Here is a 230,686-nt window from a genome sequence, read left to right as displayed (position 1 = left end):
CGACAGGACTGCACACTCACCGCCTGCCGGTAGAGCAGGCCTTTGTCAGCAATGGCATCGACGCGATGACTGGCCACGTCGAAGCTGCACTCGGCCAGGTCAGCTACCCCAACGGACTTCGCGGCACGTGGCGTACGGCGTTCACACCCGAATCACGAGAGCTCGTGCTGGACGTTGAGCTCCCCAGCCAGGTGGCAGTACCAGTGGCCATGCAGTACCGATACAAGGGTTCGACTCCGCCCACAGTCGTCCCCCAGCCGCGGAAAGACGCCGAGACCAAGGCCATGTACAGGGACCTCGTCGCCAGACTCGCACTCCGCGCCATCGACGAAGCGCTCGCCGTGACACCACCCGCGCTGGTCGACGTCGTGGCCTTCAACGGGCATGTCAATGCCAAGGACCGGGCCACAGGAAAGGCCGTCCGGCCCTGCCTGGTCAGCCTGCGTGCGGAGCGGAACACCTTCGAGGAACTCGTCCTGGACGAACCAGAACTCGACCCTGTGCAGACCCTGCGTTACCTCAACGCCATCGTCTCCCAACACCCCTACGACCTGGAACCCGTCCGGCCAGTAGTTACGTTCGACCTAGCCAAATTCAAACTCGCACCCGAACACGACGTGGTCGCCGGCCTTGACAGCCGACCCGACCTACTCGCACTCGACCCCATCGAATTCGAACATCTCATCCGGCGTCTGTTCGAGGCGAGGGGACTCAAGTCCTGGGTCACCCAGGCCTCACGCGACGACGGAATCGACGCAGTCGCCATCAGCGAGGAACCCCTGGTCGGCGGCCTCTGCATCATCCAAGCCAAACGCACCAAGAACGTCGTACCAGCGGAGACCGTCCGCGCACACGCCGCCATGGTCAACGACAAAGTCGCTTCCAAGGGCATCGTCGTCACCACCGCCTGGTTCGGCAAAGCCAGTCACGACTTCGCCCCGCGCCACCGACTGGAACTCATCGACGGCCGACACCTGAAGGCACTCCTCCTCGAGTACCTCGACATCGACGCTCTCATCGGACTTCCCAAGCTCCCACCCGGCTGGGCAACCCGAGACCTCACCTAACACAGGACCAGCAAGAAGACCGCCCCAACTCACTCCGCGCATACCGATCCAACGCCTACAGACTCGGCGCGAGCTCCACCCCAGATTCGGCAGCACTCTTCAGCAACAAATCAGCGCCAAACCTTCAGAGCAGGAGCGACATCACCACAAACCTGCACGTCACAGCGCTCAAAACCCACTGAAAACGAAACGCCGAACCACTGAAGAACCGACGCCGAATATCAACTGAGCAGTGCGCACCTCATTCACACCGCCGCCAGGATCAGCACGGAGGCTGGAGTTCGCGCGGGATGGAGTCGGAGACTGCGAGCAATGCGGCGTGCGCGGCATCACTCAACTCGTTGTCCTCCGGTACCGACCGCCATGTCCCGTGCCTGACGGGCCGCTCGTCGGCGTCGAGAAACGCCTTTAGAACCGGCTCGGCAGAGGCCGCAGGCCTGCCTATCTCAGCCAGGAGTTTCACTGTCGCAGTGATCGCCCGGTAGGCGCCGCCGCGCTCAGCGAACGGAGCGATGGCCTGGACGAGGACGGGGACGACCTCGTCGGTCTGTCCGGTGATCTTCCACAGGGCCTCGGAGACACGGAGGGGCAGCCAGCCTTCGTTGTGCACGTGGAGGAGTTCGCGCAGCCGCTCAACATACGGGGCGCCCGCCGGACCCATCTCTCCCAGCAGGGTCGCGGGGTTGTTCTGGCCATACGGCTCGCCCAGCTGCGGGAGCAGCAGCTCGAGTGCGGGCGTGCGGTCGCCGGTCAGCCGGCCGTACGCGAGCGTCAGGCAACGTGGTGCGAACGTCTGACCCTCGGGCGGGGCATCGAGCAGGGCCCGCAACCGTTCGGGGGACACGGCCTCGGCTGCGGCCGGACCGATCGCGGCGAGGGCATCCAGGGCCCACACTGCGGCGTCGGTGCTCAGAAGACCGATCAGGTCCGGGATCGCTGGGGTCGCGGCCGCACCCCATGCCTCGAGCAACTGGCAGAGTGCTCGACGCTCGTCGAGGGTCGAGGCTGCGGCGAGCCGGGCACGCAACGGCGGCATCAGCACGTCGGCGTGGGCCCCGAGCCCTCCAGCGGTCTCGGTCAGGCTCAGCTCGTACGTCCCCCAGCCGTCGGCGTGGACCCCGTGGTACCCGAACCCAAGCCGCTCCCCCGACAGGCGCCGCACCAGCGGCGGTACACACCGGGCGTCGCCGAGCCGAGACAACGCCCAAACGGCGTGGTCCTGGGCGGGCAGGTACGGCTCGCCTTCGTCCGTCACCATGGCCGCCAGCGCGTCCGCCCAAGGGCGGGCGGCATGCCCGCACATGCCCAGGACCCGGGCTGCGAAGAGCCGATTGTCGGGCTCGGCGTCGGACAGCAGGCAGGCCACGGCAGGGAGCAGCTCGGGCACGGCGGAGCGCCGGCGGCTGAGCATATCGGCGGCCGTCCGGAGCGCGCCCGCGCGTACCGAGGCGTCCGGATGCGTCAGCAGCCTCTGGACCGCGTCGGACCGGTTCGCCCGGTCTTCTCCCAACAGCCCGATCGCCCAGACGACCGTCGACTGGGACACACCTCCGCTCGGCCTCCAGGCGCCCGGGTCGCTGCCGCCGAACAGCACCTCAGAGACCGTCCACGCGTACGCGCTGTCGTCGTGCCCCGGTAGCGCGCGACGCAGGGCCTGCACGGCGAAGAGTCGGATGGCGGGCGCTGCATCGTGCATGAGCTGGCGTAGCCAGGTGAGGGCGTCGTCGCGCTGTGCGTCGGCGTACGGGACAATTGAGCCGACCGCATCGATGAGCTGGGTCCGCGACTCCTGCTCCGGCTCCCGGGCCCATCGTGCCCGGAGTGCCGCGATCACCTCGTCGGCTCTGTGGCGGGCTTCGGCGAGGGCGTCGGCCACGGCAATACGGTTCAGGGTCGCCGGGTCGTCGAGCAGCGGCAGCAGGTCCGTCACCGCCAGGTCCCAGGAAGCGGGCCAGGCCGGGGTGACCCAGCGGGGCTCCGCGGTGTTCGCCGTGTACGCCAAAGCCCCGACGAGTTCAAGGAGCTCGTGGCGGACGGCTGGAGCGATGGCCGGATCGGCCGCTGCCCTGAGTACGTACACAAGAGCGGCCGGAGCCGCAGAGCAGACCGCGCCACCCTGGTGGTGGACATGCGTGAGCAGGTCATCGGCTGCATCAGCGGCCTTCTCCGGCCGGTACAGATCCCGAAGCATTCCGGGTACGTCCTCGGCCGTCCCATAGGCGTGCTCCAGCCTCGCCCAATCGATGGCATCGATCCCCGCGAGAGCATCGCTCATCAGTCCCCCCTCCCCAACCCGTCCTGTGGCAAAAATACGGCACCACGCGCGACCCCCTCATGCCCCGCCGGCAGAAGCGAGGGGTTACCGCAGGGTCTCGCGGGCAGCCAAAGGGCGTGATCGCCTGGACAGGCATGCCTGAGTCCGACCGACCTCCAGCAGGGATCTACCGAGTGGGTCCGTTGAAGAGAGAAACTACCTGGTCCATGATCTGCCGAATCGCTGACCGCTACGGCCAGGAACCCAGCTGCCTACTCGGGCACTGGCGGTGGAGGAACCACCAGCCCCGGCACCCCGGCGGGGCGCTCCGCGCGGACGCCGAAGTCCTGCTCAGCCCGATGGGCAGGACTGCGCTGGCAGGACTGTGCAAGGTCGACGAGGAGACGCTCAGACATGCGCTGCCGTCCTGGGACAGCAACGAGGACGAACTCTCCGCACAGGAAGAGGCAGATGCCCCACAGGCCCTTTGGCGCGCTGGTGGTGCAGTCGTAGGGCCGGTGGCGTTCGGCTGCCGGCTGTGTACGGCACGGCGCACTGGGCAGCTGGTTCGGACGGTTCGTTACGCCGAACGCTGGGAGCGGGTCTGCGGGCGGCACGGTCGTTGGTTGCTGGACGCCGATGCCGACCAGCACTTGGAGAACCTAGACCTGCGGACGAGCCCGGAGGTCGTCGGGGCGCAGCGGCAGTGGCGTGAGGTGTCCCGCCGGGCGCGCCGGGCCGGGGTGGAGCCGGCGGAGGTGTTCGGTATGGCGCGGGCGGTCGTGTGCCAGTGGTGGGAACACTCCCTTCACTGGGAGCAGGAACGGATCTGGCCACGTCGTCTGGAGCAAGTCGCGGGCCGTGGAGCTCGCGGAGACGTTGATCGGCGGCGGGCGATCGGGCGGGACGCAGTGGTCTTCCCCGAGATCGTCGCCGTAGCGAACGTCCTTCTGGACCCGGCTGCCGAAGAACTGGCGTGGACCGACAGCGGTAGGGCGGGGCTACCCCGCCCGCTCCCTGGGGAGAGCCGGTTCGGCCGCCATCTCGGCGAGCAGGTGGGACGCCCCTGGCTGGGGCCGCTGGCCGCGCCGGACGGCGGCCCGCTGATCACGTGGAAGGCCGCCGTCATCCGTCGGCGATGGCATACGAGGGTTGACCCCTACGACGCCGGTCCGTGGAGGGTCAGGGCCGATCAGCAGCCGCCCACCATGGCAGCCCTGCTCCGTGAGCAGACCCGGGAAAAGGCCGCGGGCGGTTCCGGTACGAACTGGCGCTCAACCGTGCCGCCAGAGCAGCGCATGTTCATCACCAACCTCATCGAGGCCGCCCAGGACGAACTGCTCCAGCTGCGCGGCGCGCACCAGGGCCGTACCGCGGACGCCGCCCGTCTTCTCCTCCAGCGACTCGGCCATTCCATCGACCTGCTCGACCAGGCCCTGCGGGAGACAGCGCTCGCAGCCGTGAACGCGGGCGTCGCTCTCCACGACGTCGAGCAATGGGCAGGCCTGGGCACCGTCACCGCGGATGAGAACGACGAGTAGGCGGACGCCCACGAGGGGGTGTAGCCGACGCGGCTACCGCATCAGGGCCTCCCGCACGAGCAGAACACGCAAACCGGCCCAAACTGCTGGTTGAGGTAGTTGGCTCGGTCCCGTGACGAGCGTGGCAGACACGGGCGGTGCGCAGCCGAGCGCGTCCCCAGGGTCCGTATTCGAGGTGGCGTTCGCCGGGTTCGGCGGGCAGGCCGTGGTGCAGCGGTGGGTGGATGCGGCGGTGACCGTCGCGTTCGAGGAACTTGAACCGGTCTCCGCGTTCCCGGTGGTCCCGGGCAGACGCTGGGGACCAGGGCTGTGGTGGTCCGCGACCACCGGGCGCCATGTCGCCTCCGGGTCGAACGCGATGCGAGCCCAGTTGATGGTCCTGGACCGTGACCCGGACGTCGTCGGTCTTGCCGGACGGCCCGTACGGCTGCAGTGGCACGACGAACAGGGGCGGGGGCGATCGTGGACCCCTCAGCTCTTCGCCCGGCGTGCCGACGGCACCGCGCTGCTCGCCGACTGCCCCAGCCACCCTTCGGCGGGAGGAGAACGCGCCCTGGCTGCCGCCGTGATGATGGAGCGGGCGTGTGAGCAGGTCGGCTGGAGCTACCTGCGCCTGGACCCGCTCGATGAGTTGCTGGCGGCCAATCTGCGGTGGCTCGCCGGCTACCGGCACCCCCGCAACCAGGTCCGCCCCACCCTCACCACCGCCCTCCTGCAAGCCTTCGCCTGCCCGCGGCCACTGATCGAAGGCGTCGAAGCGGTAGGCGACCCCATCGAAGTCCTCCCCGCCGCCTTCCACGCCCTGTGGCACGGACACCTGCACGTTCCCCTGGACAAGCCGCTGCACGAACGCGTCCTGGTCCAGGCAGGCACCCTCGCGTCATCCGAAGTCCTTACGGCCGCCGGTGCGCACCGTGAGGCCGGCGGCGGCCAGTTCCGGGAGGTGCCGTGACCGCGCCGCGCAGCGGACGGCCCGTCGTGGCGGTCGGCGCGCACATCGACTTCGGCGGTGCGCGGTGGCAGGTCGTGGCGCTGGCCGGGCAGTCCGTGCACTTGGCCGGCGACGACGGAAGCAGTGCCGTGGTGCTCGCCGGGCATCTGTTCGCCGACCCTGCGTTCAAACTGGCCGGCGAGCAGGCCGAGCAGGTTCGGCCAGTGCCGCAGTGGGGGTTGTTCGAGACGGCCCCCGCCGCGGCGCGGGAGAAGGCTCTGGCCTGGCAGAGGCACGTCCGGGAGGTCGAGTGCGGACGGCCGGGTGGCCCGGACAGCGGGGAGGTGGTGCGGGTGCAGTACGACCCGGGCCGGTGGACGCTGGCCGAGCGGGAGCAGGCCAAAGCTGCCGAGCTCACCGCGCTGGGGTTCGCCAGGGTGTCGCGTACGACGGTTCAGCGGATGAGGCTCGCCTACCGCAGGCAAGGTCTGTGGGGGCTGCTCGACCGCCGCACCACCCGCGGTCCCGCTCCGGCGGGACGGCAGGACGAGCGGGTGGCGGATGCGGTGAAGGAGGCGTTGCGCAGGCAGCGGCGGCGGTCCAAGGGCACCATCAACGGGCTGTTCCCCCTCGTCATCCGAATCCTTGAAGACCGCCACGGGCCCGGCACGGTACCCGCCCCCTCACAGGCCACCTGTACCGGCTCGTCCACCAGCTCGCCCGCCCCGCCGACCTCCCCAGCCGCCCGGTACGCAATCCGCCGATCACCGGCGACGGGCGCGGGTTCACCCCGACGGTGGCGCTGCGGCCCGGGGAACAGGTACAGATCGACACCACCCGTCTCGACGTCCTGGCCGTCTTCGACGACGGCATCGTCGCCAGGCCCGAGCTCACCATCGCCATCGACATCGCCACCCGCGCCATCCTCGCCGCCGTGCTCTGCCCGTCCAGCACCCAGGCCGTCGACGCCGCGCTGCTCCTGGCAGAGATGGCCGTCCCCCACCCGGCCCGGCCCGCCTGGCCCGACGCCCTGCGCTTCGCGCACAGCTCGCTGCTGCCCCACCAGCGGCTGCTCACCTTCGACGAACGCCTCCAAGGAGCCGCCGCGCGCCCGGCCGTCATCCCCGAAACGGTCATCACCGACCGGGGCAGCATCTACCTGTCGAAGGCATTCACCGCCGCGTGCGAGACCCTCGGCATCAGCGTCCAAGCTGCCCCGCCGTACACGCCGACCGCGAAAGGCATCGTGGAGCGGACCTTCGGGACCATCAACACGCTGTTCTGCCAGCATCTGCCCGGCTACACCGGCCCCAACATCACCCAGCGCGGCCCTGGCACCCACCTTGAGGCCCGCTACACCGTCCCCCAGCTCCAGGACCTCCTCGACGAGTGGCTCGTCCACTACCACCATCGCCCCCACGAAGGCCTGCGCCACCCGGTCCTGCCCAGGGCCGCGCTCACACCGAACCAGATGTGGGCCGCCCTCATCAGCGTGGCCGGCCACGTGCCCGTGCCGCTGACCGGGAACGACTACCTGGAACTCCTGCCGGTGCGCTGGACGGCCGTCACCGAACGCGGCATCCGCCTGCACCACCGCACCTACGACCACGACCTCCTCGCCCCCTACCGCGGCCAGCCCTCCCCCATCACCGCCCGTGGAGGGAAGTGGGAGGTCCACCACAACCCCCACGATGCCCGCCAGATCTGGCTACGCCTGACCGACGGAACCCTGGCCGAGATCCCCTGGATCCACCGCGACCACACCCACCAGCCATTCAACGAACGCACCTGGCAACACGTCCGCGCCCAGACCGTCCACCACCCCGATCCCGACCAGCACGAAGCCGACCTCGCCGACGCCCTCGACCACCTCATGCGACGAGCACGCAACGGAGACGCCACACGCACCGAGCAGCATCTCCTGAGCCGCGCCACCCTGCCCCTACCCGCCCTGGCATCCGCGCCGGCCCGCTCCAGGGACACCGGCGAAGAATCCGCCACCGGCCCGACAGACGCCGATGCCGACAGCCTCGATGCCCTGGACGACTGCCCCGACGAACCGGATGACACCGAAGGCGAAGACGAGCCTGCGGGCGACAACGGCACCCCTGCCCGCCCGTATACCGGGCTCGGGCTCTACGACGCACACACGGAAGCACTCACATGGTGAACAACACCCCGTCGCGTCCCAGCACCCCGGCCGGCGGCCTCCACCAGACCGCGGACCCAGACCTGGCCGACGCCGACACCCTGCAGGCGCAGAGGCCCTGGCCGATCACGACCTGGCAGGGCTGGCAGCAGTTCGCCCACACCCCGGCCTTGGTACCACCCACACCCGATACCCCGCCGCGGAGCGTCGAGGAGCGCCTGGCCTACCACTCCGCGTTCGTCACCGTCCGCACCCCCGCCATCGACACCCTCGCCACCAATATCCGCACCCTGATGATCCTCGGCCGCCACCAGCAGACCACCGCCCGACCCTCACTCATCCTCACCGGGCCCGCCGCGGCCGGAAAGACCACGGCGCTCCTCCACGTCGGGCGCACCTGCCACCTCGCCCACACCCGCGCCGCGTCCCCACCCGGCAAGCCTTCCGACATCCAGGTCCCCGTCGCGTACGTCCTGGTCCCGCCCGGAGCAACCGCGAAAATGCTCGCGGCGGAATTCGCCCGCTACCTCGCCATCCCCACCACGACCCGGATGACGCAAACCCAGATCACCGAGAGCGTCTGCCACACCTACAACCAGACCGGTATCCGCCTCGTCCTCATCGACGAAATCCACCGCGTCAACCCCCGCACCACCACCGGCGCCGAAACCGCCGACCTCATCAAAGACCTCACCGAACGCATCCAAGCAACCTTCGTGTACGCCGGTATCGACGTCACATCCACGCCCCTGTTCACCGGGGTCCGAGGCGCGCAACTCGCAGGCAGGGCCTCACTCATCGAGTGCGGGCCACTCCCCGCCCGCCTGGGCAACCGGCATCCCTTCACCGACACCGTCACCGACCTCGAAAACGCCCTCGACCTCCACCACCACAAACCCGGAACGCTCCCCCGCCACGCGACCTACCTCCACCAACGCACCGCCGGCCGCATCGGAAGCCTCACCCGACTCATCCGGCAAGCCGCCATCACCGCCATCGGTGACGGCACCGAACGCATCACCAAGACAGCCTTGGACGCGATCCGCCTCGACCACCACGCCGAAACCACACACCAGCCCCGCACCCGTACCCCGAACCGCCGAACACCCCACTGACCTGCATAAACACCTGAGAACGCGAAATGACGCCTCGGCCCTTTAGACCCAGACGCCATCTGCAACACCCAGACATTTTCCCAACCAACCTGCAACAACCCCAGATCAAGCCACCACCAGCACCGCACAACCGCTCTCACACAGACCTGCAACACCCCAGCTCACCGAGCCATCGCTACCCCAACCACCCTCCCCCTCAGCGACACCATGTACACCCGTGCGTCTCCTGCATCGTGGAGCCCGTCCACGGCCTGAGCCAGACTCTCCAGCAGACCCGGATCAGCTCCTCCCGTCTCCACCAGCATGTCCAGCCGGTCGCACCAGATCGCCCACAACGAGTGGGCCGAGGCCGTATTCGAAGGGACCTCCCACCTCGCGCCCGACAGCAGAGCGGCCAAGGCCGCGGGCCCGCTGATGGAGCCATTCCGGGCCAGAGCGGACATCAACACCTCGAACATCAAATCGCCCCCTCTGGTTTGGTCATGGTGCTCAGAATCCGTCGCCCCATCCGAAAGTGACGTTGTACGCGCGCTGGAGTGCGTGTCGGCCGTGGTCCCCGTCGGCGTAGGCCCATGCGAGGGCTGCGGAGAACCAGAGCAGAAAGACTCCGCCGACGATGCCCAGAGCGACCAGCTTCCTGTTCCAGCTGAGGAGGACCAGGGCGATGGTCACGATGGCCACGCCGAGGTGGGCTCCCCGCGAGTCGAGGGACGCAGCCTTGCGTGTCTCTCTGCGTTCGGCCCGTTCTACGGCGAAGCGCTCCTCTCGAACAGACTGCGGTTCGTTCTCGTCGAAGTTCATCTCATCCCCTGGCGCTGACGCTACATGGACCCCGTCCACGTCGACAGAGGAGCATCACGGGGCTATGGATCAGGTACTGATCATTTGCAGGTCATCTCGCGTGACCGGAGATCGCTGTGTACTGCTCGACTCCTCGTTCCCCGGACGCGCCGTCAGGGGGTCAGTGCGGTTGCGACCTCGGCGAGGCGGGCGGTCGGCCAGGCGAAGCGGTTGGCGGGGTTACGGAAGGAGTAGCCACCATCGTTGATCAGGTAGCCGCCCTCGGCCGTGGTCCAGTGCGTGGGGCCCCACTCCCCCTGATGCGCGAGGCGCGCCACGGCGAGCCTCTCCGGCGCCTCAACGCGGGTGCGGGCGCGCAGCGCCGCGGTCAGGCGCTCGAAGGCCTCATCCGGCACGGCGTCGTCGCCGAATGCCGGGAGCAGGAGCAGTAGTCGGGCGTGGGGGTCGGTGGTGCTGCCGCCGGGCAGGCCGTTGTCCGCTGCGGCGGTCAGCTCGGCCCAGGACAGGCCGGGGCCCATGAAGTGCCCATCGTCCTGCGCCAAGGTCTCGGCCGCGTTCCAGTCAGGGTGGTGCACGAGGTAGTCGATGCCGGCCTCCCCCTCCAAGGCGCGATACACCACATGCAGGCGGTGATCACCGGCCAGCGGCACCGTGAACACGGGCCAGGTGTCGCCTCCCAGCAGCTGGGACAGCAAGGCTCCCGCTTCCAGATCGCGCGTATCGCCCAGATGCAGGTGGACCAGCCAAAACAGGTGGTCGTCCAGGAGTTCGGGCTGGTGGCGGAAGGGGCCTCCGTCATAGCCCGGGATCCGGGCCGGAGGTGTCTGTGGGCTGCTCGTCACGAGGGCCATCATGTCCCCGGCTGCCTCACGAGTGACAGCTGGGGTGCCTGAAGCAATGCGGGACGCACAGCAAGGATATGGATCAGGTACTCAGTCGGATTTCCACGGCAGGCTGGTGTTGGCCTGTCCGATGAGGTACCTGACGCCTTGGTTGTCGTCGGGGTTGGTCCACAGACTGTTGGAGAAGACCGCCGCCGCCTTCTCCGGCTCTCCCAATCGCCGCCACGTACTGGGATCTGCTGGGAGTCATAAGTGCGCCGAGTTCAACCCATCGGGACCAGGAGGCATAGCGGCGGACCTGGTGCTCGTCCAAGGCGGCCTGGCCCTTGCCGGATTGGAAGAACTCCTCTACTCGCAGTGATCAAGTGCGGCCTGATCCTCGTTCGCGCCATCGAACCCAGTAGTCAACCCCGTCGACCCGATAGCGGTCCCCACCGTCGAACCGCCACTCGGCAACCAGCAGCTTCGCGTCTGCAGGCGCTTGGCGGTGCGGGGTGAGCAATGCCGTCAGCTCGTCATACCGGGGGTCGATACCTCCATGACCAGGATGGCCCTCAATCCCGGCGGTTCCTGCTTCGTAGCAGTGGTTCCACGCGACGAAGATCGCCCACTGTTCGCGCTCCAGCGCGGCCAGGGTCTCGTCCGCCGGCCACACGAAGTACTCATCCGGGGCAACGGAGAAGTCCACGTCGTGGCACTGGAAGTAGTGAGGCACCCCATCGACGTCGACAAGCCCGTCGCGAGGACCGTCGTACCACTCCAACTCGGCGTATATATGCTCGAATCCGTCAGTGACCAGCTGCCGTACGTCCCAGATCTCACCCACACGTGCAGGCTACCGGCGACAAGCCGCAGCCCGGACATGAAGATCACGATCTACGGCTGGAGTATTAGTACTCCAGCCGGACTTTGATGTTTTGCCTGGTCAACGGCTTGGGTGTGGGGAGTGTAGCGGGGCAGTGCCGGGAGTGGGACGGGTTCGCGCGGCCCGTCCCGCGAACGAGTGCCCGCGCCGCGTGTAGTGACATCGGCGGGCCCGCGCCTGGTGCCGCCGGCGCCATCGTGACCAGTTCATCGAGTGGTCGCCCCGTGCGGCAGGATGTCGGTGGGTAGTTGCCAGCAGACGGCGGATCTCGGCTGGTGTGAGGTCCACGAGGTCGGGCGTGTCCCGCTGGGTTCCCCCTTTTCTCTCGCGTGGGCGGCGGTGACGGCCAGGAACGCGTGGGCGAGCATGGCGAGGGTGATGTGCCGGTGCCAGCCGGTGTAGCGGCGGACTTCGTACTGGTCCAGGCCGCACTCGTTCTTCGCGCTCTGGAAGCATTCCTCGATCTTCCAGCGGACGCCGGCGATCCGCACGAGGTCGGCGAGGGTTGCCTGCAGGGGTGCCGAAGCCAGGAAGTAGGCGAGCTCGTCCGGCTTGGTGATGCTGCGGCGGGCGAGCATCCATCGCTGGCGGGTGGGCTCGTCGCCGTCGAATTCCCAGACGGCCGGCAGCCGGGCGGCGGCCCAGTCGTAGATGCGTGGCCCTTTGGCGCCGTCGCCGCAGGAGAGCCGTTGCCATGCTTCGGGAGGAGCTTGGCCGATGAGGTGGTCGATGCGGGGGCCGTGGACCTGCTGGGACTTGGGCACGGCCATGACGTAGGACAGGCCGGCGTCTTCCAGGAAGCGGCGGAAGCGGGAGTCCTGCCCGTAGGCGGCATCCGCGGCGACCCAGGTGACGGGCAGCGGGGAGGCGAGTGCTCGCAGGACCATGGTGCGGGCCAGGTCGTTCTTCGTCGCGAAGCCACGTTCGCTGGGGATCTTGGCGGCGCGGCAGCGTTCCGGATCGTCGGTCCAGGACTTGGGCAGGTAGAGCTCGCGGTCGACCAAGGCGTGGCCCAGGGTGGTGGCGTAGGCGGCGAAGACGCCGATCTGGCAGTTTTCGGTCCGGCCGGGGCCCGTATTTGAATAACTGTCAGGGACAACCTTCGGTGGGAATCGCTCGGGCGTGTAGTTGTTCCAGGGTGCGGGCGGCCGGGCCGGGGAGAGGCGTGACGAGGATCTGGTGGAGGTCCAGGAGCCGCTTTGCGTCTTGGTACTGGATGGACAGGTTGGTGCGTTTGACGCCCATGAGCTGAGCCAAGAACGTCATGGTCAGTGCTCTGCGGCGGTGCAAGATGGCGGCCAGGATCCGGTGGAGGTGATCCACGCTGCTGATCTGCGGGTGGCGGTAGTTGCGCGGGCGGTGGAAACGCCGCTGGAATGCCGTCTCGGCCATGGCGTCCCAGAAAGGTTCCGAGACCGCCACCAACTGCGCGAACGCGGTCCGTGACATGCCGGTCAGGGTCGGGTCGGTGAGCATCACGGTCAGGGCGGGGTCGACCTGGCGCGTGCTGGCCGGCGTGTCTGGTGTTCGCGGTGGGAGGGGAGCCAGCGTGTAGTTCCAGTCGCCGTGGAAGCCGTTCGGTGTGATCGGGAGAGCGTGGAATTCGGCGGGCGTCACGCTGATGCCCAGGTCGTACTTGCCGGTGTCCAGTTCGGCCCCGATGGTCAGCCCGGTCTTGGTGGTCGTGGCGGCGATGGTCTCGAGGACGACCTGGTAGCTGGTCAGAGGTCGCCCTCGCCAGTTCGCGGTGATGTGGCAGAACATCCGGTGCTCGATCTTGTTCCACTTCGACGTTCCGGGAGGCAGGTGGCAGACCGAGATCTCCAGCCCGCTTTCCCGGGCGAAAGCGGCCAGGTTGCTCTTCCAGGTCCAGCGGCGAGGGTCGTTGGAACCCCCGGAGTCAGCCGTGATCAGGAGCCGGCTGGCACGTGGATAGTCCGCCTGTCCGCGGTGCTGCCACCAGCGGCGGATGGACTCCACCGCGAACTGGGCGGTGTCGTGGTCGGTGCCGACGTTGACCCATCCGGTGTTGTGGGCGATGTCGTAGATCCCGTAGGGAATCGCCATCGGCTGATCGGTGGTGGTGAATGTGTGGCAGTCCACCTTGATCGCGTCCTTGCCCGGCCGCCAGGTACGACCGGGCCGGTCACGGTTGCCGAGCCATTCCTTGGCCTTGGTATCGACGCTGATCACCGGCTGGGCGTCGTTGAGGAAGGCGGCGGCGGTGGTGTTCAGGTGGGTGAACTGGGCATCGCGGTCTGGATGGCTGATGCCCTCCGTCGTCTTTGCGGTGCCCTGCAAGCTGTATCCCAAGGTGTGCAGCAGGTGCCCGACGGTGGAAGCGCTGGCGGGATGGCCCCGTGCCGCGAGGGCCGAGGCCAGGGCCCGCAGCGACAGCGTGGTCCACCGCAGTGGAGAGACGGGGTCGCCCCGGGTGTGTGGCTCGATCAGCGACTCCAGTTCGGGCACCAGGCCGGGATCGGTGTCTGTCAGACGTTTGCGGCCGGCACCTGGGGCCCGGATTCGGAGGGTTGGGACGGAGCCATCAGCCAATTCGGCGATACCACGCGCGATGGTGACAGGACTGGTGCCGGAAACCGCGGCGACAAAGGCGATCCCGCCATGACCGAGGGCGGTGGCCTCGCTGGCCAGGTACAACCGACGCCGACGCTCATCGAAATGCGGCAAAATCTGATCGAACTTGGCCCGCAACACGAGGGCGACGGCGCGGTCAGCCAGAAGCGGAGCCATGGTTCAGACTCCCACCAACTCCCCTTCCACCGTGCACTATTTGATGTACGGGCCCCCGGCCGAACGGAGAACTGCCAAATCGGGGTGTTCACCGCCTACGCCTCCGCCAAGGGCCGGGCCCTGGTGGACCGCGAGCTCTACCTGCCCAAGTCCTGGACCGAGGATCCGGACCGGTGTCGCGCCGCCCGGATCCCGGAGGACAAGCCTGGCGGCGATGACAGCCCAATCCCTCGAAAAGGGGGCCGGCGAAACGGTTCGAGCAGCCTCGTTCCCCTCACCGTGGCAGAAATCCGACGGCTCCTGGACCTTGCCCATCCCCCCTGCATCCCGGTGCCAGTCATCCTGGCACCGTCTCCACTGGTCCCGCTGGCGCCGACGCCACCAGGCCATTGCCCACGGCTGGCACTATCGGCGCCGCACGCACCCCGATCGAGTGAGTCACGAACCACCGCCCACCTGATGCAACGTCAGCCAACTAGACTCCGAAAGGGCCCCGTGACCAGGGCAAATGGAGAAGTGCAACTGGAGTACTAGGCCTCGCGGCTCCCCCGGCAGCGCCGGGGCGCCGGCGGGGGAGCTGATGTCGGGTTACGGCGTCCGGGCCTTCCAGATTCCGCGGCCGTGCGTGGCCACGTACAGCTGGCTGCCGTCCGGGCTCGGCGAGAGGTAGACCGCCGGCGAGGTGGGCAGGTTCGTGCCCAGGCGCGCCCAGTGACCCGGCGAGGTGCTGGTGAACACGCCCAGGTCGGTGGCGACCACCAGAGTGTGGTTCGCGGTGATCAGCGCCGCGTTGGCCGGGGCGTCGGGGAAGGAGTCCGAGGCCGAGGCGTCGCCGCTGACGTCGGTCCAGGTCGTGCCGCCGTCCGCCGTCTTCCAGACGTGGCCGTAGCCGGCGCCGGGGCCTTCGTTCCAGTGCCGGGAGAAGCCGTTGACCAGCGCGTAGACGGTCTTGCCCGAGGCGTCGGCCGGGTCGATGGTCAGACCGGAGACGTAGCGGTTGGGGAAGGCGGCTGGCAGCTCCAGCTGGTGCCAGGTGCCGCCAGAGTTGGTGGCGATGCCACGCCCGAAGGTGCCGTCGACCTTCGAGCAGGGGCCGCACCAGGCTGCCCACGTCACGTGGCCGCGGCTGGCGACCGCCGAGGCGGAGTGACCCGCGCCCAGGTCGTACAGCTTGGTCCAGTCGGTGCCGGAGGTGCTCTGCCAGGTCTTGGTGTTGCCCCAGACGTATTGGCCGCCCGCGACCCACAGGCCGTTCGGGTCGGTCTCGTCCGCGCTGAACGGGGCGATGAACCGGGCTCCCGGGTCGCCGGGCGCGATGTCGGTGATCACGTCCTCGGAGCCGTCGTCGCTCGCGGTGTACCCGCAGTTGTTCGTGATCTGCAACGCCAGGTCGACGTACTCGCCGACCGTTTGGCAGCCGTTGGCGGGGTTGACCAGCTGGTCGCCGCCGTCACCGCCGAACGGGGAGACCATTTTGCCGTCCGGGTTGAGCTGCTGCCCCTGGTAGGTGGCGCCCTTGGGTGCGAGCAGCGAGACGCCGTTGTCCTGCAGGCCGCCCCAGACGGCCTCGCCGCTGCCGTCGGTCATCCTTCCCGCGCGCACGGAGTAGTACTGGAGGTTGCGCAGGGTGCCGGACTCGTTGAGGTTGCGCCAGCCCGCGCTGGTCTGCGCGGTCGGGCGGGCGTAGGCGCCGCCGTCGTTGCCGACGAACACCTCCGGGGTCGAGCCCTTCCACTGGGAGAAGGCGAGGGCGTGCTGGTCCGAGTGCATCACGTCGCCGTCGCAGGTGTTCTGCGCCGCGTCGTAACTGAAGCAGCCCATGCCGAAGTTCCAGTAGCGGCCGATCCCCTTCCAGGTGGCGCCGCCGTCCCGGGACTCGAACATCTCCTCAAGGCCCAGGTAGACGTGGTTCGGGTCGCTCGGGTCGACGGCGATCACCTGGTCGTACCAGGACTGCGATCCGGGCTGGTAGCCGCTGCCGATCTCGTTGATCTTCATCGCGGAGCCGGTCGTCGACAGCGAAGAGGAGGTCGCGATCTGCTTGAACGAGCCGTTCGCGTTGCCGCTCTGACTGACGTACACACCCGCGAGGACCGAGTACGCGCCGGCGCCGGAGGACTTGGCGAGGAGCTTCGGGGACTCCATCGAGACGTACAGCCTGCTGCCGTCGGCGGCGTAGGCGAAGGCGGCGTTGCCGATCTCGGCGGGGTTGATGGCTCCGGTCGGGTTGGCGCGCTTCCAGGTGGTGCCCGCGTCGGCGGAGTAGTAGAAGCCGTTGTAGGCAGCGCCGCCGCGCCAGGCCACGTTGGCCAGCAGCTTGGTGCCGTCGCTGCCGGGCTGTACGGCTATGTCGTTGGCGATGTCCGCGTAGGCTCCCTCGACCCCGCAGCTCACTCCGCTGATGCCGACGCCCGCGCAGGGGGCGAGCACCTTCGTCCAGGCCGTGGACAGGCCCGCCGACAGCGGGCGCCGGAAGACACCGTGTGAGGAGGTCGCGAAGATGTAGCCGGCGGCCTTGTCGAAGGTGACGGTGTGGATGGAGGCGGAGTCCAGCTCGGGACCGCCCACCTTGTCGCTCTCGCTGAAAGCGCCGGTGGCCGGGTCCGCGAGCCGGTAGACACCGCTTCCCAGGTAGTTGTCCGAGGCGGTGGTCGCCTCGCCGGTGGCCAGCCACAGCGAACCGTCGGGCGCGGTGGCGAGGGCGCCCACGGACAGGGCCGGCAGCCGGTCGGCGATCGGCGTCCAGGTCTTGCCGTTGTCGGTCGAGCGGAACACACCGCCGCCGGCGGCACCCGCGTAGACCACGCCCTGGTGCGTCGGATCGGTGGCCAGGGCCGCGATACGGCCCGCCGCGTAGCCCGCACCGCCACCGGAGTTCGAGGCGGACTGGTCGCGGTAGTGGAGTGCGTCCTCGTTGTAGGGAGAGGCGGTGACCTCGGACCAACTACCGGACGAGATAGGCATGTTCTTGATGTGCGCCCACGCGGCGGCGTACGCGCCCGGGGTGATCTGGGCACTGGGCGAGAGCCTCGGCTCGTTGAACGAGTCGAGGGACTCCATCAGTTCGTGCGATTCCTCGCCCGCCACCTCATGGCGGCTGGATCCCGTGTCGCCGTCCACTCCGTACGCGGCGACGGGTCCCGTCCCCGCGATCAGGAGTGCGGCGGCGGACAGGGCGAGTGCCGCCCGCCCGCTGCTCTCCGCCCTGCGGCGCGGTCTGCGTCGTGCGGAAAACACACCCATGGATGTCTCCGGCTTCTTCGGCGTAAGTAGCGGCCGCCTTAGGGCCGCACTTGATCCCTTGCCGCCGAGCCTCGGAACCGTACCTCTGGGGCACCCCTCAACCCCAGGGGCTTACGCCTACTTTATGGGCCGACAAGGCAACGATTACCCAAAGCCGGCGCGGCGGACGCCAGGCTGCCCCACTGACGCCCGTGGTGCCGCACCGGGTGGGGGTGGAGCCTGGTACACCCCGGCCGGGGTGGCAGGTGCAGTGCCCGGGGTCGTACCGCCCGGCATCGTCGTGTGTGTAGGGACACGAGCAGACGGGCGGGACGGTCATGGGAACGGTGGACGGCGTGGAACCGGCGGGGCGCGGCGGGGTGTGGGGTGCGGCGGGGGTGTTCACCGCGGTGGCCTTCGTGGCAGCCGGGGCGTTGGGGGCGGCGCAGCCGGGGACCGGTGTCCCCACCGAGGTGGTGCAGCTGACCCAGTTCGGGCCGGCCGTGGGGGTGGGCGCGGTCGCGCTGTACCGGTGGCGGCGGACCCGCGAGCTGCTGCGGGGCGGCGGAGGCGGGCCCCGCCGCGCGGTGGCCCTCCTCGGCACGGCCGCTCTGGTCGTCGCGCTCACCGTCCTCCTGTACGGACTGGCCCCCGGGGGCGCGGGCTTCACACCTCCGGGAGTCCTACACCACCCCTTCCTGCTGATCGCGGCGGCTCAGCTGGTGGGAGCGTGCGGGGAGGAGATCGGCTGGCGCTGCTTCCTCCAGCCCCTGCTGCGGACCCGGTACGGGGTACTGGTCTCGTCGCTGACGGTGGGTGCGGTGTGGGGCGTCTGGCACGTACCGGTCTTCGCGCAGGCCCCGGCCTACGCCGCGGGATTCCTCGCCGCCACCGTGGCCATGTCGGTCGTGCTGGGCGTCGCGCTCGACGGCGCGGGTGGTCCGTACCGCCTGCTGCTCGCGGGCGGGTTCCACACGCTCGTCAACCTCGGACTGCTCCTCTTCATGGACGAGGAGTCCGGGGCCGTCCTCCCGATGCTCTGCTTCGGGCTCTCCTGCCTGGTGGTGGCCCTGGCGTGGGCCGGACGGCACGCCAAGGCCTCGGCCAAGGTCAAGGCCACGCCTGAGGCCACGGCTGAGGCCACGGCCTCGGCAGTCTCACCAGTGCCGGCGCCCGCGCCCTCACCCGTACCGACTACCCTGAACAGGACATGAGTTCGATCACCTCCCGCTCCCGTAGGTCCTTCCAGGGCCTGGCCGCCGTCGGCCGCTGCCAACTGGCCGGTCTGCTGGGCCTGGCGGTGGCCGTCGTCGGGTCGGGCGTCGTAGGCGCGCTGCTGTTGCTGCCCGTCGGCATCGGGCACCGGATGCTGCCGCCGGCAGCGGCCGCGCTGCGCCGGTGCGCCGACCGCGCCCGACAGCGGGCGAAGCTATGGTCGGGGGTGCGGATCAGCCCGCCGGATCCGCTCCCGCGGACGGCGGGGGCCCGCGCCGTCCTGGCCGACCCGGGGTTCTGGCGGGACCTGGCCTGGGCGTGGCTGGAGCCCCTGGCGGGCGGTCTGCTGGTGGCCGGACCCCCGTCCCTCGTCGTGTACGGGGTCTTCGGGACGCTGGTCCAGCCGTTCGTGTGGCGGCTGATCGACGACGGCAACTGGTACGCGTTCGTCCCCGTGCACAGCACGGGCCTCATGGTCGCGGCGCTGGTGCTGGGCCTCGCCTTCACAGCCGCGGGCATCCTCCTTGCACCCGGAGTCCTGCGCCTGCACGCCCGCTGGAGCCGACTGCTCCTCGCCGCGCCCCGCAGCACTGAACTCCACCGCCGCATCGAGCAGTTGACGGACACGCGGACGGACGCCCTGGACGGCCGTGCGGCCGAACTCCAGCGCATCGAGCGGGATCTGCACGACGGGGCCCAGGCCCGCCTCGTCGCCCTGGGGATGCGGCTCGACAGTGCGACGCGGCTGCTGCAGAACGATCCGCCGGCCGCCCGGGCCGCGCTGCTGGAGGTGCGCGAGTTGTCCGCGCGGGCCCTGCAGGACCTGCGCGACCTGGTCCGGGGCATCCAGCCGCCGGTCCTCACCGACCGTGGTCTGGGCGACGCCGTGCGCTCCCTGGCCCTCGACAGCTTCCTCGACGTGCAAGTCGAGGCAGCTCTGGTCCGGCGGCTGCCGGCGGCCGTCGAATCCGCTGCCTATTTCGCGGTCAACGAGCTTCTGGCCAACGCGGCGAAGCACTCCGGGGCCGACCGCGTCGACGTCGTCCTCACACACGACACACACGACGGCGACGGTGTGGGCGACGGCGGCCCGCGGCTGCGCATCACGGTCACCGACGACGGGAGGGGCGGGGCGGACCCCACCCGGGGAACCGGACTGCTCGGCGTCCGCAAGCGATTGGCTACCTTTGACGGCAGCCTCGCCCTGCACAGCCCGCAGGGCGGGCCGACCACAGTGACCCTGGAGATCCCGTGCGCGTCGTCCTTGCCGAAGACCTCTTCCTCCTGAGGGACGGTCTGATCCGCACGCTCCGGGAGCACGGCTTCGACGTCGCCGCCGCGGTGGACAACGGCCCCTCCCTGCTGCGCGCCCTGCTGGAAGAGGCGCCGGACGTGGCGGTGGTCGACGTACGCCTGCCGCCGTCCTTCACCGACGAGGGGCTCCAGGCCGCCCTCGAAGCCCGCCGGCAGCGTCCTGGTCTGCCGGTCCTCGTCCTCTCCCAGTACGTCGACCAGCTCTACGCGAACGAGCTCCTGGCGAGCGGCGACGGCGGCGTCGGCTACCTGCTCAAGGACCGGGTCACCGACACCGGCCAGTTCATCGATGCCGTCCGCCGCGTCGCCGCCGGCGGCACCGTCCTGGACCCGCAGGTGATCGCCCGGCTGCTGTCGCGCGGCGACGCCCGGGGCACCATTTCCGCCCTCACTCCGCGCGAACGCGACGTCCTGGAACTGATGGCCGAAGGCCGCTCGAACGCCGCCATCGCGGCCACCCTCCACTTCAGCGAGAGCGCCGTCGCCAAGCACACCGCGAGCATCTTCGCCAAGCTCGGCATCACCACCTCCACCGAGGACAACCGCCGGGTACTGGCAGTCCTCGCGTACCTGCGCCGCTAGTGCTGTGGCCGGAAAGGTTTGCCGGGTCGCGGCGTCCGGTGCGGTGCATCGCAAGGCGGAGGACTGCGGCTCGTACTGGACGTACCGCCGCGGTCCGACAACGCGGCGAGGTGCCGTGCCGGGCGCCGCGCCCCGGTGAACCTTTCCGGCCACAGCACAAGCGACCGGGAGCGCTCCGATGGCGCCGCTGTTGGGTGGGGGCCGGTCGGGCGCGGTCAGGTGGCAGGTTTGCGGCCCCGGACGAAGACCATGTCGCCGGTGGCGGTGGTGTCCCAGAGGCGTTCTGCGTCGCCGAGCCGGAGGTTGATGCAGCCTGCCGAGCCGCCGCCGTTGAATAGGTCGCCGTACAACGCCGTGCAGGGCCTGGCCACCGGAGAAGTACTGGGCGTACGGCATGGATCGCGCTGGCACCGACGGTGAGCGAGCCAAGGGAGCCAATGCGGGCCAGTCTCAGACGCTCGTCGGATCTGGATCCTGTGGTCCATGGGGTTAAGGCGGTAGCCGGACCGTGTGTTTCAGGGTGGTATCTCGCTCCGGCCTGCCCCAGGAGTCCTGGTTTCCGGGGCAGGCCAACAGGCGGTTCAGGCGGTTCAGGCAGCGGTGATGTTCTCCGCCTGCGGGCCCTTCTGGCCCTGCGTGATGTCGAAGGTCACGGCCTGGCCCTCCTGGAGCTCACGGTAACCGTTGCCCGAGATGTTGGAGTAGTGCGCGAAGACGTCCGGTCCGCCGCCGTCCTACGCGATGAAGCCGAAACCCTTTTCGGAGTTGAACCACTTCACGGTTCCGCTGGCCATGGTCATGCCTTCCAGTCGAGGTCGGATCCGCACCACGCGGATCCGGAGGTGATCGCCCTGGTCCGGCACTGCACAGCAAGACGCCCACGCCAAGGCGCGGGCAGGGGACTGCGAACCACGACAGCTGAAGGTGAAGTTACATGCCGGAACCGGCTGTTACCAGAGAGCGACGATCATCACCTCGCCTTCACGGCCGGAAGACGAGCTGACGCCGACGGGCAGCCGCCGCCCTGGCAACGCCCTCCGGACTTCCTTCAGCGGGGGAAGCTGGCCGAAGTCCTGCCGACACCACTCGTCCGGTGCGGAGCAGGGCCTCAGCAGCCGTGGGACTCCAGGATCTGGCTGGACTTCACATTGGCCGGGGTCAGCCGGTGGAGCCTGCCCCGGACAGCGTGATCAAGAATCAGCGGCTGGTACGTCTTGTCGATCGGGGTGACGGTCATCCGCTCGGAGGCCCGGTCGTCGTAGGTGACCTGCGAAGCCTTCGGGAACTCGCGCTCACTCGCGTACGGGGTGCCGTGCAGGCAATGCCCCGGGCCGCCGCCGAGCTCCCGGTGATACCGGGCCATCTGATCTGGGAACACGTAGGCGGCAGCCTCCGGCGCCGCCGCGCCCGTGCAGCACAGCACCGCCGCGGCTAGAGCGATGTGCCACCAGTGCGCCCCCTGGGCCTCCAGCAGCGGATCCCAGTCCTGGGCGACCTCGATGAGCTGCTCCATCACGGCCGACGGCACCGCCTTGAACAAGCAGGAACTGGCGCACCCCAACTGCGGCGTTCGCCCTCCGGGACGGCCGCCGGGCGGCCTGCGCACCGGGCGGCGGCCCGACGCTGGAAGGCTTCGAAGGACAGGTGACCGGCCTCAGCGCCCCAGAAGTCGCCTGCGGGATCATGTCCAACATCGTCCTGGTCCTGCAGCACCCGCAACAACACGAGATGCCATAGCGATGGCCCGGTTGGACCGTGGAGTTCTGACAGGACCGATGGGAGGAGCACGTACGGGCAGCGGCCGGACGGTTTGAACCGCCACCGATCGACCATGAACACGCCGTGGCACACCTGCGGGCGGCGGCCAAGCTCCGGCAGAAAGCGCGGGCCGTGAGAGGACGTTCTGAGCCAGTATGACCGTCTTATGGTCACCTGATCGTGTGGGCTTGGGCGGTTCAGGCTGGTCGCGCGGCTTGGTCCTGCTGGGCTGTCCAGGTGAGTGACCGCAAGCCCTACAAGAGCGACCTGTCCGATGAGCGGTGGGCGTTGATCGAGCCGGTGATCGCGGCGTGGAAGGCCGACCATCGGTCTCCGACCAGGCATCAGGGTCGGTACGAGATACGGGAGATCGTTAACGCGATCCTGTGCCAGGGCAGGACCGGCTGCCAGTGGGACTACCTACCGCACGACCTGCCGCCGAAGTCGGCCGTCTACTACTACTTCGCGGTCTGGCGCGACGACGGCACGGACGTGAAGATGAACGACCTGCTGCGCTGGCAGGTCCGGGAGAAGGCCGGGCGATCGGAGGATCCGAGCCTGGTCGTGATCGACACGCAGAGCGTCCGCGCGGCGGTGAACGTGCCCGCGGCCACGACCGGGAAGGACGCGGCCAAGAAGGTGCCCGGACGCAAGCGCGGGCTGGCGGTCGACATCCTCGGCCTGGTCATCGCCGTGACCGTGCTGGCCGCCAGCGCCCACGACAACGCGTTCGGCATCGCCCTGCTCGGCCAGGTCTCCCCCATCGGCACCATCAAGAAGGCGTTAGTGGACCAGGGCTTCAAGAAGACCGTCGTCGAGCACGGCACCGCGGTCGGCATCGACGTCGAGATCGTCGAACGCAACCCCGCCGACAAAGACGCCGGCTTCGTCCCGCAGGCCAAGAGGTGGATCGTGGAGCAGACGCTCGGCATCCTCATGCTGTTCAGGCGGCTCGTGCCGGACTACGAGAGCAGGCCGAAGTCCTCGGAGTCCAGGGTTCGCTGGGCCATGATCGACGTGATAGCGCGCCGGCTGACCGGTCAGACCACGCCCACCTGGCGCGGGTGACCGCATGGATGACCAGATCACACCATTCCTCGAGCGGATCAAGGCACGCGAGCGGGAGCTCGCTGCCACCGCGGAACAACTCCGCACGCAGATCGACGAGCACACCACGCGCCTGCGTGAACTCGACGAGGAGATGGAGAACCTGGCGGTGACCCGCAAGACGCTTCTCGCCCTACCGCCCACTGGCCCGGAGCTGGCCGAATCACGACCCGTGCTGCCGAACCACCCGGCCTACCAGCAGATCCTCGACTCCTTCGCCGACGCCGCAGGGCCGATGCGCGCCCGCGACCTGTGCGAGCGCCTCGACCTCGCCATCATGCCGAAGAACATCGAGAGCACCCGGCACAAGCTCAAGCGCCTGGTCAGCCTCGGGGTCCTCGCCGAGCCCGAGGCCGGCTTGTTTGCCCGGCACCGTCCGAGCAGCTCCGCACCACCAGCCCACCTGACCCGAGCCGACGGTTGAATCGGGGCTTGCGCCCCGCCCATGGGCGTCACCGTACTGCCCCCGGACACCCCGAACCTCGCCGACGCCCGGTTCCAGTCGCGAGCGCAAGCCCTTCCGGCTGACGTCGGGGCCGGTCCGAAACCCCTTGGACGGCATGGGGACCGGCTTGCTGAAATGGGAGGCGGATGCTGTTGGAATCGAAGGGATGCGGCGATGACCGAGATCAGGCTGCACCTGTCGGTGCGCGGCCTCACCGACGCGGACCTGCCGTCGTGCAGCTGGGCCGGCTCCCCCAAGCACGTGCGCGAGCTCGTCCACCAGATCCGCCGCGCCGAGACGGGCGAGATCGACTACCTGGCGGTGTGCACGCCGGTCGGGCTCCCGGTGGCGGTCGGCGGCATCGACTACACGGTCAAGCCCGGCGTCGGCACGCTCTGGCAACTCGGCGTCCATCCGGCCCTGCAGTCCTGCGGGATCGGCACGCTGCTGATCCGCTCCGCCGAGCAGCGGATCGGCGCCCGGGGCCTGACCCGTGCCGAACTTGGCGTCGAGGAGAGCAACCCGCGCGCCAGCGCCCTCTACGAACGCCTGGGCTACCGGGCCTTCGGCCGCGAGCTCGACTCCTGGGACGTGGAGGCCGAGGACGGTTCGCTCCAGCGGTACGAGACGACGTGCACGCTGATGTGCAAGGACCTGACGTGACACTGGATTTCGCGGCGTTCGTCGCCGAGGCGACGGCCGACCCGGCCGTCGTCGGGCTCGTCCTCAAGGGCTCCCGGGCCCACGACGGCATGACCACCCGTCACTCCGACCACGACGTCTACGTCATCCTCTCCGACGACGCGGCGAGCGAGCTGGCTGCGCTCGACGGCTACCGATCCGCGCGGCTCGACCTGGTCGTCACCACCCTCGAGCGGTTCCGCCGGCCCGCCGACTGGGAGCGGTACGCCATCGCCCGCTCCCGGGTGCTGGTCGACCGCCGCGACGGGGAGGTCACCCAGATCGTCGCCGCGATGGGACAGCTCGGCGCTGAGGAGGCCTTCCGGTCCGCCGCCGCCCTACTGGACGCCCACGCCAACTCGCTCTACCGCTCGGTCAAGAACCACCGCGACGGCAACCCGCTCGCCGGACACCTCGACGCGGCCGCCAGTGTCGGATTCCTGCTCGACCTGCTCTTCGCCCTGAACCGCCGACCGCGCCCCTACAACAAGTACCTGGCTTGGGAGCTCGACCGGTTCCCCCTGCCTGGCTGGGAGAGCGCCGCGCTGCTAGACACCGTCGCCCGGATCACCGCGACCGGCGAAGTGGCGCCGCAGCAGCAGCTCTTCGCCCAAGCCGAGGCGGCTGCCCGGGCCGCCGGCCACGCGGCGGTGCTGGACGCCTGGGGCGAGGACCTGCTACTGATGCGGCCCCACCCGGACGCCCCGGCCCACCAGACCTCCTGACCCGGGCCAACAGGCGAATCGGGCAAAGCGGCTCAGAGCGTCCTCCAAGGTTCATTTGAGGCGCCGGGAGCTTGGTGCGACTGGACTACTGCGCCCAGCGTCCCATGGTCGGCGCGGTGCCGATCAGGCACTCGATGTCGGTCTCGAAGCCAACAAGGGCGTGGGCGGTCAGGCGCAGGTGGCCCTCAAGGCAGACCAGATTGTCCTGACTCTCGCCGACGAGGATGAGCGGAGGAAACCGCTCGCCTCTGATGAGCGCGTGGGCTGCGTCGACGAACGGTTCGTTGGGAACGTCGAACGCCCGTAGCCCTGCCTTGATGCGTGCGGCCGCGTCGCTCGGCCGGCGGCTGCCACCCGACAGTTCGACCCAGTAGGAATAGTCGAGGTAGCGCACGCCGGCCGCCTCGTCGGCGGACAGGAGTGCCCTGGTCCACGTGACTTGAGTGGGGAAGTTCTCGAACAGGTCGCGGTTCTCGCCGTACCCGCGCGTCGCAGCGAGCAGAGCGCGACGTGCGAAGTTCGCTCCAGTGCCGGAGAGGTCCGGATGCGTCAGCAACTGCTCGGTCTGCCCGGCTGCCGCCAGGTGGGACCGGAGGTTCTGGCCGAACCTCCGGCTGGACAGCTCGCCGCTCAAGAAGCAGGCGACCATCTCGTCCTCACTGCTCATGCCCAGTACCCGCACGACCGTCAGCATAGGATCGACCTCGTTCGCCCGGCACTGCCCGGGCAAATCCGTCACTCTTGCGCCACCAGCCCACCTGGCCCAAGCCAGCGGTCGAATCGGGTAAAGCGGTTCAGAACGTCCTCTGAAAGGTCGTTTTCATCTTGAGTGTCGCCTTATGGCGTGGTTTGGGCTTCCCATCGGGGTGGGGCTGTGGCGGTGGGGCTGCGTGGTGAGGCCAGTGGTGTGGCAGGTGGGGTGAGGGCTTGCTTGCGCCTGTCTCATTCCAGGACGCCCAGAGTTGTCCCGTGCTTCGACTCGGCGGGTTGCACGCCTGGGCGCACGCCCCCGGTCGGCGGTATGCCCAGTTCATGACGGAACGACGTGCGTATCCAAGTGACCTGTCCGATGCGCGCTGGGAGTTGATCGAGCCGGTGCTGTCCGCGTGGCGCTTCGAGCGCCGCGGCCGGGCCCTGGATTTTGGCCGGCCTCCACGGCATGACCTGCGCGAGATCATGAACGCGATCCTCTACGTGGATCGCACCGGCTGCCAGTGGGCCTATCTCCCACATGACTTCCCGCCGCATCAGAGCGTCTACGGCTACTTCGCCAGGTGGCAGAAGGACGGCGTCTTCGCCCAGCTCAACGGCCTGCTCAGGGAGCTGGTGTGCCAGCAGGAGGGGAAGAGCCCCGAGCCGACGGCCTGCGTGATCGACGCGCAGAGCGTCAAGACCTCGACCTCCGTCCCCGCCAACAGCCAGGGCATCGACGCGGGCAAAAAGATCGTGGGCCGCAAACGCAGCATCATCACCGACACCCTCGGCCTGCTCCTGGCAGTCCTGGTCACCGCGGCCGGCGTCCAGGACTCCGCCGCCGGGCAAACCCTCCTGAACCAAGTCGCCGCGGACCATCCCGGCCTGCGGAAGGTCTGGGTCGACGGTGGCTACCGCCAGCCCGGCACCAGGGGCTTCACCCCCATCCCTAAGCGGTGGGCGGTCGAGCGGACCTACGGCTGGCTCATGCTCCACCGCCGCCTGGCCCGCGACTACGAAACCCACCCACACCGCTCCGAAGCCATAATCCACCTCGCCATGACCGACCTCATGGCCCGCCGCCTCACCGGCGAGAACACCATCTCCTGGCGCGACCCGACACCAGCACACCAAAGCCGCATCCCGGGATGAAACAACAGGATGAAACGACCTCTCAGAGCCGCCGGCAGCACCAAGGTCGTCGCGCACCACCAGCCGGGCGTCGACGCTTGGCGCTGGTTTTTCGGCGAGTACTACTGGGACCCCCTTGAGCTTCACCTTCCGGCTTCGACCGGTGTGAGCGTTCACGGTCAGCGGTCTGCCGTTCGGGTGCTGCACTACGGGTTAGCGCGCATATGGGATATATCACCCATACATTAGCGAAATGACGAAAATCCGGAAGATCGTTCACGCGTTCATGGTTGGTGCGGTCGCACCAGCCCTCGTGGTCACTGCGGCCACCTCAGCCCACGCCGCCGTCTACAACATCGACTGGGGCCCATCCGCTCTCACCTGGCCAGTGGGCAAGACCCTCCACAAGGGTGACGTCCTGGTGTTCAGATACGCGAGGGGTAGCCGGGACGTCGCAATTGTCGACGCCATCAACTTCGCCAGATGTATCGTTCCCCGAGGGGCCACGGTGCTCAGTAGCGGGAATGACAGAGTCACTCTGACCCAGGGTACGCACTACTACATCTCCTCGTTCCGCGGTCAATGCGCAGGCGGTACGAAGATGGCCGTCCTCGCGACGTAGCAACGCTAAAGGCGACTGGCCGTCCGGTCCTGCGTGTACGAGCAGGACCGGACGGCCAGTCTCTTCTCGCCGCCACCGCGTATGAGCTGGCTCTATGGACGGTCACCGTCAAAGCCAATGAGCCCACCTTGGACGGCTTCCCTGCCCGCGACCACCGCTGCGCCGGCTGTCTGCGCCGTACGGACGAAACCTCGCTGAGTCGTCGCCGTCGGGCTGCCGACGCCCGTGATCCGATCGCGGTCCGGATCGTCGACTTCTGCCCGCCGGACGGCAGCGGAACGCCCGACACCGGGTGCAACGAGCGGCGGAAGAACTTCGACCTCACGAGCGCGGGCTTCGGCAGGATCTCCAGTCGTCGCCGCCTCGCGGGCCCGCGTACGGGACGGACTGCGGTTGCGTCGCGGAGCACTCCCCTGACGACGACTGTGTCCGGCTCCTACGGACACGACGCGGCACGTCCAGCCGGAGCTGGTTGGGGGGCCTACGCGGCATGAGCCTTTCGGAGAGTCATGCCCCCATCCTGCCACGCCTGTGATCTTTACGGGCAAGAGATGCCCGCGGACTGCTCGCCACCCCCACTCCACCGGCAGCCGTAGTCATCACGGAAGCGCGGTCACAGCCAAAATTCGAGATCCGCATCAGGGCGGCGTCGCGCCAGGCTGTGGTACTGGCCTCGATCCCGCCCTCTGCGGTGACCTGCGGCTGCGGGCAGCGGACGTCCTTGGACGGCTCGACCCTCGGCGTGCCGCGGACGTCTGCTTCGTGCTCGCCTACGATCCTCTGGCCCATAGCGGTGTCCGGGTGGCGGCCGCGCGTGATCCCCGGTCGGCCGACCTGTGCTTCGTACTGGCGCGGGACGATGAATTGGATGGGGAGGCCGGACTCGTGGCTGAGCGGCAGTTGGCCGGTCTGGGAGATGACCGGATCGGTCTCTGACTGGACCCGGAGGACGAGGACATCCGGCCCGGCACCCGCGAGTTGCCGCAGCTGCTGTCGTGCGAAGTCGTTGATGAGACGGGCTCGCACCAGCGACGCGTGCGGGTGTCCCTGGCAGAGCAGTCAACCGACCTTCAGAAGACTGTCCGGGTTGTTCGTAGGTGCCCGGGTGAGCACGCCCCGGCAGGCGGCGCCGGGCCGCATGAAGGGTTTCTCCGTGCGGCCCGGCGGTGGGGTGGGGCGGGGGGTCAGCCCCAGGGCTGGGCGATGAGCCAGCTGGTGTCGTCGGTCCAGAAGGTGGCGCTGTCCCAGGCGTTGGAGCCGCCGTTGGAGGCGGGGTAGAGCGTGTAGTTGTAGTGGCGCAGGTACTTGTCGGGGTAGTTGACCGACTGGAAGGAGTAGCCCTGGCCGTTCTGCCCGGTCTGCGGGCAGAACGTGGCGTCCTGGGCGAACTGGGAGCTGTTGTCGTTGGCGTTCAGGTAGATCTGGAAGCCCGAGTGCCGCAGGTACTGCCCCGAGTTGTTGGCGGACTCGAAGGAGACGCAGGCGCTGTTGGCCAGGCCGGCCCGGACGATCCAGGTGGCGTCGGCCTTGACGGTGGCGCTGCTGGAGGCGTCGACGGGGGAGATGGCGACCTTGGTGTCGGCGTCGTCGTGGCGGATGTAGTCGCCGGTGCAGCAGGAGGTGGTGGCCTTCAGGGAGATCCTCGAGCCGGGGGTGATCGAGCCGGTGCCCGAGGAGGAGTCGGCGTAGCCGGCGGCGGTGATGTTGGCCTGGACTTCGTTCTCGGTGGCGTCGCTGGGGTAGCCGGAGGTCATCACGCCTTCGTAGAAGGTGCCGGCGGAGCTGTTGCTGTTGTCGCCGCCGATGCCGAGGATGATCGCGCCCTGCTTCTTCATCGGGTTGTAGCCCGAGACGTTGGGGCGCACACCACTGTAGGAGGTGGACAGCGCACCGGACTGGGCGTTGCCGGAGCGGATCGCCCACTGGTTCGCGCCGCCCTTGACGATGGCGGTCAGGAAGCGGTTGTTCACGGTCGGGTCGTTGGCGTTGTAGCCGGCATTGACGCCGGAGAACAGGCCGTTCTCCAGGTCGGCCATGACCCACGGGCCGTTGCCGGCGCCCCAGCCCCAGCCCTTGCTGTTGCCGAAGTAGATGGCCTCCATGGTCCCGTTGCCGTCGTCGTTGCCGCTCGTCTCGGCGTTGCCGTAGTCGAAGCAGCAGCCGCCGTTGTAGTGGGTGCCGTCCAGGACCGCGTACATGCCCTCGGGCTGGTCGCCGGTGGCGATGCCGGAGGTGTTGTTGTTCCGGTAGCCGGTGCCGGGGGCCACGTAGACGCCGTAGGCCTTGTGGCCGCCGACGGTGACCGGGGCGGCGCTGGCGTTGGCGAGGTTGTCGTTGCCTCCGGCCGCCGGGCCGGGCCAGTAGCCCTTGAGCGCCTGGGTGAGTTTGTTGCCCTTGCCTGACTGGTCGTAGATCACCGTGATCACGCAGCTGGTGCCGGAGCAGAAGGAGTCCTGGGCGGCGGCGTTGGCGTAGCCGCCGGCGGCGAGCAGGCCGATGTTCGCGGTGGCGTTGTCCGAGGCGCGTTGCACCTGGTACAGAGGGCCGTTGTACGCGGCGTACAGCGCGCGGGTCGTGGAGTGCGCGGCCACGCACGGGGCGCCGCCCGCGGCGTAGATGTCACACGCCTGCTGGGTGGCCGCCTGCGAGGTGGTGGCGGTGCCGACCAGTGCGCCGGCGGCAAGGGCGAGAGTCGCCCCCGTCGCCAGCAGGGTGCGCCGAGCGTGGCGCATCCATCCCGAAATGATCACGTGCAAACTCCTTCGTCCGTCGGTGAGCGGAACCGGTGACCCTGATTGTTAGCGCTAACAATTCATTCTGTGGAATTGCGCATGGAACGCCCAGGGATGTGACTGTTTGAGCAGCGCGATTGCCAATCATGGAGGCGAGCGCAGGTTGCGTCAAGGTTTCGCACAGGCCTGATTGTTAACGCGAACAACTGTCATCGGGCCTCTGTCTGACTGTCGGTGATCTTGGTGCTTCCCGGTGCGCGAGCGTGATCGGTGGGCATCTCGGACTGTCTCGTCGACCGATTCAGCTGCCGAGGTGTCCGTTGTCGCTTCACCCTCGCCCTGGTGGGCAGGTCCCGTCTCGGACCGCGCAGATCGCCCGGGCGAGCAACCCGGGTGGCACGACGGCAATGTGGGTACGGGACCGGCTGGACGGGCTGTGGTGCGATGAGGACTTCGCGAGCTGGTATCCGCGCGACGGACGTCCGGGGCTCTCGCCCGCCCAACTGGCCACCGTCTGCGTGCTGCAGTTCCTGCTGGGCTCGTCGGACCGGCAGGCCACGGAAGCGGTCCTGGCCCTTTTTGGCCATGGGAGGATTGGTCGCGTTCGCGCCAAGAGTCCCGGTGGACAGCCAGTGGACAGTTGTGCGTGACACTCCATCAGGGGCTGTTGCTGACCCTGGCCGACGTGTGGGTCCGCCCGTCTTCCAATGGTTCGTGCGGCAGTCGACGGGACTGTCGGGTGCCGACAGGACTCGCGTGCTGCTCGGGCCCGGCATCGGATCGCGAGGGCCTCGAACTCGGCGTTCATCGCGCAGGCACCGCGCCGACTGGTCGCGCGAGCGGAGGAGCTTCAGTGAAAAGGAGGTCAGTTGATCCAACTGCGGGGCCCGTTCCAGTTCCAGCCACGCAGCGCTTCCAGCGCCTTGGTCCGTCTGTGGAAATTCGCCCTCGTTGGTAGTTGTTCTGGTGGGTCCTGACCCAGTTGCCGAGGCGCAGTCCGGTGGCGGTGATGAAGGTGCGGGCGGTCGGGCGTGCGGTGCAGACAGGCAGGGCTTGGAGCCCGCGTTCCCACCGCGCTGATGGGCAGCTCCTCGAGGCCCCCTTCGCGGAGACGGCTCCTCGACTGCGAGTCGAGCGCGTTCAATATCCACCGGGATGGGGAAGTGTCCAATCAGACCCCTGGCCTGCGCGGATGCCATTCTCGGCGGCTGCACCCGCAACCAGCAACTTCAGGATGAAGCGATCCCAGCCTTCACAGCAGGCTCCTTCGAGCATGACCCACCCGGAGATCACCTCACTCCGTCGGCCTCGCGGCAGCACCTGTCGCACTTCTTGACAGTGCATGGACGGTGCGGGAGTGTCTCCGTGCCGAAACTTCTCGGAAATATCCCGCCATGGACATGATCCTGCGCCGTCGCGAGATGTTAGCGCTAACAATAAATGGATCTTGTTCAATGCGGAGCTTGGAGATCACATGAACGTGCGCGTATGGGCATGCCGTTGGGCCGGAGCGAAGCGCCGGGCATCAGCTCCGCCCCGCGGCGTGGCAGGGTCGCGCACGCCGGATGCGGTCGCCGTCCATCGGCCGACCCGTGGACCGGGCCGCACGCGGTTGGCCCGTCTGGGGGCCGCTGCCGCGGTGCTCCTTGGTGTACTGGCAGGCAACGCGGCCACGAGCGGTCCGGCCCAGGCCGCTGTCCAGACGGTCGCGTCGGTCAGTACGCCGCCGATGGGTTGGGCGTCGTGGAACAGCTTCGCCGCGCAGATCAACTACGACGTCATCAAGTCGCAGACCGACGCCATGGTGGCTTCGGGGATGAAGGACGCCGGATACCAGTACGTCAACATCGACGAGGGCTGGTGGCAGGGAACCCGCGACTCCTCCGGCAACATCGCGGTGGATCCCGCCGACTGGCCCGGCGGGATGAAGGCCATCGCCGACTACATCCACAGCAAGGGCCTCAAAGCCGGGATCTACACCGACGCCGGCCGCGACGGCTGCGGCTACTACTATCCCACCGGCCGTCCGGCGGCGCCGGGCAGTGGCAGCGAGGGCCACTACGACCAGGACTTCCTCCAGTTCTCCCGGTGGGGCTTCGACTACGTCAAGGTCGACTGGTGCGGCGGCAACGCCGAGGGGCTGAAGGCACAGAGCACCTACCAGGCGATCAGCGACTCGATCAGTCGCGCCACCGCGACGACCGGCCGGCCGATGGTGCTGTCGGTGTGCGACTGGGGCAACGAGAGCCCGTGGAACTGGGCACCGGGCATGTCCAACCTGTGGCGCACCAGTAGCGACATCAGTGCGTCGATGACCAGTGTGCTGTCCAATTTCGATGCGGCACAGCATCCGAGTGCCCAGAGCCCGGGCCACTACAACGATCCGGACATGCTGGTCGTGGGAATGGGCGGGTTCACCGCAGCACAGAACCGCACCCACCTGAGCCTGTGGGCCGTCTCCGGCGCCCCGCTGTTGGCGGGCAACAACCTGGCCACGATGAACAGCGACACGCGCAGTGTCCTGACCAACCCGGAAGTGATCGCTGTCGACCAGGACGCCCGCGGCCAGCAGGGCGTGAAAGTCGCCGAGGACCAAAGCGGGCTGCAGGTGTACAGCAAGACCCTGTCCGGCAGTGGCCGGCGTGCGGTGGTCCTGCTCAACCGCACCGGCGCGGCGGCCACGATCACTGCCAACTGGGCCAACCTCGGCCTGACCGGCGCAGCTTCGGTACGCGATCTGTGGGCCGCCACCGACCGAGGCAGCTTCACCGGCAGCTACGCCACCAGCGTCCCGGCGGGCCAGGCCGTCCTGCTCACCGTGACCGGCACCGACGCCGGTACGGCCGGCGCGAAGCAGATCGTCGGCGGCCAGTCCGGCCGCTGCGTGGACATCGACAACTACTCGACCACCAACGGCACCCAGGCGCAGCTGTGGGACTGCAACGGGCAGGCCAACCAGAAATGGACGTACACCGCGAGCAAGCAGCTGATGATCTACGGCAACAAGTGCCTGGACGCCTACAACCACGGCGCCACCAACGGCACGGCGGCCGTGGTCTGGGACTGCAACGGCCAGACCAACCAGCAATGGAACGTGAACGCCGACGGCACGATCACCGGCGTGCAGTCCGGAATGTGCCTGGACGCCTACAACAACGGCACCACCAACGGCACGAAGCTTGAGCTGTGGGCCTGCCATGGCGGCAGCAATCAGCAGTGGGCTATGCGGTAGACGGCGGGCGGCGGGGACGCTGTCTGCGACCAGTGCCCCTGGACCGGTTCGGCCGGGGACTTTCGGCCGGGTCTCGATGACCGCGATCGTTTCATCCTGAAGTTGCTGGTCGTGACTCCTCCCCGCCATAAATGACGGGGCTTCCTGTTACGCCGTGTTGGCGTTGCAGCGGACCAGCCCGGCCCGGTTCAAAACGTTGATCGCGCCCACGGTGTCTGCGTGCGCGGCGTGGCCGCACGAGACGCAGTGGAACTTCTCCTGCGCGGGACGGTTCTCCTTCGCGGTGTGCCCGCATTCGGGACACTCGCGCGAGGTGTTGCGAGGGTCCACCGCGACGATTTTCCGGCCGGCACTTTCAGCCTTGCTGGTGAGGATCGCGAGGAACACCCCCCAACCCGCATCGTAGATCGACTTGTTCAGTCCGGCCTTGGCGGCGGCCCCGTTGGGCAGGAAGCTGTCCGCGTTGTCGGGGTCGGGCTTCGACTTGGGGGCCCGCACCATGTTGGCGATCGACAGTTTCTCGTGCGCTATCGCGTCGTGGACGCGGACGAGCTGGAGTGCGGCCTTGTGTGCGTGGTCGAGCCGCTGGCGCCGTACCTTGCCGTGCAGCTTGGCGACCTTCTCGACGGCGGCGCGGTGCTTCTTCGTCCGCTTGTCGCGGCGGACGCGGGGGAAGACGGCAACCGCCCGCTGAGCCTCGGCCAGAGCTTCGGCGTTGACTTGGCCGTGGCGAGGGTTGGGGACGAACTCACCGTTGGAGTCGGCCAGGAAGTTGGCGATCCCGACGTCGATCCCGACGACGGAGCCCGTCGCGGGCAGCGGCTCGGGCTGGGGCTGCTCGGCGGTCAGCACCACGTACCAGCGCTTGCCCTCGCGCTTGACCGACACGGTCTTGACCTTGCCGACCACCGACCGGTGCTGGTGCACCTTGACGTGCCCGACTCCCTGGAAGCGGACGCGGGTCGCGCGGTCCGGGAGGGAGTCCCACCGGCAGCCGTCGCCGTCCTTCGGGAAGTCGACGGTGTCGAACCAGTTCACCCCACGAAAGCGCGGGTATCCCGGCGTATCGCCGGACTTGACCCGGCGGAAGAACGCGGCGAACGCCTTGTCGAGACGGCGCAAGGTGGCCTGCTGGCTGGAGAACGACCACCGGCCGTGACGCTCGGGGTCGAAGGCCCGGATGTCCTTGAGCTGCGCGGACTGCATCCCGTACTTGATGCTCGTCTTCGAGGCGTGACGGTAGGCGTCGCGGCGTTCCTGCAATGCGCCGTTGTAGAGGCCGCAGTGATCGCGCAGCATCTCGCCGAGCGCGATCGCCTGGCCCATGGTGGGTCGCATGAGGAACTTGTACGCACGGATCATCCGGCCCGCCCCCCTTCGGCCCCTCAACGCGATCATACTACGCTTGGCGCATGTCACCACGGTGGGAACCAGACTCCGACATCCGCAGGGGAAACCACGTCGTCCACAACCTTCACGTCCACTTGGTGTTCGTCACCAAGTTTCGGCGCGGCATCTTCGATGACGCCATGCTGACGCGCTGCGAAGAGATCATGCGGGACGTGTGTGTCAGCTTCGGAGCAGAGCTACGGGAGTTCAACGGGGAGGGCGACCACGTCCACCTTCTGGTGCACTACCCGCCGAAGATCGCTATCTCCAAGCTGGTCAACAGCTTGAAGGGCGTCAGCTCTCGCTATCTGCGCGCGGAGTACACCGGCCGAATCAACCGCATCGGATTGGGGTCAGTTTTCTGGGCACCCTCCTACTTCGCAGGGTCCTGCGGCGGCGCACCGCTCACCATCGTCAGGGAGTACATCGAGAACCAGAAGCGGCCGACCTGACCGTCACCACGGAGGCGCAGAGCACTCCGGCGCTTCGCGCCTCCGAGCCAAGGATCGCTTTCCCACCCGGCCTAAAGGCCGGGATTCCCAGCGAAGATCAGGGGATGGACCCGCTCATGAGCGGTGGGGATCTCGCGCTCAGCGGTGTCGAGGGACTCCGGCATGCTCTGCGCACTGGCGGCATGCCGGGAGCCAGCCCCACCGCCGCGTCCCGACCCGAATCACGGAAGACCGACCCGGCGGTAACCGAAGAGTAAGCGCCCCCACAGGGCCAAGGAGCTACACGGCCGAGAGGGTTAGCCGATACCTGGATCCATGCCGTACGCCGGAGTCGGGCCTGCGATGACCGGGGTTCCGGGGATGCCGCCTTCCGGTCAGTCGGCTTCGGCGCGGGCTTTAACATCCTCAATGCCGGAGGGGCGGCCGGCGCGGACCCAGCGGAGGTAGAAGGCCCCGGCGATGGCGAGGGTGGCCGCGATGGAGAGGACGGGCCAGCCGCGGAGCAGGTTCACCAGGAGGGTGAAGGCCACCGCGACGGCTGCCGCGCCGTTGAGCCAGGCCAGGGTCGGATTGCTCTCGGTGCGGGCGAAGCGGGTCATGGCCAGCAGGCCGACCAAGAAGCTGACGAAGACCGCGACCGCATAGAAGAGGACGAGTTCCTGCTCCTCTCCGGAGGCGGCCACGATGATCACGGCTGCCGCGGCCAGGTAGACGAGGACAGACCAGTACGGGGTGTGGTGCCGGTTGGTCCGACCCAGCGCCGATGGTAGGACGCCCGGCTGATCCGCCGTGCCGGCGAGGGCCTTGAGGAGTCCAGGGCCGGCCTGGAACGAGGAGCTGGCAGCGGCGAGAAGCAGCAGGGAGCTCGTGAGCTGGAAGGCCTCGTAGAGCCAACCGGATCCGGTGGCCGCGTGCGCGATGTCGGCGATCTGGGTGGAGTCCTTGCACGGGATGTCGATGTGGAGACGTACCGCCAGGGCCGTGAGGGCGATGGTCAGGCCGCCGACGATGACCAAGAGCAGGGCGAGGGTGCCGCGCCCGAAGCGGCGGCGATGGGTGTCGTCGAGCTGGCCGAGCTGGGCGATGGCCGTGGACGGCGCCTCGATGCCGGTGGCCAGGGCCATCGCGACAGGGAAGGCCAGGACGACCGCCAGGGCGGCGGAGCGGCCCGGGTCGGTCGAGGTGGGGGCCGCGCCGACGGCGTGCGGTGAGACGAAGCCGCGTACGAGGACGGCCATGCAGACGGCGATGAACAGGACGGTCATCACGGCGAACAGCAGTCGGCCGCCGTGTCCGAACCAGGTCAGCCCGGCGACGGCCAGCAGCAGGAGCAGGGCGAGCGGAATGCGGAGGGGCGCGGCCGCGGGGAACAGGGCGATGACGGCGCTGGCCGCGGCGGCGATGGAAATCCCGATGGTGAGGACGAAGTCGACGACGAGCGCGCCGATCGGGACGAAGGTCCAGCGCGGCCCGAAGGCCCGGCCCGCGGCGGCAGCGGCCCCGCCACCCTTGGGGAAGCGGCGTACCAGCTGCCAGTAGTTGGCGGTGACGACCACGACCAGGCCCACCACCAGTGACATGGTGGGCAGGAGCAGGGCGAGGTCGCCGTGGAGGGCGCGCAAGGCCGCTTCGATGGCGTAGGCGACGGAGGAGACGGGGTCCGCGATCACGGCGAAGGCGAAGGCGAAGAAGAGGACCGAGCGGCGTGGGCCGCGGTGTCCGGTGCCTCCCGGTGCGGGCGAAGGCGCAGCGGGCTGCTGTATGGCGGTCATGAGGGGCGCCTTTCGAGGCGAGAGCCGGAGCGCATGGAACAGCCCATGGGTTCTTGACCGCCGACCAGACCCGGAATGCACAGCGTGACAGGGGACTTGAGTGTTGGGCCCTGTCGTGGCGGCGGACGTGCCTGCGCCCGCTCAGAGGAACTTCTGGGTGCCTTCGAAGAGGAAGACCGCGCCGACATGGCGGCGGATGAGGACCACGGCGCCGGGCGCGTGTGTCGCGGTCGGTTTCGTCTGCCAGGAGTTGAGCGGAACCATGTGGGAGTGCCCCTTCGCCGCTGGGGGGATGGTGTGGTGGCGATATCGTCCCGTGTGGCGTCGGTGCGCGGCGGTTCTTGCAGACGCAGGGCGCGTCGTGGTTCGCCGCTACTGCTTGTGCTGGGCGGTGATCGTGCGGCGGATGCCGTAGGCGGCGGCGCCCGCGGCCAGAACCGCCGTGCCGGAGATCACCGAGGAGGCAGGCAGCGCGAAGGCCAGGACCAGGCAGCCGGCCAGCCCCAGCACAGGGATGATCCGCGCCGGGCGGCCTTCGGCCGGGGTGAGGGTCCACGCGGCGGCGTTGGCGATGGCGTAGTAGGCCAGGACGCCGAAGGAGGAGAAGCCGATCGCGCCGCGTACGTCGGCGGTCGCGGCGAGGACCGCGACTACCGCACCGACGACGAGTTCTGCCCGGTGGGGTACCTGGTTGCGGGGGTGGACGGCGGCCAGGGCGTGCGGCAGGTGCCGGTCCCGGGCCATCGCCAGCGTCGTACGCGAGACCCCGAGGATGAGCGCCAGCAGCGACCCGAGCGCCGCTACCGCCGCACCGACGCGGACGACCGGTGACAACCAGCCCGCGTCGGCTGCCCGCACCGCCTCCGACAGCGGCGCCGTCGCCTCCGCTAGACCCTGCGGACCCAGCACCGTCAGCACAGCCACGGCGACCAGGGCGTAGACGACCAGGGTGATACCCAGGGCGAACGGGATCGCCCGCGGGATGGTGCGCTGCGGGTCGCGGACCTCCTCGCCCAGGGTGGCGATGCGCGCGTATCCGGCGAAGGCGAAGAACAGCAGGCCGGCTGCTTGGAGGACTCCGCCCCACGCGAGGTCCGATCCGACCGCCAGCCGTGCCGCGTCGGAGGAAGGAGAGGTGAGGGAGACGGTGACGACGGCGGCGAGTACCGCCAGGACCACGGCGACGATGATCCGGGTGAGCAGGGCGGACTTCTGCACCCCGGCGTAGTTCACCGCGGTCAGCGCGACCACGGCCGCGACCGCCACAGCGTGGGACTGACCGGGCCAGACGTAGGCGCCGACCGTGAGGGCCATGGCCGCGCAAGAGGCGGTCTTGCCGACGATGAACCCCCAGCCGGCGAGGTAGCCCCAGAAGTCGCCGAGGCGTTCGCGGCCGTAGACGTAGGTGCCACCGGAGGCCGGATAGCGGGCGGCCAGTCGGGCCGAGGAGGTGGCATTGCAGTACGCCACCACGCCGGCCAGGGCGAGGGCCACCAGGAGGCTGGAGCCCGCGGCGGCGGCCGCGGGGCCCAGCGCGGCGAAGATGCCTGCACCGATCATCGAGCCGAGGCCGATCACCACCGCGTCGCCCACACCCAGGCGCCGCTGCAACGCGGCACCGGCGGGCGCACCGTCAGGCTTGATCATGTTGGCTTCTCCCCCGGGCGCCGGTCGCGCCACCGTCTGGCTCTTTGTCGTCGCGGGCACCATAGACGACCTGCGTGAACGGCTACCCCCGCTCAGGGGTCGATGTCCTGGAGCGAGGCCCTCAGCGCGGCCACCGCACCGGCCGTCATGTGAGCATGGGCCCCGGCAGCGCAACAGGCAGGAAACCACTGCCAGCCCAGGGGGAAGGCACATACAGGCGCGGGACTTCACATCCGCACCAGGTGAACCTCGGCCTCTACAGCAATTCCGGGTTCACTAGGATCCGCGCCTTCTCGCCGTTGCCCACAGCGTTCCGCGATCGCCCCCACGCCACGCGGACCGGCAACCCCAACCCCTCCTGCCGGACGTTGCTGCGGTGCAGCACAGGCCTCGCCGGTCAGGTGGACGCGCCCGGGGCGGGGTGCGCGGCTTCGGCCCCGAGCCGGAAGCCCGTAACGAGATCGGGCCTGATACTCAGCGCCTTGGTCGCCGTCTGACTCGCCCACGGCAGCAGCAACGCCTCGTACCGGTCCGCCTCATCGTCGTCGCCGATCAGAGAGGCGTAGCCGGTGACGACGACGCTCCAGCCGAGGCGGGTCTCAGGGTCGATGGCATCAGCCTCGTAGGCGACGACGACCGCAGGCACATCGGGCGTCGCCGGGAGCAACACGGACGCTCCGCCACCCTGGATGCGAACGATGAGGTCCTCCCCGTCCACAAGATGGCTGGCTGGCCGCACGGCCGGAAGAGCGTGCTCGGTAAAGACAATGCGTCCCAGCAAGACCGTGGCGAGCAGCCTCAAGGCTTCACTGCGGTCCAACGTCTTCACGCACCGGGTCGGCACCATTTCCGGGCCGCGGATGTCCTTTCGCACCGTCGCTTCGTGGTCCATCATTCGCGCCCTTTGCTCGGCCCCCACTGCCGGGTTGATCGCGAGACCAGTTGGCCCCTGTCGCGGCTTGCGCCCGCAGGGCCAAGTTCAGCTCTGTCCCCGTCCCGGCCGACCTCGACCTGGATCGTGCGCACGCAGTGTGGTCAGACGCTGTTCGTACTCTTCTTCGTCGATCTCACCTCGGGCGAACCGTTCGGCGAGCAGCTGCCTGGCCGAGGGCGCAGCCGGGGACCGCGTCGGGCCCGCGGGAAAGCGGTCGACGCTGCGGAGGAGCAGAACAACTGCCGTGACGGCCAGGGCCACGAGGAGGACCATGCTGAACGACATGACGGCCCAGCCCCATCCGCTCATTCCGTGGTCGTACCAGAACATGGTTCACACCCCTTCGGAGATGGTCTGGGACTCAGCCCGCAGGGCACGTCCCGTATGTCCTCACTGTCCGCCGGGCAGCGCCGTCCTGCATGGGCCGTTAGGGGTCACGGCCAGGGCCGATCGGCCCATCCCTGCGGTCGTGTCCGCGTCCCATGCTGAGAGCGGACTCGAACGGAGGCCACAATGAGTACACCTTCCCCCACCCGGATCGCCGCCGCTCTGCCGGCGGAGTACCGCGCACGTCTGACCGACATCGCACGCGAGGTCGGTTTCCCCGCAGGTACGCGCCTCTTCAATGAGGGAGGCCATGCCGGCCGGTTCTGGATCGTGCGGTCCGGCACGGTCGGCCTCGACGTCCACGTGCCCGGCCGGCAGGCCGCGGTCATCGAGAGTCTGGGTTCCGGTGAGCTGGTCGGATGGTCCTGGCTGTTCCCTCCCCACACCTGGCACTTCGGTGCCGAGGCCATGAGTCCTGTACGCGCCCACGAGTTCGATGCGGCCACCGTGCGGACGATGATGGAGGCCGACCCCCGCTTCGGCGCCGCCATGTGGCGCTGGGTGGCCCAGGTACTGGCCCACCGGCTCGTTTCCGCCAGGGTCCGGCTCCTCGACCTCTACGCCCCTCACGGCAGCGGCAGCTCGCTGTGAACCTCATCCTCCCGGCCAAGACCACTTGAGGAGGCGGCCATGCCCGCAACCCGGTACACCGTCAGCGATGTCATGACCCAGACCGCCGTGGCCATCGGCCGCGAAGCCTCGTACAAGGAGATCGTCGAGCTGATGCACCAGTGGAAGGTGAGCGCGCTGCCGGTACTCGAAGGAGAGGGCCGCGTCGTGGGTGTCGTCTCCGAGGCAGACCTCCTGCCCAAGGAGGAGTTCCGGAAAGAGGACCCGCGGCTGCCGGAGCAGTTGGAGGAGGCGTCCAAGGCGGTGGGCGTGCTCGCCGAGGAGCTCATGTCCAGCCCAGCCGTCACTGTTCATCCTGACGCCACGATCACCGAGGCCGCCCGCATCATGGCCAGGAAGCGTGTGAAGCGGCTGCCGGTGGTGAACGGGCTCGGCCTGCTGGAGGGCGTCGTCAGCCGCAGTGATCTGCTGAAGGTGTTCCTGCGGCCCGACGAGGAGATCGAGGACGAGGTCCGCAACGGCGTCCTGGCAGAACTCGCTCCCCCGGTACGCATCGACTGCACGGTCGAGGAGGGCGTCGTCACCCTGAAGGGCGACCTCCACAACCGCGCTCTGGCGCCTCTGATCGCCCGCGCCGTCCGCGCCGTCGAAGGGGTCGTGGACGTGAGGATGGACCTCGGTCACGCTATTGGCACATCCGCCTGACACCGCTCGCCAGGTACATTCCATTCCCTCCTGCAACAATCCTCTTGAGACGTACGCCGACCTCAGGGGCGTGGATGTCCGATACACCGGCCGCAGGTGCGGAGGCGCCCATCAGGGTGTTCCTCCTGGACGACCACGAGGTCGTCCGCCGGGGGCTGCACGACCTCTTGGACGCCGAGCCCGACATCGAGGTGGTCGGCGAGGCGGCGACGGCCGCGCAGGCCCTGGCCCGGGGGCCCGTCCTGCGGCCGGACGTGGCCGTCCTGGACGTCCGACTCCCCGACAGCGACGGCATCACCGTCTGCCGCGAGCTGCGCTCACGCATGCCGGGTCTCGCCTGCCTCATGCTGACGTCCTTCGACGACGAGGACGCATTGCTCGACGCGATCATGGCCGGCGCAGCCGGATACGTACTCAAACAGATCAAGGGATCGGACCTGGTCTCCGCCGTCCGGACAGTCGCAACCGGGCAGTCGATGCTCGACCCCGCGATGACCGCCCAGCTCATGCACTCGCTGCGGGACCCCGAAGCCGTCAAGCCGCCAGAAGACCAGCGCCTCACCGTCCTCACCGAGCGCGAGCGCGCCGTGCTGGAACTCATCGGCGGCGGTCTGACCAATCGGCAGATCGCCAAGCAGCTCTACCTGTCGGAGAAGACGGTGAAGAATCACATCTCCCGCCTGCTCGGCAAGCTGGGCGTCGAGCGTCGGGTCCAGGCCGCGGTCATCGCCGCCCAGGTGCACGAGCACGACGAGGGCAAGCGCTGACAGCCACTGCGTGACGGCCGGAGGTCAGCTGCTGCTCGCGGCGATAGGGACTGTCCATTCGAGGCGGGTGCCGTCTCCCTCCGCACCTCGCGCCGAAACGATCAGTCGGCCGCCCAGCGCCTCCGCCCGCTCCGCCAGGTTGCGCAGACCGCTGTGCCGTCCGCCTTCCGGGAGCCCGACGCCGTCGTCGGTGACCGTGACCGTCAGAACACCGTCGGCAGCTGCGACCGAGACCTCTGCGCGGCGGGCACGAGCATGCCGAGCCACGTTGCTGAGCGCCTCGCTGATCACCGCCAGCACTTCATCGGCCATTGACCGTGGTACCCCGGTTTCGATCAGACCTTCCATCCGCAAGGCAGGGGCGAACCCGAGCACGGAAGCTGCTGCTTCCACAGCCTGAAAGGCCCGGAGTCTGAGTCTCGGCGCCACACCTTGCACCTCGTGTTCGCGGAGGCCGAAGATGGTCGACCGGATGATCTTGATCGTCGCGTCGAGGTCGTCGATCACCCTCGCGAGCCGTTCGGACGCCTGCGGGTGCTCCACGAAGCGCTGGGCGCTCTGCAGGGTCATTCCCGCTGCGAAGAGCCGCTGGATCGCGAGATCGTGCAGGTCACGGGCAATGCGGTCGTGATCCTCCAGGAGACTCACCTGTTCGGCGTCCCGCCTGCGGTCGGCAAGCTCGAGTGCCAGCGCGGCCTGCCCCGCGAAGTGCGGCAATGCCAGGACCTCGGTGGGCGCGAACGGTGGGCGACCGCTGCGACGGGCCAGCATGAGTACGCCGCTCAGCCGCTCCTTTGTGCCCACGGTCACCGCGACGGCGGGCCCGAAGCCCTCCCACCGCTCCGGCTGCACGGTCACGCGTTCGTCGCTCGCGACGTCCGGGACTGTTATCAGCCCGTCCTGGGCGAGGGCGGCCGCGGCGAGGGTTCCGTCGCTGCTCGGCAGCACGATGCCGCGATGTGCGTCGGCTCCCTCCCCCAGGGCCAGCGAGCCGCAAAGCTCGCCACTGGGGCCGACCAGGTAGAAGACGCCCACGTCGGCCCCAGTGATCTCGCGGGCCCGCTCCAGCATTCCTTCGAGCACCTGGATCTCGGAGGAACCGGACAGCAGCTCGCTCGTGAAGTCGGAGCTGGCTTCCAGCCAGCGTTCCCTGAGCCGGACCGCCTCGAAGAGGCGGGCGTTCTCGATGGCGATCCCGGCCGCGACGGCCAGGGTCGACAGGACGGCCTCATCCTCGGCGTCGAAGTCCGCCCGGCCCCGCTTCTCGGTCATGTAGAGGTTGCCGAACACCGCCTCGCGGACCCGGATGGGTACGCCGAGGAACGAATGCATGGGCGGGTGGTGGGGTGGGAACCCGTACGAGGCGGGATGCTGGGACAGTTCTGCCAGGCGCAGGGGCTCGGGGTGCCGGATCAGCTCCCCTAGGATGCCGTGCCCGGACGGCAGATCACCGATCTGGGCACGCAGCTCGTCGCTGATGCCCACAGGGAGGAATTCCGCGAGCTTCCGGTCGTCCCCGATCACGCCCAGGGCCCCGTACTCCGCGTCGACCAGCACCACTGCCGCTTCCACGATCCGCGTCAGGACCTGGGGCAGGTCGAGTTCGCGCCCGACCGACATGACGGCCTCCAGCAGGCCGTTCAGACGGTCTCGAGTGCCGCGTACCTCGTCGATCCGCCCCTGGAGCTCATCGAGCAGCTGATCCAACCGCAGGCGCGGGAGCTGGCTGCGCGGGGTGTCGTGGCCATCCTCGACCATGGCACCTCCAGGGGCGCACGGGATCGGAAATCACATCTCCTTCCACGGTAGCCTCACGTTGCCGTGGGTTCACTTCGAAGAGGGCGCGGTCGCTACTGTGCGTGGTGGGACGCCGCCGGCTTTCCCTCGGCTTCGCTCAGGTGTCTGACATGGGCGTCCGGGCCGGGGAAGTAGAGGGTGGTGCGGCCGGTGTCCGACCAGCGGATGTCGTAGGGCGGAGTCCCGTCGTCATGGTGCAGGCCGACGACCTCGCCGTCACGGCCGGGCTTCCCGACCACTGGGCCTCCCACCACGACCTGGTCCCCCAGATGTGCGTGGATTCCACTTTCACTGGCGTATGCGCTCATCGTCTTGTCTCCTTGTGGAACGCGGGTCTCGAATACCGGGCCGCGGCGAATCCGGTGATGGCGGCGACTGCCGCGAGGCCCTTACCCGTCCAGCCGATGGGCTCGGTGTCCAGCACGGCCCGAAGGAACGGCACGTAGAGCGCGGCTGCGGCGAGCAGGATCGACGCGAGTACGGACAACGGCAGGAAGAGGTTCTGTCGGGTCAGCAGGCGCGTGCGCAGGCCCAGCACGACGCCCAGTTGCCCTGCCAGGAGTGCGAGGAAGAGGACGCTCTGCCAGGGCAGGCCCCAGTGCAGAGCGACGACTCCGGCACCCAGGCTCGATGTCGTGACCACGGCGGCGAGGAGGAGCAGCCGTTGCCAGGCTCCGTCTCCGAGGATCTGCTGGCCCGCCGGCCGTGGGGGCCTGTGCATGGCTCCCGGCGCGACCGGCTCGGCCCCCATGGCCACACCCGTCAAGCCATGGGTGAGGAGGTTGATCCACAGGATCTGGCCCGCCCGCAGCGGCAGGGCGAGTCCGAGCACGGGGCCGGCCAGCATCACGAGGATCTCCGCCGCGCCGCCGGCCAGCCCGTAGACGAGGAAGCGGCGGATGTTGTCATAGACCCGCCTGCCCTCCTCCACGGCCGCGACCACGGTCGACAGCTCGTCGTCGGTGATTACCAGGTCGGCGGCCTGCCGGGCGACCTCCGTACCGCGGCGGCCCATGGCCACGCCGATGTCGGCCTGGCGGAGGGCCGGGCCGTCGTTGACTCCGTCGCCGGTCATCGCGGTGATGTCGCCGTGCGAACGCCAGGCCTCGACGATGTCCAGCTTCTGCTGCGGAGTCGTACGGGCGAACACCTTGACGGCGGTGAGGTCGGCGACCAGTCCCGCGGCTACATCCGGGCCGGTGACGACGTGCTCCTGCGTGTGCTCGTCGTTCAGCAGGCCGACTCGTGTGGCGATCGCCCGTGCCGTGGCGGGATGGTCTCCCGTGATGAGCACCGGGGTGATGCCCGCCGCGCGGCAGGCGGCGAGCGTGGCGGCCGCGTGGGGCTTGGGCGGGTCTCTGATCGCTACGAGACCGAGCAGGCGCAGCCCCGATTCCGCGTCGGCCGGGTGTCGCGGTACGTCGTCCCGTGTGCCCGAGGCGACCGCCAGGACCCGATAACCGTGCGAGGCCAGCAGGGCCGCTTCCTGCCGGGCGCCGCGCAGCAGATCGGTTCTCTCGCCGAGAACGGCTGCGTCCAGCACCACTTCCGGCGCGCCTTTCAGACAGACTAGGACCTGGCCCGACGGGGTGGTGTGCAGGGTGGTCATCCGCTTGCGCACGCTGTCGAAAGGCGCCTCGCCGGTTCTCGCATGCCCACGCTGCAGGCTGGCCTGGTCGGCACAGCCTGCTTTGGCGGCCGCCGCCAGGAGCGCGGCTTCCATGGGGTCGCCGACGGCGGTCCAGCGATTCTCGCCATCCGGGGAATCCTGGGGCGGCCGCAGCCCCGCGTCATTGCAGAGGGCCGTCACGGTCAGCAGCTCGCGGACGGGATCGAGTTCGTCGGCGGTCGGCCGTCCGCCTTCGAACCGGATGTCGCCTTCCAGCTCGTACCCGATGCCGAAGAAGTCGAACGTGCCGCGTGGCGTCCACACGTGCTGGACCACCATGCGGCCCTCCGTGAGGGTGCCGGTCTTGTCGGTGGCCAGGACCGACACCGAGCCCAGCGTCTCCACAGCCGGAAGCCGCCTCACCAGAGCGTGCCGGTCCGCCATCCGCCGCGCACCCAGCGCCAGGGCCAACGTGACCACGGCGGGAAGGGATTCGGGGACGGCCGCCACCGCGAGGCTGATCGCCGTCACGGCCATCGTGGCGACCGAAAACCCGCGAGCGAGGCCGAGCACGAACACGACCAGGCACAGGGCCAGGGTCACGCCGGCCAGGACACGTCCGAGGGCTCCGAGGCGGCGTTGCAAGGGAGTCGGCTCGCGTCGGCCGTCGAGGAGGGCGGCGATGCGGCCGAGCGCGCTGTCGGCTCCCGTGGCCGTCACCGTTGCCACGCCTCGTCCTCGTACGACCACGGTCCCGGCGCTCAAACGGCTGCCGGGGTCCTTGTCCACGGACACTGATTCACCGGTCAGCATGGACTCGTCGATCAACAGAGCAGACGCTTCGGTAAGTTCGGCATCGGCGGCGACGATGTCACCTTCACCGAGGAGCAGTACGTCCCCGGGAACGACTTCCGCGGCGGGGACTTCCCGCGGAGTGGAGTCACGGAGCACCCGGGCGTTCGGGGCGGACATCGCCGACAGGGCAGCGACCGCGTTGTCGGCCCGGACCTCCTGCACGACACCGACTGCGGTGTTCACCACGATCACCAGCGCGATCACCACCGCGTCGGCGTGGTCGCCGATCACCACGGTCAGTACGACGGCCCCCAGCAGGACCATGATCAGCGCATCCTTCAGCTGCGCCCCCACCCTGGTGTACAGCGGCACGGCCTTGCCGGCCGCCACTTCGTTGCGGCCGTGCTCCGCGAGCCGCCGGGCCGCCTCCGGCTCCGTCAGGCCCCTGTGGTGTGCCGCGGGGGCGGACTTCTGCTGTGCGGCGTGTGTCGTCACGGCGATGTCACCTGACGGGGACCGTGATCACCGGGCAGTGGGCCCGGTGCAGCAGCCCGTGGACGACCGACCCGAGCCTCATGCCTGTGTAACCACCCTTGCCTCGACGGCCCACAACCACGGCCAGGGCGTGCTCGGCGGCACCGGCGAGCTCCTCCACGGGGTGTCCGGTCAGCACCTCGTGCGTCAGCGTGATGTCCGGGTACTTCTGTGACCAGCCGGCCGTCGTCTCGGACAGCATCCGGCGCTGCGCCTGCACAGCGGCTTCCTCGTCGTGGAACGGGAAGACCGGCGGCTGCCATACCGAGACGGCACGTAGCGCGGCTCCTCTGAGATCGGCTTCTTCGAGAGCCAGTGCCAGCGCCGCTTTCGACGATTCGCTGCCGTCGATGCCCACCACGAGGTATGGCGGCTGCTGCGTGACGTGCTCGGCGTCGCCCACGACGACGACCGGGCAATGCGCCTGGGCCGTGACGGGGACGACCAGGGAACCGGCACTGAAGAACTCCGACGTGCGACTCAAGTGACGGGAGCCGAGCACGATGATGCGCGCCTGGCTGGACAGTCGGCCGATCGCCTGAGCCGGGAACCCCTCGACCAGATCCACGACCGGTTCGCCCTCGGGGTGGCGCTCCCGGCTCCAGGCCGCAGCGGCGCCGAGGGCGTCCGAGGCTGCCTGGTGCAGGGCGATGTTGCGGGGGGTGTCGTCGACATGCTGCGCATCGTGCTGCGGGGGTACGGCAGCAACGAGTCGCAACCCGCACCGGCGCCGTCGTGCCTCGTCCACCGCCCAGGCCAGGGACAGGTGCCAGTCCCTGGCCGGGTCGATGCCGACGACGATCTCATGGCGCTCGCCCGCGTCCATCACGACTCGCTCCCGCGCTCGTGGCCGTGGCGCGGAATGAGCTGCACGGGGCAGTGAGCGTGGTGGATCAAGCTGTGCGTTGCCCGCCCGAGGGTGGGGCCGAGGTAGCTGGGTGACCGGCGGCCGCCCATCACCAGAAGGTCCGCGTGGCGCGATGCCTCGACCAGGACACCGGCTACGGACACGCTCTTCTCCGCGTCCACCTGCAGGGCGAGGTCCGGGAACTCCTCGCGGACCTGATCCGCCACTGCCTTCAGGTGATGGACATGCTCGCCCGCGATCTGGTCCACGTCGTCGAGAAGGGTCACCACATTGCCGACGGACTGCAGGATGTTCCACACGTGCAGCAGCCGCAGCGAGCCCTTGCGGAGCTCGGCTTCGCGTGCGGCGTACCGTGCGGATTCGAGGTCGTGTTCGTCCCGGACGGCGGCGAGGACCGTACCCGTCTCGGCGCCGTTGTCGATGCCGCGGACGATGATGACGGGCGTCTTGGCACCTGCCGCGACCTTGAGCCCGACCGAGCCGAGCATGAGCGAGCTGAATCCGCCCATGCCACGGTTGCCTACCACGATGGTGCCGTAAAGGCCGGCGGACCGATGGAGGCTCGGAACGGGTGCGCTGCGGCTGAACTCCGTGTTGACCCGCAGGCCTGGAAACTGCTCCGTCACCGCGGCGGCGCTGGCGTGCAGCAGTTCACGGCCCGCCTCGCGGACACGTTCGATGCTCTCCACCGATACGTAGAGGGCGCGACCGTCCGTGTCGGCCCCGTACACGATGTGCAGCGGGCGCTCGCGGCGCGTGGCCTCGGCAGCCGCCCAGAGCGCTGCCTGGCGAGCCGGCTCGGAGCCGTCGACACCCACGATGACGGAGCCGAATTCCGGGCTGCTCGTGGTGCTGTTCATGGTTCCTCCTTGCAGAGCCGCCAAGGGTCCGGCTCTCAGGTTGACACCGCGGACGCTCACACCCGGAGGGCCGCTCAGGCCCCCGACAGGGGCCGAAGGTCCCTGTTCATTCACTACGGCGTCCGTAGGTGTGGCGCGGGTCCGATCGGACCCGGATCCGGACCATTCGGCCCTCCTCCTCTCATGGGAGCCGGCGGATCGTGGGTTCTGAAGCGACCTCCGACCGTCACGTCCGCATGGGATCGCCGCACCGGCAGGAGGTGTCTCCATGAAGCACATCAAGGTGGGAGACCTGATGACCGACGAGGTCGTCTCGGTCGTCACCTCCACTTCCTTCAAGGATGTCGCCAAGCTGCTCGCACAGCACGACATCAGCGGACTGCCGGTCCTCGATGACGAGGACCGCGTGCTGGGTGTCGTCTCCGAGAGTGACCTGATCGGCCGGGAAGCCGCAGATCATCCGCTGGTGGGCGATGCGCCTGATGCCGCCCGAGGGGCCGCCACGTTCCCATCCGAGGTGATCTTCACTGCCGGTGAGGTCATGTCCGCGCCGGCGGTCACGGTTCACGCGGACGAGACCGCGACGGGAGCCGCCCGCTTGATGGCCCGCAGAGGCGTCGAGCGACTGCCGGTCGTGGACGACGAGGACCGCCTCGTCGGCATCGTCACCCGTCGTGACCTGCTCCGGCTCTTCCTGCGACCGGACGCGGAGATCCGACGCCGCGTGATCGAGGACGTGCTCACGGACACCATGGGGCTGGACGAGGACACGGTCACCGTCCACGTGGTCGACGGCATCGTCACGCTCGAGGGCCGGCTGGGAGGGCGGAGCCAGATTCCGGTTCTGATAGGACTCGTCAGCCAGCTCGATGGCGTGGTCGCCGTCGTCCCCCGCCTGACGGCTCGCGTCGACGACTCCCTGCTCGCTCCACCGCACCGCAGCGCCTACGGGATGCCCTGGTGACCGCCACGGCCGTCGTGGGCCGTCCGGGGGGACACCCGGACATCGCGCGCCGCGTTTCCCGCCGCCACCAAGCGTGACGTTGTCTCCTTGAAGATTCCAAGGTGAGGACAAGGACCCGGCCATGGATCACCTGATCATCCGCAAACAGCCCGGACCCGGCGCCGTCTTCATGCTCCAGGACTACGAGCGGGTCCGGGCGGACTTCACCTGGGACGAGGCTCGCTCCCGGATGTCCGGGCTGCCGGGAGGCGGGCTGAACATCGGATACGAGGCCGTCGACAGACATCTGGCGGCAGGCCACGGCGGGCGGGAAGCTCTCCGCTGCATCGCATCCGACGACACCGTCACCCACCTCACATACGGCGAGCTCGGCGCCCTCACAAGCCGTTTCGCCAACGTACTCACCTCCCTGGGCGTGGGACGGCAAGAGAAGGTATTCACTCTCCTCGGCCGCTGCCCTGAGCTGTACGCCACGGTCCTGGGCACGCTGCGCAGCGTACGTGTGCTGTGCCCGCTCTTCTCGGCCTTCGGGCCCGAGCCGGTGCGCCAGCGTCTGGAGCTGGGCGACGCCCGGGTCCTCGTCACCACCGAGGCGCTGTACCGGCGCAAGGTCGAGGAGAACCGGCACCGCCTGCCCCATCTGGACCATGTCCTGCTCGTGGGCCCGGTCACGGATCCGCCGCCCGGAACCGTCTCGTTCGCCGAGCTCATGGAGCAGGCAGCGGAGGAGTACGTCGTACCGCCGACCGATCCGCAGGACATGGCGCTGCTCCACTTCACCAGTGGCACGACCGGTACCCCCAAGGGCGCGGTCCATGTGCACGAGGCGGTCGTCGCCCACCACGCGACCGCGGCCTTCGCGCTCGACCTCCGTCAGGAGGACGTCTACTGGTGCACGGCGGACCCCGGGTGGGTGACCGGTACCTCGTACGGGATCATCGCCCCGCTCACCCACGGCGCGACCGTCGTGGTGGACGAGGGTGACTTCGACGTACACCGCTGGTACCGCATCCTCGACGGCCAGCGCGTCACGGTCTGGTACACGGCGCCGACCGCCATCCGCATGCTGATGCGCGCCACCCCCAGGGGCGGCACCCGGGAGCTCCCCGGGCCGTACGACCTTTCGGCCTTGCGATTCATCGCCAGCGTGGGCGAGCCGCTCAATCCGGAAGCCGTCCTGTGGGGCCAGGAGGTGCTCGGCCTGCCGATCCACGACAACTGGTGGCAGACGGAGACCGGGGCCATCATGATCGCCAACTTCGCCGTCAGCGACATCCGGCCCGGCTCCATGGGGCGGCCCCTGCCCGGTGTGGAGGCCGCGCTGCTCGAACGCGGCGAGGACGGACGCGCCCAGGTGACCGAAGGACACGTCCGTGTGATCACCGAGCCGGGCGTCGAAGGGGAGCTCGCGTTGCGCCCGGGCTGGCCCTCCATGTTCCGCGGCTATCTCAACGAGGAGGCCCGCTACCGGGCCTGCTTCGCGGACGGCTGGTATCTCACGGGTGACCTTGCCAAACGAGACGAGGACGGATGGTTCTGGTTCATCGGCCGAGCCGACGACGTCATCAAGTCGGCAGGGCACCTCATCGGCCCGTTCGAGGTGGAGAGCGCCCTGATGGAGCACCCCGCCGTCGCGGAAGCCGGCGTCATCGGCCGCCCGGACCCGGTGGTGGGAGCGGTCGTCAAGGCCTTCGTCTCCCTGCGTCCGGGGCTCACCCCCGACGCGTCCCTCCAGCGCGAACTCCTGGCGTTCGCACGCAGGCGGCTGGGCCCGGCCGTGGCCCCCAGAGAGATCGAGTTCGAGCAGAACCTTCCCAAGACGCGCAGCGGCAAGGTGATGCGCCGCCTGCTGCGGGCCCGGGAACTGGGGCTGCCCGAAGGGGACCTGTCGACCCTGGAGAACCCCGGATGACCAGCTCACGAGAGAAGGCAGCACGATGAGCACCACCACCCCGCAGCACGAGGGACGAGCCCCTGCGGCAGCACACAGGAGCGGGCGGAAGAAGACACCGGCCGGCGCCGCCCGCGGCGCTCCCGACAGGCATCCGGCACTCGGAGATCGCCTCTCGCTGCTCCGCCGGATGCTCGCCATCCGCCGCTTCGAGGAACGGTGCGTCGAGCTGTACAGCGGCGCGAAGATCCGTGGATTCGTCCACCTCTGCATCGGAGAGGAGGCCGTCGCCGTAGGCGTCAACCAGGCCCTGCTCGAGGAGGACGCGGTGGTGTCCACTTATCGCGAGCACGGGCACGCCCTGGCCCGCGGAGTTCCCGCCGATGCCGTGATGGCCGAGATGTACGGCAAGGCCACCGGCTGCAGCCACGGGCGCGGTGGCTCCATGCACCTCTTCGACGCCGCGCGCCGCTTCTACGGGGGCAACGCGATCGTGGCCGGCGGACTTCCTCTGGCGGCCGGGCTCGCACTCGCCGACCGGATGCGCGGCAGCACCCGCGTCACCTGCTGCTTCTTCGGGGACGGAGCCTTCGCCGAAGGCGAGTTCCACGAGACCGCCAACCTCGCGGCCCTGTGGCGGCTGCCCCTGCTGCTGGTCTGCGAGAACAACCTGTACGCCATGGGCACGAGCCTGGCCCGGGAGCACGCGCAGACCAACCTCGCCATGCGCGCCGCTTCTTACGGAATGCCCGCCTGGACCGTCGACGGCATGGACGTGCTCGCCGTCGAAGCCGCCGCCCGACGCGCGACGGAGTCCGTGCGCGCGGGCAACGGACCGCACTTCCTGGAGGCGCAGACGTACCGGTTCCGCGCCCACTCCATGTACGACCCGGACCGGTACCGGGCCAAGTCCGAGATCGAGGAATGGAAGGGCCGCGACCCTCTCAAGGGACTGGCCGACCTGATGCGTTCGGAAGGGCAGCTCGACGACCGGGTGATGGAGGGACTCGACAGAGAAGTGCTCGACGAGATCGACAAGGCCGTCCACCGGGCCGAGGAAGCTCCTGCGGAGCCGGTCGCGGACCTGCTCCGCTTCGTCACGAGCGCATCCGGGAGCACCTCATGAACACACGAAAGCCGTCCACGGATACGCCGCGGCCGACCACCTACCGAGAGGCGCTCCGTGAGGGGCTGCGCGAGGCCCTGCAGCAGGACGAGCGGGTCTTCCTCATGGGCGAGGACGTGGGCCGGTACGGCGGGTGCTTCGGCGTCAGCCTGGGACTGCTCGAAGAGTTCGGACCCGACCGCATCCGCGACACTCCGCTGTCGGAATCCGGCTTCGTCGGCGCGGGCATCGGCGCCGCGATCGGTGGGATGCGGCCCGTGGTCGAGATCATGACCGTCAATTTCAGCCTTCTGGCACTGGACCAGATCCTCAACAACGCGGCCACGCTGCTCCACATGTCCGGCGGGCAGGTGAACGTGCCCGTGGTGATCCGCATGACGACCGGAGCAGGCCGGCAGCTCGGTGCCCAGCACTCCCACAGCCTCGAAGGCTGGTACGCCCACATTCCCGGCATCCGAGTGCTCGCCCCCGCGACGGTCGACGACGCGCGGCACATGCTCGCCGCCGCCCTCGCCGACCCGGATCCGGTACTGATCTTCGAACACGGAAGTCTGTACAACGCGGAGGGCTCCCTGGACGAGACCGTCGAAGCCGTCGATCTCGACACGGCGGCCGTACGCCGGTCCGGTGCGGACGTCTCCTTGATCACCTACGGCGGCTCCTTGCCGAAGGCCATGGCGGCTGCGGAAACCCTTGCCGGGGAGGGCATCAGCGCGGAGGTCGTGGACCTGCGCACCCTGCGCCCGCTCGACGATGCCGCGGTGATGGCGTCCGTCGGCCGCACGCATCGAGCGGTGATCGTCGACGAGGCATGGCGCAGCGGCAGTCTGGCCGCGGAAATCTCGTCCCGCATCACCGAGCAGGCGTTCTACGAACTCGACGCCCCCGTCCAGCGCGTCTGCAGCGCGGAGGTGCCCATTCCCTACGCACGGCAGCTCGAAGAGGCGGCCCTGCCCCAGCCCGCGACCATCGTGGATGCCGTCCGCCGGACGGTGAGCTGACATGGCCGACTTCACCATGCCTTCCCTCGGCTCGGACATGGAAGAGGGCACCCTCGTGGAATGGCTGGTCAGCCCCGGCGACACCGTGGCGAAGGGCGATGTCGTCGCGGTCGTGGAGACGGCCAAGTCGACCATCGAGGTCGAATGCTTCGACTCGGGCACGATCAGTGCCCTCCTCGTCACCCCGGGGACCACCGTGCCGGTGGGGACACGGATGGCCGTGATCGGCTCGGCGGTCGGGCCTGAGGCCCCGGCCGTTGCGAAGCAGCCGGCCGCCCCGGCCACCGGCCTGCGGGCCGCTCCCGGCCGCACCGTCGTCCCGGGCGTGGACACCGTGTCCACCCCCTTGGTTCGGCACTTGGCCGAACGCAAGGGCATCGATCTGTCGTCCGTGCACGGTTCCGGCAAGGGCGGGCGGATCACCCGCTCCGACGTAGAGCATGCACCGGTCGAGGCTCCGCACCGGGTGAAGGCCTCCCCCCTTGCCCGCCGACTGGCCCAAGCGGCAGGCGTCGACCTGAGTGCTCTGCGGGGAACCGGGCGGAGCGGCACGATCCGGGCCGACGACGTACGCGCCGCGGCGGAAGGGGCTCCGGCCGGTACCGGCGAAAGCCATGAGCCGGTACGGCCGCCCTCGCCTGCCACGCCCGAGCCGCTGCCTCCGGCGCGTTCGGCGATCGCCGCGCTGATGGCCCGCGCCAACCGCGAGATCCCCCACTACTACTTGTCGACGAGGGTCGACCTGGCCGTCGCGATGACGTGGATGCGCCATCGGAATGCGAGCATGCCGGTCGCGGAACGGCTCGTGCCGGCGGCCCTGCTACTCAAATCCGTTGCCCTGGCGGCACGCCAGGTACCGGAGCTGAACGGCTACTGGCGCGAGGAGGAATTCGTCCCCGCAGGCGCGGTGCGACTCGGCGTCGCGGTGTCCCTGCGCGGCGGCGGCCTGGTGGCGCCCGCGCTGACGGACGCCGACACCATGCCGCTGCCGGAGCTGATGGCGACGCTGAAGGACCTGGTATCGCGGGCTCGCGGCGGCCGTCTGCGGGCTTCGGAGACCGCAGACCCGACCCTGACGGTGACCAACCTCGGCGACCAGGGGGTGGAGGCCGTCTTCGGGGTGATCTACCCACCGCAAGTCGCGCTCGTGGGTCTAGGGCGTGTCATCGAGCAGCCGGTGGCCGTGGACGGGATGCTCACTGTGCACCCGACCGTGACGGCCACTCTCTCCGCCGACCACCGGGCGAGCGACGGTGCGACCGGGGCGCGTTTCCTGACGGCCATCGACCGCCTTCTCCAACGACCGGAGGAACTGTGAATCCTGACGAGGCCCTCGTACTGATCAAGGACGTCCTGACAGACGCGGTTCCCGGCGCCGACGCGGCTGTGCTCTCCCCCGACGAGAACTTCCGGGACAGTCTGGAGATGGACTCGCTGGACTTCCTCAACTTCATCGAGGCGCTGGGCGAACGCACCGGGCTCCCCCTGCCCGAGACCGATTATCCGGCCCTGAACACCCTGCACGGCTGTGCGGACTACATCGCCTCACGCACCACCGTGCAGTAGCCGGGGCTGCTCGGCCCCACATGGGGCCACATGGCCCCTCCCCTCTCACTGCGCCGCGGACGAACCTGGAAGGGCACCGCGGCCCCGCGCCGCCCAAGGAGGATCTCGCCATGAAGCACCATGTGACCGTCGGCGTCGACGGCTCTCCCGAGAGCCGGGCTGCGGCCCGTTGGGGCGCCCGGGAGGCAGCCTTGCGGGAGGTGCCGCTGAGGCTCGTCCACGCCGTCGACTGGCTGATCAGCCCCGCGATTCCAGGATTGGGCCGTGAGGGCGCCGACCGGTGGGCCGACGAAGCTCTCACCGAGGCCCTGGAGGACGTACGACGCCTGAACCCGGGTCTGGAGGTCTCCACGAGATGCCTCGCCGGCAGGCCGGCGGCAGCCCTGGCCGCGGAGGCGGCCGACGCCGCTCTGCTCGTACTCGGCTCCCGCGGCATGGGCGGCCTGGCCGGCTTCCTCGTCGGCTCGGTGAGCATGTCGACGCTCGCGGCCACCGAGACGCCGGTGGCGCTCGTACGGGTGGCGAGCGAAGCCGAGAAGACCCGACCCACCCCGTACGGAGAGATCGTTCTGGGCGTCGACATCCACGAGGCAGCGGACAAGGTTTTGGCCTTCGCATTCGAAGAAGCGGCCCGCCGGGGCTGCGCCCTGCGTGCGGTCCACGGCTGGAAGATGCCCTCCATGTACCAGTACGCCCCCTTCTTCGACCCGGAGAACGAGCGGGAGGTCGGCTGGAGCGTCACCCAGATGCTGGACGACATGCTGCTGCCGTGGCGCCACAAGTTCCCGTCCGTGAGCGTCACCCATCAGGCGTTCATGGGACCTGCCGGCCGGCAACTCGTCCAGGCCGCAGCGGGCGCGGACCTCGTGGTGGTGGGCCGGCACCTGCGCCGCTCGCCCTTGGGGGCGCATCTGGGTTCGGTGGCCCACGCCGTTCTGCACCACGCCGCGGCTCCCGTCGCGGTCATCGCCCACGACTGACGGCCTCATTCCCAAGGGAGATCGGACCATGTCCCATCGCACCGTCGCAGACGTCATGACCAGGGACGTGGCCACCGCCAGCCCCGAAGCGTCACTCAAAGCAGTCGTCTGGAGCCTCGACCACAACGGCGTCTCGGCCCTGCCCGTCGTGGACACCCGCCACCACCCGATCGGCATCGTCTCCGAGGCCGACCTCCTCCGCAGGCAAGCCGGCCTGCCCGACACCGGAGGGCGCGACCCCGTGCACCGTGCAGCACCCCTGGACCGCGCCTCCATGGAATCCCGAACGGCCGGGGATCTGATGTCCACCCCCGTACTGACCGCCCGGCCGGAGTGGGGCATCGTCGCGACGGCCCGCTTCCTGCACGAGCGGGGTGTCAAGCGGCTGCCGGTGGTCGATGAAACCGGAATTCTGGTCGGCATCGTCAGCCGCTCCGACCTGCTGCGCCCCATGCTCCGCCGCGACGACGCCATACGGGATGAAATCGTCGACGACGTGCTGGGCCGGACGCTCAAAATGACCCCGGGCGGCGTCGCCGTCACCGTGCGGGAAGGCATCGTCTCCCTGAGCGGCCGGGTCGAGGAGCGGTCCACCATTCCGGTCCTCGAACGACTGTGCCGGTCGGTCGACGGAGTCGTCACAGTGGACCAAGCCCTCGACTACGCCGTCGACGACCTGTCTCCGGGTGCCGAACCGAACCACGGCATCCGCTGAACCCCTTCACGACAAGAGGCGGAAAGAGCCCGCCCGCTTCTCGCGGATCCCGATTGCGCGGTGCACGGCCATCAGCCGCTTCTCCGCATCCTCTCAGGGACTCTTTCCGTCAACTTCAGGAAAGCATGCCTGCCGCCCGGACCATAGGGCCGATCAGCCCCCAGTGACCCCCGGACGGCCCTGGCAACAGCGGGTGGTGGTGCCGACGCTCGGATGTATCAGGACACCGCTCTGGAGGAATCATGAAGCGCCTGCGCACCGTCAACGACGTGATGACCCACGCCGTCATCTCCGTCGACCGCGGAGCACCGTTCAAGGACATCGTGGAGGCCATGCGGCAGTGGCGGATCAGCGCCCTGCCCGTCCTGTCGGAAGACGGACGAGTCGCCGGCGTGGTGTCCGAAGCCGATCTGCTGCTCAAGGCCCAGGGCGCGGACGAGTCCCGCGCCGTCACCGCCGGCCAGCTGATGACCGTACCCGCCGTCACCGTGACCGAGGAGACCGGCATCCCCGGCGCAGCCCGCTTGATGGCCCACCAGCACCTCAAGCGGCTCCCCGTCGTCGATGCCGACGGCCGCCTCGTCGGCGTCGTCAGCCGGGGCGACCTGCTCAAGATCTACCTCCGGCCCGACGCGGACATCGCGGAGGAGCTCCGCGAATTGATCATGGCCGAGCTCATCCCCGCCGGCTCTGCCGTAGTGCAGGTCCACGTCGCCAACGGCATCGTTTACCTGGACGGTTCCCTCCCCGACCCGTCCCTCAAAGACGTGCTGATACGTGTCGCACGCACGGTACCGGGGGTCGTGGACGTGACGGCCGCGCGCCTCGACACGGAAGTCCGCGCGTGAGGGGGCGACGATGAGACACCGCAGCGTCGCCGACCTGATGACCCCCTCCGTCGTCAGCGTGCAGCGCGGCACCCCGTTCAAGGAGATCGCCCGGCTCCTGAAAGAGTTCGACATCTCCGCCGTGCCCGTCGTGGACGAGGCCGAGCGTCCGGTGGGCGTCGTCTCCGAAGCCGACCTGCTCCGCAAGCCCTCCTTCGGCAGCGGGACGAACGCCGCCGCCGGTCTCATGACCAGCCCCGCCATCACCGCCCAGCCGCACTGGAGCGTCGTCCGCGCAGCGCGAGTCATGCGCAAGCACCAGGTCAAGAGACTGCCCGTCGTGGATGCCGCCGGACGGCTGATCGGCATCCTGAGCCGCAGCGACCTGCTGCAGCTCTTCCTGCGCAGGGACCACGCGATCCAGCAGGAAATCCTCGAGGACGTGCTGACGCGCACCCTCGGGCTCAGGCCCTCTTCGCTGACGGTTGAGGTCACCGACGGCCTCGTCACCCTCAGCGGCGCCGTCAGCCGACGCAGTCTCGTTCCCGTCGTGCTGCGCCTTTGCCAGAGCGTCGACGGCGTCGTGGACGTCGTCAACCGGCTGGACTACGAGCAGGACGACATGTCGGACGGCCAGCAAGCGGCCGACGAGCGGTAGGAGAAGAGCATGAGGCATCGAGAAGTCCGCGAGCTGATGACCCGCGAGGTCGTCACCGTCCCCCACAACGCACCCTTCAAGGAGATCGCCCGGACGCTGACGGAGCACCAGGTGTCCGCAGTCCCGGTCGTCGACCATGCCGGCCACCCGCTCGGCGTGATCTCGGAACGGGACCTGCTGCCGAAGTCCGCAGGCCAAGGAGACTACTTCCAGTCACTGCCCGAACGCGAGACGTGGCAGGAGGACAAAGCCGCGGGTACGCGCGCCGAAGAGCTGATGTCCTCGCCCCCCGTGTGCGCCAGACCGGACTGGACCGTCGCCGAAGCGGCCAGGCTGATGGAGGCACAAGGGGTGAAGCGGCTCCTGGTCGTGGATGACGCGGACGTACTGATCGGCATCGTCAGCCGACGGGACCTGCTACGGATCTTCCTCCGGGACGACGAGGACATCCGTCACGAGATCACGGGTGACGTACTCGACCTCAGCCTGCGCCAGAGCCCCACCGCCATCACAGTGGCCGTCACCGACGGCCGGGTCGAACTGCACGGAACCGTCGACTTCAAGAGCCTCATCCCGCTGATCGAACGGCTCTGCCGCACCGTGGACGGCGTGGTCTCCGTCACCCAGCACCTCGGATACGCCATCGACGACACGAACCCGGCCTGAAGGAGCCGACGGGTGCGACGAGCGCATCCGGGACCCCGCGCCCGGTCTCTCGTACTACGCGTACAGCACCGACCCGTACCCCCGTTCAGCCTCGACACGACGAACCCCCGACCCCGTGCGGGCCACTGCCTGAAGGAACAAGACATGAACGATCGAATCGTCGTCGGCCTCGATGGATCCCCGGAGAGCCTCTCGGCAGCCCACTGGGCAGCGCGTGAGGCTCTGCTCCGCGGCGTGCCGCTCCACCTCGTCCACGCAGAGGAGTGGTCCTCCCCCCGCGACCTTCCCGTCCCTGCAGCCGATGTGCGCCGCCAGTGGGCCCAGGCACTACTGGCCGAAGCCGCCGAAGAGTTGCGCACGACCCACAGCGAACTGGACGTCGACATCCGGTCATTCAACGGCCGGCCAGCCGCCATGCTGGCCAGTGTCGCGGCGAACGCGGACATGATCGTCCTCGGGTCCCGGGGACTGGGCACCCTCACGGGGTTCGTTCTCGGTTCCGTCGGCATGGCAGTCATCCAGGCAACGGTGATGCCCGTCGTCATGGTGCGGGCAAGCGAAGACGCGGTACCACACGCCGACGACCGACACGCATCCCGTGACCTCGTGCTGGGCCTCGACATCGGCCAGCCCTGCGACGCGCTGCTGGCCTTCGCCTTCGAGGAAGCAGCGCGGCGGGCCTGCGCACTTCATGTCCGGCACAGCTGGTCGATGCCTCCGCTGGTGGGCTACGGCGCGGCGTACGACCCCAGGCTTCACGCCCAGCTCGAAATGAGCGCGAAAGCCTCGTTGGACGACCTCCTGAAGCCCTGGCGGGACAAGTACCCGGCTGTCGACGTCAGCTCGCGGGCAAACGCCGGGCGCGCTGCCACGGAGCTCCTCGATCGAAGCTCCGAAGCGGGACTCATCATCGTCGGCCGCCGCATCCGACGGTCCTCGATCGGCGCCCACATCGGACCCGTCGCCCACGCGGTCCTCCACCACGCCAAGGCGCCCGTCGCCGTCATCGCCCACGAATAACCCCGCAGGCGACGCTCCGGGGCTCAGCGCTCTGCGCAGATCGTCTCGACGAAGTGGCCCACCTGCTCCTCGGACAGGTGCCGGGCAAGATCCGCCTCGCTGATCATCCCGACGAGGCGGTGATCGGCGATGACCGGGACGCGCCGGATCCGATGGTCCTGCATCGTCTGCAACACCTGGCTCGTGTCAGCTTCCGCGTCGACCGTGATCGGCTTGCCCTGCGCGAGCTGCCCGGCGGTCATGTGGTGCGGGTCCTTGCCTTTGGCCAGGCACTTCAGCACGATGTCACGGTCGGTGATGATGCCGTGCAGACGGTCGTCAGGCCCGCAGATCGGCAGCGCGCCGACATCCAGTTCACTCATCCGCCGGGCCGCGTCCATGAGCGTCTCGGTCTCCTGAACGCAGGTGGCACCGCTGTGCATGATGTCCCGTGCAGTGGTCATGGCTGGCTCCTCACACCTGTACACCCCGTCTCCAGTCTGGGCTTCGGCGCAGCACCCCGCTCGTCGGTGTGGAGATCCACGTGCGCCTCCTGCGATCCGGATCGATCCTGGGGGAATGGCTTCTCTGCGCCATGAGGAACAGCCCGATGCGTTCCGTTCTCTTGCCGGCCGCCGGGGCCGGCCGGGAGACCGGCTGACGCGGGCACTGGCCGCGTCACGCGAACAACACACGGCCGGTCCGGCGGAATGGGCTCCTGAGGTCGCCGAACGGTTCGGCCTGCCTGGTGCCGCAGCTCTCGGCCCCGCCACCTACTTCGCCGACCTGGCCACCCCGCACGGACGTCGCCACGTGTCCATCTGCTCCGCTACCGCGTGCTTCGCGGCGACCGGTGGGCGCCCGCTCGATCCGGTGGAACGAGAGCTGGGTGTGCGCCCGGGTTCTGTGTCACCGGACGGAGGAACATCGCTCCAGTCCGTCCGGTGTCTCGGCTACTGCTACGCGGCCCCCGCAGCGCTGGATGGCAGCACGCCGTGCACCGGGCCGTCGCTGGCCGCCCAGCTGGCCGGACAGGAACCGCCGCACGCCCCCGTCATCCCCTCCACCGACGACACCGGTGATCCCGTACTCCTCTCGGACGCGAGCCCATGGCAGCTGTGGCCGGAGGCCGTTGCCCGCGGTTCGGCCGAAGCCATCCGCCGGGAAGTCGCGGCCTCCGGTCTCCGGGGACGCGGCGGGGCGGGGTTCCCCGTCCACGCGAAATGGGAGGCCGTGCGCGGCGCGCCCGGACCGGAGAAGGTCGTCGTGGCCAACGGGGACGAGGGAGATCCCGGTTCCTTCGCCGACCGCCTTCTGATGGAGCACTTCCCGGAACGGGTACTGGAAGGCCTGGCGTTGGCCTGCTTCGCATGCGGAGCGGACCGCGGGGTCGTACTGGTGCGCTCCGAGTACCCGCGGGCGCTGGACTCCATGCGCACGGCCCTCGCGCGGGCCTACGCGGACGGCCATTTCGGAAGGTCCGCGCACGGGACGGCGACCGCCCTCGACGTCGACGTGGTCAGCGGGGCCGGGTCGTACGTGGCCGGCGAGGAGACGGCGCTGATAGCGGGCTTGGAAGGCGGCCGCGGGTGCGCCCGGGCCCGGCCGCCGTACCCCACGCAGCGGGGAGTCTGGGACCGCCCGACCGTGGTCAGCAACGTGGAGACGCTCTCCGCGATCCCCTGGATCGTGGCCCGGGGCGGCGCGGCCTACGCCCGGCGCGGCACAGCTGCGGAGACCGGGACCAAGCTCGTCTGCCTCTCCGAACGCTTCGCCCGCCCAGGCGCCTACGAGGTCGACATCGGAACGCCCGTGGAGCACATCGTCACTGAGCTGGGCGGTGGCCTCAAGAACGGCGCGGAGCTGGCCGTCCTGCAGGTCGGCGGGCCGCTCGGCGGGTTCCTCGCCGCCGATGCCCTGGACGTGCCCCTCACCGAGGCAGACTTGGCCGCGCACGGCGCGGCACTCGGGCACGCGGGGCTGGTGGCCCTGGACCGCGAGCTCGATCCCGTCGAAGTGCTGAGACACGTCTGGGAGTTCGCCGCCGCGGAGAGCTGCGGGGCATGTTCGCCCTGCCGGGTGGGCTCGCGCCGAGGCCTGGAACTCGCAACGGCGGGCGCACCGCCCGGGGACGAGTGGGTCCGGTTGTCGCGAGTCCTGGAGAAGGCCAGCCTGTGCGCCTTCGGCAGGCGCCTTCCGGCGGCGGTCCGCAGTCTGGCGCGGGCGTACGGGGATCGACTCCCGGGGTGGGATCCGTGATCCGGGTCGAGGTCGACGGCGTGGACGTCGACGTATCCGAGGGAGTGACACTGCTGTCCGCGGTCCAGTCCGCGGGAGTGGAACTGCCGGCGCTCTGCTCGGACGAACGACTGCGGCCGGTGGGGTCGTGCCGTACTTGTCTGGTCCTGTCCGACGAACGGCTCGTGGCCGCGTGCGTCACGCCCGCGACCCCCGGCATCCGCGTGGTGACCGCCACGGACGACCTACGGGCGCTGCGGCGGGAAGCCGTGGAGGTTCTCGTGTCCGCCCTCCCATCCCGCGCACTGGAGCCCGGCAATCCCTCCGAGCTCGCGCACGTGTGCAGATCGCTCGGGATCGGCCCGGAGGCGGCAGGGGGCACCGACGGGCGCGGGAGCGACGGCTCCCACCCCTACGTCGCTCTGGACCGTGATCTGTGCATCGCCTGCGGCCGGTGCGTGCGCATGTGCGCCGACGTGCAGGGCACCTTCGCCCTGACCCTGATCGGCCGGGGAGCCGACACCGTCGTCGCTCCCGGCACCGGCGGGTCCTGGGCGGACTCGGACTGCGTGTCCTGCGGCGGCTGCGTGGACAGCTGCCCCACCGGCGCGATCGCAGCGCCGGGGCCGGGCCGCGGCCTGACATCCGGGGTTCCCTCCGGCGGTGCCGTACGCACGACGTGCGGGTACTGCGGCGTCGGATGTTCCCTCGACGTGGTCGTCCGCGACGGAGACGTGGCAGCAGTGCTGCCGACCCGGGACGGACCGGTCAACCGCGGGCACGCGTGTGTCAAGGGCCGCTTCGCCCACGGCTACCGTCTCTCCCCCGACCGTCTCACGCAGCCCCTGATGCGCCGAGGAAACCGCCTGGAACCGGTGGAGTGGGACACGGCGGTCCGCCACGTGGCCGACCGACTCTCGGCAGCCGTGCACGCGGCCGGCCCCGACGCGGTGGCCGCCATCTCCTCGGCCCGGGCCACCAACGAGGAGAACTACCTCTTCCAGAAATTCATGCGGACCGTCATCGGCACGAACAACATCGACAACTGCTCCAGGCTCTGCCACGCCCCCTCCGCAGCCGGCCTCGTGGCCTCCTTCGGCCTGTCCGGCGGCACCGACTCCTTCGACGACGTGGAACAGGCCGACTGCCTCCTGATCGTCGGCGCCAATCCGGTGGAGGCCCACCCCGTCGTCGGGGCACGGCTGCTCCAGAGCGCCCTGCGAGGAGCCAAACTGGTCGTCGCCGATCCACGCGCCGTGGGGCTGGCCCTGCACGCGGACGTGCATCTCAGGCCGCGCCCGGGCACCAACGTGGCACTGTGCCACGGCCTGGCCCACGTGCTGCTGGCCGAGGGGCTCGTCGACGAGCGGTTCCTGCGGGACCGGGCGGGCGGACTCCCCGAGTTCTGCGAACTGGTGGCCGACTACCCTCCGGAGCGGGTGGCCGCCATCACCGGAGTGCCGGCGGCGGACCTGATCAGCGCCGCCCGGCTCTACGGGCGGGCTCTGCGGCCCGCGATCGTCTATGGTCTGGGCGTCACCGAGCACCTCCACGGCACCGACGGCGTCCGCTCCCTCGCCAATCTGGCCATCCTGCGCGGCGCCGTCGGCACGGAGCGCGGCTTCGGCATCAACCCGCTGCGCGGCCAGAACAACGTCCAGGGCGCCTCCGACATGGGAGCCCTGCCGGACCTGCTCCCCGGATACGGAAAGCTCACCGATCCGGCGGCCCGCGCCCGCGCGGAAGACGTCTGGGGCCTGCCGGTCCCGCCGCGCCCCGGCCTGCGCATCCCGGAGATGTTCGCGGCCGGCCGCTCGGGAACCCTGCGAGCCCTGTGGATCATGGGCGAGGACGTGTGCGCCACCGATCCCGACACGGAGAACGTGGTCCAGGCCCTCCAGGCCTGCCCCTTCGTCGTCGTCAGCGAGCTGTTCCCGTCGGAGACCGCCCTGTACGCGGATGTCGTCCTCCCGGCCGCGTCGTGGCTGGAGAAGGACGGCACCTTCGTCAACCTCGACCGCCGCTTCCAGCGCGTACGCACGGCGGTACAGCCGCCCGGCCAGGCCCGCAGCGACTTCGAGGCCGTACACGCCGTCGCAGCCGCCATGGGCGCCGACCTGGGCTGCACGACCCCCGCCGACGCACTGGCCGAGTGCGCACGACTCGCCCCGCTCTTCGCAGGGATCTCCCACGCGCGGCTGGACCGGGAAGGGGCCGTCCCGTGGCCCTGCCCGGATCCGGACGGACCCGGGACTGCCAAGCTGTACCGAGAACGGTTCGCCACACCGGACGGCCTGGCGCACCTGGCGGCCGTGCCCTACCTGCCACCGGGCGAAGAGCCCGACGCCGACTACCCACTGGTTCTCGTCACCGGCCGCAGCTGGGCCCACTACAACTCCGGCAGCATGACGCGGCGGGGCGGCAACCTCGACTTGGACGCCGTCGACCACCTCGACATCCATCCTGACGACGCCGGCCGCCACGGCGTGCACGACGGTGAGCCGGTCACCGTGGAGAGCCGTCATGGCCGGGCCCGGCTGCTGGCTCGCGTCGGTCGGAGCATCTCTCCCGGTCAGGTGTTCTGCACGTTCCATTTCCCCGCCAGCGGGGTGAACCGGCTGACGTCCGACCGCATCGACACCGTCACGTCGTGCCCCGAGTACAAGGTGACGGCGGTTCGTCTGACCATGTGAGCGCAATCCGTCATCGACACGACAGGCGACCAATGTGCGGGGTTGCGGTCGCCGCAAGCGGGCTGGTCGGTCCCACAGGGGACCGACTGGCCCCTCCACAGAGGCTCGCCGAACAGCCAGTCTGGAAGAGGCGGGAGGACCCCCCGCTCAGAAGGAGATGGTGACCATGGCGAACCGAGTGACCGTCGGCCTCGACGGGTCCCCGGAAAGCACGGCGGCCGCCCGCTGGGCCGCACGCGAGGCCGAGCTCCGCGGCGCCACCCTGGACCTGGTCCACGCGGAGGAGTGGCTGGAGAATCCACCGCTTCCCGTCGCGACCACCGAAGAACGCCGACACTGGGCGGAGACCGTCCTGCGCGACACCGCCGAAGAGGCGCGACGCGTGCATCCGTCCTTGAAGGTGGACACCCGGCGAGTGGGCGGGCTGCCTTCCCTGGCGCTGACGCACGCCGCCGAGGATTCCGACATGCTGGTACTCGGCTCGCGCGCGCTCGGCAGCATCGCCGGGTTCCTCGTCGGATCCACCGGCTCGGACATCGTTGCCGAGACCGAACGCCCCGTCGTACTGGTCCGGGCCGTCGGCCGCGCGGGCCCTGCGCCCGACGGCGAAGGTGACCGCGGGCCGGTCGTGGTCGGCGTGGACATCCACCAGCCCTGCGACAAGCTCCTGGCCTTCGCTTTCGAGGAGGCGTCCTTCCGGCACTGCCCGCTCGTGATCGTCCACGGCTGGTCGCCACCGCCGATCCTCAGCTATGCACCAGCCCTCGACCCGGGGATCCATCAGGAGATGGTCCGCGGCATCACCAGCACGCTGGACGAGATGGTCCGTCCGTGGCGCGAGAAGTACCCCGCAGCGCAGGTCGACTCGCGGGTCACCATCGGCCAGTCGGCGATCCAGATCCTCGACGCGGCCTCCGCAGCCGCCCTCGTCGTCGTCGGCCGCCGCATCCGCCGTTCCGCATTCGGCGCCCACATCGGCCCCATCGCACACGCCGTGATGCACCACGCGGTCTCGCCGGTCGCCGTCATCGCCCACGACTGAGGCCCACCACACAGGCAGGACAGTCCCATGACCGCATCGATTCCCGAGCCGGCGGAGGTCGTTCCCCTCATCGAGGACGCCGTCATGGCTCCGTCCATGCACAACGCCCAGCCCTGGAAGTTCCTCTTCCGGCCGGCTTCCGGCAGTATCGAACTGTACGGCGACCCCGGACGTGCCATGCCCCTCGCCGACCCGGACCACCGCGCCCTCCACCTGGGCTGCGCCGCCGCACTGTTCAACCTACGCGTGTCCGCCGCCTGGGCAGGCCGGGGCGCCAACGTGCGGGTGCTGCCCGACAGGGATGATCCGTGGCTGTTGGCTGCAGTGGACCTCAAGGGCCCCGAGCCCAAGGACCGGGATCTTGGAGCCCTCCGCCCCGCCATACGGCGACGTCACTCCAGCCGTTTCCCCTTCTCGGAGGAGGACATACCTCCCGCGCTCCTGGACGGCCTGCAGGCCGCCGCCCTTCTCGAAGGGTGCCGCCTGCTCATTCCGGACGCATGGCACACCGACACGGTGCTGGGCCTCATACACGACTCCGAGCACCGCGAGGAGATGGATCTCGCCGTGGCGGCGGAAACCTTGGCCTGGACACACACCGGTACGCCGGAGCAGCAGACCCGTCCCGACGGCATTCCCGTAAACGCCTTCGGCCCGAAGCACGCGGGTCGCGGTGGAGGCGTGCGCGACTTCGGCCGTTCGCAGCACATCCCGGGACGCGCCTGGGCCGCCTTCGAACGGAAGCCGCACATCACGTTGCTGGGCACCTCCGGTGACAGGCCCGAGGACTGGATGCGAGCAGGACAGGCCCTGCAACGCGTCCTCCTCCAAGCCACCGCCGACGGACTGGTCACGTCCATGACCTCGCACCCGCTCGAATGGCCCGAACTGCGCTGGACGGTGCGCGATCCCGGCTCGGCCATGAACCACGTGCAGATGGTTATCCGGCTCGGCTACGGGCCACAAGGTCCCGCCACGCCCCGACGCCCCGTGGCCGAGGTTCTGCACATCCGGTGAGTCGGACATCTGGAGAGTCGTGCTCTGGCTATGCCGGTGCGGCAGCCGCAGAACGAGGAAGCGGTGGCTAGGACGTCCCGATGTCCAGCCACCCGGCATGCGGCTTGAGGGACTCGCGCAGTGACGGTTCGTCGGCGGCCTGCCTGTCTCCGTAAGCGGTTTGCTTCACCTGGGCCGCCAGGTCCTCCATGGCGCGGGCGACCGCGAGTTCGTCGCCGATTTCAGGGATGTCGGTGTCCTGCGGGGCGCAGCGGGCGGTTCCGTGGCCGGTGAGTCTGGTCGTGCCGGTGTCGAGCTCCAGGCGGGCCTTGGTCGTCTGTTCCTCTTCGAAGAGGAACAGACGGAGCTTCCATTCGACTGTGCGTGACATGGAGTGTCTCCCGGGAGGGTGTCAAGGGTGCGGGTTTCCGTGCGTACGTCGCCTCCAGCGCCTCAGTTCGTCGGTACCCCAGACGAGGACCGGGAAGCAGGCGATGAGGGTGACGACGTCGAGGGGCAGGGCTGCGGTACCGAAGAGGCCTTGCAGGGGCGGTGCGTAGACGAGGGCTGCCGTGAAGGCGAGTTCGAAGGCGATGCCGGCCAGGAGCAGGGGGTTGGTGAACAGGCCGATGGCGCGCAGCGCCGCGTGGTCGGTTCGGGCGGCTACCGCTGTGCCGACCTGGCAGGTGACGATTCCGGCGAAAGTGGCGGTGGTCGCGGTGACGTACGCGTGGTGGAGGGGGCTGCCGACACCGGTGGGGTCTCCCGGGTGCCAGCCTGCACGCCACAGCACGTAGAAGAACGCGGTCATGACCAGGACGGCGGAGACGGTTCCGAGGTAGCCCCAGCTGCGGATGAGCATGTCGCGTGAGATGACTCCTTGCGAACTCGGGCGGGGCGGGCGGCTCATGGTGCCCGGCTCGGCCCGTTCGCGGCCGAGGGCGAGGGCGGGGAGGGTCTCGGTGCCGAGGTCGATGGCCAGGATCTGGAGGACGGTCAGGGGTAGCGGGACGGCGCCCGCCGACAGGGCGAAGACCAGGAAGGGGACGACCTCGGGGGTGAGGTGGGCGAAGATGTAGACGATGAACTTGCGGACGTTGTCGTAGACGCGGCGGCCGGATTCGATCGCGGTGACGATGGTGGCGAAGTTGTCGTCGGTCAGCACCATCGTGGATGCCTCGCGGGCGACGTCCGTGCCGGACCGGCCCATGGCCACGCCGATGTGTGCGCGGTGGAGGGCGGGTGCGTCGTTGACGCCGTCCCCGGTCATGGCGACGATCTGGCCGTGGGCGCGCAGTGTGTCGGCCACTTTCAGCTTGGTCTCGGGCGAGGAACGCGCGAACACGACCTCCGCGTCTGCCGAGGCGAGGAGTTCGTCGAGTTCGTGGTCGCCGATCGCCTCGGACTGGGCCACGACGCGCAGATGGGGCAGGCCGATGCCGACCTCGCGTGCGACGGCTGCGGCGGTGGCGCCATTGTCCCCGGTCACGATGTGCACGCGTAGTCCCGCTTCGTGGCAGCGGCGGACCGCGGCGGCGACTTCGGGGCGTGGCGGGTCGTACAGGCCGACGAGCCCGAGCAGGCGCAACCCGGTCTCCGCGTCCTGGCGACGGCTCGGCACCCCGGCATCGTCCGGCAGAGCTCGGACGGCGACCGCCAGGACGCGCATTCCTTCATGCGCGAGTTCCTCGGCAGCGGCAGCCGCAGACTCCGAACTGTCTTCCAAGGTCTGCAAGACCGTCTCGGGCGCCCCCTTGGCGATGATGAGCAGACCGTGCTCTCCATCGGCCTGGACGGCGGACATCAGTCGCAGCCGCGGGTCGAAGCGGAAGAGGGCCCGGCGCCCGGTGTCCCGGCCGTCGAGGTCGACGGGAGCGGCGTGGGCAGCGGCGCCTTCGATCAGGGCCATCTCCGTGGGGTCGCCGTGTAGTTCGCCGTCGTCGTCTCGGGTGACCGTGGTGCACTGTGCGCTGGTCCGCATCAGCTCTCCCACCCAGGGGCCGGTCTCCCTTCCGTGCTCGGGCGTCCAGACTGCTTGGAGGCGCATGCGGTTCTGGGTGAGGGTGCCGGTCTTGTCGGTACAGATGACATTGGTGGAGCCGAGGGTTTCGACGGCGCTCAGCCGTTTGATCACCGCTCCTTGGCGGGCGAGGACGCGTACGCCGACAGCGAGCGCGAGGGTGATGGTCGGCAGCAGCCCCTCGGGGACATTGGCGACGAGCAGGCCGATCGCGAACATCAGGGTGTCGGTCAGCGGCAGGCCCACGGCGACACCGGCCGCCAGGAAGACACCGCCCATGGCGACCGCTACGGCGGCGATGAGCCAGGCAACCTTCTTGACCTGCTGTTCCAGGGGGCTGGGGTCGCGCCGGGTGCGCTGACTCAGAGCCGCGATGCGGCCGAGCTCCGTGTGGTTACCGGTGGCGAAGACGATCCCCTGAGCCTGTCCCCCGGTGCAAATGGTGCCGCTGAAGACGAGGTTGGGCTCCTGCAGCAGCGGCGCGCCGACGAGTCCGGGGCCGGCGAGGCGTTCGGCGGGGGTGGACTCGCCGTTCAGCATCGACAGGTCGACCTCGATGCCTCCCTCGGTCAGCCGTGCGTCGGCCGGAACCTTGGCACCCTCTTCGAGAACAACCAGATCTCCCGGTACCAGTTCCCCTGCCTCGACCACCGTGGGCCGACCGTCGCGGATCACCAGGGCGTGCTCGGGCAGGTATTTGGCGAGTGTCTCCACGGCCTGTTCGGCCTGCCGTTCCTGAAGGAGCGCGAACGCCGCGTTGACGAGGACCACGGCGACGATGGCCCAGCCGAGCACGGGAAGGCGGGCGACGAACGCCAGCGCGGCCGCCGCCCAGAGCAACAGGGCCAAGGGGTGGACCAGCTGCCGTACGAGTTCACGCCCCAGGGAGGTACGGGCCTTGCGCCGGACCTCGTTGGGCCCGTAGACGGCGAGGCGGCGGGCCGCCTCCCGGGCCGACAGCCCGCGCGGCCCGGTTCCGAGCTCGCGCCGCAGCAGCGGCAGCGGCTCCATCGGGTCGGGGTTCAGGAGCGGATCCCCGTCGGAGGACCGGAGGGTGGTGGCAGATTCAGTCATCCTCGACTCCCGGGTCCCTGCGCACCCGGCCGGACCAACGCGGCTCCAGGAGCTCCCACTCGCGGTCCCATGCGGCCAAGCTGTGCGCTTCGACGCGGCGGAGCCTCAGCCAGACGACTCCCCCGGCAGAAAGGACGGTAACGCCGAAAGCAGCAGCTCCGGCGGCGACCGCGGTGGAGGCCACTTCGCCCTCGCGGCGGGGCTCGGACGCCTCCCTACCCGCGTCGTCGACCCAGACCGTGACCTTCCCACCCACGGGTGTGCCGACCGGGACCAGAACCGTGTCGGTGTGGCGGTGGGAGACGGGATACTCCCAGGCCACCTGCGCCGTCGCCATCCGGGGTTCGTTGAAACGAACGGGAAGTGCGCGTTCGGCCTGGCCTACCGTCGTCGCCGGGATTCGGTGCCGGTGCAGTGCCTCCGCCTGGGCGGCGCGGTTCTCGGCGTTCCAGACTGCCGTCCCGATGACGATGCCGCAGAGCACGGCGATCAGCGGGGAGAGCCTGAAGGCGGCGATCCAGCGGCCGCGCGTGCGGTCGCCCGCGCGACGCAGTTCATTCGGGCGGCGACCCAGCAGCCGACGCCGTGGGCGGCCTTCCTCTGCGGGACCCTCGCGCATATCGTGCCTCCGGCTGCCGGGAATTGACCGAGCGTGTCAGTGGAGAGCGGTGAGCTCGGCGCTGATGTGGTGGGCCCAGGTCTGGATCCGCTCGGGATTGCGGAAGTCACCACCCTTGCCGGAGCGGACCAGCGCTTTGGCGAGCAGACCCGGAGTGTGCGCCGTGATGCTGCCGCCGAAGGTGATGTGTTCGCGTGCGCCCAGGCTCTCCATCTGCTGCGCGACCGCCCGCACGGGCGGGATGTCGTGCTGCTCGGCGGAACTGTCCACCGGGTCGCTGCTGAACAGCCAGACCGGTCGGTGCTTCAGATAGTGGGCATTTCGTTCGGCGCAGCGCTTGGCCTTGCGGCTCCAGCGCCCTGCGTACAGGGCTCCGCCGAGCACCACGGCGTCGTAGCCACGCACATCGTCCACGTCGTCGGCAGGGAGCACGACGGCGTCGAGGCCGTCCGCGCGCAGCGACACACCGATCTGCTCGGCGATTCCCGCGGTTGCTCCGTGCTTGGTGCCGTAGGCGACCAGTACCCGCTTCGTTGTCATGACGATTCTCCGTTCCCGTCGTTCTCGGCACGCTTCACCGGGAACCCGGCCCGGACCGTTGGGTCCGCGCCGTAACGCTTGAGTTCGGCGGCGGCCACGTGCTGTTTGACCGCGGCGAAACTGTCGGGGGCGACGGAGATCGAGTCGATGCCGGTCTTCACCAGGAACTCGGTGAAGGCGGGGTCGTCGCTGGGGCGTTGGCCGCACAGGCCGACCGTGGCGCCCACGGACTGGGCTCGCGGGACAAGGATCTCTATGCTGCGGGTGACGGCGGGGTTGGTCTCGTCGAAGACGTGTGCGAGGGCTTCGGAGTCGCGGTCGACTCCCAACGTGAGCTGGGTGAGATCGTTGCTGCCGATCGAGAAGCCGTCGAAGCGTTGGGCGAAGTCCTGGGCCAGGATGACGTTCGCGGGGATCTCCGCCATGACGTACACCTTCAGCCCGTTCTCACCCCGGCGCAGGCCCTGCCCGTCCATGGCCTCCAGGACCTTGTCGGCCTCTTCGAGGGTGCGGCAGAAGGGGATCATGACGATGACGTTCGTCAGGCCCATTTCGTCACGGACCCGGCGCAGTGCCCGGCATTCCAGGGCGAATCCCTCCCGGTAGCCGTCGCTGTAGTAGCGGCTCGCACCGCGCCAGCCGATCATCGGATTGGCTTCGACCGGTTCGAAGGGCCGGCCGCCCAGCAGGCGCGCGTACTCGTTGGTCTTGAAGTCACTGGTGCGGACGACGACGGGCGCGGGCCAGCGGGAGGCGGCGATGCGGGCGATCCCGTAGGCCAGCCGATCGACGAAGTATTCGCCGCGGTCCAGGTAGCCCTCGGTGAGCTGATCGATGACGCAGCGGTCGTGGTCGTCCAGCCGTTCGGGGTGCAGAAGGGCCATGGGATGGACCTTGACCTGGTGGGCGACGATGAACTCCAGTCGGGCGAGGCCCACGCCGTCGGCGGGCAGCCGCCACCAGCGGAAGGCCGCTGACGGGTCGGCGAGGTTCAGCATGACCTGGGTCCGCGTGGCCGGCAGGCCGGCGAGGTCGGTCTCGGTCTCCTCGTAGGCGAGCAGGCCCGGATAGACCCGGCCGCGGCCTCCTTCGGCGCAGGAGATGGTGACCTCCTGGCCGTCGCGGAGCACCTCGGTGGCCCGGCCGGTTCCGACGACGGCGGGAACGCCGAGTTCGCGACTGACGATGGCTGCGTGCGAGGTGCGGCCACCGTGGTCGGTGACGATCGCAGAGGCCCGCTTCATGATCGGTTCCCAGTCCGGGTCCGTGATGCCGGTGACGAGCACGCCACCGGCGGGGAAGCGGTCCAGGTCGACGGGCGAGTCCAGGGCGACGACCGGGCCGCGGCCGATGGCCTCACCCACCGCGATCCCCTCGATCAAGGCCTCACCCGGTGTGGCGGTCAGGCGACAGCGGCGCAGGGTCGAGGCGCGGCGCCGCGACTGCACGGTCTCGGGCCGGGCCTGGACGATCCACAGCTCTCCTGTCAGGCCGTCCTTGGCCCATTCCAGGTCCATGGGGCAGCCGTAGTGTTCCTCGACGGTCTGGGCCCAGCCGGCCAGGAACCGGACTTCCGCGTCGGTCAGGACGCGCTGTGAGCGCTCGGCGCCGGTCGTGTCCACCGTCCGGGTCAGACCGTGCTCTGCGTAGACGGCCTTCTGCCGCTTCGCGCCGATCCGTACGTCGATCACCGGGTCCAGCGACGATTCCTTCAAGCTCGGCTTGAACACCGTGTACTCATCGGGGTCGACCTGCCCGCTGACAACGGTCTCGCCCAGGCCCCAGGCCGCGCTGACCACGATGACCTCGGGGAATCCGCTCTCCGGGTCGAGGGTGAACATCACGCCCGCACCTGCCAGGTCCGACCGGACCATCACCTGGATTCCGGCGGAGAGCGCCACCGCGAGATGGTCGAAGCCCATCCGCTCCCGGTAGTCGATGGCCCGGTCGGTGAAGAGCGAGGCGTAGCAGCGGTGGACCGACTCCAGCAGTTGGGCGGGCCCCCGGACGTTCAAGTAGGTTTCCTGCTGCCCTGCGAAGCTCGCCTCCGGAAGATCCTCGGCGGTGGCGCTACTGCGTACGGCGACCTCCGGTTCCTCACGGCCTTCATCGCGCCCCAGCTGTTCGTACGCCGAGACGATCTCCGTACGCAGCTCGTCCGGCAGCGGCTCGGCCAGGATCATCGACCGAATGCCCGCCCCCACCTCATCGAGCGCCGCCCCTTCATGGAGGCGCCCGATCTGCTCCTCGATGCGCCCGCGCAGCCCGTGGCCGCCCAGCAGCTCTCCGTACGCGTCCGCCGTCGTGGCGAACCCAGGAGGCACACGCACACCTTCGGAGACCAGGTGCACGGTCATCTCTCCCAGGGAGGCGTTCTTCCCTCCCACACGGCCGAGGTCCTGCCGGTCGAGTTCTGCGAACGGTATGACGCGTCGGGTGGTTGCCATGACGTCCTCCGTCGTACGTGCGGTGATCGCGGGGCTCAGTAGGGCATCGGGCGGCCGGACGGGGTGCGCAGGTCCAGCGGCCCAGGCGTGCGGGGCTGCCTCGGTCGGGTCTGGATCCGAATGCGCTGCATCGTCCTCACCTCTTCCGGAACGGAGCCTTCAGCGGCGTCCGGATTCCACGATCGCTCCGCGCACTGCTGGGTCCGCAGTGCCGAGGGGGCCCACAGTGGGGGCCGGGTGGGCCGTGCCTGGGAGGGGCCCATCGGTCCCTGCGCCTGGAGCAGGGCGCCCGTGATGGCGCCAACACCGGACAGCGGGTGCACGCCAACCGAGAGATCCGCTGCGCGAAGCCGTCCCGCAATGTGTTCGGGGGCGTAGCAGGTCAGGACTCTCACTCTCATGGGACACCTCTCCGACCGGCGGCTCCAGGCGGACGGAGCTCCCTTCCAGGGGAGTCCATCGGACCGGGCCGCGGACAGGGCCGCGTGGGGCAAACGAGGGCCCAAAGGGCCCATGCTGCGGCAGCGGGACGCGGTCAGGCTGGGGGGTACGACCGAGGCGACGACCACCGACCTGTACGAGGTCACAATGGCGATGTCATACCTGCGTGAGGGTATGCGCGCCCCGGCCACCTTCAGCCTGTTCGTCCGGGATCCACCGCCAGGTCGTGGGTTCCTCGCCGCTGCGGGCCTCGAACCGGCCCTGGACTACCTTTGCCGGTTCCGTATCACTTCGGCTGACGTGCGGCAGCCCCTGCTGGAGGTCACCGCACCGCTGCCGCAGGCCCACCTCGTCCAGACGTACTTGCTCACCCAGGTGTGCCACCGCGGCCCGCTGTGTGATCGCCGCCCAGGGGCACCCCGTCGGTGTCAAAGATGACCGCGCGGAGTGTGCTCACCAGTGCACTACGCGGCGTCCGGTGATCCGGATCGGTGTGATCTTCATCCAGTGGGTGCGCTTGCCTCCGGCCCAGGGCATCGAGCGCGCAACGGCGTCGAGATGCTGCTTGCCCGCCGCATCGGTGACGGCTTCGGCCTCGCCCACGGCCATGACGCTCCAGCCTTGTTTCATGGCGTCGTCGATGTGGTCGACCTCGAAGGCCACCTCCGTCCCCGCGGCCCGCGCGAGAACCGCCTCTTCAGACGTGCGGAACGCGATCTCGCTGCCGGCCATGACGTAGTTGACGGGGAAGATCGCGGGTCCCTCGGGAGTGAAGACCGCGACTCTGCCGACGCCGTGGGTGGACAGCAGGCGTCGGCACTCGGCGTCGGTGAGCGCCATCAGTTCCGCGTTCCGCAGAGCAGTACCCCGCCCGGGCGGATACTCGGTGGTCGCACCGGTCAGTTCCGCCACGGTCGTTCCCAGCGCGTCGGCGATGCGGGCGAGGGAGCCGATGGCGGGGGCCGCGGCGTGTTCTTCCAGGTAGGCGACGTACGTGGCGTCGGCCCCGCAGCGCTTGCCCACCTGTTCCCTGGTGAGGCCGAGTTCCTGGCGGCGCGCGGCGATCCGGCGCCCCAGGTCGGTGCGACCGGCGGGCACCTCGGTGGAGGCGGGTCCGGACTTGTTCCTGCTCATGACCACCACGTCCTCTCGGCTTCGCGTTGGGTCGCCTCGGCGACCACGTCGTGCCGGGGGCCACCCAGCACCACCTTCAGTGCCCCCGTGTCGCCGGCGCGGGAGAACACGTCGTATGCCTCTTCCATCTGTCCCAGCTCGAAGCGATGGGTGACCAGCGCGCTCCCGGGCAGGCGGCCGGCCGCCATCATCCGGAGCAGCATCGGCGTGGAGTAGGTGTCGACCAGCCCTGTGGTGATGGTGATGTCCTTGATCCACAGGTCTTCGAGGTGCAGGGTGGCAGGCTTACCGTGCACGCCTATGTTGGCGACCCGGCCGCCGGGGCGCACCATGCGCGTGCACATTTCGAAGGCTTCCGGAACGCCGACGGCTTCGATGACCACGTCGGCGCCGAGCCCGTCGGTGAGGTCGGCGACCAACTGTTCCGGTTCCTCGGTCGCGCTGGCGGTCGTGTCCGCGCCGAGTGCGCGGGCCGCCGCCAGCCTCGAGTCCGCGAGGTCTACGGCGACGATCCGCCCGGGGCTGTACAGACCGGCGGTGGCGATCGCCGCGAGGCCGATCGGGCCCGCTCCGACCACCACGACCGTGTCGCCCGGCTGCACGTTCCCGTTGAGCACGCCGACCTCGTACGAGGTGGGGAAGATGTCAGCCAGCAGCACAGCGTCCTGGCTGTCCACGGCGCTCGGAAGCGGGTGCACGGAGAGATCGGCGAAGGGGACCCGTACGTACTCGGCCTGGGTGCCGTCGATGGTGTGGCCGAGCACCCAGCCGCCGCCTCCGCGGCACTGCCCGTAGTGGCCTTCGCGGCAGAAGCGGCACCGGCCGCACGAGGAGATGCAGGAGATGAGGACCCGGTCCCCGGGGCGGACGGTGCGGACGTCGCCGCCGGTCTCCACCACGGTCCCGACGGCCTCGTGGCCCAGTACTCGGCCGGGCGTGACCTCGGGCACGTCGCCCTTGATGATGTGCAGGTCGGTGCCGCAGATGGTCACGGCGTCGACCCGGACGATCGCGTCGGCGGCGTCCTTGATGGAGGGGTCCGGGACTTCCTGCCAGGCGGTCTGCCCCGGGCCGTGGAAGACGAGTGCCTTCATGGCTTCGCCCTGCTTCCTGTCGCTCGTCCAGTGGGGGACAGTGCCAGGTTGGCCCGACCTCCGTTTCGGGCGCATGGGCCGTTCGGTCCCGTCCTGGACCCTGTCGGCCCCCTCGCCGCCCCCTACGGCAAATGCGATGGTGAAGACCGGTACTCGCCTCGAAAGGAGGGCTGCCGCCATGGCCGAGACAGCCCCGACACCCGTGCCCTCACCCTCCCGCCCAGCTCTGCTGCGCTTCCTCGGGGGCGTACGGACCGTGACCGGCAGCAAGTTCCTGATCGAGAGCGACCACGCCCGGATCCTCGTCGACTGCGGACTCTTCCAGGGTTTCGCGGACCTGCGACGACGCAACTGGGAGAAGCTGGCCTGCGACGCCGCCGACATCCACGCCGTGGTCGTCACCCACGCCCACCTGGACCACTGCGGCTACCTGCCGCGCCTGGTCCGGCACGGCTTCCGGGGACCCATTCTGACCAGTGCTTACACCGCCCGCCTCGCCGAGATCGTCCTGCGGGACAGCGCGAAACTGCAGATGGAAGCAGCCCGTCACGCCAACGAGCACGGCTGGTCCAAACACCGGCCCGCCGCTCCCCTCTACGACGACAACGACGTGGACCAGACGATCAAGTACTTCGACCCCGTGCCGGTGGGCGAAGAGATCGAGATCATGGCCGGGACGAAGCTGAAACTGCACCACGGCGGCCACATCCTCGGTTCCGCCTGGGTTCACCTCACGCTGGAGGACGGCCACACGCTCGCGGCCAGCGGCGACCTCGGGCGTCCCGGACACCCCCTGCTCCTGCCGCCGGAACCGTTCTCCGGTGCCGACGTGCTGTTGATGGAGTCCACGTACGGGGACCGGCACCACGATCACGAGACCGCTCAGCGGGAGTTCGCCTCCGTTATCACCCGAGCCCTCGCGCGGGGTGGAACCGTCGTGATCCCGGCCTTCGCGATCGACCGCACCGAGGTGGTGCTCCACGAGCTCGCCGGCCTGCGCCGCGATGGCGTCCTGCCGCGGAACGTCCCCGTGTACGTGGACAGCCCCATGGCCCTCGCGGCTCTGGACGTCTACCGCGAAGCCCTCCGTTCCCGCTCACCCGAGCTGCGGCCGGAGGCCTTGGCGCGGGGCGAGCAGGCGATCAGCCCGGACCCCTTCCTGGCCGCCCGCACGGTGCAGGAATCCATCGACATCAACAACGCCGAAGGTCCGGCCGTCATCGTCTCCTCCGCAGGCATGGCGACGGGCGGGCGTGTGCTGCACCACCTGAGCAGGGTCCTCCCCGACCCGCGCAGCGCCGTGGTCATCGTCGGGTTCGCCGCCGCCGGCACCCGCGCCCGCGACCTGGTGGACGGCGCCCGCACGCTCAAGATGTTCGGCGAGTACATCCCCGTACGGGCCGAGATCGCCGACGTGCCGCACTTCTCGGCCCACGCCGACGCCGGCCAGATCATCGACTGGCTACGCGACGCGCCCGCTCCCCACACCACCTACCTGGTCCACGGCGAGGAGGCCGCCGCCGAGACGCTTCGGGACCGGATCGACCGCGAGCTGGGCTGGACGGCCGTCGTACCCAAGTCCGGGGAGGCCGTCCTGGTCCGCTGACCTGGGCCGCATGGGTCCCAAGGCCGGTCCCGCGAGGCCCTTCCGGAGCCTTGTAACCGGTGTGAGTCTGTGGGAAAGGCCGGAGATACGCCATGACCACCATGAGGACTCTCCTGAACGGCACGGCATCGGAGACCCGCGAGGCTCTGCTCGCTCACTCCCGTTGGGTACAGGACTCCATGATCGGACGCGCCGCCTCGATCACCGTCGCGGCCGTTGCAGCACAGCGCCTCTCCTCCGCACGCATGCGGACCCTCGACCTGTTCGCCGCCACGGCAGCGGTCAACCGCTCGCCTACGCCCGCTAAGGACCAGCCATGACCTCCACCCCGTACACCGTCAACGACGTCATGACCAAGCCCGTCACCACCGTCGCCCCCACCACCGACTTCAAGGAGATCGTCGCTGCAATGGAGCGTTGGCAGGTCACCGCGGTCCCCGTCGTAGAGGGAGAAGGCCGTGTCGTCGGCGTCGTCTCCGAAGCCGACCTCCTCCCGAAGGAGGAGTTCCACGAACACCGGCCGGGCCTCATCGAGCAGATGCGCCGCCTCGGCGACACGTCCAAGGCCGGTTCCGTCCGTGCCGAGGAACTGATGACCAGTCCAGCTGTCACCATCCGCCCCGAGGCCACACTCCCCCAGGCCGCCCGCCTGATGGCTGAGCGCCGCATCAAGCGCCTCCCAGTCGTCGACGCCGACGGCACCCTCAAGGGCATCGTCAGCCGAGCCGACCTCCTCAAGGTCTTCCTGCGCACCGACGACGAACTCGCCGCCGAGATCCGCCACGAAGTCATCGAGCAGCTCTTCCCCGTCTCGCGGAGGGCAGTCAAGGTCGGCGTCACGCACGGGATCGTCACGCTCACCGGCCAGGTACGCGACGCACACCGCATCCCCGTGGCCACGCGCCTCGCTCAGGCCGTCGAGGGAGTCGTCAGCGTGCGCAATCGCCTGGAAGTGCTTGAGTCCGCCTCGGATGACGGAGCCTAAGGAGCCAGATCCCGCCCCATCAGCAACGTATGCGCCGCGAAGAGTCCGAGCACTCCGACGCCTGCGAGAACTCCCAATTGCGGCCAGAGCACATGTCCTTGGGCGAGCGCGTCACCGGGTGTGTAGTAGTGGAACGGGCTGATGAAGCGCAGCGGCGCTGCCTTCGACCACGCCAGGGCGATGAAATTCAGGGCAAAGCCCACTGCCCCGATCGCGATGGTGGCCCCGACCACCTGGGCCCGCCTGCGGCCCCACGCCGACACGGCAAGAGCCGGTCCCATCAGGCACAACGCAAAGCCGCAGCCCATCACCCCGGCGGCGAACACTCCGCCGAGCGATACCTGCTGGTGGATGTCGGGCGACAGCACAACGCCGGCCGCCACCGTCAGCGTGGCCGCCGCGTTCAGGGCGAGCGCGGCAAGTCCCAGCGCCACCGTGCGTTCGGCCAGCAGGCGGAGCCGTGACACCGGGCGCACCATGAGCAGCTCGATCGTCCCCGACTCCACATCGGCGGCGACGGCCGCAGCGGCGAGCGAACCAATGGCGGTGAGCTGCATGGCGATCCAGAACGGATGTACCAGTCCGGCTCCCAGCAGGCCCGGATAACTCGCGAGCGACACGTCGCCGCTCGACCCGCTGAAGGCCCGGTACGCCGACGGCGGCCCCTTCCCGTTCCCGGAGAACAGCTGCCCCGGCGGGATCGTATTGGCCACGACGACGATCAGCCCTTCGAAGACCACCATCCCCACCACCAGGGCCACCAGCATCCGCCGACGCCGGTGCAGTGCCAGCCACAACAGAGGCCACCGAGCCTTCACGGCCCCTCCCCCTCGTCGCTCTCCCGGTAGAGGTCCAGGAACGCCTCGTCCAGCCCGGCCTCCTCCACGGTCAGGTCGACCACCGCCAGCTCCAGCAGCCCCCTCAGCGCGCCCACCACCGCACTGGGCGGTACGAGCAGTTCCACCCGGTCGCCGTCCCACCGCGGTGACCACTGGTCGGCACGCCCCAAGGGCCGAGGGCCCGCACCATCACCGAAGGCGAGCCGGATCCTCCGGGCCCGGGCGTCGCGCAGAGCCGCCACGCGTTCGACGGTGACCAGCCGCCCGTCCCGCACGATCGCGACGCGCCCGCAGGCTCGCTGGACCTCAGGCAGTACATGACTGGACAGCAACACGGTCCGCCCGCCTGTCTCGGCCTCCCTCAGCAGCTCGAAGAACGTCTCCTGCACCAAGGGATCCAGTCCCTCGGTCGGCTCATCCAGCACGACCAACTGCGGATCGTGCTGCAGCGCCTGCACCAGTCCGATCTTCTGTTTCATGCCCCGGGAGTACTCACCTTGCCGGCCCCGTTCGGCCCGAGGAACCCGAACACCTCCCCCGCCTGCACAGTCAGGGTCAGTCCTTCCACGCCGACCACACGCCCGTATTTCTTGGTCAACCCGCTGAATTCGATGGCGTGCACAGGTCCCATACAACCAGTCTGTCCCAACCGGATCCCTTCACTCTTCTCTGTCACGAACAGCCTGACCGAGGTCATACGTTGGAAGTACCAGGCGGCCACGGCAGTGAAGGTGACGGCCCGGCACCGAGGGACTCCCCGGGGCCTGCCGTAGGCCCTTCTCGAAGGGTGGTCCGCATACGGCCGACGCTACGGTTCTTGTTCCCCCGTCCGGCAGGAATGTGGACCATTAGGCCCCTGCCGGGCACATTGGACCGCGCGCAATGCCGGAAGGCGGCAGGGCTCGTCGGCACCGTGGGCGGCCGTAGCCGGACACGGCACTCCGCTTCCCGAAGGGACCGGATCAGCCGAAGAGATCAGGCACCCGGATCGTGTGTACGGGACGCAGCCCGGGTTGGGCCCTGCCCTGTTCCCGGGGAGGAGGCGTCAACGTCGTGCGCGTGGGCAGCGTGCCGCTCGGGCCAGGACCAACTGGTTCATCGTGGGCTGCCACGAGTTCCTTGCGTGGGGTCGCATGCGCCGTCACGATCTCCTCCTATCGATAGTTCTGGGGTCTGCCGGCGAGCCGCCTGGCGTAGCAGGTGAGCGACCAGTCGGCGGCTTGAGACCATCGGGTCCTTCGAGGGAACCACCGGGCCCAACTGCCCCAGGCCGGTCCACGGGCCGACATCGAGGCACTGCCTGTCAGGTTGTGTCGGCTGGGCCGCTGCCGGAGTGGCGGTGGCCCTGCGGCGTGGCGGTCATCAGCCACGACATCGTGCGGCTGATGTCGGAGGACGCGACGATGCCCACGACCGTGCCGCCCTCGTCGACGACGAGAGCGCGCTGCCCGGCCGCGGCCGACATCCGCGGAAGGAGTTCGACCAGCTGATCGTCCGGGCCGACGACGACGACCTGTGACAACGGGATCATCACCTCCCGAACTCTCACCGCCTCACGTTGCTCCTCGGGCACCCGCCCTGCTGTCTTGAGAGTCACCAGTCCCTCCGGAGAGTGACCGTCGTCTCCGGTGACGGGGAAAGCGGAATGGCGGTAGCGATATCGAGGATCGACCAGAAACGCCGCGACACTCAGCCCGGCGGGCACGGTGACCGGCGCGAACGTCATGGTCTGGCGCACCGGGACACCGCGGAGCACGGCCCGAAGTTCTGCCTGCTGCCCCTCTGCGGTCGCCGCGGCGATCAGGAACCAGGCGATCATCGCCAGCCACAGCCCACCGACCACATCGCCCCGCGCGAACAGCAGCAGACCCACCAGGAGAAGGAACCAGCCGAACCCGCGGCCCGCCGCCGCCGCTCCGGCGGTCGCCCGCGCCCGGTCCCCGGTCCGCCACCACAGGAACGCGCGCAGGAGCCGTCCGCCGTCCAGCGGAGCGGCCGGCACGGAGTTGAACACGGCCAGCAACAGGTTGATCACCGCCAGCCAGACCAACGCCTCACTGGCCAGCCCCGGCCCGACGGCGCTGTCGACCAGCCATGCGGCCAACGCGAAGCACCCGCCCAGGCACAGGCTCACCAGCGGCCCCACGCCCGCGATGCGCAGTTCCGCGGCGGGCGTGGACGCTTCTGACCTGAGCCTGGCCACGCCGCCCAGGAGCCACAGCACGATGTCGTCCACCGCAACGTTGTTGCGACGGGCCACGACGGCGTGCGCCAACTCGTGCGCGAGCAGGGAGGCGAAGAACACGGCGGCGGTGATCAGCCCGATCAGCCAGTAGCTCCACCAGGAACGCCCCGGATACGCGTCCGGCAACCGTCCCTCGGCCAGCCCCAGCGCGATGAGGGTGAAGATGATCAGGATGCTCCAGTGCACCCCGACCCGTACCCCTGCGATCCGTCCCAGTGTGAATGTCGCCCTCACGGCTCCTCCAACGTCGCAGTCCCTGGAACCGTCAGCCGCGTCGTCGATCACGCCTGGCGGCAAGGGCACGGAGTTCGCTCACCGCAGAGAGGTACGGGATTCCCCGGATTCCGCGTCCATGACGGCCGCGGTGATGGCCGCCTTGTGTCGGCGGACTCGGCCTCACGGACCGGCGGGACCTCTTCGCGGGCCATCACCAGCGTAGACACCCGCCCACCTCCTGGGAGGGGCCGGATGGTCCACACCTCGCCCAGGCGGTCCTACGAGCCACCTGGGCCTGCCAGGTCTCCGCGGGCCCCTGCTCATCGATTCGGCGGACTTTGAGCTTTCAAGCTCATAGCGCGGGTTCGATTCCCGTCATCCGCTCTTGCAAGAAGGCCCAGGTCACCGACCTGGGCCTTCTTTATTGTCTAGACCTCTCCTTCCCGCTGTGCCCTCCGCGTGCCGCAACTCGGCGGAACACCCGGGCCAGAGGCTCAGCCGGGGATGGTGAGGCGGAAGTCGGTGTGTCCTGGGCTGCTGGTGACGGTTGCGGTTCCGCCGTGGGCGGTGAGGACGGCGTGGACGATGGCGAGGCCGAGGCCGGTGCTTCCGGTGCTGCGGGAGCGGGCGTGGTCCGCGCGGACGAACCGGCCGAAGACCTCGGACTGGAGGCCTTCGGGGATGCCTGGTCCGTTGTCGCTCACGTCAATGCAGACGCCGGTCCGATCGGTGGTGAGAGTGATGGTCACCTCGGTGCCGGGAGGGGTGTGGGTGCGGGCGTTGGCGAGGAGATTGGCGATGGCCTGCTGGAGGCGGTGGGCGTCGCCGGTGACGGTGACGGGTTCTTCGGGGAGGTCAAGGAGCCAGCGGTGGCCGGGGCCGGCGGCGCGGGCGTCGTCCGTCGCGTTCAGGATCAGCAAGGTCACATCGACCGGCTCGTGCTCGAGGGGGCGTCCGGCGTCCAGGCGCGCGAGCAGCAGCAGGTCGTCGACGAGGCGGGTCATGCGCTGGGACTCGCCGTCGATGCGTTCCAGGGCGTGGCGGACTTCGACCGGCACGGGGCCGTGGTGGCGCAGGGCGAGTTCGGCGTGACCGCGGATGTTGGCGACCGGAGTGCGCAGTTCGTGGCTGGCATCGGCGGCGAAGTGACGCAGCCGCTCTTCGCTCGCCTGGCGTCGGGTGAGGGCGTCCTCGACGTGGCCGAGCATGTGGTTCAGTGCGGTGCCGACCTGGCCGACCTCGGTATGGGGGTCGGTGTCGGGTAGCGGTCCAGGCATGGCGACCTCGCCACTGGCCAGCGGCAACCTCGCGACCTCGGCGGCCTGGGCGGTGACCTGTTGGAGGGGGCGCAGGGAGATCCGTACCCACAGGGCTCCCGCGATGCCGGTGGCCACCAGCGCGGCGCCGAACAGGGCGGCTTCGACCGCTTCGAGGCGGTGGACGGTCTCCTCCACCGGGTGCAGCGGCAGGCCGGTGATCAGGACGTCCTGGTCGTCGCCCTCGACGGCCGTGACGCGGTACTTGCCCAGAGTGGAGAGACGGATGCTGTGTCCGTGTCCGTCGGTGGGGACCCCTGCCAGGGTGTGCCGGTCCCCGGCGGTGAGCCGGAGGGAGCGGTCGGTCGCCTGATCGACGACGGCGGCCTGGGTGAGCGTTCCGTTCAGGAGCCGGGCGCCGAAGGTCGCCTCGGCCTGGCCCCGTGTGTCGGGGCGGTTGTCGGCGTCGGGCTTGGCCTCGTGTTCCAGGCTGGCGGCGAAACGGCCTCCGGAGGCGGCGAGTTGTTCGTCCAGACGGTTCATGAGGAAGCCGCGCAGGGCGAGGGCGGTGGTGATGCCGACGGCGAGGCAGGCGAGGGCGAGCAGGGTGACGAGCCCGGCGGTGAGCTGGCCGCGCAGGGTGCGGGGTACCGGGCGCCTCACGGGGTGTCCGGCTTGAGGACGTAGCCGACGCCGCGCACGGTGTGGATCATCGGGCTGCGTCCGGCGTCGATCTTCTTGCGCAGGTAACTGATGTAGAGCTCGACGACATGGGCGCGGCCGCCGAAGTCGTAGGCCCAGACCCGGTCGAGGATCTGGCCCTTGGACAGGACCCGGCGCGGGTTGCGCATGAGGAAGCGCAGGAGTTCGAACTCGGTCCGGGACAGGTCGACGACGGCTCCGCCGCGCCTGACCTCCCTGGCTTCCTCGTCCATGGTGAGGTCCCCGACGGTGAGCAGGTGCGTGCCCGGCTCGGCGGTCATGCCGGCGCGCCGGAGCAGCCCGCGCATCCGGGCCAGTACTTCTTCCAGGCTGTAGGGCTTGGTGACGTAGTCGTCGCCGCCCGCGGTGATACCGGCGATGCGGTCCTCGACCGCGTCGCGGGCGGTCAGGAACAGCACGCACACGCGGGGCTCCTCCCGGCGCAGGCCGCGCAGGACCTGGAGGCCGTCGAGGTCGGGGAGCATCCAGTCAAGGACCACTGCGTCGGGCCGGAAGGCGCGGGCGGTAGCGAGTGCGGTCGCGCCGTCGGCAGCGGTGCGCACCTGCCAGCCCTCGGCGGTCATGACCCCGGCCAGGACGTCGGTGACGTCGGGTTCGTCGTCGACGACGAGGATCCGCACGGGCTCACCGTCGGGGCGGTGCAGGAGCGAAGTGGTGCGAGGCTCGTTCATGGTTCCTTCAGGATCCCCCGGCCAGGGCCGGGGCAGGGCGCAGCGAATCTTTGAGTTTCCTCTGAATCCGCGCTGAGCAGGGTCGGCGGGGCCGATTCAGAAGGTACTCAAAGGTTGGGCTGTGAGGCTGGCCGCCCATCACCGGAGCGAGTGCCCACCCGGAGGAGCCATGACCACCACGTTCACCGGCACCCGCGCGAGCCGCGGGACGCGCCGCCGGCACCCGTACCGCAATGCCGTGCCCTTCCTGGCCCAGCTGGCCATCTGGGCGGGCGCCGCCGGGGTGCTCGTCCTGTGGTGGAGCGACACGACCTCGGTCGTCGGCCCGGCGGGCTGGCTCACGGGGGCAGGACGCATCACCGGACTCCTGGCGGGCTACGCCTGCGCGGTCCTGCTGGCCCTCATGGCCCGCGTGCCGCTCCTGGACCACACCGTGGGCACCGACCGGCTCGCCCGCTGGCACGCCTGGGGCGGCCGCTGCACCGTGTCCCTGGCCCTCGCCCACACCCTGCTGATCATCTGGGGGTACTCACTGACCTCGCACGCGAACGTGGTGGGCCAGACCGCCACGCTCGTCCTGCACTACCCCGACCTCCTCAAGGGGACGGCCGGGTTCCTGCTGTTCCTGGCCACCGGGGTCCTCTCGGCCCGCGCGGCCCGCCGCAGGCTGAGCTACGAGACCTGGCACTACCTGCACTTCGCCACCTACCTGGCGGTCTTCCTCACCTTCGGCCACCAGCTCTCCAACGGAGCCGACTTCGTCGGCAACCGCTCCGCACAGGCAGCCTGGTACGCGCTCTTCCTCGGCGTCGCCGCGCTGCTCACCTGGTACCGGTTCGCCGTCCCGGTGCGGCGCGGACTGCGCCACCGCCTGCGCGTCGCAGCGGTCCGCCCCGAGGCACCCGGCGTGGTCTCCGTCCACCTCACCGGCGAGCACCTGGACGAACTGGGCGGCCTGCCGGGGCAGTTCCTGCGATGGCGCTTCCTGACCAGCGGCCTGTGGTGGACCGCCAACCCCTACTCCCTCTCCGCCCCCGCACACCCGAACCACCTGCGCATCACGGTCAAGACCGCCGGCGGCCACAGCGCCGCGCTCGCCCGCCTGGCACCCGGTACCCGAGTGTGGGCGGAGGGACCGTACGGCGGCTTCACCGCGGATCGACGCACCGCCCCCAAGGTCCTGCTCCTCGCGGGCGGCGTCGGCATCACCCCCCTGCGCACGCTCTTCGAAACCCTGCCGGGCCAGGTCACCCTCGTCTACCGGGCCCGCCGCCCCGACGACCTCGCCCTGCGCGGCGAACTCGACGCGATAGCCGCCCACCGACGGGCCACCGTGCACTACATCGTCGACGAACCGGCCGCATACTCCTCCCCCCTCACCGCCCGGGGCCTGACCACCCTGGTGCCGGACCTGGCCGCCCACGACGTCTACCTCTGCGGCCCGCCCGGCATGGCCCAGGCCGCGATCCATGCCCTGCGCGAGGCAGGCGTCCCGGCCCGGCGCATCCACCACGAGTCCTTCGCGTTCTGAGGAGAACCACCATGCGCCGAGCCGTCCTCGCCACCACCGGGATCAGCACCCTCGTCGTCTCACTGCTCGCCCTCAAACCCCACCAACCGCCCACCCTCGTCGGCATGCCACACCGTTCCCCCACCGCCTCTTCGTCACCACGCACCCCCGGGACCTCCGCCCCCGGTGCGTCCACCGGGTCGGGCACATTCACCGGGGATCCCATCGATACCCGCTACGGAGCCGTGCAGGTCGCCGCCACCCTCAGCCAGGGAAAGATCACCTCGATCACGGTCCTCCAAGCCCCCGACCGGGGCGGCCGCGACCAGCAGATCTCCTCCTACGCCCTGCCTCGCCTGACCGAGGAGGCCATCGGCGCCCAAAGCGCGCAGATCGACGCCGTCTCCGGAGCCAGCTACACCAGCCAGGGCTACATGGAGTCCTTGCAGAGCGCTCTGGACCAGGCCCATGCCTGACACCGCACGGGGCCTGCGCCACGTCGAACACGTCATGGGCACCGTCTTCTCCTTCGACATACGCGACCAGCCGACCCCCGCCATCCAACTCGCCCTCACCGAGGCCGTACGCCGGCTCCACGAGATCGACGCCGTGTTCTCCACGTACCGGCCCGACAGCCACATCAGCCGCCTCGACCGCGGCGAGATCCACCTCGCGGACTGCCCGCCCGAAGTCCACGAAGTCATGTCCCTCTGCGCCCAGGCCGCCCACGTCACCGACGGCTGGTTCAGCGTCATCCCCGCGGGCACCCTCGACCCCTCAGGACTCGTCAAGGGCTGGGCCACCGAAGCCGCATCGCGCCTCCTCCACGAAGCCGGCGCGCAACACACCTGCGTCAACGGCGGCGGCGACATCCAGCTTCGCGGCCAGGCGAGCCCCGGCATCCCCTGGCGCATCGGCATCACCCACCCGCTGCACCCCGGCAAGCTGGCCACCGTCATCACCGCCGACCACGACCTGGCCGTCGCCACCTCCGGCACCGCCGAACGCGGCGCCCATATCCTCGACCCGCACACCGGCACCCCGGTGACCGCGTTCGCCTCTCTCACCCTGGTCGGACCCGCACTGACCCTGACCGACACGTACGCCACGGCCGCGTTCGCCAGAGGCGACAACGCAAGGGACTGGGTGGAAGCACTGGACGGCTACGAAGCCCTCGCGCTCCTGCCCGACGGCCAGGAATGGCGCACACCAGGGTTCCGCCGATATGGGTCATGAGACGGGACTCCGAAGCGTGGCCGTCCAGGGCGGCGGCGACGGAGCGGACCGGCATCGCCCCCTGACCCACACGAGAGCCCGTGCCATCCGGATCACCGCCGCCCTCTCGGCGGAGCACCGTGCACAGCTGATGAACGTGGCCCACGAGGTCAACTTCGAGGAGGGAACACGGATCTTCGGCGAGGGAGGCCGTGCGGACCGTGTTCCTCGACACCGGCGCCGATGCAGCGGCCTGCCTGGATGGCCACCCCTATCGGGCCTCGTCGTCCTGGTTGCCATGGCGCGGAATGAGTTCCACGGGGCAGTGTGAGTGGTGCAGGAGGCTGTGCGTCGCCCAGCCCAAAGTGGGTCCGAAGTATCCGGGGATGCGGCGGCCGCCCATCACCAACAGGTCCGCATGACGTGACGCCTCCACCATTACCCCAGCGACCGATGAACCTTTCTCGGTATCCACGTGCACGTTCAGGGCCGGGAACTCGTCACGAACCCGGTGTGCCACTGCCGTCAGCCTTCGTACGTGCACCTGCACCACTTCGTCCACGTCGTCGAGCATGGTCACGACCTCCCCCACGGACTCCAGCACATTCCAGACGTGCAACAGCCGCAGCGACGAGTTACGCAGCTCCGCCTCACGCGCCGCGTACCTCGCGCACTCCACGTCGTGTTCGTCGCGGATGGCGGCCAGCACGATCCCCACTTCCGCGGTGTTCTCGCCTCCCCGGACCACGACCACAGGCGTCTTGGCGCCCGCGGCAACCTTCAGGCCCACCGAACCCAGCATCAGTGACTCGAATCCGCCGAGGCCGCGGCTACCGACCACGATGGTGTCGGAGGCCTCGGCCGCAGCATGCAGGCCGGCGACCGGTTCGTGAGGGCTGAGTTCGGTCGACACGTGCAGTCCCGGATGGCGTTCGGCGACCTTGGCTGCGGTCTCCTTGAGCAGGTCCCGGCCCGCCTGTCGTATCCGCTCGATGGCGTACATGGATGCATACAGCATCCGGCTGTCGGTGTCCGTGCCGTGCACAAGGTGCAAGGAGCCCTCCCGCCGTACGGCCTCTGCTGCCGCCCAGAACACCGCCCGCTTCGCAGGCCGGGACCCGTCCACTCCCGCCACCACCGTGCCGAGTTCAGGACCGTGCGTCATAGCTGCCTCCATGAATCTTCCTCACCGAGAGCCATCGAGGGGTCATCCATCACACCTCAGACCGGATCGACCTCAGAGAGCTCGGCAGACCGGAGGTGCCCGTAGGAAGCACATCAAGGTCAGAAACCTGATGACGGACGCGGTCGCCTAGCTGGATCCCGTCGCCCCCTCCAGGATGTCGCGAAGCTGCGCGCCGCGCACGGCATCACCAGGCTCCCCCTGGTGGACGGGCAGGAGCGAGTGGCGGTGACTATCGCGGATGCGAAATCCGCAGCAGCCGCCGCTCCCTGTAGCCAGCACCGAGATACGCAGCCACTGGGGCGAAAACCTGCTGCGCGAGACGTCCGCCGAGCTGCGCCGCCTGCACCCACTCCTGGACATCACCACCCGAGTGGTTGGAGGACCGCCCTCTGAGGCCCTCGCAGCCGCCGCGCGCTCCTCGACGATGCTCGTCATCGGCTCACGCGGGCTGGGCAGCATCGCCGGGTTGGTCGTCGGTTCGGTCGTCTCGGCCACCATGGCCGCGACCGAACATCCTGTGGTAGTGGTCCGCTCCTCCGGCAACCCCGTGGCTCCCGCCAACGGCCTGCGCACGCGCGGAGCCATCGTGGCCGACGTGGAGACCCGTCGGCCCTGCGACAGTCTGCTCGCCTTCGCCTTCGAGGGGGCAGCCCATCGCCGAGCCGCTCTCCACGTGCTGCACGGTTGGACTCCGCCACCGATCCTGAGCTACGCGCCGGCCCTCGACCCCGGTGTCCTGCAGGAGATGGCCCACGGCATCACCGCCGCACTGGAAGAGCTATTCAGGCCATGGCGTGACAAATTCCCGTCGGTCGAAGTCGAGGCGCGTGCGCCCATCGGTCAGGCCGCGATCCAGCTCGTGGAGGCCGGATTCCAGGCGCCTCTCGCCGTCGGCCGCCGGATCCGCAGCTCCGCCTTCGGCCCTCACGTCGGACCGATCACCCACGCGCTCCTGCATCACTCCACCGCACCGGTCGCCGTCGTGGCCCACGACTGAACGGTTCCGTCGTTTCGTCCGCCTCCCTGCCCCGCGCACGATCAAGCTGCACGGCGCGAGGACGGGGCCGACGATCTCCCCGTATACGTTCCTGGGCCTCGCTCTGGCTTTCGGTCCCTGGTTCCGGTCCAGCCGGTGGCGCCACCGATCTCGTCTTCGCCCTGCCGTTGCTGGCCTGGCGTCGTGGGGAGCAACTGACTCTCCGGGAAGTGGCGGGGATCGTCTGCATAGCGGGGCCTGTAGCCATGTGCTCCCTGGGTGGCACGGAGCATTCCTCGGGACGACGCACCCTCAGGCACCGGCATGGCGTCCGTGGTCGCGGGCAAATGCGTCGAAGACCGTTCGCATCGCGCCACGGGTGTGAAGGAAGCGCTGGTCGAGGATGACTGCGAGGTCCTCCAGAGCAGCCCGGAGTACGGCGGCCGAGAGGCGGACATCAGGATGGCGGGCAGCGGCCGCTTGGTCGGCCAGGTGGTCGGCGTACGCGATGTGGAGTGCCAAGGACGTCCGGTCATCGCCGTCGTGGAAATAGTAGGACTCGGCGTACTGCATGAAGTCGACCGAGATCACCGAGATCCCAGCGGCCAGGCTGTCGAGGACCGCCGCCCCCGCGTCCGTGTCGATCTGATCCGTCGTGGGGTGCGTGCGGGCGAGATGGGACAGGCGCAGCGCCAGCGCGCGGCGGCGGGCCAGTGCCGGGTAGATGCCGAGGGTCCACGAGACGGTCGCGGTCAGGAGGGCGAACCCGACGAGGGCCTCCAGAGGAGCGAGGATCCGCAGCCATCCCTCGGTGGGTGCAATGTCGCCGAGGCCTAGGGTGGAGACATTGACCAGGGAGATGTACAGCGCGTCGACGAATGAGGCGTGGTCTGCGGGCCGAAGTCCGGCGGCATAGGTGAACGCTTCCGGCATGTGCGGCCAGTAGATCAGCGCCCAGCCCACGACCACGGCAAGGGCCCACACCGCGACCACGGCAACCATGGCCACGGGGCCGGCCAGGCCAGAGGCCCGACGGCGCGATGTCAACGAGGAGGACAGCCGCCACAGACCGGTCATGACCAGTCGACTCAAGCCACCGTGGCGCGTGGGATGCCAAAGCGTGTGGAACACGTCCCGCAGGACGAACCGCACCAGGACCGCACCCGCCACGTTGAACAACCAGGTCATCCGGCTTCCCCTTCCTGCGTCCGCCACTCAACCTTCCGCACGGAAGGGCCGGTCCACCGGAGCCGCGCACAGGATCGAACCATTCGCCGCAGGGGCATGCGTCTCCGGTCCGGCGCCGGCCAAGGTGTTCACCAACCTGGCCCTGGCATCTGCGGTGACCCGGCGCCCTGCATGTATTTCTCAGCCTCCTCTCTACCTAGGCGGGGGGCGATTCGCAGGTCAGCCTGGAGGGATGTCGGTCAGGCCCCCGTGCAGCTGGTCACGGCTGGGGAAACCGGCCGGGCCGTCCGGGGTCTGGTACATCCGGCAGGCCAGCCCGGCGGGGCGTCCCGGTTCGGGGAAGGGGTCGCGGCCGTCGATGAGGATGGTCGGGGAGCCGATGAAGCCGATCCGTTCCGCCTCGGCCTGGTCGGCGATGACCCTTGTGGCGATCGTGGTGCTGCTCCCGATGTCCTCGAGTACACGCCGCAGCCGCTCGGCTGCGGGCTTGTGGTGCGGGCAGTCGGGCACAACGAGGAGGTGGCCGCATGTCTTCAGGGTCCCCCTACCGGGCCGCCCCGCCGACGCCCCAGCACCGCGGCGACGGTGCTCTGCTGGCTGGCGCGGATCATGCCCCGCACATCCAGCACAGCCGTGCCCCGCTCCTTGCCCACGTTCGGCTCAGAATCCGGCAGGTGCCGCATGCCTGTTCACCTCCCCGATTGTCCAGTTGATCAGGCCCGAGGGGGCCACGACGGGCGGACCGGGAGCGGCCGGCAGCGCCGCAGAGCCGACGCGATTGCTGTCCACATCGAGGGTCGCCTCCAGCCCGCGCCCGAAGGGGCGCGTCCGGTTACATCCGTCCGTGACCAGCGCGGTGGTCGTGCTTGTGGTCGGTGCTGTGGATGTCGTGGCCGTCGTCGATGCGCATGCCGCGCTTCTTGATGGAACGTCAATTGCATGTACTCATATGTCAGTTGATTGCACTACTGGTCGGGCAGCGGAGACGCTAAAGGGTTGCGTGGTAGCAATCCAAGTCGCGGCCAGAGGCGTACACACGCATCGAAGCTCCATCGCAGACCACCCTAGGGACGGGGTCTGGCAACGCCGCAGCGATCGACGGTCGGACGGCCAGCCAGGGACGCACCGGCCGCGCCCACGGTCAGCCCGCAGTACGTTGCGCGCGCCGACCTGCTCGGCCGCTCCGCCCACGCTGGGCGTACCGGCCGCCTCGAGGGCCGTGAGCGCACCACACACAGGCAGGTGCCGACGAGTCAAGCAGCGGAGCGCCCGCCACCACGGACTCCCGCACACAAACGATCCCTGCCAGCCTCGGGTCCGGGTGGCAGGGATCGTCGGAGATCACGAAGGGAACGGGCCTTCGACCCTTTCCCGATTCACCGTGGTTCGCGGAGTTCGGTGACTTCCGCGCGGAGTGCGGTGGTTTCGTCGCGGAGTTCGATGATCAGGCGGTGCAGGGCCTGAATGGAGACGAGGGCGACGCCGTGGCCGTCGACGTTGGAGATCGACCGGTCGGTGTCGCCGAGGTCGAAGGCGGCCTTCCAATCCTGGGACATGGGCCCGAGGTGGCGCACGCCGGCCGGCTCCCACTGGTAGCGCCACGTACTGATCGGCAACGCGACGACCTTGTCCAGGATCTCGAAGCCATCCACCCCCTCAGCCGGGGCGACGGGGGCGACGGTGTCGGGGTTGACCCGGTCGCTGGGCACATGGCGGCGCGGCGGCCCAGCGGGCGCGGGGGCGAGCGTTTGCGCGGCACTGGTCAGGGCCCTCGCGGCCCGGCTCCGTGCCGAAGTGATCAGCTTGTTCATCCTCTTTCCCTCCACACGGGCCGGGTCGGACGGGCGGTGGCCGACCGGGCGTTCCGGCCGGCCACCACCCAGGTCTCAACGGGACCAGCGGACCTCGGCGATGTCCGACTTGATGGTGCGGTCGCTCGGGTTCGACGTTTCGTCGTCGAGGTGCGCAATGTTGTCCGAGACACCCCCGAGGTGGTCGTACGCGCAGTCACTGCCGGGCGTATTCAGACCGCTGCAGGACCTTTCGGCGGCGGCGGTGGCGGTGCCGGCGAACGCGAGGGTTCCCGCGGCGGCCGCTCCGGCCAGTGCGGTCGCCACAACGGCGCGAGTGATCTTCTTGTTCATGAAACAGCTCCCTTGAAATCCGGAAATTTACATAGGGCCCAACGGCCCAACCGGGTAGTAACGAAAGTAGTTCGGCGGCATTCCCTGCCGCCACGGCCAGAAGTACGGGTACGAAAGTGCCGGTGCCGAGTCGAGCAATCGGACCGTTCGGACGGGCCACACCCAACCAGGCTCCCCTCTCCTCCAGGCCCGCCAATCGCCCGCCCCGAGATGTGACCGGCTGTGTGGTGCCGCCGCTCCGGACTGCCCACCCACGCGGCACGGGCCCCCCTCATTCCGCCGGCCCTGTGCCGGGGTGGCCCCGCGCGAACCGGCTGTTCCCGCCGCGTGGCCACGTGTGCCACGGCGCCGAGCGGCCACGCTCTCGGCACGCTGCCGGCTTCGGCGGCCATCGGATCCTTCGCGCACCCGCCCGCTGCGCCACCGCGCGAACTGGTGGTTCCCTCGGCCGCCCACGCGACCATCAGCCAAAGCTCTGTGGGGAGTTGGGGCGCGCCCGTCAGATCCGCGCTCGCGTACGCGAGAGGAAATCCACCCCTGCGGGGTGTCCGGGGCGGCTTCGGACACACCACAGCGCGGGCCGCCACCGGATGGGACGCTGTCGGTTACTGACTTCGACCAACATCAGCCCGGCGCGCCGAACTCAGTAGTCCACCCGGGAGAGCAGCTTTGGGGTGCGCCCCAACGATCTGCCACTGGGGTGGCGATCGAACGAAGGCCACACACGTTGATCACGCGTACGTAGGCAACCACCACGAGCCAGGCACTCTGGGGGGAATGTGGCAGGCGTGAACGTCGACAGTCTTCGCGGGAGGGATCTCGCGGAGTACATCGTGACGACCTACGGCTTCTCGGTCTACCCCGTGCAATCAGACGGGACGCCGCTGCAGAACTGCGATACGTGTCGTTCCAGAAGCGTGCGGTATAGATCCGGTTCGTTGTCATGCACGGCCTGTGTCCAGGGGTTTGGGGAGGCTCCTGAGCTGGTCGAGCACTTTGTGTCCGCCGAGACGATGTGGTGCCACGGCTCTCACTCGGCCACGGCCAGGCCTGACAAGGTCAAGGATTTCTGGCCCACCGACGCGCCCCCGGCTGTCGCCCTTGCTCCCTCCGGGCTGCGAGTTGTCAGGGTGTCGCCGCAGATGGAGGAGCCGGACCTGTCCGGGATCATTGACTACGCAGGCATGGAAAGGACTCTGGTCCTACGACACTCCAACGGGACGAGATCCATGATCTACATGGGGTACGGTCCAGCGACGACCTCGGGACCGACCGCGTCCCACTTACAGCTGATGCACACCTGTTCGGCATTCTTATGGGATGGAAGGATCGTCGCCGACTATCCCGTCTCGCACATGCAAAAGAGCATCTACGGGTCCCTGCAAGAGTGCGACAGTCTCCTCGGTCCGTGTAGCTGTTCTGGCGACTACCACGACAGCAATCAGTACCGGTACAGCTGGCAGCACTGCCCCGAGTCGCCGGACACCCATCCAGGGATCACAAACTGCCGAGGCAGCGCCCAGGTGACGGACGATGTTCCCCGATTCGAACTAGAGGCTGACCTGGTCAACTGGCTCGTCCGACAACTCTCCCCCTTCTTCGAGATTCAGCGCCAGGTCTCAGGTAAGTCCATTCACGGGAAAACCGTCCGCCTGGACCCGAGCGCGCAGTACCCGAGAATCGCGGCTGCGCCCGGACGCCGGCGGACTGTCACCCACGCGGACCACGCTGGGGCCTCGGCGGCCGGACCCACCCAACCCGTACGGTCGTGGACTGGCGCTGTCGCGGCGTACCGTGCCACCCAGGCAGAGGTCGAGCGGCTGCGCACCGGGCGCGCCCGGCTAGCCGGGGCCCTGGCGGCCGTCGAGTCCCCGTCGGCCGGGCAGCGGACCGCGGACCTGGAAGCCGCCGTGTCCCGGGCCGACCAGCAGGTCGCCTCGGCCACAACGGCGTTGGACCGGGCCGCCCGCCACCGCCACAGCGCGGACGGCCACGGTACGCCGCCTCTACCTGATCGGTGAGCGCAGCCTGTGGGCGCTGCTCCTCCACTTCGACGTCCTTGCCTCCGAGCTGACGGAGTTCCACCACCTCCGCGACCGCGTCACCTGGCCGCCGGACACCGAATGACCACCGACGGGGCCGGTAGGGCGGAGGGCTACACCCCCGTCACGACGCGACGCCACACGCCGTCGTCAGAGTCCATGGCCTTGCCGCCCGCGAGACAGCCTCGCGAGTGAGGTCGCCGACGCCCCGGAAGCGCTGCGCGGCCTGCACTACCGCTCGCGCGGGCCTCTCTCCTCCCCGCTAGGCAGCCTCGGTGAGTGCCTCGAACGACAGGGGGAGGGTCAGCTCCGATTCGAGGGCGAACACCGAGTCCATGACCGTGCGTAGGCGCTGCGGCGCGTCCGGCATCACGTGTGCGTAGGTCTGATAGGTGATCTTGGGATCTCGGTGTCCGAGCCATTCGGCCATATCGGTCACCGGCACGCCCTTGGACAGCCCTGCCGAGGCGAAGAAGTGCCTGAGCTAGTGAGGGGTGATCTTCCTGACGATCCCGGCAGCCGTCTTGGCCTTCCGCCAGAGCCGGTCCACGAGCGAGTACATGAGGATGTTGGTGCTACCCACGTTCGAGAACAGGTAGTCACCCTCGATCCTGTTCAGGCCGGACTCGACGCGGTAGGTCCCGTGCTCCTCGACATGCTGTCGGACCTTCGCCACGATGGTTGTCGGGATCGGAATCGCGCGCCCTTCGTCCTGGTCTCGCCACTTCAGGTGTCGGATGCAGTGCGCTCGCCCCCGCCCCTTCGTGGCAGCCTTCTGGCGGCGGGTCTTGGGCTTCTCGTTCTCGCCGTCCTGGGTAATCTGCCGGTCGACATAGAGGACTCCGGCCTCGAAATCGACCTGCTGAAGGCACACCGCGCTGGCCTCGCCTATGCGCAGCCCGCATCCAGCCATCAGCCACACCAGGAGCTGGTACGGTCCGGGCAAGTGGGCGGCTATAGCCGCGATCTCTTCCAGCGTGGGCAGGTGGATCGTCTTCTTGATCCTCCGCTTGGCCCTCCTGCGGCCGGCCTGGACATGCTGGCAAGGATTCTTGACGATGTAGTCGTTGGCAACGGCGAAGCTGAACACACCGCTGAGAGTCTCGTACCGGTTTACAGCTGTACTCGGTTCGTAGCCGCGCTCCTCGACCATCCACCGGAGCCAGGTCGTGAGGTCCTTTGGCTTGACCGCCCCGATCGGCTTGTTCTGGAAATACGGCCTGACGTGCAGACGAAGGCTTGTCTCATACTGATAGCGCGTTCCATTGACACGCTCACCAGAGGCAATGAACTCCCGATACACCTCGACGAGCGGTGTCATGAACCCGAGCGGCTCTATGTAGGTTCCAAGGTCCTTTTCGCGTTCGATCTTCGCCGCGAATGCGTCCGCCGTTCCCTTCTTCTCGAAGGTCTCCTCGCGTTGGCGTCCACTGCGGCCACCAGGCTCTCTATAGCGGACAGTCCAAGGGTGACCACATCTCACCCCTCCACACGGGTAGTTTTTACTGCGGGCCTCTTCCTTGCACTTCTGGAAAACCGTTGCCAAGCTAGCGCCCCCAACTTCCCTCTAGCCACACCGGCCCGATAAATCAGTTCTCACCCGTACATTCGGTCGAGGTAGTCCACCACGTCGCGCTCACGAAAACGCAACAGACGGCCCACCTTTTGCGACCTGAGCCCCCATGCCCGATGCTTGTTCTTCACCGTCACCTCACTAACCTTCAACCAATCAGCGACCTCAGCCGACGTAAGCAAAACGTAGCTCCCTCCGCGCGCCAACACTTTCTCCTCTCCAAGAACACTTCCCTCGCACTCACGAAAGCGCGAGGCTATGGGACCTATACGGTCGTCTCACCGGGTGCAGCAGGTGCGACGGAACCAATCTTGCAGAGGATTCGAGATTTCCGAATTCTTGGGTCAACTGCTATAAGCTCACCGAACGACCTCGCCGCTCCACACGACCCCGACCACTTCTGCACCACCCCCTAAAGACCACTGTTATTGACCGCCACCTTTTGGGCAGGTCAGTACGTTGACATGGATTGCGGCAAGGTCTCCACGCATGTCGCGTGCTTTGTCGTCTGCCACCAGCGAACTGAGAATGTTCGACTTGGTTCCGACACAGGGAACGCCAACGGACGGGCGGCCACCGTAGTGGCCTTCACCCACGTCCGGGCCATCGGCTGGCAGAGGTGTACCCGACCCCCATTCACTTCATCTCACCGCCTGGCCCAAGGCTGTTCCACAGCCTGATGATCTTGGGTTTGCCGGTCAGGCCAGACCGAGGAGGTCCAGCGGACGGCGGAAGGGCTCGTGGAGACCGGCGGCGATGTTGGTGACCCGCCGTCCTCAGGATGGTTGATCGCGAAGCTGCGGAACGTGGCCATGTTCTGCGGCCCGCGTCCGGTGCGGATCTTCGAGGCGTCTTCGGCGAAGGCGCTGTCGCGGACGAAGTGGAGCCAGTTCTCGATTACCCACTGAGAGCGGGCCAGCTGTCCGAGCCGCTGCGGGGAGGCCTGGCGGGCTGTCAGGTCGGTGAGCGCGTAGACGGTCTGCCGTGTCACATTGGCCGAGCGCAGGTCAGTGCGGTGGCGCAGGACCGTCACCGCCTGCGCCGCGTGTGGAAAGTCCAGGCCGAGGTCGGTGATTGTCAGGGACCTGGTGGGGCCCTCGATTCCTTGCGGCCGTGCCCCGTCTCACGGCCGTAGCGCCGAGCGGTGTCCTGTTCCCACAGCAGCGACCGCGGCTTCTGGAACAGTCCTGGCTGGTTGGCCTTGATCACCAGCAGACAGTGGGCCCGCTGCCGTCGACGGCCAGGGCCTCGGCCCCGGCTGGGTCGGCGCCGAGCAAGTCCGTGAGGTCTCCAGGGCAGACGGCGCTCAGGACCCGGCGGATGGTCGCCGCGCTCGGCGCGACACGGACGCTGAACACGCTCATGATGCGGGCGCCGATACGGACCAGGGCATCCTGCGGTGCACCGCTACGGGCCCACTGGCCGATCGCCGCGAACGAGCGGCCCCGCACAGCACGGCCAAGCAGGCGATCAGCAGCACACTCACGAACGTGTGACGCTTCCCCCGCCGCCGGCGCGGGTCAGCCAGCCTGGCCAGCCTCTCCGAGCAGATACCCGAGCACGCGGTGCTGACGCGAAGGCGACTTGACCAGACCGACGCTGGCGGATTGGCGGCACATCGAAACTCCAGCCGTTCAGGCCGACTTGGGAAGGTCGCCCCGTCCAAGCGGAGTTTCGTTGCGTTCGTGACGGATCAGCTCCGACTCACCGCACAGCTGCGGCCTACGGACTCACATGATCGCCGGACCTTTGAAACGCTCCTGTGCCACCGGCACTTAAGTCCATCAGGATCAGACTTAAGTCGTACTGCATTAGATGCGCGGCCATGCCTAGATTTGTAGCAAGCAGGCCGACGCTGGATAGGTGCGGAAAGCCTTCCAGCTTCAGCCTTACGAGACAGAAATCACGATGGGGAGTTCCCGTGAGCAATGCCTTTAATCTTGACGCCCGCGTATCGTCCACTGGCGGTCAGGACCCGCAGGTGCAGCAGGCCACCCCGACGGTGGCTATCAGCATTGCCAGCCGAGTCGGATGCAAGAAGGCGATCAACTGGACCATCAAGCGGACCATCGCGATGACGACCGCTTGCGCCTCGCAGCGCACCAAGGGGAAGTGCTGAGGGTCCTCCTCAGCTTTCCCTTGACCCTTCTTGGTTAGACCCCGGGTCTGAGCCTGAGCTGCTCAGACCCGGGGTCTCACCCTGTTGCATATGGCGACCATGAGATGTATACGCGAGAAAACCACCGCTCCGAAGTATTTCTGCCGAGCCACTTGGCCGGTCGGTGCCGCACACTAGCTGCTGCGGTGCGCATGTCCCTCATGACTCCGGAGCAGGTGGCCGAGTCCGTCCGCTCGGCCGCAAGTCAATCTCCTGGTGCAATTCTGTGGACTGGTCCGTCACTGAGCGGCGGCTATGCGGGGCTGGCCCTGATGCATCTGCAGGCCGCAGGCGAAGAAGCCGACGAAGCGGACCGCGAGACGTCCTTTCAGTTCCTTCGGGCGGCTTGCCTTGCCACCCGTGATGAACCGCTGAATTATCCGGGGCTGTTCGACGGAACCACCGGATTGGCCTTGGCCATGAGCGAGTGTGTCCAGCTGGAGCCCCGGTTTCAGTCGAGCCTGGACTCCCTCCATGAACAGTTGGCAGATCAGGTGCTGCGGATGGCGTGGCCGAAGGTTGAAGGCGGTGTTTCGGACCACCATTACGACTTGGTCTCTGGTGCGGCTGGAATTCTCCCATATCTGAGCCGGATACCGAATCCCAGTCCGCGTATCTCTGCGGCGACCGAATATGCCCTCGACTATCTTGTCTGGCTGGCCAGTGCGCCCTCACGCAAGGGGATGTCGAACCGATGGTTCATCGCACCCGCGCACTACTTCTCCGCTGATGACCTGATCGGCTATCCATACGGATATCTCGACACCGGCATGGCGCACGGGATCGCCGGCGTGGTTACGGCTCTGGCCGCGGCCTGGAGCGCTGGGGTCCGACGCCCCGGTCACCGCGAGGCCCTCGAGCTCGCCGCTGCCTGGCTCGTCGCACTGGGTGAGACCCGCTCAGGCCGTCCGCAGATGCCCCGTCGGGTGGCCGTATCGGTGGAGGGAGCCGAGCGGCCGGACTTCGCCGAGCCGGACGCGACAGCTTGGTGCTACGGATCTCCGGGGACGGCGACGGCACTGCTGATCGCCGCCGAAGCCCTCCAGGACCTAGGAATGCGCGTGCAGGCATGTGCGGTGTTCGAGCGGGCGCTCACCAGTGGCTTGGACCCACAGGTGGCCTCTTCGCCGACGATGTGCCACGGCCTGGGGGGAATCGTCGCGATGTGCCAGGAGTTCGCGACAGCAGGTAGTCGGACCGCCGCGGCAGCCCTTCCCCGCCTGGTCGAAGACCTACTGGCCTTGAGTGAACCAGACACGCCATCGGTCTTTCGGGACCGTCCGAAATCAGGCGGTGCAGTGGGCGACCCAGGCCTGCTCACCGGAGCGGCCGGCGTGGCCATGACCTTGCAGAGCATCAGCGGGGGCGTCAGATCTTCCTGGTCGCAGACGTTGTTCTCGCGATGACCGAAAGCAGAAACGGAACGATGACAGTGTCGACAGCTCCCAGGCGTGCTCAGCGGAACAGCTCGGCGCCGGGTTATGAGCATGCGGGGTTCTTCATGCTCCGTGCCCCTGCCCTGCCGGTGGACCAGTGGACCGCGCTCACCCGTCCCTCGCCGACCGAGCTCTGCGGCGTTGAAGATTCCTCGGTGGACCCTCTGGTCGCCCACACCCGGACCCAACTGCGGGCTCTCGTCGGTACCGACGACGTCCAGCATGCTCTGACGGCCGCTGGGAGCAGCCTCGTTGACGGGCTGAGCAGGCTCGGCGAAACGGTCCAGCCCGCAATTGGCTCAGCGGGCAAGGAGGCGGAGAAGAGGGTCGGTCGGATTTACGGTGGGGCCCTACGCTACGTCACCCGGATGAGCACCCGTCCCACCCCCTTTGGGGTCTTCTCCGGAATCGGACTCGGAGAGTTCGCCGACCGGACCACCGCCCGTTTGGGGGCTGAGGCCCTGGCTGAGCAGCGTGTTCGACCGGACATGGGATGGCTGCTGGCCCTGATCAAGAAGGTAGAGGAGGACCCGACGCTCCTGCCGGAGCTTCGGGTCGTGGTCAATACCTTGGCCTACCCGGCTGGCGAGCGGTTGGTCCTGCCCTGTTCCGATGTCTATGGACAGGAGGACCGGCGTGCGGCCCGCGTACGCGCCTCAACCGCGTTGTCCGCGGTTCTGGAACTGGCCTCCACCCCGCTTCCGTACCGATCCCTCATGGCGGGACTCAACGAGCGGTTCCCTGAAGTGGAGCTTTCGCAGGTGGAAGCCTTCCTGCGGGAACTGGTCGGCCTCAACTTCCTCATCAGTGACCTGCGCCCTCCGGTGACCCTGGCACGCCCTGAGGAGCACGTTCTCGAGCGCCTCGCCGAGGTGCCTGCGGCCTCGACGTTGGTGATGCGGCTGCGGGAGGTGTCCTTGCTCGGGAAGAAAATGACGCGTGGGAACACTGCGGCGCTGCGAGAACTGCGAGCCAAGCAACGGGAACTGGTCGCCGGCCAGGACCGGCAGCCATTCCAGCTGGACGCTCGGCTCGACCTCCCCGAGAAGTGTCTCAACGAGCGCGTGGCCATTGAGGTGGCCGATGCCGTGGGTTGCCTGTCCATGCTCAGCCAGGCGGCGGGCGGAGACTACCCTCACCTGGCGCAGTACCACTCGGCCTTCCTGGAGCGCTACGGCACCGACGTCATGGTTCCCATCCTGGAGGTACTCAGCCCGGAAGGTGGGCTGGACGCCCCGGAGGGATACACCCGACCGCCACGCGCTTTCCCCCTACCCGATGTCCCCCAGCCCGACGGATCAGCTCGCAGCCGGGTTCTGATGGCGCTGGCGGCCCGAGCCTGGCGCAACGGTGACAGCGAAGTCGAGCTTACGGACGATCTGCTCACCGAACTGACAGCCGATGCTGCGGACACCGGGAGGACACTGCCAGCGGCGCCGGCGATAGACGCCTATGTGCAGCTGCAGGCAGCCGATCCTTCCAGCCTTGACGCAGGCCGTTGGCGGGCGGTCCTCAACACGGACGGCCTGGCCATGGGAGGCCGGACCTTCGGTCGGTTCTTCGACCTGCTGGGTGCGGACGGCGTCACGAAGCTGCGTGAGTACGCGCTGGCCCGGGAGGCGCTGGAGCCCGACGTCGTCCATGCAGAGGTGGCATACCTCCCGCCGGACGGGCGGAGCGGCAACGTCACCATCCGACCCGGACTGCACCGGTACGAGATACCAGTGAACGTGACGCCTTCAGCCGAGGCCAACGACGTCATCAACCTCTCGGATGTCTTCGTCTACGCCACGGACGAGGGCCTGCGTCTGTACTCTGCCCGGCTCGGCAGGGAACTAGTGGCTGTGCAGAACCACATGCTCGCCCCGTTCGCCGCCCCGAATGTCTGCCGATTCATGCTGGAGGTCTCGCAGTCCCGGTGGTCCAGCCCGGCGGGATTCGACTGGGGGCCGGTCGAGGGTGCCCCGTTCCTGCCACGAGTGGCACGGGGCAAGGTGGTCCTGCGTCCTGCGGAATGGACGCTCCCCCCGGCCGCGCCGGATCGGGCGAACCCTCGCTCCCTGCACACCACCCAGGACGTGGCACGGTGGCGCGCGGACTGGGCGGTGCCGCGCCATGTCTACCTCGCCGACCATGACAACAGGCTGCTTCTCGATCTGGATCACCCTCTCTGCGTGAAGGAACTGCTGAGCGAACTCCGAAGTGCCACCGGCACGGTGTCGATTCAGGAGATGCTGCCCGGGCTGGAGGAGCTGTGGCTTCGGGACGAGGACGGGCGTGGCTACCTCTCAGAGGTGGTCATCCCCTTGATCACTCGTGCCGCCGCCGTGCGGCCTGCGCTGGAGCAGGTGCCCGCACGGCTGATGGTGAGTACCGAGCCCGCTACTGATCGGCATCTGCCGGGATCACGATGGTCCTTCCTGAAGTTGTACGCGGCAAAGGATGTCCACGACGAGATCGTCGTGAACCATCTGCGCAAGTTCGTTACGGAGCTGCGCACGACGGGTGAAGCGGACCGGTGGTTCTACATCCGCTATGCCGACACCATGCCGCATCTGCGGATACGGATCCGGGCCGGAAGCGACCAGGGTGCGGGCCGGGTTCTGACCCGTCTGATGGAATGGGGCAAGGATCTGGTGGAGCGGGGTATTGCCTCCGATCTCCAGGTCGCGGCCTACCATCCGGAAATCGGGCGATACGGAGGCCCGGCGGCATTCGATCCCATCGAGCGGCTGTTTGAAGCCGGGAGCGACCTGAGCTCCGAGCTGCTCTCCATGCTCTGGCACAAGAGCATCGACGCAGACCCTGACCTCGTGACCATCGCCGCGGTAGACGCTCTCTACGCGCAGTGGGGTCTCGATGTCCCCCAACGACTGGCCGCCACCCACACCCCGCTGGAGGACCTGGCGGCCCGCGACCGCTACCGTGCCCAACGGGACTACCTGTGCACGCTGCTGCAGCCCGAGAGCCGCCGTCCGCATGCGCGTGGGCGGGCCCACCACGACCTGCTCGCTCCGGTCTTCGCCAGACACGCCGCTGCCGCGGCACGAGCGGCATCGGCGGTCGCTGAGGCCGAGGCAGCAGGCGTCCTGCGAGGCAGTCGCGACAGCATCTTGTCGAGCCTGGCGCACATGCAGGTCAACCGGCTCATGCCCATCGACCGCGCCGCGGAGGAACGCTGCTACCTGGTCTGGCGCCAGACCCTGCGCTGTCTGCGGGGCAGGCCGGCATGAGCGCACCGATACCCTCTCCCACCGCCGCGCAACAGATGGCACAGAACCGCAACACCTCGCGTGGTAGGGCGTACTGGCTGTCCGTGGTGAGGGAGTTCTGGCGCCTCAGCCCGCTGCGCGTCACCGGTATGACTGGGCTCACGTGGCTGTCCGCCCTGTTCCCCGCGGTCCAGATCGCCCTGACGGCAAGCGCGGTGCAAGGCGTGGCCGACGTCGCTGGCGGCACGCCGGACGCGATGAATTCCGTGTTCTTCGCCGCCACTGCCATGGTCGTCCTCGCCGTCACCAGCCATCTGATCGGCGCAGCGGTGCAGTACCTCGGCACCCTGCTGGAGCTGGAGTTCACCACCAAGATCGGTGAACAGGTCATGCTCAAGGGCACCCAGATGGACCTGCAGACATATGAGGATGCCCACTCCTACGACCGGCTCCAGCGGGCGCTCAGAGAGAGCGGTGGAGGCACGGCTTTCCAGATCTTCGATGAGATGGTCCGCACCGTCACCTCTGCCATCTCGCTGGTGTCCGTCAGTGCGGTGCTGTTGGCCTGGAACCCATGGATAGCACTGGTGATCATCATCTCGCCGGTGCCCGCACTGATCGCCCACATCGTTTTCAGCAAGCGCGGATACGAGATCGAGTACGACCGGACACAGGACAGGAGACGCACGAACTACTATCAGTCCCTGACCACCACAGACTCGTCCTTCAAGGAAGTCAAGCTCTACCAGCTGGGACCATATTTCGTTGAGCGGTACCGGACCCTGGTCAATCAGTTCTTCCGGGTGGATCGCTCACTCGCGCGGCGCCAGCAGGGCTGGGCGGCCGGGATGGGCTTGCTGAGCGTCCTCATCTCGTCGAGCGCGCTGGTTTTCGCGCTCTTCGACACCGCGGACACCGGCCGCATGGGTGAACTCGCCGGATACCTGGCGGCGATCGGCGCAGTCCAGGCCGCGGCATCCGGCTTGCTGATGGGATTCGCCACCCTGTACCAGAGCACGCTGTTCGTCGGGGACCTCTTCGACTACCTACGCCTTCCGGACAGCGGAATCAGCGGCGGATCCCGCGCATTCCCCGAGAAGCTGAAAAAGGGAATCGAATTCCGGAATGTATCATTCCGATACCCGGGCACCGACGTGACCGCACTGGAAGACTTCAGCTGCTTCATCCCGGCCGGCACGTGCTGCGCCCTGGTGGGGCAGAACGGCGCAGGGAAGAGCACCGTCGTCAAGCTCCTGTCCCGGCTCTACGCTCCGACCAGCGGCCAGATCCTCATCGACGATGTACCGATCGAAGAATACGACACGGACGATCTTCAACGGAACATAGGGGTCGTCTTTCAGGACTTCATCCGATACGAAATGACCGCCCGGGAAAACATCGGTTTCGGTCGAGTGGAAGACATGGCCAACGCGGACCGGGTGCGAACCGCATCCGCCGCCAGTGGCGCGGATGCCGTGATCTCACGGCTGCCGGACGGGTACGACACGATCCTTGGGCGTCATTTCGAGGACGGCAGGCAGCTGTCCGGCGGTCAGTGGCAGAAGATGGCGATCTCCCGGGCCTTCATGCGAAGCGCTCCGATCGCGATCCTTGACGAGCCCACTGCCTCCATCGACGCGGAAGCCGAGTCCGAGATATTTGCGGGACTGCGGGATCTTTACGGGAAGGCCACGTCGCTAGTGATCTCGCACCGGTTCTCCACCGTTCGCATAGCGGACAAAATCATGGTCCTGGACGGCGGGAAACTCATCGAGGACGGATCGCACGACGAACTGATGAAGGCCGGCGGAACATATGCCTACTTGTTCAGCCTCCAGGCCGAGGCATACCTGGCAGATAGCTGACAGGGCCCGGCGCCGCCTGGCTTTCTCCCTCTCCTGTCCGACCTCTTATTGCCCTGTCCCGAAAGTGAGGTAAATCGTGCTCGCGACACCACAAGCACGAGCAGCCCAGCCAAGAGTCTCCGTCCTCTATCCCCTGATGGCCTACGATCTCGACGACCTCGCCCGGTTCGCCCGGGCCGTCCAGGACTTCGGCCTGGACCGGCTCTACCTGGGCCAGTCCACCCTCGTGGAGAGTCACCAGGCAGTCGCATACCTGGCAGGGAAGGGCCTGCGCGTACCCGTTGGACTCAGCGTGGCGCTGACCCCGCTACGGCACCCGATGGACGCCGCGGTCCAGGCGCGCTCCTTGGCCGTCCTCACCGGCAGCGAGGTCGTCGCGGGATATGGGATAGGGGATCCTGACTTCGTCGCCTCGCTGCGGGGGGAACGGTACGCAAGCCCGCGAACCGCCATCGCCGAGTATCTGTCCATCATGCGGGGGCTGCTGGACGGCGATGCCGTGGAGTTTCGCGGCGAGTACTTCTCCATGGATGACGGCCTCCACCAGATACCGAATCCCGGCGTCTCCCTCGGAGCGGGACTGCTGCGTCCGAAGATGGCGCATACGGTCGGTCAGAGCGCAGACGTCGCCATCACCCTCCTCACTCCGCCGGCTTACCTCTCGAAGACCCTGCGGCCCGCTCTGCGAGAAGGCGCGGAATCCGTCGGACGTGCGGTGCCACGAGTCGCCACGATCGTCTCAGCCGCGTTGGAGCGACCGTCCCGGGATCCTCGAAAGCTGGCCTACGCGGCCCATGAGTCCCACCTTTCCGGCCCTCACTATGCGGCCATGCTGCGCGCCGCCGGCCTCAGGGTGGATCCAGGCGATCCCTGGGCTGGGGCCAAGTCGTTGGTGGAAGGCGGAGTATTTGCCTATGGCACACCCGAGAGCCTCTCTGCACAGGTCGCCGAGTACCAGCTCCACGGGGAGGATGAGATAGTCCTCAATGTCCTCGGCGTTCTTCTCACCGAAGGAGTCGATGCCGCGCTGGCCGACCTCGCAACCATGGTGCACGCCATCAGGGGAGACAGCAGCATTGATTCCGGCGTGACCCAAACCCTCCACCGAGTTCACTAGGGCCCATGATTCAGCTCTTCATCGAAGCCACGTTCTGGCTGTGTTTCGACAGCATCCTCTGGATCACCAGGAGACGCATCACCAAACGTCGTACTGCCCGATTGGTCGCCGCTTTCCATCGCGGTGAAACCATTCGCATTCCCTGCATGGCAGGCTTCCTGGGCGAGGGCCTTGAGAAAAGGTCTCGCGTGCTGATCGTGAGCCACGGGGAGGTCCGGATTGCGGATCGGTGGCGAACGGGATCCGGCGACGTCATCAGTCCGTCGGCGGTCACGGTGGATCAATGCTCCGAGCGCTCCGCAATCATGACGTGCGATGTGGGGAACAGCAGGCTCGAGATAGTGCTCCCCACCCAGGAGCAGACATTGGTGGAGATCATCACCCGGGCGGTCCGCGGCCAAGGCTGACCTCGATTCGTCAGCGCGGTTGAGGCGGCCTGGACCACGGTACCCGGCGTTGCCTCAGCCGTGTCCCGCCGGCCCTGGACCAGGATGTCGAGGACGTTTGCCGTCAGTGTGGACGGCCCGTCACAGGCACTTCCGCTCACCCTCGATCTTGACGAAGACGTCCGCCCGGCCTGCCACTTCGCAGATGGGGCCGATATATCCTAGGTTCGTCCTGCTGATCCCATACGGTGGTATTTAGCGGAAAGCGAGAGTATGGGGTGCAGGTGCGGCTGAGTAGGGCGGATGTGGGACTGAGTGCGGGCACCGTCGTACTTGGTGTAGCGGACGCCGTCACCGCACGCCATGTCTCCGATTTCGGTCTCCTCCCCGACGACCTCTGGGTCGAAGTCGCGATCGTCGGCGTTCTCGGCTTTCTCCTGCTGTTCCGCCGCTTCTGGCCCCTTCCTGTGGCAGCGGCGGTGATCGTCGGGGACTTGCTCGCGTACGCACCGGCCGCCCTCGCCCTGGCCATGTTCACCGTTGCCAGGCAGGTCCGCCCCCCTGCCTGGCTGTGGGGCACCGTCGGCACGGCCTCGGTGCTGCACGCGCTCGCCATGGGCTGCCCGTGCGCAGGCGTAGCCAGCCGTACGGTCTCCCAGCTGCTCGGATTCGTGGCAGTGCCGGCACTCGCGGGGCTGTACCTGCGAACCCGCCACGAACTGGCTGGGCAGATCGCCGAGGAGAACCGCGAGCGGGCCATCGCGCAGGAGCGCTCCCGGATCGCGAAGGAGATGCACGACGTCGTTGCCCACCGGGTCAGCCATATGGTGCTGCGGGCCGGCGCGATCGAAGTGGCCGCCGACCGGGGCACCGCCTGGGTGGCCCAAGAAGCCTGCGCCATCGCCGACACTGGACGCGAGGCCGTCGAGGAGCTCCACACCATCCTCGGCGTGCTCTCCACCGGCTCTACGGCCCCAGCGCCCCGGGCCCCCCAGCCCACACTGGAGAACCTCCCGGACCTCGTCACCGACGCCCAGGCGATCGGCCTGCCCACCACCCTGACCATGCAGGGCACGGCCCCGGACGAACTCCCGCCAGACACACAGCGCACTGTGTACCGGCTGGTCCAAGAGGCGCTCACCAACGCCGCGAAATACGCACCCGGCGCCCGCACCCGCGTCGGTCTCGAACGCCTCCCGGGCGCCGTGCGGCTGGAAATCGTCAACGAACGGCCCCCGCGGCGCGGCACTTCCCCCCTCCCCAGCGGCGGGTTCGGCCTCATCGGCATGCAGGAACGCGTTGACTTGCTCGGCGGCACCTTCCACTCCGGCGCCACTCCCGAAGGCGGCTTTCGGGTACAGGCATACATCCCGGTCACCGGACCGGCACACGCACCCCACAAGGAGTCGGCCCCTTGATCACCATCCTGATCTCCGACGACGACGCCGTGGTCCGCGCCGGACTGCGCACCATCCTGGAGTCAGCCGACGACATCACTGTCATCGGCGAGGCCGCCGACGGCGAGGACGCCCTTACCCAGGCCCGGGCCCTCACCCCCGAAGTCGTACTCATGGACATCCGCATGCCCCGCCTCGACGGCCTGACCGCCACCCGACGTCTGACCACCATGCCCGATCCGCCCAAGGTGATCATCCTGACCACCTTCACCCTCGACGAATACGTCGACGAGGCCGTACAGGCCGGCGCCTCGGGCTATCTCCGCAAGGACACCCAGCCCAGAGACCTCATCCACGCCGTACGCAGCGTCGCTGCCGGAGACGCAGTGCTGTCCCCCTCCGTCACCCGGCGAGTCCTCGCCACCGCTCATACCGCCAGACCAGCCGTCGACCCCGCCGTGCGCGCACGCCTCGGCACCCTGACCCCGCGCGAGCGGGAAGTCCTCGTCCTGGTCGGCCAAGGACTGTCCAACGCTTCTATCTCCGCCACCTTGTTCATGTCGGAGTCCACTGTGAAAGCCCACGTCAGTAACGTGCTGTCCAAACTCGGTGCCGACAACCGCGTCCAGGCCGCGATCCTCTCCCACCAAGCGGGACTCACCGACGAGTGAACCGCCCCGGATCGGCCAGAGACCCCGGACACCCCGTCCCGCACGATCTCATCGACACCCGGGTCTGGGCGCGGTTCCACGGCGACGAACTCATCGTCACCGCCGTCGAGGAGAACGGATCGGCCCGCGAGGTCGCTCGCCACCACCGCGGCCAGCCCGGCCCACCCGTTCGCGACGACGCCCATTATCCGCCCCGCGAGGACGAGGAACCGACCACACCCCGCGAGCCACCTCAGCGGAAGAGGCGGCATTCCTCCAGCTCGGGCCTTGCGCCGCGTCCTGGCTGATCGAGGCCGGCGCCGCCGGAGTCCGCCGCATCAAGGCGAAGATGGCCGAGGCCGTCGCCCTCTCCAAGCTCTACTCGATCGCGGAAGTCGACCGCGCGATCGGCACCGCCGCAGTCACCGCTCGCTTCGCCGAGAAGGACCTGTTGTCGATCCTCGCGCGCGAAGGCCGCCGCTCACAAATTCGTGGACCCTACAAGGTGGTGCGATCAGCCGCCGCTGCCCAGTAGGTCGGGTCCAGCATTTCGCCCGGCCAGGCCGGCTGAGTGACAGGCCCTCGCGGCCCCATCTGCTCGAAGTACGGCGCGATGTCGTAGATGGGCGTGCCGTCGACGGCGTCGAGGTCCGTGACGTGCAGGTCGTAGCCAACGACCTTGATCAGACGCGGGAAGCTCAGCGCGAGTTGATTGGGGCGGCGGTGGTTTCGGTGTACGAACGTACCTGTGGCAGGCCAGCGGCTGTCACCGCGCGGGCTCCGTGCGTGGAGCTGGACATCGTCCGGCGATGCCCGGTGAAAGTGCCACAGGACGGTCAAGTGAGAGAACTCCTCGATGCCCTGCAGGGTCTCGATCGGGAACTGCCCATCAACGCGGATGACGGACTCGACGCCGCCTTGGAAATCATCTGCGACGGTCCTATGGCCGCCGATCACCGTGGCGATCTGCTGGATCCGAAGCGTCTCAGGCATGTGTCGTCGTCCCTCCTGGTCCCCGTCCCGACATCTCCTAGCGACCGATGGGGGCGGGCGATGTGCTGGCGGCGTCAGCCTACGGTGCGCAGGACTTCGCGGGCACGGGAGTCCACCTCGGCGGCTGTCCGGCCACCTCGCGCGAGCACCGGGGAGAGCGTTCGGCGCATCTGGACGACGGTGTCGTAGACGCGGCCGGACTGGACTCCGGCGGAGACGACGTCCAGGGCCCGGTTCCAGGTGGCACAGGCGGCATCGACGTGGCCCTGTTGTGCTTGGACGGCGCCGAGGTAGCCCAGGGTGACGGCATGTGTTCGGGAGTAGGGCAGGGCGCGGGTCCGAACGCTGTGCCGGAACTGCGCTTCGGCGGCGGGGAGGTCGCCCATGTCGCGCAGTGCTGCGGCGGTTTCGTGTGCGAGCGCGGCTTCACCGAAGAAGGTGACCCGGGCCGGGGCGTCGGCGCCGTCAGCCTGGGTGAGATCGCTCTCCGCCTGCTGGAGTGCGACTCGGGCTTCTTTCCGCCTCCCGGCGAGCGCAAGGGCGCGGGCGTGTACGACTCCGAGGAGCGCCCGCTCTCGGGGGGCCGCCTGGGCATAGCGGCGTTGCCCGAGCGAGCCTTCGGCGAGTTCGAGGGCGCGGGCAGGATGGTGGAGGTCGACGGCCTGGTGGGCGGCCGCTCTCAGGATGTGGCCCGCGAGCGGTCCGTTGTCCGCTTCGGCGGCCAGACGCAGGGCGATGCCGAAGTGGCGTTGGGCGATGGCATGGTCTCCGGAGTCGAAGCTCATCCAGCCGGCCAAGTACACGAGCTCAGCCGCGGCCGACATGAGCTCGGTGCGCAGCTCCTCCGTGGGAATCCGTGCGGAGACGAAGGCGGCAACGTCGTTGGTGAGGTAGGAGGTCAGCGCGCCGCGGCCGGCACGGCCGCCGAGGCGCTGGTCCTGGCGGGAGAAGTACTCCATGGCGTCCCGTAGCGCCTCGACGTGGGCGGGAGTCACCGTCAGCCGGGACAGTGCCGGGCGGCTTCGCGCCTCTTCGAGGGTCTTGCCCCACCAGGTCTCGGACGGGACTGCGGCTCCGGCAGCCGAGTAGGCCGAATCCGCGAGTACCTGTCGGCGGGTCATGTCCATGCCTTGTCCCCCGTGATGTGCCAGATCGGCCAGTGCGATCATTGTCGCCACGTCCCAGCCTGGCCCGCCCAGTTGATCGGGATCCGGCACGTGATCAAGGCCGATCTGCGCAGGGGTGACCGCACGGCCGAGCCGTCGCGACAGCGTCTCGCACAAGATAGATGCCGTTTTGGCGTCCGGGCGCGATCCGAGCACCCACTGCGAAACGTGGGTACGCGCGACACGTAGGAGATCCGCGTGGCCGGCTTCCGCCGCTGCTCGGCGGAAGTGGGCGGCGGTCTGCTCCTGCGACCAGCCTGCCTCACGGATGACCTCTGCCAAGGCGTTGTTACGGGTACGCGGCATGGTCCGCTCCCATCCCAGAAAACGATCTTTAGCAGCGTTAGCAGCCTCGCTGTCGACTCAGGGATACCCGCCGCCCCGGCGGCGCGGTTTCCTCATCAGGAAGCTAGCCCCCAACACCCGCCTCATGAAGGGGAATCCGGCGCAATGGCCCGAACGGGCTGCCCAACGTCCATGAGAAGGGATTCATGATGGTGACGCTCTGGCCGCCAACGAACCGCGACGGTGCCGCCTTGATCCGCGCCTACGAGGACCTGCTCTCCTGGCCCCTGATCGTCGGCACCGAGATCGTCTCGGCCGGGCGTGCGCTCCAGCTGATGGGCGAGCGGGAGCACATGCTGCACACCACCTGCTCCGCGTTCGATGCGGTCTTCGTGCCGGCCGCGCTGGGCTCGGATGTGCTGGTGCTCGCCGACCGTCGTGATGCAGCCCTCGCTCCGATTCCTGCCCTGACGTACGGCAACGGAGAAAAGGTGCTGCTCGTCGAACCAGAGACCGCCCGGCCCCTCACGGCCGTAGTCGATGTTCGCGTTGAGTCCGGCCCTGGCGGCCGTATCGCCCTGCCCCCTTCGAGGGGAGCGCGCTGGGATACCTGGCCCTGGGAGCTGGCAGAGCCCAAGCCCGTCCCGCTGACCAACGGTGTCCGGCTCCTGCCGGTACTGCGGACCGCTCTGGCCAACACACCGACTGGCTAGTTCTCCCGTCCGACCTCCGGCACGTCTCCGCCCCCTTCACGTCGTCTCACCGAGGTGTCGCCATGTCCGTCTCCACCGCCTCCCAGCTGAGTTCGCCAAAGGACCTTCTCCACTTCATCAACGGACTGACGCGCGCCCGGGAGCTGACCTCCTTATCGGAGGCCTCCCGTACTTGGGACGCCCTGGAGTTGGTGACTGGTCCTTCAGCTCCAACCTCGGACGAGCTTCCGGCACTCATCACGGAGCTTCATGGAGTTCTGCACACCCTCGACAGTTGCGCACCGAGGCTTCTGGCAATCCATCGGCAGGCGGTGGAACCGGGGGCAGCGGAGGAAGAGGCGATGGCCGAGGCACTCAGCCGAGCGCGGCGCCTGCTCAGCAGCCCGACGGCCGCTCGGACCGATCTGGGCTACGTGCGCCTCCTGGCCGCGGCGGCAGGGGCGATCTTCGATCTCGCCGGCGACGCGCCCTAAGCCGCCGCGTACCAGGTGCGCATCACCGGTCACACGTCCGCCCCGGCACCCCGCCGTGGCTCCACAGCCTCTGAGGACACCTCATGTGCGAGCACCAACCGCCCTGCCCGAAAGCCGCGTCTGGAGACCGGGAGAGAGCCCTTCGCGTGGCCGATGCCGTCGAGCAGGGCTGGAGCCTCCTGTGCAACGGCTTGATCGTCTTCGACGACACCGGCGCCCTGCTGCCCGACGGGCAGATCATCGCCCCGCTCCGCCTGATCCCCGCGCTCGCCACTACCTCATGACCGTTTCCCCCGCTGAAGCCCCCAAGAGAGGGCCCATGACCGCCCCCACCCCAACAGCACCACCTGCTCCGGTCACATCCAGATACGCAACAGGAGAGAGGCAGCGTGCGGACGACACACCCCGCGCCCTCCTTCTCGACCTCGATGGCGTCCTTCTCGACACCCGGCCGGTCATGGAGAAGGCTTGGCACGAGGTCCAAGTCGCTCATGGCCTCGACATGCCCTTCGCCTCGTATGAGCGCCACCTGGGGCGCGAGTTCAGTGACATCATGCGCCGCCTCGGAGTGCGGGACGCCGAGCTCGTCTTCGAGACGTACGAGTCGGCGTCCCGGGGCGCCTCGCATCTGGCCCAACAGTTCGTCGGCATGGCAGAAGTCCTCCACGCCTTCGCTGCCGCGGACTGGCGGCTGGGAGTCGTGACGTCCAAGCCCCTGGACCGTGCCGCACCGCTGCTCGCCCAACTCGGCTGCCCGTTCGCCACCATCCGGACACCGGACAGCGCGGGACGCGCGAAGCCGGCGCCGGACCCGATTCTGCTGGCCCTGATCGATCTAGGGATCGACCCCTCTGCGGCCACGTATGTGGGAGACATGTCAGTCGACCAAGAGGCTGCGGCGCGCGCCGGAGTCGCCTACATCCACGCGGGCTGGGGATACGGCCAGCCCACCTCACCCCTTCCGGAAACCGTCGCGTCACCGCAGGAGCTGCTGCAGCTCCTCCAGTCCGCCGGGCCGTCCGAGCCATCGGCCGCAGGGAGCTTGGTGTGAATACCCGTCAGACCGGCGGCCTATGTCTGGTCCGCTCCGACCTCGGCGGCCAGGCGCGATGGGCTCTCGTCGGCGGCGACGCCCTCGGCAACGTAGAGACCGACTGCGTCGAGACGGCTGAGCTGGAAGCCGTACCCCTCGACCGCGGCGAACTGCGCAACCTCGTCGAGACCGTAATGGCCGCCTTGGAGAGCACCAGCGCCGGGCTCGTCTCCACGCCCCGTGGGGCCAGCTGGCTACATGTCCAGCACGTTCCCGTTCGGCGCTTCGTGGCCGAGATCCTGCGCAAACTGCTCGCCCTGAGCGCCTGGGAGCCGTTCGCGACTTCTCCCGGGCCCGTGGCCCTTGCCCCACACGAAGGGCTCGTCGGTCTGCGTTCGAGCAGCTCGAGGGAGTACCTCGCCTACACCGTTACCTGGTCCGGCATCGCCTACCTCCTCGGAGCAGCGGCCGCGGAAATCCCTTGCTGCTCAGCCCAGTTACGCGATCTCTCCCGGACCGGCACGGCGCCTACGGAGTCAAACCTGCTCCCCTCAGATCTGCGCCAGAAGGACGTCGTCGCTCTGTCCTGGTCCTCCCGTCATGCGGCGACCCTGATGCCGGTGCTCGTCGAGCTGGAGCGCGACGGGCGGACGAGCCTCATGCTCGACCTCGCCACCGACCCGGCGGAACGATACCCGGCACCGGTGGGATCGGGCATCGGCCTGTTTACGCCGCCGAGTGACCTCTTCGCCCTTTCCGGCACCGCTGAGAACCTCTACCTGCCCGAGGACCACCACACGGTCCGCATTAAGAACCACTCAGTCGAACTCGCCCGAGTGGTTGCGCTCTTGTCCGTGCTTCTGGAATCAAGTGGAGGGTGCACACAGCCCTCGTGGCGCACCCTCGTACAGCTGGAAACATGGCTGGACGGCGTCCTCTCCGCAACCCGGCCGCATACCGTCCTACTCAGCAACGACACCAGCCCGCTGGGCGCGCTGGCCGTACACGCGGCGGAACGCCACGGCGCGAATACGGTGCACGTCCAGCACGGAGCATGGACGGCGGAGTCGGCGGCACGGCCGACTCTGCACAGTCGCGACGTCGTAGTCATGGGGGAACGGGACCGCCCGCTGGCGGCAGCCTGGGCACACCACCCCGACACAGAAGTGCACGTACTGGGACAGCCCCGTTTCGATGCACTCGCCGGCCTCAGCCGTGAGGCGCAGCGGTGGTACCTGGAGACCCTGCTGGCATCCGGCAACCGCCGTGCTCCTGCCCGGATCGCGGTATGGGCCTGCCAGCCGTTTGGCCCCGATCGACTCAAGTCCCAGGCAGATCTTCTCCTGGAGGGACTACGGGCGGCGGGCAGCGACTGGGGGCTCGTGATCGCCCCGCATCCGGCACAGAGCCCCGACGTCTTCTCGTCGCTGCTCCGGAGGGCCGGAAGGCCCCTCGTGGCCATCGCCAATCCGCGCGTCGGCGCCCGCGGCTGCCTCGCCGGTGCCGACGTGCTGGCGAGTGCGTACTCGACGTGCGGGATCGAGGCCGCGCTCCTTGGCGTTCCGGTCCTCGAAATCGGCTCACCGGGCGAACGCACGCTGGACCTGGCCAGCCATGGCCTCGCGAAACGGTGCAGCGACGCCCACGACGTCGCCGGAGTGCTCTCTGCCCTGCGCGATCCCCGCCCGCCTGTCCCGCAGACGGCCACGGACGCCGTGTGCCGGTGGCGCGGTGACAGTGCCGCCCGGGTCGCCCGTCTCATCATCCAGCGTGCCGAAGCCCGTGCCATGTCTTCCGCTCACCTCCACCACCATGCCCACGGCGCGGCCTCTGTGCCGCCCCAGGGCAAAGGAGTCCCTACCCCATGACGCACCTCACTGCCGACAGCATGGCCGAGCTGTTCGCCGGCGCTGTCTCACTGGCCAAGTCCGGCGAGCAGGTCAGCCCCCGGGGCATGGCCACCCGGGAAGTCCGCGACGTCCACCTGCTGCTCACCCAGCCGCGCGCCCGTCTCCTCTACGCACCCCCGGCCAGGATCGTGAACCCGGCCTTCGCGGTCGCCGAGACGGTCTGGCACTTGTCCGGCTCCGACGCGCCGTGGATCTTTGACTACAACGCCCGGCTCCGCGAGTACGCCGACGACGGCGTACTGCTGGGCGCGTACGGGCCCAGGATGCGGAACTGGGGCGGCAAGGTGGACCAACTGGCCCGCGTTGTGGAGATCCTGAAGGAGGACCGCGACTCCCGGCGGGCCCTGATCCAGCTCTACGACCCGGCCCAGGACGCCGCGGGGCACAAGGACGTGCCCTGCACCCTCGGCTTTCGCTTCCACCTGCGTGCCGGCCGTCTGCACATGGCGACCACGATGCGCGGCCAAGACGTGTGGATCGGCATGCCGTACGACGTGTTCTTCTACACCGTGCTGCACGAGCTGGTGGCCGGATGGCTCGACGCGGAGCTGGGAGACTTCCACCTGCACATCGGCTCGCTCCATATGTACGACAACCATGTCGAGCGGGCCGAGCAACTGGCCTCGCTCGCGGCGAGCCCGGTCATGCCGGATCTGCGGACGCCGTGGAAGGGCTTCGACGGACTGCTCCACAAGGTCGAGGCCCGCAATGCGACCGGCCATCCCGGCTGGGATGCAATGGCCCAGACGTTGTGCAGCTACCGGTTGTGGAAGGGCGGACAGCGTGAGCAGGCGTGCCGGGAGGCCGACCGGATCGAAGGTCCCCTCGGCCAGACCCTCACCGCCTGGTACGGCGAGCTGAAGCGGCGCACCCGCCAGCCCGCCGCGACTGCCGGGGCGAGGTGAGCACCGTCATGAAGCGAACCCCCTCGGTCGTCCTCGGCCTGTGCTCGTACACCCACGACTCGTCGGCTGCCCTGCTGATGGGCGGCGAACTGATCGGCTTCGTGGAGGAAGAACGCCTCTCCGAGCAGAAGCACACCAGGGCATACCCCGCCCGCGCGATCACGTGGCTGCTCGACCAGGCCAAGCTCACCGCCGCCGACGTGAACGCCGTCGCCTACAACTTCCAGCCCGCCCGCTACCTCTCCGAATCACCCGCAGCCCTTCGCATGGCGCTCGCCCCGGCGACGCGCGACCGGGCCATGGCCCGAGCACACGGGTTCGCCAAAGTGGCCGTGCGCACCCAGCGTCGCCTGCGCATGATCGGCCGGCAGTTCCCCTCCGCCCGCGTCACGCCCGTCCTGCACCACCGCGCCCACCAGCTCACGGCCTTCGCCGCCTCGGGCTGGGACGAAGCCGCCGTGCTCGTGGTCGACAGCATCGGAGAGCGGCAGACCACCACCATCGCCCGCGGACACACCGCGCTCCGCCGTCGGACGCAGACCCTGGAGGCGATCAACGACCCGGCCTCCCTCGGGTACGTGTACGGCGCCGTCACCGAGCACCTGGGCTGGCGGCGGGGCGACGAGGAGGGCACCGTCATGGCGCTGGCCGCCCTCGGAGACCCCGCCCGCTTCCGCCACCTGTTCGCCGAGGCCGTCCGCACGACCGCAACCGGCTTCCACATCAATCCGGCCTACTTCCCCACGCGCACCCTCACGTCGGGATACCCCCGGACGTCCCGGTGCTTCGTCACCGAAACCTGCCCCGAACGGCACCCGAGCGAGCCCCTGGCCGAAGTGCACAAGGACCTGGCAGCGGCCCTCCAGGAGCGGACCGAACAGGTCATGGTTCACCTGGCCCGACGCGCGCGCGTGCTCACCGACTCCCCGCGCCTGTGCGTGGGAGGAGGTGTGGCCACCAACTGCGTGAGCATCGGCCGGATCATCGAGGCCGGCATCTTCGACGAGGTCTTCGTACCTCCCGCGCCCGGCGACGCCGGCACCGCGATCGGCGCCGCCCTCGCCGTGCACCTCGACGGCCGCAGCCCCAGCCCGGTGGCCGGCATCGCCCGCACCTGCTACCTCGGCCCGTCCTACGAGGACCAGCCCCTCGACCTCACCCCCTGGCCCGGCCTTCATCAGAAGACCCCGGGCATCGAAACCGCGGAGTTCCTCGCCGACCAGCTGGCCCACGGCACCATCGTCGGCCTGTTCCAGGGGGCCGTCGAAGCCGGGCCGCGCGCCCTGGGCAACCGCTCGATCCTCGCCTCCCCGCTGGAACCCGATGTCGTCCAGCGGCTGAACGCCACTGTGAAGTTCCGCGAGCCGTTCAGGCCCTTCGCCCCCATCGTCCTGGCTGAGCACGCCGGAGAGTTCTTCACTCTCGGCCAGCAAGCGCCGTACATGTCCATGGCCTCCGGCGTGACGGACAAGGCGCGGGACCAGGTGCCGGCCATCGTGCACGCCAACGGCACCTCCCGTCTCCAGACCGTCACCAAGGAGCAAAATCCGTTCATGCACGCGGTCCTGACCGCCTTCGGCCGCCGTACCGGTGTGCCCGTGCTGATCAACACCTCCCTCAATGTCAAGGGCAAGCCGATCTGCGGGACACCGGAGATGGCCCTGGACTGCCTGGCCAACTCGGGACTCGACGCCCTGCTCCTTGAAGGGCGGTGGATCACCAAGTGAAGATCGGATACAGCTTCTGGGGCTTCCTCGGCAACGGCATCACCGACACCCCCGATGGGGGCCGCAGCCACCGCCGCCCCTTCATCGACGCCCTCCTCGCCCGCGGGCACGACATCGTCTTCCTGCAGGCCGACCGCGACCTCCTCGAAGCAGGCGACGACCTCGGCAGCGCGTACACCTTCGACTACGGCGTTCCGGACATCGACGCCCTGTTCCTGGAGTGGCGCTGGGCGATCACCGGCCGCAACACCACCGTGTGCGGGAGCGAGGGGCACACCTGCGACCTGCACCGCCAAGCCCAGCTCATCAACCACTACACCGTGCGTCACCAGACACCCACCGTCATCTGGGACAAGGACCGCACCCTGCGGACCGAGAGCGTGTGGCGGCGTACCGCCCACACCCGCGTCTGTGAGGCCGCCCTCGCACCGACCCACGGCGCGCACTCCTTGCTCTTCCCCGTCGCCGAGGGCCTCCTCGCCCAGGCAGACCCCGCAGCCCTCGCGGCACGGCCGCGGGACCTGGAGCTCAGCTACGTGGGCAACCAGTACGACCGCGACGAGCCCTTCGACCGCTTCTTCGCCCCAGCCGCCGCCCGCGTCGAGCACGTGGTCGCCGGAAAGTGGACGAAGACCGACCGCTGGCGGCACGTCCGCTTCCTGGGCCGGATCCCGTACGAGGCCGCCGCCGGCGTCTATGGCCGGTCCTTGGCCACGGTTCTCATGCTGCCCGAGCGGTACTCCGCCGTGGGGCAGATGACCCAGCGCATTTTCGAGGCCGTGCTCGCCGGATGCCTGCCCCTGGCCCCCGCGGACATCCGCTACGTCGACCGGTTCGTCCCGGGCGAGCTGATCGTGAGTTCCGGACGGGACGTGATCGAACGGCTCTCCTACCTCCGCGAGATCGCCGGCACGCAGCAGCACGCTGACTTGATCGCCACGTGCGTGGACCGCCTGCACGTGTTCGACCTGAGCAAGCAGGTCGACACCCTGGAATCCGTCCTGGACGGGCTCGTCCGACCCAGTGCGACCGAGCGAGGAGCTGCATGATGCAGACCGCTCCACAGGCCATGGCGCCTGGATCATCCGAACGCGTCCTGGAGGATGGTCCCGCCGGACACCCGGACCTCTCTACGCTGGAGCACCATGAAGAAGGTCGCCATCGTCGGCTGCGGAGGCAGCGGCAAATCCCACGTGGCCCGCGAACTGGGCACGATCCTCGATGCCCCGGTGACGCACCTGGACGCCGCGTTCTACGACGACGAGTGGAACGCGCTGCCCGTGGACAAGTTCACCGAAGTGCAGCGCGAGCTTGTCTCGCAGCCGCGGTGGGTGATCGACGGCAACTACAACTCGACGCTGCAGGTGCGGCTCGAAGCCTGCGACACGGTGGTCCTGATGGACGTATCGACCGTGGCAGCGCTGTACGGGATCTTCTCCCGGCAGATCCGGCACGGGTCCGGGCACAAGGGCAACGGCGTGCACAACCGCATCCACTGGGGCGTGATCAAGTACGTCGCCACGTACCGCCGCAAGATGCGGCCCCGGGTGCTGGCGAAGATCGAGGAGTTCGCCGCTGGAGCCGACGTGGTACTGCTGGCCAACCGGCGCCAGACGCGCCGTTGGCTACGGAAAGCCGCCGCCGAGCAGTCCTGAAGGGCCCGCGCCCCCGTACAGGGGGTGCGGTGTGAGCAAACCCAACCCGTTCCTGGACCCCGCTCGTCAGCGGGAGCTGTACGGGCATGCCTCCCGACTGGCCGGCCGGACCAGCGCCCTGATGCGCGCGAAGGCCGTCGGCCGCCCCGTGCCCGAGACGATCGTCGGCCTGGTGCAGAGCCACCACGCGCATCCGGACCAGCTCGACGTCGTGCTCGACATCGGCTGCGGGCGCGGGACGAGCAGCCTGGTCATCGCCGAGCGGCTTCGGCCGCAACGCGTCGTTGGCCTGGACGCCGCCCCGTCCCTACTCGCCCATGCCCGCGAGCGCGCCAACGAGCTGCCCGACATCGCGCTGGAGTTCCTCGAAGGGGACTTCCACGCCCTCCCGTTGCCCGCCGGGTCGTGCGACGTCGCCGTCGCCGCGTTCTGCCTCTACCACTCGCCGCAGCCCAAGGACGTCGTCGCGGAGATCACCAGGGTTCTAGCGCCCGGGGGCTTGGCCGTGCTCGTCACCAAGGGGCTCGACAGCTACCGCGATATGGACCAACTGGTCGCCAGGGCCGGGCTCGACTTGCGGGCTGAACAGCACGAGAGCCTCTACGCCAGCGCGCACAGCGGCAACCTCGCCGATCTGGCGGCCTCCTCGCTCGACGTGGTCATCGTCCAGAACGAGGAGCACACCTTCACCTTCGACGGGCACGAACACACGGCGCAGTACCTGGCCACGAACCCCAAGTACGACCTCGCACCCGGCCTGTACGGCAACCCCGGGGTGCTGGCTGCCGCCCTGCACGAGTTCCTTCCGGACCAACCACTCACCACCAGGTCCCTCATCACCTTCGTCATCGCCCAGCCGAAGAGAGGCCCGGCATGACTCCGCTGCACTTCACCAAGCGCTACCCGACGCCGGAGCGCACCGCTGCGGCGGTCCGCCACTACCGGTGGATCGGCCAGCACGCGAAGCCGCTTCGCCAGCCGGCGCTCATCTCCACGGCCTGCCACGCCCTGACGTTCGAGAGGATCGAGGGCCGCCCCGTGCGTCCGGAGGACCTCCCGCGCATGGCGGAACTCCTGGGTCACGCACATGGCGCCGCCTGGAGTAGTGACCTCCAGACGGCGTCGTTGAACACCCCGCATCGCTTCCAGGACGGCACGGATTTCGATGCCTACCTCGGGCCGCGAGAGGCTGCTCTCCGACGCCGCCACGCGGAGGGCTACCTGCCGGACAAAGTGGCCCTGTACGCGATGCTCGGCCTGCTGGAAGAGACAGCACAAGGTCCCTCTGCCTTCTACAAGGACAGCAACCCCCGGAACTTCATCATCACCGTGACCGGGGACATCGTCACGGTCGACACCGACGACCTGTCCCTCGCGCCTATGGGCTACGACCTCGCGAAGCTGATCACGACGCTCCATCTGACGTACGGACCGCTCCCGGACCAGGTCATCAACGCCGCCCTGTCCGCCTACAACATGGCGGCCGGGCGCTACGGCGTACGCCTCGGATCGACGGACCGCGAACGCCTCGACGACTTCCTCGCCCTGCACGCCGTCCTGAACGCCCCCTACGCCGGGCGCAACGGTTACCACTACAGCTGGCCGATACGCCCTCGCCCCCGAGGAACCTCATGATCACCACCGAACTCGTCTTCGTACGGCACGGCCAGGCCCAGTGCAACGCCGATGGTCTCGTCGGCGGGCCGCGCACCTGCACCGGGCTGACCGACCGCGGGTACGCCCAGGTCGAGCAGGCCGCACACCGTCTGGCCGCCGAGCACCAGAGACAGCCCTTCGACCTCGTCTACACCGGCCCGCGCGTCCGGCTGATCCAGAGCGGCGAGATCATCAGCCAGGCCCTGCAGATACCCATGTCCACCGACGAACGCCTCGACGGACCCGCCCACGGCGACGCCGACGGCAAGCCCTGGTTCACGGTGAAGACCGCCGCGGACGGCGGCCCCCACGCCCACCCGAACAGGCAGTGGGCCGCCGGCTCCGACACCTGGAACAACTACCTGGAACGCTCCAGCAGCTTCCTGCGTGAAATCATCGACCAGCACCAGGGACAGCGCGTCCTCTTCGCCGCTCACGGCGAGACCGTGATCACCGCCCATACCCTGCTCCTCGGCATTCCGATCGGCTCGCCTTCGGGCTTCACGGTCGACCACGCCTCCATCACCCGTTGGCAGGAGCACCACAACCGCCTCGGCCAGACCCGCTGGATGCTCGACCGTCACAACGACACCGAGCACCTCACGCCGGAGGCAGCCTCGTGATGACGGTGGCGGACGACCCGCGGATCCGGCTGGCGCGCAGGCTCGTGGGAACTGTCGAGATCGTGCCAGACCCGCTACTCCCTCCCCGGGTCGTACGGGTGATGGACGCCGACGGGCGCCATTTCGTCGCCAAACAACACACGGAGCACGACCGGTACTCGGGGGAAATCCACGCCTACCGAACATGGGGCACCCATCTGAACGGGCACGCCCCGAGGCTGGTCGGCCGCCACGACGCCACCCGCGCTCTGCTTCTGACCGCGCTCGCCGGCGTCCGGGCGGACACAGTGGCGCCGGGCTCACCGGAAGAGGAACTGGCCCACCACGAGGCCGGCCACGTCCTCGGCAAGCTCCACCGAGCCACCTCCATGCCCCAGGGCGGCGCCGTCGGCGCAGCGCTGGCGCAGCGCCTCCACGGCTGGATCGAGCGCGCCCTTCACTCCGACCTGATCAGCAGGGCCGAGCACAACCTGCTGAACCGCCACGCGGCCATCCTGGGCAACAGCCTCATGGACAGCGCGGTCTGCCACCTCGACTACCAACCGCGTAACTGGCTGGTCGGCGACGCCTTCGGCATCTACGACTTCGAACACATGCGACGCGACGCACGCATCCGCGACTTCGCCCGCCTCGAATTCCGGCGCTGGCAAGCCGCGCCCCACCTCCGGACCGCCTTCCTCGACGGATACGGACGCCGACTGACCGACACCGAACGACGGCTCCTGGAGTCCTTCGGCGCCATCGAGGCGGCCACCGCCCTCGTCAAGGGCCACAAAGAGAACGACCTCGCCCTGAGCACACACGGCCGAACCGTCCTGTCCCGACTCGCCTGACCTTCCCCCCTTCGACCACACCCCTTCTGGAGACTCCCGTGCCGCAGCGCGAGCAGCACCCGGCCACTGCTACCCCCCGTCGGGCCGTGGTGACCGGCTCCGCCGGATTCATCGGCTCCCATCTCGCACACGCCCTCGTCCAGGCCGGCACCACCGTGATCGGCGTCGACCGCCGCGATCCGTCCACCGACCCCACAGCCGCCGCAAACCTCGCCGTCCTGCGAGCGCTCCCCGGATACCACCACGTCACCGCCGATCTCCTCCACTGCGCGATCGACCCTCTCCTGATCGACGCGGACGCGGTCTTCCACCTCGCCGGAATCCCTGGCGTGCGGCCCTCCTGGGGACCGCAGTTCGGCAACTACCTCGCGTCCAACGTGCTGGCCACCCACCGGGTGCTGGAAGCCTGCACCCGCATCGGCGTCCCCCGACTGGTCGTCGCTTCCTCCTCCAGCGTCTACGGGCCGAACGGCGGCGGCGCGAGCATCGAAACCGACCGGCCGCAGCCGGCCTCCCCTTACGCGGTGACCAAGCTGGCCGAGGAGCAGCTCTGCCTCGCATACGCCGCGCGCCCCGGCGGACCCAGCGTCGTCGCCCTCCGGTACTTCACCGTCTACGGCCCCCGCCAACGCACGGACATGTTCACCCACCGTGCCCTGCAGGCGGCTCTGACCGGACAGATGCTGCGGCTGTACGGAGACGGCCACCAGCGACGCGACTTCACCTACATCGATGACGTGGTCACGGCCACGATCGCCGCTGCCGCGGTGCCGGGGGCGCACGGTGCGATCAACGTGGGCGGCGGGTCGAACGCGTCCCTGCTGGAAGTGATCAACATCGCCACCAGCCTCATCGGCCGCGACATCCAGATCCAGCAGGACCACGCGCGCAGCGGTGACGTCCTCCTCACCCGCGCCGACCCCAGTCGCGCCCGGGAGGTCCTCGGCTGGCAGCCACGAGTGGATCTCCACAACGGCCTGCGCTCCCACATGCAGGCCCTGGCCGCGCAGGCTCCGTACACCCGAGCGGCATGACTCCTCGGCCCGAAGCCCGAGAGGAGACGCAATGGAGAGTCCCGAACGCGCGAGGCTGGACGCCTTCTTCCGGCAGATCACCTCACACTTCCCCGCCGGCGACGCGATCACAACCCTGGTCATCACGCATCTGCTCCCCGAGCGCCCGGCGTTCCTTCGCGCCATGACCGCGGTGTCCACGGTCGGCGCCGTGCTGCCCAAGCCCCGGTCGATCCACCAGGCGACCCTCGAGGAGGTACGCCGCACCTTCATGGTCCACGACCTCACACGGGAACGGTTCACGGACGACACCCAGGCCTTGGACTACCTGGAGGAGACAGCTGGGGGCCGGGACGTCGTCCTGGTGGACATCGGCGGGTATTTCGCGGCGAGCCTCGACACCCTCGTGAGCAAGTTCTCCGGCCGCATCCTCGGCGTCGTCGAGGACACCGAGAACGGACACCAGCGGTATGCGGCGCTCGACTCCTTGGCATGCCCGCTCGTCTCCGTAGCCCGCTCCCCGCTCAAGGACTGCGAAGACCACCTCGTGGGCCGGTCGATCGTGTTCTCCACTGACGCGCTCGTCCGGGCCCGCGGGGACATCCTGACCAGCCGGAACGCCTGCGTCATCGGCTTCGGCAAGATCGGCCGAGCCATCGCACAAACCCTGCGGGCCCAAGACTTGCGCGTCACCGTGTACGACAGCGATCCGATCAAGCGAGTCCAGGCGCACTCCCTCGGCTTCCGCACCAGCGCGTCCACCGCCGAGGCCGTACGCGACGCGGAACTCGTCCTGTGCGCCACCGGCAACCTCGCCCTTCGACAGGCAGACTTCGCCTCCTTGCGCAATGGCGCGTACCTCGGATCAGTGACCTCGTCCGAGGACGAACTCGAACTCGGAAGCCTCCACGACCTCTACCAGCGCAGCCCCGTCAGCACTCAGCTGACGCGGTACGAGGTCACCGGTCACTACTTCTACGTCCTCGCTGACGGCGGCGCCGTCAACTTCGTGCATGGCGCTGCCGTCGGCGCGTACATCCACCTCGTGCAGGCCGAGATACTCGCCGCCACCGCCGCGTTGAGCCACGGCCGCTTCGAGCCCGGACTCCACGAGATGCCGGCGGCCGACCGCGACGTCATCGCCAGAACCTGGCTCCACCACTTCGAAAGGTGACTCCGGGTGCCGCCTTCCATCCACCACATCCGCTCTGTCGCTGGGGCGTACCTCGCCCGCCACTCTGACGAACACGGCTCGTTCTCCCTGCTGTTCGCCGCACTTGTCTCTCCAAACGACCCGACGAGCCTCAACACCTTCCCCGCCCACGTGCCGTGCAGCGCCATCGTCAAGCTCGCCTTGCTGCCCTGAACTCCCACCCCCATCCGACCACCAGGAGGACGCTGTGGCCGCCACCACATCCCTGCCGACCGGCACCCCACCGCGTAGGCACATCGCCGTCATCCCCTGCCGCTGGGGCGCTTCGCGCTTCCCCGGCAAGCCGTTGGCCCGCCTCGGAGGTATGCCACTGTTGTGGCACGTCCACCAACGCTGCCTGGAGGCCAAACGCCTCGACGGCGCCGTCGTGGCCACCGACGACGAACGCATCGAAGATGCGTGCCACCAACTGGGAATCGAATGCATCCGCACCGGTGAGCACCTCACGGGCACCGACCGCGTCGCGGAGGTCGCCGAGCGGATTCAGGCCGAGGCGTACATCAACGTCCAAGGAGACGAGCCCTTCATCTCGCCGGCCGCAATCGACTCGGTCTCTGAGGCTCTGTCGCACCTACCGCCGGGCGCCCTTGCCGTGAACGCGTACTCCGAGCTGGTCGACGTCAGCGCTGTCCTGGACCACAACGTCGTCAAGGTCGCCATCACGGCCTGTGGCGACGCCCTGATGTTCTCGCGCCAGCCCATCCCCTACCCGAAGAGCGAGCGACCGAGGTACCTCCGCCAGCTGGGCCTCTACGGTTTGACTGGCGCTGCCCTTCAACGCTTCCGGCAGCTCCCGCAGGGCCCTCTGGAGCGCGCCGAGGGAGTGGAGATGCTGCGCTTCGTCGAACACGGTCACGCCGTGCGGATGATCCCTGTCGTAGACGACGGTCTATCCGTGGACACCCCGGAGGACCTGGCGCGAGCCGAGGGCCACCTCGCCAGCGCCGGGTACGCAGAAACGATCCTCCGCGATGTCGCGGCGGGGCGGTCCGCTGGCTTCTGAAGGCGGCATCGGAGGAGGCCAGGGCAACGACACGACAGCATCTGTGCACGCCCCTTGCTCGAGCGCATCCGAGTGCCCCGCACCAGCCCGGGCCGGCCCCCCTGTCGGCCGGATCAGGTGATCGCCGACAAGGCCTACAGCCTCGCGGCTCCCACGCCTACCTGCACAGACTCGGCATAGGAGCCACCATCCCGGAGAAGGACGACCAGGCAAACCACCGTCACAACCGTGGCCGGCGAGGCGGTCGCCCACCATGACGCCGAAACCTACCGCCGCCGCAACACGGTCGAACGCTGCTTCAACCAGCTCAAAGGCTTCCGAGGCGTTGCCACACGCTACGAGAAAACCGCCACCTCCTACGAAGCAGCAGTCACCCTCACACCCCTCCCGATCTGGACAAGATCAATTCGAAGAGGGACCCTACCCCTCTCACCATTTGGACAGAAAAACAGTGGCCTTGAATCGGTTTTCGTCAACCAATTCTACTCTGACGTATTTCCTTTCTAAAATGCGCAGCAGTAGTCCCGGTGGGCCAGCTCCGCTACCCACCCCTCCTACCATCTACGGGGCGCGAGCCATTTATCACACATTCGCAGGATCGCGGCCGCGACCAAAAGAGTGCCTCCCATCCCTCAAAGGTGAGAGGGACCCTTACGGGGGGCAGGCTTGGAGTTGCTCACGTCATCCGACGGGAACCTCGCCCAATCGAAAGAAATTCAGGATGCGAACGAACATCACTGTCCGCCGTACCCTAATCGCCGCGCTCATCCTCTCCGGTTACGCGCTGACCGTCCCCGCGGCCTACGCCACCCCCACCCTCAGCGTGGCCGTCGCCTCTCAGCGGGCCGATGCAGACCAAGTCGCTCTGCTCAAGAGGAGCGTGTCGGAGTGGAATCAGTGGCGTACGGACAACCCCGGTGTCAAGCCCGACCTCACCGAGGCTGACCTCGCCGGAGCGAACCTCCTTGGGGCCAACCTCTCCGCCGCGGACCTCACCGACGCCACCCTTACCGACACGAACCTCACCGAGGCGAACCTCAGCGAGGCCAAGCTCACCGGCGTGAAGGCAACGGGCGCCCTCCTCTTCAGTGCCAACCTCGACAACGCCAACGCCAACGGCGCCAACCTTGAGGGCGCCAACCTCTCCAGCGCCAAGGCCCGTCACACGGTCTTCGCCAGCGCTGATCTCAGACGCGCCAATCTCGCCGAGGCCGACCTCGCCGAGGCCGACCTCACCGGCGCCAACCTCGAAGGCGCCAACCTCAACTGCATCAACCACCCCCAGTGCACGTCCACCCCTGCCGGGTGACCTAAGGCGGCCGCGGCACCGCGAGTGACGGGCGCCGGAAGAGCCCTCCCCGTGGTGAGCTGGGAGGGCCCTTCGTCGTACTGGTGGTGCTAGGGTCCGCCTTCAAATTGATCTAGCCCAGAGCAGGAGCGATGCGAGGGTGACCACAGCCTCGTACGAGGCGGCGGTCTTCTCGTAGCGGGTTGCAATGCCTCGGTAGCCTTCGAGCCGGTTGAAGCAGCGTTCGACTGTATTGCGGCAGCGGTAGATCTCGACGTCGAAGCCTGCCGGTCGACCACATCGCCGGCCTCGGTTCCGGCGATGCTTCCCTGCGCCAGCTACTCCCAATGGATCCCGGCATTCAGTACGAACAGAGTCCCGCAGAGGGCCTGCAGCCCGGCAATCACGGGCGGCCATCCGCCTGCTTCAGCACCGGATCCGGAAGCAACGGCTGGACGAGCGAAACAACCTGCACTCGCTCTATGACTCGTCCAGGAACCCACCGAGGACGGCGCGTTCGGCGTCATCGAATCGACGGACTCGTCCGGCAACCGAGTCGAAGCCGGCCATCTTGGAGGTCGCGGCAACATACAGGCCGCCACCGTCCTTGATTTCATAGGCGAGTTCGAATGAGACGCCCTTCAAGCTGGTGACCCAAGCCTCGATCAACACCGGCTCCTTGCTGTAGACAAGCGGCTTGGAGAACTTCATCCATTGCTCTGACAGGAAGAAGTTCTTACTGAGCCGCTGGGTGGGATCGCTGGGCACAAGCTCTTCGAACATGTTCATCCGCGCCTCTTCGAGATAGCGGGGGTAAACAGCGTTGTTGACGTGGTTGTTGGCGTCCATGTCCGACCATCGGATAGGACACAGGTAGGTGAAACGGGGCACGGCTCCTCCTGAAGGACTTGAGATTGTGGTCCGCCGACAACGACGGCAACGCTGCGACCAGCCAGCCGCATTCGACACGAGTCGAGCGGACGCTCGCGAGGACTCGTCGTGCGACATCGCCTGAGTCGCTCTCCTGCTAGACCAGTCCCGCGGCGTTCGGCGCACATACGCCCGCTCGGGTAGATCGAGTTCGCCTGCTCGAGGTCGCCCGAGGCCTCCTGAGGTCACCCTGTTGCTGCGAGCAGGCCATTGTGGTGCGCATCAGGGCATCGAGCTCAGTCGTGGTGTCCGGGTCCCCTGTGCATGGGAAGCGCGCCAGGACGGCCGACGCGTTGAACTCGGCCACGGCCCAGCTTCCGCTCTTCCGAGTCGCCCAGATCACGGAGGCATTCGAGGGTGAAAGGGTCAGCCGGACGTCGGGGCCAACGTGCCTACTAAGAGCAGGAAGGCGGACACCACCGTCGCCGGCAAAGGCGGCGGCTTCGTCCGGTGTACGACAGGAAGCGCTTCGCCGAGGGAGCTCGGCAGGCCGTTTCCACTCCCGGGTGAGATGCCGGACACCGCTCGACCTGTCGGCCCAAGCGTCGCGCACACCGCCCAGGGCGTCGATGCGCCGACTGTTCGACTCGTCTCCCTGCACCCAGGTGATGACGACGAGCCTGCACTCGGGCAGGCTTGCCGGAAACAGGACGTGGCTGACGACTTCTACGGTTTCACCGAGCGCAGGAACGTCCATATGGAAGACGTGGCCGTCGCGGTCGGCGCCAAGGTCATAATGAGTCTTCCAAATTCGTCCGACATCCGGATCGGCACAAACATCTGAAATGAGCCGCAGCAGGGCTTTGTCTCCACGGCGACTCGCCACAGCAAACTTCAACAGCCGAACATAGACCTCGGCATGCTTCTCCCAGTCCGAGTACTGAACGCGGGCCTCCGGCGAGAGCAGCGCCCACTTCATAAGGTTTGCGTCCGGCTCCGTTACCCACGGCCACCACTCCGCCATGGTGTGGTTGTAAGCCAGAATGGACCAGGTGCCGTCGCTCAGGTAGGCAGGGCTGGGCATCTGCTGGTCGATGAAGAGCTGTAGGGCCTTCTTGACTCGCGGATCAGGCCTGCGAGGTGCCGCCTCCGGCAAGGTCCCAAGGCTGTGGAGCATGAGGGCTCGACGTTCATCCCGGCTAAGCATCAACAGCTCGGCGAGAGCCTCACACTGGTCGCCGTCGAGCTTGAGGACAGTCGCGCCCCGCTCTATGGCGCCATACGAGCGCACGGACCGCTTGATAGCCGCCGCAGCTTCCTGCTGCGTGATCGTCCGCCCTCGACGCGCGCCGGCGGCTGCGCGCCACGCCTTGAGCAAGCCGGCGAACCCCATCACCTGACCAGGCGTCGGATCCGGATCGCCTGGCGGGATTGGATCGACCTCTCGTCGCATCGCAGCGGGACCTCATTCGGGTAGCGGGAAATATCCGGCAACTCTCACAGCTACCGGATGCGCGGCTTTAGCGACAGGCCGTCGCCCCCGAGGCCACGCCTTTTCACGATACGCCTGCACCGTCACCCCAAAGCCCACCGCTCCCCTACGCCAGAATAAATACGACCATAAGGATGACACGCCAGATCCGAATCCAAGGACCTTGGGCCCAAACACCCCAGACCAAATACCCCTGAAATGCCCCCTGCCTTCAGCGCAGATTCCAGCGACAGACAATCCCGAAAGAGCCTCTCCTCTACCCTGAAGAGCCGCGGCTTTCCGCTTCAACGCTGGCGACCACCCACCCCGGGAACCAGGGGCGCGAAGCCACCCACTGCTTCGACAACTGGAGGGGCAAACGCGAGGGGACCCCAATCAGCCCCCCTCGCCGCACCCAGACCCCTGCACACCTAACTTCAGGGTCAAGATCAATTCCCCCTGTGATCAAAGACACTTCACCGCAAGGCGCCACTGCAAGGCGACCTCCCCGGGGCAGACGGTGCGTACAAGAACGAATCGGACATGAAAATCGGCAACTGATTTCCGATCTGGAAATCGGCAACAAATTGCCGGTTTTCGGCACGCTCGGTTCATCCCACGCCCAAGGCCAGGCGTCCGGATCACAGGAGGCCGCCATCTCCCCACCAGCGAAGAAGAGTTGAGGGCATCCCGCGACCACCCCCACACGAAAGCACGTAGCGAGCCGCACCCAGGATAGGGTGATTTGTCACAGATTGACGAGTCCGCCCAGTCGGGTTTGAATCCCTGCGACCGACCAATCCAAGATCCGCGTATCGATAGTCACCGTGGGGGAACCGTGATCAGGAACGTCTCACGCAATCGAATCAGGCACGCCAGGCCAATAGCGCCACTACACATCGACAGGGCACAGCCTCACCAGCGTCCCGCTGGCGCCTGGTTTTTATTTCATTAGCTAAGTCTGGATCTTGCCGCACCATCCGCATATGTTCGTCGTCGCCCCCGGGGCAAGCCGCCCGCACAAGGCGAAGGACGAGGAGTTGTACGCGGGTAGTGAGATCGCCGGAACGAAACCGGACCAGAAACAGCGTCGGCGTCTGGGAGAGCGAACTCCCAGACGCCGCACACCGAATGGACGGGTCTGCCGCACGATCGGGTGACATCTGATCTGGCTTGCCCTGTGGGGTAGGTGGGAAGGATGTCGCTGTGCCCAAGCCTTATCCGGAAGAGTTCCGTCAGGATGTCGTGCGGGTCGCGAGGAACCGCGGCCCGGGCGTGACGGTCGAGCAAGTGGCCGCCGACTTCGGAGTCCATGCGATGACGCTGTGGAAGTGGATGCGCCGGGCGGACATCGACGACGGGGCCAAGCCCGGAACAACCAGCCAGGAGAGCGCGGAGCTGCGCGAAGCGCGTCGGCGCATCAAGCTGCTGGAGCAGGAGAACGAGGTCTTGCGCCGGGCCGCGGCCTACCTGTCCCAGGCGAACCTTCCGGGAAAAGGATCTACCCGCTCGTGAAAGAGCTGGCCGTGGACGGGGTGCCCGTCACGGTGACGTGCCGGGTCCTCAAGCTCGCCAGAGCGCCCTACTACCGGTGGCTGGAGCGGCCGGTGACCGATGCCGAGGTCGAGCGGGCCGCTCGCGCGAACGCGTTGTTCGACGCCCACCGTGAGGACCCGGAGTTCGGCTACCGCTTCCTGGCCGACGAGGCCCGCCGCGCGGGATCCGGCATGGCCGACCGGACCGCGTGGCGGATCTGCCGGGACAACCGCTGGTGGAGCGTGTTCGGCAAGAAGCGTGGCAGGAACAAGAAGGCCGGCCCACCGGTGCACGACGATCTCGTTCGCCGCGACTTCACCGCGACCGGCCCGAACCGGCTGTGGCTCACCGACATCACCGAACACACCACCGGCGAGGGGAAGCTGTATCTCTGCGCGATCAAGGACGTCTTCAGCAAGCGGATCGTGGGCTACTCCATCGACACGCGCATGAAGTCCCGCCTGGCCGTCGCCGCCCTGGACAACGCCGTGGCCCGGCGTGAACACGTCGCCGGATGCATCCTGCACAGCGACCGCGGATCGCAGGGCGGATTCAATTGGTCGTCGCAACACCCTGATCTCGGAGGTGTGCGGCGTGGCTACGGTGGACTGGAGTTTGAAGACCAGCGATGTTCCGGAGGGGAGGCGTCGACAGTGGCGTGCTGACCGTGCGTTGCGGCCGGCGATGCGTTCACCGGGGCGGCCTGATCCGTCTCGGGTCGTGCAGCGCCAGTTTTGGCGGCTGATCGCCACGGGGGTCACGACGGTGGAGGCGTCGTTGGCGGTCGGCGTGTCGTGGCCGGTGGGTGCGAGGTGGTTTCGTCACGCTGGCGGCATGCCTCCGATCTCGTTGGCCGAGCCCTCGGGCCGCTACCTGACGTTCGAGGAGCGCGAGGAGATCGCGATCCTCAGGGCGACGGACAAGGGCGTGCGCGAGATCGCCCGCGCTCTGGGGCGTGACCCGGGGACGATCTCTCGGGAACTGCGCCGCAACGCCGCCACGCGCGCCGGCAAGCAGGAGTACCGCGCGACGGTCGCGCAGTGGAAGGCCCAGCAGGCGGCCAAACGTCCGAAGAGCGCGAAGCTCCTGGGCAACGACCCGTTGCGTGAGTACGTGCAGGAGCGGCTGGCCGGGAACGTCCGCCGGCCTGACGGGACAGTCGTCGCGGGGCCGCAGGCACCTGAGTGGAAAGGGCTGAACAAGCCGCACCGGCAGGACAGACGATGGGCGATGGCATGGAGCCCGGAACAGATCTCGCACCGGCTCCCTGTCGACTTCCCCGAGGATGAGTCCATGCGTATCAGTCATGAGGCGATCTACCAGGCACTGTTCATCGAGGGCCGTGGCGCGCTCAAGCGGGAACTGGTCACGTGCCTGCGCACTGGCCGGGCGCTGCGGGCTCCCCGAGCGCGGTCGCAGAACAAGCCGCAGGGGCATGTCACCGCGGACGTCGTCCTCAGCGAACGCCCCGCCGAGGCCGGGGACCGTGCGGCCCCGGGACACTGGGAGGGCGACTTGATCATCGGGACGGGCCGCTCCGCGATCGGCACGCTCGTCGAGCGCAGCAGCCGCTCCACGCTCCTGGTGCACCTGCCCCGGCTCGAGGGCTGGGGCGAGAATCCGCCCGTGAAGAGCGGCCCCTCGCTCGGGGGCTACGGCGCGATCGCGATGAACACGGCACTCACCACGTCGATGACGCAGTTGCCCGAGCAGCTGCGCAAGACCCTCACCTGGGACCGGGGGAAGGAACTCTCCGGTCATGCCCAGTTCGCTCTCGACACCGGGACGAAAGTGTTCTTCGCCGATCCGCACTCGCCCTGGCAGCGACCGACGAACGAGAACACGAACGGGCTACTGCGCCAGTACTTCCCCAAGGGAACCGACCTGGCCAGATGGTCTGCCGAGGACCTCGAGGCCGTCGCCCTGGCGATCAACAATCGACCCCGCAAAGTTCTCGGCTGGAAGACTCCCGCCGAGGTCTTCGGTGAGCAGCTACTCTCGATCCAAGAAGCCGGTGTTGCAACGACTGGTTGAACTCGCCCAGTTCCGGTCCCGGAAATTCGTCCGGGCGCTCGACCGGCACCGCATGGCCGGATCGATAGGGAGGGTCGGGGCGGCCGGCGACAACGCGGCCATGGAGTCCTTCTTCAGCCTGCTGCAGAAGAACGTCCTCGACCGCCGGACGTGGACCACCCACCAGGAACTGCGGATCGCGATCGTCACCTGGATCGAGAGGACCTACCACCGCCGCCGCAGACAAGCCGCACTCGGCCGGCTGACCCCCGTCGAATTCGAGACCGTCATGACGACACCGGCCCTCCAGGCCGCGTAACCGAACCTGTCACCCAAACCTGCATCAGACCCCTCGCCCACTTTCGTAAACACTTCGGCCACCCCGAAGAGGCAATGCAGCTTCTTCTCCAAGCCGCTTATGCAGGCAGCACCCACGCCATGTTGGAACTCCTCGATCATTACCATGGATCAGGTGAGCAGGCCAAGGTTGACGAACTCCTAGCCGCGTTTTCCGAGTCCAGCGATCTCTTCACGCTGATCGAACTGGCGATATTCTGTCAGGAGGCTAGCGAGCTTACCGCGGCCGATTCACTTCTGACCAAGGTATGCGCAAGCGACGATGCATACGCCCTGCTGAAAGCTAGTTCGTTGAGGATGGAAGGGGGAGACGAGGAGCTCTCCGAACAACTTTTGCGGCGTGCCGCAGACATCGGCGATTGGGGTGACGAAATACCGGACGAGTTCGCTGCAATGTGGCCGTTCGGCCTCGATGCTGACGGAACTCCGACTCCTCCCTGGTGAGATCGAAGCGTGGCTGACTCCGATCGTTCCACAGGTAGGGGGCTCGCCCGTGTCCGGGAGTCCCACCCGCCCCAACATGCAATGCTCTGGTCAACGAATGCCGTTGGCAGCTGGCGTGGCAGACTGCTCGGCGCTCCTATCTGAGCGCAGGCAGGATCGGTGCCAGGTCAAGCTCCCTGGCGACGGCCCGCAGAAACTGCTTTCGCGGCTTGCCATTCGCCATCTCGTCGAAGGCACGGCCGGCCCAAGAGCACGCACATGGTTGCGGTCACCGCCACCGCGGAAGCAGGCGATCTCGAGTGCTGCGAAGGCTGACCGGTTCGGTGGACGGTTCGATGAAGGCGAATGCGCCAACTGTGCTGGGATGCGCGTAGCCGCACAGGTACCTATAGACAGAGTAGAGCTCGCTCTTGGGGTCGATCTCGTCGCACTGGGCCTGAATCCTGCGGAAGATCTCGCCCTCGTCGGTCTTGCCGAAGGTCTGATTCTTGGTCACGTCTAAGAGATCCTGGGGTGGGGAGAATGCCTTCTCCAGGTCTACGGCTGAGGCCCGGTTCGCCCTGTCGCCCTCGGCAAAGACCCCCAGTGCTCCGGCATCACCCTTCTGAGACAGCCAGTGGATGGCCGAGCCGGTGGTCGTGGCCTACGACGGACGCGATGGTATCGATCTGCCGTGACCGGCGCAGTACCTCCTCTGGGCCCAATATCCAGGCGGTGGCCGCCGAGGCCGGCCCCAGCCGACACCGCCTGACGGCAGTCCCTCGGCTCTTCACCCTCCTCGACGGTCTCTCGCGCCGCTCCCTGCGAGTGATCGGCGACACCGAATGGCACGACTCGCCCGCCGTGTACCAAGAAGCCATCGACAACGTCCCCAAGGCCGCGTTCTCGCCCGACGCCCACTGCTGGTGGAGCACCCAAGCAGCCGGGCGTCTCCCCCACCTCCTGTCCATGGCACGCGCAGACGCCGCCTCCGCACAACAGCATGCACAGCGCGCCCAGGCACCTTGGCGGTAAGACGACCACCGCCTCGGGCCCAGCTGACGAGCTGCCGGGGGCATGCGGGACATGGATCACTCCCAGAACTTCCCATCCCACGCCAGCTCCTCCGCCTGGGGACCACCAGGACCAAGATCCGGACCATTTCCGGACCAGCCCTCACCAGAAGGCCGCGCCAACTATTGTTTTGCCTGGTCAGCATGGGTGCAACTGCTGTACTACCAGCAGACGAAGAATCTGCTGGCACCCAGAGTCCGAGTCCAGCGGGAGTCCGGCCATCGCTGTGTCCCAGCCCACTGCCCACGGCCTTTCGGGGTGGGTCGTGCACTCGAATTCGGTCACCGCGGCGTGCCGGTCAACGCCCCGTGCGAAACGGGCCCGAGGGGCGGAACTCAGCCTGATTCTCAGCGCTTCCGCTTTGCCCCGCCTCGACCGCAATCAGGTCGCGCTCAACGCAGCGTAACCAGCACCGAACCAGCACGGGACGGGTCGCGAGGGGTGCTGACGTGGGCTTTCAGGTCAGCACCAAACCAGCACGGGAGTCAGCACCGCCTACCCAAAAGAGCCCTAACTCTGCAATTCCGACAGGGCCTCATAGCCTCGTTCCGGAGGGGTTTCGGGGCAGGCGTTCAGGTCATATGGTGTGCGGGCACATCAGTCGTGGCCCGATTGTGATGGCGGGCCACATATGCGGTTGACCTGGGGACTTCTACGTTGTGGCCACGCCCGACGTCCCCGCAGACACCCTGGAAGTGGTGCACATGACCTCCACCGGTACCGACCCCAAGGCTCCATCCGGAATCAGACGGATCGTTGCCGCCAGCCTGATCGGGACCACCATCGAGTGGTACGACAACTCATCCGATCAGAGCTACCACCTGCAGCTTCTCTGCGTACAGCCGCTGGCGCTCCGCGGCAAGGGGTCAGAGCGCCCTGAGCTGTCGCAAGTGTCGTCCCAGTGAGCAACGCCAGTCGCGAGGCTTCAGCAACTCGCCATACACCGCACCGTGCCCACGGAGTCAGCAACAGAGCAGACGCCCTCGGCCGGCGACCCGCTGCGAGCTCGCATGCTGACGCTCTCGGCCACCCCTTGTCACGGTAAACGGGGCCCCGAGCCGCCCAGGAAGCCGGTCAGGCACGAAGGGTTGGTTTTGGGGAGCATCCGGCGCCGCCGCGGTGCGGATGGCATCGGCGTATGCGCTTACGGGGTGTGACGAGAGCGGTCGCGTCGGGGCAAGAGGAAGGCGGCCAGGAAGGCCACCACAAGGAGTCCGGTTCCGCTCCACAGGGTGATCGTCATGGTCGTGGTGTAGCCGGGCAGGGCGGCACCGCGGTGGCCGAGGGCGGAGAGGAAGACCGTGCCCAGTACGGCGGTGCCCAGTGCGCTGCCGAGCTGCTGGACGGCGGTCAGGGTGCCGGAGCCGGTCTCGTTGGGGTCGACGGCGGAGAGAACCGTGTCGAAGAACGGGCCCATCGCCAGACCAATGCGCGACCTGGCCGACCAGCGGTTCCGGCGCGCGGACGCGCCCATGCCCGATGGGGACAAGCCTGCTGGGGCTACGTGCCGCTCGAGACCATCGCCGGTATCCGCCGGGGATGCGGAACGTGCCACAGGTGGGTGCTGCGGCGGCGCAGCACCGGTGAGGAACTGGGCCGGTGCGCTTAGGCGCCGGGGTGCATGGCGTCGCGGACCAGGGCGGTGTCGACGAACTGCTCGAAGCGGACGATCTTTCCGCCGCGTACGACGAAGTGGTGGGCGACGCGCACGTCGAGCGGTTTGTTGGTGGTTTTGTTGGTGGCGGTGTAGCGGGCGAGGACGACGACGTTCTCGCCGTCGACTACGTAGGTGTCGTCGTGGGCGGCCCAGCCGTCCCAGGACTTGCCGAGCTGTTCCATGACGGCGGAGGTGACGCCGGTGGGGGTGCGGTAGGTGCCGGCCAGGGGGAAGCCGGCCATCTCGGTCCACTCCACGTCGTCGGCCAGGGTGGCCCGCAGGGCCTCGAGGTCGCCGTTGGCGGAGGCGACGTACTGGCGGCGCACCACGTCGGCGGGGGCCGCGGAGGCGTGGAAGTCGGTGGTCTCCATGGGTTACGGCCTTTCTCAGATGGGTGCTGGTGGGGGCACAGGCGGTAGGCGGGTACGCGCCTGGCTCCTGCGTAGCGTTGAAGCAACTGGTGGATGCCCGCGCCGAGGGCGGCGCCGAGGACCGGCGCCATCAGGTACACGGCGAGGTAGCCGTAGGTCCCCAGCAACGCGGGGCCGAACTGGCGGGCCGGGTTCGTCACGCCGCCGCTGCGCGGTCCGAGCACTGCGATGATCAGTGTCGTGGCGACGGCGAGGCAGAGCGGGGAGTCGGGGGCGGGCGGTGGTGCTCGTGGGTTCTCGTTGAGCTCGGCGGGCACGGTCCGGCCGGTGTCCCCGGCCAGACCGTGGTCGGGGTGGGTCAGCCCCAGGTCATTTCACCCTTGGCGACCTTCGCGCCGAGCTGGGCCGCGATGAGCATGCCGGAGTTCGGGTAGCGGGCGACCAGCGCGTTGGTCAGGGCCTCGCCGCTGTCGGCCTTGTCCAGCTCGTCCTCGAAGGCGGTGAGGTAGTCCCGGGTGTAGGCGATCGGGCTCGAGTCGAGGGCGGCGGCGGTGGGCAGTCGGTGGCCGGGGACGGCGAAGGCGGGGTCGAGGACCGTCATCTCGTCCAGCAGCTCGATCCACACGGCGCGGTCCTGGGGCTTGCCGGTGTCGGCGACCCAGACGTGCTCGTTCTGGAAGAGCAGAACGCCGCCGACGACGGCCCGGTGTTCGGCCTGCCACAGGTAGTGGCGGTCGGGCAGCCCCGGGTGGCCGCCCTTGAGCTGGAAGACGTGGCCTTCGAAGGTGAGGTCGCCGGTCAGTTCGGCCATCTCGACCAGGCGGGTGGGGCGGTTGACGCCCACCGGTTCCCAGGCCTTGAGCTTGCCCTCGTACGCGGCCTTGATGTGCTCGATCACCAGCGGTGTCGCCAGGATCTCGGCATCGGGGAAGGCGTCGGCGATGACCTCGGCGCCCCAGTAGTAGTCGGGGTCGGCGTGGCTGATGAAGACCTTGGTCAGGGTCTTGCCGGAGTCGAGGATCTCGGCGGCCAGCCGGTGTCCGTCGGCGCGGGTGAATCCGGTGTCGATGAGGAACGCGCCCTGCTCACCGGTGATGAGGGTGGCGGTCTTGTTCTTCGAGCCGACGGGGAAGTCCAGGTCGATGACCTTGAAGTCGAGAGTGCTCATCATCATGTCCTTTGCCGGGATCAGCATGGGGGGTGGGGCGGGGTGGAGTGCTGGTCGTATGGGGTTCAGGTTCGCCCCACCGTGTCTGGACGGCACCGACCGTGCCGGTGTGTCGGCCGGGATTCAGCGGCCGGATACGGCCGACCGGGTGCGGGCGGCGCCGAACTGCTCCAGGAGGGTGTCGATCTTGTCGGGACCCGCGTGGCCGACGGCGAGGACCTTGGTGCGGTCGCCGTCCTGGGCCAGGAGGGTCGGATAGGCCTGCGCGCCCAGGGCTGCCGCCCGCCGGAAGTCGGCCTCGGCCGCGAGAGCGGCGGCCGGTGCGGTGAGCGCGGCGCCGACCTCCAGGGCGTCGAGGCCGGCTGCCGCGGCGATCCGGGTGAAGGTGTCGGGGTCGGACAGGCTCAGGCCGTCCTGGTAGAACGCGGCCTGCACGGCCATGGCCAGCTCCACCGCCCGCTCCGGGACCGCCCGTCGCAGCACCGCCATGCCCCGGGCGGCGTCCAGGGAATCCATGACGAACGAGCCGTCGGCGATCAGCCGCTCGTACCCGGCCCCGAATTCGACACCGGTCAGCTCGCTGATCTTGGCGTTGGCGCCCTGAACGTAGCCGAACTCGCGGATCGGCACGGCCCGCGACCCGGTGAACAAGCCGCCCGAAACGACCTCGACGGGCAGTCCGGGGTGACGCAGGGTGAGCTCGGCCAGGGTGGGGGCGAACCCGTAGGACCAGCCGCAGTAGGCGTCGAAGACGTAGACGAGTTTCATGGGAAGGCCTTTGCAGAGGGAGTCGCTCCGCGGCGGAGCGATATACCTGCTTGAACAGTATCTGTTGCGTCAGGTATTCCCATATGGCGAAAGGCCCCTCCCTCGGGACTTCCGCCCCTACCGCAGGCGGGGCAGGGCGTCCCGCGCCGAGTGGGACAGGATCCGCAGGCACTCCATGAACTGCTCCCGCGCCTCCTCGGGCAGCGGAGCCAGGAAATGGCGGCGGATGTTCTCCACGTGCAGACGGCTGGCCCGCACCACGAGGTCCTCGCCCCGCTCGGTGAGCCGCACCAGCTTGCCCCTGCGGTCCGCGGGGTCATCGGCGCGCACCACCAGGCCGGCCGCCTCCATCCTGTCCACCAAGCGGGTCATCCCGCCCGTGGTCAGGACCCGCTCCTGCGCGATGGCCCGCATCGACATGCCCGGACCGCCCGCCCTGCCCACGATCAGCAGCACCTCGTACATCAAGTGGCTGATCCCGAACTCCTTCTCGATGGCACCGCCGAGCAGGTACTCCAGCCGCCCCGCGGCCCCCTGCAGCCGTCCGAACGCGAGCACCAGCTCGTCGTTCGCCGCCTCCTGCGCCGAAGTGATCCCCGCGCCTTCGCCCACCCGCCACACCCTTCGCTCGTCAGATCCGGTCTCGACACGATCATCGCCCCTCCAGGCCGCCCGGCTCGCGGCGACGCCCTCCCTACTGGGCTCCGGAGAGAGCAGCGGCCGCACCCGCCGCCGCGGCCCGCCTGATGGCTGCCGCCGCCATCCCCGGCAGCGTCCTGACCTCCCGCGCGCCGATCGCCGCCGAAGCCGTCATCGGCCGAAGGCCCGACCTCCGGAACCGCGAAGGTGCCTGGGAGAGCGAAGGTGGGGCGCGCATATCCGACATCGGATCCCTCGCCAAGCTGCCGGTCGGGCCGCTGTCGGCCGGTGCCTGGTGGTGAGCGCTGCCATGCCTGGCCGTCGTGGAGGAAGGGGTGAGGATCCGCGCGCGGATCGGTGTCGAGCCCCGGCCTGACTAGGATTCGAGGAACTCGAGCGCCTGTGAGACGAATTCGGCGTGGTGCTGGAAGATCCCTCCGTGTCCGGCGTCGGGGTAGAGGGGTACGAGTTGGCTCTGGGGCAGCCGTGCGGCCAGGTCGAGGGTGTTTTCGCTGGGCACCATCCGGTCGCTCTCACCGTTTGCCACGAGGGCTGGATGGTGGATGCGCGAGAGGTCTGCCGGCGCCTGGAGGCCCCACCGGTGGATAGCCTTCAACTGGGCGCGGAACGACAACAGCGAGATGGCTTTGTCGCGGTTGCCTGTGCGCTCCTTCAACCGTTCCAGGAAGGCACGCCCTGCCCGTCGGCCGCCCTCGGTGTCGGTGAAGAAGAGGAACTGCTTCGGATCCTGGCGGGTCAGGGCCCCCTTCAGCGTGGCCCGGATGGTGAGTGCCGGGACCTTGTCGATGCCGGGGCCCCCGGCTGGGCCCGTGCCCGCAAGGATGATCTTGCGCACGAGATGCGGTTCCTCCGCAGCGATGACCTGGGCGATGAAGCCGCCCATCGACAGGCCGAGCAGGTCGACCCGGTCGAACCCGAGGGCCCGGATGAACAGCACCGCGTCGTGAGCCATCGCCTCGATGGTGTCGGGCGTGGAGCCGCCTGACGCACCGACTCCGCGGTTGTCGAAGGTGACCACCCGGCGTCGGGCGGCGAGTCCGTCGATGACGCGTGGATCCCAGTTGTCCAGGACCGCGGCCAGATGGTTGAGGAAGATCAGCGGGACGCCGTCCTGCGGACCGAGCTGCCGGTGGACGAAGTCCACGCCGTGCACGGACACGGAACGGGTCAGCATGCTCTTGCACGACGCCGGGGCGGGGGTGGGGGAACTCCGCGGTGCACTCATGACCGGGTCCTGGGGGTAGTGGGGTGCGGGATCTTCTCGTGCCTGAGGGGGTCTCCACCGGCCGTCCGGCGAGGGCCCGACCTCACGTCATCGCGACGACGACCTTGCCGGCCTTCGCACGGCCCTTCTCGACGTACTCCAGCGCCTCCCGGGTCGCCTCGAACGGGAAGACACGGTCGACGACGGGACGGATCTTCCCGGCGTCGATGAGCGGCGTGAGTTCGCGCAGCTGGTCGCCGCTGGCCTTCATGAACAGGAAGGAGTACGTCACGCCCAGGCGCTTGGCGCGGCGCCGGGTCTTGAAGCTCAGCGCGCTCATCGCCAGTCGGAGAATCGCGTTCGCGCCCAGCTCGCGGGCGAAGGCCGCGTCGGGAGGGCCTGCGACGCTGATGACCTTCCCGCCGGGCTTGAGTACCCGCAGGGACTTCTCGAGCGTCTCGCCGCCGAGGGTGTCCAGGACGACGTCGTAGCCGTCGAGCACCGTCTCGAAAGCCTGCCTCTTGTAGTCGATGACGACGTCCGCGCCGAGCTCCTTCACCAGGTCGACGCTGGCCGTGCTCGCGGTGGTGGCCACGTGCGCGCCCAGCTGCTTCGCCAGCTGGACGGCGATGGTGCCGAGGCCGCCGGCGCCCGCGTGGATCAGGACCTTCTGGCCCGGCTGCACCCGTGCCCGCTCGACCAGCGCCTGCCACGCGGTCAGGGCGACCAGAGGGAGGGACGCGGCCTCCGCCATGGTGAGCGTGGCCGGCTTGATCGCCACGTCGTCCTGGTGCACGGCGATGAGTTCGGCGAAGGTGCCGATGCGGTCCTTGTCGGGCCGCGCGTAGACCTCGTCGCCCACCGCGAACCGGGTGACGGCCGGTCCCACCCGGACCACCACCCCGGCGAGGTCGTTGCCCAGGACGAGCGGGAGCCGGTACGGCAGGATCGCCTTGAAGTCCCCGTCACGGATCTTGAGGTCCAGCGGGTTGACGCCCGCCGCGTGGATCCGGACCAGGACGTCGTCGGCTCCCACCTGCGGGTCGGGCATCTCACCGCCGCGCACGCCGGCCTTGTCGCCGTACCACTCGACCATGAAGGCCTTCATCGCCGCCTCCGTTTCTCGTCCGCGAAGGGACGGGACCTTTGCTCATCCTGAGGTTCTCCCAGTACGAGACACTTTGTGGTGTTTGCTCCGGCCTCTCGGAGCCCCTCGCCGATGCGGCGGGGGCGGCAATCACCGACCATGTTCTTGCGCCTGTTGCCCGTCTTGGAGACGCTCGGCCGCGGCGCGGCCCCGAGGGCGAACTTGGCGGCCAGGACGAAGTGGTCCCGGTCGGCAGAGATGAACTTCCCGGTCAGCTCTTCCGACTCGCCGAACTGGTAGGTGTCCGCGGTGTCGAGGAAGGTGCCGCCCGCTTCGGCGAACCGGTCGAAGATGCGGCGCGCCTCGTCCAGCTCGGCGCCCGCGCCCCAGCCGGTGCCGAAGTTCGCCGTGCCGAGCGCGTACTCGGACACGCGCAGTCCGGTCCGGTGTCCGAAGGTCGTGTATCGCATCAGATGTCCTTGCTCAAAGGCCGAAAGGGGCAGGCGGCAGGACGTGCCTCACGCCGCGCTCGGATATGCGGCCAGGCTCTGCCTGACGTACCGGGTGGTCTCGTCGGCGAGGATCTCGGGCAGGCCCGTCTCGATCCCGTACAGGGCCTGTGCGGCGACATCGGCGGGATCGGTCTTCTGATCGGCGGGAACGGCCGCGGCCATGTCGGTGTCCATGTACGCCACGTGCAGCGCCGAAACGGTGATGCCGCGGGGCGCGAGTTCCTCCCGGGCCGCGTCGGTCAGCGCCCATGCCGCGGCCTTGGCCGCGGCGTAGGACCCGAGACCGGCCGGGTGCAGCCAGGACAGGACCGACAGGACGTTGAGCACGGAGCCGCCGCCGTTGTCCTCGATGACGGGGGCAAAGGCCCGCGTCACGGCGAGCGGACCGAAGAAGTTCGTCTCCATCTCCAGGCGCACCGCATCCAGGCCGCCCGCGATCAGCGGCGTGGCGGTGGAGATGCCCGCGTTGTTCACCAACAGTGTCGCGTCCGACGCGGTGCGGGCCGCTGCCCGGATCGACTCCTCATCCGTCACATCCAGTAGCAGCGGGGTGACGCCCGGCAGGTCCACCGTCTCGGGGCGGCGGGCCGCCGCGTACACCTTCGCCCCGCGCTCCACGAGCTGGGCGGCCAGATGCCGCCCGAGCCCCCTGTTGGCGCCAGTGACCACCGCTACCGCGTCCTTCAGTTCCATGCCTGCTCCCAGCGTCGGCGCGGGCACCGAGGGGCCCGCAGAAATTAGATTACGGACACAATCTAAACCCTGACGTAGGATAGATGTCAATCGACATCCGATCGAGGAGGTGGCTCATGGGCCGCGTATCGCAGGCGCAAGCGGAGGAGAACCGCCGACGGGTCGTGGAAACCGCCTCCCGGCTGTTCAGGGAGCAGGGAACCCACGTCAGCGTCGCCGACCTCATGAAGGCGTCCGGCCTCACCCACGGCGGCTTCTACAAGCAGTTCGCCTCCAAGGAGGCACTCGTAGACGAAGCCACCGCCCATGCCTTCGACGAACTCACCCGGCTCCGCAATGACGGACTCGAACAGCACGCCGGACAGCGCGACGCCGCCCAGCAGGCGCTGATCGACACGTACCTGTCCATCGAGCATCGCGACAGCGCGGCAGACGGGTGCCCCGCCGCCGCCCTCGCCACCGACATCGCGCGCGAACCCGGAGATCGCGAGGCCCGCCGCGTCTACACCGAAGGAGTGAGCGACTTCGCCGAGTGGCTCGCCACCGAGGACCAGGACGGCATCACCCGTCTGTGCACCATGCTCGGCGCTCTCGTCCTGGCCCGAGCCACCAAGGGTTCCCCGCTCTCCGAGGAGATCCTCACCACTGCACGCGCGGCATTGACGGCGACCGACTGACCCGGGACACGACGCTTGGCACCACGCCACAGGAATCCACCGCCCGTCAGGAGCAGTTGCGCACACGCACCGCCGTAGGCACCGCGACCGGCTTGACAACGGCCGCCCTGCGCAGCAACCCAGGAACGCGTCGCTGAACCGCTCGGGGTGCGACGGCTCACCGTCGCGAAGGTGCAGGCGGTCAATTCCGTCGAGGCCGGGGTAGCCAGTAGCAGTCCGAGGGCCCAGGCCTCGCCGGCCCGGGCCCTGCGGGTGGGCCTCGTCCGCGGGTCGCGCAGGCGCGAGCAGGGTAGTCCGCCGCCTGATCCCGCACGGGCAGCGTTGACGGTCCGATCAGCCGCCCCCACGCGTGGAGACATGCCACATTCGAGCCCGTTTACCTCGTGGTCGAACATGCGAAAATCTATGACGGTCGCAGTAGACATTCACTCCTGTCGTGGCTATGGTTTCTCTCGTAGCCGAGATCGAGCAAGGCCCGGAGAGACGAACTGCCGGGCATCGGTACACGCAGGGCGGTGCGGTGGCGGGGTTCCGAAGCCAGGGCTTGTTGCAGGACGGCGACGGGACTGGCGACCGGACCGAGTGGCCCGCAGTGGTCAGGGGCTGCCATGAGCAGTGAAGTCAGTGAGTGGTACCTCGGTGAAGGCGTCGGCTGCGGGCGCGCGTACCGGGAGGTTCGGCAGTGGGGTTCCAAGCCAGAGCAGACGCAGGATGGGCGACGGGGCTGGCTGCCGAAGAGTGGCGCTACTCCAGGCCACTGAGCAGTTCGCATCACCAGCAGTACGCAGGAGAGCAGTACCAGCAGTACGCAGTCCCCCGCTGGGTAAGTAGTTGATCACCGAGGGAAGAACGGAGGGGCCGAGCGCCATCAGGATCGCCCGGGTCGAAAGGCTGAGCCCGGGTACCGCAGGACATCGATAGTGAGGTGGTCTCCGGTCAAGCAACCGCGATCCCCGCGCCCCAGGCCGAGTTCAGGTCAGGTCCGCGGAAACAGTAGGCCGACGCAGTACCAGGGTCGGCAGATGGTGTAGCAGTTCCTTCGGGGCCCTGGTGCCATACGGCACCAGGGCCCCTCCACGCGTTCCACAGAGAGGTTCCATGACCGCACACGACTCGTTCGACGGCCGTCTCGACGACGACGACTACCCCGCCTACACCATGGGCCGAGCCGCAGAAATGCTCGGCACCACCCAGGCCTTCCTACGGGCGATCGGCGAAGCCCGCCTCATCACACCACTCCGCTCCGAGGGCGGACACCGCCGCTACTCGCGCTACCAGCTGCGCATCGCCGCCCGCGCCCGCGAACTCGTCGACCAAGGCACCCCCATCGAGTCCGCCTGCCGCATCATCATCCTCGAAGACCAACTCGAAGAAGCCCAGCGCATCAACGCCGAATACCGCCGCGCCGCCGGATCATCCGCTCCGTCGGCCGCAGTGTGACAACTGCATCTGCGAGACAACGGTCAGGCGGGCCGAGGCCTCCCATGGTGGAGCGCCAGAGCCCGTGTGCCGCACCTGGGCCACGCTCGACCTCTCCCGGGGCCGTCCGGAAGTTGGCTCTTCCAAGATCTTCGTAGGCGTTGATCGTCTCGGTGTTCCATCACTGGCACGGGGGTGCCCCTGCCAAGCTGGTGGCGTGTGTTGTCGCGGTCGAGGAACTACTGCCGCAGCTGGCCGGGTTACGGATCGAGCGGGTGGAGACCAGCCCGGAGGCGCTGCGGATCACCGCCGCGACCGGGCGGGCGTCCGCTGGTGATCGACCTGTCCGTGCGGCGGTTGGACTGCGAGAACCCGGACTGCCCGAAGCCGACCTTCGTCGAGCAGGCCGACGGCCTGACGGAGCCCTACCAGCGGCGTACCGCGGCGCCGCGGCGGGTGGTCGAGGCAGTCGCGGTGGCTCTGGCGGGCTCGGCCGGCGCCCTGCTACTCACTGTCCTGCATCACGGACTGTCCGGGGCAACGGTGCTGAACTGCCTGATGCGGATCGCGCTGCCGGACCGGCTGGTGCCCAGGGTTGCCGGGATTGATGAGTTGGCTCTGCTCAAGACCTCCGCTACGGCCGGATCATCATCGATGCCGAGACTGGCGAGCGGGTCGAGGTGTTGCCCGACCGGCGGGCCGCGAGCATCCGATAGTCCCGGCACAAACGGCGCGAGTGCATCAACCACGCCGGCGTGCGCTCTACCACCCAGCGTCTCGGCAGCACCAAGAACCCCTCCATGTCGTCCGTGCGTTTGACAACCTCCAGGGTCAGGCCGCGCGCAAACGCCGAATCCTGCCCGTCATCTCCCGCAAGGGCTCCCCGAATATCAAGAGCATGGGCAAGCTCCGCTACGTCGTGGAGCAGACCTTCGCCCTGCTCCACCAGTTCAAACGACTCGCTGTCCGATGGGAACGCCGCACCGAACTGCACCTCGCATGCCCTCGCCGAGCACCTGACTCCAGGTGACACCCCATGAGAGCAAGCGTCAAAATGAGCTTCAGTGCCATTCGATCATCTGCCCCCGTGAGCAGTCATGTTCTTCCGGGCCTCGAGGACTCCAGCGCTTCAGGTACGGCTTCAGTTCCTCGGGTTCTGGAACACGCGTCGCCGGCATCCCGGGCGGCTCCCGCAGCGGGTCCAGGGAACCCACGTAGGCCCGGGCCCACTCCAGCCGCTGTCGGGCCCAGGGCGGGAACGTATTCTCACCTGCCCGCCAGAAGGTCCTGGTGCGCGGCAGCCGCCATCGCGGGCAGTGCAATGGCGCCTGGTGGGATCGGCGGGCGCCAGCCCGCTTTGGCTCCCGCCGATCATACGTCCGAATGACTGATTGTCACGCTTCGTGTCCGGGCTGATACGGTGCGAATGTGTACGCGTGATCAGCAGTCGGCATCGCGGCATCGTTTGCGGTCATGGATTTCGACACAGCGAAGCCCGATCGGTCCCTTCAGCCGCGATGTGACCGGCAAGTGAACAGTGGTTCCCGCGTTCACGATGACGGGCCTCTTACCGCACGCACGCCCGTCTCTTCGGTTTGCCCACCTGGAGGATTTGCATGTCGCTCTTAACATCCCACGGCAGCGTACGAGCGGATGCAACTGCGCCGTGGGACTGTTCGGCAGTTGACGGGTTGCTTGCACGGTTCCTGGCCGACAAGGAGCAGGCATCGGGCGGTCCTGAAATCGCGATGTTCGTGGAACTACTGGAAGGGTTCCTGTCGGGCGGCAAGCGGCTGCGCCCGCTGCTGTGCTACTACGGCTGGCAAGCCGCAGGTGGGCACGGCGGCACCAGCGCCGTGACTCATCTGGGCGCCGCATTGGAGCTGTTCCACTCCGGCGTTTTGATCCATGACGACGTCATGGACGGCAGCGACGTCCGGCGGGGCCGTCCGACGGTGCACCGCACGCTCGCCGGCAGCCATGCCCGGCACGCCTCGCCTGACCGTTTCGGCGTGAACGTGGCGATCCTGCTGGGTGATCTCGCGCTGTGTTGGTCCTACGACCTGCTCCAGGTCGCCGAGCTGGCCACCCCTCGGGCAGGAACGCTCAGGGCCCTGCTGGACGCCATGCGCATGCAAGCCATGACCGGCCAGTACCTCGACATTCTCGCGACGGGAAGCTCCGCCATCGCAGTCGAGGAGGCACTGGCCATCTGCCGTGCCAAGACCGCCCGTTACACCGTGGAGTATCCCTTGCTGGCCGGTGCGCACCTGGCAGGCGCCGATCAGGGCATGCTGGCCGCGTGCAGCGCCTACGGCGTTCCGCTCGGTGAAGCCTTCCAGCTCCGCGATGACCTGCTCGGGGTCTTCGGCGACCCGGGAACCACCGGAAAATCCGATCTCGACGATCTGCGTGACGGCAAGCACACCGTATTGCTGGCCATTGCCAGGCAACGTGCCGACTCGGTCCAGGCCGGCGCTCTGCGCGCCCTGATCGGGAACCCCGGTCTCGACCGTACCGGTGCCCAGGACATCCGCGACATCCTCGTCGCCACGGGAGCACGCGACGCCGTCGAAGACATGATCGACCAACGCCGGATGCGTGCCCTGGCTGCTCTCGACGGCTTTCCTTTCCCGGCTGCCGCGGCCGCATCCCTGAGGCATCTGGCCGACATGGCCACCCGCCGCGACCACTGAAACAGGCCCTCACCCCGAACAAGGAACTGTCATGGCAAGTCTGCATGTCCCCTCACTCCTCGCCCCCGCTGCTGCGCCGGGTGATGACTCCCTCTTCGATGTCGGCCTGCAGCTGGTGGAGAGGCACGACGGGGGAAGGAAACCGCAGGAATTCGAGATGCAGGGGTTGCGGTGGGATCTCATTCCCCAGGTGTTCGCTCCAGTCCACACCGACTCCACCCGGCTGTTCACCCAATGGCTGCCGTTCCCCGTAGGGGGAAGTTTTTTAGAAGTGGGCTGCGGAGCCGGCGTCACCGCGGTGATGGCGGTGCTGGCGGGGTGCTCGAGGGTCACCGCGGTGGACATCAACCCCGAGGCGGTGCGCAACACCGAGCTCAACGCCGCCCGCCACGGTGTGACCGACCGGATGAACGTGCTGCACAGCGATCTGTACGACGCCCTGGCGCCCAATGAACAGTTCGACGTGGTGTTCTGGAACTCCAACGTCGTCTGCGCCCCCGAGGAGTTCGTCTACACGCGCCCCATGCAGCACGCGATCTTCGATCGTGGCTACGCCACGCACCACAGGTACCTGCGCGAGGGCCGGGCACGGCTGACGGATTCGGGTCGCCTGTTCCTGGGGTTCAACAGCCTCGGTGACCCCGGCCGGCTGAACTCACTGGCCGCCCGGTGCGGTGTGCGGCTCACGGAGCGGGAACGGACGACCCGCCGGGCTGGTGACGTTCCAGTGACGTTCCAACTGCTTGAAGCCGTCAGCGTCCGCGATGAGCGGAGGAGCGCGTGACCGCCACGCAAACGCCGGTCGCCGCCTCGATCAGGCCCCGGCCCAAAATGATCAGCTACCTCAGGCTCGCCAAGGCCCGGGTGTACCACTACGTCTACGGCTGGGCCCTGGGGCTGCTGCTCCTGCGTTCGGACGGTTTCCTGAGCGGCGGCACGCTGCTCGCCATGGCTTTCATGCTTGTCGGCACGCTGGCCATCCAGTGGAGCGCGTCAGCCGCCGACGACGTGAGCGGGTTCTTGAACGGCAGTGACGCCCGTAACTACGCGGGACGGCCACTGGTGACGAGGGTGAGGAAGCCACTGCTCACCGGCGCTCTGACCTCGCCGGAGGCGATCGGGTTCGCCGTCGTGACGTGGGTCGGCGGAATGCTCACGATCTCGCTTGCCGCCGGCGTTCTGGACTGGCGGGTTCCTTTACCGGCCATGGTGGTCGCCTTCGGTGTGCCCGCTCTCGCTGTCCAGTACTCCTGCGGCATCAAGCTGAGCTACCGGCCCTTGGGCCTCGAGTCGACGATCTTCCTCACTGGTGTCTGCACCGTACTCGTGCCCTACTGGTTCGCCGCCGGAACCGTCAGCCGTGAGACGCTCCTCATGAGTGCGGTGTTCGGACTGTGGTTGCTCCTGGTGGTGTCGTACGGGAACGCCTCCGACCGGGCAGGAGACGCTGCCGTCTCCCGGAAAACCCTTGCCGTCGTCCTGTCACCCCTGGCGTTCGCCGTCGCACTTCATGTGCTGGTCGCGGTCAATGCCGTACTGCTTGTTCTGCTTTTCACCACGACACGGCTGAACGCGGGATTCATCGTGCTCAGTGCTCCAGCGGTGGCACTCCAACTCGCCCAGCTGTACTACGGGGTGTACCGCCACGAGTTGCGCAAGGCCCGGTTCCTCGTGCTGATCTCCATCGACCTCGGGTTCCTCGGCCTCGCCACCGCGCTCCTGACGGGGCGCCCGTCATGAGCCGATTCGTTGGCGACCGGGCTGTCGTGCTCGGAGGAAGCATCGCCGGAACGTTCTCGGCCAGGGTCCTCTCAGAGTTCTACCGTGAAGTCATCGTCGTCGACCGCGACCGGGTGGTCAACGTGAACCGGCCCCGGCGCGGCGCTCCCCATGCCGGGCATGCCCACGGACTGCACGCCCGCGGCTGCCTCATCCTGGAAGAACTCTTTCCCAACCTGCTTCGGGACATTCTGCACGCAAAACTTCCAGTGGGAGATCTCGGCGAGCAGCGCTGGTACTTCAACGCCCGGCCGTTCCGGTCCACGCGGACCGGCTTGCCGTCTGTGACCGCCCAGCGGCCCGTGTTGGAAGAGTACTTCCGCGACAGGGTCGCCGCGCTGCCCAACGTCACTTTCCTGGAGCAGACTGAGGTTCTCGGCTTCCTCTCCACACCGGACGGCAGACAGGTGACCGGGGTCCGGCTGCGTTCGACGGCAGCGGATGCCGGAAGCGCATTCAATCTCGACGCGGATCTGCTCGTCGATGCCACCGGCCGCGGATCGCGCACGCCGGTATGGCTGGAGGAGCTGGGGTACGAACGACCGGTCGAGCAGCGGATGACGATCGGCCTGGCCTACACCACACGGCTCTACCGACGCCGCCCGGACATGCTCAACGGTACGCAGTTCATCAACTGCATCGCATCACGCGAGTTCCCGCGAGGGGCGTTCTTCGGGCAGGTCGACCGCAAAACCTGCATCGTGTCGCTGACCGGCATGCTCGGCGACCATCCACCGACCGATCCCGGCGGATTTCTCGCATTCGCCAGGTCCCTGCCCGTCGCTGACGTCTACGAGCAGATTCGGCACGCCGAGCCGCTGAGCGACCCGGTCTGCTTCCGCTTCCCGGCGAGCGTGCGCCGACACTACGAACGGCTGCCTCGCCTTCCCGAGCGGCTACTCGTGCTCGGCGACGCAGTGTGCAGCCTCAACCCCAACTACAGCCAGGGCATGACCGTCGCGGCCATGGAAGTGATGGCCCTGCACCGGCACCTGTCACGCGGCACGCCGAGCACCATCGCGTTCATGCGCGACGTCGGACGGATCGTAGACCAGCCGTGGTTCATCTCGACGACCAGCGACCTCAAGTACAAGGGAATGGCAGGGCGTCGTGGGCTCACCGCGCGGATGGGTAACGCGTACGTGACGCGGTTGCATCATGCGGCGGCGAAGGACCCCGCCGTCACGAATGCCCTGATGCGAGTCGCAGGGCTGATCGACCGGCCGACCGCGCTCATGCGCCCACGCGTTCTCCTCGGGGCACTGCGACCTCAGAGCCCGTGGACAGGGCTCGTCGAATGACCGGACCGCCCACCGCTGCGGTGCCAACCGACCTGGCCGGCCCAGCGTGCGGCCAGCACCTCCACGGTCCAGAGGCAGAACAAGGCACGTACCGGGCCGACAACGTGATCGTCGGACAGGGCCTGTGACACACCAGGAAGGCGCGGATGAAACCGTCGAGACGACGAGCCTGGCTGACCGTGGTCCTGGCGATGCTGGCTGCGGTGTGCGCCGGTGTCCTGGCGCCGACTGTGATGGCATCGCTGACCACCGGCGGCTCGGTGGCCACCGGGATCGAAGCAGTGCACGCCCAGCGGCGGGCTGAACGGCTGGGTGTTCCCTCTCCAGACCTGTTCCTCGCCCTCTCCCCCGCCGGAGCGCACCCGGCGCAGCCACCTTTGGCAGACGGCGTCGTGGCAGTGGCCGCAGCCCTGGCCCGCGACCGCGAAGTGGCCGGCGTATGGACCCCCACCGCGCGCGACAACACGTGGTTGCGCTCGCGGGATGGCAAGACCATGCTGGTCGCCGCTCGTTTGAAGAAGATGGACGGGCATCCCCCGCCTGACGTCTCCCGCCTGATCAAAGCCGCCCGCACGGCGGCCGGCGGCCTGCGGGTGGAAGCCAGCGGTCCAGCTGCCGCCAACGAGGAAATCGACGAAACAAGCGAACGCGACCTCATGCGGGCAGAGTTGATCACAGCTCCCGTACTGTTCCTGCTGCTGCTCTTCGCCTACGGCTCCCTGGTAGCCGCTCTCCTGCCGGTCCTGGTGGCCGTACTGGCAGTCGGCTGCACCATCCCCTTGCTGGGACTGCTCGCTCAGGTCACCGAAGTCTCCTGGGCAGCGGTCAACGCCGCCTCAGCGCTCGGCGCGGGACTCGCAGTCGACTACAGCCTCTTCCTCCTGGCCCGGCTCCGCGAGCAGCGTGCGCGAGGCGACAGCGAACAGCAAGCGCTGTCCACCGCGCTGCACTCCACCAGGCGGTCCATCGTCTTCTCCGCCGCCGCGATCACCGCCTGCCTGGCGGCAGCACTGGTGGTGCCCGTACCGGTACTGCGCGCCCTGTCCATGGCGGGCATGATCGTCGCGATCCTGTCCGCCGCCGTTGCCCTGTTAGTGCTACCTGCTCTCCTGCGTCTGCTCAGCCCGCACACCTACGCTTTCGACCCCTTGTCCCGGTGGCGACGCACCCACCACGAGAACGGCAGCAAATTCTGGCGGTCCACCGCCCGCACGGTCACCACGCGTCCCCTGCTCACCACCGCTCTCGCGGCGGTCCTGCTGGGAGTGATCACCCTGCCGCTTGGCCACGCCAGGCTCGGCCTGGCGGACGAGCGCACTCTGCCGCCCTCCGCCCCGGCGGCGGCCGCCGCCCAGCACGTGAGGGACGCCTTCGCCGCCCCACCCGAACGGCTGCTGACCTTGGTCGTCACCGGCCCCGAGACCGCCCGAGGCCTGCCCGCCTACACGCAACGACTGACCCGCGTCCCCCACATCATCGGCGTCCGCATCATGCGCCCCGCCCAGCCCGCGAACGGACCCAGCCGCAGCGGCCGCCCCTCTCCCGCCGCCGTGCTCCTGCTCGCCTCCGCCGCCGACCCCGGCACAGAGCAGGCGGCAGCAGTCGTACGGGCCGTACGCGCCACCACCGCACCCGGGGCCGTCCTGGTGGGCGGCCGGGCCGCAGAGGTCACCGACACCATCACGGCCATCCGCACGGCCATGCCCCTGTGCTTCCTCCTCCTGGCCTGCGCACTCCTGACTCTCCTCGCTGCCTACACCCGCACGATCATCGCTCCGATCAAAGCCATCCTGGTCGCCGTGGCCAGCCTGGGAGCCAGCCTCGGCATCCTGGTAGTCCTCTTCCAAGACGGCCACGGCCGCACCCTGGTCGGCAGCTTCACCGTGACAGGAACCCTCGACACCCCCATGCTCCTGTTCACCCTCTTCGTCACCCTCGCCCTGTCCATCGACTACGAGATCTTCCTCCTCGGCCGCATCCGCGAGGAATACGACCGCACCGGCAGCAACCGCACCGCCATCGTCGACGGCATCGCCCGCACCGGCCGCCTCATCAGCAGTGCTGCCGCAGCCCTCGCCCTGTCCGCCGCCGCCATGGGCACCTCAGACGTCAGCCTCCTCAAATTCACCGGCCTCGGCATCGCCATCGGCGCGCTGGTCGACGCCGTTCTCGTACGCGGCATCCTCGTCCCTGCCGTCATGGCAGCACTCGGCCCCGCCAACTGGTGGACGCCCTCACCATGGCGAAAACCCGTCACCGCCTCCTGAACGGCGTTGATCAGCCGGACCGGACCGGGTGGGTCGGCGGGATCTTCCTCGGACTTTGCGGTGCACAGGCCGTCTGAGCCAGCACCGAACCAGCACGGGGTGCGAAGCGGGCCGTTCCTCTTTCGCCCCGACACCACAAGACATCTCCGCCAAGGACATCGGCAACGCCGCCTGCTGACCGCGGTACGCCGGATCACCGACCGATCCGTTTCCGGTGTCTCCCTTGATCGGTACAGACACCCGATCCATGACACTCGCGTAGACGTTCCCAGTCGAAACCAAGCCGCTCGGGTGTCATGAGGGGATCGCCACTGTCAGACTCGGCTCCACCGTTGGTTGGCGGCATTGTTGCATGTCCAGATCTGGACATGGACGCCGTTGGCCGTGGAGTTGCTGGGTACGTCCAGGCACTTGTTCGCGCCGAGGGCTGTGATGCTCCCGTCGGTGTTGAAGCGCCACTTCTGGTTGGCCTGGCCGTTGCAGTCCCAAATGAGCACGCTGCTGCCGTCGGCGGTGCCGTTGTTGTTCACGTCGAGGCACTTGTTTCCGTAGACCCGCAGTTCACCGGCCGCCGTGGAGGTCCACTGCTGGTTGCTCTGACCGTGGCAGTCCCAGATGTCCACCCGGGTTCCGTTCGTCTGGGAGGCTCCGGCGACATCGAGGCATCTTCCCGACCCCACTCCCTGGATCGTGGACGCGGGGTTGGGCGCTCCGCCGCTGACCCGGAACACCACGGTGCCGTGGGCCGGCACGCTCGCCGAGATGGCTCCGGTGGTCGAGGTGACGGCGTTCGTCCAGCTCTCACGCAGGCTGAAGGAGTTGCCGGACAAGCCGATCGCCGAGGCGGTGGTGCTGATCGTCGTCGCGCTGCCGCCCTGGTTGAACAGCGCGACCGCGACGTCGCCGTTGCTCAGCCGTTTGGCCAGGATGCGGCGGGTGCCGTCGTTGCTGACCTGGGTGGCCTGGAGGCCGAGCGGGTCCTGGTTGAGGTCGATCAGGTTCTGGTTCTTCATGATCGTGGCGGTCGCGGCGTCCATGTTCCGCATGTCGTTGCCCGCGATCAGTGGAGCGGCCATCATCGCCCAGAGGGCGAAGTGGCTGCGCATCTCGGTGTCGGTCATGCCACCCCGGCCGACCACCATCATGTCGGGGTCGTTGAACTGCCCCGGCTTGGCGTAGCCCGACAGCGGCGCGTTGACGTTGACGATGTTCTGGACGCCCATCGGATAGCCGTTGCTCTGACCGGAGTTCCAGACGTTGGTGATGTCCTCGGTTGTGCGCCAAATGTTGGCGACGTCGCCCCAGTTGCGCTGCGGGCCGGTCTTCTCGTGGATGCTGTTGGAGTTGATGCTGTAGAGGATCGGCCGACCGGTGGCCGCCAGGGCGTCGCGCATCTTCGCGAAGGTGCGGACCTGGTCGTCGATGGTGCCGGTGGGGGAACACCAGTCGTACTTGAGATAGTCGACGCCCCAGGCGGCGAACTGCCGGGCGTCCTGGACCTCGTGGTTGAGACTGCCGGTGGCACCCGGATAGGAACCGAAGTACTGGGCGCAGGTCCGGTCCAGAGGTGCTTGGTAGAGGCCGAACTTCAGGCCCCGGGTGTGCAGGTAGTCACCGAGGGCCTTCATGCCGCTGGGGAATCTCGACGGATTGGCCTGCAGGTTGCCGGCGGAGTCGCGGGTCGGGTCGAACCAGCAGTCGTCGACGACGACGTACTGATATCCGAGGTCGCGCATGCCGGAGCTGACCATCGAGTCGGCAGTCTGGCGGATCAGCGTCTCGTTGATGTTGCAGCCGAAGGTGTTCCAGGTGTTCCACCCCATCGGCGGGGTGCGGCCCGCGCCGTTGTCGAGCGCTTGAGCCTGTGGGGCGGAGGTGAGCGTGGAGGCCACGGCCAGGGCCAGGGCCGCCATGGTCAGCAGCGTGCGGTTTCGTTTCCTGCTCATGAAGATCGCTCCTTGGCGAATCGAAGACCGGGTTCATGGGGTGGACCGGCCACCTCATGAACCCGGTGCTCAGGGCTCGGCCTTCCGCCGAGCCCGCCGCGCCGGCTCCGCCGCGGAGCCGGACCCGTGTCACTCCGTCAGCGCTGCAGTGTCAGCAGACCCGGCCGGTAGGGCAGGAGGCCGTAGTCGATGCCGTCGGAGTTGGGGCTGCGTCCCTGGTAGAGCAACTGCAGGTTGCAGGGATCGACGGTCATGGTCTGATCGGCAGTGGTGCGGATCAGTTCGCCATGGCTGATGTCGTTGGTCCAGGTGGCACCGCTGTTGGCCTTGCCGGCGAAGGGGTTGCTCTCGGTGGCGGCCTGCGGGGTCCATGAACCGTTCAGGCTGGAGGCCGTGAACGAGCGGAAGTAGCGCTGCTCGTTCGCACCCCGAGCCTCGACGATCATGAGGTACTGGTTCTGGCCCTGGACCTTGTAGACCTGCGGCGCCTCGAACAGGTTCTTCACCGTGTCGCTCATGACCGTCGTGTACGAAGAGCCGAAGCTGCCCGGGAAGTTCCCGATCGGCATGCTCGCCCGGTAGATCTTGCCGTTGTCACCGGCGAAGAACAGGTACATGTTCTGGTCGTCACCGATGATCGTCTGGTCAATGGGTGCTGCTCCGGTGCCGATGCTTCCGGAGAAGAGCTCCTGCGGTGATGACCAGCCGTTCGGGTTGGTGGGGTCGCTCGACGTCCGGTAGGAGAACGCGGTCGCACCCCACTGGTAGGTGAGCACCCAGATGTTCTTCGGCGCGAAGTAGAACAGCGTCGGCGCGACGGTGCCGCTCGACATCGTGTTCTGGCTGGCCGATCCCATCTCCGACCAGTTGGTGAACGGGCTGAAGTTCATCGAGCCCCAGTTGTTTCCCGTGTCGTGGGTCGTCGCGTAGACGAGTTGCTTGCCGTTGTAGGGGACGACGGTGAAGTCCTTGAGCGAGGCCCAGCCGGGCTTGGGCTGCGCCAGCGCGCCCGTCGAGGTCCAGCGGTAGGACGACGGAAGACCACACGAGCCGGGGGTGCCGGCGCCGACCCGGACGAGCTGCCACTGCTGGTTGGTGCCGCCCCAGTCGTCGTACTGGACGATGTTCGCGTTGTCGGCGGTGGACCCGCCTTGTACTTCGAGGGCCTTGTTGCTGTGGCGCGCGATCAACCTCACGTAGCCGTCCGAGCTGTCGGCCAGCCGCCACTGCTGGTTGGTGCCGTTCACGTCGGCCCACTGGACGATCGCGGCGCCGTTCGCCGTGGACTTGTTCTGGACGTCCAGCACCTTGCCGGAGTGTCGGGACTTGATGCGGTAGTAGCCGTCGCCCGAGTCGATGAACTGCCACTGCTGCTGGTTCTGATCGTTCCGGGTCCACTGGGTGATGCGGGCGCCGTCATTGGTCGCCAGGTTGTAGACGTCCAGGGCCTTGCCGCTATTGCGGTTGACCAGCACGTACGAGGCGTTGGGGTCGACGGCCGTCGCCGCGCCGGCGGGCTGCACACCGAGGAAGGCGACCAGGAGCAGCAAGGGCGTGAGGACGGCGAGCAGGCGTCGTCTCAGGTGGACCGGGGATGGATGGCGGGACCACATCAGAAGGGCTCCTTCGGGGGGTGGGGGCGGGGTGACCCCGACGGCCCGCGGGGCGGACGCATTGAGGGGTCGGGGACGGGATAGGTGTGGAGGCGGCCGCACATGCCGAAGCGTTGGTGCTCCGGGCGCTCCAGGCGTGACACTGCGCCGTGGTCGAGGTGGGAGAGGTCTCCGGCCTTCAGCCGTTCCAGCTGACGGCCGGTCGTGACGGCCGCGGCGAGGGCGCCGTCACGCCAGCGGATCCGCCAGGCGTCCAGGAGCTCGCTCTTCAGGCGGTGGGCCGCGATGTGGAACTCCCGCAGCCCGCCTTCGCGCAAGGCCAGGAAACCCTCCAGTGCCAGGTCGCGGCGGCGGCGGGCTGCTGCGGAACGGTCGCCGCTCAGGCCGGCCGCCCGGCGGTAGGCGTGGGGATCGGCCAGCACGGGAGCGGGGAAGGTGAAGACGGCGTCGCCCGCCTCGGGGAGTCCACTGTTCTGCATGAGCACCACGAGGCGCAGGCCGCCGTCGTTGACGAGGCGGTGGATCGTGCCGGGGGTGAACCAGACGACGTCGCCGGGGAGCAGCGGGGTCTCGTCGAAACCGGAGGTGGTGAGGGTCTGGACGCTGCCCGCGCCGTCGATGACGACGTAGGCCTCGGAGCAGACGAGGTGCATGTGGGGCGTGCCACCGCACAGCCCGTCGGCGGCCTCCCAGTCATAGACGGTCAACCCGGAGATCCCCACGCCGCCGGGGAGCGGGGTCACCACGGGTGTTCCGCGATGTGGCGGGACAGGCGCCCGGGGGTCCATGCGCCGTCGGCCACGACGATCCGGTAGCGGCGCGACAGGGTGTCGCCGGGGGCCAGTGGCAGTTCCTTGTCGAAGGCCAGGGACGGGTTGACGGCGGGGATGGGCTCACTGCGGACGAACCAGTGGCCGGGGGCGTCGGGATCGTCCAGGAACAGCAGCGTGGAGGAGCGGTCGACCTCGTCGTGCGCGCCGATGAAGGCCAGCCAGTCGCCCTGCTCGCCCATCGCGGGGCCGATCACTTCGCCGCCGGTGAACTCGCGCGGGCCGCGCCAGAACAGGCCGGAGTACCCGGCGAGCTCTCTGCCCTGCGTGCCGGGGCTGCCGACCATCAGAGCGCTGTCGCGGACGTTGGTCAGCGAGGTGGTGACGTCCAGGGTCCAGAAGTCGGCCCCGACGTCGTGTGCGGTCAGCGTGCGGCGCTCGTCGATCCAGTGCTCCCCCGCCATCGTGTGCCAGGCCAGGGCTTCGGTGATCACGGCGCGGCCGTGGCCCGCTTCGGCGGACACGGCGAGGCTGCGCATCGTGCCGAGGTTCGGCAGGTCCACGTAGCCCTGGCCGCGCAGGTAGGTGCCGCCGCCCCAGAAGTTCTGTCCCGACAGCCACGACGCCGTGATCTGGATGCCCTTGTGCCACCGGTGGTCGTGCGGCCGGTACCCGGTGACCACGTCGCCGGCGAGCGTGCGCACCGGATGCAGGTAGGGCTTCGGGGCCTCGAAGGGGTCCATGACCGGCCGGTGCACGTACCGGAAGAGGTCGATGTCGCGGGCCCGGACGGTCAGCGAGTCCTCGTTCTCGAGGAGTTCGAAGGTCACCGGAACACCCCCGGGCGCCCTCCGTTGAGCGAGCCGTAGAACGGGTCGGCCGCGTCGATCTCTCCGCGCCGGACCGGCCGGCCGGTGATCGCGGCCTTGTACAGGGCGGTGACCAGTTCCATGGTGGGCCTGCCGGGATCGGGCGGGGTCCCCGCCTCGTAGTCGTCCAGGAAGGCCGCGAGTTGGGCGGTGTGCGAGCTGGGCACGTCGTCCGGCGGCTCCCACTTCACGTCCGGCGACCTCGTGGTGAAGGTCCAGTCCGCGTTGGAGTAGCCGTACAGGTGCCGCAGCTCGACCGTGGCGTCGGTGAGGTCGAAGCGCAGGTAGCTCTCCTCGCGCAGGGAAAGGACGCTGTTGAGAACCGTCGCGATGGCTCCGTTGTCGAACCGGACCAGGGCCGCGGACACGTCCTCGGTCTGGACTTCGCGCGCGAGGCGGCCGGCCATCGCGCGTACCTCGCTCCATTCGCCCAGCACCGCGAGCATCAGGTCCATCTGGTGGATGCCGTGCCCCAGGGTCGGGCCACCGCCCTCGTTCTCCCAGGTGCCGCGCCAGGGCACGTCGTAGTAGGCGTCGTCGCGGTGCCACGCCGTGACGCACTGCGCGACGAGCGGACGGCCCAGGGTCCCGGCCGCGATCCGGTCGCGCAGGTACCGGGCCCCCGAGCCGAACCTGTGCTGGAACACCGCGCCCGCGCGGGCGGGCCCTTCGGCGCGGCGGATCCGGTCGAGCTCGGCCAGCGACAGGGCCACCGGCTTCTCGCACCACACCCACGCCTGCGACTCCAGGCAGGCCACGGCCTGTTCGGCGTGCAGGAACGGAGGCGTGCACAGGTGCACCACGTCCGGACTCTGCTCCTCGAGCATCGTGTGCAGGTCGGTGTAGACCGCGGGGATGCCGTGTTCGGCCGCGAACTCCTCGGCGCGCGCGGCGTCCACGTCGACGGCTGCCACGATCCGGGCCCGGTGCGCCTGCGCGCGGAGGGCCGGAACGTGGCAGATGCCCGCGATCCCGCCCGTTCCGACGATCGCCGTCCTGATCATCCGCCCAGCACCTCCTTGATCGAGTGATAGGCGGGCTTGGGCATCAGGTTCTCGTCGTAGGGCAGCGCCGCGCCCTCGCCGGGGAAGACGGAGGGGATCCACGAGTACTTGTCCGTGTAGTCCCAGATGGTGACGCCGACGCACTTCTCGACCGCCAGGCAGGCCTTGACGTAGTCGGCGTACCAGGTGGCCTGGGTGGCGAGCTTTTCCGGGGTCGCGGGGAGGGCCATCCGGATGTCGAGCTCGGTGACCGCGACGTCGACCCCGAGGTCGGCGAAGCGCTGCATGTTCTGCTGGACGTCGCCTGGGAAGCCGTACTGGAGCGCCAGGTGGCCCTGGATGCCGAAGCCCTCCACCGGGACCCCGTCGGCCTTCAGCTGCTTGATCAGGGTGTAGTAGGCATCGCTCTTGGGGCCTATGCCGTCGACGTTGTAGTCGTTGAGGTACAGCTTGACGTGCCGGTCGGCCTCGTGGGCCCAGCGCAGGGCGTCGGCGATGTAGCCGGGGCCGAGCGTCTTGTAGAAGAGCGATTCGCGGTAGGTGCCGTCATCGTTGAAGGCCTCGTTGACCACGTCCCACTGGATCACCTGGCCCTTGAAGTGCCGGACCTCCGTCTGGATGTGGTTCTTGAGGATGGCGCGCAGCTCGTCGGCGCTCCAGGTGCCCTCGGTGAGCCAGGCGGGGAGCTGGTTGTGCCAGATGAGGGTGTGGCCGCGGACCTTCTGGTGGTGGGCCTTGGCGAACGAGACGACCTTGTCGGCGTCGGTGAAGTCGAAGACTCCGCGCTCGGGCTCGGTGGCGTACCACTTCATGGCGTTGCCGGGGGTGGTCTGGCCGAATTCGCTGCCGAGGAGCTTCAGGTAGGCGGCGTCGGTGAACTCGGGGTTGTCGGTGGCGGAGCCGAAGTACTTGTGGTGCTTCGCGGCCAGTTCGCCGAGCGTCCTGGGACGGGGCTCGGCGGCCGCCGGCGCAGCGGCGAGGCCGGCCGAAAGGCAGACGGCGGCGGACAGGGCGGTGAGGATCCGGGACACGGGAGCGGACAGGTGAAGGGACATGGCGGGTTACTCCTCGGGGTGCGGGCGGTTCAGTCGAGGACGATCGTGGTCAGCGCGCGCGGGGCGAGCGTCGCCGTGAGGGCCGTGCCGTGCGTGGAGACGATGTCGGCCGGGGAGATCGAGCGGGTCCCGTCGGTGACGTAGCCGTCGGGGTGCCGGTCGTGGCCGCCGCGAAGGGAGAACTCGGCGGAGCTTTCGGTAGTCGCGGTGTTGAGGATTTCGATCACGCGGCTGCCGTCGGTGTTGCGGAAGGCCGTGATCTGCAGTGCCGGGTCGGCGTTCGTGACCGGCACGCGGACGGCGCCGGGGCGGATGAAGCGGCTGAAGGCGGCCAGGGCCCAGTACCGCTTGGACACCCGGTAGTCGTCACCGGGGTTGGCGAGCTGGATCAGTCCCCGGGTCGCGCCGAGGGACGCGCCGGTCCAGTAGACGTAGGCACTGGCGTTGCCGACGGTCAGGGTGTTCTGGATGTCGGCGGCGACGGCGAGACCGTCGTATCCGGTGCCGTCGTCCCAGTTCTCGTTCCAGGTGGCGCCGTCCGGAGACCATTCCGACATCCACACGGGCTTGTCGGTCGGCTGCGGGACCGCGGTGGGACCGCTGTAGCGGTGGCCGGTGACGGTCCGCACGGACTTGGCGGCGGCGGGGTCCGCCTCGATGGCCTCGGTGTAGGAGACCTGCCGGTCCCAGCCCGCGGCGTCGCAGCAGACCAGCCCGGTCTTCAGTCCGGATGCGCGGACGGTCGGCCCGAGCACCTTGAGGAAGTCGACGGCCTGCTGCGGGGTGAACCGCATCGAGGCGTAGGTCGCCGTCCAGTCGGGTTCGTTGGTGAATCCCAGGTCGGTGATCCCGATGCCTTCCTGGCGGTAGAACTTCGCGTACTGCACGAGGTAGTTCGCGTAGGCCTGACGCCATTCGGGCCGCAGCTCGCCGCCGTTGTTCTCGCTCCCGTTGGTCTTCATGAAGGCCGGGGCGCTCCAGGCGTCGGCGTAGAACCGTTTGACGCCGTAGGACTTGGCCTCCTTGGCGAGCCAGACCTGGCCGCCGTCCCAGCCGTCCCAGACGTACTTCGGCGTGGCGTCCGGCCCGCCGGGATCGGTCGGCAGGATCGTCGGCATGTGGTCGTAGACCTTGTCGGTCGACGACCCGATGCCCAGGCGCAGGATCGAAAGGCCCGCGCCCTTGTCCTTGCTGAACAGCAGGTCGAGCACTTCGCGTTGCTTGGCCGGGCTGAGGCCGCGCGCGCCGTGCAGCAGGTCGGCCCGCTGGAAGGCCATCGAGAAGCCGAATCCGTCTATGGGCTGGAGCGCCGTGCGGAAGTCGATGGCGCTGCCGCTTCGCTCGGGGGCGGGGGCGGGGGCGGCCACGGCCTGTGATGTTAACGCTAACAAAAATGGGACTGCCAGTGCGATCAGACGTTTCACCATGTCTCCTCGGGGGTGGAGGTCGTGCGGGACGGGTCAGCCCTTGGTGGCGCCCGCCGTGAGGCCGCCGATCAACTGCCGCTCGGCGACGGCGTAGAACGCGAGGGCGGGGACCATGGCGAGCACGATGTAGGCGAGGACGAGCGCGTAGTCGGTCGAGTACTGGCCCTGGAACTGCTGGACTCCGACCGGGATCGTCTGCCATTTCGGGTCGTTGAACACCAGCAGCGGCAGGAAGAAGTTGTTCCAGCTCGCGACGATCGCCAGCACCGACACCGTGCCGAGCGCCGGACGCGCCATCGGCAGCAGGATCTTCCAGAAGAACCGGAACTTGCCGCAGCCGTCCATGATCGCCGCCTCCTCGACCTCCGCCGGGATGGTCCGGAAGAAGCCGCGCAGGATGATGATCGTCATGGGGAGCCCGAAGGCCGCCTGCGGAAGGATCACTCCCAGCGGGTTGTCGAGCAGGTCGAAGTTGCGCAGCAGCAGGAACAAGGGCAGGACGGCCACTGCGAACGGGAACATGAGCCCGATCGTGAACAGCGTGTAGAAGAGCTCCCTGCCCCGGAAGGCGTAGCGGGCCAGTACGAACGCCGCCATCGCGGAAGCCGCCACCGTGCAGCACGTCGTGCCGATCGCGATGCCCGCGCTGTTGGCGATCTGCCGCCAGAACATTCCGTCGCCGAGGATGCCGGTGTAGTTGCCGGTCTTCCAGTGTTCGGGCAGCCCGAACGGGTTGGTCGTCAGCTCGCCGGTGCTCTTGAACCCGGAGATCACCGCGTAGACCAGCGGCACGACGACGAACGCGCCGATCAGCCAGACCACGGCGTGCAGCGACAGGCCGCGTGCCGTCCTGCGTGCGTTCATCGGCCACCTCCCGAGGTGACGGCCCCGCTCAGGTCACGGCGGAGCACGTAGCGCTGGTAGAAGAGGGAGAAGACCAGGCTGATCATGAACATCACCACGCTGATCGCACTGGCATAGCCGACCTGGTAGCGCTTGAACCCGAACTGGAACATCGAGATCGCCATCGTCTCGGAGGAGTGGTTGGGCCCGCCCGCGGTCATGACCCAGACCAGGTCGAAGAGCTGGATGGCCCCGATGATCGAAAGGAAGGCGCTGATCCGGATCGTCGGGCCGAGCAGCGGCAGCGTCACGTGCCGGAAGCGCTGCCATGCGCCCGCGCCGTCGATGGAGGCGGCTTCGAGGACCTCGCCCGGAATGCTCTGCAGTCCGGCGAGGAAGAGCATCATGTGGAAGCCGAAGTACTTCCAGGTCATGACCACGAACAGGGTCGGCATGACCGTCGAGGGATCGGCGAGCCACTTCCCCTGCAGCCCCTCCAGACCGAGGGCGCCGGCGAGATGGTCCGCCATGCCGGCACCGGGAAGGAAGATCATCGTGAAGAGGACCGCCGTGACCACCTCGGACAGGATGTACGGCGCGAAGAACAGCATCCGGTAGACGGCCCGGCCGCGCAGCCGCTGGTTGAGCAGGACCGCGGTGAACAGCGCGAAGGGCAACTGCACCGTGATCGACAGGGCGATCAGGTACAGCCCGCGCTTCAGATCGCCGAGGAAGACCTGATCGCGGAAGAGCGCGGCGTAGTTCCCGAAGCCGATGAAGTCGTCCAGGGGGCCGATCCCGCCCCACTTGAAGAAGCCGGTGCAGACGGCGACGACGATCGGGGCGAGGACGAAGACGAGGAAGAGGACCAGAGCCGGGACGAGGAACCAGGCGACCGACGCCCAGCTTCCCAACCCGCGCAGGAGCGACCGTGCCGGGGCTGGCGGGAGCGCCGGCACGGCGTCCTTCGTCCGCTCCTCGGTCAGGGTGGACACGGAGCTAGGCACCCTTCGCAGCCTCGGTGATCGACTTGGTGACCTGCTCGGGCGTCTTCTTGCCCGCGATGAGGTCGGCGACGCTGTCGTTGACCTCCTGGCCGACCGCGGGCGGGTAGGCCTGGTCGAGGAAGAGCTGGAAGCCCGTCGCCTTGACCAGGCTGTCGGCCACCACCTTTCTGTTGGGCTCGGTGAGCTGGCTCTCCGCGCCCTTGACCACCGGCAGGTAGCCGTTGGAGGCCAGCAGCTTCGACTCGTTCTCCAGCACGAAGAACTTCAGGAAGTCCAGCGCCTCTTTCGGGGCGCCCTTGCGCAGCGCGAAGCCGCTGCCACCGCCGAACACCTCGGTGGCCTGGCCGACGCCGCCCTCGACCGTTGGGAAGGGGAAGAAGCCCAGGTCCGCTCCGAGGTCCGCGCCCGCGTCCTTCTGCACCGACGGCGCCCACTGCCCCATCAGCTCCATGGCGGCCTTGCCGTTGCCCATGGTCGCGGCCTGGCCGCCGGGGGCGGAGTAGCCGGCGCCGAGGAAGCCCGTCTGGAACGGCTGGAGGTCGACCAGCTCCTTGAGGTGGGTGCCCGCCTGGACGAAGCCGGCGCCGGTGAAGTCCTTGGTGGTCGCGGCCTGCTGCAGCGCGGGGAGGCCGGCGACGCGCATCGCGAGGTAGGCCCAGTAGTAGTGGCCCGGCCATTTCTCCTTGCCCGCGAGGGCGATCGGAGTGACGCCGGCCGCCTTGAGCTTCTTGACGTCTTCGAGGAACTCGGCCCAGGTGGCCGGCGGAGCGGTGATCCCGGCCTGGGCGAAGAGCTTTTTGTTGTACCAGAAACCGACCATGCCGACGTCGTAGGGCACCCCGTAGGTCCGGCCCTCGAACTGATAGGCCTGCAGCGAGACCGGGGTGAGCTCGGACGACCACCCGAACTCCTCGGTGAGGTCCTCGACCAGCCCCGCGTCGATCTGCTGCCGCAGAACGCCGCCGCCCCAGGTCTGGAAGACGTCGGGGAGCTTGCCCGACGAAGTGTTGGCCGTCAGCTTGGACTTGAAGGCCTCGTTCTCCAACGAGGTCGTGTTGATCGTGATGTTCGGGTGAGCGGTCGTGAACGCCGAGGAGATCTCCGGGAACAGGGACTTGCCCGGTTCCGTCGTGGCGATGTTCCACCACGCGAAGGTCACCTTGCCGTCGGCCGCCGACCCCGAGCCGGAGCCCCCGCCGCCGCAGGCTGCGGTGAGCGAGACGGACAGAGCGGTCAGGCCCGAGAGCGCGAGGAAGCTTCGTCGACTCGGGGGTGTGCTGGCCATGGGACCTCCGGGGTGGTGAATGCCGGTTCAGTTCGAAAATGTTTCGTAACATTCTCGAATTCGTGCTGCCACAAACTAGGAACGTGAAGCCCCCCGGTCAAGCCTTCTCACCGAATTTCCGTCCGCAGCAACCCACTTATGGCTTGACAACCAGGTCACACCGACCGGAAACTCTTCGAAAGTTTGCGATACCTGTCGCCAACTCAAGGCGTCCTCAAGGCGTCCGCGCGGAGGAGAGAAGTTGAGCGAGCAGCGCCCGACCCTGGCCGTCATCGCCGCTGAGGCGGGGGTCTCACAGGCCACCGTGTCCAAGGTGGTCAACGGCCGCTCCGACGTCGCACCCGCGACACGCGAACGGATCGAAGGCCTGCTGCGCTCCCACAACTACCTCCACCCCGGCGCGCAGGCCAGGGCCCGCAGGTCCGGCCTGGTCGACCTGATCATCGGCGGGCTGGACAGCGCCTGGGCAGTGGAAATACTGCGCGGCGTCGAAGCCGAGTGCGCCCAGCGGAGCGTCGGCACCGTCGTGTCGCTCGTCCCGCCGGGCGAGGCCACGCCTTCGAGTTGGGCCGCGCTGCCGGTCCTGCACCACAGCGACGGCGTCATCCTCGTCACCGCCTCGGTCACCCAGGCCCAGCGCGCCCAGATCGAACAGGCCGGGGTGGCACTCGTCGTCATCGACCCGATCGACCTGCCGGGCAACGGTGTGCCGAGCATCGGCGCGACCAACTGGGCGGGCGGCCTCGCCGCCACGGAACACCTGCTGGAGCTGGGGCACCGCCGGATCGCCGCGATCGGCGGGCGCAAGGAGATGCTCTGCAGCCAGGCCCGCATCGACGGGTACCGCGCCGCGCTGGAGCGGGCCGGGATCGAGGTCGACCGCGGCCTGATCCGGTTCGGCGACTTCCAGCACGAGGGCGGGTTCCAGCGCGCCCGGGAACTGCTCGCCCTCCCCGAGCCGCCGACCGCCATCTTCGCCGGCAGCGACCAGCAGGCGATGGGCGTCTACGAAGCCGCCCGCCAGGGCGGACTGAGCATCCCGCAGGACCTCAGCGTGGTCGGCTTCGACGACCTGCCGATGTGCGACTGGCTGTCCCCGCCGCTGACGACGGTGCGCCAGCCGCTGGAGGAGATGGGCCGGCTCGCCGCCCGCACGCTCTTCCAGCTCCTGGACGGCCAGCCCCTGGTCAGCCCCCGGATGGAGCTCTCGACCGAGCTCAAGGTCCGCCTCTCCACCGCCCCGCCCCGTTCCTAGCGCCGTAACCGGAAAGGTCCACCGGGTCGCGGCGCCCGGCACGGCACCTTTCCATCGCACCGAACACCGCGACCCGGCAAACCTTCCCGGCCACAGCACTAGGAGTCTTCCTTGACCGAGCCCTGGCGTGACCCCCTCCTGCCCGTGCCCCTACGAGTCGCCGATCTGCTGAAACGGATGACGCTGGAGGAGAAGGCGGGTCAGCTCGCCGGCTTCTGGGCGCTGCCCTCGGATCCGGGCGCACCCGTCGCGCCGATGGAGGACGATTCCGGGGAGTCCGCGCCCGGCCTCGACGACATCGTCGCCCACGGCCTCGGCCAGCTCACCCGGGTGTACGGCACCGCGCCCATCACCGCGGAGGCCGGGATGGAACGGCTCGCCTCGCTCCAGCGGCAGGTGACCGGATCCGGCCGGTTCGGGATACCGGCGGTCGCTCACGAAGAGTGCCTGACCGGGTTCATGACGTTCGGGGCGACGGTCTTCCCCGGGCCGCTGGCCTGGGGCGCCTCCTTCGATCCCGGGCTCGTGCGCCGGATGGCCGCCGCCATCGGCGCGGGGATGCGGCGGGTCGGCGTCCACCAGGGGCTGGCCCCGGTGCTCGACGTGGTCCGCGACTACCGGTGGGGCAGGACCGAGGAGTGCATCGGCGAGGACCCCTATCTCGTCGGAGCGATCGGCACCGCCTATGTGCAGGGCCTGGAGGGCGCCGGGATCGTGGCGACCCTCAAGCACTTCGCCGGGTACTCGGCCTCGCGCGGCGGCCGGAACATGGCCCCCGTCGCCTCGGGACCGCGCGAGTTCGCCGACGTCCTGGTCGAGCCCTTCGCACGGGCACTGCGCGAGGGGGGCGCCCGGTCGGTGATGAACAGTTACACCGACGTGGACGGCGTCCCGGTGGCTGCCGACGAGCGGCTGCTGACCGAACTGCTCAGGGGCGAGCTGGGGTTCAGCGGTGTGGTCGTCGCCGACTACTACGCCGTCTCCTTCCTGGAGACCCGGCACGGAGTCGCCGGATCGCGGGGCGCGGCCGGCGCACTGGCGCTGACCGCCGGGATCGACGTCGAACTGCCCACGGCCCGGTGCTACGGCGAGCCGCTGACCGAGCTCGTGCGGGCGGGAACCGTGTCCGAGGAGCTCATCGACCGGGCCGCGGAACGGGTCCTGCTCCAGAAGGCCGAGCTCGGCCTGCTCGACCCCGACTGGGAGCCCGTCAAGCCCGAGCCGGTCGACCTCGACCCGCCGGAGAACCGGGCACTGGCCAGGCTCCTGGCCGAAAGATCCACCGTGCTGCTCGCCAACGACGGCATCCTGCCGCTGCGGCCGTGCCGGGTCGCGATCAGCGGGCCTTACGCCGACGACCCCCAGTCCTTCCTCGGCTGCTACTCCTTCCCCAACCACGTCGCGCTGCCAGGCGACCTCGGGCTGGAGATCCCGACGCTCGGCGAGGCGCTCACCGCCGCCGGGTTCACGGTCACCGCGGACGATCCGGACGTGAACCTGCTGGTGCTCGGGGACCGGGCCGGCATGTTCGGCCGGGGCACCTCCGGAGAGGGCTGCGACGCCGAAACCCTCGACCTGCCCGGCGACCAGGCCGCACTGGCCTCCGCCCTTCTGGACTCGGAGGTGCCGACCGTCCTGGTCCTCGTCTCCGGACGGCCCTACGCGCTCGGCACGCTGGCCGAGCGCGCATCGGCCGTGGTGCAGGCCTTCTTCCCCGGCGAGGAGGGCGGGACGGCGCTGGCCCGGATCATCAGCGGCGCCGCGGAACCGTCCGGGCGGCTGCCCGTCTCCATCCCCCGCCAGGTCGGCGGCCAGCCCGGCACCTACCTGCACGGCAGGCTCGGCGGGCACACCGACTGGAGCTCGGTGGACCCCACCCCGCTGTTCCCGTTCGGACACGGGCTGAGCTGGACCACCTTCACCTGCTCGGAGCTCTCCGTGGATCCGGTCGCCGCGACGGACGGCGCCGTCGCCGTGTCGGTCACCGTACGCAACGTCGGCGAGGTGGCCGGGACCGAGGTGGTCCAGCTGTACCTCTCCGACCCCGTGGCCTCCGTCGTCCGGCCGCAGCGGTGGCTCGCCGGATTCGCCAGGGTCGAACTGGGGCCGGGCGCGGCCGCCCGGATCACCTTCTCCGTCCATGCCGACCGGACCTCCTTCACCGGGCTCGACCTGCGCAGAAGAGTGGAGCCCGGGGAGATCGGCGTGGCCGTCGGACGGTCCAGCGGCGATCTTCCGCTCCAGGGCTCCTTCACCCTGGAGGGCCCCGTACGTCACCCGGCGGCCGACCGGGTGCTGTCCGTGCCGGTCGAGATCGTGCCGGTTTCATGACCGCGTTCTTCGATGATCCCGTCTTCGGTGAGCCCGTGCTGCCCGGGTTCCGGCCCGACCCGTCCGTCTGCCGGGTGGGAGCGGACTACTACCTGGTGACGTCCAGCTTCGAATGGTTCCCGGGCCTTCCCGTCTTCCACAGCCGCGACCTCATGAACTGGCGGCGCATCGGCTCCGCGCTCGACCGGCCGTCCCAGCTCGACCTCGACGGGTGCGAGCCCTCCCGGGGCCTGTTCGCGCCGACGATCCGGCACCATGACGGGGTCTTCCACCTCGTCTGCACGCTGATGGACGGCCCCGGCCATTTCGTCGTCACCGCGACCGACCCGGCGGGGCCGTGGTCGGAGCCGCACTGGCTGGAGGGCGAGGGCTTCGACCCGTCGCTGTTCTTCGACGACGGGCCGGACGACGACGATGGGCACGGGCACGGGCACGGCGACGGTCACGGGGACGGGGACGGCGACGGCAACGGCCGGGCCTGGTTCACCGCCGCACGAGTCGTGGACGTAGCCGCGGGCCGTACCGAGATCTGGATGCGCGAATACCTTCCCCGGGAGCGACGGCTGACCGGCCCCGAGTACGTCCTGTGGTCGGGAACCCACCCCGGCGCCCGATGGTCGGAAGCTCCGCACCTGTACAAGACCGGCGGCACCTATCTACTGGTCACCGCCGAGGGCGGCACCGATGTGGACCACAGCGTGGTGGCCGCCCGCGCCGACCGCGTGACCGGCCCCTACGAGGGCGCCCCCGGCAATCCGGTGCTACCGCCCGCCAAGGGCCCGGTCACCTGCACCGGGCACGCCGACCTCGTACAGACCCCGAACGGCGACTGGCGGGCCGTCCTCCTGGGCGTCCGCCCCGGCTCCGCCCTCGGCCGCGAGACCTTCCTCAGCCGGATCACCTGGGACGCGGGCTGGCCGGTCTTCTCCCCCGTCGCCCACACCGACCCACGCCGCCCCGTCCACGACGACTTCGCCACGCTCTCCCCGGACTGGAGCAGCCTGCGCACACCGCCCGAGCGGTTCTGGGCCACCGGCGACGGGCTCCGCCTCCAGCTCCGCCGCGAACGCCTCGGCGACCGCGCCACCCCGTCCCTCCTGGCCCGCCCCCAGGAACAGCCCGACTGCGACGTCTCCACCGAACTGCACTTCACCCCCGCCGCGCCGGACGAAGAGGCGGGCCTCGCCGTAGTCCTCGACGACGACACCCATCTCCTCTTCCTCCGCACCGCGGAAGGGCTCAGCCTCCGCCACGGGGCCGAGGTCCTGGCCGGCGCTCCCCTCCCCCCGGGCCCCGTTCGCCTTGGGGTCCGCATCCGCGGCTTCAGCCACACCTTCGCCCACTCGGCACCGGACGGCGCCTGGCAGGACCTGGCCACCGTCGAAGCCACCTTCCTCACTCCGCTGTTCACCAGCATCCAGCTCGGCCTCTACGCCACCTCCAACGGCCGCCCCTCCACCAACCAAGCCCACTTCGCGTGGTTCGACATCACGTACCTGAGCCCGAGCCCGAGCCCGCAGGAACCGCCGGGCAGGCCCTGACGTCGCTGCTGCCGCGGCCAGGTGGCGGTCCGCGTCCGCCACCTGCCGGCTCGCACCTCACCTCCCGCCCAGCCGACCGCATTTGACCGCGGTGTAGGTGGCGCGTTGCACGCCACCGGAGTGGATCGGTCGCCCGGAGCAGCTGCGCGCGGTGCGCGGTGCGCGGGCCGGCCTTGTCGGCGCCGCCCGTCGAAAGTATTGACACGTCAATTGTGAGCGCTAACACTCATGCGCAGCAGGCGGCCGCCCCCACCGACCTCGCAGCCGCCGGTTGAAGCCCAACAGCCCTTGTGCGCGGCGTCCTCATCTCTCACGGACCATGGAGTTCGCCATGCCGGTTCCCCCCTTCAGCCGCCGCGCCATGATCAAGGCGACCGGCGTCGCGGCCGTAGCCGCGGCTGTCGGCCCCGTACTCAACACCGTCTCCGCCGCGGCCCAGACGCCCCCGGTCGGGTCCGACGTCGGAGTGTCGGCGCTCCCGTTCGACCTGGGTCAGGTCCAGCTCACCAGCAGCCGCTGGCTCGACAATCAGAACCGCACCCTGGCCTATCTCCGCTTCATCGACGTCGACCGGCTGCTGTACAACTTCCGCGCCAACCACCGGCTCTCCACCAACGCCGCGACCCCGACCGGAGGATGGGACGACCCGGCGTTCCCCTTCCGCACCCACGTGCAGGGCCACTTCCTCACGGCATGGGCACAGGCCTACGCCGCGGTCGGGGACACCACCTGCCGCGACAAGGCCGACCGCATGGTGGCCGAACTCGCCAAGTGCCAGGCCAACAACTCCACCGCGGGCTTCTCCGCCGGCTACCTGTCGGGCTTCCCCGAGGCCGACTTCACCAGCCTCGAAGCAGGCACGCTGACCAACGGCAACGTCCCGTACTACTGCGTCCACAAGACCATGGCCGGCCTGCTCGACGTGTGGCGCCTCATCGGCAACACGCAGGCCCGCGACGTCCTCCTCGCGCTCGCCGGCTGGGTCGACCGGCGCACCGCCGCGCTCAGCCAGAGCAAGATGCAGTCGTTGTTGGGCGTCGAGTTCGGCGGCATGAACGACGTGCTGGCCGACCTCCACCAACAGACCGGCGACGCACGCTGGCTGACCACCGCCCAGCGCTTCGACCACGCGGCGGTCTTCGACCCCCTCGCCGCGAACCTGGACCAATTGAACGGTCTGCACGCCAATACGCAGGTGCCCAAGTGGATCGGAGCCGTCCGCGAGTACAAGGCCACCGGGACGACCCGTTACCGCGACATCGCCGCCAACGCGTGGACGATCTGCACCACTTCGCACACCTACGCCATCGGCGGCAACAGCCAGGCGGAACACTTCCGGGCCCCGAACGCCATCTCCGGCTTCCTCGTCCCCGACACCTGCGAGCTCTGCAACTCCTACAACATGCTCAAGCTGACCCGAGACCTGTGGCAGCTGGACCCCGGCCGGGCGTCGTACTTCGACTTCTACGAGAAGGCCCTGCTCAACCACGTCATCGGCGCCCAGAACCCGGCCGACCCGCACGGGCACGTCACCTACTTCACCCCCCTCGACCCGGGCGGCCGCCGCGGCAAGGGCCCGGCGTGGGGCGGCGGCACCTGGAGCACCGACTACGACACGTTCTGGTGCTGCCAGGGAACGGGCATCGAGTCCAACACAAAGCTGATGGACTCCATCTACTTCCACGACGGCAGCACCATCCTCACCGTGAACCTGTTCCTCCCCTCCGTCCTGAACTGGACCCAGCGAGGCGTCACCGTCACCCAGACCACCTCCTATCCGGCAGACGACACCACGACGCTCAAGGTCACCGGCGGCGCCGGCGGGACCTGGTCGATGCGCATCCGCATCCCCGGATGGACCTCGGGCGCCACCGTCAGCGTCAACGGCGTCGCCCAGAGCGTCACGGCCAGTCCGGGCACCTACGCCACGCTCACCCGGGCCTGGGCCTCCGGCGACACCGTCACCGTGAAGCTCCCCATGCGCGTGGCCCTCCAGGCCTCCAACGACAACCCCGGTGTCGCGGCGATCACCTACGGCCCCGCCGTCCTCGCCGGCAACTACGGCAGCACCACCCTGTCCTCCCTCCCGGCCCTGGACCCCTCCTCGATCACCCGGACCAGCAGCACCGCCCTCGCGTTCGCGGCCACCGCCAACGGAACGAAGGTCGAACTCGGCCCGTTCCACGACGCCCAGGGCTTCAACTACACCGTCTACTGGCGGACCGACAGTCCCGGCTTCCGTCTCGTCAACGCGGCCAGCGGACTCGTCCTCGGCATCCGGGACATGTCCACCGCCGACGGGGGCCTCGCCCTGCAGTGGACCGACTCCGGCACCGCCGACCACGACTGGCTCCTCCTCGTCGACGGCACCGCACTGCGGCTGCGCAACCTCAACAGCGGCAAGGTCCTCGGCGTGAAGGACATGTCCACCGCCGACAACGCCCCGGTCCTCCAGTGGGCCGACACCGGCACCGCCGACCACCGGTGGACCGTCGTCGACTCAGGCAACGGCTACCACAAGCTTCAAAACGTCCACACCGGCAAGCTGCTCGGCATCGAAGGCGGCTCCAGCGCCAACGGCGCCGCAGCCGTGCAGGTGCCCGACACCGTAGCCCCCACCAGCCAGTGGCAGTTCGTCCCCGACGGCGCCAGGCGCATCCAGAACGTCGCCAGCGGGCGGGTCCTCGGTGTGCGGAACATGTCCACCGCCGACGGCGGCCTCGCCATCCAGTGGGACGACAGCGGCACCGCCGACCATCTCTGGACGGCCGTCGTCGACACCGGCGGCTATCTGCGCCTGCGCAACTCCCACAGCGGCAAGGTCCTCGCCGTGGAGAACGGCGCCACCGCCAACGGCGCCCGGATCGTCCAGTGGGCGGACGACGGCGCTGCCGACCACCGGTGGCGCCTGCGCCACGGCGGCGGCGACGCCTTCAGGATCCAGTGCGCCAACAGCGGCCGCGTCCTCGGCGTCTCCGACGCCTCCACCGCCCAGGGAGCACAGACCGTCCTCTGGGACGACAACGGCACCGCCGACCACCTGTGGCGCTTCATCTGACCCTGCCGCAAGCGCCCGCCGGTCAGGCGGGCGCGGGCAGATCGGGGGCCGATTCGCGCACGGTCAGGCGGGTCGGGAGGATCAACGGGCTGGGGCGGTGTCCTTCGATGGCACTGACCAGCATCCTGGCCATCTCCTGTCCCAGCGCCCGTACCGGCTGATGGACGGTGGTCAGCGGTGGGCTGGTGTGCCGGGCGCTCGCCAGGTCGTTGAAGCCGATCACCGCGACGTCCTCGGGCACCCGCAGCCCCCGTTCCCGCAAGGTGCGCAGAGCGCCGATGGCCATCGCGTCGGAGGCCGCGAACACCGCGTCGGGATCGGGGTGTTCGCGGAGCAGCCGCTCCATCGCCTCGGCGCCGCCCTCCTCGGTGAACTGCCCGGGCTCGACCCCGAGCAGCGGCAGGCCGGACAGGGTCAGACCGTCGGTGAACCCCTGTTCCCGCGCGACCGCGGCCCTGGCGTCCACCTGGCCGGTGATCATGACGGGCCGTCGGCGGCCCGTGCGCGCGAAGTGCTCGGCGGCCAGGCGGGCACCGCCCCGGTTGTCGGCGTCCACGTACCACGTGGGTTCCCCGATGAGCGGCAGTCCGCCGAAGACGACGGGGAGATCGACCTCCTCGCCCAGGCGGCCCAGCGGATCGTCGCCCCGCAGCGCCATCAGCATGACGCCGTCGGCCCGGCGCGAGCGCAGCAGCCGCTCGAACCTCTCCCGGCCGCGCGGGGTGTTGGCCAGCAGCAGGATCAGTTCCAGCTCGGTCTGCTCCAGCGCCTCGCTGACGCCGACGATGACCTCCGCGAAGAACGGGTCGGCGAACAGCCCCGGTTCATCGCTCGAGACCGCCAGCACCACCGCTCCGACCCTGCGGGTCGCGAGGGCCTGCGCGGACGGATTGGGCACGAAATCCAGCTCGCGCACCGCCCGTTGGACCGCCTCCCGCTTGGCACGACTGACGTGCGGGGCGTTGTTGATCACCCGGGAGGCCGCCGTGCGCGACACGCCGGCGCGTGCGGCCACCTCGTCGAGAGTCGGCATGCGCTTGGGTGACGGCTCCATGGAAGGACTGCTCCTCGGGCTCACGCGGACGGCGAACATCGAACGCCGACATCGAACGAGCGACATCGAACAGCGCCATGATTCCATCACCGCCCCGACTTCGGACCTGCACGCGGATGCTGCCCGGGTCTCGATCTGGTAGCGCTTCCAACCAATGACGCCATATCAGCCATGACGATGCTTCCGTGTTCAACCACTTGACACACCCCGGCGACGGCCCCAATCATCCCATCAGCGCGATCCGACCCCACATCAAAACTGGAAGCGCTTCCACTTCCCCATCCCCCACCGGAGGAAGAACCATGCGCATGTCCGTCCGAGCCGCGTCCGCCCTGCTGGCCGGCGCCCTGACCGCCGGCCTCGCCCTGATCAACGCCGGCCCGGCGTACGCCGCCGACCCGACCACCATGACCAGCGGCTTCTACGCCGACCCCGACAACTCCGCCCTGCGGTGGACCAACGCGAACCCGGGCGACGGGCGGGCGGCGGCGATCCGTACGTCCATCGCCAACACCCCGGCGGCCCGCTGGTTCGGCAACTGGAGCGGCGACATCGGCAGCGCCACCGGCGCCTACGTCGGCCGCGCGGACTCCTACGACAAGTTGCCGGTCCTGGTCGCGTACAACATCCCCAACCGGGACATCTGCGCCGGTCAGTCCGGCGGCGGCGCCGGGAGCCGCGCTGCCTACGACGCCTGGATCGCCGCCTTCGCCAGTGGCATCGGCAACCGCCCGGCCGTCGTCGTCCTCGAACCCGATGCCCTGGGCCACGAGAGCTGCATGACGGCTGCTCAGATCGCCGAGCGCAACGCCATGCTGAAGAACGCGATCGCCCAGTTCAATGCCAAGGCACCCAACACCTGGGTCTACCTCGACGCCGGGAACCCCGGCTGGATCGGCGCCTCGACCATGGCGCAGCAGCTCGCCGCCGCCGGGGTCAGCGGGGCACGCGGCTTCGTACTGAACGTCTCCAACTACTTCACCACCGACCAGAACACCTCCTACGGCAACGCGGTCAACTCCGCACTGGGCTCCTACGGCTACACCAAGCCGTTCGTCATCGACACCAGCCGCAACGGCAACGGTTCCAACGGCCAGTGGTGCAACCCCGCCGGCCGCCGGATCGGTACTCCCACCCAGCGCGGCGGCAGTGCCGAGATGCTGCTGTGGATCAAGATCCCCGGCGAGTCCGACGGCAACTGCGGCGTCGGGGCCGGCTCCTCGGCCGGACAGTTCCTGCCGGAGGTCGCCTACAAGATGATCTACGGCTACTGACCCGGCCCCGCTTCCCTCCCTCACCGAAGGAACCCCGTGCGCATCCCCCTGCACCGATTAGTCCTGGCAGCGAGCGCGCTCACCCTGCTCCTCGGCGCCGTCGCCCCCGCCTCTGCCGAGGCGCGCTCCGCACCGGCATCCCACACGCTTCCTGCGAACACCCGCTTCTACGTCGATCCCGACAGCGACGCGGCCCACCAGGCCGTCACCGACCTCCTCCACCGGGACTTCGATGGCGCCAAGTCCATGGCGAAGCTGGCCAGTTGGCCGGAGGCCGCCTGGTTCACCGACGGCACCCCGGAGCAGGTCGAATCCCGCGTACGCGACCTGGTGCGCGGGGCCGAGCGAACCCGGACGGTTCCCGTCCTGGTGGCCTACGACATACCGCTGCGCGACTGCTCCCAGTACTCCTCCGGCGGTGCACAGTCGGACGCCGAGTACCAGGCCTGGATCAGCGCCTTCGCCCGGGGGATCGGACGCAGCAAGGCCGTCGTCATCCTCGAACCGGACGGGCTGGCCAACCTCCCCTCCGACTGCGGGCCCGGCAGCGACCCCACCGGCGCGATCACCGCCGGACGCTTCGCCGACCTCAACCACGCGATCGACGCCCTGGAGCGGCAGCCGAACAGCGTCGTCTACCTGGACGCCGGAAACAGCCACTGGCGCAGCGTCGGCGACGCCGCGGGGCGCCTCCTCCAGGCAGGTGTCACCCGTACCCAGGGCTTCTCGCTGAACGTCTCCAACTACCTGGCCACCGATCTGTCCACCCACTACGGCACCTGGGTCTCCCAGTGCCTGTGGTTCGCCACCAAGGGCCCGGACTGGGCCAAGGGGCACCCCGACTGGTGCGCGAGCCAGTACTACTCCCCCGCGGCACCGAACGACGGGCAGCCGGGAAGTTCCGTGAACGTGGACGACCCGTCCACCTGGCACTGGACCGACCTGTGGTTCCAACAGAACGTGGGCACCCCGCCCGCGCAGGAGCTCACCCACCTCGTCGTGGACACCAGCCGCGACGGCCGGGGCGCCTGGACCCCGCCTGCGGGCAAGTACAGCGGCGATCCGCAGACCTGGTGCAACGCTCCCGGTCGCGGCATCGGCGCCCGGCCGACCGCGAACACCCGCGTCCCGCTCGTGGACGCCTACCTGTGGATCAAGACGGTCGGCCAGTCCGACGGCCAGTGCAACCGCAGCATCCCGGGCGGCACCATCGACCCGGAGTACGGCGTCGTCGATCCCGCGGCCGGCGTGTGGTGGCCGGAGCAGGCCAAGTCCCTCGTCCGCAACGCCGACCCGGCACTGGAGTTCAACACGGCCCTGCGCTGACCGGAGATCCGAACTGTAGAAATACCCGTTGCAGAGCGATCCTCATCGAAACACTTTCGATGAGGATCGCTCTACGAAAAGCGGCTATTAGGCTATTCGGAGGCACCGGATTCTCGAAACACTTTCGAAAGTATTGACATGTTTCGGCGGTGTTTCCAGACTGGGGCCCGAGGCGATACCCCCGTCTATGTCCGAGTGCCGGGTGTCGGCCTTGAATCGTTACGCCCTGACTGGTGAGCGTCCTTTTGTCAATGGACGCGGGCGTCGTTCACGCGGATTCACTCTGCCCCGCTCCAATCCTTCCGTGATTTCTGTCCTGGAGGCTCTTTCATGGGCTCAAATGCCATTCCCCCATCCACCGTCCGCCGGAAGATCGGAATTCTCCGTACGGCGCTGGTCGCCGGCGTCCTCGGCTCAGCCGCCCTACTGGTGGCTCCGCTGGCCTCACAGGCCGCCGAGAGCACCCTCGGCGGCGCGGCGGCGCAGAGCGGCCGCTACTTCGGCACCGCCGTCGCCTCGGGCAGGCTGGGCGACTCGGCGTACACGACGATCGCGGGCCGCGAGTTCAACATGGTGACGCCCGAGAACGAGATGAAGATCGACGCCACCGAACCCCAGCAGGGCCAGTTCAACTTCGCCGCCGGTGACCGCGTCTACAACTGGGCGGTACAGAACGGCAAGCAGGTACGCGGTCACACCCTGGCCTGGTACTCCCAGCAGCCCGGCTGGATGCAGAACCTCAGCGGCAGCGCGCTGCGCCAGGCGATGACCAACCACATCAACGGCGTGATGGCCCACTACAAGGGCAAGATCGTCCAGTGGGACGTCGTGAACGAGGCCTTCGCCGACGGCAGTTCGGGGGCCCGCCGCGACTCCAACCTGCAGCGCACCGGCAACGACTGGATCGAGGTCGCCTTCCGCACCGCGCGCGCCGCCGACCCGGCCGCCAAGCTCTGCTACAACGACTACAACGTCGAGAACTGGACCTGGGCCAAGACCCAGGCCATGTACAACATGGTCCGGGACTTCAAGCAGCGCGGCGTGCCGATCGACTGCGTCGGCTTCCAGTCCCACTTCAACAACGACAGCCCCTACAACAGCAACTTCCGCACCACCCTGCAGAGCTTCGCCGCCCTCGGCGTCGACGTGGCCGTCACCGAACTCGACATCCAGGGCGCCTCGGCCACGACCTACGCCAACGTGACCAACGACTGCCTGGCTGTCCCGCGCTGCCTCGGCATCACCGTCTGGGGTGTGCGCGACACCGACTCCTGGCGGTCGGAGCAATCGCCGCTGCTGTTCGACGGCAACGGCAACAAGAAGCCGGCCTACACCTCGGTGCTCAACGCACTCAACGCCGGTTCCTCCAACCCCACTCCGACCCCCACACCCGGTTCCGGACAGGTCAAGGGCGTCGGTTCGGGCCGCTGCCTGGACGTGCCCGGTGCCAGCACGACCGACGGCACCCAGCTCAACCTGTGGGACTGCAACAACCGCGCCAACCAGCAGTGGTCGTACACCGCCGGGGGCGAGCTCAAGGTCTACGGCGACAAGTGCCTGGACGCCGCCGGCACCGCCAACGGCACCAAGGTCCAGATCTACAGCTGCTGGGGCGGCGACAACCAGAAGTGGCGCCTGAACTCCGACGGTTCCATCGTCGGAGTCCAGTCCGGCCTCTGCCTGGACGCTGCCGGAACCGGCACCGCCAACGGCACCCTGATCCAGCTCTACTCCTGCTCGGGCGGCAGCAACCAGCGCTGGAGCCGCACCTGACGACCTGTCACGGCGAAAGGGTGAACCGATGAAGACCTACGGTACGGCTTCCCCCGCTCCTCCACGAAGGAACCGCTGGTGGTCCCGGTTGGCCTCCGTGGTGGCGGCGACGCTTGCGATCGGCACGCTCTTCTCGGTGAAGCCGGCGCCCGCTGAGGCGGCGACGGTGGACGGCAATGCCTGGTACGTCCTGGTCAACCGCAACAGCGGCAAGGCGCTGGACGTCTATGGCACCTCCACCGCCGACGGCGCGCGAGTCAGTCAGTGGACGCGCAACGACGGAGCCAACCAGCAGTGGCAGTTCGTGGACTCCGGCGGCGGCTTCTACCGGCTCAAGGCCCGGCATTCGGGCAAGGTCCTCGACGTGGCCGGCTCCTCGACCGCCGACGGCGCCGCGATCGCGCAGCGGACCGACGGCAACGGGGCCAACCAGCAGTTCCGGCTGGCCGACTCCGACGCGGGCCACGTCCGGCTGATCAACCGCAACAGCGGCAAGGCCGTCGAGGTACAGGGCGCCTCCACCGCCGACGGCGGCAACGTCGTCCAGTACGGCGACTGGGGCGGCGCCAACCAGCAATGGCAGATGGTCAAGCTGTCGTCCGGCGGCGGCGGATGCGGCAGCGCCCCGACGCTGGCGAGCGGTACGCACACGATCCAGAGCAGCGGCAAGAGCCGCAGCTTCATCCTCAGGGTGCCCGACAACTACTCCAACAGCCAGCCCTACCGGCTGATCTTCGCGTTCCACTGGCGGGGCGGAACCGCCGGCGACGTCGCCTCGGGCGGAACGAGCGGGAAGGCCTGGTCCTACTACGGCCAACAGGAACAATCCAACAACAGCGCGATCCTCGTCGCCCCCCAGGGCCTCGACAACGGCTGGGCCAATCCGGGCGGTGAGGACGTCACCTTCGTCGACGACATGATCCGGCGGATCGAGGGCGGCCTCTGCGTCAACACGGCGCAGCGTTTCGCCACCGGTTTCAGCTGGGGCGGCGGGATGAGCTACGCACTCGCATGCACCCGGGCCGACGTCTTCAGGGCTGTCGCGGTCATCTCCGGCGGCGAGATCAGCGGGTGCAGCGGCGGCGCCCAGCCCATCGCCTACTTCGGAATCCACGGCGTCAGCGACTCCGTCCTCAACATCGCGCAAGGACGGTCCCTGCGCGACCGGTTCGTCAGCAACAACGGCTGCACCTCCCAGACCCCGCGCGAGCCCGCGCCGGGCAGCCGGACGCACATCACCACCACCTACTCGGGCTGCCGTGCCGGGTACCCGGTCCAATGGGCCGCCTTCGACGGTGGCCACTTGCCCGGTCCGGTCGACGGCTCCTCCAACGAAAGCGGTGTCACGACCTGGACCAAGGGAGAGATCTGGAGGTTCTTCGCACAGTTCCAGTGACACACCCCGCGCCATGGAGTGGAGCCAGGATCATCCTGGCTCCACTCCGTCGTCGTCCCTCGATGGCAGCGCTTCCCGCAAAACGCACCTGCCCTGCGCCCGGGGCTGGCTCACCGTCCAGGCGGAGCTGAGCCCACCGAAAGCGGCCCGCCGCACCAGGGCTTCCCGGTGCGGCGGGCGGGCAGGGCGTGGTGATCGTTCAGGAGCAGAGTGCGCCGTTGAGCGTGTAGCGCGCCGGGATCGCGTTGGTACCCGAGTACGTCGCCTGGAAGCCGAAGCCCACGCTGCCGCCGGGCTCCAGCGTGCCGTTCCACCCCGCGTCCCGGGCGGTGACCGTGCTGCCCGACTGGCTCACCGTGGCGTTCCAGCCGTTGCTGATCCGCTGGTCACCCGCGAAGCTCCAGCCGAGGGTCCAGCCGGAGATCGTCGAGGTTCCGGTGTTCCTCACGGTCACCGTCGCGGTGAAACCGTTGCTCCAGGCGTTGTCGATCCGGTACGCCACCGTGCAGGAGGCCGCCGACGCGTCGTCGTCCGCCTCCGTCGCCGTGAACGTCGCCGACTGCACGCCAGGACCACCGACCGTGAACGTCGCGCTGCCCGACGACACGTCGGCGTCCTGCGCGCCGAGGACCGAAACCTGCTGCGCCGTCGCCCAGTTGGCCGGGGTGAACACCAGGGTCGCGGCTGCCGACAGGTCCTCGTCGCCGGAGTTCCGGGCCACCGTCACCGTCACGTTCTGCGCGGGCGCTGCCGAGAGCCGCACGCCCACCGGCGCCGAGCCGCCCTCCGGGACCGTTACGGCCGCCGGCGCCACCTGGACCACGGGCGCCGCCGGGGCGCCGCGCCGCTCGGCCGCGAAGGCCGCCAGCCAGGCCAGGGAGGCGTTCCAGTTGATGGCCACCTCGTTGGTGGAGTACGAGCCGATGTCGTCCACGTAGCAGGCCGCCGGTGCGCAGCCCGTGAGCTTCTCCTTGGCCACCGGGTCCTCCAGCCCGGAGTTCGGCCCGCCCGCGAAGGAACCGGCTGGCGGGTGCGGGAGCGAGGCGTCGTTCTGATGCGCCCAGAACCGGTGGTGCTGGTTCTCGGAAGTGCGGTCGCCGTAGCCGGTGACGTAGGAGAGGTCGAGCGCGTTGCGGCCGAGCAGGTAGTCCAGGGACTCCAACGCTCCGGCCCGGTAGCGCTGTTGCCCGGTGATCTCGTACGCGACGGCCAGCACCATCGCGTTGTTGGTGACGGAGCTGTTGGAGCCCCACACGTACCCGGTGTCGGGGAGCGGCACCGCGTAGCCCTGGCCGGACATCGTGGACAGGTGGCCGTCGGCGGCCGTGGTCAGCAGGCCGCGCAGCCGGGTCACGTCGTCGGCGGGCAGGGTCACGCCGGGGACGGTGGCGAGGGTGATGCGGCCGAGCGTCGCGGTGCCGCCCCACCAGAACGCGTCGACGGGCTTGGTGTGGTGCGGGGAGGAGGTGACAGCGTCCCGGTACTGGGACTCGCCGGTGGTGGCGAGGAGTTCCGCCGCCGCCCAGTAGAACTCGTCGGAGACGTCTGCGTCCTCGTACGCACCACCGCCGGTGTTGTCGCTCGCCAAGGCGAGCACGTTCGGGTTGGCCTTGGCGGCCGTCCAGGCGCGGCGGGCCGCGTCCAGGCAGCGCGCGGAGAACGCGGCGTCGTACGACGCGTACACCCGGGCACATTGCGCAGCCGAGGCTGCCAGGTTCAGCGTCGCGGCGGTCGACGGCTTGTGCAACTCGCGTTGTTCGGAATCGAGTTCGGGCCGGGTCGGCAGGGCGGTCCACTTGGCGTCGTGCATCTTGTGGAAGGCCATCCCGGCCATCGGCTTCCCGGCCGGGACCTGCATCCGCAGCAGGAACTCCAGCTCCCAACGGGCCTCGTCCAGCACGTCCGGCGTCCCGTTGCCGCGCTCCGGCACCCGCAGCGTCGCATCGCCGAGCGCCGCTTCACCACCCGAACGGCGGGCCCGCTCGAAGGAGTTCACCATCTCCCAGACGGAGATGCCGCCGTTGACCACGTACTTGCCCTGGTCGCCCGCGTCGTACCAGCCGCCGCGCACGTCCAGTTGGTAGTCGCACACCCCGGACTGGCAGGGGACACCGGTGTCGCCCTTGTTCGGGGCGACGCCGAGGTGCCCGGCGGGGCGGGCGTACGCGCTGCCGCCCGCCAGGGCGGCATCGATCGCGATGCCACTGCGCTGCTGGTAGAAGAACGACATGCTGTCGGCGCGCAGTCCGTCGTAGAGCGAGGCGGATATGTCGAAGGGGTGGCTGCTCTGGCCGCCGACGGCCAGGGTGAAGCCGGTGCCGGTGCCGGTGTACGCGCCGAAGTCCACCAGGTGCGTGGACTGACCGGACGCCTGGTCGGCGCCGTGCACCGTGGTGGCGCCCGAAGCGGTCACCGCACCGGAAGCGTCGCGCAGTTGCCAGGCGAGCGGGGCCGTCGCGGAGCTGGCCACGGTGGCCCGCTTGGGGCCGTCGGGCAGGTAGCCGAGCTGGTTGACCCGGACGGGCGTGTCGGCAGCGGCGGCCACGGTGGCGGCAGCCGCGACCGGAAGGGTCAGGGCGGTCGCGGACAGACCGCCGACCGCCAGCGCGAAGCCGGCGAGCACGGCGGCCGCGCGACGTGGCACGCCGCGGGCGGAGGTGACAGGAGGCACGGTGAAGCCTTCCTCGGTGGATGAGGGGCGGAGTGGGAGCGCTCCCAATCAAGCCAGGCGCCTCACGGACCCGTCAAGGCACCGGTACGAACCGGTGGTTGAACGAACCGCATCCGCGAACAGGCCGACCGCCACCACAGCTTCGGCGCACGTGAACCGGTGGCCCGAAATCGACGACCAGAGCCGGCGCCGGCCCCGCCGAGGGGGCTCACACACCCCAACCCCCACCGCCCGACCCTCACTCACCGGCGGCCAGCGCATCGGCCGGTTGCGCGGGAGCGGACATCGACGGACAGCCGGCCCAGTCACGCTCCGCGCGGACGCGGTGTCCGTCCGGCAAGGTACCGGTCCCGGCGGTGACGGACGCGAGCCGGTCGCGCCAGCCGCTGTGAAGCGTCGGCGCAAGCCACGCGGCTCCAGCCACTCAGCGACCGCCGGTCGGCGACCGCCACTCAGTGACTGCCACTCATCCAGCGACCGGCAAGGTCGAGCCCCGCCACAGGGCCGACTCAGACGATCCGGCCCGCGCCGCCGCGGCTGGCCACGAGGGCAGGAGGGCGGGCCGACGACTGGAGTAGCAGGTGGTCGGACCCGGCCGGAACCGTGGCATTCGGCGACCCGTGAGGCGTCAGCCCGGCGGGGCGAGGTCGCGCGCCGCCGGCGACAGCACCTCGCGGCCGCCGACGCCCCCTCCCCCGCCGCAGATTCTCCGGAAACCTGTCGCCGCGCCGCGCCGTGAGGCGGTGCGCGACCTCAGACGCCCCGAGGTGTGCGGGGCACCCGGGGTGCGCGGGGCCGCTCGCCGCACCGTGACGAAGCGCAGGGCCTCGCACGCCCGGGGCCTGCGAAGCGCCCAAGGCATGCGACGCCACTCGCCGCGCCGCGATCAAGCGCAGGCCTCAGACGCCCGGGGCATGAGGGGCGTTGCCGTAATAGGCGTCCGGTCCGTGCTTGCGGGTGAAGTGCCGCTCCAGCAGATGCCTCGGCGGTTCGGAGGTGTCTCCGAGGCGGGAGCCCAGCGCCAGCGTGTGCAGCGCCATCTCCGCCACGGCCTCGCAGACGATGGCGTTCTCCAGCGCAGCCTTCGCGGTGGCGCCCCAGGTGAAGGGGCCGTGCCGTGAGACGAGCGCGCCGGGGACCTCGTCGGCCCGGCGGGGGTCGCCGTCGAGCCGGGCAACGATCACCTGTCCGGTGTTGTACTCGTAGTCCTGCGCGCACTGCTCGGCGGTGAGGTCCGCCGTCACGGGGACGGGCCCGTTGAAGGTGTCGGCGTGTGTCGTGCCGAGCACGGGGATCGGGCGGCGCGCCTGGGCGAAGGCGACGGCGTGCGTCGAGTGCGTGTGGGTGACGCCGCCGATGGAGGGGAAGGCCCGGTAGAGGCACCGATGGGTTTCGGTGTCGGTGGACGGCCTGAGGTTTCCGTCGACGACCCGCCCGTCCTCCAGCGCCACCACCACCAGGTCATCCTCGGTGAGGTCGGCGTAGGAGACTCCGGACGGCTTGATGACGAAGACGCCGGCGTCTCGATCCACTCCACTGACGTTTCCCCAGGTGAGGGTGGCCAGACCGGCCTCCGGGATGCGCAGGTTGGCCGCGAGGACCTCGCGACGGAGGTCCTTGAGAATGGTCTCGCTCACTACGCTCTCACCGTCTGTCTGACATGCGCGGCGGTTTCTCCGGACCGGCGTCCCGCCGGCCCCGCAGTCGCGCATGAGCGGGCTGGACTGATCGGGGGCCGCACCGGGCATCGCGGCTGCGCTGCCGCAGCTATCCCACCCACCCGGCTGCCCCGATCGAATTGTTAACGCTAACAAGCAGTAATCTCAAGAGGTAGGAGAAGATTCATGCCCACACCATGCGACCAACGCTGCATAATGTGAACGCCCACATCGATCCTGATCGACGGACTCCCGGCCGGTCCGGGATATGTGCGGGCCGCGGCTGGTTCGGTACCTTGAGGGAAGGCCGCTCGATGAGGAAAGGAAGAGAGTTGACCCAGCTCCCAGACGTCTCGCGAGCGCCCACCATGACGGACGTCGCACGTGTCGCCGGCGTGTCCCACCAGACCGTTTCGCGAGTGCTCAGCGACCACCCGAACGTCAGCGCCAAGACCCGGGCCGCCGTGACACAGGTCATCGAGCAGCTCGGGTACCGCCGCAATTCGGCAGCCCGGGCCCTGGCCACTCGCCGGACCCACACGCTCGGCGTCATCGCGGTGAACACCACACTGCACGGGCCCGCCAGCACCGTGGCGGGAGTCCAGGAGGCGGCTCGGGACCGCGGCTATCTGACGTCCGCCGTCACGCTTCGGACCGCCACACAGACGGCCCTCGCCGAAGCCATGCAGCACCTCGCCGGGTGGGGCGTGGAGGGGATCGTGGCCGTCACTCCCCAACGCGCCGCGGTGAGGGCCCTGGCGGCACTGGAAGCACCGTGCCCGGTGGTCACCGTGGAAGGCGGCCACACCCTCGACCTGCCGGGGGTTTCGCTGGACCAGAGCCTCGGGGCTCGCATGATCACGGAACATCTCCTCGCCTCGGGCCACGCCACCGTGTGGCATGTCGCGGGCCCTCCCGACTGGCTGGAGAGCGAGGCCCGCACCCAGGGATGGGAGGACGCGCTCCGCGATGCCGGCGCCGAGGTGCCGCCCCTGCTGCGCGGCGACTGGAGTCCGCTGTCGGGATACCAGGCCGGCCAGCAGCTCGCGGGGCGATTCCGGTCGTCACAAGGGCGGGGAGCGGCCCTCACCGCGGTGTTCGTCGCCAACGACCAGATGGCCCTCGGTGTCCTACGGGCCTTGCGGGAGGCCGGCCTGCGCACGCCGGAGGACGTGGCGGTCGCCGGGTTCGACGACATCCCCGAGGCCGAGTTCTTCCCGCCCCCGCTGACGACGATCCGTCAGGACTTCGCCTCGATCGGCCGCTACAGCATCGGGCTGCTCCTGGACCACATCGAAGGCCGGACCGACGAGTCGACGCACCTGGTGGTGGCGCCCGAGCTCATCGTGCGCGCCAGCACGGCGCGCAGGGTCACTCCCCCCGGCGAATGACCCCCCGATGACCCCCAGGAGCCCGGCCGTTGACCCCTCCCAGGGAGAGCCGGGCCCCGGGGGCGCCTCGTACGGGAAGCCGGGCCCCCTGGGGCACCTCGTACGGGGATTGACGCCACAGGCACGAAAGCCGCTGTCCGGTGCCCCCCTGCGGCACCGGACAGCGGCGACGGCCGACGCCGCCCCTCTCAGGCGGTGACCGTGGTGAAACTGTGGATCGTGGTGGACCGGTACAGCTCGCCCGGGCGCAGCAGGACCGTCGGGTAGTCGGGGCGGTTCGGGGAGTCAGGGAAGTGCTGGGTTTCCAGCGCGACCCCCGCGTAGGCCTGGTAGGGCCTGCCTCCCTTGCCCGTGATGTCACCCGTCAGGCCTTGGGCGGTGTAGACCTGGATGCCCGGTTCCGTGGTGAGCACGTCCATGCGGCGGCCGGATGCGGGGGCGTACAACACGGCGGCCTGGCGGGGACGGGCCCGCCGGTCGCCGTCGAGGACCCAGTTGTGGTCGAAGCCGCCACCCGCGAGGGCCAGTTGCGCATCCGTATAGGTCAGTACGTCGGAGAGCCGCCGGGGCCGACGAAGGTCGAACGGGGTACCGCTGACCGAGCGGTGGGGGCCGTCGGGGATCAACTCGCTGTCGACGGGGGTGTAGAGCGGGGCCGCGACCTGGAGATGGTGGGCCAGGACGTTGCCGCGTCCCTCCCCTTCGAGGTTCCAGTAGGCGTGGTTGGTGAGGTTCACGATCGTCGGCGCGTCGGCGACCGCCTGGTACGACAGGGTCAGGTTGTCGTCCCGGTCCAGCGTGTAGGTGACGCGGACGTTGAGGGCGCCGGGGAATCCCTGGTCGCCGTCGGGGCTGTGCAGGAACAGACGGACACCGGTGCGGTGTGCGGAGTGGAAGGGTTCGCACCGCCACACGCGCTGGTCGAACCCGTCGGGACCGCCGTGCAGCGTGTGCCCGGTCTCCTGGGTGGCCAGCCGGTGGGTGACGCCGTCGACGACGAGCCGGCCCCCGGCGATCCGGTTGGCGTAACGGCCCACCGTCGCGCCGAAGTAGCGTGCGGAGCCCTCGAAGGCGCCGGGGTCGCCGGCGGCGAGCACCACGTCGGCGGTGTGGCCCCAGCGGTCCGGCAGGATCAGGGAATGGAGGCGGGCGCCGCGCGTGTGGACCTCCGCGCAGGCCCGGCCGGGGAAGCCGAACCGCCACCTCTCCCCCGGTCCTTCATCGTCCAGGCGCAGGGGGCGGACCGCCCGCGGACCGGCGGCAGTCTGCCCGCGCTCGGCGGCCTGATCGACAGTTTCGTATGCGTGTTCCATGGCGGTATTCCCTGGAAGTCGGTCCATCGGAGGGCGCGCCGGGAAGCGCTGTGATCGCGGCGCGCGAACGCGGTGGCACGGGCAGATGGGCTGCGGAGCCGGGCCGGAGTCAGTCGGTGGCGGGGCGGCGGCCGCTCATCAGACGTTGCAGCACGATGAACACGAGCAGCAGGGCGCCGATGACGATCCGGGTCCACCAGGAGCTGAGCGTGCCCTGGAAGTTGACGACCGTCTGGATCATGCCGAGGACGAGCACGCCCAGGGCGGTGCCCAGGACGAAGCCGGAACCGCCGGTCAGCAGCGTGCCGCCGATCACGGTGGCTGCGATCGCGTCGAGTTCCATGCCCATGGCGTGGAGTGCGTAGCCGGAGAGCATGTAGAAGGTCAGCAGCAGGCCGCCGAGTGCGGAGCACAGGCCGCTGACGGCGTATACGGCGATCTTGGTGGAGCCTGCCAGAAGACCCATCAGGCGTGCGGAGGACTCGTTGCCGCCCAGCGCGTACACGTTGCGGCCGAAGCGCGTGTGGTGCAGTACGACGAAGGCGATCACCAGCACCGCCAGGGCGATGACGACCGGGATCGAGACGAACAGGCCCCCCGGGCCGTACAGCCGGGTCTGCGCGATTGCGGCCGTGGTGGGGTCGCTGATCGTGATGGATTCGGTGCTGATCGTGTAGCAGAGCCCGCGGGCGAGGAACATGCCGGCCAGGGTGACGATGAACGGCTGGATCTCGAAGGTGTGGATGATCCAGCCCATGAGGGTCCCGCTCGCGGCGCCGACCAGCAGGACGAGGGGGATGACGGCGGCCAGGGGCCAGCCGTGCGACTCGACCAGCCAGGCGGTGATCATGGTCGACAGGGCCACCATGGAGCCGACGGACAGATCGATGCCGCCGGTGAGGATGACGAAGGTCGCCCCGACCGCGACGACCAGGAGGAATCCGTTGTCGATCAGCAGGTTCAGTACGACTTGCGCGGAGAGGAAGCCCTCGTAGCGCACCGATCCGACGCTGAACATGACGACCAGCAGGACGGCCGTGACGATCAGTGGGATACGGGTGCGGGTGCGCGGCGACACGGTCGCGAAGGGGCGGGTGAGGTGCGCGGCGGCGCTCGCGATGCCGGTGCTCATGCGCCTGCCTCCTGCTGCTGCGGGGCGGCGCCCGCTGCGGTGTGGGATCGGGGAGTGGTCGTCCTGCGGCGGCGCAGGACCTTGGCCCGGAAGACCGAAGACTGCACGAGGCAGACGACGATGACGACGAAGGCCTTGAAGACGAGGGTGGTCTCGGGCGGGACGCCGAGGGTGTAGACGGTGGTGGACAGGGTCTGGATGATCAGGGCGCCCAGGACGGTGCCGCCGAGGGAGAAGCGTCCTCCGGTCAGGGCGGTACCACCGACGACTACGGCGAGGATCGCGTCGAGTTCGATCCACAGGCCGGCGTTGTTGCCGTCGGCGCTGGAGACGTTGGAGCTGATCATCAGCCCGGCGACGGCGGCGCACAGCGCGCTGAAGACGTAGACCAGGGCGAGCAGACCGCCGGCCCGGATGCCGACCAGGCGGCTGGCGGCGGGGTTGCCGCCGACGGACTCGATCAGCATGCCGAGTGCGCTGCGACGGGTGACGAAGGCGGTGAGCGCGACGAGGGCGGCCGCCAGGAGTACGGCGAAGGGGAAGGTGAGCCAGTAGCCGCCTCCGATCATCTTGTAGGGGGCGCTGGTCACCGTGATGATCTGGCCGTCGGTGATCAGCTGGGCGACACCGCGGCCCGCGACCATGAGGATCAAGGTGGCCACGATGGGCTGCACCCCCAGCCCGGACACCAGGAAGCCGTTGGCCAGACCCAGTACGAGGGCGACGCCGAGCGCGAGGCCGACGGCCGTGAGCATGGTGGCGACGCTGCCGGGGTGTGCGGCGGTGGAGATGTGCCCGCAGGCGAGGGCGCCGGCGATGGCGACGGTGGAGCCCACCGAGAGGTCGATGCCGCGGGTGGCGATGACCAGGGTCATGCCGAGCGCCACCAGGATGAGGGGCGCACCGAACTGCAGGATGTCGATGAGGCTGCCGTAGAGGTGTCCGTCGCGTATGCGGACGGAGAAGAAGTCGTGGTGGAACGCGAGGTTGCCGAGGAGCAGGGCGAGCAGGATGAGCGCGGGCCACAGCAGGCGGTGGCCGGCCAGTCGTCTCCCGATTCCGCCGGCCGCCTCGGACTTGGCGGGCTGGGTGGTCATGAGTCCGTTCCGGTGGCGATGGTCGTGAGGAGGCGTTCGGGCGTGACGGTGTCGTCGTTCGCGAGGGTGGCCACCATGCGGTGGTCGCGGAGCACGGCGATGCGGTGGCTCAGGCGCAGGACCTCTTCGAGTTCCGCCGAGATGAACAGCACGGAGGTGCCTTCGCCCGCCAGGCGGGCCACGAGTTTCTGGATCTCCGCCTTGGCCCCGATGTCGATGCCCCGGGTGGGTTCGTCGAGGATCAGGAGCCGGGGGTCGGTCAGCAGCCAACGCGCGAGCAGGACCTTCTGCTGGTTGCCTCCGCTGAGGTGGCGCACCTGCGCTTCGGGGTCGCCGGGGCGGATGTCCAGGGCTTCGATCCAGTGCCGCGCCAGTTCGTCCTGTTTCGCACGGGCCAGCGGCCTGGTCCAGCCGCGGGCGGCCTGCAGGGCGAGGATGATGTTCTCGCGGACCGTGAGCTCGCCCACCAGCCCCTCGGACTTGCGGTTCTCGGAGCAGAACGCGATGCCCCGGGCGATGGCGTGGCGGGGGGTGCGCAGGACCACCTTCTCGCCCTCGATGCTCACATCTCCGGCGTCCGCGCTGTCCGCGCCGAACAGGAGGCGTGCCACCTCGGTGCGGCCCGAACCCAGCAGGCCCGCCAGTCCGATGACCTCGCCGGCGTGGATGTCGAGGTCGTACGGTTCGATCGAGCCCGTGCGGGTCAGCTGCCGTGCCCGGAGGAACGGCTCGCCGGCCGCCCGTACGGCCGCTTCCTCGTGGGCACGGCCGGACAGCTGGTCGAGGGTGGCCAGTTCTCCGCCGATCATGCGCTGTACCAGCGTCACCGGCGTGAGTTCCCCGATGGGGTACTCGCCTTCCAGCTGGCCGTTGCGCAGGATGGTGACGCGGTCGCAGAGGTCGAATACCTGGTCGAGGAAGTGCGTGACGAACAGGATGGCCACACCGCGGTCCCGCAGGCGCCGCACCAGGGTGAAGAGCTGGGCGACCTCCTCGCGGTCCAGGCTGGAGGTGGGTTCGTCCAGCACGAGCACCTTCGCCGAGACGTCCACCGCCCTGACGATGGCGACCAGTTGCTGTACCGCCAGGGAATGCGAATCGAGCAGACTGGTGACGTCCAGGTCGAGGTCCAGTTCCGTCAGCAGCTCGACCGCCCGCTGACGCATCGCGGACCAGTGGATGAGACCGAACCGGCGCGGTTCGCGCCCGATGAGGATGTTCTCGGCGACCGAGATGTTCGGGCAGAGGTTCACCTCCTGGTAGACGGTGCTGATTCCGGCCTGCTGCGCCTGGAGGGGGTCCGCGAACGCGTGGGGCCGGCCGTCGACCACGAGGGTGCCGCCGTCGGCGGGGTGGACACCGGTGAGCACCTTGATCAAGGTGGACTTCCCGGCGCCGTTCTCGCCCATCAGGGCGTGCACCTCACCGGGGAAGAGCCGCAGGGCGACTCCGTCGAGGGCGAGCACGCCCGGGAACTGCTTGCGGATGCCCTGGGCTTCCAGGACCGGTCGCGGGCCGCCCGCGTCCGTGGGCCGCGGGGTGGTGGACGGGGATGCCATCCGCCCTCCTCTCATGGGTGGGGTGGTGGAGCGGGCTGCCGACTGTGGAGGAGGCGCCGAAACCGGGCCTCCTCCCGCACCGGAACCCTGCTGCGTCAGTAGCTCCGGGACGGCAGCGCGGCCGCGGCCTTGTCCTGCGGGAAGACGCCCTCCTGGGTCTCGATGCGAGGCGGCACGCTCTCACCCGCCGCCACCTTCTTGGTCAGCTCCATCAGCTGGTCACCGAGCATCGGGTTGCACTCCACCACGACGTTGATCTTGCCCTCGGTCATCGCGACGAAGGCGTCCTTGATCCCGTCCACCGAGATCACCTTGATGTCCGTACCGGGCTTCTTGCCGGACTCCTCGATGGCCTGGATGGCACCGAGGGCCATGTCGTCGTTGTGGGCGTAGAGGACGTCGATGTCCTTCTGGGACTTCAGGAACGCCTGCATGACCTCCTTGCCCTTGGCGCGGGTGAAGTCGCCCGTCTGCGAGGCGACGATCTTGAACTTGCCGTCGGCGTGAATGGCGTCGGCGAAGCCGGCCTTGCGGTCGTTGGCGGGTGCGGAGCCCGTGGTGCCCTGGAGCTCGACGATGTTGACCGGGCCCTGCTCGTTCGCATAAGCGGCGGTCAGCCACTCGCCCGCGGACTTGCCCTCCTTGACGAAGTCCGAGCCCAGGAAGGTCTTGTAGAGGGAGGTGTCCTTGGTGTCCACGGCGCGGTCGGTGAGGATGACCGGGATGCCCGCGTCCTTGGCCTCCTTCAGCACCGTGTCCCAGCCGGACTCCACGACCGGAGAGAAGGCGATGACGTCGACCTTCTGCTGGATGAAGTTGCGGATCGCCTTGATCTGGTTCTCCTGCTTCTGCTGCGCGTCGGAGAACTTGAGGGTGATCCCGGCCTTCTTCGCCGCCTCCTGGACCGACTTGGTGTTGGCGGTGCGCCAACCGCTCTCGGCGCCGACCTGGGCGAAGCCGAGCGTGATCGTCTTGCCGGCTCCCCCCTTGGCCTCCGAGGGGGAGCTGGAGGCGGGGCTGCTGGTCGAGCAGGCGGTCAACGAGGAGGAGAGAAGGGCGGCGGTGAGGACGAGAACTGCTCTGCGAGCCATGTCGGGGTCCTTTCAGGGTGTACGGGAAGAGGCGCCGCACGGCCGGGGCCGGGCTTTGCCCGCCAGGAGTCCCAGGAGTGCCGCGGTGCACGACGGCCGTGACGGCCGGCGTCCGGGTAGGCAGGAGAGGGACCCCCTTGAGAGGGGGGGCACCGTGGCATTGTGAGCGCTAACAAGCCAGGTTCTCAACCCCCTTGCGCACGTTACCTCCCCGTTACCGCCTCGGACGCGGCGACGAGGCGGGCCTCAATCCGCCCCCGAGGCCATCGGCCCCGCCACCCGGATTGAAGGCGCAACCCGCCTCACGTCGACAGCAGTTCGACCCGGGCCGCCGTATACGGAGGCCACGGCGCCGGTGGAGCTCAAACCTGATCCGTGCAGACCCCTTGCCTATCGACATTGTTAGCGCTCACAATGCATTGCATTGGACCACCCGGCCGACCGCCACTCCCGCGGGCGGCAAAGCCGCCCGCCGGGCCGCCCGCAGCCTGCCGCCCCACGGCTCCTTCGAAAGGCACTCCGTTGACCTCACCCCGTCCCCTCGCGCCCACCCCGCATTCCGAGGAATCGGAGCAGTACACGGTCGGCGTCGACTTCGGCACGCTGTCGGGCCGCGCCGTGGTGGTGCGGGTTCACGACGGTCAGGAGCTGGCCGCGGCGGTCCACGTCTACCGGCACGGCATCATCGACCGCTATCTGCCGCACGGCGGTGCGCCGCTGCCTCCGGACTGGGCCCTGCAACACCCCCAGGACTGGCGGGACGTACTGCATCACGCCGTCCCGCAGGCCGTGGCGGCGGCCGGAATCGATCCCGCGGCGGTGATCGGCATCGCCACCGACTTCACCGCCTGCACCGTCCTGCCCACACTGGCCGACGGGACCCCCCTCGCCGAGACGGAGCTCGCCGGACGGCCGCACGCGTGGCCCAAGCTGTGGAAGCACCACTCCGCCCAGTCGCATGCCGACCGCATCAACGAACTCGCCCACGCCCGCGGGGAGAAGTGGATCGCCCGCTACGGCGGCAAGATCTCCGCCGAGTGGCAGTTCGCGAAGGCCCTCCAGGTCCTGGAGGAGGATCCGCTCGTCTACGACACCTGCGCGCGGTGGATCGAGGCCGCCGACTGGATCGTGTGGCAGCTCACCGGAACCGAGTCCCGCAACGCCTGCACGGCCGGGTACAAGGGCATCCACCAGGACGGCGCCTACCCGAGCGAGGAGTACCTCGCCGAGCTGAATCCCCGGTTCGCCGACTTCGCGCGCACCCGCCTCGAATTCCCCCTCTCCGCACTGGGCTCACGAGTGGGCTCGCTCAGTACCGAGGCGGCAGCGTGGACGGGACTGCGCCCCGGCATCGCCGTGGCCGCGGGCAACGTCGACGCCCATGTGACCGCGGCGGCGGCCCAGGCCGTCGAGGACGGCCAGCTGCTCGCCATCATGGGCACCTCCACCTGCCACGTCGTGAACGCCCCCGTCCTCGCCGACGTCCCCGGCATCTGCGGTGTCGTGGCCGGCGGGATCGTCGAGGGGACCTACGGCTACGAGGCCGGCCAGAGCGCGGTCGGCGACATCTTCGCCTGGGTACTGGACCAAGGCGTCCCCTCGGACTACCTCACCGAGGCCGCCGACCGCGGCGAGGACCTGCACACCCTGCTGACCCGCAAGGCCGCAGGCCAGCCGGTCGGCGGACACGGACTGGTCGCCCTCGACTGGCTGAACGGCAACCGTTCGGTCCTCGTCGACCACCACCTCTCCGGGGTCATCGTGGGCCTCACCCTCGCGACCCGCCCCGAGGACGTCTACCGCGCGCTGCTCGAAGCCACGGCGTTCGGCACCCGCGTCATCGTCGAGGCCCTGGAGACCGGCGGCGTACCGGTGTACGAGTTCATCGTCGCCGGCGGACTGGCCAAGAACGAACTGCTGATGCAGATCTACTCCGACGTGCTGCGCCGCCCCGTTTCGCTCGCCGCGTCCGACCAGGGCCCCGCCCTCGGGTCGGCCATCCACGCCGCCGTGGCCGCCGGCGCGCACGCGGACGTGCGCACGGCCACCGCCGCCATGGGCCGTCGGCTGCCCGCCGTCTACACGCCCGACGCCTCCCGGGCAGACGCCTACGACGCCCTCTTCGCCGAATACCGGCTCCTGCACGACCACTTCGCCGTCGGCGGCCTGCTGCACCGGCTGAGGAGCATCCGCGACACGACCCACACCGGGGGCTGACCCCGCCCCGCTGTCCGCACCCACTTCCCCACCCGCCCGCCGCCCTCACCCTCGTAGCGGGACGTCACCTTCAGGAGTCCATGTGCCCAGCCCTACATCTCCCGCCCAGGAAATCTGGTTCCTCACGGGCAGCCAAGGCCTGTACGGGGAGGAGACCCTGAAGCAGGTCGCCGAACAGTCGCAGCAGATCGCCACCACCCTGGCCGAAGCCTCCGGCATTCCCGCACGTGTCGTGTGGAAGCCGGTACTGACCGACGCCGACGCCATCCGCCGGACATGCCTCGACGCGAACGCCGACGACCGGTGCATCGGGCTCATCGCCTGGATGCACACCTTCTCGCCGGCCAAGATGTGGATCGCCGGACTGGACGCGCTGCGCAAGCCGTTGCTGCACCTGCACACCCAGTCGAACGTGGCCCTGCCCTGGGACACCATCGACATGGACTTCATGAACCTCAACCAAGCCGCCCACGGGGACCGCGAGTTCGGGCACATCCAGGCCCGTCTCGGCGTCCCGCGCAAGACCGTGGCCGGCCACGTCAGCGATCCGGTCACGACCGCACGCGTCGCGGTCTGGGCGCGGGCGGCCGCCGCGCGGTCCGAACTGGCCACCCTCAAGGTCGCCCGCTTCGGCGACAACATGCGCGACGTGGCCGTCACCGAGGGCGACAAGGTCGAGGCCCAGCTGCGCTTCGGCGTCTCCGTCAACACCTACGGCGTCAACGACCTGGTGGAGGTCGTCGACAGCGCGGACGAGAGCGAGGTGGCCTCCCTCGTCGAGGAGTACGCGGACCTGTACCACCTGGCGCCGGAACTGCGACCGGGCGGCGAACGGCACGACTCGCTGCGTTACGCGGCCCGCATCGAAGCCGGCCTGCGCACCTTCCTCGAAACGGGCGGCTTCGGGGCCTTCACCACCAACTTCGAGGACCTGGGCGGACTGCGCCAGCTGCCCGGCCTCGCGGTCCAGCGGCTCATGGCCCAGGGCTACGGCTTCGGCGGAGAGGGCGACTGGAAGACCTCCACCCTGCTGCGCGCCCTCAAGGTGGCCGCCACCGGTCTCCCGGGCGGCACCTCCTTCATGGAGGACTACACCTATGACATGACTCCCGGCAACGAGCTCATCCTCGGCGCGCACATGCTGGAAGTCTGCCCCACCATCGCGACCGCCAGGACCAGCGTTGAGATCCACCCCCTCGGCATCGGCGGGCGGGAGGACCCGGTGCGCCTGGTGTTCGACGCGGCCCCCGGCCCGGCCGTGGTGGTCGGGCTCGCCGACCTCGGCGACCGCTTCCGCCTGATCGCCAATGACATCGACGTGGTGGCACCCCCTCACCCGCTGCCCGCCCTGCCCGTCGCCCGCGCGGTCTGGCGGCCCCGCCCCGACCTGCGGACCTCCACCGAATCCTGGCTGACGGCCGGAGGACCGCACCACACCGTCCTCAGCACCGCCCTCACCTCCGACCACCTCGACGACCTGGCCGAGATGCTCCGCGTGGAACTCGCACTCATCGACGAGACCACCACCCCGAAGCAGTTCCGGCGCGATCTCCGCTGGAACCAGGCGTACCACCGGCTCGCCCTGGGCCTGTGACCCGCTCGAAGCCCGGCGCGTCCCCCCGTCACGGACATCGACGCGGCCCGGGCTTCCCGGAGAGCGTGTGACGGGTGGACGCGTAGAGGCCGGGCAGGCCCTGAGGGCCTGCCCGGCCTCGTCGTACGCGGAGCCGTCTCCGGGCGGGGCGCTCTGTTATTCGAGCAGCTGCGCGTACGAGCCCATGGCCAGGGCGATGTCCGCCTGGGCCCAGAACCGGTGGTAGGTGAAGACGGGCGCGGCGCCGCCCGCCAGGTAGGCCTCGACCTTCGGCCAGGCCGGGTCGTTCTTGTAGAAGCCGCGGATCGAGGCGAAGGTGGACGAGGAGTTCACCGAGTCGCCGTTCGGCATCTTTCCGGTCCACGTGCTGGGCACGTACACCGGGTCGTTGAAGCGCTTGTAGTCGGTCCGGGTCTCCTGAACGGAGAGGCCCAGCGGGTCCTGGTGGTGGGCCCACATGCCGTCGAGCAGGGCCTTGGCCACCCGCTTGGCCTCGGCGTTCCCGGACTTGGCGGCGTAGTAGGTCAGGGTCTTGGCGTACGCGGCGGCCACACCCACGTCGTCGGTGTAGTCGGCGACGGTGACGTGCAGGCCCGCGTTGGCGCCGGGAGCCGACGCGTTCCAGGTGTCGGGGGCGCCGGACCACTTGAGGGTGGAGGGGATCCGGTAGGTGCCGTCGGGGTTGATCGTGGTCTTCGACAGGGCCCAGCCGACCCACTTGTCGAGCACGGCCTTGGCGCCCGCGTCGCCCGTCTGCTCGTAGAGCTCGGCGACCCGCTCCATGGACCAGGCCTGGAAGCCGAACCACTGGTTGGACGGCGGGTCCTGGTAGACCGGCTTCTCGTCGTAGAACAGGCCGTGGAAGGTGGGGGTCCCGGCCGGGGGCTGTGCGTAGCGCCCCTGCCAGCTGTTGGTGGCGCCGCCCGCGATGGCGCCCTCGTCGGACTGGAGCCAGCGGTAGAACTCCAACTGCCGGTCGAGGCTGGTCGCCCAGTCCGTGGCACCGGTCGGCGACTTGGGCTTCAGCGGGGCGTACTCGCTGAGCGCGTAGGCGGCGAGGGGGTTCTGGTATCCGCTGTGCGCGTGGCTGGAGCCGATCCGCCAGGACCAGCCGGCCGCGGTGTCGGTGGCGCCGCCCCAGGCGTAGTACCAGGACATCAGGTAGTGCGCGCTGTCCTTGCCGGTGCCGGCGGGGCAGACGGTCGGGCCGACGCAGTTCCCGGCCTTCTTGAAGTACTTGTCGAACATGGAGTACCGCAGGTAGTCGCCCATCTTGGCCGCCTTGGAGACGGTCGCGGTGACCTGCGTTCCCTTGCCCTGTTCCTTCGCCCAGACATCGGCCCAGTAGGCGGCCTGGATGGCGCGCGCGTCGGCGTCCGGTGCATCGGTGAACTTCCACTGCTTGGCGTAGGAGGCGTCCCCGGTGAAGAGGTCGAGGTAGCCGTTCTTGCCGCCGTAGGTGAAGTTGTCGCAGGTGGGGTGCGGAACGGTCTCCCAGACCGATTCCTCGGGTCCGCGCTGGAAGGTGTTGATGTACGAGGGCCCGGTCGCGGTCGGTCCGGCGGAGCACTTTCCGGGCTCGTTGCCGTAGCCGTAGACGTTGTCGACGTCCTGGAGCCAGTGCATGCCGTAGATGTCGTCCGTGCCGTACGCGCTCTTCAGCTCACCGGCGATCGGGTCCGCGCCGGCGGCGACTCCCCCGTCGAGCTTGGCCGGGTACTGCGAGGGGAGGTCCTGCTCGGGTGCGTAGGTGGCCGGCTTGGAGGCGTTGTAGGAGCCGGTCGTCGGCTGGTCGGCGTGGGTGGGGATCATGAACTTCTCCATGGTCTCCCACGCACCGTTGAACTTGGTCCAGTCCCCGGTGATCTTCCCGTACATCGCCTGCAGCCAGATCAGATAGCTGTAGGCCTCCGAGGTCGTCTCGTGCCCCTGGTCCGGGGCCTCCACGATCAGCGTCTCGACGGAGTGGTACGGGACGCCCTCGGGCGAGAAGTAGCCGTTGGCCGGGTTGGTGATCTTCCCGTACAGGTCGAGGAAGCGGGCGTCGTACGTGGAGTCGGCGGCCAGCTCGGCGACCGTCACGTCGGCCTTCGCGTGACCGGGGGCGGTCACGGTGAAGACGGCGGATCCGCTGCCGGCGGTCCCTGCGGTGACCGTCACCTTCTGGGCGGTGTTCCAGTTCGCCGGGGTGAACGTGAGCGTGGCGGGTGCCGCGGAGAGGTCGGTGTTGCCCGAGGTGCGGGCCACGGCCACCGTGACGTTCGCGGCCGGCTGCTTGGAGAGCTTCAGGTCGAAGGTGCCCGTCTCCCCGCGGCGTACGGAGAGCTGCGCGGGGGTGGCGACGAGCGCGGGGCCCGCGGCGACGGAGATGCCGACGGGGGCGGACTCGGCCGAGGCCCCGAGGCTGTCGTAGGCCTTGGCGTAGAGGGAGTGGGAACCGGCTGCGAGGCCGGTGGCGTCCAGGGTGAAGGGCGCCGTGGTGTCCGTGCCCAGGAGCGTGGTGTCGCTGTAGAACTCGACCTTGCCCACGGTGGCGCCGTCGGCCGCGGCGGCGGTGGCGGCCAGCGGGACGGGAGTTCCCGCCGTGTAGACGGCGCCCGCGGTGGGGCTGGTCAGGACGGCGACCGGGGGCTGGTGGGCTCCGGTGCACGGGGTGCCGTTGACGGCGAAGGAGGTGGGGGCGGCGTTGGTCCCGCTGTAGCTGAACTGGGCGCCGGCGGTGACGGCCGCGCCGGCGGCGACGGTCTTGCTCCAGTCCGGGGCCGCGACGCGGACGCTCTTCCCGGACTGGGTCCAGGTGCCGTTCCAGCCGTTGGTCAGCTGCTGGTTTCCGGAGTAGTCGTAGGTGAGGGTCCAGCCGTCGAGTGCGGTCGCGGACCGGTTGGTGAGGGTGAGTTCGGTGGTGAAGCCCGAACCCCAGTCGTTGTTGATCTTGTAGTCGACGCTGCACTGCACCGCTGCTGCCGCGGCGGTGGTGGCGCCGACGGCCGTGAGGCCCAGGGGGAGGGAGAGGGCCACGGCCGCGGCGGACGCGGTCAGCAGTTTGCGTCGTCCGTGGAATCCGGGTGGGGGATGTGACGACATGCGGATGGTTCTCCTCGCGGCTCGGGGAGACGGGATGGGAGGAGCGGGCTGCGCACAAGCTCTGAACCAGTGGGAGCGCTCCCACTTTGCAGACGCGCCGCGACGGCGTCAAGACGTGTGAAGAGTCGAAAGCAATCTGCGAGGAATTTACTCAACCCCTCTTTTGCTTGGCGGTACTTGGCGCTACGGTCTGGCCCCAACCAGTGGGAGCGGTTCCATCACTCGGTGCGCCGTCAGGGCGCACCTCGCTGCAAGGACTCGCTCGTTTACACCCCCGCGCCTGTCAGCACTGCTCGGCGGAGCAGCGCTGACCTCGTGCGACGGCGGTACCCGCCGGCATCGGCCACGAGGCCGGCGGCACGAAGGACCTGGTGCAGGCCGTGCATGCGACCGGGGCCCGCAGTTTCCTGCCGGTCCCCGGGATCGCCTACAACGACCCGAGCCAGTGGCTCATCCGTTCCCCCACCCCCGCTTCGGTCGCGGACCGGGTCCCCCGGTCGCGGGCGAGAGCGGCGAGCACACCGGACACGCGTTCATCGACCGCGCCGCGGCACGGTTCCGACGACCGCACCCGCTCCGTACGAGGACACCCCTCCGCACCACGGAACCCCCCCATTCGGCACCGGGTGCGCGACCGCCTGCGCGCCCTGAACTGAAAGGCACCCCCCGAAATGAGCCGCACCATCCCCCGCACCGCCCTACTGGCGGCCCTCAGTCTCGTCACGGCGGCCGGCGCCACCGCCACCGTGTTCGGCACCAGCGCCGGAGCCGCCACTGCCGGCTGCAAGGTCGAGTACCAGATCACCAACCAGTGGAACAACGGCTTCGGCACCAACGTGACCGTCACCAACACCGGTGACCCGGTCGCCTCCTGGACCCTGGAGTGGTCCTACGCGAACGGCCAGCAGGTCACCCAGGGCTGGAACGCCACCATCACCCAGTCCGGTTCCGCGGTCACCGCGAAGAGCATGTCCTACAACGGGTCGCTGGCCACGGGCGGTTCGACCTCCTTCGGCTTCAACGGCTCGCACACCGGCACGAACGCCGTCCCCGCGACGTTCAAGCTCAACGGCGTCACCTGCAACGGCGCAACCGACCCGACCCAGCCGCCGACCACTCCCCCGACCACTCCCCCGACCACCCCACCGACGACACCGCCCACGACGCCGCCGACCACACCTCCGCCCACCGGCGGGAAGGTCGACAACCCCTACGCCGGCGCCAAGATGTACGTGAACCCCGAGTGGTCCGCCCATGCCGCCGCCGAACCGGGCGGCAGCAGGGTGTCCAACCAGCCCACCGCGGTCTGGCTGGACCGCATCGCCCTCGTCACGGGCACGAGCGGCACCATGGGTCTGCGCGACCACCTCAACGCGGCCCTGACACAGAAGGGAAGCGGCGAACTCGTCGTCCAGCTGGTGATCTACAACCTGCCCGGACGAGACTGCTCCGCGCTCGCCTCCAACGGCGAACTGGGCCCCACCGAGATCGACAAGTACAAGACGCAGTACATCGACCCGATCGCCTCGATCCTCGGCGAAGCCAAGTACGCGGGGCTGCGGATCGTCACCACCGTCGAGATCGACTCACTGCCGAACCTCGTCACCAACGTCTCCGGCCGCCCCACCGCCACCGCCAACTGCGACGTGATGAAGACCAACGGCAACTACATCAAGGGCGTCGGCTACGCCCTGAACAAGCTCGGCTCGATCGCCAACGTCTACAACTACGTCGACGCGGGCCACCACGGCTGGCTCGGCTGGGACGACAACCTCGGCGCCTCCGCCGAGATGTTCAAGCAGGCCGCGACCGCCGAGGGCTCCACGCTCTCCAACGTGCACGGCTTCATCGTCAACACCGCCAACTACAGCGCCCTGAAGGAGGACAACTTCAAGATCGACGACTCCGTCAACGGCACCTCCGTGCGCCAGTCGAAGTGGGTCGACTGGAACCGCTACACCGACGAGCTGTCCTACGCCCAGGGCATGCGGACCAAGCTGGTCTCCCTGGGCTTCGACGCCAACATCGGCATGCTCATCGACACCTCCCGCAACGGCTGGGGCGGCGCCGCCCGCCCGACCGGACCCGGCGCACTGACCAGCGTGGACACCTACGTCAACGGCGGCCGCTACGACCGCCGCATCCACCTCGGCAACTGGTGCAACCAGTCCGGCGCCGGACTCGGCGAACGACCGCAGGCCGCCCCCGCCGCGGGCATCGACGCCTACGTGTGGATCAAGCCCCCGGGCGAGTCCGACGGGGCGAGCAAGGAGATACCGAACAACGAGGGCAAGGGCTTCGACCGGATGTGCGACCCGACCTACACGGGCAACGTGCGCAACGGCAACAGCATGTCGGGCGCCCTCCCCGACGCCCCGCTCGCCGGCCAGTGGTTCTCCGCCCAGTTCCAGGAGCTCATGAAGAACGCCTACCCCGCGCTGTGACGCAGGGCAGGTGACGAGCCCGGAGCCTTACGGAAGCATTCCCTTCCGCAGGGCTCCGGGCCTCGGCCGTCTCTTTCGGATCCTGCCGGGCCCGCGGTGGGGGGCGGCCGGCGGGCTGCCGGAGCGGCTCGCTCAGGAGGAATCCCGCACGACCAGTTCCGTCGGGAGCACCCGGCGCGGCTCCTCGCCCATGCCCTGCCTCGGGGCGGCGCCGTCCCGGGACTCCTCCGCGATCTTCTGGAGCAGGAGCCGGGTCATCGTGCGGCCCATCTCCTCGATGGGCTGGCGCACGCTGGTCAGGGGCGGGTCCATCAGACGGGCCACCGTGGAGTCGTCGACCCCTACGAGGGCGACGTCCTCGGGAACCCGCCGGCCGGCCTCGCGCAGCACGCCGCGCGCGCCGGCCGCCATCACGTCGGAGGCGGCGAAGACGGCGTCCAGGCCGGGGGCGCGCTCCAGGAGCTCGCGCATCGCCAGCCGGCCGCCCTCCTCGGTGAAGTCCGCGGTCGCCACGAGCGACTCGTCGGGCTGGATCCCGGCCTCGGCCAGGCCCGCGCGGTAGCCGCCCAGACGGGCTCGGGCCACGTACATGTCCAGCGGTCCGCTGATGGTCGCGATCCTGGACCGGCCGCGCCCCGCGAGGTGGGCGACGGCCGCCCGTCCCGCACCGATGTTGTCGGAGTCCACGTAGGCCACCGGCTCGGCCTCCGAACGCCGCCCGTTCATGACGACCGGCAGGCCCAGCCGCGCGATCCGGTCGGGCAGCGGGTCGTTCCCGTGGACCGACGCCAGCAGCACTCCGTCGACTCGCTGGGCCGCCAGGTAGTGCTCGAACCGCTGCCGCTCGGCCTCGGTCCGGACGAGGGTGAGCAGCAGCTGCTTGTCCGCCTCGGCCAGCTCGGCGCTGACCCCGCGGATCAGATCGAGGAAGTACGGCTCCGAGAACAGCCGGGCCTCGGTCTCCGGAATGACCAGGGCCACCGCGTCGGTCCGACTGCCGGCCAGCGCCCTGGCCGCCTGATTGGGGACGTACCCCAGCTCTGCGACAGCCCGGGCCACGGCGTCCTTGGCCCGCTCGCTCACCCGCGGCGAACCGTTGATGACCCGGGAGACCGTGCCCCGGCCGACACCGGCCAGGGCCGCGACCTCTTCCAGGGTGGGCCTGCCGCCGCTCTGCCGTCCGCTCACGCTCTTGAACTCCCCTCGTGTGCCATCGCACTCCGCACCGGGCGCGGGCCCGGCCTGCTGATCAGGTAAGCAGGCCGGTGGACCCGCCCCGTAGCCGTGGGACACGTTACGCCGACTAGGAGTGGGAGCGCTCCCACAGTACTCCCAATCCCCTCCCGCCACCACGGTCGCGTTCACAACCTGACGCGGGCAGCGCGCTCGAGAGGGAAGCGGCCCGCCTCTGAGGCTCCTGTGTAATGAATTCGCGTTCATCTCTTGACACCCGCACCCGCCAGGCAGCAACCTTCCGGCAGCGACGTGGGAGCGCTCCCATCCAGGGGTGCGACAACGGCTTTCACATCAGGTCCGGGCGGGCCCCTGGCCGAGCCGCGAACAACCCGCCGGACCCCATGGCGCACGACGAGCAGCACCTTGGACGAGGAGAGTGGAATGCGTACTTCCAGCAGCAGACACGGACGCGGACGCGGACGCCGCACCGTGATCAACGCGGTCGCCGCGGTCGCCGTCGTAGCGACCGGTACGGCCCTGCTCACCGGCTGCGGCGGTGACAGCGACAAGGGCAAGGGCGACGGTGGCGCGGCCGGCGGCGAGCAGATCACGCTGCGGATCGGTACCTTCGGTTCCTTCGGCTACGACGACGCGACCGGGGCCAAGCTCTACGCCGAGTACACGAAGGCCCACCCGAACATCAAGATAGAAGAGTCGAACGTCGCGGACGGCCAGAAGTACTGGGACACGCTCAAGCTGCGCCTCTCCCGCGACAGCGGTCTCGCGGACATCCAGGCCCTGGAGGTCGGCTACATCGCGGAGGCGACCGGTCCCGCCATGGCCGACAAGTGGACCGACCTCGGCAAGACCGGCGGTGCGGACCTCGGCGCGTTCCTCGACTGGAAGGTCAAGCAGGCGACCACGGGTGACGGCAAGGTCATAGGTCTCGGTACGGACATCGGCCCGATGGCCATCTGCTACAACAAGGACCTCTTCGCCAAGGCCGGTCTGCCGACCGATCGCGCCGAAGTCGCCAAGCTGTGGGCGGGCGACTGGGCGAAGTTCATCGCCACCGGCGAGGCGTACAAGAAGAGCGCCCCGGAGGGGACCTCCTTCCACGACTCCGCGAGCGGCCTGTTCAACGCCGTGATCTCCAGCGAGCCGGTGCAGTACGCCAACGCCAAGGGCGAGCTGGACTACGAGAACAGCCCGGGCGTGAAGAAGGCCTGGGACACCGCCGTGGCGGCCGCCAAGGGCGAAATGACCGCGAAGCTCCGCCAGTTCGACGAGAAGGGCACGTGGAACGCGGCCTTCAAGAACTCGAAGTTCGCGACGGTCGCCTGCCCCAGCTGGATGACGGGCATCATCAAGGACCAGGCGGGCCCGGAGAACCAGGGGAAGTGGGACATCGCCGCACCGCCCGTGGCCGGCAACTGGGGCGGCTCCTTCCTCGCCGTCCCGAAGTCGGGCAAGCACACCAAGGAGGCGGCCGAACTCGCCGCATGGCTCACCGCACCGGCCCAGCACGCCAAGGTCTTCGGTGTGAACGGCAACATCCCCTCCTCCAAGGACACCCTCAGCTCCCCGGCGGTGCAGGGCGCCAAGCTGCCGTACTTCGGTGACACCCCGGTCGGCAAGATCTACTCGGAAGCCGCGGCCGGCATCACCCCCGCGCCGATCAGCCGCTGGGACGGACAGGTGAAGACCTTCCTCACCGACAACGGCATCCTCGACATCGAGCAGCGCGGCACCGACCCGGCGAAGGCCTGGGAGAACGTCAAGAAGCTGGTCGCCGACAAGATCGACAAGTAGCGGGGCCACGCGGCGGCCCGCCCCCGCCCGCCTCCCGCCGTCTCCCGCCGCCTCCCCGCGGGTGGCGGCGGGCCGTCGCCGTCCGCACCACCGCACCACCGCACGCATCGACCTGGAAGGACGCCCCCGTGGCCACCTCCGTACGGGCGACCAGTGGCGGCTCCCCGCCGCCCGCCGCACAGCCCCCGGCCCCCAGCACCGGCTCCAGCAAGCAGCGGCCCTCCGGCCGGAGCGGACTACGCAGCACGCTCTACCGCCTGGACCTGAAGGCGGTCCCCTACGTCTTCCTCGCCCCCTTCTTCCTCACCTTCGCCGCCTTCGGACTCTTCCCCCTGATCTACACGGGCTGGCTCTCGCTCCACCGGGTGGAACTCGGCGGCAGCGCACAGTGGAAGGGGCTGGAGAACTACACCTCCCTGGCGGGCAGCGAGTTCTTCTGGAACGCCCTCGCCAACACCTTCACCATCGGCGTGATCTCCACCGTCCCCCAGCTGCTGATGGCCCTCGGCCTGGCCCACCTGCTCAACTACCAGCTGCGCGGCCGCGGTTTCTTCCGCGTCGCGGTCCTCGCCCCGTACGCCACCTCGATCGCCGCGGCGACGCTCGTCTTCGCCCAGCTCTTCAACACCGACTACGGGCTGATCAACACGGCGCTGGGCTGGGCCGGCTTCGAGCCCGTCGCCTGGGAATCCTCCAAGTGGCCCGCTCAGATCGCGATTTCGGTGATCGTGACCTGGCGCTGGACCGGCTACAACGCCCTCATCTACCTGGCGGCGATGCAGGCCGTGCCCCAGGACCTCTACGAGGCGGCCGCGTTGGACGGGGCTTCGCGCTGGCGCCAGTTCCTCAGCGTGACCATCCCCTCGATCCGGCCGACGATCCTCTTCACCGTCATCGTCTCGACGATCGGCGCCACCCAGCTCTTCGGCGAGCCGATGCTCTTCGGCGGCAGCGTCGGTATCAGCGGCGGCAGCGGGAACCAGTTCCAGACGTTGAGCCTGCTCATGTACGAGAAGGGCTGGGTGACCGGCGCGCTGGGCCAGGCCTCCGCCATCGCCTGGGTCATGCTCCTGCTCCTCCTGCTCATCGGCAGCCTCCAGGCCTTGGTCTCCCGCTCGAACCGCAGCCGGAACCGCAACCGCGACCGAACCCGCAACCTCGCCGGCCGCATTCGCACGAAGGCGGGGAGCTGAACCCATGAGCCGCACACTCGACACGACCGCCGCCGCTGCACCGCGCGCCAGGCGCCTTCGCCCGTCGGCCGGCCGCCAGCACCACGCCGGACCGCTGACCTACGTCATGCTCGGCATCGCCGCGCTGGTCTCCCTCTTCCCCCTGTACTGGAACCTGGTCGCCGCCTCCCATACGGGCGAGCGCGTGGTCAAGGCTCCGGCGCCGCTGCTGCCCGGCCCCCGGCTGTTCGACAACCTCTCCTTCGCCTGGAACCAGGTCGACATGGGCGAGGCGCTGGTCAACACGACGATCGTGGCCGGGCTCGTGGCCCTGTCCACCGTCCTGTTCTCCACCCTGGCGGGCTTCGCCTTCGCCAAACTGGCCTTCAGGGGCAAGGGCGCGCTGCTGGCGCTCGTGGTGGCCACCATGACGATCCCACCGCAGCTCAGTGTGATCCCGCTCTACCAGATCATCACCGACCTCGGCTGGGTCGACCAGCTCCAGTCGGTGGTCCTGCCCTCGCTGGTCGCCGCCTTCGGCGTGTTCTTCATGCGCCAGTACCTCATCGAGGCCCTGCCCGTGGAGCTGGTGGAGGCGGCGCGGATGGACGGCGCGCACAGCCTGCGCATCATCTGGCACGTGGTGTTCCCGGTCGCCCGGCCCGCGATGGCGGTCCTTGGCATGCTCGTCTTCGTCCAGGCCTGGAACGACTTCTTCTGGCCGTTCATCGCGCTGACCCCCGACGGGAACCCCACCCTCCAGGTCGCCCTGGCCGGCCTCGGCGCGGGAAACCACACAGTCGACCAGGCCGTCGTCCTGACCGGCGCGCTCATATCCACCCTGCCGCTGCTGCTGGTCTTCGCCGTGCTCGGCAAGCACATCGTGGGCGGCATCACCGCCGGCGCCGTCAAAAACTGACGGCATTCGTCGAGGACCGGCCCCGGCCCGTCGGGCTGTTCGCACACCCTGCCTTCCGCCACCACTTCATCGGGCACGACTTCATCCGGCACCACTTCATCCAAGCTTGCGTTGGGAGCGCTCTCCTATGACCGCGTCCGAGACCCGGCCGCTCACGGCCACCCGCACCTTCCCGCCCGACTTCCTGTGGGGCACGGCCACCGCCGCGTACCAGATCGAGGGCGCCGCCCGGGAGGACGGCCGGACCCCGTCCATCTGGGACACCTTCTCCCACACCCCCGGCAAGGTCTTCGAAGGCCACACCGGTGACGTGGCCGTGGACCACTACCACCGGTTCCCCGAGGACGTCCGCCTCATGTCCGAACTCGGCCTCGGCGCCTACCGGTTCTCCGTCTCCTGGTCCCGCGTACAGCCGACCGGCCGGGGCCCCGCCGTCCAGAAGGGCCTGGACTTCTACCGCCGGCTCGTCGACGAACTGCTCGCCTCCGGCGTCACACCCGCCCTCACCCTCTACCACTGGGACCTCCCCCAGGACCTGGAGGACGCGGGCGGCTGGCCCGAGCGCGCGACCGCGGAGCGGTTCGCCGAGTACACGGGCCTGGTGGCCGACGCCCTCGGCGACCGGGTGAAGCACTGGATCACCCTCAACGAGCCCTGGTGCAGCGCGTTCCTCGGCTACGCCTCCGGCGTCCACGCCCCCGGCCGTACGAACCCGGTCGCCGCCCTGCGCGCCGCCCATCACCTCAACCTCGGTCACGGCCTCGCCGTCCAGGCCCTGCGGGCCGCGCTGCCCGGGGACGGCCAGGTCGCCGTCTCCCTCAACCTCCACGAGGTGCGGCCCCTGACCCCCTCGGCCGACGACCGGGAGGCGGCCCGGCGCATCGACGCCGTCGGCAACCGGATCTGGCTCGGACCGATGCTGGAGGGCGCCTACCCCGAGGACCTCCTCGCGGACACCGCGCACCTGACCGACTGGTCCTTCGTCCGGGACGGCGACACCGCCACGGCGCACCAGCCCCTGGACCTGCTCGCCGTGAACTACTACACCCCGACGGTCGTCTCGCACGCGGCGGAGGGCGGAGCGGTGCCGCAGGACGACGGGCACGGCAACAGCGAGTACTCGCCGTGGCCCGGAGCGCAGGGCGTGGCCTTCCACCGGGCGCCGGGTGAACGTACGGCGATGGACTGGCCGGTAGACGCCGGCGCCCTGTACGACCTGCTGACCCGGACCGCCGCCCGGTACCCCGGACTGCCGCTCGTGGTCAGCGAGAACGGGGCGGCGTACGAGGACGAGATCGGCCCCGACGGCACGGTCCACGACCCGGAGCGCGCCGCCTACGTCCACGCCCACCTCGACGCGGTGCACCGGGCGATCACGGACGGGGCGGACGTGCGCGGCTACTTCCTCTGGTCGCTGCTCGACAACTTCGAGTGGTCCTACGGCTACGCCAAACGGTTCGGCGCCATCCACGTCGACTACGACACCCTGGAGCGCACACCCAAGTCGAGCGCTCACTGGTACTCCCGCGTGGCCCGGACAGGTGAGCTTCGCGCTCCCGGCGAGGCGTAGCCCACGGCCACCGAGCGGCCCGCCCCACCAGCAACTCCGGTGCGGCGGGCCGCTCGGTGGGCTCAGCTCCGCCTGGACGGTGACCTACTGTTCCGCATCCGATACGGAACGCGACCAGACGGCGCGCCCACCGGAGCTCCGCGTGCCGGGTGATGGCGCACTCCGAGGAGCAGGTGCTCGGTGAGAAGTACCGCGAGCTGTTCCCCGAACTGGACGACATGGCCTACACCGACCGGCTCTCCGAGGTGGCGAGGACGGGCGAGCCCGCACGTCTCATCACCGTCTTCCGTCCGCTCGGCAGCAACGACGCCAACGCCTGGGCCACCAGCGTGTGGCCCGTCCGAGATGCCGAGGGCAGGGTCCGCGCAGTCGCCAATTGGGGATTCGACATGAGCGCCGAGTACTGGGCCCGGCAACGCCTGCTCCTCCTCAACAAGGCCAGCGGCGGCATCGGCCGGACACTCGACGTGATCGGCACCGCCCGGGAACTGGCCAGGACCCCGGTGCCGGGATTCGCCGACCTCGTCAGCGTCGATCTGTTCGACGAGGTGCTGCGCGAAGGGGGACACGGCCCGGGAGCCCGGGCCCACGACTCGGGTCAGCCACGCCCCCGGTTCCGTCGCCGCCCGCTGCATGGCCACCGGCAGGTCCACGGTCGAGCTCGCCGTCGAGCCGGGCCAGGGCGGCGAATGGGCCTTCGGCCCCGGGCTCGCCGCCGACCCGGCCCACTGGCCACCGGGCAACCCGGTGATCGACGGGTCCATCGCCGGGGACGGGCTGACCGGCCGGATCACCGTGCCGCTGCGGGCGCGCGGCGCGCTGCTCGGAGTCGTCGCGTTCTCCCGCCGCGACCGGCCCGAGGCCTTCACCGCCGACGACCTGATCCTCGCCGAGGAGCTGACCGCCAAGGCGGCGGTCGCCGTCGACAACGCCCGCCGGTACTCGCGCGAGCGCACCACGGCGCTGACCTTGCAGCGCAGCCTGCTGCCGCAGCGACTGCCGAGCCAGGAGGCGATCGAGGTGGCGTCCCGCTGCCTTCCCGCCGGGACCGGCGCGGACGTGGGCGGTGACTGGTTCGACGTCATTCCGCTGTCCGGCGCCCGGGTCGCCCTGGTCGTAGGCGATGTCGTCGGCCACGGCCTGCACGCCTCGGCCAGCATGGGCCGGCTGCGTACGGCGGTCCGTACCCTCGCCGACGTCGACCTGCCGCCGGACGAGTTGCTGACCCACCTGGACGACCTGGTCCTCCACCTGTCCAGCGACCTTCAGCCGGCCGGCCAATCCGAGGCCACCGGCGAGTTCGGGGCAACCTGCCTGTACTCGGTCTACGACCCGGTCTCCCGCCGCTTCACGCTGGCGAGCGCCGGCCATCCGCTGCCGTTGATCATCTCTCCGGACGGCACCAGGCCCCCGGTACGCGCACAGCCGGGACCGCCGCTCGGATTCGGTGGGCTGCCTTTCGAGGCCACCGAGCTCAAACTGGCCGAGGGCAGCCTGCTCGCCCTCTACACCGATGGGCTGGTGGCGAGCCGCGAGCGGGACGTCGACCAGGGGATCGCCGAGCTGCAGCGGGTCCTCGACCACAGGGCCACCTCAATGGAGGCCCTGTGCGACAGGTGGACGCTGGGGTCTGGAGGAGGCCTCGTTCGTCACCGAACTGGTCGTCAGCGAGCTGGTCACCAAAGCCATCAGATACGGCGAGCCGCCGATCGGGCTGCGGCTGATTCGCGATGCTTCGCTGATCCGCGAGGTCTCCGACGCGAGCAACACCGCTCCGCACCTCCGCCGGGCCCGCACTTTCGACGAGGGTGGCCGGGGCCTGCTGCTCGTCGCCCAGCTCACCCAGGGCTGGGGCACCCGGCAGACCACCAGCGGCAAGACGATCTGGTGCGCGCAGGCCCTCCACTGAGGGGGGTCCTGCGGATCATGCCGGGCTCGCAGGTATCGATGATGCCCTTCGTCGGTCGGTGCCGTCACCAGCCTGTCGGGAGTCCGGCGATGAACGAGGTGAGCCGGTCGGCGATGAGCCGGTCGTCGTGGGCCGAGTAGTGCCAGTCGCAGCCGAGGAAGTCCAGGCCCGAGTCGTCCAGAGCCCAGTAGCGGACCCCGCTGTCGCCGGCGTCGTTGCGCGCCTTGACCGCCTGCTGGACATGGCCGGCGTACGGGCCGGCGCCGACTGCCACGACGGTCGTCCCGGTCCCGTAGCTCGTACGCAGCTTCTGGAGGAAGGCTCCGTAGGCGCTGCGATAGCCGGCCGCGAGGCTCTCGGGCGTCCACGGCTCACCCGGGTTGACGGCGGTCGAGAAGTCGTTGGTGCCGAGGTTGACCACCACGAACTGAGGGCGCCAGGTGCCCGGGTTCTGCCAGACGTCGCCGGACACGCTCAACAGGGCGCGGTCGTAGAAGGTCCGGTACGTGACGTCCGAGCGGCCGCCGTTGGAGTTGCGCACCATGCCGAGGCCCGAATAGCCGTTGATCTGGTAGTCGGCATTCAGTTGCCGGGCGGTGAGGGCGCCGTAGCTCACATCTGAGTTGGTGCTCCGCTTGACCTGGTCCCAGGTGCAGGTGCGGGAGGTCGAGAGGTTGCCGTAGCCCACCGTGAGGGAGTCGCCGATGAACTCGATCTGACGGCTGCGGGCCGCAGGTTTGCTCAGTACGGCGCCGCCGGGCGCGGCCAGGAAGCCCCCGAAGGCACTGGTGTCCCCCGGGCTGTCGTTGCGCTTGACCAGCCGTACGGCGTGCTCACGGTCCTGCAGCCCGTTGATCCAGTGCGTGGTGTTGCCGGGCGCAACGAGCGTGGCGACGGTGGCTCCGTCGACCTGGACGTCGTAGTCGGCCGCCGGGTCGCCCAGCACGATCCCCGCGCCGGTGCCCCTGACGCGGCCCTCGAAGTACACGCCGGGCCAGCTGTACTGCACCGTGTTCCCGGCGTCCTTGACCCGCCCGGCGGTGTGCACCTGGGCCAGCACCCCCGACGCACGGACCAGTTGCCACTGCTGGTTGGCTCCGCCCCAGTCGGTGAACTGCACGACTTTCGCACCGTCCGCGGTGGAGGCGTTCTGGACCTCTACGGCCTTGCCGCTGTTGCGGTTGATCAGCCGGGTGTAACCGTCCGGGGAATCCGCCAGTCGGAACTGCTGGTTGACGCCGCCCGCATCACTCCACTGCACGATGTCCGCATGGTCGTCGGTGGAGAAGCCGTAGACGTCCAGCACCTTGCCCGAGTGCTGCGCCTTCAGCCGGTAGTAGCCTCCACCCGAGTCGACGAACTGGAACAGCTGATTGGCCCCGTCATGACGGGCCCACTGCGACAAGGCCGCCCCGTCGGCGGTACTCCCTCCCGACACGTCGAGCGCCTTGCCGCTGCCACGGTTGACCAGCACGTACCACGCGCTCGTATCCACGCTCGCCGCCTGCGCCGTCCCCACAGCGGCGAGTCCGGTGAAAAGCCCCGCCATTAAGCCGGTCAGCACGGCGAGCGCCCCCGCGCGCCTCCCGCGTCCCCGCCATAGGGCCTTCCACAGGGCCCTCCATGCCGTGAGCATGCCTTCCATCGGTCTCTCCTCTTTCTCCGGGTGCGGCTGTCGTCCGCCGGGGCATTGCCCCGAGACAGGGGCAGCCGCGCTGAAGTGGATTCCGGGCGGATGCCGGACGTCCGTCCGCCGAGCAGGCCCGTCTCACGGGCCGCCGTCGCGCCTGCACTGTTTGCTGAACCGCGTCATGTCCCGCTACGTGGAACCGGAGACGGGCGGGGGGAAGCCACCCTGCCAGGCGGTGTCGCCTGGGCCGGCGCGCCGCCACCCTGGCGGGCAGAAGCGCCGACGCCAGGGAGCTGTCGCAGGACAGTAGGCATGCGGAATACCTCCGTCAATAGTTCCCCCAAGATTGCCGCCAACGGGTCGGCTCGCCGCCCGGCTGGGGTTGTTACCCGGCGCGTGTCGTACGGCTCAGGGCGCAGAACCAAATGCGATCGAAGCGCTTCGACGTCCTCACCAGCCCGGACGGGCCGCCAACGGGCCAGTAGAAGCCACTCTTGAGCCAGAGGCCCTTGTTTCCTACGAAACTTGTCCGTTACTTTTTGTCGCCTGAGGTGAAGCGCTTCGACAGCGCCGCCACAGGAAGGCCGTCGCCGAGCGCTGCCCCCACATCGACTCTGATGCTCCGTCAGAGCGCGACTCGACTTCTCCGTACTCGAGGAACCGTCATGACGACTCGCAGCATCACCGATCGCCTGGGTGGCCTGGCCTTCGGCGGGGACTACAACCCCGAGCAGTGGGACGAGCCGATCTGGAAGGAAGACGACGACCTCATGCGACGGGCCAGGGTCAACCTGGCCACGGTGGGCGTCTTCTCGTGGGCCCTGCTCGAACCGGAGGAAGGGCGCTACGACTTCACCTGGCTCGACGCCCACATCGACCGCCTGCACGCGAACGGCGTGGCCGTCGACCTGGCCACCCCGACCGCCTCCCCGCCCCCGTGGTTCACCCTGGCCCACCCCGACGCACTGGCGGTCCGGGCCGACGGCACCCGCCTCGTCCACGGCAGCCGCGACACCTACTGCCTCGCCTCCCCCGCCTACCGCGGCGCGGCCCGCCGGATCGCCTTCGCGCTCGCGGAGCGGTACGGCGACCACCCCGCCCTCGCGCTGTGGCACGTGCACAACGAATACGGCACGCTCTGCTGGTGCGACCACGCGGCCGCCGCGTTCCGGGTCTGGCTGCGCGCCCGCCACGGCTCACTGGACGCCCTCAACGAGGCCTGGGGAACGGCCTTTTGGAGCCAGCGCTACACGTCCTGGGAGCAGGTGCTGCCGCCGCGTGCGACCCAGTACCACAAGAACCCCGGCCAGACGGTGGACTTCCACCGCTTCTGGGGCGACGAGATCATCTCCGCGTACTGCGAACAGCGCGACGCGATCCGCGTGCACAGCGACCGCCCGGTGACGACGAACCTGATGCTGCCCTACTACCTGAGGCTCAACCTGTGGGCCTTCGCCCGCGAACTCGACGTCGTCACCTCCGACCAGTACCCGTCCGAGCCCGGACTGGACGCCTGCGCCCACGTCGCCTTCTACGCCGACCGCTCCCGCTCCTTGGCCGGCGGCCGCCCGTGGCTGCTGATGGAACAGGGCACCAGCACCCTCTACGACGGCGAACAGGTGCTCGGCAAGGAGCCCGGCGAGATCCTGCGCCACAGCCTCGGCCACATCGCGCGCGGTTCGGAAGGGGCCCTCTTCTTCCAGTGGCGCCAGTCCCGGGCCGGGGCCGAGACCTGGCATTCGGCGATGCTTCCGCACGCGGGGCCCGACAGCCGCATCTTCCGCGAGGTCACCCGGACCGGCGAGGCGGTCGCGCGGCTCGGCGAGTTGGCGGGATCCACGGTCACCGCGCCGGTCGCCGTACTCGACGACCCGGACGCCATGTGGGCACTGGAGGCGGACGGCCTGCCCTCCGCCCGGCTCGACTACCATGCGCCGCTCGCCGGGGCGCACCGGGCGCTGTGGGACGCGGGCGTCACGGCCGACTTCGCCCACCCGGAACACGAGTTGAGCGGCTACCGGCTCGTCATCGCCCCGTCCTTGTTCCTGCAGTCCGACAAGGCGGCAGAGAACCTGCGCCGTTACGTCGAGGGCGGCGGCACGCTCCTCGTCCAGCACGCGAGCGGGTTCGTCGACGACCGCATGCACGCCCGGCTGGGCGGCTATCCGGCGGGCCCGCTGCGCGAGGCGCTGGGCATCCGCGTCGAGGAGCACCGGCCGCTGCGGACGGATGAACGCATCACCCTGTCGGACGGGTCGCACGGCACGCTCTGGAGCGAGTCCCTGCGCACGGAGGGCGCGGAGGCGCTCGCCACCTACACCCACGGCATGCTCACGGGCAGCCCGGCCCTGACCCGGCACCGCTCCGGCAGCGGACAGGGCTGGTACCTCTCCACCCGCCTGAACGACGCGGACTACGCGGCCCTGGTCGGCCGCCTGCTCAAGGAGGCCGGTGTCGAGCCGGAGGCGCCGGGCCTGCCGGCCGGTGTCGAAGCCGTCACCCGGCACGCACCCGACGGCCGCCGCTGGCAGGTCCTGCTCAACCACACCTCCGAAACCGTGTCCCTGCCGGAACCGGCGCACGACCTGCTCACCGATGTCCCCGTGCACGAGCTGCCGCCCGGCGGTTGCGCGGTTCTGCGCGGGCACTGACCTCGATGGGGGCCATGATGACCAAGGAACCAGAGACCTTCCACTGGGGGCACGAGGCCCTCCACCTCGAGATCGCCCTCGATGACCACGGCAGCCCTCGCCTGACGCACCTCGGACCACCCGGCGAAGCGCGGGACATCCCCGGTGCATCGCTGCACCTGGAGTCGGTCAGCTCGCTCGCGGTGGGCTGCCTGACCCCGCAGGATCCGGCGGCCGTCGATGACGCGGACCTGCTGTGGGCGGAGAACGACTGGCTCACCGAGTGCCGCTGGCGGCGACAGCCGCTGCGCCTGACCACGCCGGCCCACGGCGGACGGGTGACCAACGGGCACGGCAGAGCCGGCTTCGCCCTCAACGGACAGGGCACCTGGTCCAGTTGCGGCCGCCTGCCCATGGGCGGCCTGACGGACCGGCGTACCGGCCGCACGTGGGTGTGGCAGATCGAGCACAACGGCGGGGGCTGGCGCTGGGAGTGCGCAGAGCACGATCGGGCGGCCTACGCGGCCCTGTTCGGACCCACCGACACCCAGCACGGCTGGCGGCGCTCCCTCGAACCCGGCACCGCCTTCCGCACCGTCCCCGCCGCCCTGTCCTTCAGCGCCGACGGAGGGCCCGACGCCGCGTTCGCCGCGCTGACCCGCTACCGCCGCGCCCGGCGCCGCCCGCACGCCGACCACCAGCGCCTGCCCGTCATCTTCAACGACTACATGAACTGCCTGATGGGCGACCCCACGACCGGGAAGCTACTGCCGCTCGTCGACGCGGCCGCCGACGCGGGCGCGGAGTACTTCGTGATCGACGCCGGCTGGTACGACGACGACAACGGCGGCTGGTGGACCACCGTCGGCGCCTGGGAGCCCGCGGCCTCCCGGTTCCCCGGGGAGCGCGGGATCCACGAGGTGCTGGACCGCATCCGGGAGCGCGGCATGGTTCCCGGCCTGTGGCTGGAGCCGGAGGTGATCGGCGTAGGCAGCCCCATGGCCAAGTCCCTGCCCGACGGGGCGTTCTTCCGCCGCGACGGCGCCCGCGTCACCGAGGCCGGCCGGCACCACCTGGACCTGCGCCACCCGGCCGCCCGCGCCCACGTGGACCGGGTCGTGGACCGCCTGGTCGGCGAGTGGGGCGTCGGCTACCTCAAGCTCGACCACAACATCGACCCCGGCTCGGGCACCAGCGCCCACCCCGGCGAGACCCCGGGCGCCGGCCTGCTCGGCCACAACCGGGCGCACCTCGACTGGCTCGACGGCGTCCTCGACCGCTACCCGCACCTGGTGCTGGAGAACTGCGCCTCCGGCGGCATGCGCTGGGACGACGCCTTGCTCTCCCGGATGCAGCTGCAGTCCACCAGCGACCAGCAGAATCTCGCCCGCTACGCGCCCATCGCGGCTTCCGCGCCCACCGCCGTCACCCCCGAACAGGGTGCCGTCTGGGCGTACCCCCAGCCGGAGGACTCCCTCGACGAGGTGGCCTTCACCATGGCGAGCGCGCTCCTCGGCCGGGTCCACCTCTCCGGCCGCCTGACCGAACTCGAACCGCAGGCCCGCGCCCTGGTCCACGAGGCGGTGGCGGTATACAAGGCCGTGCGCGCCGACCTGCCGTACGCCGTGCCGGCCTGGCCGCTGGGCCTTCCCGCCTGGGACGACCCCTGGGTCGCCCTGGCCCTGCACACTCCCGCCGCCACCTACCTCACCGCCTGGCGCCGCCCCGGAGCCGACGCCACGGCGACGCTGCACCTGCCCCACCTGCGGGACACCGCCGCCCGTGTCGACCTGCTCTACCCCTCGGTGAGCCGGGCCGTTCCCGCCTGGATGCCCGACACGGCCGAGCTGAGCCTGACCCTGCCCACCGCGCCGTCCGCGGTCCTGCTCCGCATCACCCCCACGGCCCCGGGTGCTCCCTGAGAGCCCGTGTGACACAGGCTCCGCACCACCACCCCACGCCCGCATCACCCGCCGACGAGAGGACCCATCGGGTGCCCCCGCTGCGCCAGCCGGACGGACGCTCCACCAACCCCGTGATCCCCGGCTTCCACCCCGACCCCAGCGTCTGCCGGGTCGGCGACGACTACTACCTGGCCTGCTCCAGCTTCGAGTACTTCCCCGGCGTTCCCCTCTTCCACAGCCGCGACCTGGTGCACTGGACACAGATCGGCAACGTCCTGGACCGGCCGGAGCAACTACGCCTGTCCGACGCGTGGTCCTCCGGCGGGATCTACGCCCCCACCCTGCGCCACCACGACGACCGCTTCTGGTTGATCGTCACCAACTGCAGCGAGGGCGGCGGCAATCTGATCGTCACGGCCACCGACCCCGCCGGACCGTGGTCGGACCCCGTCTGGGCCCCGGGTGTCCCCGGCATCGATCCCGACCTGGTCTGGGACGAGGACGGCACCTGCTGGTGCATGGTCGCCGGGGGCTCGCAGATCCGTCTCGACCCGTCCACCGGGCAGACGTACGGAACCCCGCGCCGACTCTGGTCCGGCGGGCCCGGCGCCAAGGCCCCGGAGGCGCCGCACCTGTACCGGATCGGCGACTACTGGTACCTGCTCATCGCCGAGGGCGGCACCGAACGCGGCCACGCCGTGTCGATCGCCCGCGGTCGTACGCCCGCCGGCCCGTTCGAGCCGTGCCCGGCCAACCCGGTCCTCACCCACCGCGGCACCGACCGACCCGTCCAGAACACCGGGCACGCCGATCTGGTCCAAGGCCCCGACGGCTCCTGGTGGATGGTCCTGCTCGGCGTCCGACCGGGAGGCGGCACGCCGGGCTGGCACGTGCTCGGCCGGGAGACCTTCCTGACCCCCGTGACCTGGGTGGACGACTGGCCGGTCGTCGGCGAGGTCTCCCTGGAGCTGCCGGAGCTCCCGTGGCCGCTCTTCCCCGGCCCCGTCGAGGAACAGCGGGACGGCTTCGACCTCGCCGAGCTGCGCCCCTCCTGGATCTCCCTGCGCGACCGGTCCGCCGAACACTGCACCACCAAGGAGCGCCCCGGCTGGCTGACGCTGCGGGCGCGGGGCGGCTCCCTGGACGAACCCGACGCGGTGTTCACCGGTCGGCGCCAGCAGCACCTCGCGTGCCGGGCACGCACCCTGACCGACCCCTCGCAAGGGCGCGGCGGCCTCGCCGTCCGCCTCGACGAGCAGCACCATTACGCGATCGAGGCGTCCGGCTCGCAGGTACGGGTCGTCGCGCGCGTCGGCCCCCTGAGCACGGTCGTGGCCGCACGCTCCGTGCCCGCCGGGCCGGTGGTCCTCGTCGTCACGATCACGCAGCCGCCACCGCACGGACCGTGCACCGGCCCCGACCTCGTCCGACTCGGCGTCGAGCAGCCCGACGGCACGTTCACCGAGCTCGCGGCCCTCGACGGCCGCTACCTGTCGACCGAGGTGGCCGGCGGCTTCACCGGCCGCGTCATCGGCATGTACGCCGCTCAAGGCAGCGTCCACTTCGACTGGTTCGAGTACGAGCCCCTCGACGGCTGAACCAGGCCCCCCACCCGTACGACCGACCGAAAGGCATGACACATGAAGGACATACGGCGCCGCGCGCAGCACCGCGGCCGCGGCCCGGGCCGCCTCGCCGCCCTGCTGCTGACGCTGGTCGTCATGCTGGGGCTGAGCGCCGGCACCGCGCTGGCCGGGCCCGACGACCACCGCAAGCCGTCGCGGCCGGTGGTCCGGGTTCCGGACAACCCCATGGACGCCGTCGCACGGATGCAGCCCAGCTGGAACCTGGGCAACACCCTGGACGCCATCCCGGACGAGGGGTCCTGGGGCAACGGGCAGACCACCAAGGCGACGTTCGACACCATCGCCGGCCAGGGGTTCCGCAGCGTCCGCATCCCGGTGACCTGGACCGACCACCAGTCCACCACCGCGCCGTACACGATCGACGCCGCCTACATGGCCCGGGTCAAGCAGATAGTCGACTGGGCGCTGGCCGACGGCCTGTACGTGGTGCTCAACGTCCACCACGACTCGTGGATGTGGGTCGAGAAGATCACGAGCGACCACGACAAGGTGATGGCCCGGTTCAACTCCACCTGGTCCCAGATCTCCTCGACCTTCCGTGACGCGCCGCGCACCCTGGTCTTCGAGGGCATCAACGAGCCGAGCTTCGCCAACGCCACGGACGCGCAGAAGGCCTCCTACCTGAAGGAGCTGCAGACCTCGTTCCACTCCGTGGTCCGCGCTTCGGGCGGCGCGAACGCGAACCGCATGTTGTCGCTGACCACGCCGGGCGGCAGTGGTGACCAGGTCCACCTGGACAACCTGTACACCACGATCACCTCGCTGAAGGACCGTCAACTCATCGCGCAGGTGCACTTCTACAGCTGGTACCCGTTCAGCGTGAACGTGGCGGGCGGCACCCTGTACGACGACGTCGCGCAGAAGCACCTGGAGGATTCCTTCGCCGCCATGTACCGCACCTTCGTCGCCAGGGGCATCCCGCTCTACCTCGGTGAGTACGGCCTGCTGGGCTTTCCCGATCAGTTCCATCCCTCCCGCATCGAGCGGGGCGAGGCGCTGAAGTACTACGAGCACGTGGGCTACGGGGCCCGCAAGTACGGCTTCACCACCGCCCTGTGGGACGCGTTCGGCTACCTGAACCGCGACACCCTCCAGTGGCGTGACCCGGCCCTGTTCGCCGCGATCAAGTCGAGCTGGACCACCCGCTCGGGCACGGCATCCTTCGACAAGGTCTTCGTCCCGAAGTCCGGCCCGGTCACGGACAAGTCGCTCACCCTGAACCTCAACGGCACCTTCTTCCGGGGACTGTGGCAGGGCGACACCAGGCTGGTCGCCGGACGGGACTACACCGTCACCGGCAACCGGCTGACCTTCACCGCCAAGGCGCTCACCCGCCTGGTCGGCAACCGCGCCTACGGCGTCAACTCGACGCTCCAGGCCCGGTTCACCAGTGGGCTGCCCTGGAACATCGACATCGTCACCAACGACGCTCCGTCGGTGGCGGCCGCCACCGGCACCACGGACTCGTTCGCCGTCCCCACCCAGTACCGGGGCAACGACCTGGCGGCCATGCACGCCACCTACGCCGACGGCACCAACGCCGGCCCGATCGACTGGAACCCCTACCAGGAGTTCAACAAGGCGTTCTCGCCCGACTACCCGAACGGCACGATCATCCTGACCCCCGAGTTCCTGAGCGCGCTCCACGACGGACAGCCGGCGACGCTGGTCTTCCACTTCTACAGCGGCGCCACCGCTACCTACCACGTCACCAAGTCCGCAAGCGCGGTCACCGGCACGGTCTCCTGACGCGCCACGCCCCCGCCCGCGCCCCGGCCGCCCGCTCCCCCGGGCGGCCGGGGCACGTCACCCAGATCGTCGAAGCGCTTCGACTCAGGGTTGGACACGCGTCCGTGCTGGAGCTAGGGTCGGCGTGCGGAACACCACGTATAGGGTATGACGCGGACTGTCGAAGCGTTTCACAAGACTGGGAGAGCTAGATGGTAACCCTCGTCGAGGTCGCCCAGCACGCCGGAGTGTCGGCGAGCACGGTGAGCTATGTCCTCAGCGGCAAGCGGTCCATCTCCGCGACCACCCGGCTGCGGGTCGAACAGAGCATTCGCGAACTGGGGTACCACCCGAACGCCGGTGCGCGCGCCCTGGCCAGCAGCAGGTCGAACATCATCGCGCTGATGGTTCCGCTGCGCACCGACATGTACGTGCCGGTGATGATGGAGATCGCCATCGCGGTCGCCACGACGGCCCGGACCCACGGGTACGACGTGCTGCTGCTGACCGGCGAGGAGGGGCCCGACGCCGTCCGCCGCGTCACCGGCAGTGGGCTCGCCGACGCGATGATCCTGATGGACGTCGAACTCGACGACGAGCGGCTGCCGCTGCTGCGCGGCACCGACCTGCCGTCCGTACTGATCGGGCTGCCCGCCGACACCTCGGGGCTGACCTGCGTCGACCTCGACTTCAAGGCCACCGGCGCGTTGTGCGTCGAGCACCTGGCGACGCTCGGCCACCGCGACATCGCCGTCATCGGCGAGGCCCCCGCGGTCTACGAACGGCACACCGGCTTCGCCGAGCGCACTCTCGACGGACTCCGCTCCCGGGCCCGGGAGTTGGGCATGAGGATGTTGCACCGGCCGTGCGGGGGCGGCTACGACGCCATGGCCGTCACCCTCGCCCGCATCCTCGACGAGCGCCCGGGCACCTCCGGGTTCGTCGTACAGAACGAGCAGGCGGTCGAGCCGCTGCTCGCCCTGCTGCGCCGCCAGGGCCGCGCCGTGCCCGAGGACGTGTCGGTGGTCGCGATCTGCCCGGACCAGGTGGCCGTCCAGGCCTCGGTGCGGCTGACGTCGGTCTCCATCCCCGCACAGGAGATGGGCCGGCACGCGGTCGACCGTCTGGTCGCCAAGCTCGACGGCCGCGGAACCGATGAAGTCGTGCTCATCGCACCCGAATTGACCGTACGGGAGAGCACGGGGTCGGCGCCCTCCCCCGCCTCCTGACCCGACACGCCTGCGGGGCCGAAACGCCTGCGGGCCGAGGCCGGTCCGCGCCCGGTGAAGGCGCGGACCGGCCTCGGCCCTGAGGTCTCGGGTCAGCCTCCGCTGACGGTCAGGTTGTTGGTGGTGAAGTTGAGGCCACCGGACGACGAGGTGATCTCATAGCCGAACTGGACGTCGCCGATGGTCTCGCTGCCGGGCATCCAGCCCTTGGTGTGCGCGATCCAGTTGAGGATCGGCTTGACGTCCACGGTTCCGGAGTTGGAGTCGGACGTCCGCAGGAACGAGAACACCTGGTTCGACCCGTTGGTGCCCTTGTAGACGTTCCAGTTGTGTCCGCCGAGCGAGACGGTGGCCTGCCAGGTGCCGATCGGGCCGACGGCCCCGTTGTAGTTGACCCAGAGCATGATCTCGTACCGGTGGCCGGTGTCCCAGATGTCGTACGAGGTGTTGTAGGCGCCGGACGACGGGACGCTGACGTTGTAGCTGCTGGTGAGCCGGCCGAGGGAGTCGATCGTCTTGTTGATCGCCTTCGTCGAGTTGGGGTAGGACTTGATGCCGCCGGTGTTGGGGTGGTTCGCCCAGACACCCCAGCCGGTCCCGGAGTTGGCCCAGATGCACTGGCTTCCGGTACCGGAGCCCCAGACGTTGTTGTAGAGCTTGTAGCCGTTCAGGCTGGTGCTGCCCCATTGGTCGCAGGAGTTCCAGACTGCTGCCGAAGCGGGGGCGGAGGCCAGCCCGACGGTGGCTCCGAGAGCCATCGCCGGCGCCAGCACCGTCATGGCGATCTTGCGCATCGCATTTTTGACCATGGTGTCCCTTCCATGGGTGGGGGGAAATTGCGGGAGTGCTACTGCGCCCCCTGGCGGGGGACGCGATCCTCTCCGGCGACGCGATCGATCGGGTGGGCGCCACCGGAAGAAGTCATGGCTTCGACGACCGGAGCACCGCCACGCCGTGGCGGCCGAGGGTCACCCGGCCGGTGACGGCCGTCCCGGTCAGGAGGTCGTGGTGGGTGCCGGGCACCTCGACGGTCACCGGCTCGCGGCCGTGGTTGAGCACGAACAGCGCCTCGCCCCGGCGGACGGCCTCGACCTGCTCGGGGAGGCCTTCGAGCACCGGCCGGACGCCCGCGTCGGAGGCGATCCGGGCCAGCAGGTCGCGCAGCGCCTCCGGCTCCGGGAGCGTGGAGAGGTACCAGGCCCGGCCCTTGCGCAGGACCGCGGGCAGTCCGTCCAGTTCACCGCCCTTGTACGCCGCGGTCTCCTCGGCGGTGCCGTCGGCCTCCAGCTCCTCGGACCACAGGGACGCCCTGAAGCCCTCGCAGGTGACGCTCTCCCCCGCGTCCAGCGGCCACCACTCGTGCAGGGTGCGGATGCCGAACAGCTCGCGCAGCCGGGAATCCATGCCGCCGGCGCGGACCCGGTCGTCCTGGTCGGCGACGCCGGTCTGGAAGCCGCAGACGAGGGTGCCACCCCGGCGGACGTGGGCGAGGAGATTGTCGATCGCTGCGTCGGTGAGCGCGTACAGCTGCGGCACGACGACCACGGCGTACGGCGTCAGGTCGTGCTCGGGGTGGGCGAAGTCGGTGGTGAAGTGCGCCTGCCACAGCGCCCGGTGCCAGGCGCGCAGGATGTCCGGGTAGTCCACCAGCTTGGACGGTCGGCCGTCCTGGGCTCCGGCCCACCAGGCGTTCCAGTCGTGCAGGACCGCGATGTCCGCGGTGACGTTCCGGCCGCTCACCCCGGAGGCGATCCGCTCCAGATCCGCTCCGAGCTGCTTGACCTCCTGGAAGGTACGGCCCTGTTCCCCGGCATGACTGACCATGCCGGAGTGGAACTTCTCCGCGCCCTGGCGGGACTGGCGCCACTGGAAGTAGCAGACGGCATCGGCGCCCCGGGCCACGGCCTGGAGGGACCAGAGCCGGCCCAGCCCCCGGGGCTTGGGGTGGTTCACGCCCCGCCAGTTGACGGGCCCGGCGGCCTGCTCCATGAGCATCCACGGCCCGCGCGCCTGGGAGCGGGTCATGTCCTGGACGAGGGCGCCGCTCTGCGCGCCCAGCGGGTCGCGCGGATCCGGATAGATGTCGACGGAGACCACGTCCTCCTCCTGCGCCCAGCGCCAGGCGTCCTGGCCCACCCACAGCGGCATGAAGTTGCTGGTGACCGGCAGGTGCGGGGTGTGGCGGCGGACGATGTCCCGCTCGGCGGCGTAGCACTCCAGGAGCATGTCGGAGGTGAAGCGCCGGAAGTCCAGCACTTGGGTGGGGTTGCGCATGTAGTGGGGCAGGCGGGGCGGCAGGATGCCGTCCCAGGTGTCGTAGCCCTGGCTCCAGAAGGCAGTGCCCCAGGTCTCGTTGAGGGCGCCGAGGGTGCCGTACTTCTCGCGCAGCCAGCGGCGGAAGGCGGCCGCGGCTTCGTCGCCGTAGTCGAAGGTGCAGTACTCGTTGTTGATGTGCCACATCGTCAGCGCCGGATGGCTGCCGTAGCGGGCGGCGAGGTCCTCGGTGATGGCGGCGGCATAACGCCGGTAGGTGGCGCTGGAGTGCGAGAAGTGCTGCCGGCCGCCCCACCACTCGGTGCGGCCGTCCTCGGTGACGGGCAGGGTGTCCGGGTGGAGCCGGCCCAGCCAGGGCGGGGGCGAGGAGGTCGGGGTGGCGAGGACGACGCCGACGCCGTTCTCGTGCATCAGTTCCATCAGCGTGTCCAGTAGGCCGAACTCCCGGGCACCGGGGGCCGGTTCCAGCGTCGACCAGGAGAAGACGCCGAGGGTGACCGAGTTGACCCCGGCCGCCTTCATCAGCCGCACGTCCTCGCGCCAGGTCTCCTCGGGCCACTGCTCCGGGTTGTAGTCGCCGCCGAAGAGCACACGGCCTCGTGTCGCATCGCTCAGGTCGGGCATCAGAGGGGCTCCTCGTAGTGCGGGCGGCAGCGGTCGGTGGCGAGGCGGACCGGAGGGGGCGGCTTCAGCCCTTGACTGCGCCGGTGAGCATGCCCTTCTTGAAGTGCCGCTGGACGAAGGGGGAGGCGATCGCGACGGGGATCAGCGCGAGGACCATGACGGCCATCTGCAGTCCCAGCGAAGAGAGTTGTCCGGTGCGGACCGCCTGCTGGAGGCCGGTCGGCGCCTCGGTGTGCTTCTGGACCAGTTGGATGAGCACGTTCTGCAGCGGCATCATCTCCTGGTCGGAGAGGTAGATGGAGGCGTTGAACCAGGAACTCCAGTAGCCGACGGCGTAGAACAGCGAGATGACGGCCAGCACGGCGCGCGACAGCGGCATGATGATGGTCAGCAGGATGCGCAGGTCGCTGGCCCCGTCGATGCGGGCAGACTCGGTGAGTTCGGGTGAGATCCCCATGAAGAAGGCCCGCAGGACCAGGATGTTGAAGACACTGACCGCGCTCGGCAGGACCAGCGAGAGATAGGTGTCGGTGAGCCCCAGCGACTGCACCAGGAGATACGTCGGGATGAGGCCGGCCCCGAAGAACATGGTCGCCATCATGGTCATCAGGAAGAACCGATGGCCCAGACTCCCCGGCCGCGACAGGCCGTAGGCCGCCAGCACCGACACCGTCATCGAGAACAGCGTGCCGAAGAGCGTGACACCGGTCGAGACCATGATCGCGCGGCTGACCTGGCCACCGCCGAGCAGTTCGGTGTAGTTGACGAAGGTGATGCCCCGGGGGATCACGACGAGGCCGCCGACCCGGTCGATCACGGGTTTGGGAGAGAGGCTGGTGACGATCACGATCCACAGCGGAGCGAGCACCCCCAGGCAGCAGAGAAGGAGGAAGCCGCTCTTGGCGGCGAGTCCCGCCTTGCTCGGCGACTCCTCCCACACGGGGCGGGCGGGGGCCTTGAGGCTGCGGACGAGCTGTGTGTTGAGGCTCATTTCTTGTACACCCCCTGCTCGCCCAGCAGGTGCGCGAACTTGTTCGCGCCCAGGACGAGACAGATTCCGATGAGCCCCTTGGCCAGGCCGACCGCGGCCGCGTAGCTGAAGTCGCCGTTCTGGATGCCCATGTTCCACACGTACGTGTCGAGGACCTCGCTGGCCCCCGCGCCGACCGCGTCCCGCTGGAGCAGGAACTGCTCGAATCCGACGCTCAGCGCGTCGCCCACCCTGAGGACGAGCAGCAGCGCGATCACCGGGCGCAGCGCGGGCAGCGTCACGTGCCACATGCGGCGCCGGCGCCCCGCGCCGTCCATGGCGGCGGCCTCGTACAGGTCGGTGCTGACGGCGGACAGGGCCGCGAGGAAGACGATGATCCCCCAGCCGGCGTCCTTCCACACGGACTGCGCGGTGACCAGGTACTTGAAGAGGTCCGCGTTGGTCATCAGGTCGAAGCCGCTCCACCCGTGCTGCTCCAGGGTCTGGGCGATGACGCCCGCGCCGCCGAAGAGCTGCTGGAACACGGTGACGACGAGGACCCACGAGAAGAAGTGCGGCAGATACATGATCGCCTGCGCCACGGCCCGCACCCGGGGCCGGATCACGCTGTTGATGAGCAGCGCGAGGGCGATGGGGACCGGGAAGAACAGCACCAGTTGGAGCGCGAACAGGAGGAGGGTGTTCTTGGTGGCGCTCCAGAACAGCGGGTCCTCGAACATCCGCGAGAACTGCTCGAAGCCGACCCAGGGACTGTGGAAGATCGCCGTGATGCCGTTGCTGGAGACGTACGGGTCGTAGTCCTGGAAGGCGACGATGTTGCCGAGCAGCGGGAGGTAGTTGAAGAGCAACAGCAGCAGGATGACGGGCACCGTCATCAGGATGAGCGCACGGTCACGGCGCAGCCGGATCCGGAACGCGACCCTGCCGGCCTTGCTCTTCCCGCTTCGCACCCGCACCTTCGTCCCCGCGGTGGCGGCCCCGGCCTTCGCCCCCGCGGCGGCGAGCGCGACCGGCGTCGGCTTCTCGGCGGCCGCGGGGGAACGGGTCCCGTCGGGCCTGCTCCCGGCCGTGAGGGACATCAGTTGCCGCTGCCGTTCTCGTCGAGGAGCTTCTTGTACCAGTCGCGCAGCTCGTCGCCGCCGGAGGACCTCCAGGTGGAGATGGCGGCCTGCACGTCGGAGAGCTTCTTGTTGCCCCGCACGTAGTCGATCTGCAGTTGCTCGTGCTGGCTGGCGAGGTTGGCGTAGCGGGTCGGCTCGACGATGGTCATGCCGTATATGGACGTCTTCTTCATGAAGGCCCCCATCCGCTGCTGCCACTCGACCTGCTTGCGGGCGACATCGGGGAAGTCGGGGTGGGCGTAGTAGGGAGCCGGGGCCGCCAGCATCGTCCAGGCGTTGATCACCTCGGAGTTGCCCTGGTCGTTCTTGACGGGGACGCCGTCCTTGACCGTGTAGTGGGTGCCCTCGACGCCGTAGTCGACGAGCATCCGCTCCTTGGTGCCGTAGGGAGCGGCCGAGAAGTTGGCGGCGGCCAGCGCGTTCTCCACGGTCTCCTTCGAGGCGTCCTTGCTGATCAGCGACCAGATGATGGCGGGCGAGGACGCCCACAGCGTCGGGTTGCCGCCGGCGGCGCCGAAGATGTCCATGGCGTCGATCTGGAAGCCCGGGTTGGCCTGGGCCTGTTCGGCCGTCTTCTGGTACCAGGTGGACATGTCGTCGTTGAAGACCAGGATCTCTCCGGCGGTGAAGCGCTGTCCCGCGTTGCCGGAGCGCGCGATGTCGTCGGGATGGACCACGCCGGCGTCGAACAGCTTGCGGGTCCACTCCAGGGCTTCGAGGTATTCGGGCCGCTCGATGGCGTACCTGAGCTTGCCGTCGTCGTCGATGTTCCATTTGGGACAGGCGCCGAAGATGCTCCCCGAGAGCCAGCTCATGTCACCGCAGGCCCACACCTTGGCCTTGGCGCTGGTGGCGTCCTTGGCCCAGGTGAGGAACTCGTCGGCCGACTTGGGTACGGACCAGCCCTTCTTGTCGAAGAGGTCCTTGCGGTAGTACGGCACGATGAAGTTCGCGGAGGCGGCGGGCATCGGGATACCGCGCAGCGCGCCGCCGAAGATGCCCATGCGCCAGGCGTCGGACGGAATCGCGGCCAGGTTCGGGTACTTCTTGACCTTGTCGCCCGCCAGGTGGGGGCCGAGGTCCATGAACTTCGCGGTGACCGCGTTCGCGATCTTGCCGACCAGGTGCCAGTTGGCCACGACCACCATGTCGGGTACGGAGCTGGAGGCGAGGACGGCGCCGAGCTTCTCGCCGTAGGTGTTGCCGTCCTGGTTCTGCCAGGTGACCTTGGTGCCCGCCGCCGCGTCGACCGCCTCGTAGTACGCGCACCCGGCCTTCGGCGGGGTGCCCCAGAGCGGGGACATGATCTTGAGGGGAGCGCCGGTGCCGAGCTTGGCCGGGACCGAGGCGGCGAGGGCCGCGAGGTCGACCTTGGCGATGTAGCCGTCCGACGAACCGTTCTTCGAGGGAAGGTCCGGCTTGGCGACCGTGCTGGCGACGTACGTCGGGAGCAGCTTGTCGGCGCCCTTGCCCGCCGTGGTCCCGTTGGGCGTCCCGCTGCCCGAGCCGCCGCAGGCGGTGAGCAGCGGCATTCCCCCGGCCACCGCCGCGGTGGCGACCGCCGTGGAGGCGAGGAAGCTTCTCCGGCTCGGTCCGGAGGAGGCGGCATTCGGCGTCATTGCGTCAACCCTTCATGGCGCACCTGGTCACCCGGCGGTGGGGCCGTCGGCTGCGGTGTCGTGACTGGAACTGACTCAGCTGAAGCGGACATCCGACCACTGCGACGCGCATGACAGTCGAAGCGCTTCGATGTTGCAGTGAGGTTAAGTGAACACCCAGGGGCGCACAAGGGTGGCTTCCAAGATTCCCTCGTGGCCGGGAAGGGACTCTTCGTATGCGCTGCTTGAGGCACGGGCGTGGATCCCTTGACACCCACCCTCATGCCTGACGAGCATCGAAGCGCTTCGAAAGCACCTGCCGCTCCACCTCAAGGGGATCTCGCGTGTCCGCACATACACCACACACACCACCACCTTTCCGCGACCCGACGCTTCCTTTCGCGAAGCGCATCGACGACCTCCTGTCGCGGCTCGCGCTCGACGAGAAGATCGGATTCCTGCACCAGTTCGCGCCCGCCGTGGAGCGGCTCGGCGTCGCCGCGTTCCGCACGGGTCAGGAGGCCCTGCACGGCGTCGCCTGGATGGGCCCGGCCACCGTCTTCCCGCAGGCGGTGGGCCTGGGCGCGACCTGGAACACGGATCTGGTACGACGGGTCGGCGAGGCGGTCTCCAAGGAGGTCCGCGCGATGCGCACCCGCGACGACCGCGTGGGGCTGAACGTCTGGGCCCCGACCGTGAACCTGCTGCGCCACCCCCTGTGGGGCCGTAACGAGGAGGGCTACTCGGAGGACCCGAAGCTCACCTCGGCCATCGCCACCGCCTACACGCGCGGGCTGCGCGGCGAGCACCCGGCGTACTGGCGCACCGCGCCCGTCCTCAAGCACTGGCTGGCCCACAACAACGAGACGGGCCGCGACGTCACCTCCTCCTCGGTCCGCCCGCGCGTCCTGCACGAGTACGACCTGCGCGCCTTCCGCGAGACGGTCGAAGCGGGCGCGGTGGCCGGTGTGATGCCGGCGTACAACCTGGTCAACGGCCGCCCGAACCACATCTCGCCGTATCTGCGCGAGCATCTGCGCACCTGGACCGACGAGGAGCTGCTGGTCTGCTCGGACGCCGGCGCGCCCTCCAACCTGGTCGACTCCGAGCACTACTTCGGCACCCATGAGGAGGCTACGGCCGCCGCGCTGCTGGCCGGCGTCGACAGCTTCACCGACCACGGCACCGACAGTTCGCAGATCACCGCACGGATCCGCGGCGCCCTGGCACAGGGCCTGCTGACCGAGCCGGACCTCGACGCGGCGGTCCGCCGCCAGCTCTCGGTCCGCTTCCGCCTCGGCGAGTTCGACCCGGCACACGACCCCCACGCGCTCACCGCGGACTTCGACACCCCGGCCCACCGGGCACTCGCCCAGGAGGCGGCCGAGCAGGCCGTCGTGCTGCTCAAGAACAGCGGCGGCCTGCTGCCGCTGGCGTCCGGTGCCCGGATCGCGGTGGTCGGCCTGCTCGCCGACGAGTGCAAGCTCGACTGGTACAGCGGCACGCTCCTGCACCGCTCCACGCCGCTGGCGGGCCTGTACGAGCGGTTCGGCCCGGAAGAGGTGCGGTTCGCGGAGGGCGCGGACCGGATCCTGCTGAAGACCTCGGCCGGAACCTTCCTGCACGTACCCGAGGCGGTCGCCGACGACGAGGTGCGCGGCGCCGCGGGCGCCCTCGACCCGGCCCTGCTCGCGGGCCGGACGGACCTGCCCCCGCTCACCACCGGCGCGACGGGCACCGAGCTCTCCCTCGTCGACTGGGGCGAGGGCGCGGCGACCCTGCGCGCCTCCGACGGCCGCTACCTCTCCGTCGCCGAGGACGGCCGTGTCCGGGCCTCCGCCGACCAGCCCGGGGGCTGGGTCGTCCAGGAGACGTTCCGCCTGGAACCGCACGGGAACGGGCACCTCCTCCGGCACGTCGCTACGGGCCTCCCCGTCTCTGTCGCCGCCGACGGCCTGAAGGTTGCCGCCGGGAGCGGGGAGATCTTCGAGGTCGTCTTCGTCGAGAGGGGCGAGGACGCGGTGCACCGGGCCGCTTCGCAGGCGGACGTGGTCCTGGTGGTCGCGGGCAACGATCCGCACATCAACGGACGCGAGACCGAGGACCGTACGACCCTGGCCCTGCCCGCCCACCAGGAGCGACTCCTGCGCGCGGCCCGCGCGGCCAACCCGAACACGGTGCTGGCTCTGGTGTCGGCGTACCCGTACGCGGTCGATCACGCCGAGGTGCCGGCGCTGCTGTGGACGGCCCACGGCGGCCAGGCGGCCGGCAGCGCCCTGGCCCGGATCCTGGCCGGCGACGTCTCCCCCGCCGGCCGCCTCCCGCAGACCTGGTACGCCGGCGATTCCGATCTTCCCGGCCTCCTCGACTACGACGTGATCGGCGGCCGCCAGACGTACCTCTACTTCGAGGGGACGCCGCTCTTCCCCTTCGGCCACGGCCTGTCGTACGCGTCCTTCTCCTACGCAGGCCTCACGACCCGCGTCGAGGGCGGGACGCTGCACGTGTCCTTCACGGTCGCCAACACCGGTGACGTCACCGCGGACGAGGTCGCCCAGCTCTACACCCGGGCCGTGGAGCCCTCGGTGCCACGGCCCCGCAGGGAACTGGCCGCGCACCGGCGGATGACGCTCGCGCCCGGCGAGGTCACCGAGGTCGCCTTCAGCCTGCCCATGTCGGCCTTCGCGTTCTGGGACGTGGCGCAGCGGCGTCAGCGGGTGGCACCGGGTCCCTACGAGATCCTCGTCGGAGCGTCCAGCGAGGACATCCGCCTCACCCGGACCGTCGAGCTCGACGGCGAGCCGTCCCTCCCCCGGCCGGTCATGGCGGCCGGCCTGGACGCGGTGGACTTCGACGACCAGAGCGGCACCGAGATCGTGGACCGTACGAAGACCTCGGGTGACTCCGTCGCCCCTGTGGCCGGCCGGAGTTCGGGCGAACTGTTGTTCCGTGACTGTGATTTCGCGAAGGGGGCTGCCGGGATCACGGTGGAGGC

At 69.1% G+C, this 230,686-nt stretch carries 191 protein-coding genes and 13 pseudogenes (2 of these 204 running past the window's edge); 112 read left to right on the top strand and 92 right to left on the bottom strand.

What is annotated here, in order from left to right:
• Window positions 1-1,067: the 3' portion of a restriction endonuclease gene (locus OG490_RS37370; protein WP_330294194.1), read on the top strand. The gene continues 448 nt to the left of window position 1, outside the view; the window shows 1,067 of its 1,515 coding nt (coding positions 449-1,515); the start codon falls outside the window, past its left edge; the stop codon is at window positions 1,065-1,067.
• Between the two features lie 262 nt (window positions 1,068-1,329).
• Here the strand turns inward: OG490_RS37370 and OG490_RS37365 are convergent, their stop codons facing one another.
• On the bottom strand, window positions 1,330-3,342 hold the full coding sequence (locus tag OG490_RS37365) for a hypothetical protein (RefSeq protein WP_330300713.1): 2,013 nt from the start codon (window positions 3,340-3,342) through the stop codon (window positions 1,330-1,332).
• Between the two features lie 605 nt (window positions 3,343-3,947).
• Between OG490_RS37365 and OG490_RS37360 the strand changes: the two genes are divergently transcribed.
• From OG490_RS37360 to OG490_RS37345, 4 genes are all read left to right on the top strand, one after another.
• Window positions 3,948-4,862 (top strand): DNA-binding protein, encoded by a 915-nt coding sequence (locus OG490_RS37360; protein WP_330300712.1) that lies wholly within the window; start codon window positions 3,948-3,950, stop codon window positions 4,860-4,862.
• Between the two features lie 112 nt (window positions 4,863-4,974).
• Window positions 4,975-5,814: a TnsA-like heteromeric transposase endonuclease subunit gene (locus OG490_RS37355; protein ID WP_443065922.1), complete on the top strand. Its 840-nt coding sequence runs from the start codon at window positions 4,975-4,977 to the stop codon at window positions 5,812-5,814.
• A 775-nt stretch (window positions 5,815-6,589) separates the two neighbouring features.
• Entirely contained in the window at window positions 6,590-7,963 is a 1,374-nt protein-coding gene (locus OG490_RS37350; RefSeq protein WP_330300711.1) for a Mu transposase C-terminal domain-containing protein, read from the top strand.
• Window positions 7,964-8,067: 104 nt separating this feature from the next.
• Window positions 8,068-9,057 (top strand): TniB family NTP-binding protein, encoded by a 990-nt coding sequence (locus OG490_RS37345; RefSeq protein WP_330301194.1) that lies wholly within the window; start codon window positions 8,068-8,070, stop codon window positions 9,055-9,057.
• Window positions 9,058-9,546: 489 nt separating this feature from the next.
• On the opposite strand, the gene OG490_RS37340 is transcribed toward OG490_RS37345, so the two are convergent.
• The 6 genes and pseudogenes from OG490_RS37340 to OG490_RS37315 all read right to left on the bottom strand — a co-directional run.
• Window positions 9,547-9,858 (bottom strand): hypothetical protein, encoded by a 312-nt coding sequence (locus tag OG490_RS37340; protein WP_330300710.1) that lies wholly within the window; start codon window positions 9,856-9,858, stop codon window positions 9,547-9,549.
• 152 nt (window positions 9,859-10,010) lie between these two features.
• Entirely contained in the window at window positions 10,011-10,700 is a 690-nt protein-coding gene (locus OG490_RS37335) for a hypothetical protein (protein ID WP_330300709.1), read from the bottom strand.
• 90 nt (window positions 10,701-10,790) lie between these two features.
• Window positions 10,791-10,916: a hypothetical protein gene (locus OG490_RS37330; RefSeq protein ID WP_330300708.1), complete on the bottom strand. Its 126-nt coding sequence runs from the start codon at window positions 10,914-10,916 to the stop codon at window positions 10,791-10,793.
• A gap of 145 nt (window positions 10,917-11,061) precedes the next feature.
• Window positions 11,062-11,526, bottom strand: coding sequence for a hypothetical protein (locus tag OG490_RS37325; protein WP_330300707.1), 465 nt, complete (start codon window positions 11,524-11,526; stop codon window positions 11,062-11,064).
• A 245-nt stretch (window positions 11,527-11,771) separates the two neighbouring features.
• Window positions 11,772-12,662, bottom strand: a pseudogene (locus OG490_RS37320) (IS701 family transposase); the annotation flags it as partial.
• A pseudogene (locus OG490_RS37315) lies at window positions 12,635-14,316 on the bottom strand (ISAzo13 family transposase); the annotation flags it as partial. The pseudogenes OG490_RS37320 and OG490_RS37315, both read right to left, overlap by 28 nt.
• Before the next feature lie 57 nt (window positions 14,317-14,373).
• Between OG490_RS37315 and OG490_RS37310 the strand changes: the two are divergent.
• Window positions 14,374-14,517 (top strand): annotated as a pseudogene (locus OG490_RS37310) (transposase); the annotation flags it as partial.
• 387 nt (window positions 14,518-14,904) lie between these two features.
• Here OG490_RS37310 and OG490_RS37305 read toward each other — a convergent pair.
• Window positions 14,905-17,559 (bottom strand): WD40/YVTN/BNR-like repeat-containing protein, encoded by a 2,655-nt coding sequence (locus OG490_RS37305; protein ID WP_330300706.1) that lies wholly within the window; start codon window positions 17,557-17,559, stop codon window positions 14,905-14,907.
• Between the two features lie 317 nt (window positions 17,560-17,876).
• Here OG490_RS37305 and OG490_RS37300 point away from each other — a divergent pair, with 317 nt between their 5' ends.
• From OG490_RS37300 to OG490_RS37290, 3 genes are read left to right on the top strand one after another with little or no spacing between them, the layout of a single operon-like run.
• Window positions 17,877-18,752 carry a CPBP family intramembrane glutamic endopeptidase gene (locus OG490_RS37300; RefSeq protein WP_330300705.1) on the top strand — a complete coding sequence of 292 codons (876 nt, stop codon included), beginning with the start codon at window positions 17,877-17,879 and terminating at the stop codon, window positions 18,750-18,752.
• On the top strand, window positions 18,749-20,041 hold the full coding sequence (locus OG490_RS37295) for a sensor histidine kinase (RefSeq protein ID WP_330300704.1): 1,293 nt from the start codon (window positions 18,749-18,751) through the stop codon (window positions 20,039-20,041). Before OG490_RS37300 ends, OG490_RS37295 begins: the two co-directional genes overlap by 4 nt.
• Window positions 20,005-20,649 carry a response regulator transcription factor gene (locus OG490_RS37290; RefSeq protein WP_330300703.1) on the top strand — a complete coding sequence of 215 codons (645 nt, stop codon included), beginning with the start codon at window positions 20,005-20,007 and terminating at the stop codon, window positions 20,647-20,649. The genes OG490_RS37295 and OG490_RS37290 overlap by 37 nt, the downstream gene beginning before the upstream one ends.
• A gap of 215 nt (window positions 20,650-20,864) precedes the next feature.
• Here the strand turns inward: OG490_RS37290 and OG490_RS37285 are convergent, their stop codons facing one another.
• The 3 genes and pseudogenes from OG490_RS37285 to OG490_RS37275 all read right to left on the bottom strand — a co-directional run bounded on the left by OG490_RS37285 (window position 20,865) and on the right by OG490_RS37275 (window position 22,165).
• The gene (locus OG490_RS37285; RefSeq protein ID WP_330300702.1) at window positions 20,865-20,999 is read right to left on the bottom strand and encodes a L,D-transpeptidase family protein; all 135 of its coding nucleotides are present in this window, start codon (window positions 20,997-20,999) and stop codon (window positions 20,865-20,867) included.
• Between the two features lie 240 nt (window positions 21,000-21,239).
• A pseudogene (locus OG490_RS37280) lies at window positions 21,240-21,443 on the bottom strand (cold-shock protein).
• A gap of 314 nt (window positions 21,444-21,757) precedes the next feature.
• Window positions 21,758-22,165 (bottom strand): hypothetical protein, encoded by a 408-nt coding sequence (locus OG490_RS37275; protein WP_330300701.1) that lies wholly within the window; start codon window positions 22,163-22,165, stop codon window positions 21,758-21,760.
• A gap of 479 nt (window positions 22,166-22,644) precedes the next feature.
• Between OG490_RS37275 and OG490_RS37270 the strand changes: the two genes are divergently transcribed.
• The 4 genes from OG490_RS37270 (at window position 22,645) to OG490_RS37255 (ending at window position 25,365) form a co-directional block, all read left to right on the top strand.
• On the top strand, window positions 22,645-23,475 hold the full coding sequence (locus tag OG490_RS37270) for an IS5 family transposase (RefSeq protein ID WP_330300700.1): 831 nt from the start codon (window positions 22,645-22,647) through the stop codon (window positions 23,473-23,475).
• 4 nt (window positions 23,476-23,479) lie between these two features.
• Entirely contained in the window at window positions 23,480-23,938 is a 459-nt protein-coding gene (locus OG490_RS37265) for a hypothetical protein (RefSeq protein WP_330300699.1), read from the top strand.
• Window positions 23,939-24,133: 195 nt separating this feature from the next.
• The gene (locus tag OG490_RS37260) at window positions 24,134-24,622 is read left to right on the top strand and encodes a GNAT family N-acetyltransferase (protein WP_330300698.1); all 489 of its coding nucleotides are present in this window, start codon (window positions 24,134-24,136) and stop codon (window positions 24,620-24,622) included.
• Complete coding sequence (locus OG490_RS37255) at window positions 24,604-25,365, top strand: hypothetical protein (protein ID WP_443066013.1); 762 nt, start codon at window positions 24,604-24,606, stop codon at window positions 25,363-25,365. Before OG490_RS37260 ends, OG490_RS37255 begins: the two co-directional genes overlap by 19 nt.
• A gap of 85 nt (window positions 25,366-25,450) precedes the next feature.
• Here the strand turns inward: OG490_RS37255 and OG490_RS37250 are convergent, their stop codons facing one another.
• Complete coding sequence (locus tag OG490_RS37250; RefSeq protein ID WP_330300696.1) at window positions 25,451-26,059, bottom strand: hypothetical protein; 609 nt, start codon at window positions 26,057-26,059, stop codon at window positions 25,451-25,453.
• Window positions 26,060-26,397: 338 nt separating this feature from the next.
• Between OG490_RS37250 and OG490_RS37245 the strand changes: the two genes are divergently transcribed.
• Together OG490_RS37245 and OG490_RS37240 are read left to right on the top strand one after the other, a co-directional pair.
• Window positions 26,398-27,210 (top strand): IS5 family transposase, encoded by an 813-nt coding sequence (locus tag OG490_RS37245; RefSeq protein ID WP_330300695.1) that lies wholly within the window; start codon window positions 26,398-26,400, stop codon window positions 27,208-27,210.
• Between the two features lie 232 nt (window positions 27,211-27,442).
• On the top strand, window positions 27,443-27,811 hold the full coding sequence (locus tag OG490_RS37240) for a hypothetical protein (protein ID WP_330300694.1): 369 nt from the start codon (window positions 27,443-27,445) through the stop codon (window positions 27,809-27,811).
• A 1,184-nt stretch (window positions 27,812-28,995) separates the two neighbouring features.
• On the opposite strand, the gene OG490_RS37235 is transcribed toward OG490_RS37240, so the two are convergent.
• Entirely contained in the window at window positions 28,996-30,543 is a 1,548-nt protein-coding gene (locus OG490_RS37235) for an alpha-L-arabinofuranosidase B (RefSeq protein ID WP_443066012.1), read from the bottom strand.
• Window positions 30,544-32,182: 1,639 nt separating this feature from the next.
• On the opposite strand from OG490_RS37235, the gene OG490_RS37230 reads away from it, so the two are divergent.
• Entirely contained in the window at window positions 32,183-33,775 is a 1,593-nt protein-coding gene (locus OG490_RS37230; RefSeq protein WP_330300692.1) for a glycoside hydrolase family 27 protein, read from the top strand.
• A 147-nt stretch (window positions 33,776-33,922) separates the two neighbouring features.
• Here the strand turns inward: OG490_RS37230 and OG490_RS37225 are convergent, their stop codons facing one another.
• Window positions 33,923-35,137, bottom strand: a complete 1,215-nt coding sequence (locus OG490_RS37225) for an RNA-guided endonuclease InsQ/TnpB family protein (protein ID WP_330300691.1) — start codon at window positions 35,135-35,137, stop codon at window positions 33,923-33,925.
• Window positions 35,138-35,187: 50 nt separating this feature from the next.
• Between OG490_RS37225 and tnpA the strand changes: the two genes are divergently transcribed.
• Window positions 35,188-35,616 carry an IS200/IS605 family transposase gene (gene tnpA / locus OG490_RS37220; protein ID WP_330300690.1) on the top strand — a complete coding sequence of 143 codons (429 nt, stop codon included), beginning with the start codon at window positions 35,188-35,190 and terminating at the stop codon, window positions 35,614-35,616.
• A 374-nt stretch (window positions 35,617-35,990) separates the two neighbouring features.
• Here the strand turns inward: tnpA and OG490_RS37215 are convergent, their stop codons facing one another.
• The 5 genes from OG490_RS37215 to OG490_RS37195 form a co-directional block, all read right to left on the bottom strand.
• On the bottom strand, window positions 35,991-37,388 hold the full coding sequence (locus OG490_RS37215) for an amino acid permease (RefSeq protein ID WP_330300689.1): 1,398 nt from the start codon (window positions 37,386-37,388) through the stop codon (window positions 35,991-35,993).
• A gap of 141 nt (window positions 37,389-37,529) precedes the next feature.
• The gene (locus OG490_RS37210; RefSeq protein ID WP_330300688.1) at window positions 37,530-37,652 is read right to left on the bottom strand and encodes a hypothetical protein; all 123 of its coding nucleotides are present in this window, start codon (window positions 37,650-37,652) and stop codon (window positions 37,530-37,532) included.
• Window positions 37,653-37,760: 108 nt separating this feature from the next.
• Window positions 37,761-39,035, bottom strand: a complete 1,275-nt coding sequence (locus OG490_RS37205) for an APC family permease (RefSeq protein ID WP_330300687.1) — start codon at window positions 39,033-39,035, stop codon at window positions 37,761-37,763.
• Window positions 39,036-39,432: 397 nt separating this feature from the next.
• Window positions 39,433-39,927: a pyridoxamine 5'-phosphate oxidase family protein gene (locus OG490_RS37200; protein ID WP_443066011.1), complete on the bottom strand. Its 495-nt coding sequence runs from the start codon at window positions 39,925-39,927 to the stop codon at window positions 39,433-39,435.
• 87 nt (window positions 39,928-40,014) lie between these two features.
• Entirely contained in the window at window positions 40,015-40,299 is a 285-nt protein-coding gene (locus tag OG490_RS37195; RefSeq protein ID WP_330300685.1) for an SHOCT domain-containing protein, read from the bottom strand.
• Window positions 40,300-40,482: 183 nt separating this feature from the next.
• On the opposite strand from OG490_RS37195, the gene OG490_RS37190 reads away from it, so the two are divergent.
• The 3 genes from OG490_RS37190 to OG490_RS37180 all read left to right on the top strand — a co-directional run bounded on the left by OG490_RS37190 (window position 40,483) and on the right by OG490_RS37180 (window position 42,398).
• Window positions 40,483-40,947: a Crp/Fnr family transcriptional regulator gene (locus tag OG490_RS37190; RefSeq protein WP_330300684.1), complete on the top strand. Its 465-nt coding sequence runs from the start codon at window positions 40,483-40,485 to the stop codon at window positions 40,945-40,947.
• A 39-nt stretch (window positions 40,948-40,986) separates the two neighbouring features.
• Window positions 40,987-41,631 (top strand): CBS domain-containing protein, encoded by a 645-nt coding sequence (locus tag OG490_RS37185; RefSeq protein WP_330300683.1) that lies wholly within the window; start codon window positions 40,987-40,989, stop codon window positions 41,629-41,631.
• Window positions 41,632-41,705: 74 nt separating this feature from the next.
• Entirely contained in the window at window positions 41,706-42,398 is a 693-nt protein-coding gene (locus OG490_RS37180; protein ID WP_330300682.1) for a response regulator transcription factor, read from the top strand.
• A 24-nt stretch (window positions 42,399-42,422) separates the two neighbouring features.
• Here OG490_RS37180 and OG490_RS37175 read toward each other — a convergent pair whose 3' ends face one another.
• The 5 genes and pseudogenes from OG490_RS37175 to OG490_RS37155 all read right to left on the bottom strand — a co-directional run bounded on the left by OG490_RS37175 (window position 42,423) and on the right by OG490_RS37155 (window position 48,861).
• Entirely contained in the window at window positions 42,423-44,156 is a 1,734-nt protein-coding gene (locus OG490_RS37175; protein ID WP_330300681.1) for a sensor histidine kinase, read from the bottom strand.
• 116 nt (window positions 44,157-44,272) lie between these two features.
• A pseudogene (locus tag OG490_RS37170) lies at window positions 44,273-44,476 on the bottom strand (DUF1918 domain-containing protein); the annotation flags it as partial.
• 23 nt (window positions 44,477-44,499) lie between these two features.
• Window positions 44,500-47,094, bottom strand: coding sequence for a cation-translocating P-type ATPase (locus tag OG490_RS37165; protein WP_330300680.1), 2,595 nt, complete (start codon window positions 47,092-47,094; stop codon window positions 44,500-44,502).
• Between the two features lie 7 nt (window positions 47,095-47,101).
• Window positions 47,102-47,959, bottom strand: a complete 858-nt coding sequence (locus tag OG490_RS37160) for a universal stress protein (protein WP_330301192.1) — start codon at window positions 47,957-47,959, stop codon at window positions 47,102-47,104.
• Window positions 47,959-48,861: a universal stress protein gene (locus OG490_RS37155; protein ID WP_330300679.1), complete on the bottom strand. Its 903-nt coding sequence runs from the start codon at window positions 48,859-48,861 to the stop codon at window positions 47,959-47,961. Before OG490_RS37155 ends, OG490_RS37160 begins: the two co-directional genes overlap by 1 nt.
• A gap of 268 nt (window positions 48,862-49,129) precedes the next feature.
• Between OG490_RS37155 and OG490_RS37150 the strand changes: the two genes are divergently transcribed.
• The 12 genes from OG490_RS37150 (at window position 49,130) to OG490_RS37095 (ending at window position 60,275) form a co-directional block, all read left to right on the top strand.
• Complete coding sequence (locus tag OG490_RS37150) at window positions 49,130-49,825, top strand: CBS domain-containing protein (RefSeq protein WP_330300678.1); 696 nt, start codon at window positions 49,130-49,132, stop codon at window positions 49,823-49,825.
• Window positions 49,826-49,946: 121 nt separating this feature from the next.
• Complete coding sequence (gene acsA, locus OG490_RS37145) at window positions 49,947-51,737, top strand: acetate--CoA ligase (protein WP_330300677.1); 1,791 nt, start codon at window positions 49,947-49,949, stop codon at window positions 51,735-51,737.
• A 25-nt stretch (window positions 51,738-51,762) separates the two neighbouring features.
• On the top strand, window positions 51,763-52,842 hold the full coding sequence (pdhA, locus tag OG490_RS37140) for a pyruvate dehydrogenase (acetyl-transferring) E1 component subunit alpha (protein ID WP_330300676.1): 1,080 nt from the start codon (window positions 51,763-51,765) through the stop codon (window positions 52,840-52,842).
• Complete coding sequence (locus OG490_RS37135) at window positions 52,839-53,843, top strand: alpha-ketoacid dehydrogenase subunit beta (RefSeq protein WP_330300675.1); 1,005 nt, start codon at window positions 52,839-52,841, stop codon at window positions 53,841-53,843. Before pdhA ends, OG490_RS37135 begins: the two co-directional genes overlap by 4 nt.
• Before the next feature lies 1 nt (window position 53,844).
• On the top strand, window positions 53,845-55,161 hold the full coding sequence (locus OG490_RS37130) for a 2-oxo acid dehydrogenase subunit E2 (RefSeq protein WP_330300674.1): 1,317 nt from the start codon (window positions 53,845-53,847) through the stop codon (window positions 55,159-55,161).
• On the top strand, window positions 55,158-55,409 hold the full coding sequence (locus tag OG490_RS37125) for an acyl carrier protein (protein WP_330300673.1): 252 nt from the start codon (window positions 55,158-55,160) through the stop codon (window positions 55,407-55,409). Before OG490_RS37130 ends, OG490_RS37125 begins: the two co-directional genes overlap by 4 nt.
• Before the next feature lie 110 nt (window positions 55,410-55,519).
• Window positions 55,520-56,389, top strand: a complete 870-nt coding sequence (locus OG490_RS37120) for a universal stress protein (protein WP_330300672.1) — start codon at window positions 55,520-55,522, stop codon at window positions 56,387-56,389.
• Between the two features lie 28 nt (window positions 56,390-56,417).
• Window positions 56,418-57,104 carry a CBS domain-containing protein gene (locus OG490_RS37115; protein ID WP_330300671.1) on the top strand — a complete coding sequence of 229 codons (687 nt, stop codon included), beginning with the start codon at window positions 56,418-56,420 and terminating at the stop codon, window positions 57,102-57,104.
• Window positions 57,105-57,346: 242 nt separating this feature from the next.
• Window positions 57,347-57,952: a CBS domain-containing protein gene (locus OG490_RS37110; protein WP_330300670.1), complete on the top strand. Its 606-nt coding sequence runs from the start codon at window positions 57,347-57,349 to the stop codon at window positions 57,950-57,952.
• Window positions 57,953-57,962: 10 nt separating this feature from the next.
• Entirely contained in the window at window positions 57,963-58,589 is a 627-nt protein-coding gene (locus tag OG490_RS37105) for a CBS domain-containing protein (protein ID WP_330300669.1), read from the top strand.
• A 9-nt stretch (window positions 58,590-58,598) separates the two neighbouring features.
• Window positions 58,599-59,255, top strand: coding sequence for a CBS domain-containing protein (locus OG490_RS37100; RefSeq protein ID WP_330300668.1), 657 nt, complete (start codon window positions 58,599-58,601; stop codon window positions 59,253-59,255).
• Window positions 59,256-59,399: 144 nt separating this feature from the next.
• On the top strand, window positions 59,400-60,275 hold the full coding sequence (locus OG490_RS37095; protein WP_330300667.1) for a universal stress protein: 876 nt from the start codon (window positions 59,400-59,402) through the stop codon (window positions 60,273-60,275).
• A 23-nt stretch (window positions 60,276-60,298) separates the two neighbouring features.
• On the opposite strand, the gene OG490_RS37090 is transcribed toward OG490_RS37095, so the two are convergent.
• Complete coding sequence (locus tag OG490_RS37090) at window positions 60,299-60,718, bottom strand: CBS domain-containing protein (protein WP_202203298.1); 420 nt, start codon at window positions 60,716-60,718, stop codon at window positions 60,299-60,301.
• Between the two features lie 115 nt (window positions 60,719-60,833).
• On the opposite strand from OG490_RS37090, the gene OG490_RS37085 reads away from it, so the two are divergent.
• The 4 genes from OG490_RS37085 to OG490_RS37070 all read left to right on the top strand — a co-directional run bounded on the left by OG490_RS37085 (window position 60,834) and on the right by OG490_RS37070 (window position 67,244).
• Window positions 60,834-62,513 carry an NAD(P)H-dependent oxidoreductase subunit E gene (locus OG490_RS37085; protein ID WP_330300666.1) on the top strand — a complete coding sequence of 560 codons (1,680 nt, stop codon included), beginning with the start codon at window positions 60,834-60,836 and terminating at the stop codon, window positions 62,511-62,513.
• A complete protein-coding gene (fdhF, locus tag OG490_RS37080) occupies window positions 62,501-65,185 on the top strand; it encodes a formate dehydrogenase subunit alpha (protein WP_330300665.1) in 2,685 nt (894 codons plus the stop codon). The genes OG490_RS37085 and fdhF overlap by 13 nt, the downstream gene beginning before the upstream one ends.
• A 166-nt stretch (window positions 65,186-65,351) precedes the next feature.
• Window positions 65,352-66,227, top strand: coding sequence for a universal stress protein (locus OG490_RS37075; protein ID WP_330300664.1), 876 nt, complete (start codon window positions 65,352-65,354; stop codon window positions 66,225-66,227).
• Window positions 66,228-66,254: 27 nt separating this feature from the next.
• Window positions 66,255-67,244, top strand: coding sequence for an Acg family FMN-binding oxidoreductase (locus OG490_RS37070; protein ID WP_330300663.1), 990 nt, complete (start codon window positions 66,255-66,257; stop codon window positions 67,242-67,244).
• A gap of 67 nt (window positions 67,245-67,311) precedes the next feature.
• Here the strand turns inward: OG490_RS37070 and OG490_RS37065 are convergent, their stop codons facing one another.
• Genes OG490_RS37065 through ppsA form a run of 5 tightly spaced genes read right to left on the bottom strand, consistent with a single transcriptional unit; the run spans window position 67,312 to window position 73,923 of the window.
• The gene (locus tag OG490_RS37065; RefSeq protein WP_330300662.1) at window positions 67,312-67,614 is read right to left on the bottom strand and encodes a dsRBD fold-containing protein; all 303 of its coding nucleotides are present in this window, start codon (window positions 67,612-67,614) and stop codon (window positions 67,312-67,314) included.
• Between the two features lie 21 nt (window positions 67,615-67,635).
• A complete protein-coding gene (locus OG490_RS37060) occupies window positions 67,636-70,317 on the bottom strand; it encodes a cation-translocating P-type ATPase (protein ID WP_330300661.1) in 2,682 nt (893 codons plus the stop codon).
• A complete protein-coding gene (locus OG490_RS37055; RefSeq protein WP_330300660.1) occupies window positions 70,310-70,936 on the bottom strand; it encodes an Rv1733c family protein in 627 nt (208 codons plus the stop codon). The genes OG490_RS37060 and OG490_RS37055 overlap by 8 nt, the downstream gene beginning before the upstream one ends.
• 36 nt (window positions 70,937-70,972) lie before the next feature.
• Window positions 70,973-71,476 carry a flavodoxin domain-containing protein gene (locus OG490_RS37050; protein WP_330300659.1) on the bottom strand — a complete coding sequence of 168 codons (504 nt, stop codon included), beginning with the start codon at window positions 71,474-71,476 and terminating at the stop codon, window positions 70,973-70,975.
• Entirely contained in the window at window positions 71,473-73,923 is a 2,451-nt protein-coding gene (ppsA, locus tag OG490_RS37045; protein ID WP_330300658.1) for a phosphoenolpyruvate synthase, read from the bottom strand. Before ppsA ends, OG490_RS37050 begins: the two co-directional genes overlap by 4 nt.
• Window positions 73,924-74,436: 513 nt before the next feature.
• Between ppsA and OG490_RS37040 the strand changes: the two are divergent.
• Window positions 74,437-74,788, top strand: a pseudogene (locus OG490_RS37040) (hypothetical protein); the annotation flags it as partial.
• 29 nt (window positions 74,789-74,817) lie between these two features.
• On the opposite strand, the gene OG490_RS37035 reads toward OG490_RS37040, so the two are convergent.
• Together OG490_RS37035 and OG490_RS37030 are read right to left on the bottom strand one after the other, a co-directional pair.
• Entirely contained in the window at window positions 74,818-75,498 is a 681-nt protein-coding gene (locus tag OG490_RS37035) for a helix-turn-helix domain-containing protein (protein WP_330300657.1), read from the bottom strand.
• Window positions 75,495-76,592: a zinc-dependent alcohol dehydrogenase family protein gene (locus tag OG490_RS37030; protein ID WP_330300656.1), complete on the bottom strand. Its 1,098-nt coding sequence runs from the start codon at window positions 76,590-76,592 to the stop codon at window positions 75,495-75,497. Before OG490_RS37030 ends, OG490_RS37035 begins: the two co-directional genes overlap by 4 nt.
• A 178-nt stretch (window positions 76,593-76,770) precedes the next feature.
• On the opposite strand from OG490_RS37030, the gene OG490_RS37025 reads away from it, so the two are divergent.
• The 3 genes from OG490_RS37025 to OG490_RS37015 all read left to right on the top strand — a co-directional run bounded on the left by OG490_RS37025 (window position 76,771) and on the right by OG490_RS37015 (window position 79,183).
• Window positions 76,771-78,198 carry an MBL fold metallo-hydrolase gene (locus tag OG490_RS37025; protein ID WP_330300655.1) on the top strand — a complete coding sequence of 476 codons (1,428 nt, stop codon included), beginning with the start codon at window positions 76,771-76,773 and terminating at the stop codon, window positions 78,196-78,198.
• 92 nt (window positions 78,199-78,290) lie between these two features.
• The gene (locus OG490_RS37020; RefSeq protein WP_330300654.1) at window positions 78,291-78,518 is read left to right on the top strand and encodes a hypothetical protein; all 228 of its coding nucleotides are present in this window, start codon (window positions 78,291-78,293) and stop codon (window positions 78,516-78,518) included.
• Window positions 78,515-79,183 (top strand): CBS domain-containing protein, encoded by a 669-nt coding sequence (locus OG490_RS37015; RefSeq protein WP_330300653.1) that lies wholly within the window; start codon window positions 78,515-78,517, stop codon window positions 79,181-79,183. Before OG490_RS37020 ends, OG490_RS37015 begins: the two co-directional genes overlap by 4 nt.
• Here OG490_RS37015 and OG490_RS37010 read toward each other — a convergent pair.
• The 6 genes from OG490_RS37010 to OG490_RS36985 all read right to left on the bottom strand — a co-directional run bounded on the left by OG490_RS37010 (window position 79,180) and on the right by OG490_RS36985 (window position 85,133).
• A complete protein-coding gene (locus tag OG490_RS37010) occupies window positions 79,180-79,950 on the bottom strand; it encodes an ABC transporter permease subunit (RefSeq protein ID WP_330300652.1) in 771 nt (256 codons plus the stop codon). The genes OG490_RS37015 and OG490_RS37010 overlap by 4 nt on opposite strands.
• 47 nt (window positions 79,951-79,997) lie before the next feature.
• Window positions 79,998-80,501 carry an AAA family ATPase gene (locus OG490_RS37005; RefSeq protein ID WP_330300651.1) on the bottom strand — a complete coding sequence of 168 codons (504 nt, stop codon included), beginning with the start codon at window positions 80,499-80,501 and terminating at the stop codon, window positions 79,998-80,000.
• Window positions 80,498-80,743: a hypothetical protein gene (locus OG490_RS37000; RefSeq protein ID WP_330300650.1), complete on the bottom strand. Its 246-nt coding sequence runs from the start codon at window positions 80,741-80,743 to the stop codon at window positions 80,498-80,500. The genes OG490_RS37005 and OG490_RS37000 overlap by 4 nt, the downstream gene beginning before the upstream one ends.
• 582 nt (window positions 80,744-81,325) lie before the next feature.
• Window positions 81,326-82,453 (bottom strand): site-2 protease family protein, encoded by a 1,128-nt coding sequence (locus OG490_RS36995; protein WP_330300649.1) that lies wholly within the window; start codon window positions 82,451-82,453, stop codon window positions 81,326-81,328.
• A 524-nt stretch (window positions 82,454-82,977) separates the two neighbouring features.
• Window positions 82,978-84,402 (bottom strand): HAMP domain-containing sensor histidine kinase, encoded by a 1,425-nt coding sequence (locus OG490_RS36990; RefSeq protein ID WP_330300648.1) that lies wholly within the window; start codon window positions 84,400-84,402, stop codon window positions 82,978-82,980.
• On the bottom strand, window positions 84,399-85,133 hold the full coding sequence (locus OG490_RS36985) for a response regulator transcription factor (RefSeq protein ID WP_330300647.1): 735 nt from the start codon (window positions 85,131-85,133) through the stop codon (window positions 84,399-84,401). Before OG490_RS36985 ends, OG490_RS36990 begins: the two co-directional genes overlap by 4 nt.
• A gap of 169 nt (window positions 85,134-85,302) precedes the next feature.
• Here OG490_RS36985 and OG490_RS36980 point away from each other — a divergent pair, with 169 nt between their 5' ends.
• Genes OG490_RS36980 through OG490_RS36970 form a run of 3 tightly spaced genes read left to right on the top strand, consistent with a single transcriptional unit; the run spans window position 85,303 to window position 87,879 of the window.
• A complete protein-coding gene (locus tag OG490_RS36980) occupies window positions 85,303-86,664 on the top strand; it encodes a ferredoxin reductase family protein (protein ID WP_330300646.1) in 1,362 nt (453 codons plus the stop codon).
• Window positions 86,665-86,675: 11 nt separating this feature from the next.
• Window positions 86,676-87,119 (top strand): FMN-binding protein, encoded by a 444-nt coding sequence (locus OG490_RS36975; RefSeq protein ID WP_330300645.1) that lies wholly within the window; start codon window positions 86,676-86,678, stop codon window positions 87,117-87,119.
• On the top strand, window positions 87,112-87,879 hold the full coding sequence (locus tag OG490_RS36970) for an FAD:protein FMN transferase (RefSeq protein WP_330300644.1): 768 nt from the start codon (window positions 87,112-87,114) through the stop codon (window positions 87,877-87,879). The genes OG490_RS36975 and OG490_RS36970 overlap by 8 nt, the downstream gene beginning before the upstream one ends.
• A gap of 250 nt (window positions 87,880-88,129) precedes the next feature.
• On the opposite strand, the gene OG490_RS36960 is transcribed toward OG490_RS36970, so the two are convergent.
• Window positions 88,130-89,023, bottom strand: coding sequence for a universal stress protein (locus tag OG490_RS36960; RefSeq protein WP_330300643.1), 894 nt, complete (start codon window positions 89,021-89,023; stop codon window positions 88,130-88,132).
• 259 nt (window positions 89,024-89,282) lie between these two features.
• Here OG490_RS36960 and OG490_RS36955 point away from each other — a divergent pair, with 259 nt between their 5' ends.
• Window positions 89,283-90,041, top strand: a complete 759-nt coding sequence (locus OG490_RS36955) for a universal stress protein (RefSeq protein WP_330300642.1) — start codon at window positions 89,283-89,285, stop codon at window positions 90,039-90,041.
• A 291-nt stretch (window positions 90,042-90,332) separates the two neighbouring features.
• Here OG490_RS36955 and OG490_RS36950 read toward each other — a convergent pair whose 3' ends face one another.
• The 4 genes from OG490_RS36950 to OG490_RS36935 form a co-directional block, all read right to left on the bottom strand.
• Window positions 90,333-91,208 carry a potassium channel family protein gene (locus OG490_RS36950; RefSeq protein WP_330300641.1) on the bottom strand — a complete coding sequence of 292 codons (876 nt, stop codon included), beginning with the start codon at window positions 91,206-91,208 and terminating at the stop codon, window positions 90,333-90,335.
• A 219-nt stretch (window positions 91,209-91,427) separates the two neighbouring features.
• Window positions 91,428-91,718: a hypothetical protein gene (locus OG490_RS36945; RefSeq protein ID WP_330300640.1), complete on the bottom strand. Its 291-nt coding sequence runs from the start codon at window positions 91,716-91,718 to the stop codon at window positions 91,428-91,430.
• 866 nt (window positions 91,719-92,584) lie between these two features.
• Complete coding sequence (locus OG490_RS36940) at window positions 92,585-93,019, bottom strand: tail fiber domain-containing protein (RefSeq protein WP_330300639.1); 435 nt, start codon at window positions 93,017-93,019, stop codon at window positions 92,585-92,587.
• Window positions 93,020-93,094: 75 nt separating this feature from the next.
• Window positions 93,095-93,352, bottom strand: coding sequence for a hypothetical protein (locus OG490_RS36935; protein ID WP_330300638.1), 258 nt, complete (start codon window positions 93,350-93,352; stop codon window positions 93,095-93,097).
• 788 nt (window positions 93,353-94,140) lie between these two features.
• Between OG490_RS36935 and OG490_RS36930 the strand changes: the two genes are divergently transcribed.
• On the top strand, window positions 94,141-95,373 hold the full coding sequence (locus tag OG490_RS36930; RefSeq protein ID WP_330300637.1) for a hypothetical protein: 1,233 nt from the start codon (window positions 94,141-94,143) through the stop codon (window positions 95,371-95,373).
• A gap of 283 nt (window positions 95,374-95,656) precedes the next feature.
• On the opposite strand, the gene OG490_RS36925 is transcribed toward OG490_RS36930, so the two are convergent.
• From OG490_RS36925 to OG490_RS39330, 6 genes are all read right to left on the bottom strand, one after another.
• The gene (locus OG490_RS36925; protein WP_330300636.1) at window positions 95,657-95,833 is read right to left on the bottom strand and encodes a hypothetical protein; all 177 of its coding nucleotides are present in this window, start codon (window positions 95,831-95,833) and stop codon (window positions 95,657-95,659) included.
• A 45-nt stretch (window positions 95,834-95,878) separates the two neighbouring features.
• Window positions 95,879-96,940 carry a tyrosine-type recombinase/integrase gene (locus tag OG490_RS36920; RefSeq protein ID WP_330300635.1) on the bottom strand — a complete coding sequence of 354 codons (1,062 nt, stop codon included), beginning with the start codon at window positions 96,938-96,940 and terminating at the stop codon, window positions 95,879-95,881.
• 50 nt (window positions 96,941-96,990) lie between these two features.
• On the bottom strand, window positions 96,991-97,176 hold the full coding sequence (locus OG490_RS36915; protein WP_327257342.1) for a helix-turn-helix domain-containing protein: 186 nt from the start codon (window positions 97,174-97,176) through the stop codon (window positions 96,991-96,993).
• Between the two features lie 437 nt (window positions 97,177-97,613).
• Window positions 97,614-98,000: a hypothetical protein gene (locus tag OG490_RS36910; RefSeq protein WP_330300634.1), complete on the bottom strand. Its 387-nt coding sequence runs from the start codon at window positions 97,998-98,000 to the stop codon at window positions 97,614-97,616.
• A 172-nt stretch (window positions 98,001-98,172) separates the two neighbouring features.
• The gene (locus OG490_RS36905; protein WP_330300633.1) at window positions 98,173-98,325 is read right to left on the bottom strand and encodes a hypothetical protein; all 153 of its coding nucleotides are present in this window, start codon (window positions 98,323-98,325) and stop codon (window positions 98,173-98,175) included.
• Window positions 98,326-98,327: 2 nt separating this feature from the next.
• Complete coding sequence (locus OG490_RS39330; RefSeq protein ID WP_443065921.1) at window positions 98,328-98,633, bottom strand: transposase family protein; 306 nt, start codon at window positions 98,631-98,633, stop codon at window positions 98,328-98,330.
• Between the two features lie 255 nt (window positions 98,634-98,888).
• Here OG490_RS39330 and OG490_RS36900 point away from each other — a divergent pair, with 255 nt between their 5' ends.
• From OG490_RS36900 to OG490_RS36860, 9 genes and pseudogenes are all read left to right on the top strand, one after another.
• Window positions 98,889-99,086, top strand: a complete 198-nt coding sequence (locus OG490_RS36900; RefSeq protein WP_330300632.1) for an FDLD family class I lanthipeptide — start codon at window positions 98,889-98,891, stop codon at window positions 99,084-99,086.
• Window positions 99,087-99,286: 200 nt separating this feature from the next.
• A complete protein-coding gene (locus tag OG490_RS36895; protein ID WP_330300631.1) occupies window positions 99,287-100,531 on the top strand; it encodes a lanthionine synthetase C family protein in 1,245 nt (414 codons plus the stop codon).
• Window positions 100,532-100,551: 20 nt separating this feature from the next.
• A complete protein-coding gene (locus OG490_RS36890; RefSeq protein ID WP_330301191.1) occupies window positions 100,552-103,794 on the top strand; it encodes a lantibiotic dehydratase in 3,243 nt (1,080 codons plus the stop codon).
• On the top strand, window positions 103,791-105,638 hold the full coding sequence (locus OG490_RS36885; protein WP_330300630.1) for an ABC transporter ATP-binding protein: 1,848 nt from the start codon (window positions 103,791-103,793) through the stop codon (window positions 105,636-105,638). Before OG490_RS36890 ends, OG490_RS36885 begins: the two co-directional genes overlap by 4 nt.
• 136 nt (window positions 105,639-105,774) lie before the next feature.
• Window positions 105,775-106,755, top strand: a complete 981-nt coding sequence (locus tag OG490_RS36880) for an LLM class flavin-dependent oxidoreductase (RefSeq protein ID WP_330300629.1) — start codon at window positions 105,775-105,777, stop codon at window positions 106,753-106,755.
• A 5-nt stretch (window positions 106,756-106,760) separates the two neighbouring features.
• Complete coding sequence (locus OG490_RS36875; RefSeq protein WP_330300628.1) at window positions 106,761-107,162, top strand: hypothetical protein; 402 nt, start codon at window positions 106,761-106,763, stop codon at window positions 107,160-107,162.
• 284 nt (window positions 107,163-107,446) lie between these two features.
• Complete coding sequence (locus OG490_RS36870; RefSeq protein WP_330300627.1) at window positions 107,447-108,559, top strand: sensor histidine kinase; 1,113 nt, start codon at window positions 107,447-107,449, stop codon at window positions 108,557-108,559.
• Entirely contained in the window at window positions 108,556-109,209 is a 654-nt protein-coding gene (locus OG490_RS36865; protein ID WP_330300626.1) for a response regulator transcription factor, read from the top strand. The genes OG490_RS36870 and OG490_RS36865 overlap by 4 nt, the downstream gene beginning before the upstream one ends.
• Window positions 109,176-109,651: pseudogene (locus OG490_RS36860) on the top strand (IS21 family transposase); the annotation flags it as partial. The gene OG490_RS36865 and the pseudogene OG490_RS36860, both read left to right, overlap by 34 nt.
• 35 nt (window positions 109,652-109,686) lie before the next feature.
• Here the strand turns inward: OG490_RS36860 and OG490_RS36855 are convergent.
• Both OG490_RS36855 and OG490_RS36850 read right to left on the bottom strand, forming a co-directional pair.
• Window positions 109,687-110,181, bottom strand: coding sequence for an SAM-dependent methyltransferase (locus tag OG490_RS36855; RefSeq protein WP_330300625.1), 495 nt, complete (start codon window positions 110,179-110,181; stop codon window positions 109,687-109,689).
• Between the two features lie 74 nt (window positions 110,182-110,255).
• Window positions 110,256-111,302, bottom strand: a complete 1,047-nt coding sequence (locus OG490_RS36850; RefSeq protein WP_330300624.1) for a Tat pathway signal protein — start codon at window positions 111,300-111,302, stop codon at window positions 110,256-110,258.
• Between the two features lie 536 nt (window positions 111,303-111,838).
• Here OG490_RS36850 and OG490_RS36845 point away from each other — a divergent pair.
• The 19 genes and pseudogenes from OG490_RS36845 (at window position 111,839) to OG490_RS36755 (ending at window position 127,698) form a co-directional block, all read left to right on the top strand.
• On the top strand, window positions 111,839-112,345 hold the full coding sequence (locus OG490_RS36845) for a hypothetical protein (protein ID WP_330300623.1): 507 nt from the start codon (window positions 111,839-111,841) through the stop codon (window positions 112,343-112,345).
• A gap of 62 nt (window positions 112,346-112,407) precedes the next feature.
• Complete coding sequence (locus OG490_RS36840) at window positions 112,408-112,818, top strand: hypothetical protein (RefSeq protein WP_330300622.1); 411 nt, start codon at window positions 112,408-112,410, stop codon at window positions 112,816-112,818.
• A gap of 83 nt (window positions 112,819-112,901) precedes the next feature.
• Window positions 112,902-113,102: a DUF5999 family protein gene (locus tag OG490_RS36835; protein ID WP_330300621.1), complete on the top strand. Its 201-nt coding sequence runs from the start codon at window positions 112,902-112,904 to the stop codon at window positions 113,100-113,102.
• On the top strand, window positions 113,099-113,869 hold the full coding sequence (locus tag OG490_RS36830; protein WP_330300620.1) for an HAD family hydrolase: 771 nt from the start codon (window positions 113,099-113,101) through the stop codon (window positions 113,867-113,869). The genes OG490_RS36835 and OG490_RS36830 overlap by 4 nt, the downstream gene beginning before the upstream one ends.
• Window positions 113,866-115,719 (top strand): hypothetical protein, encoded by a 1,854-nt coding sequence (locus OG490_RS36825; protein ID WP_330300619.1) that lies wholly within the window; start codon window positions 113,866-113,868, stop codon window positions 115,717-115,719. Before OG490_RS36830 ends, OG490_RS36825 begins: the two co-directional genes overlap by 4 nt.
• Window positions 115,716-116,666: a thymidylate synthase gene (locus OG490_RS36820; protein ID WP_330300618.1), complete on the top strand. Its 951-nt coding sequence runs from the start codon at window positions 115,716-115,718 to the stop codon at window positions 116,664-116,666. Before OG490_RS36825 ends, OG490_RS36820 begins: the two co-directional genes overlap by 4 nt.
• 8 nt (window positions 116,667-116,674) lie before the next feature.
• Window positions 116,675-118,393, top strand: a complete 1,719-nt coding sequence (locus OG490_RS36815) for a carbamoyltransferase family protein (protein ID WP_330300617.1) — start codon at window positions 116,675-116,677, stop codon at window positions 118,391-118,393.
• Window positions 118,390-119,442 carry a glycosyltransferase family protein gene (locus OG490_RS36810; RefSeq protein ID WP_330300616.1) on the top strand — a complete coding sequence of 351 codons (1,053 nt, stop codon included), beginning with the start codon at window positions 118,390-118,392 and terminating at the stop codon, window positions 119,440-119,442. Before OG490_RS36815 ends, OG490_RS36810 begins: the two co-directional genes overlap by 4 nt.
• A gap of 96 nt (window positions 119,443-119,538) precedes the next feature.
• Window positions 119,539-120,048, top strand: a complete 510-nt coding sequence (locus OG490_RS36805) for a topology modulation protein (RefSeq protein WP_330300615.1) — start codon at window positions 119,539-119,541, stop codon at window positions 120,046-120,048.
• A 31-nt stretch (window positions 120,049-120,079) separates the two neighbouring features.
• Window positions 120,080-120,925 carry a class I SAM-dependent methyltransferase gene (locus tag OG490_RS36800; protein ID WP_330300614.1) on the top strand — a complete coding sequence of 282 codons (846 nt, stop codon included), beginning with the start codon at window positions 120,080-120,082 and terminating at the stop codon, window positions 120,923-120,925.
• Window positions 120,922-121,683, top strand: a complete 762-nt coding sequence (locus tag OG490_RS36795) for a phosphotransferase (RefSeq protein ID WP_330300613.1) — start codon at window positions 120,922-120,924, stop codon at window positions 121,681-121,683. Before OG490_RS36800 ends, OG490_RS36795 begins: the two co-directional genes overlap by 4 nt.
• Window positions 121,680-122,327, top strand: a complete 648-nt coding sequence (locus OG490_RS36790; RefSeq protein WP_330300612.1) for a histidine phosphatase family protein — start codon at window positions 121,680-121,682, stop codon at window positions 122,325-122,327. Before OG490_RS36795 ends, OG490_RS36790 begins: the two co-directional genes overlap by 4 nt.
• Before the next feature lie 62 nt (window positions 122,328-122,389).
• Entirely contained in the window at window positions 122,390-123,160 is a 771-nt protein-coding gene (locus OG490_RS36785) for a phosphotransferase (protein ID WP_330300611.1), read from the top strand.
• Between the two features lie 38 nt (window positions 123,161-123,198).
• Window positions 123,199-124,194: an NAD-dependent epimerase/dehydratase family protein gene (locus OG490_RS36780; RefSeq protein ID WP_330300610.1), complete on the top strand. Its 996-nt coding sequence runs from the start codon at window positions 123,199-123,201 to the stop codon at window positions 124,192-124,194.
• A gap of 31 nt (window positions 124,195-124,225) precedes the next feature.
• Entirely contained in the window at window positions 124,226-125,347 is a 1,122-nt protein-coding gene (locus tag OG490_RS36775; RefSeq protein ID WP_330300609.1) for an adenosylhomocysteinase, read from the top strand.
• A 6-nt stretch (window positions 125,348-125,353) separates the two neighbouring features.
• Window positions 125,354-125,539: a hypothetical protein gene (locus tag OG490_RS36770; protein WP_330300608.1), complete on the top strand. Its 186-nt coding sequence runs from the start codon at window positions 125,354-125,356 to the stop codon at window positions 125,537-125,539.
• Window positions 125,540-125,573: 34 nt separating this feature from the next.
• Window positions 125,574-126,389 (top strand): 3-deoxy-manno-octulosonate cytidylyltransferase, encoded by an 816-nt coding sequence (locus OG490_RS36765; RefSeq protein WP_330300607.1) that lies wholly within the window; start codon window positions 125,574-125,576, stop codon window positions 126,387-126,389.
• Window positions 126,390-126,608: 219 nt separating this feature from the next.
• Window positions 126,609-126,896: pseudogene (locus OG490_RS36760) on the top strand (hypothetical protein); the annotation flags it as partial.
• A gap of 214 nt (window positions 126,897-127,110) precedes the next feature.
• A complete protein-coding gene (locus tag OG490_RS36755) occupies window positions 127,111-127,698 on the top strand; it encodes a pentapeptide repeat-containing protein (RefSeq protein WP_330300606.1) in 588 nt (195 codons plus the stop codon).
• Between the two features lie 102 nt (window positions 127,699-127,800).
• Here OG490_RS36755 and OG490_RS36750 read toward each other — a convergent pair whose 3' ends face one another.
• The 3 genes from OG490_RS36750 to OG490_RS36740 all read right to left on the bottom strand — a co-directional run bounded on the left by OG490_RS36750 (window position 127,801) and on the right by OG490_RS36740 (window position 130,000).
• Entirely contained in the window at window positions 127,801-128,094 is a 294-nt protein-coding gene (locus OG490_RS36750; protein ID WP_330300605.1) for a transposase, read from the bottom strand.
• Between the two features lie 63 nt (window positions 128,095-128,157).
• Entirely contained in the window at window positions 128,158-128,685 is a 528-nt protein-coding gene (locus tag OG490_RS36745) for an acyl-CoA thioesterase (protein ID WP_330300604.1), read from the bottom strand.
• 19 nt (window positions 128,686-128,704) lie between these two features.
• On the bottom strand, window positions 128,705-130,000 hold the full coding sequence (locus OG490_RS36740) for an MmyB family transcriptional regulator (protein ID WP_330300603.1): 1,296 nt from the start codon (window positions 129,998-130,000) through the stop codon (window positions 128,705-128,707).
• Window positions 130,001-131,224: 1,224 nt separating this feature from the next.
• Between OG490_RS36740 and OG490_RS39325 the strand changes: the two genes are divergently transcribed.
• From OG490_RS39325 to OG490_RS36720, 5 genes and pseudogenes are all read left to right on the top strand, one after another.
• Window positions 131,225-131,533, top strand: a complete 309-nt coding sequence (locus OG490_RS39325; RefSeq protein WP_443065920.1) for a transposase — start codon at window positions 131,225-131,227, stop codon at window positions 131,531-131,533.
• 308 nt (window positions 131,534-131,841) lie between these two features.
• Window positions 131,842-132,099: pseudogene (locus tag OG490_RS39320) on the top strand (DDE-type integrase/transposase/recombinase); the annotation flags it as partial.
• Window positions 132,100-132,169: 70 nt separating this feature from the next.
• Window positions 132,170-133,588 (top strand): IS30 family transposase, encoded by a 1,419-nt coding sequence (locus tag OG490_RS36730; RefSeq protein WP_443066010.1) that lies wholly within the window; start codon window positions 132,170-132,172, stop codon window positions 133,586-133,588.
• A 4-nt stretch (window positions 133,589-133,592) separates the two neighbouring features.
• A pseudogene (locus OG490_RS36725) lies at window positions 133,593-133,886 on the top strand (integrase core domain-containing protein); the annotation flags it as partial.
• Between the two features lie 119 nt (window positions 133,887-134,005).
• The gene (locus OG490_RS36720) at window positions 134,006-134,368 is read left to right on the top strand and encodes a hypothetical protein (protein WP_330300602.1); all 363 of its coding nucleotides are present in this window, start codon (window positions 134,006-134,008) and stop codon (window positions 134,366-134,368) included.
• Between the two features lie 268 nt (window positions 134,369-134,636).
• On the opposite strand, the gene OG490_RS36715 is transcribed toward OG490_RS36720, so the two are convergent.
• Complete coding sequence (locus OG490_RS36715; protein WP_330300601.1) at window positions 134,637-134,864, bottom strand: hypothetical protein; 228 nt, start codon at window positions 134,862-134,864, stop codon at window positions 134,637-134,639.
• 218 nt (window positions 134,865-135,082) lie between these two features.
• On the opposite strand from OG490_RS36715, the gene OG490_RS36710 reads away from it, so the two are divergent.
• Together OG490_RS36710 and OG490_RS36705 are read left to right on the top strand one after the other, a co-directional pair.
• A complete protein-coding gene (locus tag OG490_RS36710; protein ID WP_330300600.1) occupies window positions 135,083-135,382 on the top strand; it encodes a hypothetical protein in 300 nt (99 codons plus the stop codon).
• Between the two features lie 698 nt (window positions 135,383-136,080).
• On the top strand, window positions 136,081-136,326 hold the full coding sequence (locus tag OG490_RS36705; RefSeq protein WP_330301208.1) for a hypothetical protein: 246 nt from the start codon (window positions 136,081-136,083) through the stop codon (window positions 136,324-136,326).
• A 239-nt stretch (window positions 136,327-136,565) separates the two neighbouring features.
• Here the strand turns inward: OG490_RS36705 and OG490_RS36700 are convergent, their stop codons facing one another.
• The 6 genes and pseudogenes from OG490_RS36700 to OG490_RS36675 all read right to left on the bottom strand — a co-directional run bounded on the left by OG490_RS36700 (window position 136,566) and on the right by OG490_RS36675 (window position 139,997).
• The gene (locus OG490_RS36700) at window positions 136,566-136,895 is read right to left on the bottom strand and encodes a hypothetical protein (protein WP_330300599.1); all 330 of its coding nucleotides are present in this window, start codon (window positions 136,893-136,895) and stop codon (window positions 136,566-136,568) included.
• Between the two features lie 131 nt (window positions 136,896-137,026).
• Complete coding sequence (locus tag OG490_RS36695; RefSeq protein ID WP_330300598.1) at window positions 137,027-137,449, bottom strand: nuclear transport factor 2 family protein; 423 nt, start codon at window positions 137,447-137,449, stop codon at window positions 137,027-137,029.
• Between the two features lie 104 nt (window positions 137,450-137,553).
• Window positions 137,554-137,766, bottom strand: a pseudogene (locus tag OG490_RS36690) (aquaporin); the annotation flags it as partial.
• Between the two features lie 41 nt (window positions 137,767-137,807).
• Window positions 137,808-138,617, bottom strand: a complete 810-nt coding sequence (locus tag OG490_RS36685; RefSeq protein ID WP_330300597.1) for an MBL fold metallo-hydrolase — start codon at window positions 138,615-138,617, stop codon at window positions 137,808-137,810.
• Window positions 138,618-138,740: 123 nt separating this feature from the next.
• Complete coding sequence (locus tag OG490_RS36680; protein ID WP_330300596.1) at window positions 138,741-139,385, bottom strand: DsbA family protein; 645 nt, start codon at window positions 139,383-139,385, stop codon at window positions 138,741-138,743.
• 117 nt (window positions 139,386-139,502) lie between these two features.
• Entirely contained in the window at window positions 139,503-139,997 is a 495-nt protein-coding gene (locus OG490_RS36675) for a MarR family winged helix-turn-helix transcriptional regulator (protein ID WP_330300595.1), read from the bottom strand.
• Window positions 139,998-140,131: 134 nt separating this feature from the next.
• Between OG490_RS36675 and OG490_RS36670 the strand changes: the two genes are divergently transcribed.
• Window positions 140,132-140,326, top strand: coding sequence for a hypothetical protein (locus OG490_RS36670; protein ID WP_330300594.1), 195 nt, complete (start codon window positions 140,132-140,134; stop codon window positions 140,324-140,326).
• Between the two features lie 74 nt (window positions 140,327-140,400).
• Here the strand turns inward: OG490_RS36670 and OG490_RS36665 are convergent, their stop codons facing one another.
• From OG490_RS36665 to OG490_RS36650, 4 genes are all read right to left on the bottom strand, one after another.
• A complete protein-coding gene (locus OG490_RS36665) occupies window positions 140,401-141,270 on the bottom strand; it encodes an alpha/beta fold hydrolase (protein ID WP_330300593.1) in 870 nt (289 codons plus the stop codon).
• Between the two features lie 82 nt (window positions 141,271-141,352).
• Window positions 141,353-142,357, bottom strand: a complete 1,005-nt coding sequence (locus OG490_RS36660; RefSeq protein WP_330300592.1) for an NADP-dependent oxidoreductase — start codon at window positions 142,355-142,357, stop codon at window positions 141,353-141,355.
• Window positions 142,354-142,806 (bottom strand): aldo/keto reductase, encoded by a 453-nt coding sequence (locus OG490_RS36655; protein WP_330300591.1) that lies wholly within the window; start codon window positions 142,804-142,806, stop codon window positions 142,354-142,356. Before OG490_RS36655 ends, OG490_RS36660 begins: the two co-directional genes overlap by 4 nt.
• A gap of 48 nt (window positions 142,807-142,854) precedes the next feature.
• Entirely contained in the window at window positions 142,855-143,541 is a 687-nt protein-coding gene (locus tag OG490_RS36650) for an SDR family oxidoreductase (RefSeq protein ID WP_330300590.1), read from the bottom strand.
• A 116-nt stretch (window positions 143,542-143,657) separates the two neighbouring features.
• Here OG490_RS36650 and OG490_RS36645 point away from each other — a divergent pair, with 116 nt between their 5' ends.
• Window positions 143,658-144,218 (top strand): TetR/AcrR family transcriptional regulator, encoded by a 561-nt coding sequence (locus tag OG490_RS36645; RefSeq protein ID WP_330300589.1) that lies wholly within the window; start codon window positions 143,658-143,660, stop codon window positions 144,216-144,218.
• A gap of 1,098 nt (window positions 144,219-145,316) precedes the next feature.
• Window positions 145,317-145,658: a MerR family transcriptional regulator gene (locus OG490_RS36640; RefSeq protein ID WP_330300588.1), complete on the top strand. Its 342-nt coding sequence runs from the start codon at window positions 145,317-145,319 to the stop codon at window positions 145,656-145,658.
• Window positions 145,659-146,271: 613 nt separating this feature from the next.
• Here OG490_RS36640 and OG490_RS39315 read toward each other — a convergent pair.
• Window positions 146,272-146,475: pseudogene (locus tag OG490_RS39315) on the bottom strand (hypothetical protein); the annotation flags it as partial.
• Between the two features lie 853 nt (window positions 146,476-147,328).
• On the opposite strand from OG490_RS39315, the gene OG490_RS36630 reads away from it, so the two are divergent.
• From OG490_RS36630 to OG490_RS36610, 5 genes are all read left to right on the top strand, one after another.
• Window positions 147,329-148,333, top strand: a complete 1,005-nt coding sequence (locus OG490_RS36630; RefSeq protein WP_330300587.1) for a polyprenyl synthetase family protein — start codon at window positions 147,329-147,331, stop codon at window positions 148,331-148,333.
• A gap of 115 nt (window positions 148,334-148,448) precedes the next feature.
• Window positions 148,449-149,117, top strand: coding sequence for a methyltransferase (locus tag OG490_RS36625; protein ID WP_330300586.1), 669 nt, complete (start codon window positions 148,449-148,451; stop codon window positions 149,115-149,117).
• Window positions 149,114-150,073: a UbiA family prenyltransferase gene (locus OG490_RS36620; RefSeq protein WP_330300585.1), complete on the top strand. Its 960-nt coding sequence runs from the start codon at window positions 149,114-149,116 to the stop codon at window positions 150,071-150,073. The genes OG490_RS36625 and OG490_RS36620 overlap by 4 nt, the downstream gene beginning before the upstream one ends.
• Window positions 150,070-151,413 carry an FAD-dependent oxidoreductase gene (locus OG490_RS36615; protein WP_330300584.1) on the top strand — a complete coding sequence of 448 codons (1,344 nt, stop codon included), beginning with the start codon at window positions 150,070-150,072 and terminating at the stop codon, window positions 151,411-151,413. Before OG490_RS36620 ends, OG490_RS36615 begins: the two co-directional genes overlap by 4 nt.
• A 146-nt stretch (window positions 151,414-151,559) precedes the next feature.
• Window positions 151,560-153,680, top strand: a complete 2,121-nt coding sequence (locus OG490_RS36610) for an MMPL family transporter (RefSeq protein ID WP_330300583.1) — start codon at window positions 151,560-151,562, stop codon at window positions 153,678-153,680.
• A 314-nt stretch (window positions 153,681-153,994) separates the two neighbouring features.
• Here OG490_RS36610 and OG490_RS36605 read toward each other — a convergent pair whose 3' ends face one another.
• The 10 genes from OG490_RS36605 to OG490_RS36560 form a co-directional block, all read right to left on the bottom strand.
• The gene (locus tag OG490_RS36605; protein ID WP_330300582.1) at window positions 153,995-155,626 is read right to left on the bottom strand and encodes a glycoside hydrolase family 27 protein; all 1,632 of its coding nucleotides are present in this window, start codon (window positions 155,624-155,626) and stop codon (window positions 153,995-153,997) included.
• 137 nt (window positions 155,627-155,763) lie between these two features.
• Window positions 155,764-157,239, bottom strand: coding sequence for a non-reducing end alpha-L-arabinofuranosidase family hydrolase (locus OG490_RS36600; protein WP_330300581.1), 1,476 nt, complete (start codon window positions 157,237-157,239; stop codon window positions 155,764-155,766).
• Complete coding sequence (locus OG490_RS36595; RefSeq protein WP_330300580.1) at window positions 157,239-158,027, bottom strand: cupin domain-containing protein; 789 nt, start codon at window positions 158,025-158,027, stop codon at window positions 157,239-157,241. Before OG490_RS36595 ends, OG490_RS36600 begins: the two co-directional genes overlap by 1 nt.
• The gene (locus OG490_RS36590) at window positions 157,979-158,839 is read right to left on the bottom strand and encodes a PmoA family protein (RefSeq protein ID WP_330300579.1); all 861 of its coding nucleotides are present in this window, start codon (window positions 158,837-158,839) and stop codon (window positions 157,979-157,981) included. Before OG490_RS36590 ends, OG490_RS36595 begins: the two co-directional genes overlap by 49 nt.
• A complete protein-coding gene (locus OG490_RS36585) occupies window positions 158,836-159,882 on the bottom strand; it encodes a Gfo/Idh/MocA family protein (RefSeq protein ID WP_330300578.1) in 1,047 nt (348 codons plus the stop codon). Before OG490_RS36585 ends, OG490_RS36590 begins: the two co-directional genes overlap by 4 nt.
• Window positions 159,879-160,937 carry an endo-1,4-beta-xylanase gene (locus OG490_RS36580; RefSeq protein WP_330300577.1) on the bottom strand — a complete coding sequence of 353 codons (1,059 nt, stop codon included), beginning with the start codon at window positions 160,935-160,937 and terminating at the stop codon, window positions 159,879-159,881. The genes OG490_RS36585 and OG490_RS36580 overlap by 4 nt, the downstream gene beginning before the upstream one ends.
• 29 nt (window positions 160,938-160,966) lie before the next feature.
• A complete protein-coding gene (locus OG490_RS36575) occupies window positions 160,967-162,304 on the bottom strand; it encodes a glycoside hydrolase family 30 protein (protein ID WP_330300576.1) in 1,338 nt (445 codons plus the stop codon).
• A 93-nt stretch (window positions 162,305-162,397) separates the two neighbouring features.
• A complete protein-coding gene (locus tag OG490_RS36570) occupies window positions 162,398-163,228 on the bottom strand; it encodes a carbohydrate ABC transporter permease (RefSeq protein WP_330300575.1) in 831 nt (276 codons plus the stop codon).
• Window positions 163,225-164,214 carry a carbohydrate ABC transporter permease gene (locus OG490_RS36565; protein ID WP_443065919.1) on the bottom strand — a complete coding sequence of 330 codons (990 nt, stop codon included), beginning with the start codon at window positions 164,212-164,214 and terminating at the stop codon, window positions 163,225-163,227. The genes OG490_RS36570 and OG490_RS36565 overlap by 4 nt, the downstream gene beginning before the upstream one ends.
• Window positions 164,207-165,499, bottom strand: coding sequence for an extracellular solute-binding protein (locus OG490_RS36560; protein WP_330300574.1), 1,293 nt, complete (start codon window positions 165,497-165,499; stop codon window positions 164,207-164,209). Before OG490_RS36560 ends, OG490_RS36565 begins: the two co-directional genes overlap by 8 nt.
• Before the next feature lie 241 nt (window positions 165,500-165,740).
• Between OG490_RS36560 and OG490_RS36555 the strand changes: the two genes are divergently transcribed.
• The 4 genes from OG490_RS36555 (at window position 165,741) to OG490_RS36540 (ending at window position 173,684) form a co-directional block, all read left to right on the top strand.
• The gene (locus OG490_RS36555) at window positions 165,741-166,754 is read left to right on the top strand and encodes a LacI family DNA-binding transcriptional regulator (protein ID WP_330300573.1); all 1,014 of its coding nucleotides are present in this window, start codon (window positions 165,741-165,743) and stop codon (window positions 166,752-166,754) included.
• Between the two features lie 111 nt (window positions 166,755-166,865).
• A complete protein-coding gene (locus tag OG490_RS36550) occupies window positions 166,866-169,085 on the top strand; it encodes a glycoside hydrolase family 3 N-terminal domain-containing protein (protein WP_330300572.1) in 2,220 nt (739 codons plus the stop codon).
• Window positions 169,082-170,626, top strand: a complete 1,545-nt coding sequence (locus OG490_RS36545) for a glycoside hydrolase family 43 protein (RefSeq protein ID WP_330300571.1) — start codon at window positions 169,082-169,084, stop codon at window positions 170,624-170,626. Before OG490_RS36550 ends, OG490_RS36545 begins: the two co-directional genes overlap by 4 nt.
• Window positions 170,627-170,957: 331 nt before the next feature.
• Entirely contained in the window at window positions 170,958-173,684 is a 2,727-nt protein-coding gene (locus OG490_RS36540; RefSeq protein ID WP_443065918.1) for a beta-L-arabinofuranosidase domain-containing protein, read from the top strand.
• A gap of 22 nt (window positions 173,685-173,706) precedes the next feature.
• Here OG490_RS36540 and OG490_RS36535 read toward each other — a convergent pair whose 3' ends face one another.
• Window positions 173,707-174,738 (bottom strand): LacI family DNA-binding transcriptional regulator, encoded by a 1,032-nt coding sequence (locus tag OG490_RS36535; RefSeq protein WP_330300569.1) that lies wholly within the window; start codon window positions 174,736-174,738, stop codon window positions 173,707-173,709.
• Here OG490_RS36535 and OG490_RS36530 point away from each other — a divergent pair.
• The 5 genes from OG490_RS36530 to OG490_RS36510 all read left to right on the top strand — a co-directional run bounded on the left by OG490_RS36530 (window position 174,737) and on the right by OG490_RS36510 (window position 180,507).
• Window positions 174,737-174,880, top strand: coding sequence for a hypothetical protein (locus OG490_RS36530; RefSeq protein ID WP_330300568.1), 144 nt, complete (start codon window positions 174,737-174,739; stop codon window positions 174,878-174,880). The genes OG490_RS36535 and OG490_RS36530 overlap by 2 nt on opposite strands.
• A 160-nt stretch (window positions 174,881-175,040) precedes the next feature.
• Window positions 175,041-176,012, top strand: a complete 972-nt coding sequence (locus OG490_RS36525; protein WP_330300567.1) for a glycoside hydrolase family 6 protein — start codon at window positions 175,041-175,043, stop codon at window positions 176,010-176,012.
• A gap of 36 nt (window positions 176,013-176,048) precedes the next feature.
• On the top strand, window positions 176,049-177,338 hold the full coding sequence (locus OG490_RS36520) for a glycoside hydrolase family 6 protein (RefSeq protein WP_330300566.1): 1,290 nt from the start codon (window positions 176,049-176,051) through the stop codon (window positions 177,336-177,338).
• A 330-nt stretch (window positions 177,339-177,668) separates the two neighbouring features.
• Complete coding sequence (locus OG490_RS36515; protein WP_330300565.1) at window positions 177,669-179,111, top strand: endo-1,4-beta-xylanase; 1,443 nt, start codon at window positions 177,669-177,671, stop codon at window positions 179,109-179,111.
• A gap of 28 nt (window positions 179,112-179,139) precedes the next feature.
• Window positions 179,140-180,507 (top strand): RICIN domain-containing protein, encoded by a 1,368-nt coding sequence (locus OG490_RS36510; protein WP_443065917.1) that lies wholly within the window; start codon window positions 179,140-179,142, stop codon window positions 180,505-180,507.
• Window positions 180,508-180,706: 199 nt separating this feature from the next.
• Here OG490_RS36510 and OG490_RS36505 read toward each other — a convergent pair whose 3' ends face one another.
• Together OG490_RS36505 and araD are read right to left on the bottom strand one after the other, a co-directional pair.
• Window positions 180,707-183,178 (bottom strand): glycoside hydrolase family 9 protein, encoded by a 2,472-nt coding sequence (locus OG490_RS36505; protein WP_330300564.1) that lies wholly within the window; start codon window positions 183,176-183,178, stop codon window positions 180,707-180,709.
• Window positions 183,179-184,077: 899 nt separating this feature from the next.
• Window positions 184,078-184,815 (bottom strand): L-ribulose-5-phosphate 4-epimerase AraD, encoded by a 738-nt coding sequence (gene araD, locus OG490_RS36500; RefSeq protein WP_330300563.1) that lies wholly within the window; start codon window positions 184,813-184,815, stop codon window positions 184,078-184,080.
• Window positions 184,816-185,150: 335 nt separating this feature from the next.
• On the opposite strand from araD, the gene OG490_RS36495 reads away from it, so the two are divergent.
• Window positions 185,151-186,227: a LacI family DNA-binding transcriptional regulator gene (locus OG490_RS36495; RefSeq protein WP_443065916.1), complete on the top strand. Its 1,077-nt coding sequence runs from the start codon at window positions 185,151-185,153 to the stop codon at window positions 186,225-186,227.
• A gap of 188 nt (window positions 186,228-186,415) precedes the next feature.
• On the opposite strand, the gene OG490_RS36490 is transcribed toward OG490_RS36495, so the two are convergent.
• From OG490_RS36490 to OG490_RS36470, 5 genes are all read right to left on the bottom strand, one after another.
• A complete protein-coding gene (locus tag OG490_RS36490; RefSeq protein ID WP_330300561.1) occupies window positions 186,416-187,540 on the bottom strand; it encodes an aldose epimerase family protein in 1,125 nt (374 codons plus the stop codon).
• Window positions 187,541-187,649: 109 nt separating this feature from the next.
• A complete protein-coding gene (gene yjfF / locus OG490_RS36485; protein ID WP_330300560.1) occupies window positions 187,650-188,672 on the bottom strand; it encodes a galactofuranose ABC transporter, permease protein YjfF in 1,023 nt (340 codons plus the stop codon).
• Window positions 188,669-189,769, bottom strand: a complete 1,101-nt coding sequence (locus OG490_RS36480; RefSeq protein WP_330300559.1) for an ABC transporter permease — start codon at window positions 189,767-189,769, stop codon at window positions 188,669-188,671. Before OG490_RS36480 ends, yjfF begins: the two co-directional genes overlap by 4 nt.
• Window positions 189,766-191,328 (bottom strand): sugar ABC transporter ATP-binding protein, encoded by a 1,563-nt coding sequence (locus tag OG490_RS36475; RefSeq protein ID WP_330300558.1) that lies wholly within the window; start codon window positions 191,326-191,328, stop codon window positions 189,766-189,768. Before OG490_RS36475 ends, OG490_RS36480 begins: the two co-directional genes overlap by 4 nt.
• Window positions 191,329-191,423: 95 nt before the next feature.
• Window positions 191,424-192,419 (bottom strand): ABC transporter substrate-binding protein, encoded by a 996-nt coding sequence (locus OG490_RS36470; RefSeq protein WP_330300557.1) that lies wholly within the window; start codon window positions 192,417-192,419, stop codon window positions 191,424-191,426.
• A 522-nt stretch (window positions 192,420-192,941) separates the two neighbouring features.
• On the opposite strand from OG490_RS36470, the gene araB reads away from it, so the two are divergent.
• Window positions 192,942-194,636 (top strand): ribulokinase, encoded by a 1,695-nt coding sequence (gene araB, locus OG490_RS36465; protein ID WP_330300556.1) that lies wholly within the window; start codon window positions 192,942-192,944, stop codon window positions 194,634-194,636.
• Between the two features lie 82 nt (window positions 194,637-194,718).
• Window positions 194,719-196,230 carry an L-arabinose isomerase gene (gene araA / locus OG490_RS36460; RefSeq protein ID WP_330300555.1) on the top strand — a complete coding sequence of 504 codons (1,512 nt, stop codon included), beginning with the start codon at window positions 194,719-194,721 and terminating at the stop codon, window positions 196,228-196,230.
• Between the two features lie 156 nt (window positions 196,231-196,386).
• Here the strand turns inward: araA and OG490_RS36455 are convergent, their stop codons facing one another.
• Entirely contained in the window at window positions 196,387-199,314 is a 2,928-nt protein-coding gene (locus tag OG490_RS36455; protein ID WP_330300554.1) for a glycoside hydrolase family 48 protein, read from the bottom strand.
• Window positions 199,315-199,985: 671 nt separating this feature from the next.
• Between OG490_RS36455 and OG490_RS36450 the strand changes: the two genes are divergently transcribed.
• On the top strand, window positions 199,986-201,758 hold the full coding sequence (locus OG490_RS36450) for a glycoside hydrolase family 6 protein (protein ID WP_330300553.1): 1,773 nt from the start codon (window positions 199,986-199,988) through the stop codon (window positions 201,756-201,758).
• 132 nt (window positions 201,759-201,890) lie between these two features.
• Here the strand turns inward: OG490_RS36450 and OG490_RS36445 are convergent, their stop codons facing one another.
• A complete protein-coding gene (locus OG490_RS36445; protein ID WP_330300552.1) occupies window positions 201,891-202,946 on the bottom strand; it encodes a LacI family DNA-binding transcriptional regulator in 1,056 nt (351 codons plus the stop codon).
• 429 nt (window positions 202,947-203,375) lie between these two features.
• Here OG490_RS36445 and OG490_RS36440 point away from each other — a divergent pair, with 429 nt between their 5' ends.
• The 5 genes and pseudogenes from OG490_RS36440 to OG490_RS36420 form a co-directional block, all read left to right on the top strand.
• Window positions 203,376-204,746, top strand: coding sequence for an ABC transporter substrate-binding protein (locus OG490_RS36440; protein WP_330300551.1), 1,371 nt, complete (start codon window positions 203,376-203,378; stop codon window positions 204,744-204,746).
• Window positions 204,747-204,874: 128 nt separating this feature from the next.
• Entirely contained in the window at window positions 204,875-205,939 is a 1,065-nt protein-coding gene (locus OG490_RS36435; protein ID WP_330300550.1) for a carbohydrate ABC transporter permease, read from the top strand.
• A 4-nt stretch (window positions 205,940-205,943) separates the two neighbouring features.
• Window positions 205,944-206,837: a carbohydrate ABC transporter permease gene (locus tag OG490_RS36430; protein ID WP_330300549.1), complete on the top strand. Its 894-nt coding sequence runs from the start codon at window positions 205,944-205,946 to the stop codon at window positions 206,835-206,837.
• Window positions 206,838-206,964: 127 nt separating this feature from the next.
• On the top strand, window positions 206,965-208,407 hold the full coding sequence (locus OG490_RS36425; RefSeq protein ID WP_330300548.1) for a GH1 family beta-glucosidase: 1,443 nt from the start codon (window positions 206,965-206,967) through the stop codon (window positions 208,405-208,407).
• Between the two features lie 134 nt (window positions 208,408-208,541).
• Window positions 208,542-210,316 (top strand): annotated as a pseudogene (locus OG490_RS36420) (SpoIIE family protein phosphatase); the annotation flags it as partial.
• Window positions 210,317-210,380: 64 nt separating this feature from the next.
• Here OG490_RS36420 and OG490_RS36415 read toward each other — a convergent pair.
• Window positions 210,381-211,865, bottom strand: coding sequence for an RICIN domain-containing protein (locus tag OG490_RS36415; RefSeq protein ID WP_330301188.1), 1,485 nt, complete (start codon window positions 211,863-211,865; stop codon window positions 210,381-210,383).
• A gap of 746 nt (window positions 211,866-212,611) precedes the next feature.
• Here OG490_RS36415 and OG490_RS36410 point away from each other — a divergent pair.
• From OG490_RS36410 to OG490_RS36390, 5 genes are all read left to right on the top strand, one after another.
• On the top strand, window positions 212,612-214,597 hold the full coding sequence (locus OG490_RS36410; RefSeq protein ID WP_330300547.1) for a beta-galactosidase: 1,986 nt from the start codon (window positions 212,612-212,614) through the stop codon (window positions 214,595-214,597).
• 17 nt (window positions 214,598-214,614) lie between these two features.
• The gene (locus tag OG490_RS36405; protein WP_330300546.1) at window positions 214,615-216,498 is read left to right on the top strand and encodes a glycoside hydrolase family 36 protein; all 1,884 of its coding nucleotides are present in this window, start codon (window positions 214,615-214,617) and stop codon (window positions 216,496-216,498) included.
• 71 nt (window positions 216,499-216,569) lie between these two features.
• Window positions 216,570-218,078: a glycoside hydrolase family 43 protein gene (locus tag OG490_RS36400; RefSeq protein WP_330300545.1), complete on the top strand. Its 1,509-nt coding sequence runs from the start codon at window positions 216,570-216,572 to the stop codon at window positions 218,076-218,078.
• A gap of 42 nt (window positions 218,079-218,120) precedes the next feature.
• Window positions 218,121-219,875 carry a cellulase family glycosylhydrolase gene (locus OG490_RS36395; RefSeq protein WP_330300544.1) on the top strand — a complete coding sequence of 585 codons (1,755 nt, stop codon included), beginning with the start codon at window positions 218,121-218,123 and terminating at the stop codon, window positions 219,873-219,875.
• Window positions 219,876-220,066: 191 nt separating this feature from the next.
• On the top strand, window positions 220,067-221,083 hold the full coding sequence (locus OG490_RS36390) for a LacI family DNA-binding transcriptional regulator (RefSeq protein ID WP_330300543.1): 1,017 nt from the start codon (window positions 220,067-220,069) through the stop codon (window positions 221,081-221,083).
• Window positions 221,084-221,175: 92 nt separating this feature from the next.
• On the opposite strand, the gene OG490_RS36385 is transcribed toward OG490_RS36390, so the two are convergent.
• From OG490_RS36385 to OG490_RS36365, 5 genes are all read right to left on the bottom strand, one after another.
• A complete protein-coding gene (locus OG490_RS36385; RefSeq protein WP_330300542.1) occupies window positions 221,176-221,892 on the bottom strand; it encodes a glycoside hydrolase family 12 protein in 717 nt (238 codons plus the stop codon).
• A 112-nt stretch (window positions 221,893-222,004) separates the two neighbouring features.
• Window positions 222,005-223,981 carry a beta-galactosidase gene (locus tag OG490_RS36380; protein ID WP_330300541.1) on the bottom strand — a complete coding sequence of 659 codons (1,977 nt, stop codon included), beginning with the start codon at window positions 223,979-223,981 and terminating at the stop codon, window positions 222,005-222,007.
• Window positions 223,982-224,045: 64 nt separating this feature from the next.
• Complete coding sequence (locus tag OG490_RS36375) at window positions 224,046-224,972, bottom strand: carbohydrate ABC transporter permease (protein WP_330300540.1); 927 nt, start codon at window positions 224,970-224,972, stop codon at window positions 224,046-224,048.
• A complete protein-coding gene (locus tag OG490_RS36370) occupies window positions 224,969-226,051 on the bottom strand; it encodes an ABC transporter permease (RefSeq protein ID WP_330300539.1) in 1,083 nt (360 codons plus the stop codon). The genes OG490_RS36375 and OG490_RS36370 overlap by 4 nt, the downstream gene beginning before the upstream one ends.
• Complete coding sequence (locus tag OG490_RS36365; RefSeq protein ID WP_330300538.1) at window positions 226,051-227,712, bottom strand: extracellular solute-binding protein; 1,662 nt, start codon at window positions 227,710-227,712, stop codon at window positions 226,051-226,053. The genes OG490_RS36370 and OG490_RS36365 overlap by 1 nt, the downstream gene beginning before the upstream one ends.
• Before the next feature lie 323 nt (window positions 227,713-228,035).
• Here OG490_RS36365 and OG490_RS36360 point away from each other — a divergent pair, with 323 nt between their 5' ends.
• Window positions 228,036-230,686 carry the 5' portion of a glycoside hydrolase family 3 C-terminal domain-containing protein gene (locus OG490_RS36360; RefSeq protein WP_330300537.1) on the top strand. Its footprint extends 196 nt past the window's final position, so the window shows 2,651 of its 2,847 coding nt (coding positions 1-2,651); its start codon is at window positions 228,036-228,038; its stop codon lies beyond the right edge, outside the window.

Origin of the sequence: Streptomyces sp. NBC_00503, from assembly GCF_036346895.1 — a bacterium.
Lineage (GTDB): Bacteria > Actinomycetota > Actinomycetes > Streptomycetales > Streptomycetaceae > Streptomyces.
This window is presented reverse-complemented; position numbering and strand designations above follow the sequence as displayed.

Excerpts from the sequence above, each read along its gene's own strand:
- OG490_RS37365 (WP_330300713.1), bottom strand. The coding sequence starts at position 3,342 with ATGAGCGATGCTCTCGCGGGGATCGATGCCATCGATTGGGCGAGGCTG.
- OG490_RS37340 (WP_330300710.1), bottom strand. The coding sequence starts at position 9,858 with ATGAACTTCGACGAGAACGAACCGCAGTCTGTTCGAGAGGAGCGCTTC.
- OG490_RS37305 (WP_330300706.1), bottom strand. The coding sequence starts at position 17,559 with ATGGGTGTGTTTTCCGCACGACGCAGACCGCGCCGCAGGGCGGAGAGC.
- OG490_RS37300 (WP_330300705.1), top strand. The coding sequence starts at position 17,877 with ATGGGAACGGTGGACGGCGTGGAACCGGCGGGGCGCGGCGGGGTGTGG.
- OG490_RS37295 (WP_330300704.1), top strand. The coding sequence starts at position 18,749 with ATGAGTTCGATCACCTCCCGCTCCCGTAGGTCCTTCCAGGGCCTGGCC.
- OG490_RS37265 (WP_330300699.1), top strand. The coding sequence starts at position 23,480 with ATGGATGACCAGATCACACCATTCCTCGAGCGGATCAAGGCACGCGAG.
- OG490_RS37260 (WP_330300698.1), top strand. The coding sequence starts at position 24,134 with ATGACCGAGATCAGGCTGCACCTGTCGGTGCGCGGCCTCACCGACGCG.
- OG490_RS37250 (WP_330300696.1), bottom strand. The coding sequence starts at position 26,059 with ATGCTGACGGTCGTGCGGGTACTGGGCATGAGCAGTGAGGACGAGATG.
- OG490_RS37245 (WP_330300695.1), top strand. The coding sequence starts at position 26,398 with ATGACGGAACGACGTGCGTATCCAAGTGACCTGTCCGATGCGCGCTGG.
- OG490_RS37240 (WP_330300694.1), top strand. The coding sequence starts at position 27,443 with ATGACGAAAATCCGGAAGATCGTTCACGCGTTCATGGTTGGTGCGGTC.
- OG490_RS37235 (WP_443066012.1), bottom strand. The coding sequence starts at position 30,543 with ATGCGCCACGCTCGGCGCACCCTGCTGGCGACGGGGGCGACTCTCGCC.
- OG490_RS37225 (WP_330300691.1), bottom strand. The coding sequence starts at position 35,137 with ATGATCCGTGCGTACAAGTTCCTCATGCGACCCACCATGGGCCAGGCG.
- tnpA (WP_330300690.1), top strand. The coding sequence starts at position 35,188 with ATGTCACCACGGTGGGAACCAGACTCCGACATCCGCAGGGGAAACCAC.
- OG490_RS37215 (WP_330300689.1), bottom strand. The coding sequence starts at position 37,388 with ATGACCGCCATACAGCAGCCCGCTGCGCCTTCGCCCGCACCGGGAGGC.
- OG490_RS37210 (WP_330300688.1), bottom strand. The coding sequence starts at position 37,652 with ATGGTTCCGCTCAACTCCTGGCAGACGAAACCGACCGCGACACACGCG.
- OG490_RS37205 (WP_330300687.1), bottom strand. The coding sequence starts at position 39,035 with ATGATCAAGCCTGACGGTGCGCCCGCCGGTGCCGCGTTGCAGCGGCGC.
- OG490_RS37200 (WP_443066011.1), bottom strand. The coding sequence starts at position 39,927 with ATGGACCACGAAGCGACGGTGCGAAAGGACATCCGCGGCCCGGAAATG.
- OG490_RS37195 (WP_330300685.1), bottom strand. The coding sequence starts at position 40,299 with ATGTTCTGGTACGACCACGGAATGAGCGGATGGGGCTGGGCCGTCATG.
- OG490_RS37190 (WP_330300684.1), top strand. The coding sequence starts at position 40,483 with ATGAGTACACCTTCCCCCACCCGGATCGCCGCCGCTCTGCCGGCGGAG.
- OG490_RS37185 (WP_330300683.1), top strand. The coding sequence starts at position 40,987 with ATGCCCGCAACCCGGTACACCGTCAGCGATGTCATGACCCAGACCGCC.
- OG490_RS37180 (WP_330300682.1), top strand. The coding sequence starts at position 41,706 with ATGTCCGATACACCGGCCGCAGGTGCGGAGGCGCCCATCAGGGTGTTC.
- OG490_RS37175 (WP_330300681.1), bottom strand. The coding sequence starts at position 44,156 with ATGGTCGAGGATGGCCACGACACCCCGCGCAGCCAGCTCCCGCGCCTG.
- OG490_RS37160 (WP_330301192.1), bottom strand. The coding sequence starts at position 47,959 with ATGGACGCGGGCGAGCGCCATGAGATCGTCGTCGGCATCGACCCGGCC.
- OG490_RS37155 (WP_330300679.1), bottom strand. The coding sequence starts at position 48,861 with ATGAACAGCACCACGAGCAGCCCGGAATTCGGCTCCGTCATCGTGGGT.
- OG490_RS37150 (WP_330300678.1), top strand. The coding sequence starts at position 49,130 with ATGAAGCACATCAAGGTGGGAGACCTGATGACCGACGAGGTCGTCTCG.
- acsA (WP_330300677.1), top strand. The coding sequence starts at position 49,947 with ATGGATCACCTGATCATCCGCAAACAGCCCGGACCCGGCGCCGTCTTC.
- pdhA (WP_330300676.1), top strand. The coding sequence starts at position 51,763 with ATGAGCACCACCACCCCGCAGCACGAGGGACGAGCCCCTGCGGCAGCA.
- OG490_RS37135 (WP_330300675.1), top strand. The coding sequence starts at position 52,839 with ATGAACACACGAAAGCCGTCCACGGATACGCCGCGGCCGACCACCTAC.
- OG490_RS37130 (WP_330300674.1), top strand. The coding sequence starts at position 53,845 with ATGGCCGACTTCACCATGCCTTCCCTCGGCTCGGACATGGAAGAGGGC.
- OG490_RS37120 (WP_330300672.1), top strand. The coding sequence starts at position 55,520 with ATGAAGCACCATGTGACCGTCGGCGTCGACGGCTCTCCCGAGAGCCGG.
- OG490_RS37115 (WP_330300671.1), top strand. The coding sequence starts at position 56,418 with ATGTCCCATCGCACCGTCGCAGACGTCATGACCAGGGACGTGGCCACC.
- OG490_RS37110 (WP_330300670.1), top strand. The coding sequence starts at position 57,347 with ATGAAGCGCCTGCGCACCGTCAACGACGTGATGACCCACGCCGTCATC.
- OG490_RS37105 (WP_330300669.1), top strand. The coding sequence starts at position 57,963 with ATGAGACACCGCAGCGTCGCCGACCTGATGACCCCCTCCGTCGTCAGC.
- OG490_RS37100 (WP_330300668.1), top strand. The coding sequence starts at position 58,599 with ATGAGGCATCGAGAAGTCCGCGAGCTGATGACCCGCGAGGTCGTCACC.
- OG490_RS37095 (WP_330300667.1), top strand. The coding sequence starts at position 59,400 with ATGAACGATCGAATCGTCGTCGGCCTCGATGGATCCCCGGAGAGCCTC.
- OG490_RS37090 (WP_202203298.1), bottom strand. The coding sequence starts at position 60,718 with ATGACCACTGCACGGGACATCATGCACAGCGGTGCCACCTGCGTTCAG.
- OG490_RS37085 (WP_330300666.1), top strand. The coding sequence starts at position 60,834 with ATGGCTTCTCTGCGCCATGAGGAACAGCCCGATGCGTTCCGTTCTCTT.
- OG490_RS37075 (WP_330300664.1), top strand. The coding sequence starts at position 65,352 with ATGGCGAACCGAGTGACCGTCGGCCTCGACGGGTCCCCGGAAAGCACG.
- OG490_RS37070 (WP_330300663.1), top strand. The coding sequence starts at position 66,255 with ATGACCGCATCGATTCCCGAGCCGGCGGAGGTCGTTCCCCTCATCGAG.
- OG490_RS37065 (WP_330300662.1), bottom strand. The coding sequence starts at position 67,614 with ATGTCACGCACAGTCGAATGGAAGCTCCGTCTGTTCCTCTTCGAAGAG.
- OG490_RS37060 (WP_330300661.1), bottom strand. The coding sequence starts at position 70,317 with ATGACTGAATCTGCCACCACCCTCCGGTCCTCCGACGGGGATCCGCTC.
- OG490_RS37055 (WP_330300660.1), bottom strand. The coding sequence starts at position 70,936 with ATGCGCGAGGGTCCCGCAGAGGAAGGCCGCCCACGGCGTCGGCTGCTG.
- OG490_RS37050 (WP_330300659.1), bottom strand. The coding sequence starts at position 71,476 with ATGACAACGAAGCGGGTACTGGTCGCCTACGGCACCAAGCACGGAGCA.
- ppsA (WP_330300658.1), bottom strand. The coding sequence starts at position 73,923 with ATGGCAACCACCCGACGCGTCATACCGTTCGCAGAACTCGACCGGCAG.
- OG490_RS37035 (WP_330300657.1), bottom strand. The coding sequence starts at position 75,498 with ATGAGCAGGAACAAGTCCGGACCCGCCTCCACCGAGGTGCCCGCCGGT.
- OG490_RS37030 (WP_330300656.1), bottom strand. The coding sequence starts at position 76,592 with ATGAAGGCACTCGTCTTCCACGGCCCGGGGCAGACCGCCTGGCAGGAA.
- OG490_RS37025 (WP_330300655.1), top strand. The coding sequence starts at position 76,771 with ATGGCCGAGACAGCCCCGACACCCGTGCCCTCACCCTCCCGCCCAGCT.
- OG490_RS37020 (WP_330300654.1), top strand. The coding sequence starts at position 78,291 with ATGACCACCATGAGGACTCTCCTGAACGGCACGGCATCGGAGACCCGC.
- OG490_RS37015 (WP_330300653.1), top strand. The coding sequence starts at position 78,515 with ATGACCTCCACCCCGTACACCGTCAACGACGTCATGACCAAGCCCGTC.
- OG490_RS37010 (WP_330300652.1), bottom strand. The coding sequence starts at position 79,950 with ATGCTGGTGGCCCTGGTGGTGGGGATGGTGGTCTTCGAAGGGCTGATC.
- OG490_RS37005 (WP_330300651.1), bottom strand. The coding sequence starts at position 80,501 with ATGAAACAGAAGATCGGACTGGTGCAGGCGCTGCAGCACGATCCGCAG.
- OG490_RS36985 (WP_330300647.1), bottom strand. The coding sequence starts at position 85,133 with ATGAACGAGCCTCGCACCACTTCGCTCCTGCACCGCCCCGACGGTGAG.
- OG490_RS36980 (WP_330300646.1), top strand. The coding sequence starts at position 85,303 with ATGACCACCACGTTCACCGGCACCCGCGCGAGCCGCGGGACGCGCCGC.
- OG490_RS36975 (WP_330300645.1), top strand. The coding sequence starts at position 86,676 with ATGCGCCGAGCCGTCCTCGCCACCACCGGGATCAGCACCCTCGTCGTC.
- OG490_RS36970 (WP_330300644.1), top strand. The coding sequence starts at position 87,112 with ATGCCTGACACCGCACGGGGCCTGCGCCACGTCGAACACGTCATGGGC.
- OG490_RS36960 (WP_330300643.1), bottom strand. The coding sequence starts at position 89,023 with ATGACGCACGGTCCTGAACTCGGCACGGTGGTGGCGGGAGTGGACGGG.
- OG490_RS36955 (WP_330300642.1), top strand. The coding sequence starts at position 89,283 with ATGCGAAATCCGCAGCAGCCGCCGCTCCCTGTAGCCAGCACCGAGATA.
- OG490_RS36950 (WP_330300641.1), bottom strand. The coding sequence starts at position 91,208 with ATGACCTGGTTGTTCAACGTGGCGGGTGCGGTCCTGGTGCGGTTCGTC.
- OG490_RS36940 (WP_330300639.1), bottom strand. The coding sequence starts at position 93,019 with ATGAACAAGCTGATCACTTCGGCACGGAGCCGGGCCGCGAGGGCCCTG.
- OG490_RS36935 (WP_330300638.1), bottom strand. The coding sequence starts at position 93,352 with ATGAACAAGAAGATCACTCGCGCCGTTGTGGCGACCGCACTGGCCGGA.
- OG490_RS36895 (WP_330300631.1), top strand. The coding sequence starts at position 99,287 with ATGACTCCGGAGCAGGTGGCCGAGTCCGTCCGCTCGGCCGCAAGTCAA.
- OG490_RS36890 (WP_330301191.1), top strand. The coding sequence starts at position 100,552 with ATGACAGTGTCGACAGCTCCCAGGCGTGCTCAGCGGAACAGCTCGGCG.
- OG490_RS36885 (WP_330300630.1), top strand. The coding sequence starts at position 103,791 with ATGAGCGCACCGATACCCTCTCCCACCGCCGCGCAACAGATGGCACAG.
- OG490_RS36880 (WP_330300629.1), top strand. The coding sequence starts at position 105,775 with ATGGCCTACGATCTCGACGACCTCGCCCGGTTCGCCCGGGCCGTCCAG.
- OG490_RS36875 (WP_330300628.1), top strand. The coding sequence starts at position 106,761 with ATGATTCAGCTCTTCATCGAAGCCACGTTCTGGCTGTGTTTCGACAGC.
- OG490_RS36855 (WP_330300625.1), bottom strand. The coding sequence starts at position 110,181 with ATGCCTGAGACGCTTCGGATCCAGCAGATCGCCACGGTGATCGGCGGC.
- OG490_RS36850 (WP_330300624.1), bottom strand. The coding sequence starts at position 111,302 with ATGACCCGCCGACAGGTACTCGCGGATTCGGCCTACTCGGCTGCCGGA.
- OG490_RS36845 (WP_330300623.1), top strand. The coding sequence starts at position 111,839 with ATGATGGTGACGCTCTGGCCGCCAACGAACCGCGACGGTGCCGCCTTG.
- OG490_RS36840 (WP_330300622.1), top strand. The coding sequence starts at position 112,408 with ATGTCCGTCTCCACCGCCTCCCAGCTGAGTTCGCCAAAGGACCTTCTC.
- OG490_RS36835 (WP_330300621.1), top strand. The coding sequence starts at position 112,902 with ATGTGCGAGCACCAACCGCCCTGCCCGAAAGCCGCGTCTGGAGACCGG.
- OG490_RS36830 (WP_330300620.1), top strand. The coding sequence starts at position 113,099 with ATGACCGTTTCCCCCGCTGAAGCCCCCAAGAGAGGGCCCATGACCGCC.
- OG490_RS36820 (WP_330300618.1), top strand. The coding sequence starts at position 115,716 with ATGACGCACCTCACTGCCGACAGCATGGCCGAGCTGTTCGCCGGCGCT.
- OG490_RS36815 (WP_330300617.1), top strand. The coding sequence starts at position 116,675 with ATGAAGCGAACCCCCTCGGTCGTCCTCGGCCTGTGCTCGTACACCCAC.
- OG490_RS36805 (WP_330300615.1), top strand. The coding sequence starts at position 119,539 with ATGAAGAAGGTCGCCATCGTCGGCTGCGGAGGCAGCGGCAAATCCCAC.
- OG490_RS36795 (WP_330300613.1), top strand. The coding sequence starts at position 120,922 with ATGACTCCGCTGCACTTCACCAAGCGCTACCCGACGCCGGAGCGCACC.
- OG490_RS36790 (WP_330300612.1), top strand. The coding sequence starts at position 121,680 with ATGATCACCACCGAACTCGTCTTCGTACGGCACGGCCAGGCCCAGTGC.
- OG490_RS36775 (WP_330300609.1), top strand. The coding sequence starts at position 124,226 with ATGGAGAGTCCCGAACGCGCGAGGCTGGACGCCTTCTTCCGGCAGATC.
- OG490_RS36755 (WP_330300606.1), top strand. The coding sequence starts at position 127,111 with ATGCGAACGAACATCACTGTCCGCCGTACCCTAATCGCCGCGCTCATC.
- OG490_RS36750 (WP_330300605.1), bottom strand. The coding sequence starts at position 128,094 with ATGGCCGCCCGTGATTGCCGGGCTGCAGGCCCTCTGCGGGACTCTGTT.
- OG490_RS36745 (WP_330300604.1), bottom strand. The coding sequence starts at position 128,685 with ATGTCGCACGACGAGTCCTCGCGAGCGTCCGCTCGACTCGTGTCGAAT.
- OG490_RS36740 (WP_330300603.1), bottom strand. The coding sequence starts at position 130,000 with ATGCGACGAGAGGTCGATCCAATCCCGCCAGGCGATCCGGATCCGACG.
- OG490_RS36720 (WP_330300602.1), top strand. The coding sequence starts at position 134,006 with ATGTTGGAACTCCTCGATCATTACCATGGATCAGGTGAGCAGGCCAAG.
- OG490_RS36700 (WP_330300599.1), bottom strand. The coding sequence starts at position 136,895 with ATGGGCGCGTCCGCGCGCCGGAACCGCTGGTCGGCCAGGTCGCGCATT.
- OG490_RS36695 (WP_330300598.1), bottom strand. The coding sequence starts at position 137,449 with ATGGAGACCACCGACTTCCACGCCTCCGCGGCCCCCGCCGACGTGGTG.
- OG490_RS36685 (WP_330300597.1), bottom strand. The coding sequence starts at position 138,617 with ATGAGCACTCTCGACTTCAAGGTCATCGACCTGGACTTCCCCGTCGGC.
- OG490_RS36680 (WP_330300596.1), bottom strand. The coding sequence starts at position 139,385 with ATGAAACTCGTCTACGTCTTCGACGCCTACTGCGGCTGGTCCTACGGG.
- OG490_RS36670 (WP_330300594.1), top strand. The coding sequence starts at position 140,132 with ATGGCTGCCGCCGCCATCCCCGGCAGCGTCCTGACCTCCCGCGCGCCG.
- OG490_RS36665 (WP_330300593.1), bottom strand. The coding sequence starts at position 141,270 with ATGAGTGCACCGCGGAGTTCCCCCACCCCCGCCCCGGCGTCGTGCAAG.
- OG490_RS36660 (WP_330300592.1), bottom strand. The coding sequence starts at position 142,357 with ATGAAGGCCTTCATGGTCGAGTGGTACGGCGACAAGGCCGGCGTGCGC.
- OG490_RS36655 (WP_330300591.1), bottom strand. The coding sequence starts at position 142,806 with ATGCGATACACGACCTTCGGACACCGGACCGGACTGCGCGTGTCCGAG.
- OG490_RS36650 (WP_330300590.1), bottom strand. The coding sequence starts at position 143,541 with ATGGAACTGAAGGACGCGGTAGCGGTGGTCACTGGCGCCAACAGGGGG.
- OG490_RS36645 (WP_330300589.1), top strand. The coding sequence starts at position 143,658 with ATGGGCCGCGTATCGCAGGCGCAAGCGGAGGAGAACCGCCGACGGGTC.
- OG490_RS36640 (WP_330300588.1), top strand. The coding sequence starts at position 145,317 with ATGACCGCACACGACTCGTTCGACGGCCGTCTCGACGACGACGACTAC.
- OG490_RS36615 (WP_330300584.1), top strand. The coding sequence starts at position 150,070 with ATGAGCCGATTCGTTGGCGACCGGGCTGTCGTGCTCGGAGGAAGCATC.
- OG490_RS36610 (WP_330300583.1), top strand. The coding sequence starts at position 151,560 with ATGAAACCGTCGAGACGACGAGCCTGGCTGACCGTGGTCCTGGCGATG.
- OG490_RS36605 (WP_330300582.1), bottom strand. The coding sequence starts at position 155,626 with ATGAGCAGGAAACGAAACCGCACGCTGCTGACCATGGCGGCCCTGGCC.
- OG490_RS36600 (WP_330300581.1), bottom strand. The coding sequence starts at position 157,239 with ATGTGGTCCCGCCATCCATCCCCGGTCCACCTGAGACGACGCCTGCTC.
- OG490_RS36595 (WP_330300580.1), bottom strand. The coding sequence starts at position 158,027 with ATGGACCCCCGGGCGCCTGTCCCGCCACATCGCGGAACACCCGTGGTG.
- OG490_RS36585 (WP_330300578.1), bottom strand. The coding sequence starts at position 159,882 with ATGATCAGGACGGCGATCGTCGGAACGGGCGGGATCGCGGGCATCTGC.
- OG490_RS36580 (WP_330300577.1), bottom strand. The coding sequence starts at position 160,937 with ATGTCCCTTCACCTGTCCGCTCCCGTGTCCCGGATCCTCACCGCCCTG.
- OG490_RS36570 (WP_330300575.1), bottom strand. The coding sequence starts at position 163,228 with ATGAACGCACGCAGGACGGCACGCGGCCTGTCGCTGCACGCCGTGGTC.
- OG490_RS36560 (WP_330300574.1), bottom strand. The coding sequence starts at position 165,499 with ATGGCCAGCACACCCCCGAGTCGACGAAGCTTCCTCGCGCTCTCGGGC.
- OG490_RS36545 (WP_330300571.1), top strand. The coding sequence starts at position 169,082 with ATGACCGCGTTCTTCGATGATCCCGTCTTCGGTGAGCCCGTGCTGCCC.
- OG490_RS36540 (WP_443065918.1), top strand. The coding sequence starts at position 170,958 with ATGCCGGTTCCCCCCTTCAGCCGCCGCGCCATGATCAAGGCGACCGGC.
- OG490_RS36530 (WP_330300568.1), top strand. The coding sequence starts at position 174,737 with ATGGAAGGACTGCTCCTCGGGCTCACGCGGACGGCGAACATCGAACGC.
- OG490_RS36535 (WP_330300569.1), bottom strand. The coding sequence starts at position 174,738 with ATGGAGCCGTCACCCAAGCGCATGCCGACTCTCGACGAGGTGGCCGCA.
- OG490_RS36525 (WP_330300567.1), top strand. The coding sequence starts at position 175,041 with ATGCGCATGTCCGTCCGAGCCGCGTCCGCCCTGCTGGCCGGCGCCCTG.
- OG490_RS36515 (WP_330300565.1), top strand. The coding sequence starts at position 177,669 with ATGGGCTCAAATGCCATTCCCCCATCCACCGTCCGCCGGAAGATCGGA.
- OG490_RS36510 (WP_443065917.1), top strand. The coding sequence starts at position 179,140 with ATGAAGACCTACGGTACGGCTTCCCCCGCTCCTCCACGAAGGAACCGC.
- OG490_RS36495 (WP_443065916.1), top strand. The coding sequence starts at position 185,151 with ATGAGGAAAGGAAGAGAGTTGACCCAGCTCCCAGACGTCTCGCGAGCG.
- OG490_RS36490 (WP_330300561.1), bottom strand. The coding sequence starts at position 187,540 with ATGGAACACGCATACGAAACTGTCGATCAGGCCGCCGAGCGCGGGCAG.
- yjfF (WP_330300560.1), bottom strand. The coding sequence starts at position 188,672 with ATGAGCACCGGCATCGCGAGCGCCGCCGCGCACCTCACCCGCCCCTTC.
- OG490_RS36480 (WP_330300559.1), bottom strand. The coding sequence starts at position 189,769 with ATGACCACCCAGCCCGCCAAGTCCGAGGCGGCCGGCGGAATCGGGAGA.
- OG490_RS36475 (WP_330300558.1), bottom strand. The coding sequence starts at position 191,328 with ATGGCATCCCCGTCCACCACCCCGCGGCCCACGGACGCGGGCGGCCCG.
- OG490_RS36470 (WP_330300557.1), bottom strand. The coding sequence starts at position 192,419 with ATGGCTCGCAGAGCAGTTCTCGTCCTCACCGCCGCCCTTCTCTCCTCC.
- OG490_RS36455 (WP_330300554.1), bottom strand. The coding sequence starts at position 199,314 with ATGTCGTCACATCCCCCACCCGGATTCCACGGACGACGCAAACTGCTG.
- OG490_RS36450 (WP_330300553.1), top strand. The coding sequence starts at position 199,986 with ATGAGCCGCACCATCCCCCGCACCGCCCTACTGGCGGCCCTCAGTCTC.
- OG490_RS36440 (WP_330300551.1), top strand. The coding sequence starts at position 203,376 with ATGCGTACTTCCAGCAGCAGACACGGACGCGGACGCGGACGCCGCACC.
- OG490_RS36430 (WP_330300549.1), top strand. The coding sequence starts at position 205,944 with ATGAGCCGCACACTCGACACGACCGCCGCCGCTGCACCGCGCGCCAGG.
- OG490_RS36425 (WP_330300548.1), top strand. The coding sequence starts at position 206,965 with ATGACCGCGTCCGAGACCCGGCCGCTCACGGCCACCCGCACCTTCCCG.
- OG490_RS36415 (WP_330301188.1), bottom strand. The coding sequence starts at position 211,865 with ATGGCGGGGCTTTTCACCGGACTCGCCGCTGTGGGGACGGCGCAGGCG.
- OG490_RS36410 (WP_330300547.1), top strand. The coding sequence starts at position 212,612 with ATGACGACTCGCAGCATCACCGATCGCCTGGGTGGCCTGGCCTTCGGC.
- OG490_RS36405 (WP_330300546.1), top strand. The coding sequence starts at position 214,615 with ATGACCAAGGAACCAGAGACCTTCCACTGGGGGCACGAGGCCCTCCAC.
- OG490_RS36395 (WP_330300544.1), top strand. The coding sequence starts at position 218,121 with ATGAAGGACATACGGCGCCGCGCGCAGCACCGCGGCCGCGGCCCGGGC.
- OG490_RS36390 (WP_330300543.1), top strand. The coding sequence starts at position 220,067 with ATGGTAACCCTCGTCGAGGTCGCCCAGCACGCCGGAGTGTCGGCGAGC.
- OG490_RS36385 (WP_330300542.1), bottom strand. The coding sequence starts at position 221,892 with ATGGTCAAAAATGCGATGCGCAAGATCGCCATGACGGTGCTGGCGCCG.
- OG490_RS36380 (WP_330300541.1), bottom strand. The coding sequence starts at position 223,981 with ATGCCCGACCTGAGCGATGCGACACGAGGCCGTGTGCTCTTCGGCGGC.
- OG490_RS36375 (WP_330300540.1), bottom strand. The coding sequence starts at position 224,972 with ATGAGCCTCAACACACAGCTCGTCCGCAGCCTCAAGGCCCCCGCCCGC.
- OG490_RS36370 (WP_330300539.1), bottom strand. The coding sequence starts at position 226,051 with ATGTCCCTCACGGCCGGGAGCAGGCCCGACGGGACCCGTTCCCCCGCG.
- OG490_RS36365 (WP_330300538.1), bottom strand. The coding sequence starts at position 227,712 with ATGACGCCGAATGCCGCCTCCTCCGGACCGAGCCGGAGAAGCTTCCTC.